Here is a 181,611-nt window from a genome sequence, read left to right on the forward strand (position 1 = left end):
CGCGATACGGCGCGCCGACATCGACTTCCGCGATGACGCTGCGGTCGACGGCATCGCGCAGGGTGATATGGTCAGTGAAGACCGAGCGGGCGCGGGCGGCTTCACCGACACCGAGTGCGTCGAGCGCCGCGAAAGCATTGGCCGCGAGCTGGATGCCCGCGCCGATCTCGCCGACGGTCTCGGCCTGTTCCAGCAGTTCGATGCGCACCCCCTGATTGGCGAGGGCGAGCGCTGCGGCCAGGCCGCCGATTCCGCCGCCCACAACGAGGGCTTTGGGTTGGGACGTTTGATTCATGGTTGTCTCCTGCGGCTTGTCCAGCCGTTCCGGATGTCCTGATGTCCTGATGTCGATCACGCCGTGTAGTCCGGCTGACGGTCGGGCGCCGCCGCGACGAATGCCGGGTGCGTCGCCGCTTGCGCGTACACCGCCATGGCGCGCGGGTACGCCGACAAGTCGCAGCCCATCCGTTGCGCATTGGCGATTTGCGGAATCAGGCAAACGTCGGCGAGCGTTGGCGCCTCGCCGAAGCACCATGCGCCGTGGCCATGCTTGTCGAGCAAGCGCTCCACGCCCGCCATTCCCTCGGCGACCCAGTGGCGGTACCACGCGTCTTTCTGCGCTGCGCTGAGGCCCAACGGGCCTTGCAGATATTTCAGAATGCGCAGGTTGTTCACCGGATGGATGTCGCAACTGACGAGCATCGCCAGTTCGAGCACGCGCGCGCGGGCTTCGATGTTCTGCGGAACCAGACGCGGTTCGGGATACTTCGCGTCGAGATAATCGAGAATGGCGAGCGACTGGCCCAGCGCGACATCGCCGTCGACGAGCGCAGGCACGGTGGCCGACGCATTGACTTCGTCGACATACGCGTCGGCGCGATGCTCGCCGGCGCGAATGTTGACCGCAATGGTGTCGAACGCCAGCCCCTTGAGCGCGAGCGCGATGCGCACCCGGTACGAGGTCGAGCTGTTGAAGAAGCTATAGAGCTGCATGGCGATGCCTCAGACCACGCGCACCGTGATCTCGCCGAGCCCCTCGACGGCCGTCACCATCGTCTCGCCCGCCTTGACCGGACCGACGCCTTCAGGCGTGCCGGTGTAGATCAGATCGCCCGGTTCGAGGCGGAAGAACTGCGAGAGATACGAGACGGTCTCCGCGACCGACCAGATCAGGTGCGTGATGTCGCTTTTCTGCTTCTGCACGCCGTCGAGCGTCAGTGAAATGGCTGCCTTTTCGATGTGACCGACGCTCGACACCGGATGGATCGGGCCGATGGGCGCCGACGCGTCGAACGCCTTGCCGATTTCCCACGGACGCCCCATCTCGCGCATCTTCATCTGCAGATCGCGGCGCGTCATGTCCAGACCCACGGCGTAGCCCCACACATGATCGAGCGCCTGATCGAGCGCGATATCCGAGCCGGCCTTGCCGATCGCGGCGACCAGCTCGGCCTCGTAGTGATAGTTGGACGTCTGCGCGGGATACTTCAGTTCCAGCGTCTCGCCGTAGGCCACGGGCAGCACGGCATCGGCCGGCTTGCAAAAGAAGAACGGCGGCTCGCGGTCGGGATCGAAGCCCATTTCGCGCGCGTGGGCGGCGTAGTTGCGGCCAACGCAATACACACGACGCACGGCGAACTGATCGTTGCTGCCGACGACGGGAATGGCGACGGTGGCGGGTGGAGCGAAGACGAAGGACATGGTGTTGACTCGACGAATTAAGGAAAAGACGGTGGCAACGCGCGTCGCTCAGGCAGATGCCTCACGCACGAGGCCGATGTGCAAACGTTGGGCCGGGTGTACCTGGCTCAGGTGCGCGATTCGCGCAGCAGGTTCAGGGCGGCGAGCACGGGGCGATCCGAGTAGCTGAACAGCACGGTGTCGTCGAGCGCGGCAAGCTGGACCGGCGCCCATGAGGGCACGACGAAGTGATCGCGAGGCTCGAACTGGAAAACATCGTCGCCAATGCGCACCGTGCCGCGGCCTTCGACCACTGAGAAGACCGTCGCGTCGGTGCTGCGATAGGTCTTGCCCTGGAAGCCGGCAGGCAGGTATTGCATGAAGGTCGCCATCGTCGGCATCGGCCAGCCGCCGGTCGCCGGGTTGACGTAGCGCAGCTTGATGCCGTCCCACGGATCGAGTTCGCCGTTGCGATACAGCGTTTCGAGCGCCTCGCGCGAGCGAGCGTACGGGTAGCAGAAGATGGGGGAAGTCGGGTCGCTGACCTTGTGGTGCACGGGCAGCATGTTGTAGCCATAGCGCGCGAAGCTGTCGCCTTCCGGGCGTTGCACGGGCTGTTGCGATTCGGGGTAGTTCTCGGCAAAGCCCGCGTCGAAGTACTGCACCAGCGGAATGTCGAGACCGTCGAGCCATACGACTGGCTCGCCGTCCACCGGATTGCCGTGGTCGTGCCAGGTCCACGAGGGCGTGATGATGAAGTCGCCCGGATGCATCGTGGTGCGCTCGCCGTTCACGGCCGTCCACGCCCCGCGACCCTCCACGATGAAGCGCAAGGCCGATTGTGTATGGCGATGGCTTGGCGCGATCTCGCCCGGCAGAATCAGTTGCAGCCCCGCGTAGAGCGAGCCGGTGATGCTCGACGAGCCCGGCGTTCCCGGATTCTGCAAGATCAGCACACGGCGCACGGCTTCTTCGGCACTGATGACGCGTCCCGCTTCCATCACCAGCGGGCGCACTTCGTTGTATTTCCAGAGGGCGGGCACAACGCGCGGGCGCGGCTGCGGCGGCACGAGGCTGTGCAGCGACTCCCACAGCGGGGCCATGTGGTTGCGGCCAACGTGTTCGTAATAGGCAGCGCGTTCGGCGCTGGGGGCGCGTTCGGACATGGGTGTCTCCGTGTCGGGGTGGGCCCGGTCTGCTCGTCGAACACATGCAGCCGACGAGGTCTTGCGGGTCTATGGATAGCGTTATACTCGGCGAGACATATTATTTGAAATGAATAAATCATCGGATCCATACGAAAAACCGTATGGCTTGGGTGATTTTGAGGGCACTCCCTGGGTGCCCGGAGACTGCGCATGGACTGGACCCATCGCCTGCGTCTGCGCAATCTGCAGATGCTGCTGACCCTCGCGGAGACTGGCAACATGAGTCAATCCGCGGCATTGCTCAATACGACGCAGCCCGGATTGTCGAAGTGGCTCAAGGATCTGGAGGACGATATCGGCCTGCCGCTGTTCGAGCGTCGGGCGCGTGGACTGCGCCCGACGGCCTACGGGGAAGCCCTGATTCAACACGCCCGGCGCATCGAGGCGCAGCTCGACACGGCGCGCGACGATCTCGACGCCATGCGCGAGGGCGGCAGCGGGCTGGTGGCGATCGGCACCTCGGGCGCGTCGTCGGCGGACACGGTGCCGCTCGCGATGCTGCTGCTGTTGCAGCGCATGCCGCGCGTGCAGGCGCGCGTGATCGAGAACACGATGGACCGGCTGATGAGCCAGCTCGCGCACAGCGAAATCGATATCGTTGTCGGGCGTTCGGCGCCTGAACTCCAGGACCGCAACGTTCGCACCGAAGCGCTGTATCTGGAGCCGCTGCATTTCGTTGCCCGCGCGCGCCATCCGGTTTTCTCGCTTGCCGCGCTCGACTGGCCCGACGTGCAGCGCTATCGGTGGGTGGTCTGGCCGCGCGGCACGCCGATTCGCAACGCGCTGGAGACGGCGCTCGCGGAGGCGGGGTATCCGCTGCCGAACGATACGGTTGAATCGAATTCCACGATCCTCAACCTCACGTTGCTCAACAACAGCGACATGATCGGCCTGGCGTCGCACCGCACGGCGAGCCGCTTGCAGGCGCTCGGTGCGTTGCGCATCGTGCCGCTGCGGCTGGCGGGGTTCGGTGCGATCTCGATGTATTGGCGCGACGACGGTGCGAATCGCGCGGCGGTCACGGCAATGCTCGACTGCCTGCGCAGCGCAGCACGGCGCTCGACGGGCGACGCCATGGCCGGCATCGAAGGGCAGGGGTGAGCACGCCGATCGGGCACACGCGCTGCCGTTTGCTACACTTGCCGCCTGTCGAAGTCACTCACTCGGGGCGTCAATGATTGGCCGCATCTCCGGTACGTTGCTGGAAAAGAATCCGCCACACATCCTGGTCGATTGTCAGGGCGTGGGCTATGAAATCTCGGTGCCGATGAGCACCTTCTTCAACTTGCCGAACCTGGGCGAGCGTGTGACGCTGCTCACGCAGTTCATCGTGCGCGAAGACGCGCAACTGCTCTTCGGATTCGGCTCGCCCGACGAGCGCAACACCTTCCGTGAACTGCTCAAGATCTCCGGCGTCGGTGCGCGCACGGCGCTTGCGATTCTCTCGGGCATGAGCGTCGCGGATATCGCGCAGGCCGTCACCCTGCAGGAGGCGGGGCGTCTGACCAAGATCCCGGGCATCGGCAAGAAGACGGCCGAGCGTCTGCTGCTCGAACTCAAGGGAAAGCTGGGCGCCGAACTGGGCACGGTGCCTGGCGCGCTCACGCCGCACGATCACAAGAGCGACGTCGTCAACGCGCTGCTCGCGCTGGGATATTCCGACAAGGAGGCGCTCGCTGCGGTGAAGTCCGTGCCGGAAGGCACGAGCGTGTCCGACGGGATCAAGCACGCGCTCAAGGCCCTCTCCAAGGCCTGAGCACCCCACGAACCGGCCGACGGATGCGCGCGTGAGGAGAGGGCATGCAACTGCGATGGCTTGAAGACTTCGTCGAACTGGCACGCACGCGCAGTTTTACGCGAGCGGCGGAGAACCGCTTCGTCACGCACCCGGCCTTCGGGCGACGCATTCGTGCGCTGGAGGCATGGGTGGGCACGCAACTCGTCGAGCGCAGCAAGCCGCTCGAACTCACCGCTGCCGGCACGGTGTTCCTCGACGCCGCCACCAATGCGCTCGACATACTTCACGGCGCGCGCACGCAGTTGCAGGACGCCGCGCCCACGCTCGAAAACAATCTGAAGATTGCGACCGGCCGGACGCTGGCTGCGACTTACTTTCCTGACTGGTACGACGAGACGGTCTCGCGCATCGGCTTTTTCACCGCGACCCTCTCCACGGGCGGGGCAGAGGAAGCCATTCTGCGGCTGGCGGCCGGCGAGGTCGATCTGCTCATCGTGTATTCGAGCGCGCACACGCGACTGCTCATCGATCAGGCGCGCTACGACTGGTTGAGCGTCGCGCGCGAACGACTGGTGCCGGTGAGCGCGCTCGACGTCAAAGGCCGCGCGAAGTATCGGTTGGCCGCCGGGCCGTCACCCATTCCCTGGCTGGCGTTCGCCCGGACGTTGACGCTGCGTGCCGTGCTCGCCCGCCATCTTGCCGAGATGGCGACCCGGCCCACGCTCAAGCCCGTCTATCAGGCCGACTCTTATGAGGCGATTCTGGCGATGGCGCGGCGTGGCGCCGGCATCGCGTGGTTGCCGCAACGGCTGGTCGCCGACGATATTGCGCGTGGCACGCTCGCCATCGTCGGCGGCAAGGAATGGCAGATCGGCTTCGATATCGCGCTTTACCGGCGGCGGCACCAGCCGCACCCCGTGCTCGACGCGATCTGGCAGAATGCGCGCCAGGCGTCGGGAGACGACGCCTGAGTCTTCCGGCGGGGGCGACGCAGGGTGCCCACGCGATGCGCGATAAAGCGCAAGCGGCGCAGGCGATGCGTTGCAACGCTCACCCGCGCCTGTGCGATCACTGCTCGTGCTGCAGGTACTTTGCCTGGCGAGGCAGGCGCAGGCTGACGAGGAACGCCAAGACCATCATGCCGGTGACGTACCAGTAGAACGTCGGCTCCATGCCGGCCTTCTTGAGGCCGAGCGCCACGTATTCGGCCGAGCCGCCGAAGATGGCGTTGGCCACCGCATAGGCCAGGCCGACGCCCAGCGCGCGCACTTCGATCGGGAACATTTCGGCCTTCACGATACCGCTGATCGACGTATAGAAGCTCACGATGGCGAGCGCCAGGCAGATCAGGAGGAACGCTGCGGTCGGGCTCTGCACGGTCTTGAGCGTGGTGAGGATGGGGACCGTGGCGATCGCGCCGAGCGCGCTGAAGAGCAGCATGTTGTTGCGGCGACCGATCCTGTCGGAGAGCATGCCGAAGATGGGCTGCATGCACATATAGACGAACAGGCAGCCCGTCATGATGTAGCTGGCGGTCTTGATCGGCATGCCGGCGGTGTTCACCAGATACTTTTGCATGTAAGTGGTGAAGGTATAGAAGATCAGCGAGCCGCCGGCCGTGTAGCCGAGCACCGTGAAGAAGGCCGCCTTGTGATGGCGGAACAACCCGGCGATCGAGCCTGCATCGCGATTGTTACGGCTTGCGCTCGTCGATGTCTCTTGCAACGTGCGACGCAGCAACAGCGCAACGACGGCGGTGATCGCGCCGACCACGAACGGAATGCGCCAGCCCCAGGCCTTGAGTTCGGCCTCGCTGAGCAGTTGCTGGAGGATCACGACCACGAGGACGGCGAGGAGCTGACCGCCAATGAGCGTCACGTACTGGAACGACGAGAAGAACCCGCGGCGCCCCTTGAGCGCCACTTCACTCATGTAAGTTGCCGTCGTGCCGTACTCGCCGCCGACCGACAGGCCCTGCAGCAAACGCGCAACCAACAGCAGCGCCGGGGCCCAGTTACCAATGCTGGCGTACGTGGGCAGTGCGGCGATCAGCAGCGAGCCGAAGCACATCATGATCACCGAGATGACCATCGAGTTCTTGCGGCCGTTGCGGTCGGCGATTCGACCGAAGATCCAGCCGCCGATGGGCCGCATCAGGAAGCCCGCCGCGAATACGCCCGCGGTGTTGAGCAACTGTGCCGTAGGGTCGGCGCTCGGGAAGAATGCCGGCGCGAAGTAGATCGCGCAGAACGCATAGATGTAAAAGTCGAACCATTCGACCAGATTCCCGGACGATGCCGCGACGATCGCGAACACGCGCTTGCGGATTTCCTCGGGGGTAGGCGGCTGGGTAGCCATGGCGGGGTGGGTAGTCGCTGTGTCTCTCATTTTTACTGGCGATGGAGGCATCGCATCAATAACTGCGTTTGCAACATGACGCTCACGCGCTCTCCTCACCGATATCTCATGGACCGGGAATCAAACGCCTGTCGCGTCGCGGGGGCGGGGCCACTATAGCGGGAGTCGGCACGGACAGACAATGCCTGCGTGCCAAATCGATTATTGTGAATATAGAAACAATCGGCTGGATTGTTGCGTCGCAACATGGTGATGGTGCCCGCCGGGCGCTGGTTTGCGCGAACGCGGCGAGCGTTTTGATGGGCGAGAATTGCCGTCGGAAATTGCGAAAATTTTTTCTGACTCGCGCCGATGCCGGACCGCGTGGCGGGTTCGTGAGTCTCCGGCGCGACTAACGCGGTATCGACGCCGTGGCATGAGGGGCTGAGCCGCGACCGGGCAGCGTCGCGACGGGGCATCTCGCGAATCGCCCTCGGCACCGCTGATGCCGAGGGCGCACCATCGCCGGTCAGTCATTGCATTTCGCCGGCACGGGTGCGACGTCAGAAACGGCGCTTGACGTAGACCGTTGCACCGAGTTCGCGCGAGCGCAAGAGCGGCACGCGTGCGCTTGCCGAGACGGTCCAGTCCTCGGTTTTCAGCGACAATCCGCGCTTTGGCTCGGAGCCAAGCTTATCGTTGTTGTTGGACCATTGAACGAGAGACAGTTGCGGCGCCGTGGAAGGTCCGATGACCAGGTAGCTTCGCTCCGCTCGTTCGACAGGTTCCTCGCTCGACGTGTTGATCCAGTCGACATGTCGGTTGTCCTCGGTCGGCACGGCATGGTTGATCGCGTCGATGCGCGTGTAGAGGAAGGCGTCGTCGTCGGCTCGTTCGGTCGTGTCGGGACCTTCGCGACCGAACGGATACAACGTGACGGGAACGGCCGGGACCGCAGCGACGGACACGGGCGCAGGGGGCTGCGGAACCTGTATAGGGAGCGGCGCTGGGCCAACGTTGGCCAATATCATCTGTTCGGATGAACCCGAGTCGGCGCCATCCGCAATCGCCACGCCACTCAGCGTGAGGACACATGCGCCGATCATCCATTTGCTTAGGCACGTCATGGACATGCCTCCCGTGAAGGAATGGAAACGCTACGTCGCCAGCCCCATTTTTGCCGCCGCGCCACGACCTTCGCATAACGAACCGTCTTTCACGGTTTGTGCGTGCCGTATGCATTTAGGAAGTGTAGTCAGTCATTTGCGCTGCGCTACCCCAATTTGTACCGAGGTTGACCCGCGTCAGATGGCCGACACCGGCCCAAGCCCGCCGGGCGTGCCGCTCGCGTTTGGTGACGTCAACGTGGCTCCGGGTTTGTCCCGACGCCAGCGCGCGCGTGCCGATGCAGCGCGTTGCATACGATCCGACGCGATATCCCTTCCTCTTCCGGTGACGCGAGCGCTCCGCGCGATCCGGGCAACCCGGGCGACGGCTGACCTGCGACGGGCGACACAGCACCGCGCCTTCTTTCTGCGCCCGTTCAATCAGCACCCGCGCGTGCCGAATCGGCACGAAGGCATTTTTTGTGCTGCCTACACTCCGCTTCCTGAGACTGGCAGGTGACCCGGCGCGCGCTGTTGGCGTTTCGCGGGGCCGCCACACACTTACCTCCAACGCCAGCGATCCACAGGAGCAGGGCATGACCCATAACGCCAAACCTCACAATCCGTGGCGCGAGATCTGCGCTGCGAGCATCGGCAACGCACTCGAGTTCTATGATCTGCTGATCTACGGCTACTTCGCCATCGTGATCGGCCAGTTGTTCTTCCCCACGCACGACGCGACAACGTCGTTGTTGCTCTCCGTCGGGACTTTCGGTATCTCGTTCGTCACGCGCCCGCTTGGCTCGATCATTCTCGGCAGCTACGCCGATCGCGCCGGCCGCAAAGCGTCGCTCACGCTGTCCATCGCCCTGATGATGCTCGGCACCGCCATGATTGCGTTCGCACCGACCTACGCGCAGATCGGGGTTTTCTCGCCGCTACTGATTATCGTCGCGCGCATGTTGCAGGGCTTCTCGACGGGCGGCGAGTTCGGCGCCGCAACCGCCTTCATGGTCGAGCACGCCGACGCAAAACGCCGGGGCTTCTTCGCGAGTTGGCAGATGTCCACGCAAGGCCTCGCCACGGTGCTTGCCGCCGGGGTTTCGGCGCTGCTGAGCCTGTTGCTCACGCCCGATCAACTGAGCGCATGGGGATGGCGCATCGCCTTTGCCGTGGGCTTGCTCATCGGCCCGGTCGGCCTCTACATTCGTCGCAATATCGACGAAACCGCCGACTTCAAGAAGCTCGGCAAAGATCAGCGCGAGACGTCGCCGCTGCGCGAGGTCTTCGGCCGCGATCGCGCCAACATGCTGCTCGGCGCCGGTGTTGTCGCCGCAGCCACTGCGTTCAACTACGTCCATAAGCTCTACATGCCGACCTATGCAGTCAAGCAGTTGCATATTCCGGCGACGTCGTCGTTCATCGGTGCGGTCGTCACCGGCGTGATGCTCATGATCGCCGCACCCGTCGTGGGGCATCTCTCGGATCGCTTCGGTCGCATTCGTGTGATGCTCTGGGCCCTGATCCTCGTGGGCGTGACGACATACCCGCTGTTCGTGCTGCTCAACAAGTATCCGACGTTCCAGACGCTGCTCATGGTTCAGGCGCTTGTCGGTCTGCTCATCGCGGTGAGTCTTGCGCCGCTGCCGGCGCTGCTGGCTGACATCTTCCCGACGCGCACGCGGGGCACGGGGCTGGCGCTGTCGTACAACTTCTCGGTGACGCTGTTCGGCGGCTTCGCGCCGCTCATCGTGACCTGGCTCATCGATGCGACGCACAACAAGCTTGCACCGAGCTTTTACGTGATGGCGACTGCCGTGCTCAGTGTCACGGCGGTGATCGCGCTTGGCCGCCGCGTGCGCGCCGGCAAGATCGTCGGCGTGACGCACGGTTCACCCCGCGCTTCAAAGGCCTAGTGTCAAAGGCCTAGTTTCAGAGGCCTGATTTCAAAGGCTTGATGTCCAAGACCTGATCGACGCATCGCCCGATCGGCACGCGCGGTGCTTCGTCACCGTCCGATCGACGAATTTCCGCCGCAACGACGACGTCCGCTGTCCCTACAGCGGCGGCGTCATCCGTTTCGGCATCCCCTGAGGAGTATGCTCATGACCGCCCTCGAAGCGATCCGCGCCGCCCTGCCGGCGTACCCCATCGAAGTCTCGTTCCCCGACATTGCCCGTTGGCGCGACAGCAATACCGGTATCGACTATCTGCATTCGTTCGACAGTGGCAAGCCGGGCAAGCACGTGATGATTCTGGCGCTCACGCATGGCAACGAAGTGAGCGGCGCCATTGCCGTGGATACGCTGCTTGCCGCCGGAGTGCGCCCCACGTCGGGACGCGTGTCGCTCGGCTTCGGCAATATCGATGCGTATGAGCGATTCAGCGCCGAGAACGCCGACGCCACGCGCTTTCTGGACGAAGACATGAACCGTGTCTGGACACCATCGACGCTCGACGGCGAGCGCCAGAGCCGCGAGTTGACGCGCGCCCGTGCAATGCGTTCGTTGATCGACACGGTGGACCTGCTGCTCGACATTCACTCGATGCACGAGGCGTGTGCACCGCTGATGATGACCGGCCCGCTGGAGAAGGCGATCGCACTCGCGGCCGAACTGGGTACGCCGGAACACGTCATCATCGACCAGGGTCATGCCAACGGCACGCGCATGCGCGATTACGGCGGCTTCGGCGATGCGGCCAGCCCGAAGAACGCGCTGCTCATCGAAACCGGTCAGCACTTCGCCCGGAGCGCGCGCGATGTGGCACTCGACAGCGCGGCGCGCTTTCTGCTTCACGCGGGTGTCGTGGAGCAAGCCGACATGGCGCCGTTCCTCACGCAGACGCTGCCGGCTCGTCAGAAGTTCGTGGAAATCACGCAGCCGGTCGTAGCGCGCTCGATGGCGTTCCGCTTCTCGCAGCCGTTCACGGGGCTTGAGGTGATCGAGAAGGCCGGGACCGAGATTGCCCGCGACGGCGACACGGTTATCGTCACCCCCTATGACAACTGCGTGATCGTGCAGCCGTCGATGCGCCACCTTGGCGTGAATGTCACGATGATGCGGCTTGGCCGTTTGCTCGAGCGTTGATGGCCCGGTGCGGGCGTCGGCGCGGCGGATCGATCGCCACAAATCGGCAATTCGCGCGCCCGACCGGGTTGCGTCAGACGGCGCGCGGTACCTTTGCGGCGTCGGGCGCGCCTTCCGTGAGCGTGTCTTCGCCCGCCTGCGGACGCTTGCCGCGGCGCAGGCTCAGTTGGGCGAGCACATCGGCATGTTGATTGCCCCAACGGTAGAGCATCTCGATCGGCTCGATGAACAACTCGCCCAGCGGCGTTAGCGAATACTCCACTTTGGGCGGCACGACGGCGTAGACCTCGCGATGAATCAGGCCGTCGTGCTCGAGTTCGCGCAATGTCTGCGTGAGCATCTTCTTGGAAATGCCCGGCAAGCGGCGCTGCAATTCGCCCGTGCGCGTGGTGCCGCACTGCAATGCGTACAGCACCATGCTCGTCCACTTCACGCTGAAGAGCTCCAGCACGCGGCGCGGCACACAGGTCTCTTCGAAAACGAAGGGTTCGCGTCGACTCATGGTAACTAAAAGGTAACTATTGGACTGAAAGGTGCCTACTGGGGATTTCGACCCTTCGTCACTATACTTTGTGGCGATGGTGCGCGTCATCCTGGGTGACGAACCTCGGGGTCCTCGAGCGGGAATGCCGGGTTGGCGTGCGCACGATATTGGAGACGTTCATGAGCAGTTTGTCGAAGACGGCGATCTCGATGCTGGATCTGGTGCCGGTGCGCGCTGGCGGCACGGTGGCCGAAGCGCTGAAGCAATCCACCGAACTGGCGCAACACGTCGAGCGCCTGGGCTTTACCCGCTTCTGGCTGGCGGAGCATCACAACATGGATGGCATCGCGAGTTCGGCGACGGCATTGTTGATCGGCCACATCGCCGACAAGACGTCGCGCATTCGCGTGGGCTCGGGCGGTGTCATGCTGCCGAATCATCCCCCGCTGGTGGTTGCCGAGAACTTCGGCACGTTAGCCGCGCTGTATCCGGGGCGCATTGATCTGGGACTGGGCCGCGCGCCCGGCGCCGATCAGGCGACGATGCGCGCGCTGCGTCGCGACCGGTTGTCCGACGGCGACGACTTCCCCGAGCAGGTGGCCGAGTTGCGCGCGTTGCTCGCACCGGCGCAGCCGGGGCAACGCCTTGTCGCGACGCCGGGCGCGGGCAGCGATATTCCTGTGTGGTTGCTGGGCTCGTCGTTGTTTTCGGCGCAGCTCGCGGCGCATCTGGGGCTGCCGTACGCGTTCGCGTCGCACTTTGCGCCGCGATTCCTGTTCGACGCGCTGCGTCTGTACCGTGAGAACTTCCGGCCGTCGGCCGCATTGGACAAACCCTACGTGATGGTGGGCGTGCCGGTCGTGGCAGCGCCCACCGATACCGAGGCGGCGTTCCTTGCGACGTCGGCGCAGCAGAAGATTCTGGCGCTCATGCGCGGGCAAAGCCTGAAGTTGCAGCCCCCGGTGGGCGACATGGACGAGCGTTGGAATCCGGCCGAACAGCAGTCGGTCGAGGCGTTCCTGGGCGTGTCGGTCGTGGGAGGCCCCGAGCGAGTGAAGGCCGGCCTGTCCGACCTGGTCGAGCGCACTCAGGCCGACGAGTTGATGCTGGTCACGGACATCTACGATCCCGCATTACGACTTCGCTCGTGCGATATCGTCGCGTCCGTCTGCAAGTCCTGACGATTCACATCGCACCGCTCGCCGCTTACCGCTCACCGCTTACCGCTTACCGCTTACCGCTTACCGCTTACCGCTTACCGCTTACCCGCGCATCGCGTGCATGCGCGGGTAAGCGCGGGTAAGCGGACGAGCGGACGAGCGAACGAACGGCTAGCGAGTGAGCGCACACGACGTTTGCGTTTCTCGCATTGAAGTCGCTCGTCAGCGAAAGCGTCCGATGGCAAACGGCGAGAGGTCGATGGCAGGTGACTCGCCGGCCACCAGTGCGGCAATGGTGCGTCCCGTGGTGGCGGCGGCGGTCAGGCCCACGTGACCGTGACCGAATGCATAAAAGGCGTTCGGCACCTTCGACGCCGCGCCCAGCACGGGCAGCGAATCGGGCGTACTGGGGCGGAACCCCTGCCAGCGCGCGTCGTCGACCGATTGTGTCGGCTTCGTGCCTTTCACCGCACCGGGAAACATTCTGTGCAACTGCTTGAGCAGCAGATCGGCGCGTCGCCAGTTCGGCGGCGCTTGCAGACCCGCCAGCTCGACGGTGCCCGCGCCGCGAAGACGGCCATTCATCGGCGTGGCAAACAGCTTGCCTTCGGCCCACATGACGGGGCGTGACGGCATTTCTTCCGGCGTTGGAATTTCCACGTGATAGCCGCGCTCCGTGTCGAAGACGATGCGGTCGCCCAGTTGTCGCACGAACGGTGCGGACCATGCGCCGGCCGCGACCACCACCGCGCAGGCGGCTTCGCGCCCCTTGTCGGTGTGCACGGCGACCGCTTGCGCGCCGTTGGTCTCGATGGCGGTGGCGGCGGCATCGACGATACGCCCGCCGCGCGCGACCACTTGCGCGCTCAGGCGTGCCAGCAGCGCGCCCGGATCCCGCGTATGGCCCGTCTCGCCGATGTAGCGCGCACCGACGAAATCATGCGAGAGCGTCGGCTCGAACGCGCGCAGAGCGCCCGCATCCAGCGTTTCGACGTGCACGCCGTTCTCGCGGCGCAATGCCATTCCGCCCTCGTCGCCCGCCATGCCTTTTTGGCTGGAGTATGCGATGAGATAGCCGCGTCGCGTGACGAGATCGTTTGCGCCTGCATCGTCGAGCAGCGGTTGATAGGCCTCCAGTGCCGGACCGAGCAGCGCGCGCAACGCGCGCGCCTGTGCGGCGACGCGTGCGGGTTGGCTTGCCGCGACAAAGCGCATCAGCCACGGCACCATGCGAGGCAGGTAGCGCCAACGCAGTACCAACGGGCCGTCGGGTTGCATCAACCAGCCGGGCACCTGCCAGAGCACCCCGGGCATGGCGATGGGGACGACCGACGAGCCGTTGATACAGCCCGCATTACCGAGCGATGCGGCCTGACGTGACGATTGCCGGTCGACGATCACCACCGCATGACCGGCGCGCTGAAGATAGGCGGCGGTACACACGCCGACCAAGCCGCCCCCGATAACGACAACGGGACGCGAATCGTTCATTTAGCCGTCCTGCAAAAACACGAAAGCGCCTAGTGTACTGCGTCGGCCAGGGACGGCCGGACACCTTCAAAATTCATCCGCGCTTTCAGATCATCTCCAGCGGATACTTTCGAGCCGGCGGCTCGAAATGATGATCGAGCAGCGCCAGTTCGTCGGGCGTCAGATCGATGTCATGCGCGGCGCGATTGGCGCGCACGTGAGCCTGCGTGCCCGCTTTCGGAATGGCGATGACGCCCGGCTGGCTCAGCACCCAGGCAAGCGCAATCTGCAGGGGTTCGACATGGCGCGTACGGGCGATGTCGCCCAGTATCCCGTGCTTCGGCAGACGTCCCTGTTCGATGGGCGAGTACGCCATCATCGGCAGATCGTGTGCGGCGAGCCAAGGCGCGAGGTCATATTCCGGGCCGCGCCGTGCAAGGTTGTACAACACCTGATCGGTCACGCACGCATCTGCGCCCGGCACTTCGAACAACGCGTCCATGTCGTCCGTATCGAAGTTGCTCACGCCCCAATGCCGAATCTTGCCGGCCTGCCGCAACGCCTCGAAACCGGCAATGGTTTCCTCGAGCGGCACCGCCCCTCGCCAGTGCAAAAGGTAAAGATCGAGACGATCGGTGCGCAGGCGCGCCAGGCTGCGCTCGCAGGCGGCGATCACACCGCGTCGCGATGCATTGTGCGGGTAGACCTTGCTCACGAGAAACACCTGGTCTCGCAGGCCGTCGAGCGCCTCGCCGACCAGCCGTTCGGTCGCGCCTTCGCCATACATCTCCGCCGTATCGATGAGCGTCATGCCCAGCGAGACGCCAAGCCGCAACGCGGCGATCTCCTCGTGACGCCGCTCGGGCTTCTCCCCCATCATCCATGTGCCTTGGCCGAGCACCGGCACGACGTCGCCTCCAGGCAAAGCGATGTTCCGCATGGTCCGTCCTCCGTCATTTTGGTCACCATTATCGGCCCGCACGCCGAGCGATGACCAGTGCCGTGAGGGCTTCACGCAACATTTCGAGGTGCTGTCCTAGCTTTCGGGCCGGATTCGCCCTAAGCGCCGCTCGGAAATTGCCGCTATCGCATTCGTGTGCTCATTCTCTCGGATTGTTCACAGACCTTCGTCGGCACTGTCGAGATAAGCTGATTTCACCGATGCACATGGCGATTGTTGCTCCGCAGCGAGACGGCTCGGTGACGGCTCCGGCCGTGTGTATCGGACCTGTGTCGCTGGGAAGGGGGGGAGATTCTTCGAGCGGGAAAAAAAGAAAGCCCCGCGAGCGGGGCTTAAAGGCCGACCGGACGAGCGTCGGCCAAGGAGGTCTTTGGATGGGCGCGCACATGCCATGTGTGGGCGCTCGAGACGTATTGTCGGCATAGTCGGCCATCCATTGGGAAGGAGGAATCCGAATAGCGGGAGAGAATTTGGCGTAACAACTGTGACGATTTGCGGCCTTTTCATCCGAGGGTACGAACGCGATAATGGGGTCACCCCAACAATTGAGGAGTTACCCCCAGATGGATAACGCGATCAAGTTCCGTTCGCGCGGTTCGCCGCGCCTGCCTGGCGAGCGATATGCGCCGCCTTCGGTCTTCTTGCACTGGGTGATCGCATTGTTGATCGCGATCGCCTATGCGGCCGTCATTACGAAGGGGTATTTGCCACGAGGCAGCGCCGAGCGCGCGTTGTCGCTGACGCTCCATGAGTGGACTGGCGTCGCGGTCTTGGTGCTGGTGGTGCCGCGTCTGCTTTGGCGATTGATCAAGGGGGCACCGGCGGCGTTGCCCGGTCAGGGATGGCTGGTGCGAACCGCGTCGTCGGCGACGCATCTGCTGCTCTATCTGTTCATGTTTGCGCAGCCGATTCTGGGGTATCTGACGCTCAATGCCGGGGGCCATGTGCTCACGATTCCAGGGCTGGATATTGCGTTGCCGCAGTTCGTCGGAAAGGACGATGAACTGCGCCGGTCGATCAAGGAGATTCACGAAACGGTCGGCAACGCGTTTTATTGGGTGATCGGCTTTCACGCGCTTGCCGCGCTTTGGCACCACTACTTCCGTCGCGACGATACATTGCGCCGCATGCTTTGAGGCGAGCCGGGCACACGACGGTGCTGCTGCCGGGGAGCGCGCGACGCCTTCGCAGGCGCCGCGCACGCGAGTCAAGCCGAGCCGAGTCGAGTCGAGTCGGTCAGGCGAAGGCGGGTATCAGAACGCGAAGCGCACGCCGGCGAACACGCTGCGCCCGTCACCCGGGTAGAACACGGCGGTGTTGGCCGTGCGGGCATCGGTGACGGTGCTGAAGTCAGAGACGTAGCGCTTGTCGGTCAGATTGCGCGCGTCGACGTAGAACGTGACACCGCGCTCAATCCGATACGACGCCTGCAAGCCGAGCAGTGTGTAGCCGGGCACCCGCATCGTGTTGGCGTAATCGACCCAGGCGCCGGTCGGCACCCAGTCGAGCGATGCCGCGATCTGGAAGCGATTCGACCATGTGTAACCCAGGGTCGTGCGCAGCACGTGGGTCGGCACACCGGCGATGCGGTTATTGCCGTACTGCGGATCGTCGCGGAAGCGGAAGTCGCTGTAGTTCCAGATCTGCGACAGCGTCACGCGATCGCCGGTCGCCACCACGTTCTTGAACATATCGACCGATGCGCCGACTTCCAAGCCTTGCAGCACGGTCTTGTTCGCGTTGAAGGTCGACGCGGGAATGTCGGACGACGTCGTGTACTGAAGCAACTGATCGCGCACGAGCGAACGGTAGGCGGTCAGGTCCCAGGCCACGCGGTCGAGCTTGCCGCGCGTGCCGGCTTCAATCGTCCAGGCGTGCTGCGACGCCAGCGGCACGAAGCGCGATGTGGCGCCGAAGGTCTGTGACAGATCGCTGAAATCGGGCACGTCTGCACTACGCGTGACGTCGACGAACGCCTGCACGTTCTCGCGCGGCTCCCACAGCAAACCGATTTTCGGATTGACGCCCGCATAGGCGGCGCGCGTGGATCGGTCGTTGAGGTCGCCCGGTACACCGCCGTCATCGAAATACTGACGTACATCGCGGTAAGCCTTTGCGCCGACCATCAGGCCAAGCGTCGGCAAGAAGAACAGACGGTTCTCGAAGTAGGCCTCGTAGTTGTAGGCGCTTTGCCGTGCGCCGAGCGTCTGCGCGCCACGATTGCCGTTCACGTTGACATATTGGTCGGCGCGCGTGTTTCCGCCGAAGAAGCGCGCCCCCGCAATCAGGTCGTTGCGCATGCCGGCGAGCGTCAGGTTGGCGGTGTAGCGCGGTGCCACGCCGTACGTCCAGCCGTCCTGATCGATCACCTGAAAGATCGGGTGATACAGGCTTTTGTGGATGACCCAGGAAGCGATGTCGAGTTGACCGACGTCGAACCGGACGGTCGTCAGGTTGCCCAGACGCTCGGTGCGTGTGTTGCGCGCTTGATCGCCCGAGACAGCCGAGGTCGACGCCTTCGTCGGATGGTTGAGCGCATCGAACAGCGAAAGCGTGCCCGGCAACTGCTGATCGACGATGTACGCGCCAAAGAAGAAACGGGTTTCAACGCGAGGCGAGAATTTGTAGCCGACGTTAGCGTTGATCTGGGCATAGTTGCCCTTGTCGTGGTCGCGATAACCGTCGGCGCGATTGAGGGTGACGGTCGCAAGCGCGTCCAGGGGGCCGAAGATGCGCGACATCTGGGCACTGGCCCGAACGGTGCCAAAACTGCCGCCCTCGAGGCGGAACTGATTGGGCGCGTCGGCCGTGTAGGCGGTGGGCGTGACGAAGTTCAAGGCGCCGCCGAGGGTGGTCGCGCCGTACGTCAGACCGTTGCCGCCCTTATAGATTTCGGTCGAGCGCAAGCCCATGGGATCGATCTGGTAGTAATCGCCGCTGCCATCGGCCGAGTTGGTCGGAATGCCGTCCTGCAGGATTTCGAGTCCGCGCACGTGGTACCCGCGTGCAATGCCCGAGCCGCGAATCGACACTCGCAGCTCCTGGCCGTAGCGGTTCTGGACGTACACGCCTGGACTGTCCTTGAGCACGTCGCGCAAATTGAACGCGTAGGTGTTCTGATACGTATCGGCGTCGACGAAGCCCACGGAGCCCGCCGTCTGAAAGAGGTCGGCTTTTTGTTCGGCCACGCTTGGGGACGTGAGCGATTCGGCCGGCGCGTTAACGGTCGTGACGGGCAGCGTTGCCGTCGGTGCCTTTGTAGCGGAAGCATCGGACGTGTCGGATGCAGTGGATGCGGTCGACGTGCCGGATGCAGCGGAAGTGCCGACCGGGGCCGGCGCTTGCGCCAATATCAGCGCGGTGCCGGTGGCTGTGGACGGCGTCGTCAACGACGCTGAGGCATCGGCCCTCGCAGGGTCAGCGTTGTGTGTCGCCGCGTGCGTGGCTTCGATCGCAACGCGCAGGCCGGTCGTGGCGGGGTCGGTCGTGAGTGCGTGTGCTGTGCCGCCCAGCGAGGCGAGGGCGAGTGCAATGGCCGTTTGCAACGGCTTCTGCGTCTTGGAACGTGACATGAATGTCTCTCTCGCGACCGCGTGGCGGCCGCCTGAAGATCGCGTGGTGCCGAACGCGCGCCGCGGAGCCGCGCGAGCGGCGCGATCGGTCCACTCGCCCTATTCGCGGCGCACGCCGCAAATGGGGAGATCGACGATCCGCGCCCGCGAAGGTCGGTGCGTTCGGCAAGGACTTCCGTTATCGAGCGGAAGTTGGAAGGATCAGGCGGTGGGAGCGGGTGGCGCGCGCGCGAGGGCGGGCGAGAAGCGGGGGCGCGGAGTGTAGGGCACCAGCACCCGAGGGGCGATGGCGATGCCGGCTTGCGCGGCAGGCGCAGGCGAGAGAATGTCGGTGGTGACGAGCGGCTGATGCGTCCAAAGCGTGCAGTAACCGCACTTCTCCCAATGATCGGCAGACGCAAGCGAGTGATCGGCACCGCCGTGGCTGCTGTGCTGACCGGTAGCTCGTGGTTGCGCGGGCGGTGCTTGCGCGTCGTCGTGCCCGGTGTGTCCGTCGTGCGCGGGTTCGTGCTGGGCCTCGGCGCGTGGCGTAGTGTTCGAGCCAAGCGCGGCCTGCGTGCCTTGCGCTGTGCAGTAGACCGCAAACGGGTCCTGTTGCATCGCGGCGCGCCATTGTGCGATCGCCGGCATGAGCGCTGCCAGCAGGATCGCCATCAAGGCGATCCCGATAGCGGCGCGATGCTGACGGAGCTTACGCATGCTTGGACCGGGTTACGTGGAGCGCAGGTTCAGGGAACCAAGCATTGTAGGTGTTGTCCGCGCGCGGCGTAAACGCTTTGCGTTCTCATGTAGAGAAGGCGCGACAATTTGCCGCATCGCGCGCCGGGTGCTGAAAAAAGGGAGCGCCACGGCCCCCCAAGGCCGGGTCGGCGCTCCGCCCCGGCAATCAGAACTTCATGCCCACCCCCACACCGACGATCAACGGATCGATGTGCAGCGTGCCCAGGTCAGTGCCTGCGAGCGAGGTATCGGTCTTCATCCAGACTTTCTTGACGTCGATGTTGAAGAACAGACGCTTGGATATCTGAATGTCCACCCCCGCTTGCAGTGCAGGGCCGACGCTATGATTCTTGATCGAGATCGGTGTGCCGCCCGCGTTGAGGCTGCTGTTCCAGAAGCGCGTGTAGTTGATGCCGGCTCCGACGTACGGCCGCACTTTGCCCGCGTGATTGAAGTGGTATTGCAACAGCAGCGTTGGTGGCAACACGTTCACGCCGCCGAGATGTCCGAGGTTGGACGTGAGCTGATGACGCGACATGCCGAGAATCAGCTCGACGCCGACGTTATCGAGAATCATGTACGTGAAGTCGAGCTCCGGCACGATCGCGTTATTCACGCTCACACCCAGCGACGGCAGCACACTGCCGCTCGCATGCGAGTCCGGCAGAATGCCGATGGCGCGCACGCGTGCGAGGATATCGCCGGCATAGATGCCCTGCGAGCTGTCCTTGATGAAGCCAAAGGTGGCCGCCGCCCCGGGGCGGGCGTCATCTGTGGAGGGTGAGGAGTCTTGCGAATTCGCTTGTGCGCAAGCGAACGGGCTGAAGAAGGCGGCACCGGTGACAAGCGCGGCTGCGACGGCCGCAGCGCCGAGGGAGTGCTTCATGATGGTTTCCAAAGTCGTGAGTGAGCACGGCCGATGGTAGAAGCAGGTCCCTGCGGCGAACTTGATGCGCATCAAGCGCGAGAAAACGCGGGTGCTTTGTGCGACAAACTGTCGCGCGCCCATGACGGACTTCGTGGCATTCAGTCGCGGGGCAGCAACACGACCGTGAGCGAACGCACCCCCTGCGCCCCCTGGATGAGTATGCCCTCGATATCGGCTGTGGCCGATGGGCCGGTGACCAGCACCGCGTAGCGCACCGACGCGAAGTCGGGCAGGCGATAGATGTCCTGCAGGCCGTCGACGATGTCGTTCGGGTCGAGCAATACCACGAGATGCTGCACGAGGTAGCCGAGTGCGTTGACACCATACTCCTGCTCGGAGAGCCAGACCGAGCCGGTCTCGGCAATGCCGAATCGGGCCCGTACGATGCCGACGTCGACATCGTGCAGCGACGCAGGCGCGCGCCTGCGCTCGAGCGGTGCGGCCGAGGTGGCTTCCGGCGTTGCCGTGACGGGGGTCACGCCGGGAAAGCGTTCGGCGAGCCACGCGGGCAATGCCTGCGCGCTGCCCAGCGACGCGAGCTTGCCGCCCATCGCGATGAGGTTGTCGCCAAAGCGTTCGCGCCGGTCACCGGCAGGTGTCTCGAAAACCGGCAGCTCGGGCAAAGGAAACCGCTCGCGCGTGCCATCGGCGGGACGCTCGTCGTCGCGTAACGTCACACGCTGCGCGGCGCGCACGCGCACGAGAAATTCTTCGCGGGAAGTGCTCATGATTTTTCCTTGCGCGCGGCGTCGTTCGATCCCCGGTGGGCGTCATACCAGTCCCGGAACGTCTGTGTGGGGGCCTCCGGCAGATCGCGGCCCTTGCCCCACGTGTTGAGCGGGTTGTAGAGCACCAGGTTGGGCAAACGGTGCAGCGCGGTATTCATCGATTTGACCGACGCGCGATACAGCACCGGGTTGGCGAGCAGCTTGCCGGCGACCTTGATAAGGCTGCGTTTGACGCGCGGCAATTCGCCTTCCTCGGCCACGATCTGACGCCACTTGTAGAGCTGCTCGTGAATGTTGATCCGTACCGGACAGACGTTGGTGCAACTGCCGTTCATCGTCGACGCGAACGGCAGCGCGCTGTAGCGCTTGAGGTCGTAGGCCGGATTGAGAATGGCGCCGATCGGCCCGGCGTAAGTGCTGCCGTACGACAAACCGCCGCTGCGCCGGTAGACCGGGCAGGTGTTCATGCAGGCACCGCAGCGAATGCACTTGAGCGAGTACCAGAAGTCGTCCATGGCGAGACGCGCCGAACGGCCGTTGTCCACGATGACGAAATGCATCTCCGTGCCCGGGCGCGGCGCACGAAAGTGCGACGTGTATTGGGTAATTGGCGACCCAAGTGCGCTGCGTGAGAGCAAACGCACGAACACGCCGAGATCGGCCATGCGCGGAATCAGCTTCTCGATGCCGATGGACACAATGTGCACCGGCGGTACATTCGCCGACAGGTCGGCATTGCCCTCGTTGGTGCACACCACGACCGTTCCCGTTTCCGCGACGGCAAAGTTGCACCCGGTCATGCCGGCGCCCGCTTCGAGAAACGCCGGACGCGTTGTCTGGCGTTGACTCTCCGCCAGATAGTGCACGTCGTCATTGGCCGGGTCGGTGCCGAGCGTGCGGCCGAACAACTGTGCAACGTCACCCCGTAGCTTGTGCACAGCGGGCACGACTACGTGCGACGGCGGCTGCTTGTCGAGCTGCTGAATGCGCTCGCCGAGATCGGTCTCCATGACATGGATGCCGCGTGGCTCGAGATACTCGCGCAACTCGCATTCGTCGGTGAGCATCGACTTGCTCTTGACCAGTGTCCTGACGTCGTGCGCTGCGAGAATGCCGTGCACGATGGCATTGTGCGCAGCGGCGTCGAGCGCCCAATGCACCTTCACGCCGTTGGCTTCGGCCTGCGTGGCGAACTGGTCGAGATAGTCTCCCAGCCGTGAGAGCGTGTGTTCCTTGATCTGCGAGGCGAGCGTACGCAGTGCCTCCCATTCGCCGATGGACGCCGCCTGCGCGTCGCGCTTCATGCGCAGATCCCACAGACGCTTGTCGTGAAATGCCACGTGCTTGGTCTTCGCGAGAAATGCCTCGGCGTTCTTTGCGTGATCGACGCGTGCGTCCGTGCTCATGCCGTGGCCTCGTCATTGGCCGTGAACGAAAGCGAACTGACGTCCACGCCGTTGAGGACCTGGGCGATGTGCAGAAAGCGCATCGGCGTGTGCGTGCGCGCCGCGCAACCTTGCTGATGCATCAGACACGACATGTCGGCGGAGACGATGAATTGTGCGCCGGCGTCGAGATGATCGTGCACCTTGTCCTGCCCCATCTTGACGGAGATGGCTTGTTCGGACACGGAGAACGTGCCGCCGAAACCGCAGCACTCGTCAGGACGGCGAGGGGCGGCGAAGCGGATACCGCGCACGCCCTCAAGCAGCGTGCGTGCCTTCGACCATGGCGCGCCAGGAATCTCGCTCGCCGACGCCGCGTGCAGGTGACGAATGGCGCTGCAACTGTTATGCAGCCCAACGGTGTGCGCAAACGTTGCCCACGGAAAATCGCGAACCTTCAGCACATCGTGCAGGAATTCCGTGAGTTCGTACGTATTGGCGCGAACGGCGGCCACGCGTGCCGACTCGCCCGCCGCGCTCAGATGTTGACGTACGTGATGCACGCAACTCGACGAGGGCGCAACGATGTAGTCGTAACCGGCAAAGTTGTCGACGAAGAGCGCCTCGGCGCCGGCGGCGTCGGCTTCGCAGCCGTTATTCGCGAGCGGCTGTCCGCAGCAGGTCTGGCGACGCGGGTAATCGAGCGTCACGCCGAGTTTTTCGAGCAGCTCCAGGGTGGCGATGCCGACTTCGGGAAACAGGGCATCGATGAAACAGGGAACGAACAGGGCCGCTTTCATGGGGTTCTCCAACAGGGGACGACACACTCGCCGCCGAGCGTTATCGGCCCGGCGGCGAGTGTCTACAACCAGGACAGACTCAATGCACCAGCATCCCCGTGAGCCAGTACGCCTGCACCAGCGTGATGACGCCGGCCAGCGCGACGAACATCAGGCTGTGCCAGACGGTGAAGCGGAACAGATCGGCTTCCTTGCCGATGAGTCCGGTGGCAGCGCAAGCCACGGCAATCGACTGCGGGGAAATCATCTTGCCCGTCACGCCGCCGGTCGTGTTCGCGGCCACGAGCAGCGTGTTCGATACACCGATTTGCTGCGCGGTCGTGCTTTGCAAACCCGCGAAGAGCGCGTTCGACGAGGTGTCCGAGCCGGTCAGGAATACGCCCAGCCAGCCGAGCAACGGCGAGAAGAACGGAAATGCTGCGCCAGTGCGCGCGAGCACGAGTGCGAGCGTCGTCGACATGCCCGAGTAGTTCATGACGAACGCGAACGCCAGCACGAGGCCGATCGCCAGTACGGGCTTTTTCAACTCCGCCACGGTCTCGAAGAAGCTTTTCACGCCGGCGGCGGGCTTCATGCGAAGCAAGGCCATCGACAGGAGGGCCGCGATGAAGATCGCAGTGCCGGTGGCCGAGAGGGCATCCCACTTGAAGATGGCGTCCATCGGTGCCGGTGCGGCGACGATGGGGGCCGCTTTGGTGACGAGCCGATCGAGTCCGGGAACGTGCAGCGATGGGACGGTCCACGCGAGCGGGCCAGTCGCGGCGAACAGTGCCTTGAACCCCGGCAGGCTCCAGATCGTGACCATGCCGGTGAGGATCAGGAACGGCGACCAGGCGCGCAGGATCTGGCCGGACGTATACGGCGACGATGTTGCGCTGCGCGCCGATGCACCACTCAGGCCACCCAGGCCACCCACGCCACCGATGTCGCCCAGCGCGGCGGCGCCGCCCGAGGCCGTCATGCGCGTGTGTGCGCGTGCGGCAGACGTCTTCGGCTGCCAGACCTTCAGGAAGCTGGCGAGGCACACGAGCGAGAACAGCGACGAGATGATGTCCGGCAGTTCCGGTCCGATGTGGTTCGACGAGAAGTACTGCGCGACGGCGAAGCTGCCACCGGCGACAAGCGCGGCAGGCCACGTTTCCTTGACGCCACGCTTGCCGTCCATGATGAACACGAGCCAGAACGGCACGAAGGCGGAGAGCAGCGGCAACTGGCGTCCGGCCATCGCGCCGATATGGAACGGATCGATGCCGCTGACCTGACCCGCCACGATGATCGGAATACCCATTGCGCCGAAAGCGACGGGCGCAGTGTTGGCGATCAGGCACAGGCCCGCCGCAGTCAGCGGCTGAAAACCGAGCCCGACGAGCAGCGCGGCGGTGATGGCCACCGGCGCGCCGAAGCCCGCGGCACCCTCAAGAAACGCGCCGAACGAGAAGCCGATCAGCAGCATCTGCAAACGCTGATCGTTGGTGAGCGACACCACCGAGCTGCGAATGATGTCGAACTGTCCGGTCTTGACGACCACGCGATAGAGAAACACCGCCGTGATGATGATCCAGGCGATGGGCCACAAACCGTAAGCGAAGCCGAACACAGCCGACATGGCGGCCATCTGTGCGGGCATGCCGAAGTAAGCGACGGCGATGATCAGCGCGAGCCCCACGGTCAGCGCACCCGCGACATGCGCTTTCATGCGCAGTCCCGCCAATGCCACGAAGAATACGACAATCGGTAGCGCGGCCATGAGCGCCGCGATCCATAGCGTGCCACCCGGCACGTAGTTCTGTACCCACACTTCCACTTACGTCTCCTCGATTTGGTGATCGATTGCTTTAAGGCCTGTTCAAGGCTGTTTTGCCGTGCGCGCTGCCGCTTTCGGTGGCGGGTGACGCGACGGTTGGTGCGGACGTGTCGTCCGGCTGCCGCGATGATCGACACCCGCGAAACGTTCGGGCAAACTGGTCGTACCAGTTCCCGTGCGGCGCGACGGACAGGGCAGAATTGCGGTATCCCGAAAACATGCGCCAATGGCGCACGCGCAGCGGCTGAGATGCGCAGGTATCGCAATCCGACTGCCGCGCGGCCCCGCATGCACGCATTCGAAATGTCGCAGGAGACGTTACCGTGAGCGGTCCCAATCTGACCGAGCGCATTACGCGCGAGCTCGAGACCCGTTTGATCGAGGGCGTCTGGTCGCCTGGCGAGCGCATTCCTTCCGAGCGGGCGCTGGCGGAATCGTTGGGCGTGGCGCGCTCGACGGTGCGCGCGGCGCTTCAGCGTCTCGTTGCCCGCGGACTGCTCAAGGCGCGGGCCGCCTCGGGCGTGTATGTCTCGGATCGCTTGCAGACGGGGTTGATTTCACCGTGGCGGCAACTCGTGAACGATCACCCGGAATTGCGTCCGGACATGCTCGAATTCCGCCTGATGCTGGAGGGCACCACGGCGTATCTGGCGGCGGTGCGGGCGACCGACGACGATCTCGCACGCATCGCCGAACTGGTCGATGGCTTGGTCGAGGCACACGAGCGCGGCGACACCGTGCTCGAATCGCGGCTCGACGGCGACTTTCACACGGCGCTCGCGAATGCGTCGCACAACGCCATGCTCCGGCACCTGCAAGGCAGCGTGGTCAAGATGCTCCACGAGCACATCTCACTCAATAACTCGGGCCTTTTCGAGCTACGCGAGCAGGCCTCGGAGATCATCCTCGCGCAGCATCTCGCGCTATGGAAGGCGATTCGCACGCGTCAGCCGGAAGAGGCGCGCCGCATCATGCGTGAGCATATCGGCTTCGTGTGGCGCAAGCTCGAGCCGGACTCGCCGGTCCCGATCGTTCCCTGAGTCGTTCCCTGACTCGCGGCCCGCGCCTTCCGGTTTTGGTAGGATGCGGACTTTGCCACGCGTTCCCCCATCGTGAAGCGCCCGATTTCGTCGCTCTTGTCATCGCTGTTGTCATCGCTGCGGCATGCCGTCGCCCAAGCGGGCCGGCATGGTGTTCGCCTTCTGCAACCGCTGCAGCCGTATGCGGTCCTCGTCTGGGACCGCGTGCGCCATCCCACGCGGCGCGGCGTGCTCCTCGCCATTGCGGCACTGCCGTGCCTGCTCGTCGCCTACACGCTGATTCTGATCCCGTTCACGCCGAGCATTCGCGACATCCGGCGCGCGAGAATCGACCGGCCGGCGCAAGTGTTGTCTGCCGACGGCAAGCTGCTCGCCGAATTCCGGCCGTCGAACCGCGAATGGGTGCCGTTGAAAGACGTATCGCCCAACGTCGTCAAGGCGTTGATCGCAACCGAAGACCACCGCTTTTACGAGCATCACGGCATCGATCTGAAGCGCACGGCGTCGGCCGCGCTGCACACATTCTCAGGCGACCGGCAGGGCGGTTCGACCCTCACGCAGCAGCTCGCCCGCAATTTGTATCCCGATGAAATCGGCCGTGCGCCCACGCTGACGCGAAAGCTCAAGGAGGCGATCACCGCACTCAAGATCGAGGCGCTCTACACGAAGCCCGAGATTCTTGAGACGTACTTGAACACGGTGCCGTTCCTCTACAACGCGTACGGCATCGAGATGGCCGCGCGTACGTATTTCGACAAGTCGGCCGACCAGCTCGACGTGCTCGAAGCCGCCACGCTCGTCGGCATGCTCAAGGGCAACAGTTACTACAACCCGGTGATCAACCCCGAGCGTGCGCTGCAGCGTCGCAATACCGTGCTCGCACAGATGGTCAAGTTCGGCGGCCTCGACGCTTCGAAGCTCGCCGCGCTGCAAAAGCGCCCGCTGCGCATCGACTTCGCGCGGCAGACCGAAGAGCCGGGGCCTGCCCCCCACTTTGCGCAGCAATTGCGCAAGTGGCTGATTGGCTGGGCGGATCGTCACGACTACAACATCTATTCCGATGGCCTGGTCGTGCACACGACCCTCGACTCGCGCTTGCAGGTAATGGCCACGCAGGCCCTTACACATCAGGCCAATCAGTTGCAAGGCATTGCCGACGCGAACTGGTCGGCACGCGGCGGCTGGCGCGACAGCGCGGCGCTCGTGCAGGCGTTCGTGCGCGAGTCTGACGCGTATCGCAACGCGGTAGCGGCGGGCGACGCGCCCGAGGCGGTCATGAAACGCCTGCTCGCCGACAAGACGTTCATGCAGCACCTGCGCGCGACGAAGACGCGGGTGCAGGCCGGTTTTCTGGCGATCGATCCGCGCACGGGCGAAATTCGCGCGTGGGTCGGCAGCCGCGACTTCACGACCGATCCGTTCGATCATGTGCAGCAGGCGCGCCGTCAGCCGGGGTCGACTTTCAAGGCGTTCGTGTATGGCGCGGCCTTCGTCAAGGGCAGAAAGCCCGACGACACGCTCGTCGATCAGGTCGTCGAGATTCCGCTCGCAGGCGGTGAGATCTGGCGGCCGAGCGACGACACCGCGCCGACCAACAAGCCGATGACCCTGCGCGACGCGTTGGCGCAGTCGCGCAACACGATCACGGCGCAACTCATGGAGGACGTCGGGCCGTCACGTGTGGTTGGACTGGCGCGGGCGATGGGGGTGCGAGAAAGCACGCTCGATCCGGTGCCGTCGCTGGCGCTGGGCACGAGTCCCGTCTCGCTCAAGGAAATGGTGACGGCATACGGCACCATCGCGGACGGCGGCGAATATCGCGAACCGACGATGGTCACCGAAATCACCAACAGCGAGGGCGACGTGCTTGCGACGTTCTCGCCGGCGCGTCCCGAGCGCGCGCTCCCCGTGGACGACGACTACACGCTGCTCGACACCCTGCGCGGCGTCATCAATCGTGGCACGGGCAACGCGATTCGCACGCGTTTCGGCATTCGCGCGGATGTGGCGGGCAAGACCGGCACGACGCAAGACAATGCCGATGGCTGGTTCATCCTCATGCAGCCGCAGTTGGTTGCGGGGGCGTGGGTCGGTTTCAACGACAGCCGTGTCACGCTGCGCAGCGATTATTGGGGACAGGGTGCACACAGCGCGTTGCCGATAGTGGGCGATGTGTTTTCTCGGGCCTTGCGCGCGAAGCTGATCGACGCGAATGCGAAGTTCGAAGCGCCGGATAACCATCATTGGTACAGCGATGTGTGGACGCGCGCCTCGGCGTGGGTGGCGGGGCTTTTCGCGAAGACTCCCGAGCCGGCGCACAAGCCGAAGGCGCCGGTGAAGCACCCGGCGGCACCGGCCCCGGCGGTGACGGTCCCTACGCCTTCCGCCGCGAGCGATAGCGGACCGTTGCCCGTGCCGGTGGCGTCGGCCGTGCTGGCGCAGCCGGAGTATGCGGTGCCTGCGAGCGCGCCGCGTGGCACCACGATTCCGGGGGTACCGGGTGAGTGGAACGGGCCGGGCGGTTCGTCGACGAACGGCACGGCATCGCCAACCGGCTCGGCGGGCGGCGCGCCGTCGTCTGCTCCGTACGTGAGTCCGACGCCCTCGGTTCCGGCAGCGTCCCATCCCGTCTCACCCGCTTCTGCCGCGGCTTTTTGACGGGCGGCCCCCCAGTACCCGAAGGGCAGATTCGACGCGGGCTTATTCGCAGGCTCAGGCCGTGCGCTGCGGTATGTCGAGCCCGCGAATGACGGCGGGACGTGTGACGAACGCCGCGAGTGCGCGCTGCACGTTCTTGAACTGCGCGAAGTCGACCAGCTCGCCCGCCTCGTAGAAGCCGACGAGGTTTCGGACCCAGGGGAAGGTGGCGATGTCGGCAATCGTGTACTCGTCGCCCATGATCCACTGACGATTCGCCAGATGCGCGTCGAGTACGCCGAGCAGGCGCTTCGATTCGTTCACATAACGATCGCGCGGGCGCTTGTCTTCATAGTCCTTGCCCTCGAACTTGTGGAAGAAGCCCAACTGGCCGAACATCGGACCCACGCCGCCCATCTGGAACATCACCCATTGCAGCGTCTCATAGCGCGCGGCCGGATCGGCCGGAAGCAGTTTGCCGGTCTTCTCGGCGAGATACCAGAGAATCGCGCCCGACTCGAACAGCGGCAGCGGCTTGCCCTTGGGGCCGTTCGGATCGAGGATCGCGGGAATCTTGTTGTTGGGGTTGAGTGACAGAAACTCGGGTGAGCGTTGGTCGTTCGTTTGGAAGCTCACCAGATGCGGCTCGTACGGCAGCCCGATCTCTTCAAGCATGATCGACACTTTCACTCCATTGGGCGTGGGCAGCGAATAGAGTTGCAGACGCTCGGGATGTGCCGCGGGCCACTTGCGGGTGATCGGGAACAGGGACAAATCGGCGGACTGATCGGACATGAGGATCGATGCGTTCGTGATGAGCGGCGAGGTGCCGCGGGACGTCCAATATAACGCCAAGTTGCCGGGCTTGCCGGGCGCGGGGCACTCGACTTTTTCCGGTAGACTGCTCGCACTTTGTTCAGCCGCGTATGGGCTGAGTGAAGCCGTGAGGCGCGACTCTCCTTCCCCGGCAGGATCATGGAACTCAGGCATCTTCGATACTTCATTGCGGTGGCAGAGCAATTGAGCGTGCGCGCAGCGTCGGAGATTCTGCACGTGACGCAACCGGCCGTCTCGCGGCAAATTCGCGATCTCGAAGCGACCATCGGGGCGGCGCTCTTTACACGTACGGCCCGCGGTTTGGTGCTGACCGCCGCAGGGACCGCCTATCTCGCCGAAGCCCGCGACATCTTTGCCCGGCTCGAAAGCGCAAACCGCGCCGCGCGGCGTCTCGCAGCGGGCGTGACCGGCCGGCTGCGCATTGGATTTGTCGAAAATGCTTCCTGGGACGGACTCGTGCCCGCTGCATTCAACGCGTTTCAGCGGGCCATGCCTGACGTGGCGCTTGAGTTGATTCCGATGAATACCCCCGAACAGCTCGAAGCCATTGCGGCCGGCGCGCTGGACGGCGGTTTTTGTTATCGCTTTGGCGAGTTGCGCGAGGGATGCGTCGAATTACCGCTGCTCGAACACGATGTCGTCCTCGCGGTGCCGACCCATTGGACGCTGGGACGCGAGGGCGGCGTGGATGTCGCGGCGCTTCGCGCTCACCCCTTCGTGGCGTTTCCGCGCGCGGTTTATCCGGCTTACTACGATCGGCTGATCGCGGCGTGCGCCGAGCGCGGCCTGACGCTCGACATCCGTCAGGAGGTTTCGACCGAGGCGGCGATTCTGTCGCTGGTTTCCGCCGGCGTCGGGCTGGCGATCGTCAATGACGCGAACCGCGATCGGCCGCCGGCGCGTGTGCGCTTTGTCGCCGTGCGCGATCTGTCGGTGCGGTTGCCGCTGGCCTTCTGCCACTCGAGCCAACACCTACCGCCGCCTGCCCTGCAGCGTTTCATCGAGCAATTGGCGGCTGTGCAGGCAGCTTAACGATTTTTTGGGGGGCGCGCAGCGTGCGACGATCGACGATCGACGCCGCTCCAACCGGCGATGCGTTGAAGGCATCACCCCAGTCAATAAACGGCATTGGTCAAGCATTTTTGCGTCTGCGATAGTGAATTCATCCAAGGCATCGCCTGGCTTTTCACTATCTCGTCATGCACAACACTGCGACTCTGATTGCTTCCGATATCGATTACGAGCGCCCCGGTCTTCAGACCGGTACGCTGCGCTTACCTTATTCTCACGACCGATCCGCTTATGGACATGTCCCGATCCCGGTGGCTGTTCTGAACGCGGGCGCGGGCACCGGACCGACGGTGCTGCTCACAGGCGGCAATCACGGCGACGAGTATGAAGGTCCCGTCGCCCTGATGAAGCTGCTGCAGCGCCTGCCCACGCTGTCGATTCGCGGTAGGTTGATCGTGATTCCCGGACTGAATTTTCCGGCATTCGCACGTGGTACGCGAACCTCACCCATCGACAAGGGCAATCTGAATCGCGTGTTCCCCGGCGCTCGCAACGGGTCGCCGACCGAGATGATCGCGCACTACGTGGAAAGCGAGCTGCTGCCTCGCGCAGATGTCGTGATCGACCTGCACGCAGGCGGGGCGTCGTTCGACCACGCGCCGACGTTGCTTGCTGCGCCCCCCGTCGATACGGCTCGCCGAGCGCACTATCTGCAATTGGTCCGGGCCTTCGGCGCTCCTTACACGATGGTCATGGATTTGCTCGGCGAAGATCGCACCTTCGGCGCAGCGGCGCAACGCCACGACAAGCTGTTTCTTTGCGGTGAGTTCGGCGGCGGTGCGGGGTGCGACGCGGCGAACCTGGCCATCGTCGAAGACGGTTTGCGGCGGGTGTTGCGTGCGCTGGGCGTCACGTCGGAGGAAGTCCAGGCGCCGTCGCGCGATACGCGTGTCATGGCGGTGCATGGCCCGAAGCATTACGTCTACGCGCCGAGCGCAGGCGTGTTCGAGCCCGCGTTCCGATTGGGCGACGACGTTTGCGCGGGGCAACTGGCCGGGCGCCTGTTCGATCCGCACGCCCCGTGGGAAGCCCCCCGCGACATCGCATTTCGCAGCGACGGCAAGGTGATGTGCATGCGCACGTTCGCCCGTGTGGAGCCAGGCGATTGCATCGCCCTGCTCGCCAGCGACAGTCGCTGGGAATGATGCGCAACGCGTGCGTCCCCGCTTCAGCCCTTTCGATATGTTGGATGTCAAACAGGACTTTCTCATGAGCGCTCACCCCCCCATCGCTGCCACCGCGGCAGATGCGCACCGCGATCACGCCGGCTATCACGGCTATGTGGTGCTGCTGTTCTTCGTTTGCTTTGCGTTTTCCTATCTCGACCGTCAGGTCGTGAGCATTCTCGTTCAGCCGATCAAGGAATCGCTTTCGCTCACCGATGTGCAGATTGGTCTGATGCAAGGCCTATCGTTCACCATGTGCTACGCAACTGCGGGGGTCTTTGTGGCGCGCTGGGTCGACCGCGCCAATCGTGTGAAGCTGATCGCGGTGTGTGTGGCAATCTGGGGCGCGTCGACGGTGCTGTGCGGCTTTGCGACCAACTTCACAGAACTGTTGCTCGCGCGTGCCGGCACGGCAGTGGCGGAAGCGGCGCTCAGCCCCGCCGTGCTGTCGATCTTCAGTGATCTGTTCGCGCCCAGAAAGGTCACCCGCGCCAGCAGTGTCTTCATGCTGGGACCCTATGTCGGCGGAGGGCTGGCATTGTTCGGAGGCGGCTTTCTGTTCGCCCTGAGCAGCGATCACGTCGCCAGCGCCTGGCTTGCCACTTATGGGCTTGCGCCGTGGCAGTCGGTTTTCGTAGCCGTCGGTCTGCCGGGCTTTATCCTCAGTGTCCTGGTGTTTTTTACGGTACGTGAGCCGAAGCGCCGTGGCCTGGGGGGCGACAGCGCGGCAGGCGAAGACGACATCCCTTCGATGCGGGAGGTCATGCGCGAACTTTTCGTGAGAAACCGCTTTTGTCTGCCGTACTTCGCTGCGTACGTGGCGCTGATTACGCTGTTCTACGCCCAGAGTGCCTGGTTTCCCGCGCTGCTCATGCGCAAATTCCAGCTTGACGCGCGCACGGTCGGCGAACTTGCTGCACCGGCGTTCATGCTCGGTGGCGTGTTGGGGGTGGTGTGTGCGGGCCTGTTGGCGGCGCGTGCAACCGATAGCAACGCATTGCGTCGGGTATTGGGGCTATCCACCGGCGGCGCGGCGATCCTGATTGCGGCCGCGTTCGCGATGCCGTTGATGGGGCAGAGTCTGGCGGCCGTGGTGCTGTACGGCGGGTGTGCGTTTGCCGCAAGTATCGCGATGGCGCTCGCGCCCGTACCGCTTCAGATCGCGCTGCCGAATCGAATGCGTGGTCGAGCCATCGCGTTGCTGGTCTTCATGACGAATGCGATCAGTGGCAGCATCGGACCGTTTGCGGTCGGCGCGCTCAACGAGCACCTTGGAAAAACGGCAAGCAGTCTGGGCACGGCCCTCGCGTGGGTCGGGACCGTCGCCGCGATCATGAGCTTCCTTTGCTATGCCCTCGCCACGCGTCGTGCCGCGATGTCTACGGCATCGGTGTACGCGTGATGTGGCCTGCCACGGCCTACGCCATCTAACACTTTGAGGGTTCGAAAATGACGTCGCCCGCGTCTGTCTTTCATGTGGGAGCCGCCCGGATCGCTGGCATATTCGAGACCTCGTTCGGGTTGCCCGCGCCGCGCCTGTTTCCGGATTGGGACGCCGAGGCCGGGACAGACCTCGCTGCACGGCTCTCGCGGGACTCGCTCGATCTATCGAGTGGGGTCGTCGCATTGCAAACGCATTTGTGGGTCGTCGAGATCGACGGTTTGACGATCGTCGTCGACACGGGCATTGGCAATGGCAAGGCGCGCGCATTCAGCACGTTGTTTGACCGCTTGTCCAATCCAGTGCTGGAACGCTTGAGTGCCGCGGGGTTCGATCGCCACCGGGTCGATTACGTGTTCAACACGCACCTCCATGTCGATCACGTTGGCTGGAACACCATGCGCGAGCATGGACGCTGGGTGCCGGTTTTTCCCAACGCCACGTACGTCTTCGCCAAGAGCGAGCGCGAATTCTTCGACACCGCGTCAGGCGCCGCACGGCGAATGGTGTTCGACGACAGCGTGTTGCCTCTGCTCGACGCGGGCATTGTGCACGAGGTGTCCGACGACGGCGAACAGGTACTGGACGGCATTCGCTTCCTGCCGACACTAGGTCATAGCGTGGGACACATGGCCATTTCAATCGCGTCGCAGGGAGAGGTCGCATTGTTTTCCGGCGACGTCATGCATAGCCCGGTGCAGGTCTATCGTCCCGACTGGAGTTCGGGATTCTGTCTGGATCCGGTCCAGGCCAGCGTGTCGCGCCGCAGGCTGCTCAATCTGGCCCTTGAAGCAGGGACCACGGTGTTCCCGGCTCATTTTCCCGAAGGCTCGGCAGGCATCGTGGTGCGCAATGCCGAAGGGCTGGCGTGGCGGTACCTCGCGTCAACACCAGGCGCATCGCGCAAATAGCGGCTTTCCGATATGCAAAAAGGACGGCGCGGGCCGTCCCTTTTGCTTTGCGTTTCCGACGGTCGAGCGAGGCTCAGGCGTTGCTCAACACCTTGGCGATGCTATCGGCCACCACCGCAACGTTCTTTTCGTTCAGGCCTGCCACGCACATGCGGCCCGAGCGGATCAGATAGACGCCATGCTGCTCGCGCAGCACATCGACTTGCGCCGCCGACAACCCCGTGTACGTGAACATGCCGCGCTGCTCCAGGTAACGCGAGAGCATGCGCTCGGGCACATGGCCGCGCAGGCCGTCGTGAATCGCACCCCGCATGCGCGTAATGCGTTGGCACATGGCGGCGAGTTCCGCTTCCCACGACTTGCGCAGCGCCGGCGTGCTCAGCACCTTGGCAACGATCTTCGCGCCGTGCGTCGGCGGGTTGCTGTAGTTCGAACGCACCGCGCTCGTCAACTGACCGAGCACCCGATCGGCCGCTTCCGCCGAAGCGCAGATGACCGACAGGCCACCGCAACGTTCGCCGTACAGCGAAAAGTTCTTCGAGAACGAATTGGCCACAAAGGCTGGCACGCCCTGGCGCGCCAGCTCGCGGATCACGAACGCGTCGGCGTCGAGCCCCGAGCCGAAGCCCTGATACGCCATGTCGACAAAGGGCAGCAGCTCACGCTTCTTGAGCACGTCGATCAACTGCACCCACTGCGCGTCGCTCAGATCGACGCCCGTCGGGTTGTGACAGCATGCATGCAGCAGCACCACACTGCGGGCCGGCAGCTTGTCGATGGCGTCGATCATTGCTTCGAACCGCAATCCGCCAGTGGCTTCGTCGTAATACGGATACGTATTCACGGTGAAGCCGGCGCGCTCGAAGATGAAACGATGGTTGTCCCACGTGGGATCGCTCACCCACACCTGCGCGTCGGGGAAGTAGCGCTTGATGAAGTCGGCGCCGACCTTGAGTGCGCCCGAACCGCCGAGCGTTTGCACCGTGGCAATACGGCCATCGGTGCGGGCCGGCGAGTCGTCGCCGAAAACGAGCGCCTGCACGGCGTCGCGGTAGCTGGCCAGGCCCGCCATCGGCAGGTAAGGCTTCGGACCGACTTCGGCAAGCAGCAGCGCTTCGGCTTCGCGCACGGCCTGCATGACCGGCAGGCGGCCATCGTCGTCGTAATAGATGCCAATGCTCAGGTTGACCTTGTCGGTACGCGGATCCTTCGCGAAATTCTCGTTGAGCGAGAGAATCGGGTCACCGGGATAGGCATCGATGTGTTCGAACATGGCAATTCCTGGAAAAACGAATGAAAGTCGGTAATGCGGGCTCGGGGACGCCGGGACGGTTCAGCCCCCCGGCGGCGCTAAACGATTGATGATACCGCTAGTGCGGTATGGCCGGAAATGCCCCCGGGGCGCTTGGCGCCCGAGGGAATGTGTCGATGTTCCGCGACCGGCGACGGGCGCCGCCGGTCGGCACGTGCCGGTGCGCTTAGCGCGTGACACCGGCCTGAACCGGGGCAGGCCGGTTTTTCTGCCGCAGGCGATAGCCGACGCCCAGGACGACCAGCCACACCGGGATCAGGTACACCGAGATGCGCAGATCCGGGATCAGATACATGACCACCAGAATGCCGCCGAGGAACACCAGGCACAGGTAGTTCGTGAGCGGGTAGCCCAGGCTCTTGAACAGCGTTGTCTCGCCTGCGCGCGCCTTGGCACGGCGGAAGGCCAGATGGATCACGCTGATCATCGCCCAGTTGATGATGAGCGCCGACACGACCAGCCCCATCAGCAGTTCGAACGCCTTACCCGGCATGAAGTAGTTGATCACCACGCACACGGCGGTTGCTGCCGCCGAAACGCCGAGCGCCAAGAGCGGAATGCCGCGTTTGTTGACCTTGAGCAGGGCGCGCGGGGCGTTGCCCTGACCCGCCAGGCCGTAGAGCATGCGGCTATTGCAGTACACGCAACTGTTGTACACGGACAGTGCGGCGGTGAGCACCACCGCATTGAGAATGTTGGCGACGAAGTTGCTGTTCAATTCATGGAAGATCAGCACGAACGGGCTGCCGCCGGTCACGACCTTCTCCCACGGGTACAGCGAGAGCAGCACGCCGAGCGCACCCACGTAAAAAATCAGAATGCGGTAGATGACCTGATTGGTGGCGCGCGGGATGCTGCGCGAGGGGTTGTCGGCTTCCGCCGCCGTGATGCCGACCAGTTCCAGTCCCCCGAAGGAGAACATGATGACGGCCATCGCCATGACGAGACCCGACACGCCGTTCGGGAAGAAGCCGCCGTGTCGCCACAGATTGGTCACGCTGGCATCGGGGCCCGCGTTGCCGGAGAACAGCAGGTAACCGCCGAACCCGATCATGCCGACGATCGCGGCGACCTTGATGATGGCGAACCAGAACTCCATCTCGCCGTACGACTTCACGCTCGAGAGGTTGATGGCATTGATGATGCCGAAGCACACCAGTGCCGAGACCCACGTGGGAATGGCCGGCCACCAGTATTGGACATAGATGCCCACGGCCGAGAGTTCGGCCATCGAGACGAGCACGTAAAGCACCCAGTAGTTCCAGCCGGACACAAAGCCCGCGAACTGGCCGCAATACTTGTTGGCGAAGTAGCTGAACGAGCCCGCGACGGGCTCGTCCACGACCATTTCACCGAGTTGGCGCATGATGAAAAATGCGATGGCGCCCGCAATGGCGTAGCCCAGCAGAACTGACGGGCCAGCGGTTTTGATGGTCTGTGCGATGCCCAGAAAGAGGCCAGTGCCGATCGCGCCGCCCAGCGCGATCAATTGAATGTGACGATTCTTCAGGCCGCGATGGAGCGAGCCTTCTTGTGCTGCGTTGGCGGACATGTCTGTTCCTCTTACCCTACCTTCATTGCCATGCGGCGCGCTTCTCTGTTTCGTGCTGCGCGAACGAACCGGAACCGTTGAGCCGCCGCGGCGCGGCGCTTGTGACGCCGTCGCCGTGATCCTTTGGAATCATCTGCGCGAGCCGATGATCGTGTCTCCCCTGGACTCAGACCTTGAGCGTGCCCCGCTCGATCTGGTCGCGCTCGAGCGATTCGAACAGCGCCTTGAAGTTGCCCTCGCCGAAGCCGTCGTCGCCCTCGCGCTGAATGAACTCGAAGAACACCGGGCCGAGCAGGGTCTTCGAGAAGATCTGCAGCAGCAGGCGAGGCTTGCCGCCTTCGGTCGTGCCGTCGAGCAGAATGCCGCGCGACTTCAACTCGCCGATCGGCTGGCCGTGACCCGGCAGACGGGTCTCGAGCGCATCGTAGTAGAAGTCGTTCGGGGCGGTCATGAGGTCGACACCGGCCATTTGCAGGTTGTCGATCACCTGGATCAGGTTGTCGGTGAGGAACGCAATGTGCTGAATGCCTTCGCCGTTGAAGGCCATCAGGAATTCCTCGATCTGGCCGCTGCCCTTGGCGGATTCTTCATTCAGGGGAATGCGGATTTTACCATCGGGCGCCGTCATGGCCTTGGACGTCAGGCCCGTGTACTCGCCCGAGATGTCGAAGTAGCGGATTTCACGGAAGTTGAACAGCTTCTCGTAGAAATTGGCCCAGTAAGCCATGCGGCCGCGATAGACGTTGTGCGTCAGGTGATCGATCAGGCGCAGGCCATGGCCCACCGGATGACGCTCGACGCCCTCGATGAATTCGAAATCGATGTCATAGATCGACTTGCCTTCCTCGAAGCGGTCGATGAGGTACAGCGGCGCGCCGCCGATGCCCTTGATCGCGGGCAGACGCAACTCCATCGGGCCGGTCTCGATCTCGACCGGCTGGGCGCCAAGTGCCAGCGCACGGGCGTAGGCCTTGTGGGCGTCCTTCACGCGGAATGCCATGCCGCAGGCGCTCGGGCCGTGTTCCGCAGCAAAGTAAGCCGCTTCGCTGTTCGGCTCGCGATTGACGATGAAGTTGATGCCTCCCTGACGGTACAGCACCACATCCTTCGAACGGTGTCGGGCCACGAGCGTGAAGCCCATCTGTTCGAAAATGGGTTCGAGGACGTTCGGGGTGGGCGAGGCGAATTCCACGAATTCGAATCCCATCAACTGCATTGGGTTGTCAAACAGGTCGGCCATGGGGGTCTCGGCTGGGTGAGGTGATTGGTGGGGTAACGGAGGTGGAGGTCGCAGATGCTTTGGACGCGTGCACCGCCTGCATGCCGTCGTTCGTCGAAACGCCGGCCGCTTTCGAAGATGCAACAAAATTGTGCTTTGTCGACCGTCCGAACGGGATGGGATGTCGTGTACGTTTCATCTGCCGGCGCCTTTGAAATAGCGACGCCATTGCGTGCATTTGCGACCATTTACCGCGCTAAGTGTATGTTGGCTGCAGCAAAATAGGATTTCGTAACTGCGCTGGGGAAACCCTAGTTTATGCATTAATATTTCGTAATCTGTGCATCGTGGGAGATAAAAGTGCATAACATCGAGATCGATCGAATCGACGTGCGGCTGCTGGGGGTTTTGCAGTCGAACGGGCGAATTTCGAATTTGGAACTGGCCGAGGCGATCAAGCTGTCGCCCGCGCAGACACTCCGGCGTCACCGGCGGCTCGAGGAGATGGGGGTGATCAAGGGCTACGACACCCGTCTCGACGCGCAGCGGCTCGGCTTCAGCGTGGTCGCCTTCGTTCATGTGACGATGGAGCGCGGTCATATCCGCGACCTGTCGAACTTCAAGGGCCTGGTCGCGGAGCTGGCGCAAATTCAGGAGTGTTTCTCCGTGACGGGCGATATCGACTACGTGCTCAAGGTCGTTGCGCGCGACCTGAAGGCGCTGTCCGACTTTCTGCTCGACACCTTGATGCGTATCCCCGGCGTCAGCGCTGTCAAGTCGAGCGTTTGCCTCGACGAGATCAAATGCACCTCGGCGGTGCCGCTCACGGCCTGACGGATGGTCCGATGCGCCGCTCGCAGGCCGACGGCCAAGCGTCGACACCTACGAGGGAAATCTTGCGAGGTGCCGCACCCGGGTTGACAGCATCGGAACATCTGTGATTTCATGTGTTCCATGATCACCGCGCAATTCTCCCTCTCGCTACGACTACTAGCCCGCTCCACCGGGCTTGGTCCGTTGCTGCGCGCGTGCATCGTCTGAAGACTTCACTGAAGCACCGCTGATTTTCCCCAGTTACGCCGACCTTAGCCCCGGTTCCCCCAACCGGCGGTCGTAGCTTTTCTGCGTTCATGCGTCGTCCGGTTGACACTTTTGCCGACCATCGAGACAACGCCATGCTGAAGAACCCTGCCACGAAGTACCGCCCGTTCACGCCGGTCAATATTCCTGACCGACAGTGGCCGACCCGCACCATCACGCGCGCACCGATCTGGATGAGCACCGATCTGCGTGACGGCAACCAGGCCCTGTTCGAGCCGATGGACGCCCAGCGCAAGATGCGCATGTTCAAGACGCTCGTCGCCATCGGCTTCAAGGAAATCGAAGTGGCGTTCCCGTCGGCCTCCGACACCGATTTCAACTTCGTGCGCGAATTGATCGAAGGCGGCCACATCCCCGACGACGTCACCATCGAAGTGCTCACCCAAGCCCGCGACGACCTCATCGAGCGGACCTTCGCGGCACTCAAGGGCGCGCCGCGCGCCATCGTTCATCTCTACAACGCTACCGCCCCTGAATTCCGCCGCATCGTTTTCAACCTCGATCAGCCGGGCGTGAAGGCACTCGCCGTGTCTGCCGCCAAGACGATCAAGCGCTGTGCCGATGCCGCCCCCGAAACGCAATGGACGCTGCAATACAGCCCCGAGACGTTTACCGGCACCGAACTCGACTTCGCGAAAGACGTCTGCGATGCCGTATTCGACGTATGGCAACCGACGCCGGAGCGCAAGTGCATCGTCAACTTGCCGGCCACGGTGGAAATCGGCACGCCGAACTATTACGCCGACCAGATCGAATGGATGCACCGCAATCTGGCGCGTCGCGATTCGCTGATCCTCTCCGTGCACCCGCACAATGATCGCGGCACAGCCGTGGCTGCCGCCGAGCTGGCCGTGATGGCCGGCGCCGATCGCGTCGAGGGCTGCCTTTTCGGCAACGGCGAGCGCACCGGCAACGTCGATCTCGTCACCCTTGCGTTGAATCTGTACACGCAGGGCGTCGATCCGGGCCTCGACTTCTCGAACATCAACGACATCGCCCGCGCGTCGGAGGAGTGCACGCAGTTGCCTGTGCATCCGCGTCATCCCTATGTCGGCGATCTGGTTTTCACCGCGTTCTCGGGCTCGCATCAGGACGCCATCAAGAAGGGCCTGGCGGTGCAAAAGGCGGACGCGCGCTGGGAAGTGCCGTACCTGCCGATCGATCCGAGCGACCTCGGTCGCACGTACGACTCGATCATTCGCGTGAACAGCCAGTCGGGCAAGGGCGGTATCGCCTATCTGCTCGAACAGGCGTATGGCGTGCAAATGCCGCGTCGCCTGCAGGTCGATTTCAGTTCGGCCGTACAGCGCTACACCGACGAGACGGGGGCCGAAGTCACCGCCTCGCAGATCTGGCAACTGTTCCAGAAGGAATATGTCGCGTCTCACGACCCGGTCGCGTACGTTGCGCACACGCTCTCGGAACGAGACGGCCGTCAACACATCGCGGTCACCGTCGACATTCACGCTCAGCGCACGACCGTCTCGGGCACCGGCAACGGCCCGCTTGATGCCCTGATGCACGCCATGCGTACGCCGGTGCGCGTGCAGCACTACGAGGAGCGTGCGCTCACGCAAGGCGCCGATGCCCGAGCCATTGCCATCGCGGAAATGGCGGGCGAGACCATCGTGGGCAGTGCGTTTGGCGTGGGCATCGATGCGAATCTGACGACGGCGTCGATTCGTGCGGTCATCAGCGGCATCAACCGCGCTTATGCCCGCAGCGATTCGGAAGCGCAGGCGACGTTCTTCGACGCTGTGATGCGCGACGTCGCCAAGGCCGTCTGAACGGTTGGCGCGAATTCGTCGGAACCCGAGGAAGGACGGAAGGACAGAAGGACAGAAGGACAGAAGGACAGAAGGACAGAAGGACAGCAGGAGACATGGGGCAGACGCGTCCCGCGCGGCACTGATCGTGCCCGCGGGACCCCGGTGCGGCGTGGCGGAGCTTACCCAGTTCCGCACGCACGCCCCGGCCCGGCACCATCGGTGGAGTCTTCGGATTACACCGCTTCGATGGCGATAGCGATGCCTTGGCCGACCCCAATGCACATCGTACACAGCGCAAAGCGACCACCGGAACGCTTGAGTTGATACATCGCCGTCGTGACCAGACGTGCGCCGCTCATGCCGAGCGGATGGCCCAGCGCAATGGCGCCACCGTTCGGATTGACGCGCAGGTCGTCGTCGGCCACGCCGAGCTGACGCAGCACGGCCAGGCCCTGGCTCGCAAACGCTTCGTTGAGTTCGATGACGTCGAACTGATCGAGCGACATCCCGAGCCGCGCGAGCAGTTTTTTCGTTGCGGGAGCCGGACCGATGCCCATGATGCGCGGTGCCACCCCTGCCGTCGCCATGCCCAGAATCCGGGCGCGCGGCGTCAGGCCAAAGCGCACCGCACTCGCCTCGTCTGCCAACAGCAGCGCGCAGGCGCCGTCGTTGACGCCAGAAGCGTTACCGGCGGTCACGGTGCCATCCGGGCGTACCACGCCCTTCAGTCTGGCAAGCGCTTCCATGCTCGTAGCGCGCGGATGTTCGTCGCGATCCACGATGATCGCTTCGCCCTTCTTCTGGGCGATGGACACCGGCGTGATTTCTTCGGCCAGCGTGCCGTTCGCCTGAGCGCGCGCGGCCTTTTCCTGCGAGCGCACCGCAAAGCGATCCTGATCCTCTCGGCTGATGCCGAACTCGGTCGCGACGTTCTCGCCGGTCTCGGGCATCGAATCCACACCGTACTGCGCTTTCATCAACGGGTTGACGAAGCGCCAGCCAATCGTCGTGTCGAAAATCTCGGCCTGACGCGAAAAGGCGCTCGCTGCCTTGCCCATCACGAACGGCGCACGGCTCATGCTCTCGACACCACCGGCGATCATCAGACCGGCTTCGCCTGCCTTGATGGCGCGCGCTGCGGTGCCGATGGCGTCCATGCCCGAGCCGCACAGGCGGTTGAGGGTGGCGCCCGGCACGTCCTGCGGCAGACCGGCCAGCAGCGACGACATGCGCGCTACGTTGCGGTTGTCTTCCCCGGCCTGATTGGCGCAGCCGAAGATCACGTCGTCGACCTGCGTCCAGTCGACGCCGCTGTTGCGTGCCATCAACACCTTGAGCGGGATGGCACCGAGGTCATCGGCACGCACGCAGGACAGCGCGCCGCCGTAGCGGCCGATCGGGGTGCGAATCGCGTCGCAGATAAAGACTTCACTCATTTTTGTCTACCTCACCGGATGTAAGCGCGTAGATCGAATCTCGCGAATGGGACATCGCCGGGCTCATCGGAGGATGCGCCGGCGACGGTGTTTCTGCAGGGTGTCAGCCAATGCCCGGCGAGGGCAGCAGCGCCACGCCGGTCAGGCGTTGCAACTCGTCGAGCGAGAGGCCGTCGACCATGTCGACCACGCGCAGGCCCTCGGGCGTCACGTCGATCACGGCCAGATCGGTGTAGATGCGCGTCACGCAACCCACGCCGGTGAGCGGATACGTGCACCGCTCGACGATCTTGCTCTCGCCCTGCTTGGTCTGGTGCTCCATCATCACGAACACCTGCTTGGCGCCGCTGGCGAGGTCCATCGCGCCACCCACGGCCGGAATCGCATCGGGGGCGCCGGTGTGCCAGTTGGCAAGGTCGCCGGACGTCGAGACCTGGAATGCGCCGAGCACGCAAAAATCCAGGTGGCCGCCGCGCATCATCGCGAACGAATCGGCGTGGTGAAAGTAGGCGCCGCCCGGCTTGAGCGTGACGGGTTGCTTGCCGGCATTGATGAGGTCTTCATCCTCTTCCCCCTTGGCCGGGGCCGGCCCCATGCCGATCACGCCGTTCTCGCTCTGGAGAATGATTTCCCGCTCGGCGGGCAGATGATTGGCGACGGCCGTCGGCAGGCCGATGCCGAGGTTCACATAAGCGCCGTCGGGAATGTCCTGGGCGACGCGGGCGGCCATCTGGTCGCGGGTCAGTCGGTTCATGTCGTGCTCCGAAATCAGGGGGGATCAGGCGCGTGCGGCGCCAGACACCGCCACGATGCGTTGAACGAAGATGCCGGGTGTGACCACGGCTTCCGGATCGAGCTCGCCCAGTTCCACGACTTCGGCCACCTGAACGATGGCGCACTTCGCCGCCGTGGCCATGATCGGGCCGAAATTGCGAGCGGTCTTGCGATACACGAGGTTGCCCCAGCGGTCGCCCTTGAGCGCTTTGATGAGCGCGAAGTCGGCATGGATCGGCAATTCGAACACATACGGATTGCCGTCGATCACGCGCGTTTCCTTGCCCTCTGCGAGCAGCGTGCCGTAGCCGGTCGGCGTGAAAAAGCCGCCAATGCCGGCGCCGGCCGCTCGAATGCGCTCGGCAAGATTGCCCTGCGGCACCAGTTCCAACTCGATCTTGCCCGCGCGATACAGCGCGTCGAACACCTGCGAGTCTGTCTGTCGCGGGAACGAGCAGATGATCTTGCGTACGCGGCCCGCTTTGAGCAGCGCGGCCAGGCCAGTCTCGCCGTTGCCGGCGTTGTTGTTGACGATGGTCAGTTCGCGCGCGCCCTGATCGATCAGGGCGTCGATGAGCGCCGAGGGCATCCCGGCGTTGCCGAAGCCGCCAATCATGATCGTCGCGCCATCGTGAACATCGGCGACCGCGCTGGCGAGCGACTCGTAAATCTTGTTGATCACACGTGCCTCCTGGGCAGTTCCATCGGGCTGGCGGGCTCACGCCCCTTGCCCCCTGTTGGGTGTCCCCCGGCGATGGCGTCTTGTCGGGCGGCATCGTCTGGTGCATAATGTTCTTATAGCGAACAAATATTCGCTATAAGAACAGCGTAAGCGTTCCTTTGTCGGCCGTCAAGCGGGGCTCGGCCGGGGCGGCGGATGAAGCCGTCGCGACGGATGCCGCGCGATGGCGTGTGTCGCAAGGTGGAACAGGCGACGCAAATCCATTACGCTTGCCGTTCACGCGCATTTCGCCCATACCTCCTTACATGACCCTCGTGACGAACGACGCTACCGAACCGACCGACAAGAAACCGGGTGACTCCTACGTGCAGTCGTTTGCGCGCGGGTTGGCGGTGGTCAAGGCGTTCAACGCGGCGCGCCCCGCACAGACCCTTTCGGAAGTCGCGCAGGCGTCGGGCCTGACCCGTGCCGGCGCGCGCCGCATTCTGCTCACGCTCGAGGCGCTCGGTTATGTGCGAAGCGAGGGGCGCCTGTTCCGGCTCACGCCGCGTATTCTCGACCTCGGCTTTTCGTATCTGACGTCGATGCCGCTGTGGAACCTTGCCGAGCCGTTCATGGAGGCGCTCGTGGAGCAGGTGCACGAGAGCAGTTCCGCCTCCGTGCTCGATGGCGACGACATCGTCTATGTCCTGCGTGTGCCTGTGCGCAAGGTGATGTCGATCAACCTGTCGATCGGCAGCCGTCTGCCGGCGTGGTGCACGTCGATGGGGCGCGTCATGCTCTCGGCGTTGCCCGACGACGAACTCGACGCCGCCCTGCGTCGCGCCGACATTCGTCAACACACACGCCGTACGGTGACGGATATCGATGCACTGCGTCAGCGAATTCTCGACGTGCGTGCCCAGGGGTGGGCGCTGGTCGATCAGGAGTTGGAGGAGGGGATGATTTCGATTGCCGCGCCCATCCGCAACCGTGCGGGGCAGGTGATTGCGGCAATGAACGTCAGCGGTCAGGCCAACCGAACGCCGGCGGCGCACATGCAAGCCAAGTTTCTTGCGCCGCTTCTAGAGGCGGCGCAGAAGATTTCACAAATGGTAGTGGTCTGACGTCAGTGTGCGATGACGGCTTCGGCATCCGAGAGACAACGCGGGGCGCCCGGTCATCGGGCGCCCCGTTTGCATTGAAGGCGGCTCGCGCGTGCCAGGCGATCAGCGCGCCGCGTCACCCAGTGCGCCGGCGCGGGCCAGGCGAATCGCCGAGAGCAGTGTGTCGTGGTCGCCGATCTGGTTGGCGAGCAGCAGGATCAGTTGCGCGTTGGCGGCCTGGCTTTGGGTCTCGTCGAGATCTCGGTGCATGTCGATCAAGGCTTCGTAGAAGTCGTCCGGACGCGTTAGATGTGGTTGTGTATCGAGTGCCATGAAGTGTCTCCTTCCTGCGGGAACGGGGGGAACCGAACGTCGGCCGATGCGGCGGACATGGGCGTGTCAGGCCGCGCACTGCATCGGCGCGACATCCGGCGCCCTGCGGCCGAGCGCACGTTCGCGGGCAGCGGCAATGGCCGCGGCGTCGAACGTACGCCAGCGCGCGCAGACGTGCTGATCGGGACGAACCAGATACACCGTCCCCGGTGCGGCGTCGTAACGTTGCGCGGCCAGCCCTTGCACGTCGTGCCAGACGCTGTGCCTGTCGTTCGACTCCTGCGCGGCTTCGGCATCCGGCGTGACGAACACCGGCACGACCGGCACGCTATCGTTTGCGAGGGCATCGAGGGCCGCGAGCGACGCTGCATCGAGCGACCCCGGCGCACCGAACACGAGAGCAACGAAGCGCCCGCCCAGGCGCGGCAGTAGCCAGCCCTGCTGCCCTTGCCGCGCGAGCGGTGCATCGACGCAGGCGGCCCCCGGCACCATGCCCCCGGCGAACGCGTCGCGCTCGGCGGTGTTGAGTGTCGAGTCATGCAGTACGGCGGGCACGGACAGACGTCCGCTGTTGACCAACTGGCGCGCAAATGCGTGATCGCGGGCGAGCGTCAGCACGGCGTCGCGGAAGACCCGCGAGACCGGGCTCTTGGGCGTGATGAAATCGGTCGAGCGCGTGGAGTTGCGGATATTCTCGTCGGCGGCGAATTCGCGCTCGCGGGCGTAGGTATCGAGCAGCGTATCGGGCGCATGGCCGGCGAGCACCATCGCGAGTTTCCACGCGAGGTTCTCGGCATCCTGCACGCCGCTGTTCGCACCGCGCGCGCCGAACGGCGACACCCCGTGTGCGGCGTCCCCGGCGAACAACACCTGGCCGTGACGGAAGTCGTCCATGCGCAGGCAAGCGAAGGTGTAGACGCTGACCCACTCCAGCGTGAACTTGGCGTCTGGGCCGAGCAGGGCTTGCACGCGCGGGATGACGCGCTCGGGCGTTTTCTCCAGGGCCGGGTCGGCGTCCCATCCCAATTGGAAATCGATGCGCCACACGTCGTCCGGCTGACGATGCAGCAACACGGACTGATTCGGATGGAACGGCGGATCGAACCAGAACCAGCGCTCGGTCGGGAAGTCGGCCGTCATCTTGACGTCGGCGATCAGGAAGCGGTCCTTGAACGTGCGTCCGTGGCTGTCGACACCGATCAACTTGCGCACGGGACTGCGCGAACCGTCGGCAGCCACGACGTAACGTGCGCTCGTCTGGTATTCGCCGTCGGGCGTCTCGACCGTGAGCGTGACACTCGCATCGGGCGCACCCGGTGTGCCCTGCTGGGTGAGGCCGACGACCTTGTTTTGCCAACGGATTTCGATGTTGGGCAGCTCGCGCGCGCGTTCGAACAGATAGCCTTCGACGTAATACTGCTGGAGGTTGATGAAGGCCGGACGATGGTGCCCCGCCTCGGGCAGGAGGTCGAAGTTGTAGACTTCCTGATCGCGCAGGAACACGCGGCCGACGTTCCAGCAAACGCCCTTTTGCACCATGCGCTCGCCGCAGCCGAGACGGTCGAAGATATCGAGCGTGCGCTTGGCAAAGCAGATGGCGCGCGAGCCGGTCGAGAGCGTGCGGTCGTCGTCGAGAACGATCACGGGCACGCCCTGCTGCGCGAGGTCGATCGCGCTCGCCAGTCCCACCGGACCTGCGCCGACCACGATGACCGGGTGCGTTGCACGCGCGGCCTGGCCGGACTGCTCCGCGCACGGCTGGTAATCGAATGTCAGACGCTGGTAATCGATGCTGCTCATGCAATGTCTCCATCGTCGGCACCGCACCGGCGCACACGCGTCGGCGGGTTCCGTTTTTTTGCTTTGACCTTTGGCCTTTGACCTTTGACCGTTGGCGCGCGTGTCTAGCGTCGCGCCGAGATCGACCTCAGTCCTGCAGGGCGGCCCACATTTCCTTGTCGCGCTGTGCCGTCCAGATGCGTGGGTGCGTGATGCCGCTCGCTTCGTCGAACGCGCGGGTCACGTCGAACGGCAGGCAGTGTTCGTAGATGAACACCTGGCCGAACTTCGGATCCATCTGACGGCGCACGAGCGCCATCGCACCCTTGAGGTCGAGCTTCTGTTCGACGGCCTGCTTGCCCGCTTCGAACAGCGTGGTCACAAAATCCTTCGTGTAGGCGAGGCCCTTGGCGACGTCGCTGGGGGTGGTCAGCGCCGGGCCGCGGCCCGGCACCAGCTTCTCGGCGCCGAGCGCGGCCAGCGCATCGAGCGTGGCGGGCCATTCTGCGAGCTGCGCGTCACCGGTGTAGCAAGCGGCGTCGTATTCGACGAGATCGCCCGAGAAGAGCACCTTTTGCGACGGCAGCCACACCACCGTGTCGCCCTTGGTGTGACCTGAACCGAGGTGCGCGATCTTCACTTCGAGCTTGCCGAGAAAGAGCGTGATTTCCTTCTCGAAGACGAGCGTCGGCCACGTGAGGCCTGGCACCGTCTCGACGCCCGCGAACAAGCGCGGAAAGCGCTCGATCTCCGACTTCATGTCGGCCTCGCCGCGTTCGACGATCATCTCGTAAGTGCCACGGCTCGCGATGATCTGCTGCGCGCCTTCGGCGAAGTACGCCGACGCGCCGAGCACGCGAACGGCATGGTAGTGCGAGAGCACCACGTACTTGATCGGCTTGTCGGTGATCGTGCGGATCTTCGCGATGAGATCCTGCGCCATGGCAGGCGTGGCCGTCGTGTCGACGATCATCACGCCGTCGTCGCCAATGATGACGCCGGAGTTCGGATCGCCCTCCGCCGTATAGGCCCAGGCGTTTTCCGACAATTGGGTGAACGTGACCTTCTTGGCTTCCAGGTCGGCTTGCGATGCGAAGGCTTTGGCCATGTTTGTCTCTCTCTTATGTCGTATGCGGGGATGAATGAAGGCATCTTACGAAATGCCTGGAATATTTGTCAATGACAAATGTTATTGTTATTTGCTAATGTTGCGGTGTGGGCGATCGCATGCCGCTGTTGTTGAGGGTTAACCCCCTCCCGGCTGTGGTGGTGAAGCGATTAGCGGCGATCGTCGACTTGTATAGAATCTAGGCCATTTTCCTTTGGGAGCAGCGCTCCTCGATCGCATGAACCGAACTCCGATGGACGGCACGACCGACGCGAGTGGCCAGCCTGGCCGCGTCTCGCGTGGTGTGCAAAGTGTGGACGTGGCCGCGCGCGTGCTACAGGCATTGGCGCAGGCACGTCGTGCGCTGGCGCCGGGTGATCTCGCTGCGCTTGCGGGGCTGCCGCCTGCGCAGGCGCATCCGTACCTGGTCAGCCTCACGCGACTCGGCTTGCTCAAGCGCGACCCGATGTCGGGCGATTACACGCCGGGACCGATGACATTGCGTCTCGCGTTGCTGCATCTCGATAACGATCCGGCGTATCGCGCTGCCGTACCGCGTGTCGTGACCTTGGCGCGGGAGACCGGTTTTTGCGTGGCGATCTGCACGCGCGCGCCGCAGGGCCCGCTCGTGGTGCATTTCGAACGCGCAGCGTTTCCGCTGCATGTGAACCTTCATGTCGGATCGGTCATGTCGCTCACGACGACGTCGACCGGTCGGGCATTCTGTGCGTTCACGCCTCAGGCGCAGTGGCCGCAGGCGTGGCATGAACAGATGCCCGCCGGTCCCGCGCAGCGCGAACGTTTCGACCAGTCGCTCGACGAAACACGCACGCACGGGATGGCGCGCAGTGTGAACACCCCGAGCCCGTCCGTGAGCAGTCTGTGCGCGCCGGTGTTCGACGCGAGCGACCGGCTGCGGTTGACGCTCACCGCGATTGGGCCGACGGCGGCGCTCGATGTCGCATGGGACGGCGCTGTGGCGAACGCATTGCGGGCGACGGCAAGCGCCATTGCGGCGCAGGTCGATACGGGCACGCATCACGGCGAGGAGGGGGTATGAGCGCAGCGCAAAGCCGGGCCGACACTGACGCTCTGACGGGTGACATCACAAACACCGCTGCGAAGCCGCAGCGTGGCATTCAGGCGCTTGAGAGCACCGGGGCATTGCTCGAGGCGCTGGTCGCGGCGGGGCGTCCGCTGCCGCTCAATGCGCTGGCGCGTGGCGCGGGTATGGCACCGGCGAAGGCGCATCCGCATCTGGTGAGTTTGCAACGAGCGGGTTTGCTGACGCGCGATGCCAGCGGCAATTTCGAATCGGGGGCGCTGAGCCTCGAACTCGGTTTGATGGCGTTGCAGCAACTCTCGCCGACGGCCGAGGCCGAACCGGAGATTCTCGCGCTCGCGCGGGCCACGGGGCTTTCCGCAGCGATGGCCGTGCTGGGGCCGGTCGGGCCCACGGTGGTCCGACTGGAAGAGGCGATGCGCCCGCAGCACGTGAGCTTGCGCATCGGTACGGTGCTCTCAATGGTCAACACCGCCATCGGCCGCACGTTCGCCGCCTTCCTGCCGGAGGCTGTGCTCGACGGCATGCTCGTGCATGAATCGGTGCGCATGGCAGGGCTCGGCGCGGACGGACGCACGCAAACGCCGCCGGTCGACTATCGCGCACGGCTGACGGCGATTCGCGAACATCGGTTCGATACCGCGCTGAGTAATCCTGTGCCGGGCATCGATACGGTGGCTGTCCCGGTGTTCGATCACACTGGGGAAGTGACACTGGTCCTCGCGCTCATGGGGTCGGCGGGCAGCTTCGAGACAGCACTCGACGCGGCACCGGCGCAGGCGCTGCTTGCCGCAGCCCATCGCTTGTCGTGGCGCTTTGGCGCGGTGGGCCGGGCGAACGACACAATCGGGTAGCAGTGCAGTGTCGTGTCGTGTCGTGACGCGGCATGTTGCGGCACCGCACATCAACGCGCATCAAGGCGATGCCATCTCCGGCGTGTCTGAAGCCTGTGTGAGTGCTGCGTCAGCAGGGTGTCGACGCGAGGCGCGCCACGGACCGCAGCTCGCCAATGCGCCTTCCCTCTACAAGTTCTCGCCGCGCCATTCAATGAATGGCCAGTGCGTTGACCTGCGCATTGGCGACACCGGCCACCACGTTCACGCCAATATTGCCCGAAGCGCCCATCAGGGCCCGATCGCCGAGCGACGCGCTGGGCGCACCGGTCAGCGTCGCGGTGTTGCGAATCGTCTGAAGCGTATCGACCGAGACGCGTGACGCGCGGGCCAGCACGAGCTGGTTCGACTGCGCGTTGAGCGCGCCGGCTGCCACGTTTACGCCAAAACTGCCGTGCGCGTCGCGCAGCGCATCGGTGCCGAGTGTGGCGACAGGGCTGCCGCGAAACACGGCGGTGCTGGCCAGGGTTTGTCGGGTCGAGAGCTGGACGACGCTCGCGTCGCCAGGGGAGGCAGCGAAGGCCGAAGCGGTGGCGACGGTCAGCACGAGAGCACTCAGCAAAGCAATACGCGGCATATTGGTCTTCCCCAGCGTGTCCGTTGGGACGGATATCTGGATATCGGCGCCTGAGGCGCTCGGGTTAAGTGATTTTTTCATGTGACGGTGACGCGCCGGGCCGTGACGATCTGCCCCTGCCCAATGCGTCGCGCCACTGAAAGCAACGGTCATTCCCATGACCGCTGCGGCGCGAATTTTCGCATGGCGACGCAGGACTGTATTGCCATGCCATGACGTCAGACTTTGGCACCCGAGCGAGCCTTGACGCGCGTGATCATGCCGGTTCTCCCGCGCCGTTCGCGCGTTGTGCGTCGGTGGCATGCGATGGCGTGGCGGCTCGCTGCTGCACCGACGCCGATTTCCTGTGGTCGATCAGCAACACCGTGATCACGGCCATGACAGCAATGACGGCGGGAATCGCGATCGCCATAAAGTTTTGCTGCAACGGCAACGGCAACGGCAACGGCAACGGCAACGGCAACGCCATGCCGACCAGTACGCCAATCACGATGGGCGCGAGCATGGCGCCGCTGCGTTTCACCCCAGCAGCCCAGCCGATCGCCGTGCCGCGTGCGGCGGCGAAGCGCCGACGCACGCACATACAAGGTGCAACTTATTGCTTGGTGACCGAGAACGGCGGGAGTTGGTAGCTCCACGTCTCGCTCACGGCTTTGCCACCCGAGACGAGGGCGGCGCGAAGTTCCACGACCTTGGCCGGGTCCTTGACCATCACGCGTAGATTCAGGCGCATGCCATGCGTGACCGGGTTCGGTTGGAGCGTCTGTTCGAGGAGCGTGGCGTTATCGCTCACACTGACCTCTGGCGTGACCGATCCGGCGGGCAGCGTGGCGAGGGGGCCGCCGTCGAAGTCGACGATCAGGCCCGTGCTGCCGTCGAAGTGACGGATCAGGTTGGCTTGCGTGATCTCGCCGGCCGAGCGCAGCGTCTGCTTCACCCAGGCCAGACGGCGGTCGATGATGCCGCGCTCGTTCATGGTCCAGCGGATGGTGTAATCGGCCTGTAGCGGTTGGCCCTTGGGCGGCAACCGGTCGGGTGTCCAGAACGCGCCGATGTTGTCGTTGGTCTCGTCCGGCGACGGGATCTCCACCAGCTCGATATGGCCTTTGCCCCAGTCGCCCTGCGGCTCGATCCAGGCGCTGGGGCGAAGATCGTAGCGATCCTTCAGATCTTCGTATTGCGCGAAATCGCGCCCGCGCTGGAGCAGCCCGAAGCCGCGCGGATTCGTCACCTGGAACTGGCTGATGGCGAGATTGCGCGGATTGTTCAGCGGACGCCAGATCCATTCGCCGTTGCCCGCGTGAATCGCCAGACCATTCGAATCGTGCAGCGCGGGACGGAAGTTGTAGGCATCGCGCTGCTGATTCGGACCAAACAGGAACATGCTCGTGAGCGGTGCGATGCCGAGCTTGGTGACCGGTGCGCGCAAGAACACGCGCGCCTGCACCTTCAACAGCGAATCCTCGCCGGGCGTCAGATCGAAGCGATAGGCGCCGGTGGCGCGCTTCGAGTCGAGCAGCGCATAGAACACGAGGTGTTTGTCGCCCGCGTTCGGACGTTCGATCCAGAATTCCCGAAAGGCCGGAAATTCTTCGGCGATGGGCAGGCCCGTGTCGATGGCCAGCCCGCGCGCCGACAGGCCGTAGACCTGTCCCTTGCCGATCACGCGGAAATAGCTCGCGCCGAGCACGCTCATGACTTCGTCGAACCGGCCCGGCTCGTTGATCGGGTAGAGCACCCGAAAGCCCGCGTAGCCGAGGTTATGCGTGGCACTGCGGTCGAGTTTGAGATCGCCGAAGTCGAAGCGGCGGCTGTCGTACTTGATCTCGTCGATCTTCGCATTGTTGCCGGTGCCGACGATCTCGTTGATCTTCACCGGCGTGCTGAACTGCATGCCCTGGTGATAGAACCCCAAACGGAACTGTGTGGGTTGATCGTTCCATTCGAATGCGTCGCGGCGCGGCTGGATCTTGATGTAGTCGCCGAACTGCATCTTGGCGAAGGCGGGCGTGAGGTTGCTTACCGGCGCGACGTAGGACTTGTCGGCGAGCGCCTTCGCGCGGGCCGTGACGTCGTCGAGGGAGAAGGCATGCGCATGCGCGGCAACCAGCAGGGCGGCCCCTGCCACGAGTGCGGGCACGAACGAGCGTGCGCGTCGAGACCAGGTCAGGGCGGGCGAAATCAGAACCACGAAGCTCTCCAATAATTGAGGGATGTCTCACGCGCCTCACGTCCCGTCACTCGGGGATGGCGGCGATGAACGAAGCGAAATCTCTCGGCAAATACCAATTGTGGCAAAGTATCTCACTTCGCGTTACGCATCCGGCGCGTGGCTCCGGACGAAATAACGCCAGTCGATGCGACGAGGTGCTGCCGCACGCGACCTTACCGGGCATTCACCCGTCGCGCCACATTGGATCGCTATCAGATGAGAATGTTCTCCGCACTGGCATTCGCGGCCAGTCTTGCGGCCGCGCCGGCCTTTGCCGACGCGCCTGCCACCCAGGGCAGCAACGCTCAGGGCAATGTGCCGGTCGCCATGCCGTCCGCCTCCGCCAAGCAGGCGTTCATCGACCAGCTCATCGCCCGCATGACGCTCGACGAGAAGATCGGTCAGTTACGCCTGATCAGCATCGGCGCCGACATGCCTGAGCCCGAGCTTGTCAAGGAGATCGCTGCCGGTCGCGTGGGCGGGACGTTCAACTCGGTCACGCGCGCCGACAATCGCCCGCTGCAGGACGCGGCGGTCAAGCGCAGCCGCCTGAAAATTCCGATCTTCTTTGCCTACGACATCGTTCATGGGCATCGGACGGTGTTCCCGATCAGCCTCGGGCTTGCATCGAGTTGGGACATGGCGGTCGTAAAGCAGGCCGCGCGCGTGGCCGCCATCGAGGCCAGCGCCGACGGGCTGGACGCCACGTTCGCACCGATGGTCGACATCTCGCGCGACCCGCGCTGGGGTCGCACATCGGAAGGCTTCGGTGAGGACCCCTATCTGGTCTCGCAAAGCGCACGCGCGAGCGTGCAGGGATTTCAGGGCACCTCACCGGCCAATCCTGACAGTCTGATGGCGTTTGTGAAGCACTTTGCGCTGTATGGCGCGGTCGAGGGCGGACGCGATTACAACGTTGTCGACATGAGTCCGATGCGCATGTATCAGGACTACCTGCCGCCCTATCGCGCCGCAATCGATGCCGGGGCAGGGGGGGTGATGATCGCGCTGAACTCCATCAACGGCACGCCGGCGACATCGAACAAGTGGTTGCTGCGCGATCTGTTGCGCGACGATTGGGGCTTCAAGGGCGTGACGGTGAGCGATCACGGCGCGATCGAGGAACTGACGCGTCACGGGGTGGCGAAGGACGGCCGCGAGGCGGCAAAGCTGGCCATCGAGGCGGGCGTCGACATGAGCATGGCCGACGTGCAGTACCTCAAGCAACTGCCGGGTCTCGTGAAGTCGGGCGAGGTGCCGATGCGCGATATCGACAGCGCCGTGCGCGAAGTGCTCGGCGCGAAGTACGACATGGGCCTGTTCGCCGACCCCTATCGCCGGATCGGCGATGCGGCGCACGATCCGAAGGATGTGAACGCCGCGCGCCGTCTGCATCGCGCGGCGGCGCGCGACGCCGCGCGCAAGTCCATCGTCCTGCTGGAGAACCATCACGACACGCTGCCGCTTGCGAAGGCGGGCAAGGTCGCCGTGATCGGGCCACTCGCGGACTCGCAGATCGATATCCTTGGAAGTTGGTCGGCGGCGGGCGTGGCGGCGCAGGCCGTCTCGCTGTTGCAAGGGGTGCGCGACGCGCTGGGCACACAGGCGCAGGTGAGCTACGCGCGCGGGGCGAACATCACCGACGACCCGCGCGTCGTCAAGTATCTCAACTTCCTCGATTGGGACAATCCGGAAGTCGTGCAGGACAAGCGCACGCCGCAGCAGATGATCGACGAAGCGGTGCAGGTCGCGCGCAATGCCGACACGCTGATCGTGGCGGTCGGCGAATCGCGCGGCATGTCGCATGAGGCGTCGAGCCGCACGAGCCTGTCGCTGCCGGGCAGCCAACTGGCACTGTTGCAGGCGCTCAAGGCGACGGGCAAGCCGCTGGTCGTGGTACTGATGAACGGCCGCCCGCTCGATCTGAACTGGCCGAAAGCCAATGCCGACGCGATGCTCGAGACGTGGTACACGGGCACCGAAGGCGGCCACGCGATTGCGGACGTGCTGTTCGGCGATTACAACCCGTCGGGCAAGCTGCCGATCTCGTTCCCGCGCTCGGTCGGCCAGATCCCGACGTATTACAACCAGTTGCGCATCGGCCGTCCGTTCACGCCGGGCAAGCCGCCCAACTACACGTCGCAGTACTTCGAAGAGGACTCAGGGCCGCTCTATGCCTTCGGCTATGGTCTGAGCTACACCTCGTTCGAGGTGTCGAAGCTCACGCTTTCGGGCAAGACGCTGGCGCGTGGCGGCAAGCTCGATGCGAGCGTGACGGTGCGCAATACCGGCAAGCGCGAAGGCGCGACCGTCGTGCAGCTTTACTTGCAGGATGTGGCGGCGTCCGTCGTGCGTCCCATCAAGGAGCTGAAGGGCTTCGAGAACGTGAGCCTGAAGCCCGGCGAATCGCGCACGGTGCACTTCGCCATCGATGAAAGCCTGCTGAAGTTCTTCAACGCGAAATTGCAATACGTGGCGGAATCCGGTGACTTCAACGTGGAGATCGGGCTCGATTCGCAGCACGTCGAACAGGCGACGTTCACGTTGCAATAGTTTCGCCGCAATCGTTGCGTTGCAATCGCTTCGTTGCGGTAGTTTTGCCACGGTGATTCTGCAGCGCGCGTTGCGGTTTCACTGCGCGTCATGCCTGCGCCTGGAATTCCTGCGCGAGGAACTCCACGCAGGCGCGCACCTTGGCCGACGACGCCACGCGAGACGGATACACCGCCCAGACGTTGGCCGGTTGCGTGACGTCGGGCAGCACCTGCACCAGATCGCCTCGCGCGATGAGCGCGCCGACATCCCACATCGAGCGCAGAACGATCCCTTGTCCGTCGAGCGCCCACTGCACGGCCACTTCGCCGTGATTCGTCGACAGCGGCCCGGTCACCTTGAGCGAGACCGACTCGCCGCGCTGCTGCAACCGCCACATGCCGAACGGGTGATCGCGTTCCTTGATGACAATGCACGCGTGGCCCGCCAGATCGCTTAATTGACGCGGCGTGCCGTGCGCGTCGAGATAGGCTGCGGACGCACACAGCACGCGATGATTGTCGGCGAGCTTGCGGGCGATCAAGTGCGGGGCGATATCGTCGCCGATGCGCACATCGAGGTCGTAACCCTCCGCCGCCACGTCGACGATCCGGTCGAACAGGTCCAGGCGCACATTGAGCTGCGGATGCAGCGCGCGCAGTCGCGACATGGCCGGCGCGACGGCGTGCCGCCCGAAGCCGAAGCTGCTCGACACGCGCAACGTGCCGCGCGGCACCTGGCGCGTGCTCGAAACGTCTTCGATCAGATGATTGACGTCGTCGAGAATCTTCTCCGCCCAGGCGTAGACCCGCTCGCCTGCGTCGGTGATCGCCACGCGCCGCGTCGAGCGATGCAGCAAGCGCGTGCCGAGGTCGGCTTCGAGCATGCCGACGCGCTTGCTCACATAGGCGGGCGAGACGCCCAGCGCTTCGGCCGCCGCCGAAAAGCTGGCGCGCCGCGCGACCTGGCAAAACACCCGCAGATCGTCGAGGTGCGGGTTGACGGGGAGTGCTTTATTCACGATTCGTGGATAGTGGATTAACCGATTGGTTGATTTTATCCGCTCTGGAATGGAATAACCTAACGTCATCGTCCAATTATCAGGAGAGACAGCCCATGACCGACACGTCACAACGCGCCGCGCGTCCGTACAAGATTGCCGTGATTCCAGGCGACGGCATCGGTAAAGAGGTGATGCCCGAAGGCCTGCGCGTGCTCGACGCGGCCAGCCAGCGCTTCGGCATTCCGATCGAATACCTGCCTATCGAATGGGCGAGCTGCGACTACTACGTCAAGCACGGTCAGATGATGCCGGACGACTGGAAGCAGCAACTCGACGGTGTGGACGCCATTCTGTTCGGTGCGGTGGGCTGGCCCGAGACGGTGCCCGATCACATCTCGCTGTGGGGTTCGCTGCTCAAGTTCCGTCGCGAATTCGATCAATACATCAACCTGCGTCCGGCGCGTCTGTTCGATGGGGTGCCGTCACCGCTGGCGGGGCGTCAGGTCGGGGATATCGACTTCCTGATCGTGCGGGAGAACACCGAAGGCGAGTATTCGTCGGTGGGTGGCGTGATGTTCGAGGGCACGGATCGCGAATTCGTCGTGCAGGAGTCGATCTTCACGCGCCATGGCACGGAGCGGGTGCTGAAGTTTGCGTTCGATCTCGCGCAGCAACGCGAGCGCAAGCACGTGACGGTGGCAACGAAGAGCAACGGCATCTCGATCTCAATGCCCTGGTGGGACAAGCGTGCCGCCGAGACGGCAGCGAAGTACCCGGACATTACCTGGGACAAGCAACACATCGACATTCTGTGCGCGCGCTTCGTGCTCAATCCGAATCGCTTCGACGTGGTGGTGGCATCGAATCTGTTCGGCGATATTCTCTCGGATCTGGGGCCGGCCTGCACGGGCACCATTGGCATTGCGCCGTCGGGCAACCTGAATCCGGAAGGCAAGTTTCCGTCGCTGTTCGAACCGGTACACGGCTCGGCGCCGGACATCGCCGGCAAGAACATCGCCAACCCGATCGGCATGATCTGGACCGCCGCGATGATGCTCGACTTCCTCGGGCGTGGCGAAGGCCGCGCGCGGGAAGCGCACGACGCGATCCTCGCGGCGATCACGCAGGTCATCAAGACGGGGCCGCGCACCGGCGACATGGGCGGGCGCGCGAACACCACCGAGGTCGGGCAGGCGATTGCCGCGGTTGTCGCGGGGGCCTGAGTTTGCGCCTGAGCTGGCGATCATGCCGACGATTGCGCTGTGGGTGCCCGTGCGCAGTGGGCGCGTGTAATACGTAATGCGTAGTGCGTAGTGCGTAGTGCGTAGTGCATGGTGCCCAGTGCCCAGTGCCCAGTGCCCAGTGCCCAATGAGCACTGAGCACCGTGCGCTCAGGCGCTTGCCCGCTGCAACACGCGCTCGCCGCCGAAGGCGCGCGCGCGTGGGGCGTCGACACGTTCGCGCAGTAGCGCCACGGCGTGTTGGGCACGCGCCGAAAGCGGCCATTCGGCGCGATGAATCAGCCATAGCGTGTCGACCACCGGGGGGCCGCAGTCCACCACATGGATGGTGTGCTGTGAGGCGAATGCCTGTCGCGCGTATTGCGGAATGACGGTAAAGCCCAGGCCGCGTGCGACGTATTCGAGAATCAGACTGATCTGATTCGTACACCCTTTGCACGGCAGGCTTTGTACGCCCGGATTGCCGGGAAAGCGTCGGCTGAGCAATCGCGTGGACATGGCCTCGCCATCGGGATGATCGATGTATCCGATACGCTTGAGGTCCTCCCATTGGTGCACGTCTTCCCCCGCAGGCACCACGAGTTCCAGCGGCTCCTGTGTGAAGGGCGTGGCGGCGAGCCGCGGATCGTCCGGGCGCAACGTCACCAATCCCAACTCGAAGTGATTCTGCAACACGCCTTCGAGCACTTCCCGGTCAGGCGCAAAACGATGCCGCACGGCCATCGCCGGATGGGCTTTCTGCATGTCGAGCAGAATCGGGCAGAGATACAGCCCGATGCTGCCCGGCGTAATGAGCGTGATCTCGCCGCACGCTTCGTTCGCATCGTTCAGACGCGCGTGCAGGTGCCGCGCTGCGCACTCGACTTCCACGCAGTAGGTCAGCAGCGCCTGTCCCGCGGGCGTGAGTTCAATGGCGCGCGGACGTCGCACGAGCAAGGCTCCGAACGCCGCTTCGAGATGCTTCACGTGTTGACTCACGGCGGCCTGCGTGAGGCCAAGCCGGTCAGCGGTGCGCGTGAAGTTGCCCACCTCGGCGAGCGTCGCGAACGATTTGAGCCACTGAGGATTGACCATAATGAATTGTTATCGATCTGATAATGTGTTGGCGGTTTTCATTATAACTCTGCGCGACTAACATGGCGGTTGTCGACCTTCTACGGTCGAGGCGCTGCGAAACGCCTGCATTCGGCACGGCCTTCAGCCCCGGCATGCGCTGCGGGCTGCGTCCGCGAGCGCCGCTCCCCTGACTCCAAGAGAAACCCCATGTCCGCCTTGTTTTCCCCGTTCGAATTGAAAAGCGTCAGGCTGCGCAATCGTGTTGCCATTCCGCCGATGTGCCAATACAGCGCCGTCGACGGCCTCGTCAACGATTGGCATCTCGCCCATTACACCGGCCTGGCGCGTGGCGGCGCAGGTTTGGTGATCGTCGAGGCGACCGCCGTCTCGCCCGAAGGCCGGATTTCGCCGGGATGCACCGGGCTTTGGAACGACACGCAAGCGCAAGGCATGGCACGCATTGCCTCGGCCATCAAGGCGCATGGCGCGGTACCCGGCATTCAGATCGGCCACGCCGGGCGCAAGGCCAGCGCCAACCGTCCCTGGGAAGGTGACGACCACATCGGTGAAGGCGATCCGCGCGGCTGGCCGACGATCTCGCCGTCGGCGGTGGCGTTCGGCGCGCACCTTGGCAAAGTGCCCAACGCGATGACGACGGACGACATCGAGCGCGTGAAGGCCGACTTCGTGGCGGCCGCGCGCCGGGCGCTGGCGGCGGGTTTCGAATGGCTGGAATTGCACTTCGCGCACGGCTATCTGGCGCAGAGCTTCTTCTCGCAGCACGCGAACCATCGCGACGACGCATACGGTGGCGACCTCGCCGGGCGCAGCCGCTTCCTGCTCGAGACGCTCGCCGCCGTGCGGAACGTCTGGCCCGACCATCTGCCGCTCACGGCGCGTTTCGGCGTGATCGAATACGACGGTCGAGATGAGCAAACGCTGGCGGAATCGATCGCACTCACCCGTCAGATGCGTGACGGCGGTCTCGATCTGCTCAACGTGAGCGTCGGTTTCTCGACACCCGCTGCGAAGATTCCCTGGGGCTCGGCGTTTCTCGCGCCGATTGCCGAGCGCGTCAAGAAGGAGGCGGGAATTGCCGTGGCGTCGTCGTGGGGTATCGACGATCCGCATGCGGCCGAACGCGTGGTCGCCAACGCGCAGATGGATCTCGTGATGATCGGCCGCGCATTGCTGGCGAACCCGCATTGGCCCTACTACGCGGCACGCGAACTCAGCGTGGCACGTCCGTCGTGGGTGCTGCCTGCGCCCTACGCGCACTGGCTCGAACGCTATTCGGTGCAACGCGCCGCGTGAAGAAGAGCGGTAGAAGAGCGGTGCCGCCGGCTGAGGATGCCGGGTGGCAGCGCCCGATGCGCAATGCCCTCGTGCGTCGACAGCGGCACGGGGGCGTTGGCATTCCGGGCGTGAATCAAACGTTTGGCGTCACCAGTTGATATCCACGCAGAGCACGTTCAGGCCTTGGTTGGCGGGGGTGGCGATGGAGGCCGTCACGCACAGGTGCGCTTCGTTGATCGAGAGATAGGGCGGGGTGAAGTGCACTTCGCCGGGCGTGCGCATGGCATCGATGAAGTACGCACGCCGGGCCCAGTTCGCTCCCTCGGAATGCAGCAGCGGACGGAACCGCTTGGCGCGCTGCGACGAATGGTTGTGCGGCAGCACGTTGTCGCCGATCTGGCGTCCTGCGGCGTCCAGCAAAAAGCAGCGCGCGGCGTCGGGCAGCGCGAGCAGGTCGCGCGTGGCCTGCTTGATGTCTTGACCCTGGGCGATGTGCGCGGCGGCGGCTTCGATGCTGGCCACATACGGCGCGAGTCGCGCGTGCTCGGCCCGTTCGCGTTCGACGAGTTGGGTGCGCAGTGCAGACGAGAGCGCGTCCATGCGCTCTGCGGCGATCTTCGGTTGCACGGGGTCGACGTCCGGCGCGGCGAAGTACTGCCCCTGCACGAAGTCGACGTTGCACTCCAGCGCGATCAGCGCTTCGCGATCGGTCGTGAGGCCGCCCATCATCACCAGTTGCCCCGATTCGTGCAGCAGCGACACGAGTCCCGGCAGTACGCGCGCCAGATGCGACTGCTCGGTCGCCTGCGCGAGAATGCCACGGTCGAGCACCACGATGTCCGGCCGCAAATCCCATACCCGGTCGATGTTCGAATGCTTGGCGCCGAAGCCGCCCAGCGCGATCAGGAAACCCGCCTTGCGCAGACTGCCGACGATGGCGCCAAAACGCGGCGTGTCGCCGCCCGCCTGCTCGGGCACTTCGAGCACCACCCGCTGCGGCGACAGGCCAATGGACTTGAGCGTGGCAATGAGGGCGTCGCCGTAGACCGTGTCCATCAGCGCGGCGGGGTGCAGGTTCAGGAAAAGCCAGGCATCGCGGCCGTCGAATTCATGAAAGTTGCCCAGATGCAGCGATTCGGCAAGCCGGCCGAGTTCGAGCATGTCGCCGTGACGCGCCGCCAGTGTGAACACCTCGTGCGACGGGACGTGGCGGCCTTCGGCATCGTGTGCGCGCAGCGAGGCGTGATAACCAATGGCGCGCCGGTGCGAGACCGAGAAAACCGGCTGGAAGACGCTGCAAATCGTGAAATCGCCGTAGATGACAATGCGTCGGCCGTCTTCGGCAGCCGTCAAACGAGGCGGCAGCAATCCGGGAGCGTCGAGATCGATCATGGTCATGGTAAAGACGGGCGCGGGGGCAGCATGGTTATGTACAGAATAGATGAGCAAGAAGCGTGCTCAAAGACGTGGGGCGTTGCGAGCGCCATTGTCCGCGATTGTGTGCAATTTTCCGCGATTTTCCTCGCGTGTTGTGACGCATCGCACCAGAATCGCACCTGAGAGCGACATGTCTGCACCAAACTGGCGCCAAAACGTCAGGCACGTCAGGCGCATCAGCTACATCAGACGCGGGTGGCACTTACCGGTGCGGCATTGTCACTCCGCGCGATGCGTACGCAATGGCGCGTCGAGCCATGCTTTGAGCGCTGGCGTCAGGGCGCGAGCAACTGTGCCCGACGGGCGGTTCGCGCGAGTGCCAGCGCGCACACGACGTTGAAAACGTGCAAGCCGCGCGGGCCGAGCAGCGTGACCACGGCCGAGGCGATCATCGGCCCGAGAATGCCGCCGACCGAGAACAGGATGAGTAACGTGGCGCTGATCGCCACGCGCCGCTCGGGCACCGTGCGGTCGTTCACATGCGAGACGATCAGCCCGTACTGCGTGAAGTTGACGGCGGAGAACAGGAACATCATCACGAACACGAGCCAGTGTGTCTGAAAGACGATCAAGGGTGCGCAGAATGCTGCCGACGCGAGCGCCAAACGACGCGACAGCGTGCGCCGGTCCATGCGATCCGATAGCCGCCCCACCGGCCATTGCATGAGCAGCGCGCCGAACAGTGCCACGCCCATCAACGTCGACAGGCTGCCGATCGACAGACCGATGCGGGTGAGGTAGATCGGCATGATGGCGTAGAACGCGCTGTACAGAAAGCCCGCGAGAATACAGCCGGGAATGGCCACCGGTGTTGCGCGCGCCATCTCGGTAATGCTCTCGAAGAGGCTGATCGCCGGTTGCTTGAGGAGCCGCTCGTCGGCCACCCGAGTTGGCCAGCCCTGCATGAGCGTGATCGGCAGAATCGCGGCGACGAAGAGTCCCGCGACGAGCAACAATTGGCCCTCGCTGCCCGCCTCGCCGATGTTGAGCAGAAACTGTCCGGTACTCACGGCGAGGTAGTTGATCGTGAGATACGAACCGAACACGCGCCCGCGCATGGCGTTCGGCACCGAGCCGTTGAGCCAACTCTCGACCGTGGTGTACATGCCCATGAGGGCCACGCCCGTGCCCAATCGCAGCGCGCACAGCGTGAGCGTGGTTTCGCTCACGGCGAAGCCCATGACGAATAGTGCAGCCAGCGCCGTGAACGCGACGAACGCGCGATGTTGTCCGATGCGCTCGATGAGCGTGCGGTTGTAGAACGCGCCGAGCAGAAAGCCGCCGTAGTAGCACGACTGGATCACGCCGACCGTGAGCGTCGACGCGCCATATTTCAACGCGTGAAAGGGAATGGCGGTCGCGAAGAGCCCGTTCCCGACGACCAGCACGCCGTAGGCCAGCAGAATGCCCATGAGCGCCGGATAGATGTTGACGGGCAGCGGCACGGCGTTGGCCGAGGCGGGGCCAGACGGGGTCGACGGGGTCGACGGCGCGCCCAGCAGCGATGCTTCCGAGAGGGGGCCGGTGCGATCGGGTTCGTCTTCGGGGTGGGCGGCATCAAGCGACGGGTCTCGCTGCATCATGTCTCGCGGGCCAGAGGATTGGAGGAGCGACAGACTGCCATTGTGCCGGGTGCGAACGATCCTTTGTACTGCTGCAAATAATGCGTAGTCGGCGACAACCGCCGGACAGCGTCGAGGGGCGTTGCGGGAGGGTCGGGTGAGGCAGAGGCGCGCTACCCCGCATGATCGCACGAGAAGTGTCGTCGTGACCCGACGGCGGGCAAGCGAGCGGAGCGCACAAATGGAAAAAGGGCGTGTCCCGATGAAGGACACGCCCGGATCGCGGGGCATTTTGCGCCGCCGGATCGTCTCGCCGGCGGCGCGTGTCTTTAATGCTCGGTCACGCCGGCCCCGTGCCACAGGTGCTGGCGGCGCTTGCGGCTGCCGATCCACGCGGCGGACAGCGCGCTGATGAGACCGGCGCACAGGACATAGATGCAGATCATCCAGGGCTCGCCGCCGTTCTTTTGCAGCAGGTAGGTGGCGATGATCGGACTCAGGCCGCTCGCGAAGATGCCCGAGAACTGGTAGACGAAGGAGATGCCGGTGTAGCGCACCTTGGCGTCGAACAGCTCCGAGAAGAGCGCGGCTTCCGGCCCGTAGACCGACGCATAGATCACGCCCAGCGGAATTACGATGGACAGCCACACGAGCATCACGTTGCCGCCGCTCGCCTTCATCAGCCAGAAGCCGGCGAACGACGACAGGCCGGTGGCGAGCGAGCCCCAGAAGTAGATACGTGTGCGACCGATGCGGTCGGACAATTTGCCGAAGAACGGAATGGTGAAGATCATCACGAACGCGGCGGCCATCACCCCCGTGAGGGCCTCGGTCTGCGAGAGCTTGAGGGTCTGCGTCAGGTAGGCAATCGAGAACACGCCGAAGATGTTGAAGAACACGCCGTCGATGAAGCGTGCCCCCATGCCTGCCAGCACGTTGCCGGGGCTGCGCATGAGGACTTCGGCAATGGGCATCTTGATCTCGGTTCCGGCCTTCTTGATCTTGGTGAACTCGGGCGTCTCCATCACGTTCAGGCGGATGTACATGCCGATGGCCACGAGCCCGACCGACAGGAAGAATGCCACGCGCCAACCCCAGGCGAGGAACTGGGCATTGGTGAGGGTGTACGAGAGCACCGCGACCACGCCCGAGGCCAGACACAGGCCGAGGGCAAGCCCGACCTGCGGAAGGCTGGCGTAATAGCCGCGCTTCTCCTTCGGCGCGTATTCGAACGCCATGAGCACCGCGCCTCCCCATTCGCCGCCCAGCCCGATGCCTTGCAGCACGCGGAGCACGAGGAGCAGCACCGGCGCCCAGAGGCCGATCTGCGCATACGTGGGCACCAGCCCGATGAGCATGGTGGCGATCCCCATGATGGAGAGGGTCATCACGAGCATGCTCTTGCGGCCGAGCTTGTCGCCGAAGTGTCCGAAGATCACGCCGCCCAGCGGCCGGCTGAGGAAGCCCACTGCGAACGTGCCGTAGGCGAGCATCGTCGAGACGAGCGGGTCGCCCCCGGGGAAATACAGCTTGTTGAACACAATGCCGGCGACGACGCCGTACAGAAAGAAGTCATACCACTCGATGGTGGCGCCGATGAGGCTGGCGACGACGACACGGCGCATCTGCCGGGCGTCGGTCTGAGTCGATGCATTCATGGTTGTCTCCGGATCTTGTAATGGTTGGGGGCTGACGTGACTGGCTAAATCGTGACGGCGACACTTGTCGCTTGCGCTGCCGCCTCCTCGCGGCTGCGAATCTCCTGCATGCCCGACGCCTGTTTTCTGTCTTCGAGAATCATGTCGGCCGCTTTCTCGGCGATCATGATGGTCGGTGCATTCGTGTTGCCCGAGACCAGCTCGGGCATGATCGACGCGTCCACGACGCGCAACGCCGCGAGACCGTGCACGCGCAGACGATCGTCGACGACGGCCATGGCGTCGTGCCCCATCTTGCAGGTCCCTGCCGGGTGATAGATCGACTGGCTGAACTGGCGCGCCGCCTGCAGCAACTCGTCGTCGCTCTGATACTTCGCCCCGGGAATGAACTCGCTGATGATGTGCGGCGCGAGCGACGGGGCCGCAGCAATGCGGCGCGCCACCTTGATACCGTCGATCACGACGCGATGGTCGCGCTCGTCCGACAGATAGTTGGCATGGATCGCCGGGTATTGCTGCGGGTCGTTCGACCGGATCTCGACGCTGCCACGGCTGAAAGGGCGCAACTGACAGACGGACGACGTGAATGCCGAGAACCGGTGGGCGCCCTGGCCCGGTTTGTCGGCGGACAGCGGCTGCATATGGAACTGAATGTCGGGACGTGCGACGTCCGCGCGCGAACGCGTGAAGATGGTCACCTGACTGGCGGCGAGCGTGAGCGGCCCGGTGCGGAACAGCGCGTATTGCAGGCCGATGAGCGCCTTGCGAAGCGGGTTGTTGACCTCGTCGTTGAGCGTGCGCTCGCGTGTCTTGAACACCAGTCGCACTTGCAGGTGATCCTGCAGATTGCGCCCGACGCCGGGCAACACATGACGTAGTGCAACGCCGGCCTTGGCGAGTACCGTCGTCGGACCCACCCCCGAGTTTTGCAGCAACTGCGGCGACCCGATGGCGCCGGCCGCGAGAATGACTTCGACGCGCGCCCGTGCCCGCTTGCGCTCGCCGTTCTGCAGATACTCCACACCCACTGCGCGCTTGCCTTCGAAGAGCACGCGACACGTCTGGGCGCGTGTCTCGACCCGCAGGTTGCGACGTGCGCGAATCGGTTTGAGAAACCCTTTGGCCGTGCTCCAGCGAAAGCCCTTGAAGGCCGTCTGCTGGAAGTAGCCGACGCCTTCTTGCGTTGCGCCGTTGTAGTCATTGTTGAACGGGATGCCGAGATCCTTTGCGGCGGCGATGAAATGCTCGGCGATGGGGCGACGCAGGCGCAGGTCGGACACCTTCAGCGGGCCGTCAACACCGTGATATTCGCTCTCCCCATGCTCCTGGTCTTCGGATTTTCGGAAGTAAGGCAGCACGTCCGCATAGCGCCAGCCCCGATTGCCGAGTGCGGCCCAGTGGTCGTAGTCTTCGCGTTGCCCGCGCACATAGAGCAGACCGTTGAGCGAGCTGGAGCCGCCGAGCACCTTGCCGCGCGGCCAGTCGATCTGCCGGTTCGCCACGTTGGTGTCGGCTTCGGTGCGATAGCACCAGTCGAGTTCGGGGTCGTGCATCGTCTTGAAGTATCCGACCGGGATGTGAATCCATGGATTGCTATCCGGGCCGCCAGCCTCGAGCAGCAACACCCGGTTTGCGGGATCGGTGCTCAGCCGATTCGCGAGCACGCACCCGGCGGACCCCGCACCGACGATCAGATAGTCGACCTCATGTTCCATACCGCCTGTCTCCTGCCTCGAGTCTGAATCGATGTGATGAAACGATTTGTTTCGGATTGTTTCGATTCAATGTCGGCGAGTCGCTCGAAAATGCCAAGCGAAAAAAGGGCGCACGGAGGAAAACTGAAACGGATTTCGCACTTGCCGTCTCAGAACGAGGCAATTGCTGCGGCGCATCTGCGGGGTTTTACCAGGGGGGTGACGCGGCGATCCAAGGGGGCGGCGGGCTTTGCGACGGGTGAGTCCGGGGGTTATCCCGAGGCGGACGAACGAAGAATAATGGGTATATTTTGTTTCTTTTATTGAAATTGAGCGATGGGCCAGGAGGCGCAATGCGCGAGACGGGTACACGGGAGGAGGGCGATCTGCGCGCAGGCGACGAGGCGCGAAATTTGCGGGCGCTGGCCGTCATCGAACGGCTGGCGATGGCGGGGCAGCCGTCCACCTTGTCGCAGCTCGCAACGCGGCTGTCGATTCCGAAGGCCACACTGATGCGCTTGATCGAAGCGCTGGAGGTATGTGGCTATGTTTCGCATGTCCCCGATTCGCGCGGCTCGGAGCGGGGGCTGTCGCTGGGGCCCAGGGCGGCGCGACTCGCGCTGGTCACGCTGGCGAACAACAACTTCACGCGGGCGGCGCGTTCGTTGCTTCGCGCGCTGGTCGAGCGTGTCGGCGAGACCGTCAATCTGACGGCGCTCGACGGCGACGAGATCCTCTACATCGAGCGGGTCGAGACAAACGAGCCGCTGCGCATGCAGATGCAACCCGGCATGCGCGTGCCGTTGCACTGCACGGCGAGCGGCAAGCTGTTTCTCTCTCAGATGCCTGTGGCCGAGCGGCGTGCCGTGCTCTCGCGTCTGTCGCTCAAACGCATGACGCCGCGCACGATCACCGACACCAGTTTGCTCGAAGCGGAGCTGGACCGGCTCGCCGCGCGTGGCATCGGCATCGATAACGAAGAGTTCGTGCGCGGCATGGTGGCGGTGGGCGTGCCGGTACGCGCGCCCGACGACGGGCATGTGCGCGCGGTGCTGGCGGTGCATGGCCCGACGGCACGCGTGACGTTGGAACAATTGCTGGGAATGGTGCCGACGTTGCGCGACACGGCGACGGCGCTCGCCCCGCTGCTCGACTGGCAGCGCACGAGCAAGGAAGCGGCGCTGGCGAAGCCGGCGCTCGCGCAGGAGAAGGCGAAAGTGCTCTGACGCGTCAGAAAGTCGAGGCGAGTTCCTTGGCGGCCTCTTGCAGGCGCGGCACGAATTCGAGGGCCTTCGACAGTGACGTGCGCGAGACGGGGGCGTGCACGGCCACGGCGGCGATGCAACTGCCATCGTCCTTGAGCACGGGCGCGGCCACGCAGGCAATGCCCAGCACGAACTCTTCGTTGTCGACGGCGATGCCCTTGTGCGCAATGCGGTCGAGTTCGCTCTCCAGCAATTCGGGATCGGTCAGCGTGTTCGGTGTGAAGCGTTGCAGCTTCATGGCCCGCAGCAGGGCGGAGCGCTGCTCGCGCGGCAGCATGGCCAACAACAGCTTGCCGCTCGCGCTGCTGTGCGCGGGCACGTGAGATCCTGGCTTGAGATCGAGACGCAGCGGCCATGGCGCTTCCATGCGGTCGAGATAGAGCACCTCGGTCTCGTGCAGCATGGTGAGATTGCACGTCTCACCCAGATCGGCCACGAGACGGCCGAGAATCGCGTGACGCATGCGTCGCGCGCCCGCCTGCATCATCACGCCCAGACTCAGTTGCGCGAGACGTGGGCCAATCACATAGGCGTTCTTCTGGCCCGGTTCGCGAATCACCAGCCCGCCCGCTTCGAGCGAGCCGAGCATGCGGTGCAGCGACGCCTTGGGCATCTGGATGTCGTGCGCCATATCGGCGAGCGAGACCGGTGCGTCGGCGGCGACAAGGTATTCGAGCAACGCAAACGCCCGCAGGGTCGGGGTATCCGCCTTGTTGTCCGTCGGGGAGTCATGCTGGATTGCTGCGTCGTTCACTGCGTCGCCCATATACGCCGTTCCGGAAAATTGATCAGCGGTATTGTACCCAAACCGACCATCGAGCGGACGGAAGGCCATTGCGCGCGTTTCGATGCGCCCCGGTTCGCCCACCAATAGACGCCCCGCCGGGCGCCGTCACCCCGTGATTAATTATTCGGAACGAATTGTTTCTAAAAATGGTTAACGCTATGATGCCCTGAAACCGCATTGGAACAGGAGAGGGACGAGATGGAGACCGCAACCCAACAACCGGATTGCCGGGTCGATGCCCGCACCGCATTCGGCATCGATACCGATTTGCAGGTGCCGGCGTTCGGCGAGCGCGACGATCACGTGCCCGAGATCGACACGGCGTACCGCTTCAATCCCGACGTGACGCTGGCGATTCTGGCCGGCTTCATGTGCAACCGGCGTGTGATGGTGCAGGGCATGCATGGCACCGGCAAATCCACGCATATCGAACAGGTGGCCGCGCGATTGAACTGGCCGTGCGTGCGCGTGAATCTCGACGGGCACATCAGCCGGCTCGACCTGGTGGGCAAGGACGCCATCGTGGTGCGCGACGGCTATCAGGTCACGGAGTTTCAGGAGGGCATCGTGCCGTGGGCGCTGCAACGCCCGGTCGCGTTGATCTTCGACGAATACGATGCGGGGCGTCCCGATGTGATGTTCGTGATTCAGCGCATTCTGGAGCGCGACGGCAAGCTCACGCTGCTCGACCAGAATCGCGTGATCCATCCGCATCCGGGCTTTCGCATGTTTGCGACGACGAACACCGTCGGCCTTGGCAACCTCAATGGGCTGTATCACGGCACGCAGGTCCTCAATCACGCGCAGATCGACCGCTGGAACGTCGTGGCGACGCTCAACTACCTGTCGCGCGAGGACGAAGCGGGCATTGTGCTCGCGCGCGTGCCTGAACTCGACAGCGACGAGGGGCGCTCGCTCATCGATTCGATGGTGAGCGTGGCAGAACTCACCCGCAAGGGCTTCGCGACCGGAGACCTGTCCACGCTCATGTCGCCGCGCACGGTCATCAATTGGGCCGAGAACGTCGGCATTTTTCGCGACACCGGGCTGGCCTTCCGTCTCACGTTCCTGAACAAATGCGACGAGGCGGAGCGCGCCGTGGTGGCCGAATACTATCAGCGCGCCTTCGGTTGCGAGTTGCCTGTGAGTGACGGGCACCGGTCGCAGTTGGCCGACGCGTCATGACGATCTCCGATCGCGAGGCGGCACGTCGCGCCGCGCGTGGCGAAGCACTATGCGCCGCGACGGTGCGCGCACTGACCGGCGACGCTGCGTTGCATTACAGCGGCGCGCGTCTGTGCCGGAACATGCGGCCGCTGCCCTTGCATGCGCCGCATCTTCAGCCATTGCCGGAACCCGCCGACTCGTTGGCGACGCTGCGCGGTGCCGCCGACGGTGCGGCGCTGCGACTGCGGCACAGCGATGCGGTGTTGCACCGACGTCTGCAACCGGAAGCGCCGATCGAGCGGTTGCTCTTCGAGCTCATGGAGCAGTTGCGCTGCGAGACGTTCATCCCGGCGGGCATGCCTGGCGTTGCACAAAATCTGCGAGACCGCTTCGAGGCCTGGTCGCGCGCGATGCACCTCTCGGGCGTGGCGGAGCGTCACGTTGGCCTGCTGCTCTACACCGTCGCTCAGATGAGCTGGTCGCGGCTCACCGGCTATCCCGTCGTCGAGGACACGGAAGGACTCATCGAAGCCACGCGAATGGCGATTGCGCCGCGCATCGGCGGGGCGCTCGCGGGCATGCGTCGAACGCGCCCCGATCAGGCGGCCTTCGCGGCTTACGCGCGCGCGTTGGCGGCCGATGTCGCGGGTCTGATTCGGGCGGCGGGTGGCGAGCCGGCGGGCGGCGGCGAGAAGGACGACGACGAAAAGAACGTGCGTCATGCGCTCTCGCTGTTTCTTGACGTCGACGAGCACGACGACGACGGCATCACGCTCGCCCATTCGGGCGATAGCCGCGTGCTCAAGGCGTCTGCACAGGGTTATCGCGTTTTCACGAAACGTTACGACCGCGAGTTGTATGCCGGGGCGCTTGTGCGTCGTGCGCTGCTGACCGATTTCCGCGAGCGGCTCGACGAGCGAATCGTCGCCCAGGCGATCAACGTGCCGAGGCTCGCGCGCGCGCTCAAGGCGGCGCTGGCGGAGCCGCAGCGCGACGGCTGGTCGTTTGGCGAGGAGCAGGGACGTATCGACGGGCGAAGGCTCGCCCAACTGGTCAGTTCGCCCGCCGAGCGACGTCTGTTCCGGCTCGAGAAGCACGCGTTGATCGCGGCGTCGATGGTGAGCTTTCTGATCGACTGTTCCGGGTCGATGAAAGCCCAGGTCCATGCAGTCTCCATGATCGTCGACGTTCTGTCCCGCGCACTCGATGCGGCGGGCGTTGCCAACGAGATTCTCGGCTTTACGACCGGCGCGTGGAACGGCGGGCGCGCGCGCACCGATTGGCTCGCACAGCGCAAGCCCCGATTCCCCGGACGCCTGAACGAAGTCTCGCATCTGATCTTCAAGGACGCCGTGACGAGTTGGCGGCGCGCACGGACCGACATCGCGGCGCTGTTCAAGGCCGATCTGTTTCGCGAGGGGGTCGATGGCGAGGCCGTCGAGTGGGCGTGCGAGCGGCTGCGCTCACGCAGCGCCAACCGGCGTCTGTTGATCGTGATTTCCGACGGCAGTCCGATGGACGCCGCCACGAACCAGGCCAACGACGAACACTATCTCGATCATCACTTGCGCGAGGTGGTGGCGCAGCAACAGGCGCTCGGCGATGTGGAGGTGTTGGGTCTCGGCGTCGGACTTGACCTCAGCCCGTATTACCGGAATTCGCTCGCACTCGATCTGACGTCGCCACCCGACATGACCCTGTTCTCGAGGCTGGTCGATTGGATTGGCCGCGGCGGCCGCCGTGCGCACGCATAACGTCGCGCGCTACGCCTTCTCGCGTCGCGCGCTTGCCGTCGCCGTCAGGTGAGCGCCCGGCGGGATCAGGGTGACGAAGGCGAGGTGCCGGCGTGTTTCGCCTGGGCGGCTTGTGCCTGCACGCAGGTCACGCCGATCACATAGTAGATATCGTCGGCGCTGCAGCCGCGCGACAGATCGTTGGCCGGACGATTCAGCCCTTGTAGCAGTGGGCCGATGGCCTTCGCGCCGCCGATACGTTCCGCCAGTTTGTAACCGATATTTCCGGCGTCCAGACTCGGGAAGATCAGGGTGTTGGCGTGTCCTTCGACTTGCGAGTGCACGACCTTGCGCTGAGCGATCTCGGAAACGATGGCCGCATCGAGCTGGACGTCGCCGTCGATTGCCAACTGCGGCCGGGCCGCTTTCACGAGACGGGTCGCTTCGACCACCTTGTCCACGGCCGCGTGTTTTGCGCTGCCGCTCGTCGAGAACGACAGCATCGCCACGCGCGGCGGCTCCATGAGCAGCGCGCTCGCACTGTCTGCGGCGGCGAGTGCGATTTGCGCGAGCTGGGCGGCGTCGGGGTCGACCACGAGGGCGCAGTCGGAGAATATCAGGCCGCCCTTCATCGTATGGAATGGCTCGCAGAGCATCATCAGGAAGAAGCTCGACACGAGTTGAAACGACGGCTGCACGCCGATGATCTGAATCGCCATGCGTACCACGTCGGCCGTCGTGTTGACGGCGCCTGCGACGGACCCGTCGGCATGGCCGAGGTGCACCATCATATTGGCGAAGCCCAGCGGCGTGCGCATTTCCTCGACGGCTTGCGCGTGCGTCATTCCCTTTTTCGATCGTAGGCCGTACCAGGTATCGGCGAAGGCGTCCGTCAGGTCCGACGTCGCGGGATCGAGCAGTACCATGCCGGCCAGATCGATGCGCGCAGCATCCGCTGCACGCTGAGTTCTGCCGGTGTCGCCAACGAGCAGGATGCGCGCGATGCCCTCGCGCGTCGCCCGTGCGGCGGCGGCGAGCACCCGCTCGTCTTCCGATTCGCACAGCACGATGCGCATCGGTGCGCGGCGCGCGGTATCGATGATGCGATGGATGGCTTTCATGAGGTCGAAAAGTCAAAAAAGCGCTCCCGGCACTCACAGAGCCGGGAGCGCTGTCACATGAATGACCGCAACCGCGTCAGACGTAGTCCTTGTACTTGTCGAGCATGCGCACCGGCTTGGAGAGGGCATCGCGGCGGAACGGATCGCCCAGTTCGCGGGTGCACATGATTTCGATGATCGTCGTCTTGCCGTGATTCATCTGCAGGTCGATGGCCTTCTTGAGCGCCGGGCCGACGTCTTCCAGACGGTCGACCACGATGCCCTCGGCCCCCATCGCGCGGGCGATGTTGGCAAAGCTCGGACTATCGAGTTCGCCCGCCACGAAGCGGCGGTTGTAGAAGTCCACCTGGTTCTTCTTCTCCGCACCCCACTGGCGATTGTGGAAGACCACGGCCGTGACCGGAATGTTGTGACGCACGCACGTGAGCGTTTCCATCAGGCTCATGCCCCAGGCGCCGTCGCCGGCGTACGAGATGGCCGGACGGTGGGGTGCAGCGACCTTCGCGCCGATGATCGTCGGGAACGCGTAGCCGCAGTTGCCCCAGCTCATGGCCGCGAAGAAGCTGCGCGGCTTGTTGAAGCGCAGGTAGCTGTTGGCCACCGAGTTGATGTTGCCGATGTCGGTCGACACCATGACGTCTTCCGGCATGGCCTTTTCCAGCTCGCGCAACACCTGACGCGGATGCAGATAGTGACCGCCATTGAACGTGCGCTCCTGTTTCTGCTCTTCGATCATGTCGAGGCTGTACGGATCGCGCTCGTGAGTCCATTCGTCGAGTTCCTTCTCCCACGCAGCCTTCTCCGTGGCGATCTGGTCGGCGCGGGCAGCGCGCGTGGCATCGCAGACGAGGGTGCGCTCGGCCAGACGCTGCGACAGCGCCACGGCCGCCGCCTTCGCGTCGCCGCAAATGCCGACCGAGATTTTCTTCACGAGGCCGAGCATTTTGTGATCGGCGTCGATCTGGATGATCTTGGCGTGCTTCGGCCAATAGTCCAGGCCGTGCTGGGGCAGGGTGCCGAACGGTCCGAGACGCGAGCCGAGCGCCACGACGACATCGGCCTGCGCCAGCAGCTTCATCGCGGCCTTCGAGCCTTGATAGCCGAGCGGTCCGCACCACAGCGGGTGATTCGCCGGGAACGAGTCGTTGTGCAGATAGCTGTTCACGACCGGCGCACCCAGACGTTCGGCAAGCGCCTTGCACGCCTCGATGGCGTCGGCCATGACCACGCCGCCGCCCGAGATGATGACCGGGAATTTGGCCTGTGCGATCAGGTCGGCGGCTTCGTTCAGACGTTCGTCGCCGCCCGCACCACGGTCGAGGCGTTGCGGCTGCGGAATCTCGGCCTTGATCTGGCCGTAGAAGTAGTCACGCGGAATGTTGAGTTGCGTCGGGCCCATTTCGGCCATCGCGCGATCGAAGCAACGGCCGGTGAATTCGGCCATGCGGGCCGGGTGCGTCACATGGCCCTGGTACTTCGTGAATTCCTGGAACATCGGAAGCTGCTTGGCTTCCTGGAAGCCGCCGAGTCCGATGCCCATCGTGCCGGCTTCGGGCGTGACGATCACGACCGGGCTGTGCGCCCAGTAGGCGGCGGCAATGGCCGTCACGCAGTTGCTGATGCCGGGGCCGTTCTGACCGATCACCACACCGTGACGCCCCGACACGCGGGCATAGCCGTCGGCCATGTGGCCCGCGCCCTGCTCATGGACCACCGGGATCAGGCGAATGCCGGCGGGCGCGAAGATGTCCATCGCATCCATGAAGGCCGAGCCCATGATGCCGAACATCTCGCTCACGCCATTGGCGACGAGCGTCTCGACGAACGCTTCGGACGGCGTCATGGCCTGTGGGCCGGCGTCGGAGGCGGTCAGTTGCTGGGTGGCCGTGGCCGGGTCTTTGGCGTTCATGGATGTCTCCGGAAAAAATAATCGGAACGAATAATTCCGATTTCATTGTCTAAGTCGAAATCTAGGCGAACTGTTCGCCATGGTCAATCAGTATTTTTATTATTTGGTACGTTTTGTATTGAAAAATGGAATTTACGGCGGCGATATGCGAGCGCGCCGAGGGGCGTGGGCAGGGCGTCAGAACGAGGGGCGGTCTTTGCGGAAGGCGTTCTTCACCTCGATCTTGCCGTCGCGCAGGGTGAAGACGTCGACCATGCGGGCCTCGACGCGGGTGCCGTCGGCCTTGGTGCCGCGAAACGTCGATTCGGACACGCCACGATGGCCGGCGACGAAATGCACGCCCGCCGTCCAGGACGCGTCGGGGAAGGTCTCCCATGCCGCCTGGAACGCGGCACGCACGGCGTCGGGGCCTTCGAAGGTGCGGCCCATCGCATCGGGGCCGGCCACGGCGTGAAACACGCAGGTGTCGGTCATGCAGGCCATGAGGGCGTCGATGTCATGGCGATTCCAGGCGTCGTTGAAGGCGGTGAGCAACTGGATGTCGATGGATTCGTTCTGAGTCGTCATTGCATAGTCCAGGAAAGGCGGGTGAGCAGGCATATCAACGCGCTTCGTCTTGCGCGTGGTACCTCTGATAGAGAAAGCGCTGGCCGATGCGACGGAACGGCGCGAAGCCTTGCCATTGCACGGTGCCGAACACATTCGGGTATTGCAGGGCCGAGTCGTAGATCGGCAGATTCCACGACGGCTCGCGCTGTCCGGCGATGCGCTGCGCGAGGCGGCGTCCGGCATGGGCGGAGAACGATACGCCGTTGCCGCCATAGCCCACCGCATAGAAGAGGCTCTGTCGCGGATCGGGTTGCGTGACGCGCGGCATCATGTCGTGGCTCACGTCGACCCAGCCCCACCACGAGTAATCGATGCGAATGCCGCGCAGCGCCGGGAACTTGCGATGCAGGCCCTCGACGAGCACGGCCATGTGTTTCGGATTCTGTGCGTCGGCACCGGTGATCGCGCTGCGGCTGCCGATCTGCAAACGGTTGTCGGGAAGCAGACGGTAGTAGTAACGCAGCGTGCGCGTGTCGGTAATGACCTCATGGGTGCGGAAATTCGTCGCAGCGATCTCGTCGGGCGTGAGCACGCGCGTGACGAGCGAGTTCGACAGAATCGGCATGATCTTGGCGCGCAGGGCCTTCGTGACGTCGTTACGCGTATAGCCGCCGGTCGCGAACGCGACCGCCTTGGCACGCACGACCCCGCGAGGCGTGCGCACGTGATGCACCCCGTTGATCGTCTCGACACCCAGCACGGGCGTTGACGGATGAACGCGAGCGCCGAGTGCACGGGCCATGCGCAGATAGCCGAAGGCGAGCTTGAGCGGGTGCACACCGATGCCGTCGGGTTCATGCATTGCGCCGCAGTTTTCCTGATCGTCGACGTATTGCTCGCGGACGTCGGCGGCAGAAAGGATGCGCGTGTCGTAACCGAACACATCGCGCATGACCTTGGCTTCATTGCGCAGGAACGCCATCTTGCGGTCGCGATGTGCGATGTAGAGATGGCCGCCTGGTTGCGGATCGCACTCGGGCACTTCGGCGACGAGCGATTTGAACGTGTCGAAGCCTTCGCGGATCTCGGCGTCCAGACGCAGCGCCGTTTCCTTGCCCCAACGCGCAATCCATTGCGAGCGATACAGTCGTCCGCTGGCGTTTTGTCCCTGGCCGCCGTTGCGGCTGGTGCAGCCCCAGCATGTGCGGTTCGCCTCGAGCACCATGGCGCGAATGCCGTGCTCGCGTGCGAGGAACAGGGCCGTCGACAGGCCCGTGAAGCCGGCGCCGACGATTACCACGTCGACATCGGCATCGCCGGGCAGCGGGCCGTCGTCTTCGGGCAGTTCGCCGGCCGTGGCGACCCAGTAAGTGGGTGCGTAGTCCATGCCGACGCCGGGGCTGGCCGAGACGAGCGGATCGTAAAGCGGATCGTAGGGTGACACTTCGGAGCGACGATCCAGCGCGAAGGATTCAATCGTACCCACGTTAGGCTCCTGGCGAAAAGGTGTCTCCATACTGCCAAGAACATTTTTCCGGGATTAGTACCACCGCCGCTTTGTGATGGTGCCAGTGCAGTGCGGCGCGCAGGAACGCCAACGGCCGGCGGCAGAGTGTCTGCGGCCGGCCGTGTCGTGGATACCGGGATCAGATCTCGAAGCTCGGGTCCGGGGCGCGCAGCTTGCGCCAGATCGACCGGGCGGTGAACGCGACGAGCAGAACGCTCAGGCTGACGACACCCAGCGCGAGCGGCGTGCGCTGATCGGCAATGAAGGCCATTGCGCCGACGATGGACAGCATGCCGACGATCGCGACCCAGGTGAGGTATGGATAGCCCCACATGCGAATCTTGAGCTTGCCCGGCGCCTCGCGTTCCAGCCGCTTGCGCAGCTTCAATTGCGAGAACGCGATGAGCACGTACACAAAAATTGCCACCGTGCCATAGGAGTTCACGAGAAAGGCAAACACGGTGTCGGGCGAGAGGTAGGACATCACCACGGCGGCGTAGCCGAACAGGGTGCCGACCAGAATCGCGCGAACCGGTACACCGCGCGCGCTGAGCTTCGCGAGCGAGCGAGGCGCGTCGCCCCGTCGCGTGAGCGCAAACAGCATGCGAGACGAGGCATACAGGCCCGAGTTCAACGCCGAGAGGACGGCGGTCAGCACCACGGCGTTCATGATGTGCGCTGCGGCCGGAATGCGCATGGCTTCGAGCGCGCTCACATACGGCGTGGCCATGCTGGCGGCGTTCCAGGGCACGAGCATCACGACCAGCAGAATCGAGCCGATGTAAAAGAACAGCACCCGTCCGATGACGGAATTGGTGGCGCGTGCCACGGCTTGCTGCGGCTCGGCGGCTTCGGCGGCGGCAATCGTCACGATCTCGGCGCCGAAGTAGAAGCCGGTGGCGGCGACCGCGCCGGCCATCACCGGTCCAATGCCGTTCGGCATGAAGCCCCCATGTGAGAGCAGATGCCCGGTGCTCGCCACGGCGCCAGGCCACATGCCGAACACGAAGAGCGCGCCAAGCAGCAGGAACACGACGATGGCCGCGACCTTGATCGACGCGAACCAGAATTCGAATTCGCCATACGACGCGACCGACACCAGATTCGTCAACGTCAGCACGACCAACAGCGCAAGACTGATGGCCCAGGCCGGTATGTCGGGCAGCCAGAACTGGATCAGGTTGGCGCCCGCGACGGCTTCCACCGCCACCACGATCACCCAGAAGTACCAATACATCCAGCCCGTCAGGAAGCCGGCCAGTTCGCCGCCGACGGGCTTGTCGTTCCACGCGAGCCGCGCGTACTCGTAGAACGACCCGACGGCGGGCAGCGCGCACGCCATCTCGCCGAGCATGCGCATCACCAGCACCACGAGCGCGCCGGTAATCAGAAACGACAGTACGGCCGCCGGACCGGCGGCATGGACAACCACGCCGCTGCCGACGAAGAGTCCCGCGCCGATCACACCGCCCAGCGCGATCATGCTCATGTGCCGTTGCTTGAGGCTCGGTTGCAGATGCGTTCCGTGGTCATGACGGGTCATGGCGGCCTCCTGTGAAGGGGCGCGCAACGCGCGCGTCGCGACCGCAGACGTGCACCGAACGACGGGAAGGGGAAAACCGGGGGGGAACGAAGAACGCGAACGAATGCCGCGCGCGGGCAAGATGCCCGCCCTGCAATGTCTCGACTGCCACACAACCTCCTGAAAACCTTGTTCGACGTCAGGTGCGGCGGCGGGGGGCGCCGCCCTGCGTCTTTTGTAATGACCAACGAACCTGCTTAAGCCTTGTCAGACCTTGCCTTTCCAGGGCACCAGCACGCGCTCGAGATAGCGCATGATCAGATCGAAACCGAAAGCGAAAAAGCCGATCACGATGATCCCCATGATCACGATGTCCGACGCGAGGAATTCCGCCGCGTTGAGCACCATGAAACCGAGACCGCTCGACGCCGCTACCATCTCGGCGGCGACCAGCGTCGTCCAGCCCACGCCGATGCCGATGCGCATGCCGGTGAAGATCTCCGGCAGCGCCGACTTCACGATCACGTGCATGACGATCTGGCGAGGCGAGGCGCCCATCGAGTACGCCGCGTGAATCTGCTCCATCGAGACCGAGCGCACGCCCGCGCGCGCGGCGATCGCGAGCGGTGCAAAGATGGCGAGATAGATCAGGAACACCTTAGAGAACTCGCCGATGCCGAACCAGATGATGACAAGCGGCAGATAGGCCAACGGCGGCAGTGGGCGGTAGAACTCGATGGGCGGATCGAACACGCCGCGCGCGACGCGCGACACGCCCATCAGAATGCCGACGGGGATGGCCGTCACGCATGCCAGCGCGAAGGCGCCAAACACGCGATACAGACTCGCGAGCGTGTGTTGCAACAACGTCGAGCCTGCGAAGCCTTCCGTCATGACCTGCATGAATTTCTCGATGATCGCGCGCGGTCCCGGCAGGAACAGCGGCTTGATCATTCCCGACGAGGTGATCGCGATCCACAGCAGCAACAGGGCCAGCACGGTGACGAAGCTGATCGTCAGGCTGGGGCCTTGGCCAGGGGCGCCGAACGACTCGCCTGCCTTGACCGGACGCGGGGCGAACAGGCGTTCGAGCCAGCCGCGCCGACGCCGTGGGCGAGGCGAGCTGGGCAAACTGGGCGAACGGGGGGGTGCCGCCGGACGGTGCACGCCAGCGCCGCTGGTGGCCCCGGAGGAAGGCGTAGGGTGGGGAGTGACGGGTTTGGTCATCATGATGGCATCGTCTCCTGCGTCGATCAGGCGGCGACCGCGTTGGCGTCAGACGTCGCGGTCTGGCCAGCACGTTCGTCGCCATAGATGATGCTGAGCACGGTCTCGCGCATGGCAATGAAATCGGGGCTCGACTTGATGGCGCGCGCATCGCGGCTTTCGAGATAGCGCTTGTTGAAGTCGAGATCGTAGGTGTGCGTGATGCGGCCGGGGCGTGGCGACATCACAATCAGGCGGCTGGCGAGAAACAGTGCCTCTTCGACGCTGTGCGTGATGAAGAAAATCATCTTGCCGGTCTCGCGCCACACGTCGAGCAGCAGTTCCTGAATGGTTTCGCGTGTGAGCGCGTCAAGCGCGGCCATCGGCTCGTCCATGAGGAGCATCGACGGATTGCACGTGAGCGCGCGGGCAATGCCGACGCGTTGCTGCATGCCGCCGGAGAGCTGATAAATCATGTGACGGTGGAAGTCCTGCAGGCCGACGAGCGCGAGGTTGCGTGCTGCGCGGGCGCGTCGTTCCGTCTTGGGCACGCCTTGCAGCTTCAACCCGAACTCGGTGTTCTCCATCACGTTGAGCCATGGCAGCAGCGCATGCTTCTGGAACACCACGCCGCGATCGGCGCCGGGGCCTTCGATGGGGGCGTCGCCCAGCAGCAATTCGCCGGAGGTGGGCGCGATGAAGCCCGCCATCAGACTGAGCAGCGTGGTCTTGCCGCAACCGGAGGCGCCCAGCGCCACCACGAAGTCGCCGGGTGCGATGGTCAGATCGACGTGGGCGAGCGCCTGCACCTGCTCGCCGGGACGCCGGCCGGGATATACGACGCTGACGTCGTTGACGATGAGTTGTTCCATGAAGCCCTTCTCCTGTCCATCCAACGATCGGGGCGGGGCCGTGGCGCCCGAAGCCAATCGGGCTGACGGCCCCGGCACGGCTTACTTCAGTTTGAGTGCGGCGTCGACATAGCGCGACGTGACGTACGGCGTGTAGTCCGCCTTGACGGCGTCGATCTTCTGCTGACCCTTGAGGAACTCGGCCGTGTCCTTGAGGGCTTTGGCGGCGCGGCTGCCCTTGCCGCCGCCCAGCCATTCGGCCGATGCCTGCTGCTGGGCAGACGGGAAGGCATAGAGCGAGAGCGCGCCGGGCACGTCTTCAGGCTTGCCGCCGATCTGCTTCACGATGGCTTTGACCTGGGGCGAGTTGGGCGTCCAGGCAGTCGGGTGCTGACGATACGCGGCGTCGGCGTCGGCGATCACCTTGACGAATTTCGCCATGAAGTCGGCGTTCGCCTCGCCCCATTTGCGGTCGACGGCGATGCCGTCAAACGTGGGTTTGCCCTGCTTCGACAGCTCGCCGGACGTGATCAGGACATGACCGCTCTTCTTGATCTGTGCGAGCGCCGGATCCCACACGTAGGCCGCATCGATGTCGCCGCGCTCCCACGCCGCCACGATCTGGTTCGGCTGCATGTTGAGCACCGTCACCTCGGTCGGTTTGATGCCCCACTGCTGCAGCGCGAACATCGTGTGGTAATGGGTGGTCGAGACGAACGGCACCCCGATCTTCTTGCCCTTCAGATCGGCCGGTGTCTTGATGTTCGACGCATTGCGCACGACCATCGCTTCGGCCTGGTTGATGTCGTCGAGAATCCAGAACAACTGCAGGTCGAGCCCTTGCGAGACCGCCGCGGCCATGGGGCTCGAACCCAGCACACCGATCTTGATGTCGCCCGACGCGAGCGCCGTCGCGACCTTGGCGCCGGATTCGAACTGACGCCAATGAATCTTGTAGCCGGTGGCCTTCTCGAACTCGCCGCCGGCAATGGCGACCAGCCAGGGATCGACAATCTGCTGGTACGCGATCGTCACCTCCTTCTCCTGTGCCTGTGCCGTGGCGGGCAGCGTCAAATTGAGCATCAGGGCAGCGGGAAGTGCGGCTGCCGCCAGAGCGGTGGCGGCGAACACCCGTCGCAGGCGGTTCGGAAGTCCTTTCATGGTTCACCTCTAATCGGAGAGTTTTCGGTGGAACACGCGGGGTTGACGCAACTGGTGTTACGAATCGGCGCCAAGTGACTGCATCATTGCCCCCCACTTTTTTGTTCGTTAGAGCCAGTTGAGCGCATTTGATGATGCCAACTGGTCCAGTCGATTCGCCAATCGGCTCGCAAGGCGCATGAATGCTGGGTTTCGCTGGCATTTCGCGGGTCTGCGGATAAACCCCAATTCGGAATCGGCGTGACCGCCTCATGAGTAATAATCGACGTTCTGGAAGTAACAGTCGAGAGGGGGGCGCGATGTCGAGCCGGATTTCTGCGGCGATGTGGAACCAGTTGTTCATGATGTCGGCGCGGGCGGGCATCAGTTTGCAGAGCCAGATTCGCCAGATGTTGGTGTCGGCGATTCTGGACGAGCGGCTGATGCGGGGTGCCGCGGTGCCATCGTCGCGCGAATTGGCCGAGGGGCTTGGCGTGGCACGCAACACGGTGGTGCTGGCGTATCAGCAACTGGTCGACGAGGGCTATCTGATTGCGCGTGAGCGGCGGGGCTACTTCGTCAATGGCGACATCCTCGCGCCCCGTGTGGGGTCGCAGGGCACGCCGGTGCGAGATGTGCCGGTGCCGGTGGGGGGTGTCATCGCGCCGCTCGATCCGCTGACGCCGGACTGGGAAGGGCGTTATGTGGTGCGTCCGTCGGTGCAGCGCAACATCGTGAAGCCCATCGACTGGCAGCAGTATCAATATCCGTTCATTTATGGTCAGTTCGATCCGACGATGTTTCCGACGGCGGATTGGCGCGAGTGTTGCCACAAGGCGCTCACCGTCATGGAGATTCGCGACTGGGCGCCGGACATGATTGCGCGAGACGATGAGACGCTGATCCAGCAGATCCGCACGCGCGTGTTGCCGCGACGCGGCGTGTGGGCGGACGCCGATGAGATCGTGCTCACCAATGGTGCACAGCAGGCGCTGTATCTGCTGGCGGATTTGCTTGTCGGGGCACGCACGACGGTGGGGATTGAAGACCCTGGGTATCCGGACGCGCGCAACATCTTCGCGATACGAACGCCGAAGTTGATTGGGCTGCCGGTCGACGCGCAGGGCTTGCCGGTCGACGACCGTCTGGCGCAATGCGATTACGTGTACGTCACGCCGTCACATCAGTGTCCGACGACGACCACGATGCCGCTGGCGCATCGCGAGGCATTGCTGCGTCGCGCGGAGGCCGATGACTTCGTGCTTATCGAAGACGACTACGAAAGCGAGAACAGCTATTCGGACATTCCGATACCGGCGTTGAAGAGTTTGGATCGCAGCGACCGTGTGATCTACATCGGGAGCTTGTCCAAGTCGTTTGCACCGGGGCTGCGGTTGGGCTATATCGTCGCGCCGGCGGCACTGGTGGCGGAGCTGCGCGCGTTGCGCCGCTTGATGATTCGCCATCCGTCGGCGTTCATTCAGCGTTCGTTCTCCATGTTCCTTGCGCTGGGTCATCACGACGCCTTGCTGCGTCGTCTTGCGGACACCTACGCCAAGCGTGCCGAGGTGCTGAGTGCGGCGCTTGCGGCGCATTTGCCGGAAGTATCGTTCGTGCAGGTGAAGGGCGGGGCGTCGTGCTGGGTGCAAGGCCCGCAGACGCTGAACGCCAATGTGCTGGCGGCGCGAGCGAAGGCGCGCGGCATTCTCATCGAGCCGGGCGACGTATTCTTCATGGGCGATGCGCCGCCGCGCAACATGTTCCGGCTGGGTTTCTCGTCGATACGGATCGAGCGTATCGAGGCGGGCGTCATCGCGCTGGCCGAGGTGTTGCGCGAGACGATGGCGCAGGCGTAGGAACCGGTGAAGGCGTAGTTGTCGTCGGGCGAGCGCTGGCGGGCGCCGGGCGTCGATGGTCGATGAACGCGTGGGCGGCATTGGCGATTCGCCATTGTGGCGAGAGACATAAATTCGCCTCGTCCCTCCGCCGCAGGTGGATTTCGTTAGAATCGGGTTCAGATGCTTCACTCTTCCATTATCGGAGGCGGACGTGCCAGGACTACTTCCCGATGTCGACCCTGAGGGGCTGCTCGAATATTCGGTCGTCTATACCGACCGATCCATCAATCACATGTCGCGTCGCTTTCAGGGCGTGATGCGCGATATTTCCGATGCCTTGAAAAAGGTTTATCACGCGGAGTCGGCCATCGTTGTCCCGGGCAGCGGGACATTCGGGATGGAAGCCGTTGCCCGGCAGTTCGCGACGAACAGGAAGTGTCTGGTCATTCGCAATGGCTGGTTCAGTTTCCGCTGGTCGCAGATTTTCGACATGGGCGGCATTCCGTCCGAATCGATGGTATTGAAGGCGCGCCCCGTGGCGGAAGGCAGGCAGGCGGCCTATGCGCCGGCACCGATCGAAGAGGTGGTCGCGGCGATCAGGGAGAACAAGCCGGATCTGGTCTTTGCTCCGCACGTCGAGACCGCCTCCGGAATGATGCTGCCCGACGACTATTTGCGCGCGGTGTCCGACGCGGTTCACGCGGTCGGCGGCATGTTCGTTCTGGATTGCATCGCGTCCGGTACGGTCTGGGTCGACATGCAGGCCTGTGGCGTCGATGTTCTGATCAGCGCGCCGCAAAAGGGGTGGAGTGCATCGCCGTGCTGCGCGCTGGTGATGCTCAGTGCGCTCGCCCGCGAGAGAATCGACGCAACCACGAGTACCAGTTTCGCTTGCGATCTTCGCCAGTGGCTACAGATCATGGAAGCTTACGAGAAGGGCGGGTTCGCGTACCACGCCACCATGCCGACGGACAGTCTCGCGATATTGCGTGATGTCATGAAGGAAACGCAGGCATACGGCTTCGACAAAGTGCAAGCGGAGCAGTTGGCGCTGGGGCGGCGTGTTCGCTCGCTATTGGAGGCGAGAGGCTTCAAAAGCGTGGCTGCGGAAGGATTTCAGGCGCCGGGCGTCGTGGTCAGCTACACGGATGACGACGGGATCCGTTCGGGCAAGAAATTCTCAGACGTCGGTTTGCAGATCGCGCCCGGTGTTCCGCTTCGATGCGACGAGCCTGAAGATTTCAAGACGTTCCGCATCGGATTGTTCGGCCTGGACAAGCTGCATGACGTCGAAAGCGCGGTGGGCAGGCTTACGAAGGCGTTGGACACCATTCTGTAGTGCGTGTCTCGCAAGCGTGTGCGCATGCGCTTCCGGGCAACCGCCAAAGCAAAATCTGGCGATGTCGGTGACGGTCGGCGCATGTCCGTCGCATCGGCGATGCCGGCCCGGATCGCGGGAGATTTTGCATCCTCCGGGAATAGGGTCGGCTATGCGGAGGGGGATTCCGTAGTTGAGCCGTCAGATCGTGCCGGTGTAAGTCAAAGAGCGCGGAGAAACTCAATCAATGCCGCGTTGACGAAATCCGGCGCTTCCTGTTGCAGCCAATGCCCTGCTTGCGGAACGACGCGAGAGGTCGACAGCTTGGGCACGATCTGGGGCATGCCGGCGACAATTTCGCGCATGCCTGGCATTGCCAGACCTGTGTCTCGCTCGCCGACAAGGTATAGGGCAGGGACCTCGACGCGCAGGCCCTCAAAAGCCGATTGCACTTCCCAATTGCGGTCGAGGTTGCGGTAGTAATTCAGTCCACCGCGAAAGCCAGAGAGGCTGAATGCTTGCACAAACGTGTCGAAGTCGGCGGGTGCGAGCCACGCGGGCAACGAAGGTGGGTCAATCAGAGCGTCGAGGAGCCCACCACTTCGCGGCATGAGTCCGAATGGATTGGGTGTATTCGCGTCGCGGACTCCGACGTCGCCCGATGCGGAAAAATAGATCTTGCGCAATGTGGTGGCAACGTCACGTTCAAGTTCGGTTTCGGCCAATCCAGGTTCGGAAAAGTAATGCGTGTAGAACCACGTTTGGTCGTTCTGGGGAAAAAGCCGACTCGGCGTCATCGGCGCGCGGCCCATCATTGGCACCCCGAGCGCAGCGACGGCGCGAAAGCGGTCAGGCCGAAGCAACGCGGCTTGCCAGGCAATGGTTGCCCCCCAATCGTTTCCCACCACAACTGCGTTGCGTTCGCCGAGGATGTCGACGAGCGCCACCAGGTCACCGACAACGTCCAATGTTGTGTACTGTCCGATTGCCGTTGGACATTCGCTTGATCCGTAGCCACGCAGATCCGGTGCCATTGCGCGGAAGCCGGCGTGCGCAAGTGCCGCCAGTTGATGGCGCCAGGCGTGCGAGGTCTCAGGAAAGCCGTGACAAAGGAGCACCAACGGGCCGTCGCCCTGTTCAGCGACGTGCAGGCGAATTCCGTTCGCTTCAATAAAGGTTTGACGGTATGCGGTCATGGTTGCACTGGCAGAGACGGTTGCACACAAGAATTCCGAGATAGCGTAACATTAAAAGTTGCGCATTACCAATGCTTCCGATTATGCAACGCGATACCCGACTGGCTCGACTTCTGCACATCCTGATCCACATGCATCTTCGCGGAGGCGCGACCACCTCAGAGACGATTGCGCTGATGCTGCACACGAACCCCGTCGTTGTTCGCCGAACGATGGCTGCGCTGCGCGAGTCGGGGTATGTCAAGTCGACGGGTGGACCAGGCGGAGGCTGGGTGCTCGCCTGTGATCTCAATGATCTTACGGTGAGCGATGTCTACCGGGCCATCGGGCATGCCGCGCCGTTTGTGATCGGCCTGGCTGACGACAATCGCGCTTGTCCGGTGGAAGCGGCGGTAAATCGCCACATCAACGAGGCGTTGGGTTCAGCGGAAATAACGTTGCTTCAATTGCTTGGCGAAAAGCGACTCTCCGAGATCGCGCACGACGTGACGTCGTCAAAGTCGCGCAAAACGACCAAGTAATTTCGCAGAGCAACGCAATGGGTAGCAATGGAGGCAGGCGTCACGTGGCCGGCCGATCGCGATTTTCGGCATGAACGTGTGTCAGCTTCCAGCCCGCAAGCGGCCGTCGGTTTGCGTGCTGGAAATGCCCCTTGTTGGCTGGAAAAAGACATGCGCCAGAGACCGGTTGAGTCCACACACCTTAACGGTCCTCGAAACTCTCCGAAGCGGTCGTTCAACGATGCGGTTTTGCCAATGCAGAGCGTTCTGATGGGGCGACTCTCGTGCGCGATGTCTAAGTCGCACGTTTTGACACAGCGTCGACGCACCGATCCGATCGCGTTCGGCTCAGGTCGTCGCTTTGTGGACGAACAACTTGCGCGGTAGGCAGTTGGTGGGTTGCCGGACTTGGCTATGTGAGATTCAATCCTCCGTCCGAGAGCAGAATCTCCCCCGTCAGGTAATCCGAAGCAACCAATAAAGAAACTGCTTGAGCAATGTCCTCGGGGCTAGCGGCCCGTCGCATAGGCGAACGTTCTTTCCATAGTTGTTGCGCCTGAGTCCACTCCGCGGTGAGTGGCGTATTGACCAGTCCGGGCGCGACGGCGTTCACACGGATGTCTGTCGCAAGCGAAAGCGCGAGCAAGCGGGTCACGTGGTTTAACGCCGCCTTGGTCGCCGCGTAAGGAATGGACGCCCCCTTAGGCCGGACGCCGGCGTGCGAGCTTACGTTGACGACACAACCCGGTCTTCCTCGTGCGGCAGCTTCACGCAGCGCCGATTGTGCGTCGGCTACCAGGCCCCTTCTCCGCCGTCGGACGGTTATTTGTGAGCGTCTCTACCACGCTCGATTACGGTCGTTCGTGGAGACATTTTCTGGCCGGTGACCCGAAGCATCTGCTTCCACCCTCGATCGAAACACGTCAACTTGATCGACCTTGCCCAGCGGCGGTGTATCAATACTCAAACCCTCGCAACTGTTAGAGCGCCAATATCTCGTTGGTATCGACCGCATTGAGCAGTCTCGCAACGACTTCTCGCGTTTCACTGAGTTCGCGCAGCCGAATGTCGAGCTTTTCGACTTCACCGCGCAGCAACGCGCGCGCCTCTACGCATGGATGAAACACCGGTTTCTCACCGAGTACACAAGGCAGCAACAGCCGGATACTGCTGATCTTCAAACCTGCCGCGGTGAGCATGCGGATGCGCTGCGCGGCGTCTACTTCGTCGGAACCGTAATCGCGGTAGCCCGAATCGGTCCGCTTCGGATTGAGGAGGCCTTCGTTCTCGTAATACCGCAGCATCCGCTCACTGACGCCGGTGCGGCGAGCCAGTTCTCCGATACGCATGACATCCCCCGAAAGAAACGCTTGACCTTGACAGCGATGTCAAAGTTTAACCTCTTTCGACCGCGCGGATTTCCCGCCGGTCCGTTCGTCAAGAGACCCCCAATATGACACCATCCAATGACACGTTTGCCGGAACGTTTCCGTTTTCGCCGCGCTTCAGCGATGTTGCCGGCTTTCGCATGCATTACGTTGACGAAGGGCCTGCCGACGGCGCAGTCGTCCTGTGCATTCACGGGGAACCGACGTGGGGCTACCTGTTTCGTGATCTGATCAAGGCGCTCGCGGGCGACTACCGCGTGATCGCGCCCGACCACATGGGATTCGGCAAGAGCGAGACGCCGGAACATCGCACGTACTGGCTACAGGATCATATCGACAACCTTGAAAAGCTCGTGCTTGCGCTGGATTTAGACGACATCACTCTCGTCATGCACGACTTCGGCGGCCCCGTTGGCATGGGACTCGCCGCACGGCATCCGGGCCGCATTCGCCGAGTCGTCAGCACGAACGGCCCGACGCCGTTTGGTCAAAGCACGTTATTCGACCGGCTGAATGCGAATGCCGCAGTCTCGCCATGGTTCCAGTGGATTCTCCGCTCCGATTCGCAAGGCCGTCTCGAACCCGTGCTGGACGAACTCGGCTTCAATATCCTGAGCGTCTTGAAGCTTAACGGCTTCGAAAACCACGCGCGTATTAACGATACGTGGCTGCGCGCCTACGGCTCGCGCTTCGCTCTGCCGACCGACAGTGTCGGCGCGATTGGCTGGGCAAAGGGCTTCGCGATCGGGGCACATCGTTTCGAAGTGCCAGACGCGCTAGCACTCGACGCGATCCGTTCAAAGCCTGCGCTTGCCATCTGGGGGGAGGCCGATCGGACGCTGGCAGCTGAACACTTTCTTCCGCTGTTCAGCGAGATCTTTCCAATGGCGCCGGTTCACCGACTCGCCGGAGTCGGCCATTACAGCTTCGAGGATGCGCCGCAAGAGATTACCGAACTGATTGCCGCATTCTTGAAGACCCACTAACTCGCACTTGGCCGGCCCGCAAAACCGGCCTGGTGTGTCCGGAGTCGATTACTTCAATTTTTCCCCACAGCCTGGCGCGGATTGAGCGTCGCAACGCCCGAGGAGAACGGCCAGACGTACGTGCTTCGTCGAAGTCCGTTTATGGCCGGCAAGCGACCGCTCGCCGGCCGCGACGCCGTCAAACCTCGGCCTGCTCCGCCATCTCAAGGGCATCGTCGACCTCAATGCCGAGATAGCGCACCGTACTCTCCAACTTGGAATGTCCGAGCAGCAACTGCACCGCCCGAAGGTTCTTTGTCCGCCGATAGATCAGCGAAGCTTTCGTGCGGCGCATCGTATGGGTACCGTATGCGGTGTCGTCCAGGCCAATCGATGCAATCCAGCGATGTACCAGCCGAGCATATTGCCGCGTCGACAGATGCGGTGACGTATGCACCGGGCTCGGGAACAGAAAATCCGCCGCCTTCAGTCCCCGCGCTTCGATCCATGCATCGAGGCTCTCACGGGTCTGTTCCGAGATCTCGAATTGCACCGGCCGCTGGGTCTTCTGCTGCATGACAGTCGCCCTGAACGCCACGTGGCTGCCGTGACGGACATCCTGGACCTGCAACCGCGTAAGATCGCACGCTCGGAGCTTGCTATCAATTGCGAGATTGAACATCGCAAGCTCGCGAAGGTTCGACGCCATCTGAAGTCTCGTCCGGGTCGCCCAGATTTCCCGGAGCTTTAACGGCGGCTTCTGCCCGGTGAGCTTGCCCTTGTTCCACGGCACGCGGTGGACAACCACGACATTCTCGGATTCCATGACAATCTCCTTTAAAGCGAATGGAGATTGAGTGTGCGCCGCGTCGGGCGGTCGCAACCCGACCCACTACGGCCGCTGACCGTCACGGCGGCTGAACGACGGCTTCTTGTAGTTCAACGGACAATTGGGAGCAAAAAACTTGCGGGGAGACGGGCTATCCCACCCCGCGCCGGGAACGTTCCAGTACGTTCGCGATTGCCCCTGAAAGACAATGCTCAGATCGTGCGCGTTGACCGGATCTACTTCCAGATCAACACAGTCCGGATTGTTGAAAAGCTGACGTCGTCAGGCCAACCGGGTTTGCGCCCCGCATGCTGTCTCGATCGTCTCTCCCGGGCCGGAACGGTCAAGCGTCAGAGAGCCGTTTCCGCCCCACACCCGCCGTTCGCCGCCCTGTGTGCTCTGCGGCAGCGAACCAAGTTGAGACGCCGTATGCCGACCGGTATCAAATTGTGAGTCGCTGGCCCAGGCAAGCATTTGCCTGGTCAGCATGGCGAGCCACTACACACAGTGGTGAAACTGAGCGCGTTTGATTCGGCTGAGTGACCAGAGAATCCAGGTGCGTCAGAGAGTTGTCAGCGTTGGTCCGCCGACGATTTGACGAAGTCGACGAAGGCGCGCAGCGGTGCGGGCAGGAGTCGCCGGCCGGAATAGTAGAGAAAAGGACCCGAGAAGCGCTGCCACCAGGGTTCGAGAACTGGCTCAAGGCGACCACTGTCGAGATGCGGTCGCAGCCAGTCCTCAAAAAGGTAAACGATGCCGGTACCGGCGATGGCGGCGTCGATCGCGAGGTCGGCTGCCGCGCCAACCTGCACGACGAGCGGACCGGAGGGATCGATCTGTACCGCCTTGCCTTCGCGCTCAAACGCCCAGGGCGGCATTGCGCCACTGCTGAAGCGGCCTCGAAGGCAAACGTGGCTGAGCAGGTCACGCGGGTGCTGCGGACGGCCGAAACGATCGAGGTAGTCGGGAGATGCAGCGGTCGCGAACCGCTGGACGCGCGGCCCGATCGGCACCGCGATCATATCTTTTTCCAGCCGCTCGTCGTAGCGGATCCCAGCGTCACACCCCGCCGCAACAATATCGACAAAGCTGTCGTCGGCGATCACTTCCAATCGGATCTCGGGATAGGCGGCGAGGAAGGGCGGTACGATCGCCGGCAGCACCAGGCGTGCGGCACTGACTGGGGCATTGATCCTTAACGTGCCCGCCGGCCGACTGCGAAAGCCATCGACGACATCGAGCGCGGCATGCACCTCGTTCAAGGCGGGTCGGAGCCGTTCGAGCAAGCGTTGCCCCGCCTCGGTAGGGACCACGCTGCGCGTAGTGCGATGGAATAGCCTGACACCGAGCTGAGTTTCCAACCGACGTACCGCCTCGCTGAGCCCGGAAGCGCTGCCGCCACTCGCCCGTGCGCCGTCGCGAAAACCCTTGGCGTTCGCCACCGCCAGGAAGGCGTTCAAATCATTCAGGTCGATTTCCATTGTTCTCAAAATTGCACAGCCTGTACCGATTGCAGGCAATTGTAGAACAAGCGGTCCACGATTAGCATGACTCAAGCAAACCCAACAGGAGATTCAATCATGTCGAACATCGACAAATCCGAGACCTATAAGCTCGGAAGCCACACCGTGAATCGCCTCGGCTATGGTGCCATGCAACTCGCGGGCCCCGGCGTATTCGGCCCGCCAAAGGATCATGATGGGGCGTTGGCCGTCCTGCGCGAGGCCGTTGCGAACGAAGTGAACCATATTGATACCAGCGATTTCTACGGCCCGCATATAACCAACCAACTTATCCGCGAGGCGTTGCATCCCTTTCCTGACGACCTGGTCATCGTCACCAAGGTTGGCGCGCGGCGCGGCGACGATGGATCATGGATCCCGGCCTTCTCGCCCAGGGAATTGACCCAAGCGATTCACGACAATCTGCGTAATCTGGGCGTGGATGTGCTCGATGGCGTCAATCTGCGATGCATGTTCGACGTGCATCAACCGACCGAGGGCTCGATCGAGGCGCAGCTCAACGTCTTGGCGGAGCTTCAGCAGCGAGGCTTGGTGCGTCACATCGGGTTGAGCAACGTTACGCCGACACAGATCGATGAAGGACGCAGTATGTGCGAAATCGTCTGCGTTCAGAACTACTACAATTTGGCCCATCGGAACGACGACGCGCTGATCGACGAGCTTGCTCGCGAAGGAATCGCCTATGTGCCGTTCTTTCCGCTCGGCGGGTTCTCGCCGCTACAGTCGTCTACCCTGTCCAACGTTGCGAGCCGACTCGGGGTCACGCCAATGCAAGCCGCGCTGGCCTGGCTGCTGTACCGCTCGCCCAACATCTTGTTGATCCCCGGCACGTCGTCGGTCACCCACCTGCGCGAGAACCTGGCCGCCGCGCGGCTTAAGCTCTCGCCGGAAAGCTTGTCCGAGCTGGACCGGATTGCGTCATGAGCTTGCCCCCCCCGCAAAACGTGCGGGCGGGTTCGTTGCATCAGGCGACCAAGACCTTCCTATGGCAACCGCCATCACCGGCCATTCGTTCGTCGTGGCGTACGATTCGGCCACTGTTGCATCGAGAACGAACCCGAAGCGGCAAATGGCGACGCCTACGCCTACGCCAATCGCAGATCCCACAACACATCAAGTACGTGTTGCGTGGAACGCTCAACGTACCCCGCACGATGTGCAATGCCGAGCCGGCGCCACAACGCCGGGCGCAGTGGACGCATGACTATGCGCCTGTCGGGTACGGGCGTAGTGGCCTCATGGGGCAACAGCGCTGCGCCGTAACCTGCCGCTACCAGACTCTTGATCGCGTCGTTGTAGTTGAGCTGAATGCGCGGCGCTGGATGGTATCCCCCGGTCGCGAACCACTCCGCAGTCAGACGCGACAGACGCGTGGTCGCGTCATTGAGAATGAGCGGTTGTGCAGCGAGCCATTCAGGCGTGACGCGGGCAGGGCACCGCCAATGCGCCGGCACAAAGGCCATCACGGGGTCGCGGCGCCAAGGCTTTATCACGAGTCCAGCCACCGGGGGCTGAGGCAGTGCGACCAGCCCAACATCCAGCGTTCCATCCGCCAGTCGGGACAGCGTTTCATGTGAAGTGAGTACTGCAACCTGAATGTCGATAGCGGGATGGTGCTGGCGCAGCACCTCAAGCGCCTGTGGCAACAGGTGCGCAATCGCGCCCGTCGACGCACCGATTCGCGCGCGCCCTTCGAGTCCCTGCACTTGGCGCTGAATATCGTCCAACGCCTGCTCCGCATCGGCCAGCAGTCGACGCGCGCGCTCCACCAGCACCTCTCCTATCGCCGACGGCCTTACATGTCCGCGCTTGCGTGACAGGAGCGGAGCGCCGATGCGCTCTTCGAGTTCCGCGATGTGGAGGCTGACCGTTGGCGGCGCCAAGTGCAATGCGCGCGCCGCATCGGCAAATGAGCCACGGTCGGTAATGGCGACCAGAGTGCGCAAGCGGTCCAGGCTGATTTCTCGCATGTAGGCGTCCAGATTCAGAAAAAATGAATGTTCACGTTATGAAATTCAACTTTCTCTATTCTAGCCGTCCGTGGAACATCGGGGTTCGCGCTACTTATCACAACCTAGTCACCGGAGTATTCCACGCATGAGCGCTCCCATTGTTTTCATCGACGGCGACCAAGGCACCACCGGGTTGCAAATCCACGAACGGCTGCGCAACCGGACCGACCTTAGACTGTCCACGCTTGCCGCTGCGGAACGCAAAGATCCGCGGCGTCGCGCAGAAGCCATCAACGCCTGCGACATCGCCATCCTCTGTTTGCCTGATGCCGCCGCGCGCGAGGCAGTGGACGCCATTGTTAATCCTGCCGTCCGAGTAATCGACGCGAGTTCCGCCCACCGTACACGCCCGGACTGGACATACGGCTTTCCGGAAATGACGCCGGGACAGGCTGAGCGCATTGCGAACGCACGTCGGGTTACCAATCCCGGCTGCTATCCGACCGGTGCAATTGGCTTGCTGCGTCCCTTGGTGGAGGCCGGGCTAATACCAGGCAACTACCCTGTCAGCATTCATGCGGTGTCCGGCTACTCCGGACGCGGACGTGCCGGCGTGGAGGAGCATGAGGGGCAGCGTGCCGTCAACGCGCCTTCATACCAGGTATATGGTCTGGAACTAGCGCACAAGCACACCCCGGAGATCCAGCAGCACTCTGGGCTTGTGCAACGTCCTATCTTCGTCCCTGCGTATGGTGCGTTCCGGCAGGGCATCGTGCTGACCGTGCCGTTGGAGTTGCGGCTGCTGGCACCCGATGTGGATGGCACCACGTTACACGCGTGCCTCGCACGCCACTATGCCGAGGCTGCGCACGTACGTGTCCTGCCGCTGCACGAATCGTGCGTCTTAAAGCACCTCGATCCGCAAGTGCTGAACGGTACGAACGACATGCGCTTAAGCGTATTTCCTAACATGGAACACGGGCATGTCCTGCTGTCCGCCGTTTTCGATAATCTTGGCAAGGGCGCATCCGGCGCTGCGGTTCAGAACCTGAACCTGATGCTCGCGCAGCAATAGTGGCCAATGACTTGAACTGACGTTCGGCCGCATCCATATGCCAACGATTGTTGCCAATCGGGTCGCGGCCGTCGAATGTTTCATGTTGTGGCCGCAAACGGTCATGCGCCAGAGACCGCTACGGACTGTGGATTCAACCCATTGCGGCCCTTCAACCCAGCGCGACATTTACGGGCGCTTTCCAAACTACAACGGCCGTTCGTCGACTCGCGACGCTCAGTTCGAAGCGAGGCGATTGCGTGACGATGGCAACGCTGCGCGATCGCTGTTTTGTGATGAGCGTCAGCCGCCGTTTTAAAGCGCTGAACCCCGGGCTTCGTGAAGTATCCATCTCGCAAATGCCTGTAGGGGGCCTTCGCTCAACTCGATGGGTTCGGGAAGAACCAGGCAGAAGTTTTTGGTGATCGCTTTGCCGTCCGGCCAAGGCGTTACCAAACGGCCTTGTTCAAGCTCCGCGCCGATGTAAAGACGCGGCACCAATGCAACGCCCAAGCCCGCCAGCGCGGCCTCGATCAGCATGGAATGGAGATCGTAACGTGCCCCAACCGCCGAATTGCTCAGCACGATGCCGACCTCTTGTGCATAAAGCTGCCACGCGTCCGGATTTTGGCGCCTGTGAAGGCGTGGGAGTTCATCCAGCGATATGTTCGCATTGGCACCTGAGAGGAGCGCGGGGCTACAGACGGGCACAAGCACCTCCTCCAGCAGGCGATGCACATGCATACCCGCCCATGCCGGATGCTCAAAATGAATTGCTGCATCAAAACCGCTACCCGCGAGGATGAACGGTTCCATGCGTTCGGCAATATGCACGGTGATGTTCGGATGCTCATCTTGAAAGCGTTTCAGCCGAGGGATAAGCCAACGGGTGGCGAAGGTCGGAATCGCGGCGATATCAATGCTGGCGCCTTCGATGGGCTGCCCCATCAGATATAGGCTGTCCCGTTCCAGGCGATCCAGAATCTCGCGAACCTGCACCGCGTATCGCGTGCCGCTGGGAGCGAGCCGTACGCGATTTCCAACGCGCTCGAACAGCGCGACACCCAAAAATGCCTCCAGCCGACCGATCTGACGACTGACCGCACCCTCGGTCAGCGCCAGCTCCTCGGCCGCGCGGGCGAAACTGCCGTGTCGAGCCGCGGCCTCAAAAGCCTGGAGCGCGGAATTGCTTGGGATCCTACGTCGCATGGGGTCTCGCCAATTGATATGCGTTCGCCGTCAGCTTGAGTGAATATCACTGAAGGCTGACTTTATATCGCTATATACGCCGAAAATCTCAGCTTAGCATTACGTTACTGCAATGAACATGGCTCGTTTGCAGCAATCTGCTGACGCGCCACGAAGGATAATCTGATGATCTACACCGTGGAATGCAGCTTCGCCGATCCCAGCAGCGAAGCCGAATGGAACGACTTCTATAGCCTTGAGAAACTGCCCGCCCTCATCTCGGTCACCGGCTTTCACACGTCGCAGCGCTTCAAGTCGTTAAGCGATGATTGCCCGGTCTACCTTGCCGTCCACACGATCGAGGGTCTCGATGTTCTGACGGGAGAAGAATATCGGCAGAAAGGCGGTGGCAATTTTGCAAGGTGGCAGCAACACATCACCGACTGGCACCGGAATCTCTACAGCGACATCGGCTTTGCGCCTGCGGTGAATGCAGACGAGCTCCTCGTACTTTGTGCGAACGGCCCCGAACCGCTGAACCAGATCGGCCTTACACCGTTGGCCATGCAAGCCGTTGCGCTGGAGAAGTTTCCGGAACGCCGTTGGCTCGCAAAACTACCTCGGCGAAACGCCCACCTTGTTGGGCGCATGTCCGAAGGTGTTCACCTCTACGCACCGATGACGGAACAACTGACACGCGCCTGCATCGTTTCGACCGGACAGGAAAAATAGGTCCGCGATGCCCAATGTCACTATCTATATTCCTAGGGGGCGCATGCCGTCTGATGCGCGGCTCGCCGAGCTTTCCCGCGACTGCATCAAACTCTGTACAAGCGTCCTTGAAGCGGCACTCGAGAACGTTCATGTCATCTATGTCGAAGTTCGGCATGGGCACGGACATCCTGTCTTCGCGGAAGTCCAATATCGCGTTGAGACGTTTCGCACGCCTGCGGTAATGAACCCGTTCATGAAGGGCCTGGACGAAGCCATTGAGCGCTGCACGGGTCTCACGGCGCGCATCCGTTGCTTTGGTTATGCCGCGTCGAACATTCACGCCCGAAATTAGGAAGTCTTCTGGAGAAGAATCGTGTCCACCATGAACTTTCCAAGTCAGCGAGTCGGGGATTTCACGATCACCGCAATCAGCGACGGCTACCTCGCCGCCAGCCTGGATTTCCTCTCGAATATCGACCCGTCGGAAGCCGCCAGAATACAAAGTGATGCAGGTCAAAAGGAGCCTGACGCCGTGCACATCAACTGCTATGTGGTGCGCGGAGCGGGCCGCACAGTTCTCATCGACGGTGGGGCAGGGGGCTTCAAGCAATGGGGCGGTCTTCTGAGAAGCAATTTGTCGCTTGCTGGCGTCGAACCATCCGAGATTGACACCATCCTGCTCACGCACGCCCATCCCGACCATGTCGGCGGGCTAGTGGACGCGGCCGGACAAATTGCTTTTCCGAATGCGGAGCTTGTTACTCATCGTCGAGAGGTCGAATTTTGGCAGGACGACGGAAATCTAAGTCGTGCCAGCGAGCGTGCCCGCAATAACTTCCTGATAGCGCGCCAAGTGTTTGACGGCTACCGCGACAAGCTCCGTACTTTCGACGAGGGGGAAGTGCTTCCCGGTATCAGCGCGATGCCACTACCGGGGCACACAGATGGACACACCGGATATCTTCTTGAATCTCGCGATCGGGGCCTGCTTGTGTGGGGGGATATTGTTCATTTCCCTCACATCCAGATTGAACGGCCAGACGTATCGATTGCATTCGATCAAGACCCTGCCTCGGCAGCCAATACACGATCGCGGCTTCTGGACATGGTCAGTTCGGAGGGACTTGTGATCGCCGGTATGCATTTGGGGGAACTCGGCTTCGCGCGAATAAAACGAACAAGCGCGCGCTACGGTCTGCTTTACGAGACCGTCTCGTGAGGTGGCGAACAGACGCGGACGGCTCGTTACTGGGTGACGCCGGTACATGACCAAAGCATGTGTATCCGTGTATGCAATACGGCGCCGATACACAGATGTTTGAACACCGAGGCAGAGAACCGGTTCGTCGTGGCGTGAGCGCTGAAAACGCGCTGCTCGTTGATGCGATATTGATGGCGCATTTTGAGGGTTATAAGTCCTTTAAGTCATTTCTTGGATGTTCCATAATTTGCTAACGACTTCCAGTTAGGTCAAGCGCGGTCGCACTTGACGCTTGGATCGGTTGATGGTGAAGCAGAGAAAGGAACATGGAAATGAGGCTTAGGAACAAAGCGGTTTTGATCACGGGTGGCACGAGCGGCATTGGTCTTGCCACCGCCAAGCTCTTCATTGCAGAAGGCGCTCACGTGGCGGTAACGGGCCGCGATGAAACCGTGTTTGAGCGTGTCAAGGCCGAGCTTGGTGAGAATGCGCTCGTCCTCAAGGGCGACGTACGTTCGATCGAAGACATGCGGGCGATTGCCGCAAAGATAAAAGAGAGGTTCGGTGGCCTGGATGTCGTGTTTGCCAACGCCGGGTGGGCTTTCCCGTCTGCACTCAACGAAATCGACGACGAACTCTATAGCGAGATCATGGACATCAACGTCAAGGGTGTAGTGGTCACGCTTCAAGCGGTACTGACGGACTTGCGAGAGGGCGCATCAGTCATTCTCAACACATCGTTCGTCGATCAAACCGGAAAGCACGGCATTTCGTTGACGGCGGCCGCAAAGGCAGCCGTGCGCTCGCTTGCCCGCAGTTGGTCCTACGAGTTTCTCGACCGAAAAATCCGATTCAATGCCATCGCTCCAGGCGCGATGGATACGCCCCTGATAAGCAAGTGGGGGTTGTCTGACGAGGTTGTTCTCGAGCGCAAGCAGGCAATGGCAAAAGCCATTCCGGTAGGTCACATGGGTAAGGCAGAGGACATCGCCTACGCGGCGCTTTATCTCGCCAGCGACGAATCCGCTTATGTCATCGGCACCGAAATAATCGTCGATGGTGGAGCTTCGCAACTCTAAGTTTTCGGCGCCCGATTTAGGCGTTCTAAACGCCATCGAGGCCTAGCCGAACTCTAGAACGACCACCCGGCTTTTCGTCCCGGTGGATCTTTGATCTGGCCCAACGTGACGGTGCTTACCGAAGGGCCAAAGCGTAAGGGGAAATTATCTTGATCGATCATGTAAAAAATGACGATTCTGGCGAGCAACTCACCAGAGCAGGCCATTCACGTCGCGACGCTCTCAAGCTTGGAAGCGTCGCCGCTCTCGCCGCCGTCGTGGGCGGCGGAACTTTGCTTGGTCACGCCACTCCTGCATTTGCTCAGACCGGCAGTAAGGTGGGAGGCCTTGGTCAAAATGATCCGCTCAACATTTTGATCGTGACTTACGACGGAGGCACGCTTCTTGACTTCGCAGGACCCAGCGAGATTTTTCATCGGCTGCCGAATACTAACGTTCGCTACGCGAGTCTCAATGGCGGCGACGTGACCCTCGAATTCGGGGTCGTATACGGGAACACCGAAAAATTGGCCGATATTGAGAGAACGGACTTGATCTTGGTTCCCGGCGGATCTGACTTGTCCGCGCCGATGGGACCGGCTTATCAGGCCCAGATCCGTCGTCTTGCCGAGAGCGCCAACTATGTGACGTCGGTTTGCAATGGGTCGCTCGTGCTTGCTGCAACGGGGGTACTCAAGGGCAAGCGCAGCGGATGCCATTGGGCTTTTCTCAACAAGTTGTCTGAATATGGGGCCATCCCAGTTGCGGAACGCTTCGTGGAGGACGACAACGGACGATTCATGAGCGGAGGTGGAGTAACGGCCGGCATCGACTTCGCACTACGCGTCGCAGAAAAGCTGCGCGGTCGCAAGGCGGCTGAATTTACGCAACTCTTGATCGCCTATGATCCGGCGCCACCGTTCCATTCCGGTGATCCTAGCGACGCACCGCCAGAAATCCTTGCGATGGTTGACAAAAGACTACCCGGCGCATCGAAGGGCCTCGCCCTAATCCCCGGCATTCACTGAGATACACGGGCAACGTCGATGAGGATTTCGGCTGGTTGCGAAGAGGTCGCAGCCGACGTTGCCTGCACCATTTCGTCCAGCTAGGCGCGATCCCCTTTAATTCATACCTTGATAGAAAACCGAAAAATGCGACAGATTCGTCTTTTTGCTGCTGCCGTTGCAGTTTGCTTTTCCCCTTTCGTGTTTGCCATGCCGGCACTCGCGAATGGCCCGCAATCTCAAACCGAAGTGGCCATCAAGGCCGAGAATGCACGATGGGCGGAAGCCTTTCGGTTAGGGGACTACGAGGCAATAGGTCGCCTCTATACAAAAAATGGCACGCTGTTGCCGCCCGGGGGCGACAAAGTTAGAGGGGCGCGTGCGATCACCGAATACTTCGCCAAAGCCTATGCTGGCACCCAGCCAGGTTCAGTATCCTTTAGCAATTACGAGTTCTATGGCAACGACCGGACCGTGACCGAAGTCTCGGATGTGGAACTCCGTGATCATAGTGGAAAGCTCCAACTGCGCGCCAAACAAATTCTCATCTTCTTGAAGCAGGGCGGTGTCTGGAAGCTAAATCGCGATATGTGGAACAGTTATGCGCCATAAGAACATGAAGCCTATCGCCATGCCCCGGAAAGGTACTCCCAGATATTGAGAGTCAGACATTTGTCATCGCAGACACCATGCGCCCGACGCCTGATGCTTGACTACATTGATTCAATTATCGAAGTCATCAAATGATGGAAAATAATATACAGGCGATTTCTCAGGATACGCATTTGAGGATTGGTGGCCTGATCTTCCCGAATATGGATCAATGTGATTTTGCCGGCCCTTTTGAGGTGCTGTCGCGCATTCCCAACTCAACGTTCTACACGCTGTGGAAAGACAAACACGTTGTGCGGGATATGCGAGGCATGCAATTGATTCCCGACACGTCGCTCGACGAAGCACCTCAACTCGATGTGCTAATCGTTCCAGGAGGGTATGGTCAAGAAGAGGTCGGCGCCGACGAGGAGGTTCTAGCGTTTATTCGTGCGCAAGCCAAAAACGCCTTGTATGTGTACTCGGTGTGTACGGGTGCCCTTATCTGCGGCGCCGCTGGTTTGCTGCACGGCCGAAAGGCGACGACGCACTGGACAGCAATGGGCGTATTGCCGCTTTACGGCGCCATCCCCTGCGATGACCGTGTCGTCGTCCATGGCAATTACGTGAGCGCAGGAGGTGTTACATCGGGCATTGATGGCTCGCTCATTTTAGCCGCACTTCTTCGTGGAGATCAGTTGGCAAAAGAGCTACAACTCTACATGGCCTACGACCCGCAACCGCCTTTTGATTCGGGATCTCCTGCGAAGGCGTCTGCCGATGTTCTGGGCAACGTCCGTGCGCGTGCGCTGGGAATCACTGAACAACGCCTTGCCAGTGCTCGCAGATACGCGGAGCGAGTATTGGATTCCGCGTAACTATTCGGCTCGTTTGATACCCTCGACGTTTCTTGCCAACGCAGCTCACAAAGCGTCGCCGGTCAGAGCAGATCATCGATTGATTGATTATCGGTTGCCGAAGAATCGGCTTTCGCGCCGGATCGATTGCGGTGGATGTCCATGCAGTTTGACAAAAGCTCTACGCATTCGCTCCGGATCGGTGAATCCCACGGCAAGGGCAATCTGTTCGATCGGCTCGCTACCGTCTTGCAAGCGCAGTCGCGCTGCTTCAACTCGCAAGCGCTCAACTGCCTTGGCAGGCGTTTCACCAGTTTCTCGGCGAAACACTCTTCCGAATTGCCGCGGACTTAATCTTGCCGCCTCTGCGAGTCGCTCAACAGGCAGTGCTTCAGCCAAATGTTCCCTGGCAAAGTTCAGGGCGATGCGGATGCGATCCGAGTCCGGCTCCATTTGTGACATGGCGGAAAACTGAGATTGCCCTCCTGGCCGGCGATACGCCACAACCAAAAGCCTGGATACAGAGCGCGCAATTTCTGAGCCCATATCTGTTTCGATCATCGCCAGTGCCAGGTCTATTCCCGACGCGATGCCCGCCGATGTCCAAATACGACCGTCCGCGATATAGATACTGTCTCCTTCGACTCTGACGCGAGGGAAGCGTGACTGCAACTGAGCGATATATCGCCAGTGCGTTGTTGCTCTTCGATTGTCCAGCAAAGCCGTTTCCGCAAGCAAAAATGCGCCCGTACACACGCTTGCCACCCGCGCGGTTCGGTGGCCTAATTTCCTGGCAATAGCCACGTTTTCCGATGTCTGCATCGGCGCTATATCACCACCCACGAAAATGACGGTGTCAAATGTGCGCCGTCCGACAGGCTTCGTCTCGATCGGAAGCCCGGCATTGCTGAGAACCAACCCGCCCGCTCGTGAGATTACATGGAGATCGTAGGGGGTTTGGCCAGCGGCTGTAGCCACTTGGTTAAAGGTAGAAAGTGGCCCGGCGAGATCAAGCGCATCGTAGCCATGGCAAACGAAGAATCCAATTCGATGCATGATGACGTAATCAACCGGAAATTCTGGAAAGTCTCATTGTAAGGGAAAAGGCATATTCGGACATATGTCCGAAAATGAAAAAAAAAGGGATTTCAGGTCTAAATATGGGTGCCGACATAAATCTGATCCACTGGCGGTGCGGCTAAAAACTCGGACTGGTTTATGCTGCAATTCCAACTGGATAAAGTCGCGAAATTCTCCTGAATTCCGCGCTCAAGTCCGCTAGCCCAAAGCTCACCTCACAAAGCCAATAGGTAAGACCTAGCCACACCGGGCGGGGGGATGGCGTGCCAAATCGACGCCAATCCAGGCAAACCATCATCGTCTGATGCGCTTCGCCGTGACACCAACGCTCCCGCAGCCAACGTGCTAGAATCTTTGACTGATCAAACATTGATCCGTCCAAAAATGGCCCCCAGTCCCAACTCCCCGCATTCGGCGGGGCAGGTTTTGCCGTTCCGCCAGTCCATCGTGGCCATGCTCGGCCTGTGTTTCTGCACGATGATGGTGGCGCTCGACCAAACGGTCGTCGGTACCGCGCTGCCGACCATCGTCTCCGAACTCAAGGGCTTCGAGTTCTACGCGTGGGTCGCGACGTCGTATCTCCTCACCTCCGTCATCACCGTGCCGATCTTCGGACGGCTCGGTGACTTCTACGGCCGCAAACGCTTCGTTATTGCAGCCATCGTCGTCTTCACCGCCGCTTCCGTCCTGTGCGGCGCCGCCAACAGCATGCCCTTCCTCGTCATCGCACGCGCCCTGCAGGGCATCGGCGGCGGCATGCTCGTCGGAACCGCGTTCGCCTGTGTCCCCGAACTGTTTCCCGATGCCCACGTGCGCCTGCGCTGGCAAGTCATGCTCAGCTCCGCCTTCGGTATCGCCAATGCCATCGGGCCGTCGCTCGGCGGCTTCCTCACCGAAGCCTATGGCTGGCGCTCAGTCTTCTACGTCAACCTGCCAGTCGGGGTGCTCGGCCTCTGGTTTGTGGGCCGTCACCTGCCGCATATGCGCCCGGCCGAACACGGCAAGCCGAGTCTCGATTGGCTCGGCGCCGTCTTGATTACCGCCGCGCTCGGCAGCCTGCAGATGCTCGTCGAATGGCTACCCGCCGACGGCCTCTCGCGCGGCGTGCTGACGCTGCTCGTCGTGCTGGTTGTCTCCTCGTTTGCCCTTTACTGGTGGGAGAAGCGAACGTCGCACCCGATCCTGCCGTTCGAAATGTTCCGCGACAAAAGCCTGGCGCCGCTCTTCGTGCTGTCGGCCTTTGCAGGGTTTTCCATGTTCGCCGTGCTGTTCTACGCACCGCTCCTGCTTCAAGGCGGCTTCGGGCTCTCGCCGCGTGAAACCGGGCTGCTCATCACGCCGATGGTGGTGTGCATCACCGTGGGAAGCATCGTGAACGGACGCCTCATCACCCGGTTGCCCAACCCGAACGTCATGCTTTACGGCGGCTTCTTCCTGCTCGCGCTCGCTTGCGCTGGCGTGATCGTCACCCATCGCGGCACGCCGCACGCGCTCATCGCCACCTATATGCTGCTCGCCGGACTGGGCCTCGGTTTCGTGATGCCGAACCTCACCGTCTTCGCCCAGGAAGTGGCCGGGCGCGCCCACCTGGGCATCGCGACGGCGCTCATGCAGTCGCTGCGCATGATCGGCGGGATGCTGGGGACCGCTATCGTCGGCACGCTCGTGAACCACAGCTACACCGGCCGCGTGAAGGATGCCCTCGCCGCCAACGACGGCACACAATGGACCTCGCAACTCTCCGATCCGCAGATCCTCGTCAATCCGCAAGCGCAAGGCGAATTCCTGACGACGCTCGCACACCTCGGACAGAACGGCGCGCTGTTCATCGAATCGGCCCGCACGTCGCTTGTTGCGGCCATTCACACCGGCCAGATGGTCTCGCTCGCGGCCGCACTCGCCGGGCTGTGGTTCGTCAGACGCGTGCCGCTCATTCGCCTGACGCGCGGCGCCAAGCCGCAGCCGCCCGCCGCGGAGTAATGCGATGCCCACGCCTCAGAAACGCAACGTCATTCAGCAACTCAGCCTGACGTATCGGGCGATGATGCTCGCATTCGACGCCCAGGTCGGACACCCGCTGCCGCGCTGGCGCATCATTCTCGCGCTCGCCGAGCGCGGCACCTGCTCGCAGAAGTTTCTCGCGGAGCATTGCCGCCTCGACCCGGCGTCGCTCACGCGTCAGTTGCAGTCGATGGAAGCCCTCGGCTGGCTCTCGCGCGCAACCGATCCGCACGACAACCGACTTACGAACGTCACGCTCTCCTCCGCAGGCCAGGCCGTGTACGAAGAGGCAACACCACGACGCCAGGCGTTTTTCGACGACGCCCTCGAAGGCATGACCCCCGCCGAAATCGAAACGCTCGAGAGTGCGCTCGGCCATCTGGAGGCGCAGTTCAAGTCGGTGGTGTCGCGAGTGAAAGCGTCCGACACGGGCGCGAAGGCCAACGCCGACCCGAAGCGTCGCTCGCCCGCCGGCTCGACACTGCCCGCGCCTATGCCGCCTATGCCGCCTATGCCGCCGATGCCGCCGATGCCGCCTATGCCGCCTATGCCGCCGGAGCAAACCGAGCGGACAGAGTCGACAGAGCCGACCGTCGCGCCGCGCAAACGCGTGTCGCGAAGTCAGGTCTAGGCCCCTCGCCATCGATCGACCCCACGAAACGCGAAGCCGCCCATCGGGCGGCTTCTTCGTTAAGGCTGAGAGGGGGCGCTGCGTCGCGTTCGCGACGGGCGATCAGAAGAATGTCTGGACAATGTCGACGACGTTGTAATCGGCGTCGACGACCGGCAAATGCCGCCATTTGTCGAATGTGAGGCAGGGATGCGAGATGTCGAACGCGATCATGTCGCCCACGCGAATGTCGTCGCCCGCCGCGATGCGCAGATACGCGTGCTGATCCATCATGCCGGTGATTTCCCAATGCGCGGGCGTCGCTTTCGGGGGCTGACGCTCGCCCGGACGGAACTGCTGCGCAGGTTCGGGCATGCCGGCGTCGAACGCCGCATCGCGTTTGCCCAGCGCAATGATGGCGCGCTCCGGCTCGGGAATCGATTGCACATACGCCCAGAGCTGCAGCGCCGGCTGCAACTGCGAGCGCATCTGCTTCGCGATCGGGTTGCGCGTCGCAATCTGCGCCTGCGCAGCCTTGTAGATGCCCACGTCGTGCGTGAGATAGCAGCCCGGGCGCAAAACAACATCGAGCGGGGCGCCCACGTCCTTGTGCGCAAACTCCTCTGCCACTACGTCGTACCACGCCGAACCCGCGCCCGAGAGCACTGCCGGGCTGCGCTCGATGCGCCCGGCCGCGACCAGCTCACGCGTGACGCCCACCGCGCGCTGCAAGAACGCACGAATGTCCGCCTCGACACTCAGCACCCCCTCGTACACTTCCACGCCCGCGAGCTTGACTGCGTCGGGGTACTGCGCAAGGGCGTCGAGCACGGCTTGCTGCTGAGCGGCGTCGCGCACACCTGTGCGTCCCCCGCTCACGCCCAGCTCGATGAGCACCTGAATCGACTGGCCGCGCGCCCGGAAGTACCTGCCCAGATGCGTCACCGCATCGGCTGAGTCCACCAGACAGAAGAATTCGAAATCGGGATCGCTCAGTAAATCGGCAATCATCGCCATGTTGCGCTTGCCCACGAGTTGATTCGCCATGAGCACGCGTCGCACCCCGTGCAGGTACGCGGCGTGGGTCTGCTGCGCCGTGGCAAGTGTAATGCCCCAGGCACCGCCGTCGAGCTGACGTCGAAATAGCTTCGGCGCCATCGTGGTCTTGCCGTGCGGAGCGAGCTTCACGCCGTACTCGTGCACGAATCGCTGCATCCACGCGAGATTGTGACGAAGCTTGTCCTCGTAAAGCACCGCCGTCGGCAAACTCAGATCCTCGTCGAGCAGATTCCACCGCAATCCGGCCGTCTCGCTCGGCGCAAGCGGGGCGCTCAAGGTCCCCAGGCCCTTGTTGAGAATATCGATCATGCCGTGCTGATAGTTTGTATCATTCATTGAAAAATCTCCACGTGACGATGCCCCGACGCTCGCCGGATGGCTCTTATAATAGCTTCTAATTAACGGGGATCGATAAATTTGTTATAAAGTAACAAAATCCAGATCCAACCCTCAGGCGAGCATCCCGGCGCACACCCGCTGGGGGCCGAACCGACCCGACATATGGCCGAAACTTTCGATATCGTGACGCGCGTTGCCGAGCGCAGCGACGCCCTCAGTCAGGCGGAACGCAAAGTCGCGCAGGTGGTGCTCGACGATGTGGCGGGCGCGGCGGCGGCGTCGATCAACGTGCTGGCAGAACGCGCGGGCGTCAGCGAGGCGAGTGTGACGCGTTTCGCCAAGGCGATGGGCTGTCGCGACGTGCGCGATCTCAAGTTGCGTCTGGCGCAGGCCGCTGTCGTCGGTCAGCGTTTTTTCGGCGCGAATGCGGTCAACGGGCAGGACGGCCCGACCGAGACCATCGACCGGATTGCCGACGATATTCAGACCACGTTGCAGGTGCATCGTGGACTCATCAAGCCGGAGGCGGTGCGGCGTGCAGCGGCGCGACTGCTGTCGGCCCGCATGGTGTACGCGTTCGGCATGGGCGGCGGCTCGTCGCTCATGGCCGACGAAGCGCGTTATCGGCTCGTACGTCTGGGGCGACCGGTCGCGAGCTATCAGGACGCTGTGCTGGCTCGCATGGTGGCCGCCACGCTCGGGCGTGACGACGTGGTGCTTGCCTTCTCGGTGAGCGGCCATACGCCGGAGATGGTCGGCGCGTGCGAGATTGCACGCGAGTATGGCGCGCAGGTGGTGGCGATCACGGCAACCGGTTCGCCGCTGGCGGCGTTGGCCGATGAGCTGCTGCCGATCCGTGCGCTGGAAACGGACTTTATTTTCAAACCGTCGTCGTCGCGCTACGCAATGCTGCTGGCGATGGACGTACTGGCCACGGAACTGGCATTGCTCGCCACGCCGCAGAGCCAGACGCTGTTGCGGCGAATCAAATACGTGCTCGACACGCATCGGGGCGGCGGCGATCGTCAGCCTCTGGGAGATTGATATGACGGACTGCCTTGCAAACCGGACGGTCGACACCCTCATTACCAACGTTCGTCTGGCGGACGGCTCCGGCGCGCCAATGACCGACGAGCGCGTCGACGTCGCCTTGCGCGACGGCCGTATCCACACGATTGCGCCGGCCGGTGCGCTGTCGGGCTGGCAAGCCCAGCAGCAGATTCAAGGGGGCGGCAACGTGCTCAGCCCAGGGTTCATCGACGTGCATACCCACGACGACACGAACGTCGTACGCACACCGGAAATGACGCCGAAGCTCTCGCAGGGCGTGACGACGGTCGTCGTCGGCAACTGTGGCATCAGCGCATCGCCGGTGGCGCTCAAGGGCGACCCGCCCGACCCGATGAACCTGCTGGGGGACGCCGACGCGTTCCAGTACCCGACGTTCGCCGCTTACGTCGAAGCGCTCGAGAAGGCGCAGCCGGCGATCAACGTGGCGGCGCTCATCGGTCACACGGCGCTGCGCAGCAATCATATGGACCGGCTCGACCGAGCCGCAACCGATGCCGAGATCGAGGCCATGCGCACGCAATTGCGTGAAGCGCTCGCCCATGGCGCGTTGGGATTGTCGACCGGGCTCGCCTACGCAAACGCAAATGCAGCGCCGACCGAGGAGGTGATGGCGCTGGCCGAGCCGCTCGCCGAGGCGGGAGGTCTCTATGCGACGCACCTGCGTACGGAATTCGCCGAAATTCTCGCCGCGCTCGACGAGGCGTTCCGCATTGGCCGTCATGCCCGCGTGCCGGTCGTCGTTTCGCATCTGAAGTGTGCGGGTGTCGACAACTGGGGCCGCAGCACCGAGATTCTCGACGCACTCGACACGGCGCAACGCTTCCAGCCCGTCGGTTGCGACTGCTATCCCTACACCGCCAGCTCGTCGACGCTCGACCTCAAGCAAGTGACGGACGACTTCGACATTCTCGTGACGTGGTCGCAACCGCATCCGGCGCAGGGCGGCAAGTTGCTCGCCACGATCGCTGCCGAGTGGGGCGTCGACCTGATTGAAGCGGCAACGCGTCTGCAACCGGCGGGCGCCGTGTATCACTGCATGGAGGAAGACGACGTGCGACGCATCCTGCGGCACCCGGCGACGGTCGTGGGATCGGACGGACTGCCGAACGATCCGTTGCCGCATCCGCGCCTGTGGGGCGCGTTCCCGCGCGTGCTCGGCCGTTACAGCCGTGAGCAGCAACTCTTCCCGCTGGCCGAGGCCGTCCACAAGATGACGGGCCTCTCCGCAGAACGCTTCGGTCTGACGGACCGTGGCTTGGTGCGCGAAGGTTACTGGGCCGATCTGGTGCTGTTCGATCCGGCGACCGTGGCCGATGCCGCCACCTTTACCGATCCCATGCAGCCTGCCTATGGCATCGCGGCCGTGTGGGTCAACGGCGTGTTGTCGTGGCGCGATCGCGCGCCTACGCATAACGCGCGTGCAGGCCGCTTTGTGCGTCGTGGCACGCCGCAGCCGATTTTCTGAGTATGTGTTGATGACGCTGTTGCGTCGAAAGGAGTGAAGATGAGTATCAAACGATATGGTGTGGAGGGCGGGCAGGGCACAGGGGGCCAGCGCATGCCATTTGCACGCGCCACGCAAGCCGATGGCTTTCTGTTCGTCTCGGGGCAGACCCCGATGAAGGACGGCGAGGTGATCGATGGGGGGATCGTCGCCCAGTCGCATCAGGCGATCAGGAACATGCTGGCAATCCTCGCCGAAGCGGGTTACGGCACCGAGCATGTGATGCGATGCGGTGTGTGGCTCGACGATCCGCGCGATTTTGCGTCGTTCAACAAGGTGTTCAAGGAGTATTTCAGCGAGCATCCGCCCGCGCGCGCTTGCGTGGTGTCGAGCATGGTGATCGATTGCAAGGTGGAAGTGGACTGCGTGGCCTACAAGAAGCCGGCAGCCTGAGTTTTCGCAATGACGGATACTTCGGTACCCGTTTCGCAAAGTTTGCGGTTTGGCTTCGATGGCGGGCGGTTTTCGGTGGGCGCAGTCTTCAGTCTCTTAATCAGTGAGGAGACGGATTGTGAGACATGGAGCAATTTCCGGTGGACTTCAGCCAGTCACGTCGTTGCACACGCCGGTGGAGTGCGCCGACGAGCATCGCGTCACGATCGATTTCCCGTTGACACCCGACGATGTTCGCTTGCGGTCTCGGACGATGAGCCGACTCAGTTCGACGGGTTGTGCATCCGGGCTCGCGGGACTGGCGTTCACGATACTGGGTGTGGCGGGGATGGCGACGGCAGGGTACATCTGTCTGGAGGCCGATTCGGAGGTCGACAAATCGATCGTCGCGCACGATCGCAGGTGGCTGGGCTATGGCTTCGGCGGCGGGATGGCCATGTTGTCGAGCATGGCCGTGACGTTTGGTCTCAGTCAGGTCTGCCTGGCCATTCGCCGGCGCCGCGACGCCGCGCAGGAGATGAACTCGCTGAGCGGGCGGGCGCGATTCGCGTCAGCTTCCGCGGGAGGGCGTTCGTGACGACGTTTGAGATGCCCAAAGACAAGATGCCGTCGTCACAGCATATCGCCAACGAGATCGACGTGGCGCTGGCGATGGTGCGCGACGCCGACAAGCAACGCGAGGCGATGGACATGCCGTGTCCCGGATCGTGGGACGCGATGCAGTGCGACGCCGCGTATCGTTGTGGCTACGGCGCTTTCGAACGCGGCGACTACGTGCAGGCGATCGAGTGCTTCGCGCCTTTGTTGTCTGCGTGTCCGCATGAAGCGGACTACGCAGTGGCGCTGGCGCTCTCGGTGCAGCGCCACGGGGAACCGAAGGCGGCGCTGCCGCTATTCATGGCTGCGGCGTTGATGGACGAGGAAGCTCCCGGTCCCATGTATCGCGTTGGCGAGTGCCTGATCGAGTTGCAGCATTTCGAGGCGGCTTATCGCGCCATGAAGGAGACGTTGCATCGTTGCGCGGGGCAGCCCAAGTACACGGACGTGAGAAATGCGGCGCGCAAATTGATGGCCAAGGTCAGCTTGTTGAGCTGACCGAGGCTCGGGGGCGATCGGGATGGCGACGGGGCTGCAATCCGTCGCCATTTTTATGTACTGGCGGTCTTACTGACGCGCGGTGCGGGCGTTGTCCGGCATCGGCAACGTGAAGTTGGTGCGGAACGGGTTGATGTCGAGTCCGCCGCGCCGTGTGTAACGGGCGTAGACGGCCAACTGGCTCGGTTTGCACTGGCGCAGGATGTCCATGAAGATGCCTTCCACGCATTGCTCGTGAAAGCCGGTGTGACGCCGGTACGAAATCACATACTTGAGCAACCCCTCCTGATCGATCGGCGGGCCGACGTAGCGAATCTGCAGGCTGCCCCAGTCGGGTTGTCCGGTCACCGGGCAATTGGATTTGAGCAGGTTCGAGACCAGCGTTTCGTCCACATGCGGTTCGTCGTGCGCGGCCTTGAGCAGCGTTGCATCGGGCGCATAGATGTCGGTCTCGACGTCGAGACGGTCGACGAGCAGGCCGCCGAGTTCGTCGAGTTCCAGCTTGCCGAAGCCGCCGGGTTCGACCAGACGAACCTGCACCGGCGCGCGCGCCGCTTCGGATAGATCTTGTTGAATCAGCGCGCGTGCGGCGTCGGCGTTGGCCAGCTTCGTTTGGGCGAACGAGCCGAGATACAGCTTAAAAGACTTCGATTCGATGATGTTCGGCGAGTCGGCCGGCACCATGGCGGTGAGCAGTGCGATCTGCGGTTTGCCCTTTTCGTTGAGCCACGAGAGTTCGTAGCCGTTCCAGATATCCGCGCCGAAGAACGGCAGGGTGTCGGGCACGCCAATGGCCGCGCGCGCGGGGGCACGGGCGATCGGGAAGAGCAGGGACGGGTCGTACTGCTCGGTGTAGGCAACTTCCTTGCCGAGTGGGGATTGGTCAGGCGTTGTCATGGTTTGCAATGCCACTGGGCACGTGTCCGGTCGGGGTGACCCGCGCGGCGGACACGCAGTGGCGTGTTTGATCGTCGAAGAAGAAATCGGGCTCGAATTCGCGCAGGAATGCGCCTTTGTCGAGCCCGCCCAGGAACATCGCCTCGTCGATGTCGATTTTCCAGTCCATCAGCGTGCGAATGGCCCGCTCGTGCGCCGGGGCCGAGCGCGCCGTCACCAGCGCGGTACGAATTTTGACAGGGACTTCGTGACCGGCCAGCGTTTGCAGGCGGTGGAGGGCCTGCAGCAGCGGCTTGAACGGGCCCGGCGGCAATGGTGTCGCGGCCCGTTCGATCTCGTGTTGCTGGAAGGCGTCGAGGCCGTTGCGCTGGAAGATCCGTTCGGCTTCGTCGGAGAAGAGCACCGCGTCGCCGTCGAAGGCGATGCGGATTTCATCGGGATGCAGTTCCGCTTTCTTGGCCGACTCGGGATAGACGCGCGCCGCCGGAAAGCCTGCCGTCAGCGCGCCGCGCACGTCGCGCTCGTTGGCGGAGAGGAACAGGTGCGCGCCCAGTGCGTTGAGGTAGCCGAACGGGTCGCGCCCACGCGTGAACACACCCCGTTCGATCTTGAGCTCGACCTGGCGTGCCGAACGGAATACGCGCATGCCGCTCACGGGATCGTTGCGCGAGAGGACGACGACTTCCACGCGATGCTTGTCGATCCCGTTGCCCTGGTTGAAGGCGAGGAGCTTCTGCACGAGTGGGAACGCGACGCCGACGCGCGCGGGCAGGTCCAGGCGGTCGAGCTGATAGCGCATGTACGACTGGTCGTCACCGCCCGCCACGCCGGCCTCGTACACGCGATTCTCTTCTTCGAAGTCGAACAGCGCGCGCGAGGATATCGCGACAACGAGCTTGTTCTCGAGCGTGATCGGCATGGTGGCAGCGAAGTCCTGTCGTGACGGGGTGAGTGAGGGTAGCAACGGTAGCGACGGTAGCGTCAGCGGGCGACTTACGCGAGGAACAGCTTGTAGACCGGGTTGTCGCTTTCGTCCCAGTAAGGATAGCCGAGCGTGGCGAGGAAGTCGCGGAACGCGGCTTTCTCGTTGTCCGGCACTTGAATCCCCACCAGGATATTGCTGTAGTCGGCCCCCTGATTCCGGTAATGGAACAGGCTGATGTTCCAGTTCGGACTCATGGCCGAGAGGAATTTCATCAGTGCGCCCGGGCGCTCGGGGAACTCGAAGCGATACAGCACTTCATGGCAGGCGAGGGCGGAGCGGCCGCCGACCATGTAGCGAATGTGCTGTTTGGAGAGTTCGTCGTTGGACAGATCGAGCGTGGGGAAGCCGTGCCGCTCGAAGCCGGCCTTGATGCGCTCGCCCTCGTCGCGGTTGTGCATCTGGATGCCCACGAAGATGTGCGCGCTCGACGCTTCGCTGATTCGGTAGTTGAACTCGGTCACGTTGCGGCTGCCGACCACTTCGGTAAAGCGCTTGAAGCTGCCCCGCGCTTCGGGAATGGTGACGGCGAACACGGCTTCGCGCGCTTCACCGACTTCGGCGCGCTCGGCCACGAAGCGCAGGCGGTCGAAGTTCATGTTCGCACCCGAGGTGATCGCCACGAGCGTCTCGCCTTTGAGCTTTTCGCGCTCGGTGTAGAGTTTTGCGCCGGCCACGGACAACGCGCCGGACGGCTCAAGCACGCTGCGCGTGTCCTGGAAGACGTCTTTGATGGCGGCGCAGAGTTGGTCGGTGTCCACGCGGATGACTTCGTCGAGATAGGCTTCGCACAGTCGGAAGGTCTCGGCGCCCACGTATTTCACGGCGGTACCATCGGCGAAGAGACCCACGTCGTGCAACTGAACGCGCTCGCCCGCGTGGATCGATTGCGCCATGGCATCGGAGTCGACCGATTGCACGCCGATGATCTTGATCTCCGGGCGCACGGCTTTGACGTAGGCGGCAACGCCAGCCGCCAGACCGCCACCCCCGATGGGGACGAAGATGGCATGCAGCGGCCCCTGGTGCTGGCGCAGGACTTCCATGGCGATGGTGCCTTGACCGGCGATGACGTCGGGATCGTCGAACGGGGGCACGAAGGTCAGGCCACGTTCTAGTTGCAGCGTCATGGCATGGGCGTAGGCGTCGCTGTAGGAGTCGCCCGCGAGGACGACTTCGACGGCGCGGCCGCCATGGGTTTTCACGGCGTCGATTTTCACCTGCGGGGTGGTGACGGGCATGACGATGACGGCCTTGCAGCCCAGGCGCGCGGCGGAGAACGCCACGCCCTGGGCATGATTGCCGGCGGACGCGGTCAGCACGCCGCGCTCGCGTTCGACTTCGCTCAGGTTGGCCATCTTGTTGTATGCCCCCCGAATCTTGAAGGAGAACACCGTCTGGTTGTCTTCGCGCTTCAGGTAAATTCGATTGTGCAGCCGCATGGAAAGCGTGCGTGCCAATTCGAGTTCGCTTTCTTTGGCGACGTCGTAGACTTTGGCGGTCAAAATCTTCTTCAGATAGTCGGGCGCTGCATCGGACATGATTTAAGGCTTCTTCAGGTTAGATACATCAGGGAACAAAAGGACAATGATAGACCAGCACGTTCGCCGGGGCGGTCGCGCTGGGTTTCTCGGGAAAAACGGGAAAGCGGCGTGCGCGCCCTAACGAAGGTCGTCTGGGGTGTCGATGTCGCGCACGATTCCGGCGTCGTCGACATCGACGATCGTAATGTGCTCGCTAATCAACAGGTCGCGCGCGCCAATGTCGCCATCGAGGGCGATCAGGCGCGAAGTCAAGGCAGAACCGAACGCGACGGGATGGCCGCGTTGTCCCCGATAACTCGGCGCAACGATGGCGTCGGGCGACGTGAGGCCGCTGGCGATCGCGCGAATGGTGTTCGGGTGAATGTAGGGCATGTCGGCCAGCGCGACGAGCCAGCCGTCAAGATGCTCGAGCCCGGAGGGCGGGTCTTCGTCGACGCCCGACTGGATGCCGGCGGCCAGCGTTGCGCCCATGCCGCGCCGGGTGGCATGGCTCATTACGACTTCGCAACCCGCTTGCAACAACACGTTCTCCAACTCGGCCGAGTCCGGACGCACGACGGCGATGACGCGCGGCAACGCAGCCAGCAACGCATGCGCGCTGGCAAGGGCAACGGATCGGTTCAGGGGATCGCCCGGCAGCGGCGCAAGCAGCTTGTTCCGGCGCCCCGCCGCATCGAAGCGGCTACCGAGTCCGCCTGCCAGTAAAATGGCTACGGGCGGCATCGAGGGTCGGGTCATGGTCGTGCATTATGCGCCAGACTTTTCGTTTCTGCCAAACGCGCGTGCGCGCACTCGCACTGGATACGCCGACCGTCCGGTCGGTTGCAGTTGCACGCGCCGCCCGCTTTTTTTCATCCGCTTTTTGATTTTCTCCGGAGTCGCATGGAGTCGTTCATCTCCTGGCTGCTGGGCACGCTGGCACTGCCCGGCGTCGGCCTGCCCGCCATCTTCCTGGTGTCGTTCCTGTCGGCCACGCTCCTGCCCATGGGCTCAGAACCCGCGCTGTTCGGCTACGTCGCGCTCAATCCCCACATGTTCTGGTCCGCCATCGCCGTGGCCAGCGTGGGTAACACCGCCGGCGGTATGCTCAACTGGTGGATGGGCCTCGCCGCCCGACGCGCGTTCGTCCGCCTCAAATCGCGCCGTCGAGCACACGCCCGCGCCGCCGCGCTCTCCGGCAATATGACCGCTACGGCCGCTACCACCGCTACCACCGCTACCACCGGGAATGGCCCGAAGACCACCCCGCGCGTCACCACCAACCCACCGATGAACCAGCGCTATCACCTCTGGCTACGACGCTTCGGCCCCCCCCTTCTCCTGATCTCCTGGCTCCCCGTGATCGGCGACCCCCTTTGCTCCCTCGCCGGCTGGCTCCGCCTCTCCTGGCGCGCCTGCCTCGTCTATATCGCCATCGGCAAAACGCTTCGCTATATCGCCATCACCCTTCTCATGCTCCACGTACCCGACTCGTTCTGGCGCGGCATCTTCGCCCCCCTCAAACACCTTCTGGTCGGCTAACGCCCAATCCCGATGCCCCTCTCAACGCCCGAGTGGCCGGACCGGTGTCCCTTTCCGCCGCTCAGACATTGACCCAACTCGCTGCAGAAAGGGACACCGGTCCGACCTCCCGTCACCCCCTTTTCATCCCCCCACCCCGACCGCCATTTCCTTCCTCCTCGCGTTCGCGTTCTGTTTCTCTCTCTCTCTCTTCCTCTTCTTTTCTATGCCTTCGCCAAATCGAACGGCAACGCACGCACCCGCTTTCCCGTCAACGCGAATACCGCATTCGCATACGCCGGCGCCAACGGCGGCAATCCAGGCTCGCCCATCCCCGTAGGCGCATCCCCCGAACCCACAATGTGCACACTGATCGCCGGCATATCCGTCAATCTCGCCACAATGTACTGGTGGAAGTTGCTCTGCTCAACTTCCCCATCCTTCATCGTGATCGCCGCACCCGGTAACGTCGTCCCCAATCCCATCAACGCCGCGCCCTCAACCTGCGCCGCCACCGTCAACGGATTGACCGCGAAGTTGCAATGCACCCCCGCCGTCACACTCACCAACCGCGGTACCCCCTCCCGCATCTCCGCCACCACTACGTACGCAACGACTGAATCGAACGATTCATGCACCGCCACCCCCCACGCCTGCCCCTGCGCCAACCGTGTCTTCCCATAACCCGAACGCTCCACAGCCAACGCCAGCGCCTCCCGATGCCGTGGATGCTTGTCCCCCAGCAACCCATATCGATACGCCACCGGATCCTGCCCAGCATTCGTCGCCAACTCGTCGATCAACGTCTCCATCACGAACGCCGTGTGCGTGTTGCCCACGGAACGCCACCACAACACCGGTACGTTGACCTGCGGACTATGCAGCGTCAGTCGTAACGGCACCGCATACGGCGTGCCCGATACCCCCTCGACGCTCGTGCCATCAATGCCGTTCTTGACCATCATCTTTTCAAACGGCGTTCCCTGCAAAATCGACTGGCCCACAATGGTGTGATTCCACGCCAACACCTTGCCCCCGGCGTCAAGGCCAATTTCGGCGCGATGCACGTACATCGGACGGTAGTAACCACCATGGATGTCGTCCTCTCGACTCCAGATCACCTTCACCGGCTCACGATGCCCCGCCGCCCGCCACGCCTTCGCCACCTGCGCAGCCTCCACGCCATAGTCCGATGTCGGTACCGCCCGGCGCCCAAAGCCACCCCCCGCCATGAGGGTATGCAGTTTGACCTGCTCCGGCTTGAGATCGAGCGTGCGCGCAATCGCCGCCTGGTCGACAGTCTGGAACTGCGTGCCGGTCCATACTTCAGCCCCGCCGCCGGAGAGCTGCACCGTGCAGTTGAGCGGCTCCATCGGCGCATGCGCGAGATACGGGAAGCTATATTCGGCAACCAGCGTCTTGGGCGCACCCTTGAGCCCGGACACGTCCGCGTCAATGGCGACAATGCCCGGCGTCTTGGCCAGTTCCTTGAATTTCGCCAGTTGCTCTGTGGTGTCGACATGCGCTACACCACTGGTGTCCCACGTGGCGTTGAGCGCGTCACGCCCCGTCTTCGCCTGCCAGTACCCGTCGGCGATCACCGCCACGGCCGTGCCGCCACGGTCGTCAGGGATCTCCAGTACGTCACGCACGCCTTTGACCGCGCGCGCAGCCTTCGCATCGAAACGCTTCACCTTTGCCCCGAAAACCGGCGGACGCGCCACGACGGCCACTTTCAGGTTCGGTAGCTTGAAGTCCATGCCGTACATCGGCACACCCGTGGATTTGGCCCGTGCATCGAGCCGGCCCGTCGGCTTGCCAAGCAAGCGAAACGCCGACGGATCCTTGAGCGCGACGTCGGCCGGCACCGGCAGCGCCTGCGCCCGCGCAGCAAGACTGCCGTACGTGGCGCGCTGTCCGTTCGGACCCAAGACGACTCCGCCCTCGGTTCGCAATTGGGCGGCAGGTACTTTCCACTGCTGCGCGGCAGCGGCGACAAGCATGGCGCGCGCCGTCGCGCCAATGCGCCGGTATTGCAGCCACGAATGCGCGATGGAACCCGAGCCGCCCGTCATCTGAATGCCGAACATCGGGTCTTTATAGACGTCGGCTGCGGGTGCCAACTCGCCCCGTACCTTGGCCCAGTCGCAATCGAGCTCCTCGGCGACGAGCATGGGCAGGGCCGTCTGTACGCCCTGGCCGAAATCCAGCCGGTTGACCTGAATGGTGACCGTGTCGTCCGGGGCGATGTGCACGAAGGCCGAGGGCACGACGGGCACGGCCGCCGCCCCCTGCGCACTGGCGCTGCGCACGGCGCCAGGTAACGACAGTTCGAGCATGAGGCCACCCGCGGCCACTGCGGATGTCTTGAGGAACGCACGGCGGGTCAGGCCCGCGTAATCGCCCACGGCGACGCCGCGGCGCGGGGAAAAGCGAAGTTCACGCATGTTGGGGTCTCCTCGCCTCAGGCCAGCGACGCGGCAGCGTCTTTGATCGCCGCACGAATGCGGGCGTAGGTGCCGCAGCGGCAGATGTTGCCCGCCATGGCGGCGTCGATCTGCGCGTCGTTCGGCTGTTTGTTCTCGCGCAGCAAGGCCGTGGCGGACATGATCTGGCCGCTCTGGCAATAGCCGCACTGGGGCACGTCGTGTTTGACCCAGGCATTCTGCACGGCGCGCCCAACCGGGTCTGCGCCGACGTTTTCAATGGTGGTGATTTGCTTGCCCGCGACCGCAGAGACGGGGGTAATGCAGCTTCGGATGGGCGCGCCGTCCAGATGCACGGTGCAGGCGCCGCACAGCGCCATGCCACAACCGAACTTGGTGCCGGTCATGTTGAGCGCGTCGCGCAGGGTCCATAACAGGGGCGTGGCGGGGTCGACATCGACCTGCACGGGACGGCCGTTCAGTTGAAACGAGACCATAGAAACACCTCTTGGCGGGTGGATGAATCGGGGATCGGCAAAACATACTCCCATTCCGTGGAAATTTCAGCTTAGGGGTCCGTCGCAAGTCGCTGTTTGTCGATGGATATAGCGCTCGGCACGATTCGGGGCTGTCGGGCGCGCGCCGCAAGGCACCGGCGGTCGTGAACGTGGGGTCAACGCGGCGATGAGCCCGCCGAGGTGTCGGTCGCGCGTGGACTCCCCCCGAATGCCGCGACGGCTGCGTCAGTCGGCGGATTCGGTACGGCGCCGACGTGTTGCGGTGCAATGAAGTACAATTCGAGCTACATTCCCCTACCACCCTTTTCCCAAGCCGGAAGAAAGATCTGGGCATGCGCACCAACTGCCTCACCCCCCTGTGCTTCTGCTCGATGACTGGACACGATTCGTCATCGAGGTCTTGGCACGGCAGTCGTCGATCTCGCTGACCGCAGGTCGTCTGTTGCCGGCGCGCGCGCACCCGTCGCGCCTGCTGCCGGCATTCTTAGCGCATACCCGATTTTGACTTTCGGCGCGTCTCGCGAGACGAACGCCGACGGCGGATGCACCGCCGCATTGACGAGCCCGACAAGATGAACGCACCCTTGCCTGCCTTCGAGCCGCACGACGCCAAGCATGCCGTAGCTGCCCAGCCCGCGCGACTGCGCGAGATTCCCTATAACTACACGTCGTTTTCGGATCGCGAGATCGTCATACGCCTGTTGGGCGTCGACGCCTGGAACATTCTCGATGAACTCCGCGCAGAGCGCCGCACCGGCCGCTCGGCCCGCATGCTTTATGAAGTGCTCGGCGACATCTGGGTGGTTCGCCGCAATCCGTATCTGCAAGACGACCTGCTCGACAACCCGAAACGTCGCAAGCTGCTCATCGACGCGCTCGATCACCGTCTGAACGAGATCGACAAGCGTCGTCGCGCCGACGTGGCCGAGCACGCCGACGCCAACGGCCGCGAGCGCGCCGCCCGCGTCGAGCAACTGGAAGTGGCCGCACGTCGCGCCGTGGCAGATTTCGCCGACGAGTTCGCCAAGCTGGCCGAGCTGCGCCGTCGTGCGAAGAAGGTGCTGGGCCGTACGACCGCCCACGACAACATCAAGTTCGACGGCCTGTCGCGCGTCTCGCATGTGACGGACGCCACGGACTGGCGCGTGGAGTATCCGTTCGTGGTGCTCACGCCGGATAGCGAAGCCGAAATGGCGGCGCTGGTGAAGGGCTGCTTCGAACTGGGGCTGACGGTCATTCCGCGTGGGGGTGGTACCGGCTATACGGGCGGCGCGATTCCGCTCACGCCGTTCTCGGCCGTCATCAATACGGAAAAGCTCGAGCAGCTCGACGAGGTCGAGTATTCGCAGCTCCCGGGCGTCGATCAGCCGGTGCCGACGATTTTTTCGGGCGCCGGCGTCGTGACGCGCCGTGTGGCCGAGGCCGCCGAGCGCGCCGGTCTGGTGTTTGCGGTCGACCCGACGTCGATCGATGCGTCGTGCATCGGCGGTAACGTGGCCATGAACGCCGGTGGCAAGAAGGCCGTGCTGTGGGGCACCGCGCTCGATAACCTCGCGTGGTGGCGCATGGTCGACCCGCAGGGCAATTGGCTGGAAGTCACGCGCCTCGATCACAATCTCGGCAAGATTCACGACATTCCGGTGGCGCGCTTCGAATTGAAGTGGTTCGACGGCAATCAGGCGCCCGGCGCAGTGCTGCTCAAGACGGAACGGTTGGACATCGAGGGCAAGCGCTTTCGCAAGGAAGGGCTCGGCAAGGACGTCACGGACAAGTTCCTCGCCGGCCTGCCCGGCGTGCAGAAGGAAGGTTGCGACGGTCTGATTACGAGCGCGCGCTGGATTCTGCACAAGATGCCCGCGCACACGCGTACGGTGTGCCTGGAGTTCTTTGGTCAGGCGAAGGAAGCGATTCCGAGCATCGTCGAAATCAAGGACTACATGTTCGCGCAGACGGCTGCGGGCGGTGCAATTCTGGCCGGCCTCGAACATCTGGACGAGCGCTATCTGCGCGCCGTGGGCTATGCCACGAAGTCGAAGCGCAATGCGTTCCCGAAGATGGTGCTCATCGGCGATATTGTCGGTGACGACGATAACGCCGTCGCCCAGGCAACGTCGGAAGTCATTCGCATGGCCAACGGCAAGAGCGGCGAAGGCTTCGTTGCCGTGTCGGCCGAGGCTCGCAAGAAGTTCTGGCTCGATCGCTCGCGCACCGCCGCCATTGCGCGTCACACCAACGCCTTCAAGATCAACGAAGACGTGGTGATTCCGCTGCCGCGCATGGGCGAGTACACGGACCACATCGAGCGCATCAACATCGAACTGTCGCTCAAGAACAAGCTGCAGTTGGTCGACGCGCTCGAGACGTTCTTCGACGCCGGTAACCTGCCGCTGGGCAAGACGGACGACGCCAACGAAATTCCGTCGGCCGAATTGCTCGAGGATCGCGTGCAGACGGCGCTCACGCTGCTGCGCGACGTGCGCGCGCGCTGGACGTTCCTGCGCGATCATTTCGAATTGCCGCTGGCCGAAGCCATCCCGCTACTCAATCGTTACGGCGTTCGCGATCTCAACGTGGCGCTCAACGATCGTCTGAACAAGGAACCGCAGACGCGTCTCATCGACCTGCTGCAGGATCGTACGGTGCGTGTGTCGTGGAAGCAGGAGATCCGCGCCGAGCTGCGTCAGATCTTCGCAGGCGCAGAGTTCAAGCCAATCCTCGACGAAGCCCAGGCGATTCACAAGCGCGTGCTGCACGGCCGCGTGTTCGTCGCCCTGCATATGCATGCGGGCGACGGCAACGTGCATACGAACATCCCGGTGAACTCGGACAACTACGAGATGCTCCAGGATGCGCACAAGGCCGTGGCGCGCATTATGGCTATCGCCCGCTCGCTCGACGGTGTGATCTCGGGCGAGCATGGCATCGGCATCACCAAGCTGGAGTTCCTGACGCAAGAAGAGATCGGCGAATTCCGTGCGTACAAGCAGCGCGTCGATCCGCAAGGGCGCTTCAACAAGGGCAAGCTGCTCGACCTGCCCGATCTGCCCGCCGATTTGCGCAACGCCTATACACCCAGCTTCGGGCTGATGGGCTACGAGTCGCTCATCATGCAGCAATCGGACATCGGCGCGATTGCCGACAGCGTGAAGGACTGCCTGCGCTGCGGCAAATGCAAGCCGGTCTGCGCCACGCATGTGCCGCGCGCGAACCTGCTGTACAGCCCGCGCAACAAGATTCTCGCAACGTCGCTGCTCATCGAGGCATTCCTTTACGAAGAGCAGACTCGCCGTGGCGTGTCGATCAAGCACTGGGACGAGTTCAACGATGTGGCCGATCATTGCACGGTCTGCCACAAGTGCGTGACGCCGTGCCCGGTGAAGATCGACTTCGGCGATGTGACGATGAACATGCGCAATCTGTTGCGCAAGATGGGCAAGAAGAAGTTCAACCCCGGCGCCGCCGCCGGCATGTTCTTCCTGAACGCGACCAACCCCGAGACGATCAACATCACCCGCAAGGTGATGATCGAGTGGGGTTACAAGGCGCAGCGTTTCGGGGCGGATGTCTTCAAGAAGATCGCGAAGAAGCAGACGGCCCGCCCGCCAGCGACGGTGGGCAAGCCGCCGCTGCGCGAGGAAGTGATTCACTTCGTGAACAAGAAGATGCCGGGCAATCTGCCGAAGAAGACGGCGCGCGCGCTGCTCGACATCGAAGACAACAAGGTCGTGCCGATCATTCGCAATCCGAAGACCACCACGGTCGATTCGGAGGCGGTGTTCTACTTCCCGGGCTGCGGCTCGGAGCGGCTGTTCTCGCAGGTCGGGCTCGCCACCCAGGCCATGCTCTGGCATGTCGGCGTGCAGACGGTGCTGCCGCCGGGCTATTTGTGCTGCGGTTATCCGCAGCGCGGCTCGGGCCAAGGCGATAAGGCCGAGAAGATCGTGACGGACAACCGCGTGCTGTTCCACCGCATGGCGAACACGCTGAACTATCTCGACATCAAGACCGTGGTCGTGTCGTGCGGCACTTGCTACGATCAGCTCGCCGGCTATGAATTCGAGAAGATCTTCCCCGGCTGCCGCATCGTCGACATCCACGAGTATCTGCTCGAGAAGGACGTGAAGCTCGACGGCGTGAACGGCACGCGCTACATGTATCACGACCCCTGCCACACGCCGATCAAGACGATGGATCCAGTCAAGCTCGTGAACCAGTTGATGGGCAGCGAGAACGACGGCTACCAGATCGAGAAGAACGATCGTTGCTGCGGCGAATCGGGCACGCTGGCGGTCACGCGCCCCGATATCTCGACGCAAATTCGCTTCCGCAAGGAAGAGGAGATGCGCAAGGGCGCGGCGAAGCTGCGCGCGGACGGCAAGGTCAATGACGTCAAGATTCTGACGAGCTGCCCGTCGTGCCTGCAAGGTCTGTCGCGCTATAACGAAGACGCCAATGTCACGGCCGACTACATCGTCGTCGAGATCGCCCGTCACGTGCTGGGCGACGAGTGGCTGGTGGACTACGTCAAGGATGCGAACCACGGCGGCATCGAACGCGTGCTGGTCTGATGCCCCTCGCGGGGACACGGCCGATGCCTGAGCGACGGACCACGGAGGCGGCATGGAGGTAGTCTATACAGCACTCATGCTGCTGTTTGTCGTGGCGCTGACCGGCGTGCTGGTCAGCGTCGTGAAGTTTCTTCCGGTACCGCTCGTGCAGATCGCCGTGGGCGCCGCGCTCGCTTTTCCGGGCGCGGGGCTGCATATCGATCTCGACCCCGAGATCTTCTTCTTGCTGTTCATCCCGCCGCTGCTCTTCGCCGATGGCTGGCGCATGCCCAAACGCGAGTTCTGGCGCCTGCGCGTGCCGATCGTTACGATGGCGCTCGGCCTCGTGATCTTCACGGTACTCGGCGTGGGTTATTTCATCCACTGGATGATTCCGTCGATTCCGCTCGCCGTGGCGTTCGCGCTCGGCGGCGTGCTCTCCCCCACCGACGCTGTGGCCGTCTCCGCACTCACGGGACGCATGCAGATGCCCACGCGGCTCATGCATGTGCTCGAAGGCGAGGCCATGATGAACGACGCGTCGGGCCTCGTCGCTTTCAAGTTCGCTCTCGTGGCCGCGACCACGGGCGTCTTTTCCCTCGGTAACGCCACGTTTTCCTTCTTCGTCATCGCGCTCGGCGGTCTGCTCGCGGGATGGGCCGTGACGTGGCTGTTTACGCAGTTTCATCGCCGGGTGATGGCGGCGTCCATCGAAGAACCCGCGACGGTCGTGCTGCTTTTGCTGCTCTTGCCGTTCGCCGCTTATCTGGTGGCCGAGCACTTCGGCTTCTCCGGCATTCTCGCGGCCGTCGCCGCCGGAATGACGGTTAGCTCGACCGACCTGCTCAACACGCGCACGGCCACGCGCATTCTCGGCAACGGTGTGTGGTCGATGCTCGAATTCGTGTTCAATGGCGCGGTGTTCGTGCTGCTCGGCCTGCAATTGCCCGATATCGTGCGCGCGGCGCTGCGCCCGAGCGAGCATCGCTGGGCAATGCTGCTCAATCTCGGTGAATTGATGTTCTATGTCGGCGCGATTTCAGCGGTGCTGATTGTGCTGCGCTTCTGCTGGGTGTGGGTGGCATGGCGCGTGATGTATTTCCTCGGCATGCGACGCGGCGAAATCACGATGAAACCGGGCATGCGCTTTACCGGGGTGACGGCCCTCTCCGGTGTGCGCGGGGCGGTCACGCTGGCCGGTGCGCTCTCGGTGCCGCTCGCCCTGCCGGGCGGCGCGCCGTTCCCCGCACGCGATCTGCTGATTTTTCTGGCCGCCGGTGTCATTCTGCTCTCGCTCGTCGGCGGCAGCGTCGGTTTGCCGGTCCTGCTGCGCGGCGTGCGCTGGCCGCGCGAGGACCCACGCAATCGCGAGATGGGCGAGGCGCGCCTTGCCGCCTCGGAGGCGGCGATCCGTGCCGTCGAGTCGTTGCAGAAAGTGATTGCGAAATCGGCTGATGAACTCGACACCGCTGTGTGCGCCGAAGCGGCAGCGCGGGTGATGGGCCGGTATCGTCGCTCGCTCAACGCGTCGACCGCCACGGACGAGGTGCGTGAGCGCGCAGTGCGCGAGGTCGAAGTCGAGCGCCGGCTGCGCGCTGCCGCCCTGCAGGCCGAGCGGGTGGAACTGTCGCGTTTGCGCATTTCCCACCGCATCAATGACGAGACCTTGCGAGAATTGCTCAGCGAGATCGATTTCGCCGAACTCGCACTCGGGGCCGTCGATCCGGCCACGGGCAAACGTCGCAGACGCAAGGCGCGCTGACGCAAACGGTCAGCGGGGAATTCGCCCAATGGCAGGCAAACGAAGGGAGAAGAACGATCATGGAATGTCCGTTTTGCACCGGTGGCGGCGGTGAAGTCGTATGGCGCGACCCGGTGCTGCGCGTGGTGCTGGCGAACGAGAACGGCTATCCGGGCTTCGCGCGAGTGATCTGGCATGACCATGTCGCGGAAATGAGCGATCTGCCCAACGCCGCGCGCGAGCATGTGATGCGTGTCGTGTTTGGCGTCGAGACGGCGCAGCGCAGTGTCATGTCGCCCGACAAGATCAACGTGGCGAGTCTGGGCAATTGGGTGCCGCATGTGCATTGGCACGTGATTCCGCGTTATCGCGATGACGTGCATTTTCCCGGCTCGGTCTGGAGCGCGCCGCAACGCGAGCTGCCTGGCGCGGTGCTCGCGCAGCGCGCCGCCCGGCTGCCCGCGCTGTGCGAGGCTATCGTGGCAGAATTGGACCGTGTCCCGGCATGGCCGACGCGACCCGCATGAGCTGCATGCGCAGCAGGGCCCGCCGCCCCACGCGCCTCACGCGATCCGCATGCCCCGCATGACCCACATGACCTACATGACCGTTAGGTCCTGAGCGGCTATACTGCCGGCCGGTGTGTCGCATGTCGGCACACCGACCGATTTTTCTGGAGCACGACAATGGCTGGGTTGGAGAAAGACACGCCGATTCCCGTTTCCCTGACGCTGCATCGCGCATCGAAGGTGCTGGAACTGGGTTACGAGGACGGCAAACATTACCGCCTGCCGTTTGAATTCCTGCGCGTGCTCTCGCCGTCGGCCGAAGTCCGTGGGCACGGTCCTGGGCAGGAGACGTTGCAAACCGGCAAGCGCGATGTCGAACTGAACGGCCTCGAGCCGATCGGCAACTACGCGGTGCGCCCCGTCTTTTCGGACGGCCACGACACAGGCATCTATTCGTGGGATTACCTCTACGATCTGTGCGTTCGTCAGGACGCGCTGTGGCAGGAATACCTGGACAAGCTCGCGGCCGCGGGTGTCGATCGCGACACGCCGATGCCATCGCCGTCTGCCGGTGGCTGCCACCACCATTGAGGTCCCGGCGGCGCGCACGTTCAAGCGTGGTGCCCGCCTATGTGAATTTGGGAGATTGCAATGGGCCAACAGACCCACTTCGGTTATGAAACCGTCGACGAGAAAGAGAAGGCCGGCAAGGTTGCCGAGGTGTTCCATTCGGTCGCGAGCAAGTACGACGTCATGAACGACCTGATGTCGGGCGGTCTGCACCGGATCTGGAAGGCCTTCACGATCGGACGCGCCGCCGTGCGCCCAGGCTTCAAGGTGCTAGACATCGCGGGCGGCACGGGCGACCTCTCGAAGGCGTTCGCGCGCGCCGCCGGCCCGACCGGCGAAGTCTGGCTCACCGACATCAACGAATCCATGCTGCGCGTGGGCCGCGATCGCCTGCTCGACGCCGGCATCGTCACGCCGACCCTGCTGTGCGACGCCGAGAAGCTGCCGTTCCCTTCGAATTATTTCGACGTGGTGACCGTGGCGTTCGGCCTGCGCAACATGACGCACAAGGACGCGGCGCTCGCCGAAATGCGTCGCGTCATCAAGCCCGGCGGCAAGGTCATGGTGCTGGAGTTCTCCAAAGTCTGGCAGCCGCTGGAAAAGGCTTACGACACCTATTCGTTCAAGGTACTGCCATGGCTCGGTTCGCGCATCGCGGGCGACGCCGACAGCTATCGCTATCTGGCCGAATCGATCCGCATGCACCCGGATCAGGAAACGCTCAAAACGCTGATGGAAACGGCGGGCCTCGAGCGCGTGGAGTACCACAACCTGACCGCTGGTGTCGTCGCGCTTCACATCGGACGAAAATTCTGAGTGCGCACTCACTGACCTGACGCGGCCCAGCGCCCCCGATTGCGGAGGAATGCCGCGCCGGGGCGTTTTGCCGGTGCTCTCGTTGCGGCGCGTGCGCTCGGCACGCTTGCTCTAATAACAAGCTCCAATAGCAAGCTCCAATAGCAAGCTCCAATAGCAAGCTCCAATAGCAAGCTCCAATAGCAAGCTCTAATAACAAGCTAATTCTCCTGTGGCAGAATCGGCCGTCGCTTGATCCGGTTTTAATACATAAAAAGGTGATGAACCATTCGGGTTGCGGTGTGTCCATACACAGCAACCTATAACTCCACGGAGAGACCAGAACGATGTTCCAGTTCCTGAAAAACAAGCTGTTGTTGGGCGTTGTAGCCGGCGTAGTCGCGGTCGGCATGACGATCGCAGACGCCGACGCCAAACGCGTTGGCGGCGGCCGGAGCATCGGCAAGCAGTCCAACAGCGTGACGCAGCGCCAGCAAGCGCCGCAGCAACCGTCGCAGGCGACCCCGGGTGCTACACCGCAGCAAGCCGCGCCGGCCGCAGCCGGTGCCGGTGCCGCAGGGGCGGCCGCTGCCAAGCCCGCCAACCGCTGGCTCGGACCGATCGCCGGTCTGGCGGCAGGCCTCGGCATCGCGGCATTGCTCTCGCACTTCGGTCTGGGCGGTGCATTTGCCAGCATGATGGCCAACATCATCGTCATTGCGCTGATCGCCTTCGCCGTGATGTGGCTCATTCGTCGCTTGCGCGGCAATAAGTCGCAGACGCAGACACCTGCCTATGCAGCCGCAGGCAATGACGCCTCGAACAACACGCTGCGTCAGGCGTGGGACAGCCAGTCGCAACCGACGTCGCAACCGACATCATCGGCCCAGCCGTCGCTGTCGGCCGTGCCTGCGGTCGGTGCCGCCGCTGCCGCTGCAGCCGTGCCGTTCGGTGTGCCCGCCGATTTCGACGCCGACGGTTTCCTGCGTAGCGCCAAGGTGTACTTCAACCGTCTGCAAGCCGCATGGGACAAGGGCGATCAGGCCGATATCAACGAGTTCACCACGCCGCAGATGTTCGCGGAAATCAAGATGGACCTCGAAGAGCGCGGCAAGTCGGACAATCGGACGGACGTCGTGCAACTCGACGCTGAATTGCTCGGGATCGAGCAATCGGCCACCGAATACGTGGCGAGCGTCCGTTTCTCGGGCCTGATCCGCGAAGCGGAGGGTGCGCCGGCCGAGCCGTTCAACGAAGTGTGGAATCTGACGAAGTCGGCGGCCGGTAACGGCGGCTGGGTGCTCGCCGGAATTCAGCAGCTCAGCTAAGCAAGCGCCGTTTTTGTCCTAACCTGCCTTACAATGAGAGCCCGCGTTTGAAGCGCGGGCTCTTTTGTTTTTGCCGTTCGCAGATCGTTGGCGGGCGGCGTCCTTGGGTGCGACCGGTGTTCTGCGCCGGCCGGCCGTCAAACCATGACCGTAGCCGCCAAAGCCTTTGCCGCCACCGTGAACCATTTGCTTGCCCGTGAACCCTGGGCACGCGAGCGCCTGCGCCATCACATCGGTGCGTCTGCCCGGCTGGCGATGTCGGCAATCGACGTGCGCCTGCGTGTGGGCGATGACGGCTACCTCGTCGCCGCAGACGCCGATCTGCCCTGCGACGTCAGCATCTCCGTGCCAGCCGCGGCGCTCGCCGATTTTGCCGGCGGCGGTCAGGCCGCCGTGATGCGTCACGTCAAGATCGAAGGCGACGCCGAGTTTGCCAACACCGTGTCGTATCTTGCCCAGCACCTGCGCTGGGAGGTGGCCGAAGACCTGAGCAAAGTGATCGGCGATGCCGCTGCCCATCGCGTGACCGAGACCGGCAAGGCGGCCGTGGCTGAGGCGCGCCGTACCGGTGGCACCCTGGCGCGATCGCTCGCCGATTATCTCGTTGAAGAGAATCCGCTGCTTGTGGCGCGCCCGCGCCTCGAGGCGATGCGCGTCGATATCGGCACGCTGCGTGACGACCTCGCGCGGCTCGAGAAGCGCATCGAGAAGCTGGAACGCCGCAAGGGCGCGCGCGACGGCGCGCCTGCCTCGGTAGCTCGCACCTCCGGAGGCCGCTGACCGATGCGTCTCCTGCGTCTGATCAAGATCTTTCTCGTGTGCTATCGCTACGGGCTCGACGAGTTGGTGCTTTCCAGCATTCCCCATCCCTTCGCGCGCGGATTGCTGCGCGTGCTGTCGTTCGGACGCAGCGGCCTGAAAGCCCCGCGCGGAGAGCGATTACGTCTGGCGCTCGAATCGCTGGGGCCGATTTTCGTGAAGTTCGGGCAAGTGCTCTCGACGCGCCGCGACCTGATGCCGCCCGATATCGCCCAGGAACTGGCGCGTTTGCAGGATCAGGTGCCGCCGTTCGATCCCGACGTCGCGCGCGCGAGCATAGAGAAGTCGCTGGGCCACCCGCTCGAAGAAGCCTTCGTGGCATTCGAGCGCACGCCGGTGGCGAGTGCGTCCATTGCCCAGGTGCACTTTGCGCGTGTTCGCGAAGGCGAGCACGCCGGCAAGGAAGTCGCCGTCAAGGTGCTGCGCCCGAACATGCTCGGCGTGATCGACAGCGATCTGGCGCTCATGCGCGATCTTGCCGGTTGGGTGGAGCGGTTGTGGCCCGACGGCAAGCGGCTCAAGCCGCGCGAGGTGGTCGCCGAGTTCGACAAGTATTTGCACGACGAACTCGATCTGATGCGTGAAGCCGCCAACGCCGCGCAGCTTCGCCGCAACTTCATCGATTCGGGCATGCTCATGGTGCCTGAGATCTATTGGGAGTTCAGCTCCAGTTCCGTCCTCGTGATGGAGCGCATGCACGGCGTGCCGATCAGCCAGATCGACGTGCTGCGCGAGGCCGGTGTCGACCTCAAGAAGCTCGCCCGCGAGGGCGTCGAGATCTTCTTCACGCAGTTCCTGCGCGACGGCTTCTTTCACGCCGACATGCATCCGGGCAACATCCTGGTCAGCCTCGACCCCGCCACCTTCGGCCGCTACATCGCGCTCGACTGCGGCATCGTCGGCGCGCTGTCCGAATTCGACAAGAACTACCTCGCGCAGAACTTCCTCGCCTTCTTCCGCCGTGACTACCATCGGGTGGCGTCGCTGCATCTGGAGTCGGGTTGGGTGCCGCAGGATACGCGTGTCGAAGAACTCGAAGGGGCGATTCGCGCAGTCTGCGAACCGTACTTCGACCGGCCGCTCAAGGAAATTTCGCTCGGACTGGTGCTCATGCGCCTGTTCCAGACGTCACGCCGCTTCAATGTCGAAATCCAGCCGCAGCTTGTGTTGCTGCAAAAGACGCTGCTCAATATCGAAGGACTCGGTCGTCAGCTCGATCCGGATCTGGACCTGTGGAAGACGGCCAAGCCGTTCCTCGAGCGGTGGATGGCCGAGCAGATCGGCCCGCGCGGCTGGTTCGACCGTCTGAAGGCCGAAGCGCCACAGTGGAGCAAGACGATGCCGCAATTGCCGCGGCTCATCCATCAGGCGCTCGCTGCCCACGCGCGTCTTCAGGACGACACCGTGCTGCTCGCATTGCTGCAGGAGCAACGCCGCACGAACCGGCTGCTGACGGGAGCCTTCTGTCTGGTGGGCGGGATCGCCATCGGCGTGTTGGCGGCGTTCGTCTGGCTCTACGGGCCATTCTGACCTTCATGGAGCCCACCGTGCCATACGTTGTTCGACCGTTTCGCGGCACGCCCGCCGCGCCTCGTGACGATGATTGTCCCGCGCAGGGCGGTGCGCCCGCAGCGCCAGCGGTCCCGTCGCCGTCGTTCGCCCATCGCGATCCGTCGCAAGCGGCATTCTGGGACGAGCGGTTTGCAAGCGCCTTCATGCCGTGGGACGCGGCCGGCGTTCCGCAGGCGCTGCGAGACTTCGTGGCAGGTGAAGGCGCGCCGCGTGCCACGCTGATCCCCGGCTGCGGTGCCGCGTATGAGGCTGCATGGCTCGACGCGCAAGGCTGGCCGGTGAGGGCCATCGATTTCGCACCGGTCGCCGTCGATTCGGCCAAGGCCCGGTTGGGACCGCAGGCGGCGCTCGTCGAACAGGCGGATTTCTTTACCTATGCGCCGCCATTCGCGCTCGACGTGATCTACGAACGCGCGTTTCTCTGCGCCTTGCCCCGCACGCTCTGGCAGGACTACGCACGCCGGATGGCCCAACTATTGCCGCATGGGGGGCGTCTGGCCGGTTTCTTCTTCCTGAAGGAAACGCCGAAAGGCCCGCCGTTCGGCATCGCGCCGGCGGCGCTCGACGCGCTGCTCGGTCAGGACTTCGTCTGCGAGGCCGATCGGCTTGTCGACGACTCGGTGCCGGTCTTTGCCGGGGCCGAGCACTGGATGATCTGGCGCCGGCGCTGAACGTCGATCTGACGGGGGGCGCATTGGCCGTGGCGGAATCGCATCTGCCGATCGTGCGTGCCAATTGCATGCAAAGTTACCTCAGACGATAGGCAATTCCCGATATTTGTATCGATCGGTCGCGAAGATCGTTATTTTCTTCCCCGCTCGCTGTGCACGCCGCTATAATCGGCCGAAAATTTTTCCGGCAGGTGGCAAAAACGGGCGCCCCCGCACGCTGAGTCGCATCAGCCCCGTCATGCACGACCTGATTTTCTGTTGCCCGGAAGGCTGCGGCCCAAGGCTCGGCATCGTTAGCGGTTAGCGCGCACGGCGGCCCTCTCTGGCCGGATCACGCTCGCCGCTGACGCCGCCATGCCACGGCCGTCGCCCTGGGGATTGGCTGGGGCCGCGTTATGCTGATCTGGTTTGTCATTCTGTATTGGGTCATTTCGGTGGCCATCGGGCTGTTCGCCGCCCTCAAGGTCCGTAATACCAAGGATTTCACCGTCGCCGGGCGCCGTCTGCCCTACGGGATGGTCATTGCCGTCGTGTTCGCGACATGGTTCGGCTCGGAAGCCGTGCTCGGCATTCCGGCCACCTTCCTCAGCGAAGGGCTGCGCGGCGTGGTCTCGGACCCGTTCGGTTCGTCGATGTGTCTGGTGCTTGTCGGCGTGTTCTTCGCCCGCAAGCTGTATCGCATGAACCTCATGACGATCGGCGACTTCTACAAGCTCAAGTACAACCGCACGGTCGAAGTGGTGACGAGTATCGCCATCGTGATCTCGTACCTCGGCTGGGTTGGCGCGCAGATCAAGGCGCTCGGTCTCGTGTTTCACGCGGTGTCCGGCGGCGCGATGTCCGAGCCGACGGGCATGATCGTCGGTGCCGTCTCGGTGCTGGCCTACACGCTGCTCGGCGGCATGATCTCGGTGGCCGTGACCGACTTCATTCAGATGATCATCATCGTCGTGGGGCTCGTGTACATCGCCGTGGAAGTCTCCGGCATGGTGCCGGGCGGGGCGGGCGCAGTGATCGCCCACGCGTCGCAGGCCGGTAAGTTCGTATTCCTGCCAGCGCTGAATCCGGCCGATGTGCTGGCGTTCATCGCGGCGGGCGTTACCATGATGTTCGGCTCGATTCCCCAGCAGGACGTGTTCCAGCGCGTGATGTCGTCCAAGTCGGAAAATGTGGCGGTCGCCGGTTCGGTGACGGGCGGCGTGCTGTACTTCTTCTTCACGTTCATCCCGATCTTTCTGGCTTACTCGGCGCTGCTGATCGCCCCGTCGATGGTGGAAAAGCATATCGGTACCGATCCGCAACAGATTCTTCCGCAGTTAGTGCTTACTAGCGTTCCGGTTGTCGCACAGGTGATGTTCTTCGGCGCACTCCTCTCGGCCATCAAGAGCTGCGCATCGGCCACACTGCTTGCGCCATCGGTGACCTTCGCCGAAAACATCATCCGCCCGATGCTCAGGGGCCACATCGACGACAAGCACCTGCTTCGACTCATGCGCATTGTCGTGCTGTGCTTCACGGCGCTCGTGCTGGTGTACGCGCTGAATTCGACGGCGTCGATCTTCCATATGGTCGAGAGTGCGTACAAGGTCACGCTCGTGTGCTGCTTCGTGCCACTGGCGTTCGGCCTGTACTGGAAGCGTTCGAGCTCGCTGGGCGGCACGCTCGCAGTGTTTTGCGGCCTGATCGTCTGGATTGGCTGCGAAGTTCTGGTGCCCGAAGCGCTGGTGCCGCCGCAATTGGCCGGTCTGATGGCCTCGATCGCGGGCATGGTCATCGGCTCGCTCCTGCAGCCCGCATCGCAGCGCGGCCAGGGTGCCGGTCCGGCGGAGCCGCGGGTTTCGACGATCTGATCGTCCCGGCAGGCCATGCCACAAAGATGGCGCGTTTGCTGACGTTTACCCATCGGACGCGAGGGGAGACGTCGGCCGACGAAAGGGCGACCGTTGACCGCGCTTTGCCGTATAGGACGGTTCTCGCCGCGATTGGGCAGATCCCGCATACGTTAAATGCGGCAACGTCTTGCCTTGATCTTGCATCGCTGCGGCCCCATATATCTGCGGACAAAACCCGAAAGCCTTGTGAAGCGGTTATAATTCAAGGCTTTGCGCGCCTTTTTCCGTCGGAAAGAACCATGCCTATCTATGCCTATCGTTGCGAAACATGCGGTTTCGCCAAGGATGTGCTGCAAAAAATGAGCGATGAACCGCTCTCCCAGTGCCCGGAATGCGGCAAGGACACGTTTCGCAAGCAGGTGACTGCGGCCGGGTTCCAGCTCAAGGGTTCGGGGTGGTATGTGACTGACTTCCGCGGCGGCACGAGCGCACCGGCGTCGGGCGCGGCGTCGGCCGCGGCGGCACCGGCAGCGTCGTCGAGCGAGAGCACGTCGTCCACGTCGTCGTCGTCCGGCGGCGAGGCGTCGAGCGCGCCGGCAGCAAGCTGCGGCGGCGGTTGCGCCTGCCACTGATATCGAAAAGCCGGTGTGCGCCGGGCCCAGCGGCCCGCCGTGCGGTAGTACCGATACGCCCCGCTGATACCCCGTAGCCGCCCACATTCGCGAGTCCTGCCATGCGCGTCAAAAAACCCGCGTTGAAGACGATTTTCCTGACCGGCCTGCTCGTGCTGGTGCCTCTCGCCATCACGCTCTGGGTGCTCGGCCTGATCATCGGAACGATGGATCAAACCTTGCTGCTGCTGCCGGACGATTGGCAGCCGTCACGCCTCATCGGCATGCGCGTGCCAGGCTTCGGCGTGGTGGTGACGCTCGCGTTCGTGTTCGTCGTCGGTCTTCTGACGCATAATTTCATTGGCCAGAAGCTGGTGGGGTGGTGGGAGGCGGTTCTGACGCGCATTCCCATCGTCGGACCGTTGTATGGCAGCGTCAAGCAGGTCTCCGACACGCTGCTCTCGAGCAGCGGCAACGCGTTTCGCAAGGCGTTGCTCGTGCGTTATCCGCACGCAGATTCCTGGACCATCGCCTTCCTGACCGGCGCGCCGGGCGGCGACGTGGTCAATCACTTGCAGGGCGAGTATGTGAGCGTCTATGTCCCGACGACGCCTAACCCGACCTCAGGTTTCTTCCTGATGATGCGGGCGAGCGACGTGGTCGAGCTCGACATGACGGTCGATGCCGCGCTCAAGTACATCGTATCGATGGGCGTGGTGGCGCCCGCCCACAACCCGCGCCAACAACGTCCCGGCCCGCTCCTTTGAGCCACCGGGAATCGTCGGCGCCATTTTTTTGAGAATCGGAACAGCAAAATGTCCATGCGTACCTCCTACTGCGGTCTGGTGACCGAGCAACAACTGGGCCAAACGGTCAAGCTGTGCGGCTGGGTCAATCGCCGCCGCGATCACGGCGGGGTCATTTTCATCGACCTGCGCGATCGCGAGGGTCTGGTGCAGGTCGTGTGCGATCCGGACCGCGCGGAGATGTTCAAGGCCGCAGAAGGCCTGCGCAACGAGTTCTGCGTGCAGATCACGGGCCTGGTGCGCAGCCGTCCGGCGGGCACCGAGAACGCCAATCTGACGAGCGGCAAGATCGAAGTGCTGTGCCACGCGCTGGAAGTGCTCAACCCGTCGGTGACACCTCCGTTCCAGCTCGACGACGAAAACCTGTCGGAAACCACGCGCCTCACGCATCGCGTGCTGGATCTGCGTCGCCCGCAGATGCAATACAACCTGCGTCTGCGCTACAAGGTCGCGATGGAAGTGCGCAAGTATCTGGACGCACAAGGCTTCATCGACATCGAAACCCCGATGCTCACGAAGAGCACCCCGGAGGGCGCGCGCGACTATCTCGTGCCGTCGCGGGTGAACGCCGGCATGTTCTTCGCACTGCCGCAGTCGCCGCAGCTCTTCAAGCAGTTGCTGATGGTGGCCGGCTTCGACCGCTATTACCAGATCACCAAGTGTTTCCGCGACGAAGACCTGCGCGCCGACCGTCAGCCGGAGTTCACGCAGATCGACTGCGAAACGTCGTTCCTCTCGGAGCAGGAGATTCGCGATCTGTTCGAGAACATGATTCGTCACGTGTTCAAGGAAGCCATCGACGTCGATCTCGACGCGAAGGTGCCGGTCATGGAGTACTCGGAAGCAATGCGTCGCTTCGGCTCCGACAAGCCCGATCTGCGCGTGAAGCTCGAGTTCACCGAGTTGACCGACGTGATGGGCGATGTCGACTTCAAGGTCTTCTCGGTGCCGGCCACGACCGAAGGCGGTCGCGTGGTTGCGCTGCGCGTGCCGGGCGGCGCTGAGATCTCGCGTAGCGAAATCGACGCTTACACCGAGTTCGTGAAGATCTACGGCGCCAAGGGCCTGGCGTGGATCAAGGTCAACGAGGTGGCGAAGGGCCGCGACGGTCTGCAAAGCCCGATCGTGAAAAACCTGCATGACGCCGCCGTCGCCTCGATCCTCGAGCGCACCGGTGCGCAAGACGGCGACATCATCTTCTTCGGTGCCGACAAGGCCAAGGTCGTCAACGACGGCATCGGCGCGCTGCGTCTGAAGATCGGTCACTCGGAATTCGGCAAGGCCCACGGCCTGTTCGAAGCGGGCTGGCGTCCGCTGTGGGTCGTCGACTTTCCGATGTTCGAGTACGACGAAGAGGATGCTCGCTGGGTCGCCTGCCATCACCCGTTCACGAGCCCGAAGGACGAACACATCGATTACCTCGAGACCGATCCTGGCAAGTGCCTCGCGAAGGCTTACGACATGGTGCTCAACGGCTGGGAAATCGGCGGCGGTTCGGTCCGTATCTTCCAGGAAGACGTTCAGAGCAAAGTGTTCCGTGCGCTCAAGCTCGGTGAGGAAGAAGCGCGCGCGAAGTTCGGCTTCCTGCTCGACGCGCTCCAGTACGGCGCGCCGCCGCACGGCGGTATCGCGTTCGGCCTCGATCGCATCATCACGATGATGGCCGGTGCCGATTCGATTCGCGACGTGATCGCGTTCCCGAAGACGCAACGTGCGCAGGATCTGCTCACGCAGGCACCGTCGCCGGTTGACGAGCGTCAACTGCGCGAACTGCATATTCGCCTGCGTCAGCCGGAAGCGCCGAAGGCCTGACGCGAACGACGCGACGAGGCGCCGAGATCCCGTCCCGGCCCCGAACGCACGCTTTCAACCCCCTCTGCCGTCTGGCGAGGGGGTTGTTGTTTTTGGCGTCATGCGAGCGGGCAGGGCGGGGCGATGTTCGGTTCGCGTGCAACCGCGTGCGGCCGCGCATACCGGACATATCGGACATATCGGACATATCGGACGTGCCGCAGCATCGCTCGATTGCCCTATACAATGCGTCATCGTCGCCGTCATCGATTTCCATGCCTGCATGAAGCCCTTCAAGATTCCCGAATCCGTGCTCGTTGTGATCTACACGCCGGCGCTCGATGTTCTGCTCATCGAGCGTGCCGACGCCGAGAACTTCTGGCAGTCGGTGACCGGCAGCAAGGACCGGCCCGACGAGCCGCTGGTCGAGACGGCGGTGCGCGAGGTCTTCGAAGAGACCGGCATCCGCGTGGCGGACGGGACCCCGGTGCCCCCCGCAGCACTGACCGACTGGCAGCACGAGATCGAGTACAACATCTATACACGGTGGGCACATCGCTATGCGCCGGGCGTCACACGCAATACGGAGCACTGGTTCGGCTTGTGCGTGCCGCAGAACACAGCCGTGACGCTCGCCCCGCGAGAGCACGTCGCTTATGCCTGGCTGCCCTGGGAAGCGGCGGCCGAGCGCTGTTTCTCACCGTCGAACGGCGATGCCATCCGGCAGTTGCCGTTGCGCGTGCGCTAGCCGCTGCACCGCGCGCCGATGAGCAAGTACCTGCCGTTCTCCCACGATAACGACCTGACGCTGCTCTATCTCGGTGAGAGCTACTTCGCAGCCCTCGTCGCCGCGATCGACGGGGCCACGCGCAACGTAGCGCTCGAGACGTACATCTTCGAAGCCGACGCGGCTGGGCAGCGTGTCGCCGCTGCGCTACAACGCGCTGCGCAACGCGGCGTCGAGGTGCGGGTCATCATCGATGGTGTCGGCACCCGCCGCAGTCTGCCATTCCTGTCCGACTGGCGCGAAAGCGGGGTGTCGTACCGCATCTACAATCCGCGTCTGTTCGGCAAGTTCGGGTTCTCGCGCACGCACCGCAAGCTGGCCATCGTCGATCATGCGGTGGCGTTCGTCGGTGGCATCAACATCATCGACGATGACAACGCCGGTGACGGCACGCGCATGAGCGAGCCGCGCTGGGACTTTGCCGTGCAATGCAGCGGGCCCCTCGTCGCCGAAATCTCCATCGCGTTCCACTTTCAGTGGCTGCGTCTCGCGCCGGGGTACCTGGGCACGCCGTTTCGTCATCGACGCCGCGGACAACGCGGGCGACTGCACGCCCCGTACGCCGGTCAGGCCGCCTTCGTGGCACGCGACAATCTGCATAATCGCCGCGCGGTCGAGAAGGCGTATCTGATGGCGCTTGGCCGCGCGCGTCACGAGGTCTGGATTGCGAATCCCTACTTTTTGCCCGGCCGCCGGTTGCGACGCGCGCTGACCCAGGCGGCCAGTCGCGGCGTGGCGGTGCACGTACTCATCGGACGCAATGAATTTCGCCTGCTCGATACCGCCGTGCCCTGGCTCTACGCCAAGTTGCTCGACGCCGGGGTGCGCATTGGCGAGTACGACGTGCGTCAACTGCATGGCAAGGTGGCCGTCGTCGACGATAGGTGGGCGACGGTCGGCTCCTCGAATCTTGACGCCCTGTCGCTGTTCCTCAACCACGAGGCCAACGTGGTGGTGCTCGACGACCCGATGGTCATCGAATTGCGCGACCATATTCGCCAGGCGTTCGCCGAGGCCCGCCTCATCGACCCGGGCCGCTATGGCAAACGCTCGCGCTGGCGGCGCTTGCGCCAGTGGGCCGCGTACCGTCTGTATCGCCTCGTGATGAAGGCCCTCACGCACGGCAAATACGACTGAGTCCCGCCCCAGGGGCGTCACATACCCGTGCGTCTTCCATTCCGGCCAGTGCCTGCGCAGACGCCGCCGAAACCATCCCGCCAACGGTACCGATTAGGTATTCCGATCTAATAAATTCCTTGTTCGCCCATGGGTGTCCCTCAATAATAGGACGGCCGTTCGATTTTTTGGTTAGCATCGGGGAACAGATAACGAGAGCGATGCCATACACATGCGAAAGGGTGAACAGACACGTGCCGCAATCCTGAACGTTGCGCTGGAGCTGGCGGGGCGCGATGGGCTTGAAGGGCTGACGATCGGCTTGCTGGCCGACCGTATGCAGATGAGCAAAAGCGGCGTTTTCGCGCACTTCGGTTCGCGTGAAGACTTGCAGATCGAAGTGCTGCGCGAATACCACCGGCGGTTCGAGGAAGAGGTGTTCGCCCCCGGCATGGAAGCGCCGCGCGGCCTGCCGCGACTCAGAGCGCTGGTGGATCGCTGGATGGACAAGCGAATTCGCGAAGTGACGACGGGTTGCATTTATATCAGCGGTGCCGTCGAGTACGACGATCGCGCAGCCAGCCCGGTGCGCGAAGCCTTGGTGAAGAGCGTGCGGCTGTGGCGATCCGCCCTGCTGCGCGCGATCACGCAAGCGAAAGAGGAAGGTCATCTGCGTGCGGACACCGATCCGCGCTTGATGCTCTTCGAAATGTACAGCCTGACACTTGGTTTGCATCACGATGCGCGTTTCCTTCGGGAACCCGGCGCAGTAGAGATGACCCGGGTGGCACTGGAAAAACTGATTTCGTCTTATCAGCGCGGGTGAGGCGTGAGCCGTCCGCGATTCAATTCGATTTGTTGGGAGGAGTAGGTCATGGGACAGTACAACGCGCCGCTGCGCGACATGCAATTCGTTCTGCACGAACTGCTGGGCGTGGAAAACGAATTAAAGGCGATGCCGAAACATGCGGACATCGACGCCGACACCATCAATCAGGTGCTCGAAGAGGCCGGCAAGTTCTGTAGCGAAGTGGTCTTCCCGCTGAACCAGGTGGGCGATCGCGAGGGCTGCAAATACGAAGGCGATGGCGTCGTCACCACGCCGACCGGCTTCAAGCAAGCCTACGAGCAATACGTCGAGGCCGGCTGGCCGTCGCTGGCGTGCGACCCCGAGTTCGGTGGCCAAGGGCTGCCGCAGGTCGTCAACAACGCCCTGTACGAAATGCTCAACTCGGCGAACCAGGCATGGACGATGTATCCCGGTCTGTCGCATGGCGCCTACGAATGCCTGCACGCCCATGGCACTCCCGAGCAACAGGCGACCTATCTGCCGAAGATCGTGTCGGGCGAGTGGACCGGCACGATGTGCCTGACCGAGCCGCATTGCGGCACCGATCTGGGCATGTTGCGCACGAAGGCCGAGCCGAATGGCGACGGCTCGTACGCCATCTCGGGCACGAAGATCTTCATCTCCGCCGGCGAGCACGACATGGCCGCCAACATCGTCCACCTCGTACTCGCGCGCCTGCCGGACGCGCCGCCGGGAACGAAGGGCATCTCGCTGTTCGTCGTGCCGAAGTTCCTCCCCGACGCGAATGGCGCGCCGGGCGAGCGCAACGGCATCAAGTGCGGCTCCATCGAGCACAAGATGGGCATTCACGGCAATGCCACATGTGTGATGAATCTTGACGGCGCGCGGGGCTGGCTCGTGGGCGAACCGAACAAGGGTCTCAACGCCATGTTCGTGATGATGAACGCGGCGCGTCAGGGCGTTGGCATGCAGGGTCTTGGGTTGACGGAAGTCGCTTACCAGAACTCGCTTGTCTACGCGAAGGAGCGCATTCAGATGCGCTCGCTCACCGGTCCGAAGGCACCGGACAAGCCCGCCGATCCGATCATCGTGCATCCAGACGTGCGTCGCATGCTGCTCACGCAAAAGGCCTATGTGGAGGGCGGTCGCGCGTTCTCGTACTGGACCGCGCTGCATATCGACAAGGAACTGTCGCACGGCGACGACGCCGAGCGTCGCGAAGCCGCCGATCTCGTCGCGCTGCTCACGCCGATCATCAAGGCTTTTCTGACCGATAACGCGTTCGAGTGCACGAACCACGCGCTGCAGATCTATGGCGGCCACGGCTACATCGCCGAGTGGGGCATGGAGCAGTACGTGCGCGACGCGCGTATCAACATGATCTACGAAGGTACGAACTCGATTCAGGCGCTCGACCTGCTTGGCCGGAAAGTGCTTGGCGACATGGGCGCGAAGCTCAAGAAGTTCGGCAAGATGGTGCAGGATTTCGTGGAAGCCGAGGGCGTGAAGGAAGAGATGCAGGAGTTCGTCAATCCGCTCGCGGATATTGGCGACAAGGTCCAGAAGCTGACGATGGAAATCGGTATGAAGGCGATGGCCAACCCGGATGAAGTGGGCGCGGCAGCCGTGCCGTACCAGCGCGTGGTAGGCCATCTCGTGTTCGCTTATTTCTGGGCTCGCATGGCCCGCATCGCGCTCGACAAGCAAGGCAGCGGCGACAAGTTCTACGCTTCCAAGCTCGCCACCGCGCGTTTTTACTTCGCCAAGCTGCTGCCGGAGACCGCGTACCACATTCGCGTCGCCCGTGCCGGCGCGAAGACGCAAATGGAAGTCGACGTCGACCTGTTCTGAGAGCGGAGGAGATCACTGTGAGCCAAACCAACAAACCCCTGGTCGTACGCAAGGTCGCTGTGCTGGGCGCCGGCGTGATGGGCGCGCAGATCGCTGCGCACCTCGTCAATGCGAAAGTGCCCGTCGTGCTGTTCGATCTGCCGGCCAAGGAAGGCCCGAAGAACGGCATCGTCATGCGCGCCATCGACGGCCTGAAGAAGCTGAGCCCCGCGCCGTTCGCCGACAAGGCCGACGCGCAATACATCGAAGCGGCGAACTACGAGGACGACCTCGAGAAGCTCGCCGGCTGCGATGTGGTGATCGAGGCGATCGCCGAGCGCATGGACTGGAAGCATGACCTGTACAAGAAGGTCGCACCGCATCTGGCCAAGCATGCGATCTTCGCGTCGAACACGTCGGGCCTGTCGATCACCGAACTCTCGGAAGGGTTCGACGCCGACCTGAAGGCGCGCTTCTGTGGCGTGCACTTCTTCAACCCGCCGCGCTACATGCATCTGGTCGAGCTGATCCCGACCGCGACCACTGAGCCGGCGATTCTCGACCAGCTCGAAACGTTCCTCACCTCCACGCTCGGCAAGGGCGTGGTGCGCGCGAAGGACACGCCCAACTTCATCGCCAACCGCGTAGGCGTGTTTTCGATTCTCGCGGTGTTCGCCGAAGCGCAGAAGTACGGCATTGCGTTCGATGTCGTCGACGACCTGACGGGCAGCAAGCTGGGCCGCGCCAAGTCGGCCACGTTCCGCACGGCCGACGTGGTCGGGCTGGACACGATGGCGCACGTCATCAAGACGATGCAGGACAACCTCAAGGACGACCCGTTCGCGCCGACCTACGCCACGCCGCCGGTGCTGGGGGCACTCGTTGCGAAGGGGGCGCTGGGACAGAAGACGGGCGCCGGCTTCTACAAGAAGGAAGGCAAGGTCATCAAGGTGCTCGACCCGCAAACGGGCGAGTACGTGGAGTCGGGCAAGAAGGCCGACGAGATGGTCGTGCGCATTCTGAAGAAGGCTCCGGCCGAGCGGCTGCGTTTGCTGCGCGAATCGACGCACCCGCAGGCACAGTTCCTGTGGGCCGTATTCCGCGACGTGTTCCATTACATCGGGGTGTATCTCGAGCAGATCGCCGACAACGCGCGTGAGGTCGACTTCGCCATTCGCTGGGGCTTTGGCTGGTCCACCGGGCCGTTCGAAGACTGGCAGGCCGCCGGCTGGAAAGACATCGCGCAATGGGTGCAGGAAGACATCGACGCGGGCAAGGCGCTGTCCAATGCGCCGCTGCCCAAGTGGGTGACGAGCGGTAAGGTTGCGGAAGCGGGCGGTGTTCATACGGCCGACGGGTCGTATTCCCCGGCCAAGGACGCCTTCGTGCCGCGCAGCACCTTGCCCGTGTATCAGCGTCAGGTGTTCCCGGCATCGCTTGTCGGCGACGCCAGCGCCGACCCGCGCAAGTTCGGCAAGACCATCGAGGAGAACGACGCCGTACGCGTGTGGGTCGACCAGACACCGGGGCAGGACGACGTGCTCATCGTCTCGTTCAAGTCGAAGATGAATACCATTGGGCCCGACGTCATCGACGGCCTGACCCGTGCCATCGATCTGGCCGAACAGGAATATCGCGCCGTGGTCGTGTGGCAGCCGACGTCGCTGCAACTGGGGGCGCCGGGCGGACCGTTCTCGGCGGGCGCCGATCTGGCCGCCGCGATGCCTGCGTTCATGATGGGCGGCGCCAAGGGCATCGAGCCGTTCATCAAGAAATTTCAGGACGGCATGATGCGCGTGAAGTACGCGCAGGTGCCGGTTGTCTCGGCAGTGTCGGGCATTGCGCTGGGCGGCGGGTGCGAGTTGCTGCTGCACAGCGCCAAGCGCGTGGCGGCGCTTGAGAGCTACATCGGTCTCGTGGAAGTCGGCGTGGGTCTCGTGCCGGCCGGCGGCGGTCTGAAGGAAGCCGCGATTCGGGCGGCCGAGGCCGCGACGGCGGCGGGCAGCGTGCAGTATCTGCAGTTCGTCACCAAGTCGTTCACCAACGCGGCCATGGCGAAGGTCTCGGCCTCGGCGCTCGACGCCCGCGACATGGGCTACCTGAAGCCGACGGACACGCTCGTCTACAACGTGCACGAACTGCTGTCGGTGGCCCGCAACGAGGCGCGCGCACTGGCGGTGGCCGGGTATCGTCCGCCGCTCAAGCCGGCCGGTATTCCGGTCGCGGGCCGCTCGGGTATTTCGACGATCAAGGCATCGCTCGTGAACATGCGTGACGGCAATTTCATCTCGGCGCACGACTACCTGATCGCCTCGCGTATTGCCGAAGCTGTCTGCGGCGGCGACGTGGAAGCGGGCAGCCTGGTGGACGAAGCGTGGTTGCTGGCGCTCGAGCGTCGCGCCTTCATTGAATTGCTGGGCACGTCGAAGACCCAGGAACGCATCATGGGCATGCTGCAATCCGGCAAGCCGGTGCGCAACTAAGCCGATCGGAGACTGACATGAGCAAACAACTGCAAGATGCCTATATCGTTGCCGCCACGCGCGCGCCGATCGGCAAGGCGCCCAAGGGCAGCTACAAGAACACGCGTCCGGACGATCTGCTCGCGACCATCCTCAAGAGCACGCTCGCGCAGGTGCCGGGGCTCGATCCGAAGGTGATCGAAGACGCGATCATCGGCTGCGCCATTCCCGAAGCCCAGCAAGGCCTGAACGTGGCGCGTATCGGCGCGCTGCTCTCGGGCTTGCCGAATACGGTCGGCGGGGTGACCGTCAACCGCTTCTGCGCCTCGGGCCTCACAGCGCTCGCCATGGCGGCCGACCGCATCCGCGTGGGCGAAGCCGACGCCATGTTCGCTGGCGGCATCGAGAGCATGAGCATGGTGCCGATGATGGGCAACACGCCGTCGCTCTCGCCGTCGATCTTCGAGCGTGACGAGAACGTGGGCATCGCCTACGGGATGGGGCTGACGGCCGAGAAGGTGGCGCAACAGTGGGGCGTGTCGCGCGATGCGCAGGACGCGTTCGCGCTGGCCTCGCACCAGAAGGCGATCAAGGCGCAACAGGCCGGTGAGTTCACGAACGAGATCACGCCGATCGAGATCGTCGAGAAATTCCCGAATCTGGCCACCGGCGAAGTGTCGATCAAGACGCGCATGCTCTCGCTCGACGAGGGTCCGCGTCCGGACACGTCGATCGAGGGACTCGGCAAGCTGCGTCCCGTATTCGCGAACAAGGGGTCGGTCACGGCCGGCAACAGCTCGCAGACGTCGGACGGCGCAGGGGCGTTGCTGGTGGTGAGCGAGAAGATTCTCAAGCAGTTCAACCTAACGCCGCTCGCGCGTTTCGTCTCGTTCGCCGTGCGCGGCGTGCCGCCGGAAATCATGGGCATCGGTCCGAAGGAAGCGATTCCGGCCGCATTGCGCGCTGCGGGTCTGAACCAGCAGGACATGGACTGGATCGAGCTGAACGAAGCGTTCGCCGCACAGGCGCTCGCCGTCATCAAGGATCTGGATCTCGATACCGCCAAGGTGAATCCGATGGGCGGCGCCATTGCCCTTGGCCACCCGCTCGGCGCCACCGGTGCGATCCGGGCCGCGACCGTGGTGCATGCGCTGCGCCGGCACAACCTGAAGTACGGCATGGTGACGATGTGCGTGGGTACCGGCATGGGCGCTGCGGGGATTCTCGAACGTATGTAAGTGCAGATGCCGTCGTCTGACTGGCGGCTGGCATGACGCAGCTACCACGCAGGCACCACGCAAGCACCACGCGGATACGACGCCGACGACGGCTCAGGGCGCCGGGGTGCGGTCTCGCGAATGCGTGACCGCCCCCGGCGTTGTCATCTACAGCAGGCGATGATCCGGCGGCGCCGGATTCCCGACACACCCGAGGAGACACTCACGATGGACGACGTATCCGTGCAACGCCAGGGCGCGGTGCAGGTGCTGACCTTCAACCGCGCACACAAAAAGAATGCGATTACCGCAGCCATGTATCAGGCGATGGCCGACGGCATTGCCGAAGCGGAGACCGATCCGTCGCTGCGTGTAATCCTGATTCAGGGACAGCCGGAGGCCTTCTCGGCAGGCAACGATCTCGAAGACTTCCTCAAGCACCCGCCGAAGGACGAAGACGCGCCCGTGTTCCAGTTCCTGCGCGCGATAAGTCAGGCGAGCAAGCCGATCGTGGCGGCCGTGGCCGGCAATGCGGTCGGGGTCGGCACCACGCTCCTGCTCCACTGCGACGTGGTGTATGCATCCGAGACGGCGCGCTTTTCGCTGCCGTTCTCGCAACTGGCGTTGTGTCCCGAGGCGGCGTCGAGCTGGCTGCTGCCGCGCGTGGCGGGCTACCAACGTGCCGCCGAGAAGCTGCTCTTCGGTGAGCCGTTCGACGTGAACGAGGCCGTGGCGATGGGCTTCGTCAATCGCATCGTGCCGGCGGCCGAATTGGCCGAGTATGCCGCGACGCGCGCGGCGCAATTGGCCGCCATGCCTGCGGGGTCGCTGCGCGTGACCAAACAGTTGATGAAGGGCGATAGCGCACGCGACGTACAGGAACGGATTCGCGACGAGGCGTTGGAGTTCGGCAAACGCCTCGTGTCGCCCGAAGCGCGCGAGGCCTTCACGGCGTTCTTCGAGAAGCGCAAGCCGGATTTCAGCCAGTTCTCGTAATGCACGCCGCTGCGCACGGGCATCGGCGGACCGACCCGAAGGACTGACGCCGCGCGCCTCGTATTGCGAGGCGGCGGCGTCGTTTGGCGCGCGCTCAGTTCGGCGTATCGAGCTTGGGCAGCGGGCGCGGGCGTCGGTCTTCGTCGGTCGCCACGTAGGTGACCATCGCCTCGGTGACTTTGACGATCTCGTGCGACAGGCGCATGCGTTGCGCGTACGCCTCGACGTAGACGGTGATCGACGTATTGCCCGTTTTCACGATCGTGGCGTAGAAGCTCAGCAGATCGCCGACGAACACCGGCTCCTTGAACAGGAACGAGTTGACGGCGATGGTGGCCACGCGACCGTTGGCGCGCTGTGCGGCGGGGATCGAGCCGGCGATGTCGACCTGCGACATGATCCAGCCGCCAAACACGTCGCCGTGGGCGTTGGCGTCGGCGGGCATCGGCAGCACGCGCAGCGCCAGTTCTTTTTCGTCGGGCAGGGCCGTGAGGGCAGGGGTCGAGGTACTCATGAGGTTCCTTGCGTAAGCCGGAAAGACTGAAAAGGCCGAAACAACGGGGGAGGCGGGTGTCGGCAGGCCGACGCCGGTCATTCCGGGCGCGTTCGCGGGCAAATGAGCCGCCCGGCGTCGGCTCAGCATGAGACGCCGGGTTCTGCGAAAATACGCCATCGACGATTTTAGCGGAAAGCCCTCGCGCGAGCCGGACCCCGCCCCCATCCCATCATGAGACGTTTCACTCCGGCCGAGCCCGCGCCGGCGCCCGCTCCTGGCCCCAAAGCCCCTCGCGGCGATTGGCAGGTCCTCAAGTCGCTGGTGCCGTATCTGCTTGAATTTCGCGGACGCGTCACGCTCGCCCTGTCGTGCCTGATCATGGCCAAGGTGGCCAACCTCGGTGTGCCGATCATCATGAAGCACATCGTCGACGGGCTTGGCCCCGTGTCGACACTCTCGGCCACGGCGCGCGCGACGGGCGATCCGAGCCTGGTCGTCGTGGGCGGGCTGGGTCTGCTGGTCGTGGCGTACGGGCTGGTGCGCCTGTCCACGTCGCTCTTCACCGAGCTGCGCGAGATTCTGTTCTCGAAGGTGACGGAGAGCGCGGTGCGGCAGATCGCGCTCAAGGTGTTTCGCCATCTGCACGCGTTGTCGTTGCGCTTTCACCTGGAGCGTCAGACGGGCGGCATGAGCCGCGACATCGAGCGGGGCACACGCGGCATCCAGTCGATGATCTCGTACTCGCTCTACAGCATTCTGCCCACGCTCATCGAAGTGGCCCTCGTGCTCGGCTTCTTCGTCGTGCGCTATGACGCGTTTTACGCCATCGTCACGCTCGTGGCGCTCGCCTTCTACATCGTGTTCACGGTGAAGGTGACGGAGTGGCGCACGCACTTCCGCCGCACGATGAACGAACTCGATTCGAAAGCCAATGCGCGCGCGATCGACTCGCTGATCAACTATGAGACGGTGAAATACTTCGGCAACGAGGCGTTCGAGACGCAACGTTACGACGAGAACCTCAAACGCTATCGCGCCGCAGCGATTCGATCGCAGAACTCGCTCTCCGTGCTGAATTTCGGGCAGCAAGTCATCATTGCGTCCGGACTCGTGCTGATTCTCTGGCACGCGACCCAAGGCGTGATGAGCGGACGCATGACGCTTGGCGATCTGGTGCTCGTCAACACGTTCATGCTGCAGCTCTATATTCCGCTGAACTTTCTCGGCGTGATCTATCGCGAGCTCAAGCAGGCGATGACCGACATGGATCGCATGTTCACACTGCTCAACGTTCACCGCGAAGTCGCCGATCCACCGAATGCGCGACCGCTCGTCTGTCACGGCAGCACCGTGCGCTTCGATCACGTGAATTTCGGCTATGAACCGGCGCGCCAGATTCTGCACGACGTCGATTTTACGGTCGCAGCGGGAACGACCACCGCCGTCGTTGGACACAGCGGCTCGGGCAAATCGACGCTCTCGCGACTGCTGTTCCGTTTTTACGACGTAGGCTTCCCCGGCCTGCCAGCGGGGCGCATCACCATCGACGGGCAGGACATTCGCGATCTCACACAGGATTCGCTGCGCGCGGCGATCGGCATCGTGCCGCAAGACACGGTGCTGTTCAACGACACGATCTACTACAACATTGCGTACGGCAACCCGTCGGCGTCGCGCGAGCAGGTCATTGCGGCCGCCCGCGCGGCCCACATCCACGACTTCATCGAAAGCCTGCCCGCCGGTTACGAGTCGATGGTCGGCGAGCGCGGGCTCAAGCTCTCCGGCGGCGAGAAGCAGCGCGTGGCGATCGCCCGTACCATCCTCAAGAATCCGCATATTCTGATTTTCGACGAGGCGACGTCGGCGCTCGACTCGCGCTCCGAGCAGGCGATTCAGAGCGAGTTGCGCAACATCGCCCGCGAGCGTACGACGCTCGTGATCGCCCACCGCCTCTCGACGGTCGTGCACGCGGCACAGATCCTCGTACTCGACAAGGGGCGCGTCGTGGAGCGCGGCACCCACGACGCGCTGCTGCGCGCCGAAGGGCTCTACGCGCAAATGTGGGCGTTGCAGCAACAGCGTCGCGGCGGGGAGGGGGATGCCGAGGCGTCGCACTTTGCGACGGTGGTGTCCTGAGCGACGACCCGACTCAGGTATCGGGATGCGGGCCTGGCGACGAGCGCCGGGCGCGGGCCTGTCATCCGGGCGGTCGATTGAGTAGACTAGCGCGCTGACATGGCCGACGCGGGAGTGCCGCATGGAAATCAAATGGCTCGAGGACTTCGTGTCGCTCGCCAAGACGAACAGTTTCAGCCGGTCGGCCGAATTGCGCCATGTGACGCAGCCGGCGTTCTCGCGCCGCATTCAGTCGCTCGAAGCGTGGCTCGGCAGCGAACTCATCGACCGCTCGAGCTATCCGACACGCCTCACGGCGGCAGGCGAAGTGTTCTACGAGCAGGCGCTGGCACTGCTCTCGCAGGCGCAGGAAGCGCGCGCGCTATTGCGTGAACAACGATCCGCCGACCATTCGGTCGTCGACTTTGCAGTGCCGCACACGCTATCGATGACGTTTTTCCCGCGTTGGCTCAAGGCGCTGGAAAAGCGTCTGGGGCTGTTGCGCAGTCGCTTGCGCGCGCTCAATGTGCACGACGCGGCCATGTCGCTGACCGACGGCGGTTGCGACCTGCTGATGTGCTACTACCATCCGAGCCAGCCCTTGCAGCTCGACGCGGCGCGCTACGAAATGATCGTGCTCGGAAGCGAGCGATTCAGCCCCTACAGCGCGCCGACGCCGCAAAAGCGCGCCCGGTTCAAGCTGCCCGGTACCCCCGACGCACCGGTTCCCTATCTGGCCTACACGTCGAATGCTTACCTTGGCCGAATGGCCGATCTGCTCGCGGGCGACGCGTCGAGTCCGCCGCATCTCGACAAGGTGTACGAGACGGACATGGCCGAGGCGCTCAAGGCCATGGTGCTTGCCGGACACGGCGTGGCGTTTCTCCCGGAAAGCGCGGTCATCGATTCGATCGCGCGCGACGAACTGATCGATCTTGCGCCGCCGGGCAAGGCGTCGGCGCCATGGCATCTGGACATGGAAATTCGCCTGTACCGCGACCGGCTCGCCTATACCGACGCAGGCAACCGCCGTGAGCGCGCCAAACGCGAAGTCCTCGAGGCGTTCTGGCAGGCCGTGCGCGACCAGGTCAAAGGCTGACGGACGGCGTTGCCGGGCCGCGTGCCGGGGTTCGGGGCTCGTGCCGTCTGCGCTTGGGCAAAGCCCCGAACCGGGGCCGAGGTCTGACGCACTGCATATCGGATTTCGTGTGCGTACGCGGCGATTCGCGAGTCTTGGGGGCGAAATGACCGCGGCAGCCTAACTATGCAAGAAATGCATAATTGCATGTTTATTCGGCATTGGATTGTTCTCTGCGGTTCTCTGTAAAGTGCGTGCCATTCGTGTCGCAAGCACGGTATGTGCGTGCGGCGCAGATTGAAGCCGGAGAATTCAACGATGTCCCAAACGTTACATGCCTTGCCTTCCTACCTTCAGGCCGACGATCTCGGCCCGTGGGGCAACTACCTTCAGCAGGTCGATCGCGTCACCCCCTATCTGGGTTCGCTGTCGCGCTGGGTCGAAACGCTCAAGCGTCCGAAGCGGATCCTGATCGTCGACTGTCCGATCGAACTCGACAACGGCACCATCGCCCATTTCGAGGGCTATCGGGTCCAGCACAACACGTCGCGCGGCCCCGGCAAGGGCGGTGTGCGTTTCCACCAGGACGTGACGCTGTCCGAAGTCATGGCCCTGTCGGCCTGGATGTCGGTCAAGAACGCGGCGGTGAACGTGCCCTACGGCGGCGCAAAGGGCGGTATTCGCGTCGACCCGCGCAAGCTCTCGCGTGGCGAACTGGAACGCCTGACGCGTCGTTACACCAGCGAAATCAACATCATCATCGGACCGACGAAGGATATTCCTGCGCCGGACGTCAACACCAATGAGCAGATCATGGCGTGGATGATGGACACCTACTCGATGAACGAGGGGTCCACCGCCACCGGCGTCGTGACCGGCAAGCCGATCTCGCTGGGCGGATCGCTGGGCCGTCGCGAAGCCACCGGACGCGGCGTGTTCGTGGTGAGCTGCGAAGCGGCGCGTCGACTGGGCATGGATGTGCGCGGCGCGCGCGTGATCGTGCAGGGCTTCGGGAACGTGGGCGGGATTGCCGCCCGCCTGTTCCATGAAGCGGGTGCGCATGTCATCGGCGTGCAAGATCACACCGGCACCATTTACAAGTCCGACGGTCTCGATGTACCGAACTTGCTCAAGCATGTGGCCGAGACCGGCGGCGTGGGCGGCTTTGCGGCGGCCGAGACGATCAAGGACGACGAATTCTGGTCGCTCGATTGCGAGTTCCTGATTCCGGCAGCACTGGAAAACCAGATCACCGAGAAGAACGCCGACAAGATCCGTGCCAAGGTCGTGGTCGAGGGCGCCAACGGCCCGACGACGACGGCCGCCGATGATATTCTGCGCAGCAAGGACATTCTTGTCGTGCCGGACGTCGTCGCCAACGCTGGCGGTGTCACCGTCTCGTACTTCGAGTGGGTGCAGGATTTCTCGAGCTTCTTCTGGACCGAAGACGAGATCAACCACCGCTTGGAGCGCATCATGCGCGAAGCGTTCGATAGCGTATGGCATGTGGCGCAGGAACATAAGGTTTCGCTGCGTACCGCCGCATTCATCGTCGCGTGTACCCGTATTCTGCAAGCCCGTGAGATGCGTGGGCTGTACCCCTGATTGGGCGGTGCTGTCCAGCTAAGTAGTAATACGCATTAATGCGTAAAACAGAATGTTCGGGGCGATTTACGTCAAAAAAGACGTACGTTCCGAACATTCAAGAATAAAAAAATGGGCAATTGCAGTGCTAAAATGCATTCGTTTTGTGCCAAGGAGACTAAGGAATGACCCTTTCGAAAATTGCATTGGCGATGTGCTGTGTGGGCCTGATGGCTGGGGCTGCGCAAGCACAGGAGAGCGGTACCCTCAAGAAGATCAAGGACACCGGCGTTATTTCGCTGGGTAACCGGGAGTCGTCGATCCCGTTCTCGTTCTATGACAACAACCACAATGTCGTTGGCTATGCCAATGACGTGGCGATGGCCGTCGTCGCTGAAATCAAGAAAGAACTGAAGCTGCCGAAGCTGGAGGTCAAGCAAACGCCGATCACGTCGCAGAACCGCATCCCGCTGGTTCAAAATGGCACGATCGACATGGAGTGCGGTTCCACGACGAACAACGCCGAGCGTCAGAAGCAGGCTGCGTTCTCGAACACGTTCTTCATCATCGGCACGCGTCTGCTGGCGAAGAACGGCTCGGGCATCAAGGACTTCGCCGACCTCAAGGGCAAGAACGTCGTGACCACGGCGGGTACGACCTCCGAGCGTCTGCTGCGCGAGATGAATCAGAAGGACAACATGGGCATGAACATCATCAGCGCCAAGGACCACGGCGAAGCGGCGATCACGCTGCATTCGGGCCGTGCGGTGGCGTTCATGATGGATGACGCCCTGCTCGCCGGCGAGCGCGCCAAGTTCAAGGATGCCAAGGACTACAGCATTGTTGGCAAGCCGCAATCGTACGAAGCCTACGGCTGCATGATGCGCAAGGACGATCCGGCCTTCAAGAAGCTGGTCGACAAGGCGGTTGCCGATTACCAGAAGTCGGGCCAGGCGCAGAAGGACTACGTCAAGTGGTTCCAGCAACCGATCCCGGCACTGGGTGGCGTCAACATGAGCTTCCCGCCGTCGGCTGAAATGGCCGCGCTGTGGAAGTCGCCGAACGACCATGCTGACGTTGAAAGCGCCAAGTAAGCCTTACGGGCTTGATGGATCGCTGAGCATAGTCAGTGCGTAATGCCGAAGCGGAAGGAGTCAATCCTTCCGCTTCTTTTTAAGCAAGACAAGCAGAAGAGGGGAGATCATGGCTCTCGGTCTCGATTTCAGTTTTTTCTTCCAGCCGGTGGCGACGGGCGAGGGGACTACCTACTTCGGGTGGCTGCTCTCGGGCTTCAAGCTCACGCTTGAAGTGGGTCTCGGCGGCTGGATCATTGCGCTAATCGTGGGCTCCGTGCTCGGCGTGTTGCGCACCGTTCCCAATAAATGGCTTTCCGGCTTCGCGGCAGGGTACGTGGAACTGTTCCGCAATATCCCGCTGCTCGTACAGTTGTTCTTCTGGTATTACGTGGCGCCCGACTTCCTGCCGGAATCCGTTCGCACGTGGCTATTCGCGCTCAATCCGGCGAACGTCTCGCTGCTCACCGGTGTGGTCGGCCTGGGCCTCTTTACCGCAGCCCGGGTGTGTGAGCAGGTGCGCTCCGGTATCAATTCGCTGCCCAAGGGCCAGAAGAATGCCGGTCTGGCCATGGGCCTCACGCTGCCGCAGACCTATCGCTTCGTGCTACTGCCGGTGGCTTTCCGTGTGGTGATCCCGCCGATCACCTCGGAATTCGTCAACATCTTCAAGAATTCGGCCGTGATCTCGACGGTGAACCTGCTCGAACTGACGGGGCAGGGTAAGCAACTCATCGATTACACGGCACATAGCTACGAGTCGTTCATCGCTGTGACGATTGCGTACATGATCATCAACATTGCGGTGTTGATGCTCATGCGCTTCATCGAAGCCAAGACCCGCTTGCCGGGCTACATCGGGGGCAAATAATGGGTGAGATCTTCGCATGGGGCGGCGCCTTCGACGCGAGGTCGCTGCTCTTCCAGGGCATGATCACCACGCTGCAGATCACGGTGCTCGCCGTGGTTGTGGGGATCGTCTGGGGGACGTTGCTCGCGATGATGCGTCTGTCGGGCGTGACCGTACTGAAATGGTTCGCGGATCTGTACGTGAACGTGTTCCGTTCGATCCCGCTGCTGATGGTGCTGCTGTGGTTCTTCCTGATCGTGCCGCAGGTGCTGCGTACGGTGCTCGACGTGCCGCCGACGTGGGACATCCGGATGGTCTCGGCCCTCGTCGCGTTCTCGCTGTTCGAGGCGGCGTATTATTCGGAAATCATTCGCGCGGGTATCCAGAGCGTGTCGCGTGGTCAGATGTCAGCCGCTTTCGCGCTGGGCATGTCTTACTGGCAAGCGATGGGGCTCGTGGTGCTGCCGCAGGCGTTCCGTAATATGGTGCCGCTGCTGCTCACCCAGGGCATCATTCTGTTCCAGGACACCTCGCTCGTGTACGCGATCGCCCTGGCCGACTTCTTCGGCATGGCGTATCAGGTGGGTCAGCGTGACGGCACGCTGCCTGCAATGATTGTGTTTGCCGGAGCGGTCTACTTTGTGATCTGCTTCTCGGTTTCGATGTTGGTTAAACGTCTTCAGAAGAGGTTGGCGAAATGATTACCCTTAAAAACGTCTCCAAGTGGTACGGTCAGTTCCAGGTGCTCACGGACTGCTCCACTGAGGTCAAGAAGGGGGAAGTCGTGGTGGTGTGCGGCCCGTCGGGTTCGGGCAAATCCACGCTCATCAAGACCGTCAATGGCCTGGAGCCGATCCAGCAAGGCGAGATCATCGTCGATGGCACATCGGTTGCAGACCCGAAGACGAACCTGGCCAAGCTGCGCTCGCGCGTGGGCATGGTGTTCCAGCACTTCGAACTGTTCCCGCATCTGTCGATCACCGAGAACCTGACGCTCGCGCAGGTCAAGGTCCTTGGCCGCAGCAAGGACGCTGCCCGCCAAAAAGGCCTGAAATTGCTCGAGCGCGTTGGCCTGACGGCGCATGCCCACAAGTTTCCGGGGCAACTCTCGGGCGGTCAGCAGCAGCGTGTGGCCATCGCCCGTGCTCTGTGCATGGACCCCATCGCCATGCTGTTCGACGAACCGACCTCGGCGCTCGATCCGGAAATGATCAATGAAGTGCTCGACGTGATGGTCGAACTGGCGCATGAAGGCATGACCATGATGGTGGTCACGCACGAAATGGGCTTCGCCAAGAAGGTCGCCAACCGTGTGATCTTCATGGATCAGGGCATCATCGTCGAAGACGACAGGAAGGACGAATTCTTCGCGAATCCGAAGTCGGACCGCGCCAAGGATTTTCTCGCCAAGATCCTGCACTGATTCCGGTCAGCGCCGCAATGACGAAAGCGTGCCTTCGGGCACGCTTTTTTTATGGTTTATCGCGCATGGCCGCAGCTTTTTGCGCAGACGTACGTCGTGCGAACACGCGCATCCGGTGGCGACGCAGCCTTATTGGCAGGCCGTGTTCTGTGCGTTGCGCAGGCGGACGGCTTCCGGGATCGGCACGACGGTGCGCAGCGACGGCGCACCTTTCTCGAACAGAATCAACTCGCCCGGCTCGAAGGTCGTCCAGACTTCGTTGTCCGTGAGGGGGGCGGTGGCAATCACCGCGACACGATCGGCCGGCGTGGTGAACTTGGCGAAATCGATCTCCCAGTCGGCATCGATCAGATGCGCCTTCGTGAACGGCCATTGACGGGCGATGAAGTGCAGTCGCGTCGAGCAGTGTGCGATCAACGCCTGACCGTTCGAGAGGACGAAGTTGAACACGCCGTGGCGCGTGATCGTACGCGTAATGTCCTCGACGGCGTGAAACAGCTCGTCGAGCGGCGGCTGCGAACCGGGGAAGCGCTTGCGCAAGCCTTGCATGATGTCGCAGAAGGCGCGTTCGCTGTCGGTCGTCCCCACGGGTTGGTACACGCCCGAGAGAAATGGGTCGTAGTCGTGCAGATCGCCGTTGTGCGCGAAGATCCAGTGGCGTCCCCACAGCTCGCGTTGGAACGGATGGCAGTTCTCCAACTCAACGATGCCTTGCGTCGCTTTGCGGATATGCGCGATGACGTTCTTCGACTTGATCGGGTATTTCTTCACCAATTCGGCGATGGGGGAATTTGCTGCGGCCAGGTGATCGATGAAAAGGCGGCAGGCCTTGTCCTCGAAAAAGGCAATGCCCCAACCGTCCGCATGGTGATCGGTGCCGCCCCCACGCGCCGCAAAACCGGTAAATGAGAACGTGATGTCGGTCGGTTCCGCGCAATTCATTGCGAGCAGTTGGCACATGGGACGGGCAATTCGAAGATTGGCCGCGCACGTCGTGTCGGAGCGCCGCAGCCAGTACAATAGGGGGTTGCACAAGCATAGCACCGGCCCCTGTGCACGTACATGACCGCCCAAAAAGTCCGTCGCGCCGACGCGTCACCGCGCCGCGGCGGTCTCATGGGCCAGTCGCTTCCCAGCCCCCGGAAAACGCCCATGATTACCGAATTGACTATCACCCGTCCCGACGACTGGCACTTGCACGTGCGCGATGGCGACGTGCTCAAGAGCGTACTGCCCGACAGTGCCCGCCAGTTCGGGCGCGCGATCATCATGCCGAACCTGAAGCCGCCGGTCACCACGACCGAGCACGCGGCGGCCTATCGCGAGCGCATTCTTGCCGCGCGCCCGGCCGGCAATACGTTCGAGCCGCTCATGACCCTGTACCTGACCGACAACACGCCGGCCGACGAGATTCGTCGCGCAAAGGCGTCGGGCTTCGTGCATGGCGTGAAGCTCTATCCTGCCGGTGCAACAACGAACTCGGACGCCGGCGTGACCGACCTGACCAAATGCCGCAGCGCGCTCGAAGCCATGCAGGACGTTGGCATGCCGTTGTTGGTGCATGGCGAGGTGACGAGTTCCGACATCGATATCTTCGATCGCGAAAAGGTCTTCATCGACCGCGTGATGTCGCCGCTTCGCCGCGATTTCCCAGGGCTCAAGGTGGTGTTCGAACACATCACGACCAAGGATGCCGCCGAGTATGTCGCGCAGGCCGAAGGCCCCATCGCCGCCACGATCACCGCGCATCACCTGCTATACAACCGCAATGCGATATTCACGGGCGGAATCCGCCCACATTACTACTGCCTGCCGGTGCTCAAACGCGAGACGCATCGCGAGGCCCTCGTGAAGGCGGCCACGTCGGGCAGCACGCGCTTCTTCCTGGGGACCGACAGTGCTCCCCACGCCCGTGGCGTCAAGGAAGCTGCCTGCGGCTGCGCGGGTTGCTACACGGCGCTGCACGCGGTGGAGCTTTACACCGAAGCATTCGACAAAGCCAATGCGCTCGACAAGCTTGAAGGCTTCGCCAGCTTCCACGGCCCCGACTTTTACGAACTGCCGCGTAACGCCGACAAGATCACGCTGGTGCGCGAAGACTGGACGCTGCCAGCGGAGTTGCCGATGGGCGATGCGACCGTGGTGCCGCTGCGCGGCGGTGAAGTTATCGGCTGGAAGCTCAAGGGTTGAGCCGGGACGGCGTGCTTTCGATGTCGATGTCCGCGGGGTGCGCGCTGCCCGAGATCGACTGGCGGGCGCCGTGGTTCGAAGCGGTGTCGGAGCGGGGGCAACGCGCGCTCGCGGGTGGCGACTGGCGCGAGACGCTGTCGGCGCAAGCTGCGGCCCAAGAGCGGGTGAGCGGGTGGGGGCGGGCGCTTCGATTCGTCGCGCCCGAGCGCCTTCCGGCTGCCCCCGCGTACGAGGCGTTCATCGCGGCCACGGGTTGCGTGCCGACGCGCGCGAACCTGCATGACTTTTTCAACGCGCTGATCTGGTTGACCTATCCGTGTGGAAAAGCGGCGCTCAATGCCCGTCAGGCGGCAGCCATCGCCGCTGACGGCGTGCGCGCCACGCGTGGCGTCACGCGCGATGCCGCGACCCTTTTCGACGAGAATGCCGTGCTCTTCGCCTGCAGCGACGCGGCCCTCGGGCGGGCGTTAAGGGCATTCGACTGGCATACGCTCTTCGTGACGCGGCGCGCCGACTGGGGGCGCGCCTGCGAAGTGCTGCCGTTCGGGCATGCGTTGCTGGAAAAGCTCGTCGCGCCCTATCGATCGGTGACGTCGCACGCTTGGATTGTCGACGTTCCACGAGACTATTTCGGCTGGACGCCTGCTGATCGGCGCGTCTGGCTCGACGGCCAGATCGCGCCGACGCTCGCGAGCGCGCCGCTCACACCGCGCGACTTCGCCCCCTTGCCGATATTGGGAATTCCCGGTTGGTGGCCCGCCAACGAGGACCCAGCCTATTACCTGGACGCGTCGGTCTTTCGACCAGGCCGGCGACGCAACGACTGAACGTGCCGTGGGGCCCGCGCCGATATTGCGGGCCTTTGGGCAGTGAGGCCGACACGCGTGATACACTTCCGGCCGCAGAGTCGGCCAGACAATCGCCGCCTCCCTTTGGGGAGGGGGAGGAAAGTCCGGACTCCATAGGGCAGGGTGATGGCTAACGGCCATCCGTCGTGAGACGCGGAACAGGGCAACAGAGAACAGACCGCCGATGGCCCCTGGCGCAAGCCAGGTGGATCAGGTAAGGGTGAAACGGTGCGGTAAGAGCGCACCGCGGCGTGCGGCAACGCACACGGCACGGTAACCTCCACCCGGAGCAATTCCAAATAGGCAGGTGAGCGGCATGCGCCTCGTGCGGGTGCCGGCAACGGGGCCCCCGGGAGCCTGCGGGTAGGAAGCTTGAGCGGCGCAGTGATGTGTCGCCTAGAGGAATGATTGTCAGGCGCGGCGCGAGTCGCGTTCACAGAATCCGGCTTATCGGCTGGCTCTGCATCCAAATAGAACACAAAAGGCTCCCCTGGGAGCCTTTTGTGCTTCTGCCGCCGTCATGCCTGCGGCCGGTGGTTTGGCCGACCGGGTCTCAGCCTTCGACAATCTCGACGCTATGCGTGATCTCCGCCGTCTTGGCGAGCATGATCGATGCCGAGCAGTACTTGTCGTGGGAGAGTGTCACGGCGCGCTCGACGGTGGCAGGGTTCAAATTGCGGCCCGTGACCGTGAAGTGGAAGTGAATCTTGGTGAAAACCTTGGGATCTTCGCTGGCACGCTCGGCCTTGAGCGCGACGGTGCAGCCCTTCACCTCGGCGCGGCTCTTTTTGAGAATCAGCACCACGTCGTACGCTGTGCAGCCGCCCGTGCCAACCAGCAGCATCTCCATGGGACGCGGTGCCTGGTTGTGGCCGCCGCCTTCCGGCGCGCCGTCCATCGCGACGATATGGCCGCTCCCCGTCTGTGCAACGAAGGCCATGCCATCCTGGCCCATCCAGCTAACCTTGCATTCCATATGTCGAAACCCCGATATCGCATTCAAGCAAAAATTGTAGCGGCTTCCGCAAACTCGCGTACGACGCCGCGCGCGACGCTGTCGCCCGGCTATGCGGGCTCAGGTTGCTGCGCCGCAATATTGGCGTTTTTTTGATCGAATTTTCAGCGGGATAAACCCTAAAACCGGAATTCTGGCACCGATTGGCGCGCATCCAAGAGCGTGAGAACTTGTGTAAGTGATTGATTTTTATTGATTTTTGCGGGGGTTGTGCAAATTTCCATCATTTCATATTGTGGTGTTATGTTTCGCACTATAAATTTTCTTGCGCAGCACTTTCTGCTTTGCTAGACTGGAGTCATTGGTTGTTGTGCTTCACAGCAATCCTGCAAGTGTCTCCTCCACCCTCCTCCTTTGGTGGATTTAACCCGGACCCACGAGGTTCGGGTTTTTTTTTGTCCGGCCGGAAATGCCGTTTACCGGTGAGGGGATTTTTCTGTATAATCAAGGGCTTTTCCGGAAATGCCCACGGAAAAGACATCAGGGAGAGCCTGCAAGCACAGGACTGCGCCGTGCGACTCAAGTCGCCAGGACGCGGCCGGCAGACAAGCAGGAAGTTGATGTTAATGGGGCAAATGTATTTTATTTGGATCGATCATGAAGACGTTTTCCGCTAAGCCGGCAGAGGTGACGCGCGAATGGTTTGTGATTGACGCGACGGACAAAGTCCTCGGCCGTGTCGCCAGCGAAGTGGCACGCCGTCTACGCGGCAAACACAAGCCTGAATTCACGCCGCACGTTGACACGGGTGATTACATCATCATCGTCAATGCTGCCAAGCTGAAAGTCACGGGCGCAAAGCAAACCGACAAGAAGTATTACCGCCACTCGGGTTACCCGGGCGGTATCTACGAAACCACGTTTGGCAAGATGCAAGAGCGTTTCCCGGGCCGTGCGCTCGAGAAGGCCGTGAAGGGCATGCTGCCGAAGGGTCCGCTGGGCTACGCGATGATCAAGAAGCTGAAGGTTTACGCCGACGGTAACCATCCGCACGAAGCGCAGCAACCGAAGTCGCTCGAGATCTAAGGGCCACGCCATGTTCAAAAACGATTGGAATTACGGCACCGGCCGTCGCAAGAGCGCTGTTGCTCGTGTGTTCATCAAGGCTGGCAAGGGCGACATCGTCGTCAATGGCAAGCCGATCAAAGAGTACTTCGCTCGTGAAACGTCGCTGATGATCGTTCGTCAGCCGCTCGAGCTGACCAACCACGGCGAAACGTTCGACATCAAGGTCAACGTTTCGGGCGGCGGTGAAACGGGTCAGGCCGGTGCGGTTCGCCACGGCATCACCCGCGCACTGATCGACTACGACGCGACGCTCAAGCCGACGCTGTCGACCGCTGGCTTCGTCACGCGCGATGCTCGTGAAGTCGAACGTAAGAAGGTGGGTCTGCACAAGGCACGCCGTCGCAAGCAATTCTCGAAGCGTTAATCGCCCGAGTGCTTGTTCGCATCTGCCTCTGGTGGATGCAAGGAAGGCCGCCTCGTGCGGCCTTTTCTCTTTTTTGCGTTGTCTTTTCAGCCACTGGTTGGGAGATGCGCCGGGTGCGTCACCGTCCCACACGTGTCGTGGAAGCTTGATAGAATCGCGATTCAGATTGAAAGGGGTAGGACATGGTCAAGGTAGGTATCGTAGGCGGCACCGGCTACACCGGTGTGGAGTTGCTCCGTTTGCTGGCGCAGCACCCGGAAGTGAAGTTGACGGCCATTACCTCGCGTAAGGAAGCGGGTACGCCGGTCGCCGATATGTATCCGAACCTGCGAGGCCGTGTCGACCTGGCATTCTGCAGCCCCGACGACGCCCGACTGACCGATTGCGACGTGGTGTTCTTCGCCACACCGCACGGCGTTGCCATGGCGCAGGCGCGCGAGCTGCTCGCCGCCGGTGTGCGCGTGATCGATCTGGCGGCAGACTTCCGCCTGAAAGACCTGGCCACGTTTGAAAAGTGGTACGGCATGCCCCACGCCTGCCCCGACATTCTCGAAGAGGCTGTCTACGGCCTGCCCGAGATCAATCGCGAAAAGATCAAGAGCGCCCGCGTGATCGGTCTGCCCGGTTGTTACCCGACGTCCGTGCAATTGGGCTATGCGCCGTTGTTTGCCGGCGGCCGCAAGCTGGTCGATCCGAAGCACCTGATTGCGGATGCCAAGTCGGGCGCGAGCGGCGCCGGCCGCAAGGCGGAGACGTCGCTGATCCTTGCCGAGACGTCCGACAACTTCAAGGCCTATGGCGTGAAGGGACACCGTCATCACCCGGAAATCAAGCAGGGGCTCGAGGCGATTGCCGGCTACGAAGTAGGCCTGACGTTCGTGCCGCATCTGCTGCCGACCATTCGGGGTATCCACTCGACGCTGTACGCGACGATCCTGCCCGAAGCGCGCAACACCGATTTCCAGGCGTTGTTCGAGACGTATTACGCGGGCGAGCCGTTTGTGGACGTGATGCCGGCCGGCGCGTTGCCCGAGACGCGCTGGGTGCGTGCGTCGAATTATGTGCGCATGGCAGTGCATCGTCCGGGTAACGAAGACACGTTGGTGATCCTCGTGGTCGAGGACAATTTGGTCAAGGGCGCGTCCGGTCAGGGTGTGCAGTGTATGAACCTGATGTTCGGCTTGCCGGAGAACATGGGGCTGACCCATATTCCCGTATTGCCGTAACGGTATTTATCGTCTCTAAGCCATTGATTTTTCTGCCGTCGGCACAATTTAGGATTAGGGACTAGAATGGTACCGAACCGATTTATGGAGATTTGCGATGAACGCACCGCTTGAGGCCGCTGTCACGGAAATGCCCGCGTTTCTGGTCTTTACCGACAGCGCCGCGGACAAGGTCAAGCAACTGATCGACGAAGAGGGTAACCCCGAGCTGAAACTGCGCGTTTTCGTGCAGGGCGGCGGTTGCTCCGGCTTTCAGTATGGTTTCACCTTCGACGAAGACGTCAACGAAGACGACACCGTGCTCGACAAGAATGGCGTTTCGCTGCTGATCGATTCGATGAGCTATCAATACCTCGTCGGCGCCGAGATTGACTACAAGGAAGATATCAACGGCGCGCAGTTCGTCATCAAGAACCCGAACGCATCCACGACGTGTGGCTGCGGCTCGTCGTTCTCGGTCTGAACGGCTCGAAAGCAGTCATTGGACGTAGTGAGAGAAAGGACCCGCAAGGGTCCTTTCTTTTTTCCCTTTCCCGTCAGCCAACATGGGTTGAAGTGGGTCGGGGCTGGCGTGACGCTCAATGCGGATAGATCGCGCCAAGAATGCGGGGGCCTTGCGCGCCGGTGACGGTCGAAAGATTCCCCGCTTGCCGCGCCAGGCAGCGCTGCGCGAGCCAGGCGAAGGCGCGGGCCTCGACCTGATGCGGCGGTACGCCGAGCGCGTCGGTCGTTGCAACGCTCACGCCCGGCAGACGCAATGCGATGGCCTGCATGAGCGCGTGATTGCGCGTTCCGCCGCCGCAAGCGTATAGGCCTCGACAGTCAGGTGCGTAGCGCAACACGTCGTTCGCGACGCACTGCGCGGTCAGCGCGACGAGTGAGGCCTGGACATCGACGGCCGCCACGCCTGGGAACGCCGCCAGATGTGCCGCCAGCCACTCGGCATGGAACAGGTCGCGACCGGTGCTCTTCGGGGGATGCTGGCGGAAGTAGGGTTCACTGAGCCAGGCGGCGAGCAGGGCGTCGTTGACGCGTCCGCCGGCACCCCAGGCGCCGCCATCGTCATAGGACTTGCCGAGATGGCGCGCCGCCCAGCCGTCGAGTAGTGCGTTGCCGGGACCGCAATCGAAGCCCGAGACGGGCCGGCCGGACGCCGCCGCCGGCAGAATCGTCACATTGCTGATGCCGCCAAGATTGCAGATGACGCGCGTCTCGCTCGCTTCCGAAAACATCGCCTGGTGATAGGCGGGTACGAGCGGCGCCCCCTGGCCGCCTGCTGCGACGTCGCGGCTGCGCATATCTGCAACGACATCGATGCCGGTCAACTCGGCGAGGAGCGCGGGGGCGTTGAGTTGGCGGGTATAACCCGTTCCGTCGAATTCTCCCGGACGATGACGAATCGTCTGCCCGTGCGCGCCAATGGCCGCGACGGCCGACGCGGGCAACCCTGCCGTGGTGAGCAACGCGCTCACGCATTCCGCATAGACGCGTGCCAACGCGTTTGCCGCCAGCGCTTCCCGATGCAGCTCGTTTTCCGAGGGGGCCTGCAACACCATCAATGTGTCACGCAGATCGTCCGGAAACGGGAGATAGGCTTGCGCAAGCACCCGTGTGTTTGCCGATGTGACGAGCACGCCATCGACGCCGTCCAGACTGGTGCCGGACATGAGACCGATGAAATGAGCGGGCGGAACCGGGGCGAGGGTGGAACGAGCGATGTCGGTCATGGGCGGTGCGGACGGGCGCGGGGGAGCCGAAGAAATCGAAACCGCGCCAGCAGGGCAGACATGTCAGTCACACGTCGCGGTGCGTGGCGCGAACTCCAGCATACCTCAATCGCGTTGAGCGACTTGCACTGTGCGCATCAGGTCAATGCGCTTGAGGAGGCTCTCGGCGTACATGTCGAACAGCTTCAGGCGGGCACCCGCGAGCGGCGCGGTGGCCGCCACGTCCGTCGAGAACGGATTGCGCGGCACACCCTTGTAGCGGAGCTCGTAATGCAGATGCGGGCCGGTAGCCCACCCCGTTTGCCCCACGAAGCCGATGACTTGTCCTTGCGTGACACGTGTGCCGGCCTTCATGCCCTGCCCAAAACCGGACAGGTGGGCGTAACGCGTCTGGTAATTGCCCGCGTGATCGATCTCGACCAGGTTGCCGTAGCCGTTTTGCTTGCCGGCGAACTTGACCACACCGTCGCCCGCTGCAAACACGCGCGTGCCGATCGGCGCGGCCAGATCGACACCTTCGTGCTGCTTCCACTTGTGCTGGAACGGATGTTCGCGACCGCCGAATGCCGACGAAATCCGCGAGAACTCGACAGGCGTGCGCAGAAATGCCTGTTTCAGATTGCGCCCGTCGAAGCCGTAGTACGCGCCCTCGGGCGCGCCGTGCGGATCGGCGTACCAGATGGCCTGATGCGTCTTGCCCTGATTGATGAACTCGACGGCGAGCACGCGGCCGGTGCGAACGGTGCGATCCTGCTGCTTGACCACTTCGTACACCAGACGGAAGCGATCGCCGCGGCGCACGTCGCGCTGAAAGTTGATCACGCCCGAGAAGATGTTCACCATCTGCGCCACGACGGCATCGGGCACACCGGCATCGTCCATCGCCGTGAAGAAATTGCCCGCAATGGCACCGGAGCGCATGGCCCATTCGGTATCGTTGGCGAGTTGCTCCATGCGCGCGCGCAGGCGACCGGCGTCATTGCGCTCGATCACCAGTTGCTGGGCGGCGGCATTGCCGTTCGAGAGGACGGTGGAGAGCGAGACGAGCTTGCCATCGTCGTCGGTCTCCGCCTGCACGACGTGCCCGGCGGGCACACCGATCAGGCGACGGGCGACGGCGTTCTCGCGAATGAAGCGCTCAGCGGCGGGGTCCTGGATCGACAGGCGCGAGAGCATGTCGCCAAGCGTTTCGCCGCGTCGCAGCGCCACCTGATGGATAAAGGTCTGGGACTGCGCGTCGAGCTGCTGGATTTGTTTGGCCAGGTCGGGGAAGGTGAGCGGCAACGTCACGCTCGCACCGTTGCGCGCCGCTTCGGGCACCATAGGTGCCACGCCGAAAGCGGTCACCATTCCCAACGTCAGGGCCGAACCGACCGTTGCCACGATTTGCACCTTTCTTCGACGGTGCTTCGGCTGCGTGGGGTCGATCAGGGTCAGCAGTTCGCGCGCAAAAAAATCACGGAGTTTTGGCCACATCACGTAAAATTCTGCGCAACTTACAAAAAAGCCCGGGCGGAGCGACACGCTTCGAGATTGCCTGCCGGAATTCCGGGGCAACCCGGCGTTGCTTCGGCCCGAGCCGAGAATTGAGCGGCGATTATAGCAGATCCGCCGCCGTCTCCGCCTTTACTGACTGGCTAAGGGAAACCCTGAACCAGTCTGGACAATGATGTTATGACAAGTGAACACGCACTCACCTCGGAAAAGAAGTATCCCGTGACCGATGCCGCGCGGGCCGCTCTGGCGATCGCCAAGCGCGGTTGCGACGAGCTGCTCGTTGAGGAGGAGTTCCTGCAGAAGCTCGCGCGCAGCGAAGCGACCGGCAAGCCGCTGCGTATCAAGCTGGGCCTCGATCCGACCGCACCCGACATCCACATCGGACACACCGTGGTGCTCAACAAGATGCGCCAGTTGCAGGATCTGGGGCATACGGTCATTTTCCTGATTGGCGATTTCACATCGCTGATCGGCGACCCGTCGGGCCGCAACAGCACGCGCCCGCCGCTCACGCGCGAGCAGATCGAGTCGAACGCCAAGACCTATTTCGAACAGGCTGCCCTGGTGCTCGATCGCAGCAAGACCGAAATCCGCTACAACAGCGAGTGGTCGATGAAGCTGGGCGCGGACGGCATGATCAAGCTTGCGTCGCGTTACACGATGGCGCGCATGCTCGAGCGTGAGGACTTCACCAAGCGCTTCCAGGGCGGTGTGCCGATCGCCATTCACGAGTTCCTCTACCCGCTCATGCAGGGGTACGACTCGGTGGCGCTGGAGTCGGATCTGGAGCTTGGCGGCACCGACCAGAAGTTCAACCTGCTGGTGGGACGCGAATTGCAGAAGCAGTACGGCCAGGAGCCGCAGTGCATTCTGACGATGCCGCTGCTCGAAGGACTGGACGGCGTTGAGAAGATGTCGAAGTCCAAGGCCAATTACGTGGGCATCAGCGAGAAGCCGAGCGAGATGTTCGGCAAGCTCATGAGTATCTCGGACGAGCTCATGTGGCGCTACTACGAGTTGCTCTCGTTCCGTTCGCTCGACGAAATCGCGCAACTGCACAAGGATATCGAGGGCGGACGCAATCCGCGCGACGTGAAGGTGCTGCTCGCGCAGGAGATCGTGGCGCGTTTCCACTCCCAGGCCGACGCCGAGCGCGCACTCGAAGACTTCAATGCGCGCGCCAAGGGCGGCGTGCCGGACGATATTCCGGAAGTCTCCCTTGACGGCGCACCGCTGGGCATCGCTCAGTTGCTCAAGCAGGCAGGTCTCGTGCCCTCGACCTCGGAAGCCAACCGCAACATCGAGCAGGGGGGCGTGCGGATCGACGGCGAGGCTGTGTCCGACAAGGGCGCGAAGATCGACGCCGGCACCTATGTCGTGCAGGTCGGCAAGCGCCGCTTCGCGCGCGTGACGCTCGCCTGAATGTCGCTCGCCTGTATGTCACCTGCCTGTACGTCACCTGCCTGTATGTCGATCTCGCTCGCGTTGCACTTGTTGCCTCTCGTTGCGCGATGATCGCACTCATCCAACGCGTGCTCGAGGCCGCAGTCACCGTGGACGGCCGCACGGTCGGCGCCATTGGTCCGGGCCTGCTCGCCCTGGTGTGCGCCGAGCGCGGCGACACCGAGGCGAGCGCGGACAAACTACTTGCGAAGCTGCTCGGCTATCGCGTGTTCTCGGACGAGGTGGGCAAGATGAACCGCAGCGTGTCGAACCTCGACGGCCATGGGGCGGCGGGCGCGCTGTTGCTCGTCTCGCAGTTCACCCTTGCGGCCGACACCCAAAGCGGCACCCGTCCGAGCTTTACGCCGGCGGCGAGCCCGGCCGACGGCAAGCGGCTCTTCGATCATTTCGTCACGCAGGCGCGCGCGCGCCATCCGATCGTGGAAACGGGCGAGTTTGGCGCGCACATGCGTGTCGCGCTCGTGAACGATGGACCGGTCACGTTCTGGCTTCAGACACGTCCCGAAGTGTCCTGACATCGTCAGCGACACTGCGCCCACCGAACCCCCCGCATCCGCCGCATCCACGGGTCTGAGCGTGCGCACCAGACACCCGCTGTGTCCGTCGGCAAGCGTCGCATCGGCCGCCGCACCCACCGCGCCCGCGCACCGGCACCGGCACCAGCACCAGCACCAGCACCAGCACCGGCACCGGCACCCGCGGGCCCCTGCGTGCCCACCGGGCACCCCGCTGTGCCCATCGGCACGCATTGCATCACCGCCTTCCATCGTGCCGCCTGTTCGCGCTCATGTGCGCAAACCCCGGTGTTATCCCGAAAATCGCCTGGAATCGTCCGGAAGTGTGCGACCCGTTGCACGCGATCCGCATCGGTGTGATACCGTCGTCGAGTTCCGAAACGACAATGCTTGGGAGAGACCGATGAAAGTCTGGAGTGACTCGTTTGCCGATCATGCGGCGATAGATGCACAGTTCGCCTTCGGCAAACCGGATGCACAGGCGCACGTGGCGCTATCGCAGAACAAGAATCCGCACCTGGCCTGGTCCGACGTGCCTGCCGGCACGCGCTCGTTTGTCGTGATCTGTACCGACAGCGACGTACCGAGTCAAGGGGACGACGTCAACAAGGAAGGACGCGAAGTGCCGGCCGATCTGCCGCGCGTCGATTTCTACCATTGGGTGCTCGTTGACGTACCGGGGGCCACGTCCGAAATTCCGGCGGCCAGTCACAGCAATCACGTCACGCCGCGCGGCAAGTTCGGCCCCGACGCGCTCGACGGCATGCGTCACGGCGTGAACGACTACACCGCATGGTTTGCCGGCGACGAGAGCATGAAGGGGGATTACTACGGTTACGATGGCCCTTGCCCGCCGTGGAACGACACGATCGTGCACCACTACCACTTCACCGTGTACGCACTCGACATTGCCCGAGTGCCGCTTGAAGGGCGCTTCGGCGGCGACGACGTACTCGCCGCGATCAAGCCGCATGTGCTTGGGCAGGCCAGCGTCACCGGTACTTACACGCTCAATCCGAAATTGGCCTGACGGCGCTTCGCCAGCGGACCGCCCGAACTCACAAACACAATCGTATCGATGACCGGCACGACCACCACCCTGACGCTGATTCGCCACGGCGAGACCGACTGGAACCGCGTCAAGCGGATTCAGGGGCATACGGATATTCCGCTGTCGGCCGAGGGCGAGCGTCAGGCGGGATTGCTGGGGGCGCGTATCGCGCGCGAAGTTGCCGCGCATGGGCGCGTATTCGACCATGTGCTCACGAGCGATCTGCGGCGCGCGGTGCAAACGGCGGAGCCGGTTGCGCGCGCGTGTGGCCTGCCGCTCGTGCGCACCGCGAGTCTGCGAGAGCGCCATTACGGGATCTTCGAAACCCACATGCCCGACGAGATTCTGGCGCAATTCCCTCAGGACTATGCGCGATGGCAGCGCCGCGATCCCGATTTCGTGATTCCCGGCGGTGAGTCTGCACGAGGGTTCTACACGCGTATCACCGAGGCCGTTGGACAACTCCTGAGCGACCATGCGGGCCAGCATCTGGCGCTTGTGGCGCACGGTGGTGTGCTCGACTGCTGCTATCGGCTGGCGACGCAACTCGCGCTGACCGAGCCGCGCGCCTATCCGTTGCTCAACGCGAGCGTGAACCGTCTTACATACGACGGCCTGCGTTGGTGCGTGCTCAGTTGGGGCGATGTCACGCATCTTGACAACGCGGTGCGTGACGAAAGCAACGACAGGCCGGTGGACGCCGCTACGGATCGGGTCGATCCGCGCGTAGTGTAACGGGCACGCCGGCGACGTAACGGCAGTGGCTCGCTTGGATGCACCTAGCGCTCGAGCGACGGCTGCGTAGCGACGACGTCGGGTGCCGCCAGAGCGCGGCGTCGCGCCCGGTGCGCCACGCTGTTGCGCATCGACCAGCGTGCGACCTGCGCCATGTGACGCACGGCGGGCCGCACCGTCAGACGCCGTACCGCAGATCCCTCCGCGAAGCCGAGCATCGCCTGCGCCCAGTCCGGCATGAGATCGGCGCCGGCACGGAACAACAAGCCGCTGAACATGCGCGCGCCGACGAACGGCGCAGGGAGATTGCGCAGCACGCGCACGACTTCCGCTGTGCGTTCGCTCGTGCGTAATGCCGGGCGCATGGCGGCGAGATAGTCGTCGATCTGCGCCACGCTCGTCGGCACGTCGCGTGCGCCAAGCGCCACCGCAATGCGTGCGACCTCTGCGTAGTAGCGATCCTGCTCGCTGCGGGCGAACGCCGGGTTTCGGTACACGAGGTAGCTGCGCAGGAAGCTCGACGTCTCGGCCACATGCACCCACGTCAGCAGATCGGGATCGTAGGCAGCGTAGGGGCGACCGTCGGGGGCCGTCCCCTTGACCTGCAAATGGATGCGTCTCACGCGCTCGAGCAGCGCTTGCGCGTCGGCGGTATTGCCGAACGTCGTGCCGCCGATGAACGTCGCCGTACGCCGCAGGCGGCCGATCACGTCCTGCCGGAAGGTCGAGTGGTCCCAGACCCCCGCCATCGCGAGCGGATGCAACGACTGCATCAGCAATGCGCTGATGCCGCCGATCATCATGGACGTGAAGTCGCCGTGCACATGCCAGCAGGCGGCATCCGGACCGAACAGGCCGGGATCGCCGGCCGGCGTGTCGTAGTTCAGTCGCGGCGCGCCGGGGCCTGACGTGAGGCTCACCAGGCGCATGGCGATGGCGTGCCGCACGCGTCCCGACACGCCCACGACCGGCCCGGCAGGCTGCAAGGGCGTTGTCGGAGGCGGGGTCGGGAGGTCGTCGTGCGAAGACATGCGAGGGTCAGTGTGACGTGACGGCGCGCGTCACTTGTTCGTGGCGTCGGGCGACCAGAGCGAGCCGCTCTCCGGCGCGCTGCCGGGTGCGGCCAGTCCAAAGTGACGGTACGCCGCCAGGGTCGCCACGCGTCCACGCGGTGTGCGTTGCAGGAAGCCCTGTTGGATCAGGTATGGCTCGATCACATCTTCAATGGTGTCGCGCTCTTCGCCGATCGCGGCGGCGAGGTTGTCCACCCCCACCGGCCCGCCGTCGAACTTGTGGAGCACAGCTTCGAGCAGCTTGCGGTCCATCACGTCCAGGCCCACCGGATCGACGTCGAGCATCGAGAGCGCGGCGTCGGCCACCGGGGCGGTAATGCGTCCGTCGGCCCGGACCTCGGCGTAATCGCGTACGCGCCGCAACAGCCGGTTGGCGATACGCGGTGTGCCGCGCGCGCGGCGAGCGATCTCATAGGCGCCATCGTCGGCAATGACGGCCCCCAGCAGGCCGGCGGAACGACGCACGATGCCCGCCAGTTCTTCGGCCGTATAGAACTCGAGACGCGCCACGATCCCGAAGCGGTCGCGCAGCGGATTGGTCAGCATGCCGGCGCGCGTGGTTGCACCGACGAGCGTGAACGGTTGCAGATCGAGCTTGACGCTGCGCGCTGCAGGGCCTTCGCCGATCATGATGTCGATCTGATAGTCCTCCAGCGCCGGGTACAGGATTTCCTCGACGACCGGCGAGAGCCGGTGGATTTCGTCGATGAACAGCACGTCGTTGGCTTCGAGATTGGTCAGCAGCGCCGCGAGGTCACCCGGACGCTCGAGCACGGGCCCCGACGTCTGACGTAAATGCACGCCCATTTCACGGGCGATGATGTGCGCGAGCGTCGTCTTGCCCAGACCCGGCGGACCGAAGAGCAGCACGTGGTCGAGCGGTTCCGCGCGCTTGCGGGCCGCCTCGATGAAGATTTCGAGTTGCCCGCGTACCTTGCGCTGGCCGACGTATTCGTCGAGCAGCTTGGGGCGCAGCGCGCGCTCGAAGGCTTCCTCGTTGGGCGAGGCCGGGGTCGGCGCGATGATGCGCTCGGCGGCGAGTTTGTCGGTTTCGATCATGGCTGCATTGTAGCGCTTCGGGCGTCGTGTGCCGGGGCGCGATGGCGCGATTTGCCGCGCCGCACGGCAAGGGCGCGCTTAGCCGACCAGGCGCCCGCGCCGCACGCGCAACCCCTTGGCCGCAAGGCCGGGAGAGACGCCGGCCAACGCCGCAAACGTCTCGCCGCTATGCGCGTGGCAGATCGCCACGCCCAGCGCGTCGGACGCATCCTTGCCCGGCGTGCCAGTGAGGGTGAGCAAGCGTGCCACCATCTCCTGCACCTGCTCTTTACGGGCGCGTCCGTAGCCGACCACGGCCTGCTTGAGTTGCATTGGCGTGTATTCGAAGACCTCGAGCCCGCCGACAGACAGCGCGGTGATCGCCGCGCCGCGCGCCTGTCCGAGCAGCAGCGTGGATTGCGGGTTGACGTTGACGAATACTTTTTCGACAGCCGCCTGATCGGGGCGGTAGGTGTCGACCAGTTCCGCCACGCCCTCGAAGATGATGCGCAGCCGCGCGGGCAGCGTGCCTTCGCCGGTGCGGATGACGCCGCTTGTCACATATTGCAGACGGGTGCCGTGCTTTTCGAGCACGCCAAAGCCGGTCACGCGCAGCCCGGGATCGATGCCAAGTATTCTCATGCGGGGGCCAATGTTCGGCGTACAGGCCGATGGGGGCGAAAAAGCCGATATGGCCCGTATTCTGGCACACCCGCACGGGGGCGTCGCCGAAGTCGTGTTTCGCCGGATGAGACGCGCCGACGCTGCGACCCGGCGGGGGCCGCCCGACGTGGGGGCAGCGGCGCTTGCCGCGCTGCGTCGAACTGCCGCAGGCTTCACGCCTGACGGTGCGAGGCGCTGTGCCTCACGACATCGCGGATTGTTGTACATTGTTTGCTGTTCAAAATATTCGACGGCCTGCGTGCGGGCCGCCTGTCCCCGATGCTCTGGATCAAAGCGTTTCATATCGTTTTCGTCGCCTCGTGGTTCGCCGGTCTGTTCTATCTGCCGCGCATCTTCGTCAATCTCGCGATGGAGAGCGATCCCGCCGCCACGCAGCGGCTGTTGCTCATGGCGCGCAAGCTATACCGCTTCATGACGATCCTGGCGGTGCCGGCGATCGCTTTCGGGCTGGTCCTCTGGCTGTACTACGGTATCGGCCGCTACGGCGGCTGGATGCACGCCAAGCTGCTCATCGTGGTGTTGCTGCTCGGCTATCACCACGCGTGTGGCCGACTGCTGCGCAAGTTCGAGACCGGCCGCAATACGCGTTCGCATCGCTGGTATCGCTACTTCAACGAATTCCCTGTGCTGGCGCTGCTCGCGGCGGTGATCCTCGTGGTTGTCAAACCGTTCTGATACGCCGTCCCGCATCGCAAGCGCCACCCCCGAAAGCCAAGAGGAGTCTGCCGTGAGTCTGACCTGCGATTATTTTCTGGCGCCGCCGTCGCCCTTTGTCTATATGGGGCACGCGCGCTTTATCGATCTGGCACGTCGCTACGACGTGCAGATCCAATTGAAGCCGATCGATCTCGGACGGATCTTCTCCGGTTCGGGCGGATTGCCGCTGGCCAAACGTCCGCCGCAGCGGCAGGCGTATCGTCTGATCGAGCTGGCGCGCTGGTCGAAGTTTCTCGGCTTGCCGCTCAACCTGCAGCCGAAGTTCTTTCCGGTCGCGGGCGATCCGGCAGCGCGGTTGATCGTCGCGACGCAGCTCGCGCATGGGACCGAGAAGGCGCTCGAACTGGTGGCGGCCGTTTCAAAGGCGCTGTGGGTCGAGGAGCGCAATATCGCCGACGAAGCCACGCTGCAATCCGTTGCCGAGCACTTGTCGCTCGATGGCAAGGCGCTGCTCGCGGCATCGAGCGGTGCAAGCGTGCAAGCGGCCTACGATGCCAATACCGACGAGGCCGCGAGCGCGGGGGTATTCGGTGCGCCGTGGTTCGTCTTCGACGGTCAGCCGTATTGGGGGCAGGACCGTCTCGATTTTCTCGAGCGGGCATTTGCAGAAGCGCGCAACGCACAGCGCTGAACTCGCAAACCAAACCGACATTTCGTTCGTCGTCTGCGGATGCTGACGGCGGCGACCCCAGGAGTGACCAGGATGAGTCGTCCGGAAGTGGTGTTGTACAAGGCCGTGCCGCCGGAAGTGCGCGCGCGGTTGGCCGAGGTTTTCACGCTCTCGGAATTCGAGGGCGTCGACGATGGCAACCGGGCGGAATTCGTGGCGGCGCTGGGCCGTGCCGACGGCGCCATCGGTGTGGGAGTGAACGTCACCGTCGCGCTGCTGGATGCGGCCCCGAAGCTCAAGGCATGGGCCACCATTTCAGTGGGCTACGACGCATTCGATGTGCCCGAACTCACACGTCGCGGCATCGTGTTGATGAATACGCCGGACGTCCTCACGGAAACCACGGCAGACACCGTTTTCGCGCTGATTCTGGCGAGCGCCCGGCGTGTGGTCGAGTTGGCCGAACTGGTCAAGGCGGGCGGTTGGAAGGCGAGCCTGGGTGAGGCGCATTTCGGTACCGATGTGCATGGCAAGACGCTTGGCATCGTCGGCATGGGGCGCATTGGCGGGGCCGTCGCGCGACGCGCGGCACTTGGCTTCGGCATGAAGGTCTTGTATAGCAACCGCTCGCGCAACGAGGCGGCGGAGCGAGCCTACGGCGCACAACACCGGACGCTGTCGGCGTTGCTCGCTGAAGCCGATTTCGTCGTAACGCTGGTTCCGCTGTCGCCGGCCACCGAACGGTTGATCGGCGCTGGCGAGTTCGCGCAGATGAAGCGCGGCGCGATCTTCATCAACGCCGCCCGTGGCAAGGTGATCGACGAGGCAGCGTTGATCGACGCGCTGGCGTCGGGCCATCTGCGCGCCGCGGGTCTCGACGTGTTCGAGCGCGAGCCGGTGCCGGTCGATTCGCCACTGCTGACGATGAAGCAGGTGGTCGCGCTGCCGCACATTGGCTCCGCAACGCACGAGACGCGCCATGCCATGGCATTGTGCGCAGCAGACAACCTGATCGCCGCGCTCACCGGCGAGCCGTTGAAAAATGCGGTGAACCCGCAGGCGCAGGGCTGATCGCGGAAAGTAAAGCGGGCAGGCGCAGAAGCAGAAGCAGGCGCAGAAGCAGAAGCAGAAGCAGAAGCAGAAGCAGACGCAGACGCAGACGCAGGGCGGCGCGCCGGTGCAGGCTTCGCCCTTCGTCTTACTTACCGTCGTTGGTCGTTCGACGACGGTTGATGACTTCCTTCGCGCGGGCGAGTTGTGCGGGCAGGCGCTCGCCCAGACGCAGCGCCATGCCCACGGCCAGCACGTCGCCAATGGCCAGATGGGTGATGCGTGAGGTCAGCGGCGAATACACGTCGGTGTCTTCGTCGACATCGGCGAACAGCGCCACGCTTGCCGCACGCGCCAGCGGCGAGTTGCTGTGTGTGATGGCAATCACGCTCGCGCCGGCCGTGCGCGCCAGTTGCACGGCGTCGAGCAAATCCCGCGTCCGCCCGGTGTTGGAGATCGCCACGACCACGTCTCCCGCCTGCAGCAGCGCGGCCGACATCCCATAGACGTGCGGGTCGCTGTACGCCACCGCCGGCACGCCCAGTCGGAAAAACTTGTGCTGCATGTCCTGTGCGGCAATTCCCGAGGCGCCCGCGCCATAGAACTCAATGCGCCGTGCCTCGGCGAGCAGGGCGATGGCTTGTCCGATGCTGTCGGGCGAGAGGTTGTTGCGAACCTGCATGAGGCTGCCGATGGTGCGGTCGAGCACCTTGCTGGCGATGCCCGGTACCGGCTCATCGGGTCGAACGTCGCGATGCACGAACGGCACACCCTGCGCAATGCCCTGCGCCAGCCGGATCTTGAATTCGCGATATCCACTGCATCCCACGGCCTGACAGAACCGGGCGATCGTCGGCTGACTAACGTTGGCGCGCTCGGCAAGGTCGTTCATCGATAGATCGACGACCTCGCGCGGTGCGTCCAGTACATAGGTCGCGAGCTTGCGCTCGGACGGGCGCAGTTGGGGCAGCGCGGCTTTGATTCGGTTAAGCATGGCAGGCGGACTTCCACAAAAGCAGGCGCCCACTATAGCACCCGCCCGCCATGACGCCACAGTCCGGGGGGGCAGGCGTTCTGGCTCGCAATTTACGGTGGTTTTGTACAAAAACTACATAAAACTGTAATTTCGTATCGTGGGATCATGTTTCTCGATATGGCATAAAATCATGTAAATACGGGGATAGGCTAAGTACAAGCCCGAGTCATAGCGCCTTTCGATTGATGGGATGTAGAATTTCTACTAAACTCCGCTCCCAATCGCACCTGTCCTGGGTGCGCAATCCGGTTCCCGGCATGACGTCAGAGCAAACGAAGCCCCTGCACCCGACCGTAATGGCAGTGACCGCGCGCATTGCGGCGCGCAGCCGCGATACGCGTGCGGCGTATTTAGCGCGAATCGATGCGAGCGCCGGTCGTTTTCCGCAGCGCGGTGCGCTGTCCTGTGCCAATCTCGCGCACGGCTTCGCCGCGATGCCGGTCAACGACAAGCTCGTTCTGCGCGAGCAGCGTCGCCCGAATGTCGGCATCGTCACGGCTTACAACGACATGCTCTCAGCGCACCAGCCGTATGAGCAGTACCCGGTGCGCTTGCGTGAGGCCGCCCGTAAGCTCGGCGCGACGGCGCAGGTCGCGGGCGGCGTGCCGGCAATGTGCGACGGCGTCACGCAAGGCAATGCGGGCATGGAGTTGTCGCTGTTCTCGCGAGACGTTATCGCGATGAGCACGGCCGTCGCGCTTTCCCACAACATGTTCGATGCCGCGCTGATGCTCGGCGTGTGCGACAAAATCGTGCCGGGTCTGGTGATCGGTGCGCTGCAATTCGGTCATCTGCCGACGATCTTCGTGCCGGCCGGTCCGATGGCAAGCGGCTTGTCGAACGATGAGAAGGCCAGGATCCGTCAGGCGTATGCGACGGGCAAAGTCGGCCGCGACGCGCTTCTCGAAGCGGAGTCGCAGGCCTATCACGGCGCGGGCACCTGCACGTTCTACGGCACGGCCAACAGCAATCAGCTCCTGATGGAGATCATGGGTTTGCATCTGCCGGGGGCCGCCTTTGTCCATCCGCACACCCCGTTGCGCGATGCACTGACCGACGCCGCGCTGGCGCGCGTGCTCGCCATTGGCGCCGACACGCCCGACTACACCCCCATCGGCCACGTGGTCGACGAGCGGGCGGTCGTCAACGGCATTGTCGGCTTGATGGCCACGGGCGGCTCCACCAATCACACGCTGCACCTTGTCGCGATGGCCCGCGCGGCGGGCATTGTCATCGACTGGGACGATTTCGACGCCTTGTCCGCCGTGGTGCCGCTCATGGCGCGCGTCTATCCGAACGGCAAGGCCGACGTGAACCATTTTCACGCGGCTGGCGGCATGGGTTTTCTGATCGGCGAGTTGCTCGACGCCGGTCTGCTGCACGCCAATGTAATGACCGTGGCCGGCCCGGGTCTCTCGCGTTACCGCGCCGAGCCGTGGCTCTCGCCGGACGGGTTGGCGTGGCGCACCGGCGGCGCTTGCAGTGGCGATCGCGACGTCTTGCGCAGCCATGCCGAGCCGTTCGCCCCCGATGGTGGATTGCGGCTCATGCATGGCAATCTGGGGCGCGGCGTCATCAAGGTCTCGGCGGTCAAGCCGGAACATCGACGCGTGGCGGCGACGGCACGCGTGTTTGCGTCGCAGGAAGCGGTGCAGGCCGCGTTCGACGCAGGCGAGCTGCGTCGCGACGTGGTCGTGGTGCTGCGCGGCCAGGGGCCGCGCGCCAACGGCATGCCCGAGCTGCATCGCCTCACGCCGTTGCTCGGGGTTTTGCAGGACGAAGGGTTTGCCGTGGCGCTCGTGACCGATGGCCGGATGTCCGGCGCCTCGGGCAAGGTGCCCGCCGTGATTCATGTGTCGCCCGAAGCGGCGGGCAGCGGCCCGCTCGCCCGGGTGTGCGACGGTGATCTGATCGTGCTCGACGCCAATGCCGGTATGCTGCATGTCGAGGTGGCCCCGCAGGAATGGGCTGCTCGTGCGCCGGCCCCGGTACCGTTCTCGGGCGACGACACCGGGCGTCTGCTCTTCGGGCACATGCGCTCGGCCGTCGGCGTGGCAGAAGCCGGCGCTTCCGTGTTCTTCGGTACTGAGTGACGCGCAGCACACGTCACGGCATTCAAGGAAAACGTAATGGACATCAATGACATCGTGCGTGCGGGGCCCGTGGTCCCGGTGCTCCAGTTCGATAACGTCGAGCAGGGCGAACAGGTTTCTCGCGCGCTGCTCGCGGGGGGCGTGCGGGTTCTGGAAATCACGCTGCGCACACCGGCGGCGATGGACGTCATTCGCCACGTGGCCGGGCTGTCCGACGAACTGATTGTCGGTGTGGGCACGCTCACGCACCCGCAAGAAATGGCGCAGGCCGTCGCCGCCGGCGCGCGCTTCGGCGTCTCGCCGGGCTACACGAGCGCGCTGGGCGCGGCGGCCAAGGCGGCGGGGCTGCCGCTGTTGCCGGGCGTGGTGACCCCGTCCGACATTCTCGCGGCGCTCGCCGACGGCTACGAAACGGTGAAGTTCTTCCCGGCCGAGCCGTCGGGGGGCGTACCAATGCTCAAGGCGTTGTACGGACCGTTTCGCCAAGTGCGTTTCTGTCCGACGGGCGGCATCAGCGCGGCGTCGGCGCCGTCGTATCTCGCGCAGCCGAACGTGGTGTGCGTGGGCGGTTCGTGGTTGACCCCCAGGGCGCTCGTCGACGCGAAGGACTGGGACGGCATCACTCGGCTGGCGCAATCGGCGAGCGCATTGCCGCGCCGCTGAGCCGCTAAGCGAGTGAGCCGTTGAACGGTTGAGCAGTTGAGCAGTTGAGCAGTCGAGCAGTTGAGCAATTCAGAGGCGAGGCAACGCCGGTTTCATCGAATAACAGAATTCCAATAATCGGGCGCAAGCCCTTCGGGCATTCGCCCATCTAGCCAAACGAGGAGACCCCCCATGGTCGCGGTGCAAGGCAACTTGCTGCTGGTGTACGCGCTTGTCGCGGTAATCGCGCTGATTGTGCTGATCGCGCGTTTCAAACTGAATCCGTTCATCACGTTGATCGTCGTCTCGCTCGTGCTCGGGTTGGCGGTGGGCATGCCGATGGGCGGGATCGTCAAGGCATTCGAGACCGGCGTGGGCAACACGCTGGGGCATATTGCGCTCGTGGTGGGGCTTGGCACGATGCTCGGCAAGATGATGGCCGAGTCGGGCGGGGCCGAGCGCATTGCGCGCACGCTCATCGGTTTCTTCGGTGAGAAGAATGTGCACTGGGCGATGGTCGTGATTGCGTTCATCGTGGGCCTGCCGGTGTTCTTCGAAGTCGGCTTCGTGCTGCTGATTCCGATTGCGTTCAACGTTGCGAAGCGTACCGGCACGTCGATGGTGCTCGTGGGCATTCCGATGGTGGCAGGTCTGTCGGTCGTGCACGGCCTGATTCCGCCGCACCCGGCCGCGTTGCTGGCGGTGACCGCCTATAACGCGGATATCGGGCACACCATCATGTACGCGTTGATCGTCGGCATTCCGACGGCGGCGATTGCCGGGCCGCTCTTTGCGAAGCTCATGTCGCGTTACGTGGTGCCGAATCCGGATAATCCGCTGCTCGCGCAATTCGTTGAGAAGGACCGTCAGTTGAACGAGTTGCCGGGCTTCGGCATTACCTTGTTCACGATTCTGCTGCCGGTCATTCTGATGCTCATCGGGAGCTGGGCCGACGTATTCTTCACGCCGAACACGTTCGCCAACGATTTCCTTCGCCTGATCGGCAACTCGGTGATGGCGTTGCTCATCGCCACGCTCGTGAGCTTCTTCACGTTCGGCAAGCAGCGCGGCTTCAATCGCGACCAGATTCTGAAGTTCACCAACGAGTGTCTGGCGCCGATCGCCACGATCACGCTGGTGGTGGGCGCCGGCGGCGGATTCGGGCGTATCCTGATGGACAGCGGGGTATCGAAGGCGATCGTCGATGTGGCCACGCATGCAAACCTCTCGCCGCTGCTGCTGGGTTGGCTCGTGGCGGTGCTGATCCGTATCGCGACGGGCTCGGCCACGGTGGCGATGACCACGGCGTGCGGCATCGTCGCCCCGATCGCGGCGGCAGCAGGAGCCACGGTCAAGCCGGAACTGATGGTGCTGGCCACGGGCGCGGGGTCGCTGATTCTGTCGCACGTCAACGACGGCGGCTTCTGGCTGGTCAAGGAGTACTTCAACATGACCGTGCCGCAGACCTTCAAGACCTGGACGGTTTGCGAGACGATCATTTCGGTCGTGGCGCTGCTGCTCACCCTCGGCCTCGCAACGGTGGTGTGACGTGGCGATTCAGGGCGCGCAACATCGGTCACACGCTGACGTTTGTCAGCAGGCTACAAGGAGACGAGCCATGATCGTCGTGGTAATGGGCGTATCGGGCAGCGGCAAGAGCACGGTCGGGCAAATGCTTGCCGACCGTCTGGGCTGCGGGTTTTCCGACGCGGATTCGTTTCACAGTGCCGCGAACATCGAAAAGATGCGGCGCGGCGAGGCGCTCAACGATCACGATCGCGCCCCCTGGCTCGCCGCGATTCGCGAGGCGATCGTCGCGCGCCGTGTGGCCGGGCGTCATCATGTGTTTGCGTGCTCGGCGCTGCGCTCGCGCTACCGCGATGTGCTTGGCGAGCACGATGGCGATGTCGTGTTCGTCTATTTGAAGGGGGCCCCCGAGGTCATCGGCGAGCGCTTGGCGTCGCGCGCGGGGCACTTCTTCGACCCTGCGCTGCTGCAAAGCCAGTTCGACACGCTCGAAGAGCCGCACGACGCGCTGGTGATCGATATCCGTGAATCGCCCGGCGACATCGTCGAGACGCTGCTGCACAAACTCGCCGCCTGCCCGGGCGGTGTGCCGCTGCCGTCGTCGGGGCCGGCACGCGTACAATAGCGGTTTATTCCCTCCGCCGGCACTTCGCGTGCCGGTCGTACGCATCGAAATGGCTTCCTTTGAATTCTTCGCGCCCTGTCCTCGCGGACTGGAAGAGGCGCTTGCCGCCGAACTGGCCGAGCTGGGGCGACTGGCGCCGGTGTCGGTCGGCAAGCAGGTGCCCGGTGGCGTGCATTTTGCCGGACCGTGGGCCGCCGGCATGGCCGCCAACCTGCATTCGCGTATCGCGAGCCGTGTGCTGCTGCGCGTTGCCCAGCAGGGCTACCGGACCGAGCAGGATATTTATGCCTTCGCACTCGTGCAGCGCTGGGAGGAATGGTTCTCGTCCGCGCAGACGCTGCGTGTGGACGTCACGGGTATCAAGGCGCCGGTGCGTAGCCTCGAATTCGTCACGCTCCGGATCAAGGACGCCGTGTGCGACCGCCTGCGCGAGAAGACCGGCGCGCGACCGAACATCGATACCTCGCAGCCTGACGTGCGCGTGTTCGCGTTCCTGACGGCCACCGATGCCACCCTCTATCTCGATACCTCCGGCGAAGCATTGTTCAAGCGCGGGTGGCGTCTGGACAAGGGCGCGGCCCCGCTGCGCGAGAATCTGGCGGCCGGCATTCTGCGCCTGACGGGCTGGCGCACCGATACCGCCGCCGACATGGTGCTGTACGACCCGATGTGCGGCAGCGGCACGTTTCTCGCGGAAGCCGCGCAGATCGCGCTGGGCGTGCCGGCGGGCGCGGGGCGTCGTTTCGGTTTCGAGAAGCTCAAGGGGTACGACATCACCGCGTGGCAAGCCCTCAAGGTGCAGGCGACGGAGGCACAGCGCGACGCGCGCGTGCGGGGTGTGCCCGCGACGATTTTCGGCAGCGACATCTCGGGTGACATGCTGGCCAAGGCGCGTGCCAATCTGGAGCGTGCGGGCGTGGGCGACATCGGCCTCAAGCAGGTCGACGCGCGCGATATGTCGCCGCCAGTCGATCGTCCCGGCATCATCGTCGCGAATCCGCCTTACGGCGAGCGTATCGAAGTGCGCGGACGTCGTGCGTCGCGCGACGCCGACGACGGCGACCTTTCGCCGGACGTGCAGGGCAATCGCGGCGCAACGTTCCAGCGCAATCAGCCCGACGGCGTCGATGCGGCGTTTTTCCGCGCATTCGGCGATGCCCTCAAGCAACGCTTCACGGGCTGGAGCGCCTATCTGCTGACGGCCGACATGAGTTTGCCGGGCCAGATGCGTCTGCGCGAGTCGCGTCGCACGCCGCTCTACAACGGGGCGTTGGAGTGCCGCTTGTTCCGCTTCGACCTGATCGCCGGTTCGGTGCGCAAGCGTAGCGAGAACGAAGACAAGGGCGAGCAGGGCACGCCGCAATCGTAAGCGAGCGGTTGCGCCTCGAGGCAAGAAAGACCGGCTAAGGCCGGTCTTTTGCTTTTCGCGGGAGACGCGCGGTGGGGCTATCGGTCGGCGGCCGACCAGGGGGCACGCCGGATCGGCGCGGCATCGGCTGGCTCAGACGGTGAGTCTCGGCCCGCCGCGCGTCGCCCGGAGGTCAATCTGGCGAGGCGCTCACGCAACTCGCTTGGCGTGATGGGCGCGCGTTCCGGGGCGCCCGTCAGGTTGTCCGGGTCGGAAAGGTCGCTATCGTAATCGGGGCCGGTGCGCGGCGTATGTCCTGCAATGTCGACAAATCCGACGGGCGTGACGTTCCTGAGCCATCGCTCCGTCTCGCACGTGATGGCGTTGTCGGACACGATATCGTCACGGAATGTGTCGCCACGGGGGTCCGGATAAATCTCCCAGAGGTCGTCTCGGACTTCCCAGTGCGGCCAGAGTTGTCCGCCTGCGCCGAAGTGGGTGTATGCCACGGCTTGGTAGGCCTTGCGGCACGACTCGCGCAGGGCGCTGCAGTCCGGTCGATCCATCGTCGCTATATTGAGCAGTTGTGTGAGACTGCGGGTGTCGCTTGACGATACGTTGTAGAAGTACACCCACTTGTTGGTGAGATCGAGCGACCACGGCACGGCGATGTCGTGGCCAAAGGCCTGTAGGACGCGCAGCGTCAGGATATCGTCGGCAACGTGTACGTCGTCCTCCCGCTCGAGCACGGATCGCGCCCAGGCGTTGAGATTCGGTGTCGTCACGATCCGTTCGTAGAGCGACCAGCCCGTCGGGCGTGCGACCAGTCGATGCACGAGATCGAGCGCGATGGCATCCGGCAAGCCCGCATCCCTGAGCAGGTCGACCGTCACCTCATGATCTTCCAGGACGGCGAGTCTGCGCAGCGCCAGACGCTGTTGCGCGTTACGCGCCGGCTCGCCGATGACCGTCTTGCCGACGTAGGTGTCGATTTCCGGTCCGAACACACTCTCGGGATGCTCGGCGGCAAGCGTGATTGCGGCCTTCGTCGGATTGCATTTGGGGTCGAGGGCTCTGATCTGGACGACATCGCTCCAGCAGAGTGACCGATAGATTGGTGCCAGTGCAGGCGCACTCAGTTGTGCCCCCGCGGATGGCCCGACATGATGATTCTCTACGTTCACCGAAAGTCTCCTCCGGACAATGTAAGAAGTGGCATTGTCCAGAAGGTATCCGGCGAAGGATGTCGAGATCGCTCGCGGGAATTGTCTAAACGGGGAGGGGAGACGAATTGCCCGCGAAGGCAACGCGGGTTTCGAGATGGGCGAATCGTCGCGCCTGCGGCGGCGCGCCCCACGCTTATGCGTGTCTTTCGCGCTCTGTCAGGAAGCGGCGAAGCACACCGTGCGAGTAGTGGCTGGCCACATCGCGGAGAAAGCGTGGGAAGTCGACATGCGCGGTGTCGTCGGCGGTGTCGGAGAGCGTGCGCATCACGGCGAACGGGATGCCGTACTCGTGACATACCTGGGCTACGGCGGCGCCCTCCATCTCGACGGCGAGGGTTTGCGGCAACGCATCGCGCAAACGGCCGACCTCGTGCGCGCTGGAGACGAACCGATCGCCGCTCGCGATCTGCCCGACGTGCACGCGCGGTGTGGTCATCTGCAATTCGGCGCGCAGCGCCGCAGGGACTTGCGTCGCCATCTCATCGTCGAGCCAGCCGCGCGCAGCCTCTGCGAGGGCGTCGCGCAGCGAGGGCGCGGTGTCGAGTGTGTCGCGTCGCAGCAGCGGGATTTCGAAGCGGGGAAAGAGGGGGCTGGCGTCCATGTCGTGTTGCACGAGTGTGTCGGCCACGACGATATCGCCGACCGCCAGCCCATGGGCAAGCCCGCCCGCTACGCCAGTGAAGACGAGTTCGTCGACATCGAACCGGTGTATCAGCGCGGCCGTGGTGGCGGCCGCCGCGACCTTGCCGACACGCGCGAGCACGACGACGCAATCGTGTCCATGCAACTTGCCTACGTGGTAGTCGCGCATGCCAATGTGCTCGACGTGCGCTCCAGTGGCCATCTCGGCGAGCAGATCGGCGATTTCTTCATGGAGAGCGGCGACAATTCCGAGCGTCATGGCGCGGTTCCAGCGGGGAATGAGAAGCGCGCATTGTAGCGCGGGGCTGCCTCTTGCAGCCCCGCTTGGCCCCGCCTCACGGTTGAAGCAACCGCGTCGCCTTAGTCAACGGCCTTGACCATCTCTTCGATGACCTTCTTCGCGTCGCCGAACACCATCATGGTCTTGTCGAGATAGAACAGGTCGTTATCCAGCCCGGCGTAACCCGCCGCCATCGAACGCTTGTTGACGATGATCGTCTTGGCCTTGTAAGCCTCGAGAATCGGCATGCCCGCAATCGGTGAGGTCGGATCGGTCTTCGCGGCCGGG

159 protein-coding genes, 1 other RNA gene and 2 pseudogenes (1 of these 162 cut by a window edge) are annotated in these 181,611 nt (G+C 63.4%); 91 read left to right on the forward strand and 71 right to left on the reverse strand.

Going from position 1 to position 181,611, the window contains the following annotated elements:
* The 4 genes from ACE3UG_RS05215 to gtdA all read right to left on the reverse strand — a co-directional run.
* Positions 1 to 295, reverse strand: partial view of a 3-hydroxybenzoate 6-monooxygenase gene (locus ACE3UG_RS05215; RefSeq protein WP_374620581.1) — the start only. It extends 923 nt beyond the left edge of the window; only the first 295 of its 1,218 coding nucleotides appear in the window; the start codon lies at positions 293 to 295; its stop codon lies beyond the left edge, outside the window.
* Between the two features lie 56 nt (positions 296 to 351).
* Positions 352 to 993 (reverse strand): maleylacetoacetate isomerase, encoded by a 642-nt coding sequence (maiA, locus tag ACE3UG_RS05220; RefSeq protein WP_374620584.1) that lies wholly within the window; start codon positions 991 to 993, stop codon positions 352 to 354.
* 9 nt (positions 994 to 1,002) lie between these two features.
* Positions 1,003 to 1,701, reverse strand: a complete 699-nt coding sequence (locus tag ACE3UG_RS05225) for a fumarylacetoacetate hydrolase family protein (RefSeq protein WP_374620587.1) — start codon at positions 1,699 to 1,701, stop codon at positions 1,003 to 1,005.
* Positions 1,702 to 1,808: 107 nt separating this feature from the next.
* Entirely contained in the window at positions 1,809 to 2,846 is a 1,038-nt protein-coding gene (gtdA, locus tag ACE3UG_RS05230) for a gentisate 1,2-dioxygenase (protein WP_374620590.1), read from the reverse strand.
* Positions 2,847 to 3,038: 192 nt separating this feature from the next.
* Between gtdA and ACE3UG_RS05235 the strand changes: the two genes are divergently transcribed.
* The 3 genes from ACE3UG_RS05235 to ACE3UG_RS05245 all read left to right on the forward strand — a co-directional run bounded on the left by ACE3UG_RS05235 (position 3,039) and on the right by ACE3UG_RS05245 (position 5,597).
* The gene (locus ACE3UG_RS05235; protein WP_374620592.1) at positions 3,039 to 3,989 is read left to right on the forward strand and encodes a LysR family transcriptional regulator; all 951 of its coding nucleotides are present in this window, start codon (positions 3,039 to 3,041) and stop codon (positions 3,987 to 3,989) included.
* A 73-nt stretch (positions 3,990 to 4,062) separates the two neighbouring features.
* Positions 4,063 to 4,644 (forward strand): Holliday junction branch migration protein RuvA, encoded by a 582-nt coding sequence (gene ruvA, locus ACE3UG_RS05240; RefSeq protein ID WP_374620595.1) that lies wholly within the window; start codon positions 4,063 to 4,065, stop codon positions 4,642 to 4,644.
* Between the two features lie 44 nt (positions 4,645 to 4,688).
* Positions 4,689 to 5,597: a LysR family transcriptional regulator gene (locus ACE3UG_RS05245; protein WP_374620598.1), complete on the forward strand. Its 909-nt coding sequence runs from the start codon at positions 4,689 to 4,691 to the stop codon at positions 5,595 to 5,597.
* A gap of 97 nt (positions 5,598 to 5,694) precedes the next feature.
* Here the strand turns inward: ACE3UG_RS05245 and ACE3UG_RS05250 are convergent, their stop codons facing one another.
* Together ACE3UG_RS05250 and ACE3UG_RS05255 are read right to left on the reverse strand one after the other, a co-directional pair.
* Positions 5,695 to 6,984, reverse strand: a complete 1,290-nt coding sequence (locus ACE3UG_RS05250) for an MFS family transporter (RefSeq protein WP_374620601.1) — start codon at positions 6,982 to 6,984, stop codon at positions 5,695 to 5,697.
* Positions 6,985 to 7,526: 542 nt separating this feature from the next.
* The gene (locus ACE3UG_RS05255) at positions 7,527 to 8,090 is read right to left on the reverse strand and encodes a hypothetical protein (protein WP_374620604.1); all 564 of its coding nucleotides are present in this window, start codon (positions 8,088 to 8,090) and stop codon (positions 7,527 to 7,529) included.
* Positions 8,091 to 8,665: 575 nt separating this feature from the next.
* On the opposite strand from ACE3UG_RS05255, the gene ACE3UG_RS05260 reads away from it, so the two are divergent.
* Together ACE3UG_RS05260 and ACE3UG_RS05265 are read left to right on the forward strand one after the other, a co-directional pair.
* Positions 8,666 to 9,985 (forward strand): MFS transporter, encoded by a 1,320-nt coding sequence (locus tag ACE3UG_RS05260; protein WP_374620607.1) that lies wholly within the window; start codon positions 8,666 to 8,668, stop codon positions 9,983 to 9,985.
* 189 nt (positions 9,986 to 10,174) lie between these two features.
* Positions 10,175 to 11,158: a succinylglutamate desuccinylase/aspartoacylase family protein gene (locus ACE3UG_RS05265; protein WP_374620610.1), complete on the forward strand. Its 984-nt coding sequence runs from the start codon at positions 10,175 to 10,177 to the stop codon at positions 11,156 to 11,158.
* A 73-nt stretch (positions 11,159 to 11,231) separates the two neighbouring features.
* Here the strand turns inward: ACE3UG_RS05265 and ACE3UG_RS05270 are convergent, their stop codons facing one another.
* Complete coding sequence (locus ACE3UG_RS05270) at positions 11,232 to 11,660, reverse strand: winged helix-turn-helix transcriptional regulator (protein WP_374620613.1); 429 nt, start codon at positions 11,658 to 11,660, stop codon at positions 11,232 to 11,234.
* A gap of 161 nt (positions 11,661 to 11,821) precedes the next feature.
* Between ACE3UG_RS05270 and ACE3UG_RS05275 the strand changes: the two genes are divergently transcribed.
* A complete protein-coding gene (locus ACE3UG_RS05275; RefSeq protein ID WP_374620616.1) occupies positions 11,822 to 12,823 on the forward strand; it encodes an LLM class flavin-dependent oxidoreductase in 1,002 nt (333 codons plus the stop codon).
* Positions 12,824 to 13,024: 201 nt separating this feature from the next.
* Here ACE3UG_RS05275 and ACE3UG_RS05280 read toward each other — a convergent pair whose 3' ends face one another.
* On the reverse strand, positions 13,025 to 14,293 hold the full coding sequence (locus ACE3UG_RS05280; protein ID WP_374620619.1) for an NAD(P)/FAD-dependent oxidoreductase: 1,269 nt from the start codon (positions 14,291 to 14,293) through the stop codon (positions 13,025 to 13,027).
* Between the two features lie 85 nt (positions 14,294 to 14,378).
* Positions 14,379 to 15,212, reverse strand: a complete 834-nt coding sequence (locus tag ACE3UG_RS05285) for an aldo/keto reductase (protein WP_374620622.1) — start codon at positions 15,210 to 15,212, stop codon at positions 14,379 to 14,381.
* 584 nt (positions 15,213 to 15,796) lie between these two features.
* On the opposite strand from ACE3UG_RS05285, the gene ACE3UG_RS05290 reads away from it, so the two are divergent.
* Complete coding sequence (locus tag ACE3UG_RS05290; protein WP_374620625.1) at positions 15,797 to 16,369, forward strand: cytochrome b; 573 nt, start codon at positions 15,797 to 15,799, stop codon at positions 16,367 to 16,369.
* Between the two features lie 117 nt (positions 16,370 to 16,486).
* Here ACE3UG_RS05290 and ACE3UG_RS05295 read toward each other — a convergent pair whose 3' ends face one another.
* The 7 genes from ACE3UG_RS05295 to ACE3UG_RS05325 all read right to left on the reverse strand — a co-directional run bounded on the left by ACE3UG_RS05295 (position 16,487) and on the right by ACE3UG_RS05325 (position 25,170).
* A complete protein-coding gene (locus tag ACE3UG_RS05295; protein ID WP_374620628.1) occupies positions 16,487 to 18,805 on the reverse strand; it encodes a TonB-dependent receptor domain-containing protein in 2,319 nt (772 codons plus the stop codon).
* A 201-nt stretch (positions 18,806 to 19,006) separates the two neighbouring features.
* The gene (locus ACE3UG_RS05300; RefSeq protein WP_374620631.1) at positions 19,007 to 19,504 is read right to left on the reverse strand and encodes a DUF2946 family protein; all 498 of its coding nucleotides are present in this window, start codon (positions 19,502 to 19,504) and stop codon (positions 19,007 to 19,009) included.
* Positions 19,505 to 19,691: 187 nt separating this feature from the next.
* A complete protein-coding gene (locus tag ACE3UG_RS05305; RefSeq protein ID WP_374620634.1) occupies positions 19,692 to 20,411 on the reverse strand; it encodes an OmpW family protein in 720 nt (239 codons plus the stop codon).
* Between the two features lie 140 nt (positions 20,412 to 20,551).
* Entirely contained in the window at positions 20,552 to 21,181 is a 630-nt protein-coding gene (locus ACE3UG_RS05310; RefSeq protein WP_374620637.1) for a lactate utilization protein C, read from the reverse strand.
* Positions 21,178 to 22,587 (reverse strand): lactate utilization protein B, encoded by a 1,410-nt coding sequence (locus ACE3UG_RS05315; protein ID WP_374620640.1) that lies wholly within the window; start codon positions 22,585 to 22,587, stop codon positions 21,178 to 21,180. Before ACE3UG_RS05315 ends, ACE3UG_RS05310 begins: the two co-directional genes overlap by 4 nt.
* Positions 22,584 to 23,366, reverse strand: a complete 783-nt coding sequence (locus ACE3UG_RS05320) for a (Fe-S)-binding protein (RefSeq protein WP_374620643.1) — start codon at positions 23,364 to 23,366, stop codon at positions 22,584 to 22,586. Before ACE3UG_RS05320 ends, ACE3UG_RS05315 begins: the two co-directional genes overlap by 4 nt.
* 79 nt (positions 23,367 to 23,445) lie before the next feature.
* The gene (locus ACE3UG_RS05325) at positions 23,446 to 25,170 is read right to left on the reverse strand and encodes a lactate permease LctP family transporter (RefSeq protein ID WP_374620646.1); all 1,725 of its coding nucleotides are present in this window, start codon (positions 25,168 to 25,170) and stop codon (positions 23,446 to 23,448) included.
* 323 nt (positions 25,171 to 25,493) lie between these two features.
* Here ACE3UG_RS05325 and ACE3UG_RS05330 point away from each other — a divergent pair, with 323 nt between their 5' ends.
* Positions 25,494 to 26,210, forward strand: coding sequence for a FadR/GntR family transcriptional regulator (locus ACE3UG_RS05330; RefSeq protein WP_374620649.1), 717 nt, complete (start codon positions 25,494 to 25,496; stop codon positions 26,208 to 26,210).
* 72 nt (positions 26,211 to 26,282) lie between these two features.
* Positions 26,283 to 28,868: a transglycosylase domain-containing protein gene (locus ACE3UG_RS05335; RefSeq protein ID WP_374620652.1), complete on the forward strand. Its 2,586-nt coding sequence runs from the start codon at positions 26,283 to 26,285 to the stop codon at positions 28,866 to 28,868.
* A 54-nt stretch (positions 28,869 to 28,922) separates the two neighbouring features.
* Here the strand turns inward: ACE3UG_RS05335 and ACE3UG_RS05340 are convergent, their stop codons facing one another.
* Positions 28,923 to 29,642 carry a glutathione S-transferase N-terminal domain-containing protein gene (locus ACE3UG_RS05340; protein WP_374620655.1) on the reverse strand — a complete coding sequence of 240 codons (720 nt, stop codon included), beginning with the start codon at positions 29,640 to 29,642 and terminating at the stop codon, positions 28,923 to 28,925.
* A gap of 180 nt (positions 29,643 to 29,822) precedes the next feature.
* On the opposite strand from ACE3UG_RS05340, the gene ACE3UG_RS05345 reads away from it, so the two are divergent.
* From ACE3UG_RS05345 to ACE3UG_RS05360, 4 genes are all read left to right on the forward strand, one after another.
* Positions 29,823 to 30,716, forward strand: a complete 894-nt coding sequence (locus ACE3UG_RS05345) for a LysR family transcriptional regulator (RefSeq protein ID WP_374620658.1) — start codon at positions 29,823 to 29,825, stop codon at positions 30,714 to 30,716.
* Positions 30,717 to 30,883: 167 nt separating this feature from the next.
* Positions 30,884 to 31,900: a succinylglutamate desuccinylase/aspartoacylase family protein gene (locus tag ACE3UG_RS05350; RefSeq protein ID WP_374620661.1), complete on the forward strand. Its 1,017-nt coding sequence runs from the start codon at positions 30,884 to 30,886 to the stop codon at positions 31,898 to 31,900.
* Positions 31,901 to 31,964: 64 nt separating this feature from the next.
* Positions 31,965 to 33,323 carry an MFS transporter gene (locus tag ACE3UG_RS05355; RefSeq protein ID WP_374620664.1) on the forward strand — a complete coding sequence of 453 codons (1,359 nt, stop codon included), beginning with the start codon at positions 31,965 to 31,967 and terminating at the stop codon, positions 33,321 to 33,323.
* Between the two features lie 47 nt (positions 33,324 to 33,370).
* Positions 33,371 to 34,273, forward strand: coding sequence for an MBL fold metallo-hydrolase (locus ACE3UG_RS05360; RefSeq protein WP_374620667.1), 903 nt, complete (start codon positions 33,371 to 33,373; stop codon positions 34,271 to 34,273).
* 73 nt (positions 34,274 to 34,346) lie between these two features.
* On the opposite strand, the gene ACE3UG_RS05365 is transcribed toward ACE3UG_RS05360, so the two are convergent.
* From ACE3UG_RS05365 to hppD, 3 genes are all read right to left on the reverse strand, one after another.
* Entirely contained in the window at positions 34,347 to 35,546 is a 1,200-nt protein-coding gene (locus ACE3UG_RS05365; protein ID WP_374620670.1) for an amino acid aminotransferase, read from the reverse strand.
* Between the two features lie 205 nt (positions 35,547 to 35,751).
* Positions 35,752 to 37,137, reverse strand: a complete 1,386-nt coding sequence (locus ACE3UG_RS05370; RefSeq protein ID WP_374620673.1) for an amino acid permease — start codon at positions 37,135 to 37,137, stop codon at positions 35,752 to 35,754.
* A gap of 166 nt (positions 37,138 to 37,303) precedes the next feature.
* On the reverse strand, positions 37,304 to 38,377 hold the full coding sequence (hppD, locus tag ACE3UG_RS05375; RefSeq protein WP_374620676.1) for a 4-hydroxyphenylpyruvate dioxygenase: 1,074 nt from the start codon (positions 38,375 to 38,377) through the stop codon (positions 37,304 to 37,306).
* A gap of 339 nt (positions 38,378 to 38,716) precedes the next feature.
* On the opposite strand from hppD, the gene ACE3UG_RS05380 reads away from it, so the two are divergent.
* Both ACE3UG_RS05380 and leuA read left to right on the forward strand, forming a co-directional pair.
* Positions 38,717 to 39,190, forward strand: coding sequence for an Lrp/AsnC family transcriptional regulator (locus tag ACE3UG_RS05380; protein ID WP_374620679.1), 474 nt, complete (start codon positions 38,717 to 38,719; stop codon positions 39,188 to 39,190).
* Between the two features lie 341 nt (positions 39,191 to 39,531).
* On the forward strand, positions 39,532 to 41,244 hold the full coding sequence (leuA, locus tag ACE3UG_RS05385; RefSeq protein ID WP_374620682.1) for a 2-isopropylmalate synthase: 1,713 nt from the start codon (positions 39,532 to 39,534) through the stop codon (positions 41,242 to 41,244).
* A 215-nt stretch (positions 41,245 to 41,459) separates the two neighbouring features.
* Here leuA and pcaF read toward each other — a convergent pair whose 3' ends face one another.
* From pcaF to ACE3UG_RS05400, 3 genes are all read right to left on the reverse strand, one after another.
* Positions 41,460 to 42,662, reverse strand: coding sequence for a 3-oxoadipyl-CoA thiolase (pcaF, locus tag ACE3UG_RS05390; RefSeq protein WP_374620685.1), 1,203 nt, complete (start codon positions 42,660 to 42,662; stop codon positions 41,460 to 41,462).
* A 103-nt stretch (positions 42,663 to 42,765) separates the two neighbouring features.
* Positions 42,766 to 43,416 carry a 3-oxoacid CoA-transferase subunit B gene (locus ACE3UG_RS05395; RefSeq protein WP_374620688.1) on the reverse strand — a complete coding sequence of 217 codons (651 nt, stop codon included), beginning with the start codon at positions 43,414 to 43,416 and terminating at the stop codon, positions 42,766 to 42,768.
* Between the two features lie 24 nt (positions 43,417 to 43,440).
* On the reverse strand, positions 43,441 to 44,118 hold the full coding sequence (locus tag ACE3UG_RS05400; protein ID WP_374620691.1) for a 3-oxoacid CoA-transferase subunit A: 678 nt from the start codon (positions 44,116 to 44,118) through the stop codon (positions 43,441 to 43,443).
* A 305-nt stretch (positions 44,119 to 44,423) separates the two neighbouring features.
* Here ACE3UG_RS05400 and ACE3UG_RS05405 point away from each other — a divergent pair, with 305 nt between their 5' ends.
* Positions 44,424 to 45,224 carry an IclR family transcriptional regulator gene (locus ACE3UG_RS05405; RefSeq protein ID WP_374620694.1) on the forward strand — a complete coding sequence of 267 codons (801 nt, stop codon included), beginning with the start codon at positions 44,424 to 44,426 and terminating at the stop codon, positions 45,222 to 45,224.
* Positions 45,225 to 45,326: 102 nt separating this feature from the next.
* Here ACE3UG_RS05405 and ACE3UG_RS05410 read toward each other — a convergent pair whose 3' ends face one another.
* The 3 genes from ACE3UG_RS05410 to ACE3UG_RS05420 all read right to left on the reverse strand — a co-directional run bounded on the left by ACE3UG_RS05410 (position 45,327) and on the right by ACE3UG_RS05420 (position 48,423).
* Positions 45,327 to 45,536 carry a DUF2783 domain-containing protein gene (locus ACE3UG_RS05410; protein ID WP_374620697.1) on the reverse strand — a complete coding sequence of 70 codons (210 nt, stop codon included), beginning with the start codon at positions 45,534 to 45,536 and terminating at the stop codon, positions 45,327 to 45,329.
* A gap of 66 nt (positions 45,537 to 45,602) precedes the next feature.
* A complete protein-coding gene (locus ACE3UG_RS05415) occupies positions 45,603 to 47,336 on the reverse strand; it encodes an FAD-dependent oxidoreductase (RefSeq protein ID WP_374620700.1) in 1,734 nt (577 codons plus the stop codon).
* 127 nt (positions 47,337 to 47,463) lie between these two features.
* Entirely contained in the window at positions 47,464 to 48,423 is a 960-nt protein-coding gene (locus tag ACE3UG_RS05420) for an MBL fold metallo-hydrolase (protein ID WP_374620703.1), read from the reverse strand.
* A 238-nt stretch (positions 48,424 to 48,661) separates the two neighbouring features.
* On the opposite strand from ACE3UG_RS05420, the gene ACE3UG_RS05425 reads away from it, so the two are divergent.
* Together ACE3UG_RS05425 and ACE3UG_RS05430 are read left to right on the forward strand one after the other, a co-directional pair.
* Positions 48,662 to 49,483 carry an IclR family transcriptional regulator gene (locus ACE3UG_RS05425; RefSeq protein WP_374620706.1) on the forward strand — a complete coding sequence of 274 codons (822 nt, stop codon included), beginning with the start codon at positions 48,662 to 48,664 and terminating at the stop codon, positions 49,481 to 49,483.
* Positions 49,480 to 50,340, forward strand: a complete 861-nt coding sequence (locus ACE3UG_RS05430) for an IclR family transcriptional regulator (RefSeq protein WP_374620709.1) — start codon at positions 49,480 to 49,482, stop codon at positions 50,338 to 50,340. The genes ACE3UG_RS05425 and ACE3UG_RS05430 overlap by 4 nt, the downstream gene beginning before the upstream one ends.
* Positions 50,341 to 50,530: 190 nt before the next feature.
* Here ACE3UG_RS05430 and ACE3UG_RS05435 read toward each other — a convergent pair whose 3' ends face one another.
* The 3 genes and pseudogenes from ACE3UG_RS05435 to ACE3UG_RS05445 all read right to left on the reverse strand — a co-directional run bounded on the left by ACE3UG_RS05435 (position 50,531) and on the right by ACE3UG_RS05445 (position 53,096).
* Positions 50,531 to 51,037, reverse strand: a complete 507-nt coding sequence (locus ACE3UG_RS05435; RefSeq protein ID WP_374620712.1) for a hypothetical protein — start codon at positions 51,035 to 51,037, stop codon at positions 50,531 to 50,533.
* A gap of 175 nt (positions 51,038 to 51,212) precedes the next feature.
* Positions 51,213 to 51,515: pseudogene (locus ACE3UG_RS05440) on the reverse strand (hypothetical protein); the annotation flags it as partial.
* 36 nt (positions 51,516 to 51,551) lie between these two features.
* The gene (locus tag ACE3UG_RS05445; protein ID WP_374621003.1) at positions 51,552 to 53,096 is read right to left on the reverse strand and encodes a glucan biosynthesis protein G; all 1,545 of its coding nucleotides are present in this window, start codon (positions 53,094 to 53,096) and stop codon (positions 51,552 to 51,554) included.
* Positions 53,097 to 53,390: 294 nt separating this feature from the next.
* On the opposite strand from ACE3UG_RS05445, the gene bglX reads away from it, so the two are divergent.
* Complete coding sequence (gene bglX / locus ACE3UG_RS05450; protein WP_374621005.1) at positions 53,391 to 55,721, forward strand: beta-glucosidase BglX; 2,331 nt, start codon at positions 53,391 to 53,393, stop codon at positions 55,719 to 55,721.
* Positions 55,722 to 55,809: 88 nt separating this feature from the next.
* On the opposite strand, the gene ACE3UG_RS05455 is transcribed toward bglX, so the two are convergent.
* Positions 55,810 to 56,721 (reverse strand): LysR family transcriptional regulator, encoded by a 912-nt coding sequence (locus ACE3UG_RS05455; RefSeq protein WP_374620715.1) that lies wholly within the window; start codon positions 56,719 to 56,721, stop codon positions 55,810 to 55,812.
* 95 nt (positions 56,722 to 56,816) lie between these two features.
* On the opposite strand from ACE3UG_RS05455, the gene ACE3UG_RS05460 reads away from it, so the two are divergent.
* Entirely contained in the window at positions 56,817 to 57,926 is a 1,110-nt protein-coding gene (locus tag ACE3UG_RS05460) for a tartrate dehydrogenase (RefSeq protein ID WP_374620718.1), read from the forward strand.
* A gap of 168 nt (positions 57,927 to 58,094) precedes the next feature.
* Here ACE3UG_RS05460 and ACE3UG_RS05465 read toward each other — a convergent pair whose 3' ends face one another.
* Entirely contained in the window at positions 58,095 to 59,018 is a 924-nt protein-coding gene (locus tag ACE3UG_RS05465; protein ID WP_374620721.1) for a LysR family transcriptional regulator, read from the reverse strand.
* Between the two features lie 189 nt (positions 59,019 to 59,207).
* On the opposite strand from ACE3UG_RS05465, the gene ACE3UG_RS05470 reads away from it, so the two are divergent.
* Positions 59,208 to 60,314: an NADH:flavin oxidoreductase/NADH oxidase gene (locus ACE3UG_RS05470; RefSeq protein WP_374620723.1), complete on the forward strand. Its 1,107-nt coding sequence runs from the start codon at positions 59,208 to 59,210 to the stop codon at positions 60,312 to 60,314.
* 129 nt (positions 60,315 to 60,443) lie between these two features.
* On the opposite strand, the gene ACE3UG_RS05475 is transcribed toward ACE3UG_RS05470, so the two are convergent.
* From ACE3UG_RS05475 to ACE3UG_RS05490, 4 genes are all read right to left on the reverse strand, one after another.
* Positions 60,444 to 61,694, reverse strand: coding sequence for an EAL domain-containing protein (locus tag ACE3UG_RS05475; RefSeq protein ID WP_374620726.1), 1,251 nt, complete (start codon positions 61,692 to 61,694; stop codon positions 60,444 to 60,446).
* Positions 61,695 to 62,008: 314 nt separating this feature from the next.
* Complete coding sequence (locus tag ACE3UG_RS05480; RefSeq protein WP_374620728.1) at positions 62,009 to 63,316, reverse strand: MFS transporter; 1,308 nt, start codon at positions 63,314 to 63,316, stop codon at positions 62,009 to 62,011.
* Positions 63,317 to 63,624: 308 nt separating this feature from the next.
* Entirely contained in the window at positions 63,625 to 64,953 is a 1,329-nt protein-coding gene (locus ACE3UG_RS05485; protein ID WP_374620730.1) for an MFS transporter, read from the reverse strand.
* A gap of 44 nt (positions 64,954 to 64,997) precedes the next feature.
* Positions 64,998 to 66,668: a GMC family oxidoreductase gene (locus ACE3UG_RS05490; RefSeq protein WP_374620733.1), complete on the reverse strand. Its 1,671-nt coding sequence runs from the start codon at positions 66,666 to 66,668 to the stop codon at positions 64,998 to 65,000.
* A gap of 332 nt (positions 66,669 to 67,000) precedes the next feature.
* On the opposite strand from ACE3UG_RS05490, the gene ACE3UG_RS05495 reads away from it, so the two are divergent.
* Positions 67,001 to 67,873 carry an IclR family transcriptional regulator gene (locus ACE3UG_RS05495; RefSeq protein WP_374620735.1) on the forward strand — a complete coding sequence of 291 codons (873 nt, stop codon included), beginning with the start codon at positions 67,001 to 67,003 and terminating at the stop codon, positions 67,871 to 67,873.
* A gap of 4 nt (positions 67,874 to 67,877) precedes the next feature.
* Here the strand turns inward: ACE3UG_RS05495 and ACE3UG_RS05500 are convergent, their stop codons facing one another.
* Positions 67,878 to 68,678, reverse strand: a complete 801-nt coding sequence (locus ACE3UG_RS05500; protein ID WP_374620738.1) for an IclR family transcriptional regulator — start codon at positions 68,676 to 68,678, stop codon at positions 67,878 to 67,880.
* A gap of 219 nt (positions 68,679 to 68,897) precedes the next feature.
* Between ACE3UG_RS05500 and ACE3UG_RS05505 the strand changes: the two genes are divergently transcribed.
* Together ACE3UG_RS05505 and ACE3UG_RS05510 are read left to right on the forward strand one after the other, a co-directional pair.
* Positions 68,898 to 69,884: an AAA family ATPase gene (locus ACE3UG_RS05505; protein ID WP_374620741.1), complete on the forward strand. Its 987-nt coding sequence runs from the start codon at positions 68,898 to 68,900 to the stop codon at positions 69,882 to 69,884.
* Positions 69,881 to 71,620 carry a cobalt chelatase gene (locus ACE3UG_RS05510; protein ID WP_374620744.1) on the forward strand — a complete coding sequence of 580 codons (1,740 nt, stop codon included), beginning with the start codon at positions 69,881 to 69,883 and terminating at the stop codon, positions 71,618 to 71,620. The genes ACE3UG_RS05505 and ACE3UG_RS05510 overlap by 4 nt, the downstream gene beginning before the upstream one ends.
* Positions 71,621 to 71,685: 65 nt before the next feature.
* Here the strand turns inward: ACE3UG_RS05510 and pta are convergent, their stop codons facing one another.
* The 8 genes from pta to tauA all read right to left on the reverse strand — a co-directional run bounded on the left by pta (position 71,686) and on the right by tauA (position 81,425).
* On the reverse strand, positions 71,686 to 72,720 hold the full coding sequence (gene pta, locus ACE3UG_RS05515; RefSeq protein WP_374620747.1) for a phosphate acetyltransferase: 1,035 nt from the start codon (positions 72,718 to 72,720) through the stop codon (positions 71,686 to 71,688).
* Positions 72,721 to 72,796: 76 nt separating this feature from the next.
* Complete coding sequence (xsc, locus tag ACE3UG_RS05520; RefSeq protein ID WP_374620750.1) at positions 72,797 to 74,629, reverse strand: sulfoacetaldehyde acetyltransferase; 1,833 nt, start codon at positions 74,627 to 74,629, stop codon at positions 72,797 to 72,799.
* A gap of 177 nt (positions 74,630 to 74,806) precedes the next feature.
* On the reverse strand, positions 74,807 to 75,196 hold the full coding sequence (locus ACE3UG_RS05525) for a nuclear transport factor 2 family protein (protein WP_374620752.1): 390 nt from the start codon (positions 75,194 to 75,196) through the stop codon (positions 74,807 to 74,809).
* Between the two features lie 34 nt (positions 75,197 to 75,230).
* Positions 75,231 to 76,694, reverse strand: coding sequence for an NAD(P)/FAD-dependent oxidoreductase (locus tag ACE3UG_RS05530; protein WP_374620755.1), 1,464 nt, complete (start codon positions 76,692 to 76,694; stop codon positions 75,231 to 75,233).
* A 130-nt stretch (positions 76,695 to 76,824) separates the two neighbouring features.
* A complete protein-coding gene (locus tag ACE3UG_RS05535; RefSeq protein ID WP_374620758.1) occupies positions 76,825 to 78,228 on the reverse strand; it encodes an amino acid permease in 1,404 nt (467 codons plus the stop codon).
* A gap of 246 nt (positions 78,229 to 78,474) precedes the next feature.
* Entirely contained in the window at positions 78,475 to 79,437 is a 963-nt protein-coding gene (locus tag ACE3UG_RS05540; protein WP_374620761.1) for an ABC transporter permease subunit, read from the reverse strand.
* A 23-nt stretch (positions 79,438 to 79,460) separates the two neighbouring features.
* Positions 79,461 to 80,285, reverse strand: coding sequence for a taurine ABC transporter ATP-binding protein (locus tag ACE3UG_RS05545; protein ID WP_374620763.1), 825 nt, complete (start codon positions 80,283 to 80,285; stop codon positions 79,461 to 79,463).
* Positions 80,286 to 80,366: 81 nt separating this feature from the next.
* Positions 80,367 to 81,425, reverse strand: coding sequence for a taurine ABC transporter substrate-binding protein (tauA, locus tag ACE3UG_RS05550; RefSeq protein ID WP_374620766.1), 1,059 nt, complete (start codon positions 81,423 to 81,425; stop codon positions 80,367 to 80,369).
* A 299-nt stretch (positions 81,426 to 81,724) separates the two neighbouring features.
* On the opposite strand from tauA, the gene ACE3UG_RS05555 reads away from it, so the two are divergent.
* Both ACE3UG_RS05555 and ACE3UG_RS05560 read left to right on the forward strand, forming a co-directional pair.
* The gene (locus ACE3UG_RS05555) at positions 81,725 to 83,260 is read left to right on the forward strand and encodes a PLP-dependent aminotransferase family protein (RefSeq protein WP_374620769.1); all 1,536 of its coding nucleotides are present in this window, start codon (positions 81,725 to 81,727) and stop codon (positions 83,258 to 83,260) included.
* A 193-nt stretch (positions 83,261 to 83,453) separates the two neighbouring features.
* Positions 83,454 to 84,581 (forward strand): aminotransferase class V-fold PLP-dependent enzyme, encoded by a 1,128-nt coding sequence (locus ACE3UG_RS05560; protein WP_374620771.1) that lies wholly within the window; start codon positions 83,454 to 83,456, stop codon positions 84,579 to 84,581.
* A 200-nt stretch (positions 84,582 to 84,781) separates the two neighbouring features.
* On the opposite strand, the gene ACE3UG_RS05565 is transcribed toward ACE3UG_RS05560, so the two are convergent.
* Positions 84,782 to 85,756, reverse strand: a complete 975-nt coding sequence (locus ACE3UG_RS05565; RefSeq protein WP_374620774.1) for an alpha/beta fold hydrolase — start codon at positions 85,754 to 85,756, stop codon at positions 84,782 to 84,784.
* A gap of 83 nt (positions 85,757 to 85,839) precedes the next feature.
* Here ACE3UG_RS05565 and ACE3UG_RS05570 point away from each other — a divergent pair, with 83 nt between their 5' ends.
* Positions 85,840 to 86,277, forward strand: coding sequence for an Rrf2 family transcriptional regulator (locus ACE3UG_RS05570; protein ID WP_374620777.1), 438 nt, complete (start codon positions 85,840 to 85,842; stop codon positions 86,275 to 86,277).
* A gap of 391 nt (positions 86,278 to 86,668) precedes the next feature.
* Here the strand turns inward: ACE3UG_RS05570 and ACE3UG_RS05575 are convergent.
* Both ACE3UG_RS05575 and ACE3UG_RS05580 read right to left on the reverse strand, forming a co-directional pair.
* Positions 86,669 to 87,055: pseudogene (locus ACE3UG_RS05575) on the reverse strand (SDR family NAD(P)-dependent oxidoreductase); the annotation flags it as partial.
* Positions 87,056 to 87,236: 181 nt separating this feature from the next.
* Positions 87,237 to 87,605, reverse strand: a complete 369-nt coding sequence (locus ACE3UG_RS05580; protein ID WP_374620780.1) for a MerR family transcriptional regulator — start codon at positions 87,603 to 87,605, stop codon at positions 87,237 to 87,239.
* 104 nt (positions 87,606 to 87,709) lie between these two features.
* On the opposite strand from ACE3UG_RS05580, the gene ACE3UG_RS05585 reads away from it, so the two are divergent.
* Positions 87,710 to 88,630 carry an alpha/beta fold hydrolase gene (locus tag ACE3UG_RS05585; RefSeq protein ID WP_374620783.1) on the forward strand — a complete coding sequence of 307 codons (921 nt, stop codon included), beginning with the start codon at positions 87,710 to 87,712 and terminating at the stop codon, positions 88,628 to 88,630.
* Positions 88,631 to 88,808: 178 nt separating this feature from the next.
* Here the strand turns inward: ACE3UG_RS05585 and ACE3UG_RS05590 are convergent, their stop codons facing one another.
* Positions 88,809 to 89,435 (reverse strand): tyrosine-type recombinase/integrase, encoded by a 627-nt coding sequence (locus ACE3UG_RS05590; protein ID WP_374620784.1) that lies wholly within the window; start codon positions 89,433 to 89,435, stop codon positions 88,809 to 88,811.
* 575 nt (positions 89,436 to 90,010) lie between these two features.
* Positions 90,011 to 90,919, reverse strand: coding sequence for a LysR family transcriptional regulator (locus ACE3UG_RS05595; protein ID WP_374620787.1), 909 nt, complete (start codon positions 90,917 to 90,919; stop codon positions 90,011 to 90,013).
* 99 nt (positions 90,920 to 91,018) lie between these two features.
* Here ACE3UG_RS05595 and ACE3UG_RS05600 point away from each other — a divergent pair, with 99 nt between their 5' ends.
* Positions 91,019 to 91,885, forward strand: a complete 867-nt coding sequence (locus tag ACE3UG_RS05600) for an aldo/keto reductase family oxidoreductase (protein WP_374620789.1) — start codon at positions 91,019 to 91,021, stop codon at positions 91,883 to 91,885.
* 161 nt (positions 91,886 to 92,046) lie between these two features.
* Here ACE3UG_RS05600 and ACE3UG_RS05605 read toward each other — a convergent pair whose 3' ends face one another.
* On the reverse strand, positions 92,047 to 92,931 hold the full coding sequence (locus ACE3UG_RS05605) for a LysR family transcriptional regulator (protein WP_374620792.1): 885 nt from the start codon (positions 92,929 to 92,931) through the stop codon (positions 92,047 to 92,049).
* Between the two features lie 127 nt (positions 92,932 to 93,058).
* Here ACE3UG_RS05605 and argC (ACE3UG_RS05610) point away from each other — a divergent pair, with 127 nt between their 5' ends.
* Positions 93,059 to 93,988: an N-acetyl-gamma-glutamyl-phosphate reductase gene (gene argC / locus ACE3UG_RS05610; RefSeq protein WP_374620794.1), complete on the forward strand. Its 930-nt coding sequence runs from the start codon at positions 93,059 to 93,061 to the stop codon at positions 93,986 to 93,988.
* 294 nt (positions 93,989 to 94,282) lie between these two features.
* On the opposite strand, the gene ACE3UG_RS05615 is transcribed toward argC (ACE3UG_RS05610), so the two are convergent.
* Entirely contained in the window at positions 94,283 to 95,176 is an 894-nt protein-coding gene (locus tag ACE3UG_RS05615; RefSeq protein WP_374620797.1) for a LysR substrate-binding domain-containing protein, read from the reverse strand.
* Between the two features lie 165 nt (positions 95,177 to 95,341).
* Between ACE3UG_RS05615 and ACE3UG_RS05620 the strand changes: the two genes are divergently transcribed.
* The 7 genes from ACE3UG_RS05620 to ACE3UG_RS05650 all read left to right on the forward strand — a co-directional run bounded on the left by ACE3UG_RS05620 (position 95,342) and on the right by ACE3UG_RS05650 (position 100,604).
* A complete protein-coding gene (locus ACE3UG_RS05620) occupies positions 95,342 to 95,887 on the forward strand; it encodes a sugar ABC transporter (RefSeq protein ID WP_374620799.1) in 546 nt (181 codons plus the stop codon).
* A 7-nt stretch (positions 95,888 to 95,894) separates the two neighbouring features.
* Positions 95,895 to 96,221 (forward strand): 4-oxalocrotonate tautomerase family protein, encoded by a 327-nt coding sequence (locus tag ACE3UG_RS05625; RefSeq protein WP_374620800.1) that lies wholly within the window; start codon positions 95,895 to 95,897, stop codon positions 96,219 to 96,221.
* Positions 96,222 to 96,251: 30 nt separating this feature from the next.
* Positions 96,252 to 97,088 (forward strand): MBL fold metallo-hydrolase, encoded by an 837-nt coding sequence (locus ACE3UG_RS05630; protein ID WP_374621008.1) that lies wholly within the window; start codon positions 96,252 to 96,254, stop codon positions 97,086 to 97,088.
* Between the two features lie 314 nt (positions 97,089 to 97,402).
* Positions 97,403 to 98,149 (forward strand): SDR family oxidoreductase, encoded by a 747-nt coding sequence (locus ACE3UG_RS05635; RefSeq protein WP_374621011.1) that lies wholly within the window; start codon positions 97,403 to 97,405, stop codon positions 98,147 to 98,149.
* Positions 98,150 to 98,298: 149 nt separating this feature from the next.
* On the forward strand, positions 98,299 to 99,156 hold the full coding sequence (locus tag ACE3UG_RS05640; protein ID WP_374620802.1) for a DJ-1/PfpI family protein: 858 nt from the start codon (positions 98,299 to 98,301) through the stop codon (positions 99,154 to 99,156).
* A 126-nt stretch (positions 99,157 to 99,282) separates the two neighbouring features.
* Positions 99,283 to 99,747 carry a DUF4440 domain-containing protein gene (locus tag ACE3UG_RS05645; protein WP_374620803.1) on the forward strand — a complete coding sequence of 155 codons (465 nt, stop codon included), beginning with the start codon at positions 99,283 to 99,285 and terminating at the stop codon, positions 99,745 to 99,747.
* A 131-nt stretch (positions 99,748 to 99,878) separates the two neighbouring features.
* Positions 99,879 to 100,604: a DJ-1/PfpI family protein gene (locus ACE3UG_RS05650; protein WP_374620806.1), complete on the forward strand. Its 726-nt coding sequence runs from the start codon at positions 99,879 to 99,881 to the stop codon at positions 100,602 to 100,604.
* A gap of 87 nt (positions 100,605 to 100,691) precedes the next feature.
* Here the strand turns inward: ACE3UG_RS05650 and ACE3UG_RS05655 are convergent, their stop codons facing one another.
* On the reverse strand, positions 100,692 to 101,639 hold the full coding sequence (locus ACE3UG_RS05655; RefSeq protein WP_374620809.1) for a GlxA family transcriptional regulator: 948 nt from the start codon (positions 101,637 to 101,639) through the stop codon (positions 100,692 to 100,694).
* Positions 101,640 to 102,047: 408 nt separating this feature from the next.
* Between ACE3UG_RS05655 and ACE3UG_RS05660 the strand changes: the two genes are divergently transcribed.
* Entirely contained in the window at positions 102,048 to 103,643 is a 1,596-nt protein-coding gene (locus tag ACE3UG_RS05660) for an MDR family MFS transporter (RefSeq protein ID WP_374620811.1), read from the forward strand.
* A 4-nt stretch (positions 103,644 to 103,647) separates the two neighbouring features.
* The gene (locus ACE3UG_RS05665) at positions 103,648 to 104,295 is read left to right on the forward strand and encodes a MarR family winged helix-turn-helix transcriptional regulator (RefSeq protein WP_374620813.1); all 648 of its coding nucleotides are present in this window, start codon (positions 103,648 to 103,650) and stop codon (positions 104,293 to 104,295) included.
* 102 nt (positions 104,296 to 104,397) lie between these two features.
* On the opposite strand, the gene ACE3UG_RS05670 is transcribed toward ACE3UG_RS05665, so the two are convergent.
* Positions 104,398 to 105,669, reverse strand: a complete 1,272-nt coding sequence (locus tag ACE3UG_RS05670) for an amino acid deaminase (RefSeq protein ID WP_374620815.1) — start codon at positions 105,667 to 105,669, stop codon at positions 104,398 to 104,400.
* Between the two features lie 165 nt (positions 105,670 to 105,834).
* Between ACE3UG_RS05670 and ACE3UG_RS05675 the strand changes: the two genes are divergently transcribed.
* The 5 genes from ACE3UG_RS05675 to ACE3UG_RS05695 all read left to right on the forward strand — a co-directional run bounded on the left by ACE3UG_RS05675 (position 105,835) and on the right by ACE3UG_RS05695 (position 109,735).
* Positions 105,835 to 106,716 (forward strand): MurR/RpiR family transcriptional regulator, encoded by an 882-nt coding sequence (locus ACE3UG_RS05675; RefSeq protein ID WP_374620818.1) that lies wholly within the window; start codon positions 105,835 to 105,837, stop codon positions 106,714 to 106,716.
* A gap of 1 nt (position 106,717) precedes the next feature.
* Positions 106,718 to 108,208, forward strand: a complete 1,491-nt coding sequence (locus tag ACE3UG_RS05680; protein WP_374620821.1) for an amidohydrolase family protein — start codon at positions 106,718 to 106,720, stop codon at positions 108,206 to 108,208.
* Between the two features lie 39 nt (positions 108,209 to 108,247).
* The gene (locus ACE3UG_RS05685) at positions 108,248 to 108,640 is read left to right on the forward strand and encodes a RidA family protein (RefSeq protein ID WP_374620823.1); all 393 of its coding nucleotides are present in this window, start codon (positions 108,248 to 108,250) and stop codon (positions 108,638 to 108,640) included.
* A 253-nt stretch (positions 108,641 to 108,893) separates the two neighbouring features.
* Positions 108,894 to 109,217, forward strand: a complete 324-nt coding sequence (locus ACE3UG_RS05690) for a hypothetical protein (RefSeq protein WP_374620826.1) — start codon at positions 108,894 to 108,896, stop codon at positions 109,215 to 109,217.
* Positions 109,214 to 109,735: a hypothetical protein gene (locus ACE3UG_RS05695; RefSeq protein WP_374620829.1), complete on the forward strand. Its 522-nt coding sequence runs from the start codon at positions 109,214 to 109,216 to the stop codon at positions 109,733 to 109,735. The genes ACE3UG_RS05690 and ACE3UG_RS05695 overlap by 4 nt, the downstream gene beginning before the upstream one ends.
* A gap of 69 nt (positions 109,736 to 109,804) precedes the next feature.
* On the opposite strand, the gene queF is transcribed toward ACE3UG_RS05695, so the two are convergent.
* The 4 genes from queF to ACE3UG_RS05715 all read right to left on the reverse strand — a co-directional run bounded on the left by queF (position 109,805) and on the right by ACE3UG_RS05715 (position 113,896).
* Complete coding sequence (gene queF, locus ACE3UG_RS05700) at positions 109,805 to 110,632, reverse strand: NADPH-dependent 7-cyano-7-deazaguanine reductase QueF (protein WP_374620832.1); 828 nt, start codon at positions 110,630 to 110,632, stop codon at positions 109,805 to 109,807.
* Positions 110,619 to 111,551, reverse strand: coding sequence for a 5'-nucleotidase (locus tag ACE3UG_RS05705; RefSeq protein WP_374620834.1), 933 nt, complete (start codon positions 111,549 to 111,551; stop codon positions 110,619 to 110,621). Before ACE3UG_RS05705 ends, queF begins: the two co-directional genes overlap by 14 nt.
* 74 nt (positions 111,552 to 111,625) lie before the next feature.
* Positions 111,626 to 113,155 (reverse strand): threonine ammonia-lyase, biosynthetic, encoded by a 1,530-nt coding sequence (ilvA, locus tag ACE3UG_RS05710; RefSeq protein WP_374620837.1) that lies wholly within the window; start codon positions 113,153 to 113,155, stop codon positions 111,626 to 111,628.
* A 120-nt stretch (positions 113,156 to 113,275) separates the two neighbouring features.
* Positions 113,276 to 113,896, reverse strand: coding sequence for an NTP transferase domain-containing protein (locus tag ACE3UG_RS05715; RefSeq protein WP_374620839.1), 621 nt, complete (start codon positions 113,894 to 113,896; stop codon positions 113,276 to 113,278).
* 144 nt (positions 113,897 to 114,040) lie between these two features.
* Here ACE3UG_RS05715 and ACE3UG_RS05720 point away from each other — a divergent pair, with 144 nt between their 5' ends.
* A complete protein-coding gene (locus ACE3UG_RS05720; RefSeq protein ID WP_374620842.1) occupies positions 114,041 to 114,679 on the forward strand; it encodes a YqaA family protein in 639 nt (212 codons plus the stop codon).
* Between the two features lie 203 nt (positions 114,680 to 114,882).
* Here ACE3UG_RS05720 and ACE3UG_RS05725 read toward each other — a convergent pair whose 3' ends face one another.
* Entirely contained in the window at positions 114,883 to 117,105 is a 2,223-nt protein-coding gene (locus ACE3UG_RS05725) for a molybdopterin cofactor-binding domain-containing protein (protein WP_374620845.1), read from the reverse strand.
* A 17-nt stretch (positions 117,106 to 117,122) separates the two neighbouring features.
* Positions 117,123 to 117,581: a (2Fe-2S)-binding protein gene (locus ACE3UG_RS05730; protein WP_374620848.1), complete on the reverse strand. Its 459-nt coding sequence runs from the start codon at positions 117,579 to 117,581 to the stop codon at positions 117,123 to 117,125.
* A gap of 593 nt (positions 117,582 to 118,174) precedes the next feature.
* Between ACE3UG_RS05730 and ACE3UG_RS05735 the strand changes: the two genes are divergently transcribed.
* From ACE3UG_RS05735 to ACE3UG_RS05830, 20 genes are all read left to right on the forward strand, one after another.
* Positions 118,175 to 122,170, forward strand: a complete 3,996-nt coding sequence (locus tag ACE3UG_RS05735; protein ID WP_374620851.1) for a DUF3683 domain-containing protein — start codon at positions 118,175 to 118,177, stop codon at positions 122,168 to 122,170.
* Positions 122,171 to 122,222: 52 nt separating this feature from the next.
* Positions 122,223 to 123,911: a Na+/H+ antiporter gene (locus ACE3UG_RS05740; RefSeq protein ID WP_374620854.1), complete on the forward strand. Its 1,689-nt coding sequence runs from the start codon at positions 122,223 to 122,225 to the stop codon at positions 123,909 to 123,911.
* 59 nt (positions 123,912 to 123,970) lie between these two features.
* Positions 123,971 to 124,417, forward strand: coding sequence for an HIT family protein (locus ACE3UG_RS05745; RefSeq protein ID WP_374620856.1), 447 nt, complete (start codon positions 123,971 to 123,973; stop codon positions 124,415 to 124,417).
* A gap of 159 nt (positions 124,418 to 124,576) precedes the next feature.
* Positions 124,577 to 124,990 carry a gamma-butyrobetaine hydroxylase-like domain-containing protein gene (locus ACE3UG_RS05750; protein WP_374620859.1) on the forward strand — a complete coding sequence of 138 codons (414 nt, stop codon included), beginning with the start codon at positions 124,577 to 124,579 and terminating at the stop codon, positions 124,988 to 124,990.
* Positions 124,991 to 125,050: 60 nt separating this feature from the next.
* Entirely contained in the window at positions 125,051 to 125,785 is a 735-nt protein-coding gene (gene ubiE, locus ACE3UG_RS05755) for a bifunctional demethylmenaquinone methyltransferase/2-methoxy-6-polyprenyl-1,4-benzoquinol methylase UbiE (RefSeq protein WP_374620861.1), read from the forward strand.
* Between the two features lie 326 nt (positions 125,786 to 126,111).
* On the forward strand, positions 126,112 to 127,092 hold the full coding sequence (locus tag ACE3UG_RS05760) for a Tim44 domain-containing protein (protein WP_374620864.1): 981 nt from the start codon (positions 126,112 to 126,114) through the stop codon (positions 127,090 to 127,092).
* A 144-nt stretch (positions 127,093 to 127,236) separates the two neighbouring features.
* The gene (locus tag ACE3UG_RS05765) at positions 127,237 to 127,872 is read left to right on the forward strand and encodes an SCP2 domain-containing protein (protein WP_374620867.1); all 636 of its coding nucleotides are present in this window, start codon (positions 127,237 to 127,239) and stop codon (positions 127,870 to 127,872) included.
* Between the two features lie 3 nt (positions 127,873 to 127,875).
* Positions 127,876 to 129,441 carry a ubiquinone biosynthesis regulatory protein kinase UbiB gene (gene ubiB, locus ACE3UG_RS05770; RefSeq protein ID WP_374620869.1) on the forward strand — a complete coding sequence of 522 codons (1,566 nt, stop codon included), beginning with the start codon at positions 127,876 to 127,878 and terminating at the stop codon, positions 129,439 to 129,441.
* A 17-nt stretch (positions 129,442 to 129,458) separates the two neighbouring features.
* Positions 129,459 to 130,154 carry a methyltransferase domain-containing protein gene (locus ACE3UG_RS05775; protein ID WP_374620872.1) on the forward strand — a complete coding sequence of 232 codons (696 nt, stop codon included), beginning with the start codon at positions 129,459 to 129,461 and terminating at the stop codon, positions 130,152 to 130,154.
* A gap of 395 nt (positions 130,155 to 130,549) precedes the next feature.
* Positions 130,550 to 132,004, forward strand: a complete 1,455-nt coding sequence (locus ACE3UG_RS05780; RefSeq protein ID WP_374620875.1) for a sodium:solute symporter family protein — start codon at positions 130,550 to 130,552, stop codon at positions 132,002 to 132,004.
* A gap of 281 nt (positions 132,005 to 132,285) precedes the next feature.
* Complete coding sequence (locus ACE3UG_RS05785) at positions 132,286 to 132,618, forward strand: FmdB family zinc ribbon protein (protein WP_374620878.1); 333 nt, start codon at positions 132,286 to 132,288, stop codon at positions 132,616 to 132,618.
* A gap of 101 nt (positions 132,619 to 132,719) precedes the next feature.
* Positions 132,720 to 133,364 (forward strand): DUF502 domain-containing protein, encoded by a 645-nt coding sequence (locus tag ACE3UG_RS05790; protein ID WP_374620880.1) that lies wholly within the window; start codon positions 132,720 to 132,722, stop codon positions 133,362 to 133,364.
* A 48-nt stretch (positions 133,365 to 133,412) separates the two neighbouring features.
* Complete coding sequence (gene aspS / locus ACE3UG_RS05795; protein ID WP_374620883.1) at positions 133,413 to 135,215, forward strand: aspartate--tRNA ligase; 1,803 nt, start codon at positions 133,413 to 133,415, stop codon at positions 135,213 to 135,215.
* 262 nt (positions 135,216 to 135,477) lie between these two features.
* Complete coding sequence (gene nudB, locus ACE3UG_RS05800) at positions 135,478 to 135,942, forward strand: dihydroneopterin triphosphate diphosphatase (protein WP_374620885.1); 465 nt, start codon at positions 135,478 to 135,480, stop codon at positions 135,940 to 135,942.
* 18 nt (positions 135,943 to 135,960) lie between these two features.
* On the forward strand, positions 135,961 to 137,118 hold the full coding sequence (clsB, locus tag ACE3UG_RS05805) for a cardiolipin synthase ClsB (protein WP_374620886.1): 1,158 nt from the start codon (positions 135,961 to 135,963) through the stop codon (positions 137,116 to 137,118).
* Positions 137,119 to 137,329: 211 nt separating this feature from the next.
* On the forward strand, positions 137,330 to 137,923 hold the full coding sequence (locus ACE3UG_RS05810; protein WP_374620888.1) for a TetR/AcrR family transcriptional regulator: 594 nt from the start codon (positions 137,330 to 137,332) through the stop codon (positions 137,921 to 137,923).
* Positions 137,924 to 137,971: 48 nt separating this feature from the next.
* Complete coding sequence (locus ACE3UG_RS05815) at positions 137,972 to 139,759, forward strand: acyl-CoA dehydrogenase C-terminal domain-containing protein (protein WP_374620890.1); 1,788 nt, start codon at positions 137,972 to 137,974, stop codon at positions 139,757 to 139,759.
* A 17-nt stretch (positions 139,760 to 139,776) separates the two neighbouring features.
* Positions 139,777 to 142,221: a 3-hydroxyacyl-CoA dehydrogenase/enoyl-CoA hydratase family protein gene (locus ACE3UG_RS05820; RefSeq protein WP_374620893.1), complete on the forward strand. Its 2,445-nt coding sequence runs from the start codon at positions 139,777 to 139,779 to the stop codon at positions 142,219 to 142,221.
* A 17-nt stretch (positions 142,222 to 142,238) separates the two neighbouring features.
* Complete coding sequence (locus tag ACE3UG_RS05825) at positions 142,239 to 143,438, forward strand: acetyl-CoA C-acyltransferase (protein WP_374620895.1); 1,200 nt, start codon at positions 142,239 to 142,241, stop codon at positions 143,436 to 143,438.
* 207 nt (positions 143,439 to 143,645) lie between these two features.
* Positions 143,646 to 144,413 (forward strand): enoyl-CoA hydratase, encoded by a 768-nt coding sequence (locus ACE3UG_RS05830; protein WP_374620897.1) that lies wholly within the window; start codon positions 143,646 to 143,648, stop codon positions 144,411 to 144,413.
* A gap of 94 nt (positions 144,414 to 144,507) precedes the next feature.
* On the opposite strand, the gene ACE3UG_RS05835 is transcribed toward ACE3UG_RS05830, so the two are convergent.
* A complete protein-coding gene (locus ACE3UG_RS05835) occupies positions 144,508 to 144,927 on the reverse strand; it encodes an acyl-CoA thioesterase (protein ID WP_374620899.1) in 420 nt (139 codons plus the stop codon).
* Between the two features lie 213 nt (positions 144,928 to 145,140).
* Between ACE3UG_RS05835 and ACE3UG_RS05840 the strand changes: the two genes are divergently transcribed.
* The 7 genes from ACE3UG_RS05840 (at position 145,141) to ACE3UG_RS05870 (ending at position 153,032) form a co-directional block, all read left to right on the forward strand.
* Complete coding sequence (locus tag ACE3UG_RS05840) at positions 145,141 to 147,045, forward strand: ABC transporter ATP-binding protein/permease (protein WP_374620902.1); 1,905 nt, start codon at positions 145,141 to 145,143, stop codon at positions 147,043 to 147,045.
* Positions 147,046 to 147,166: 121 nt separating this feature from the next.
* A complete protein-coding gene (locus ACE3UG_RS05845) occupies positions 147,167 to 148,123 on the forward strand; it encodes a LysR family transcriptional regulator (RefSeq protein WP_374620904.1) in 957 nt (318 codons plus the stop codon).
* A gap of 297 nt (positions 148,124 to 148,420) precedes the next feature.
* Positions 148,421 to 149,707 carry a Glu/Leu/Phe/Val dehydrogenase gene (locus tag ACE3UG_RS05850; RefSeq protein WP_374620907.1) on the forward strand — a complete coding sequence of 429 codons (1,287 nt, stop codon included), beginning with the start codon at positions 148,421 to 148,423 and terminating at the stop codon, positions 149,705 to 149,707.
* 164 nt (positions 149,708 to 149,871) lie between these two features.
* Entirely contained in the window at positions 149,872 to 150,780 is a 909-nt protein-coding gene (locus ACE3UG_RS05855; RefSeq protein ID WP_374620910.1) for a glutamate/aspartate ABC transporter substrate-binding protein, read from the forward strand.
* A 109-nt stretch (positions 150,781 to 150,889) separates the two neighbouring features.
* Entirely contained in the window at positions 150,890 to 151,630 is a 741-nt protein-coding gene (locus ACE3UG_RS05860; protein ID WP_374620913.1) for an amino acid ABC transporter permease, read from the forward strand.
* Positions 151,630 to 152,310 carry a glutamate/aspartate ABC transporter permease GltK gene (gene gltK, locus ACE3UG_RS05865; protein WP_374620916.1) on the forward strand — a complete coding sequence of 227 codons (681 nt, stop codon included), beginning with the start codon at positions 151,630 to 151,632 and terminating at the stop codon, positions 152,308 to 152,310. Before ACE3UG_RS05860 ends, gltK begins: the two co-directional genes overlap by 1 nt.
* Positions 152,307 to 153,032, forward strand: a complete 726-nt coding sequence (locus ACE3UG_RS05870; RefSeq protein WP_374620919.1) for an amino acid ABC transporter ATP-binding protein — start codon at positions 152,307 to 152,309, stop codon at positions 153,030 to 153,032. Before gltK ends, ACE3UG_RS05870 begins: the two co-directional genes overlap by 4 nt.
* Before the next feature lie 129 nt (positions 153,033 to 153,161).
* Here the strand turns inward: ACE3UG_RS05870 and ACE3UG_RS05875 are convergent, their stop codons facing one another.
* Positions 153,162 to 153,992, reverse strand: a complete 831-nt coding sequence (locus ACE3UG_RS05875) for a class II glutamine amidotransferase (RefSeq protein WP_374620922.1) — start codon at positions 153,990 to 153,992, stop codon at positions 153,162 to 153,164.
* A 192-nt stretch (positions 153,993 to 154,184) separates the two neighbouring features.
* On the opposite strand from ACE3UG_RS05875, the gene pyrC reads away from it, so the two are divergent.
* The 3 genes from pyrC (at position 154,185) to rnpB (ending at position 156,536) form a co-directional block, all read left to right on the forward strand.
* Positions 154,185 to 155,222, forward strand: a complete 1,038-nt coding sequence (gene pyrC, locus ACE3UG_RS05880) for a dihydroorotase (RefSeq protein WP_374620925.1) — start codon at positions 154,185 to 154,187, stop codon at positions 155,220 to 155,222.
* Positions 155,223 to 155,242: 20 nt separating this feature from the next.
* A complete protein-coding gene (locus ACE3UG_RS05885) occupies positions 155,243 to 156,049 on the forward strand; it encodes a DUF3025 domain-containing protein (RefSeq protein ID WP_374620927.1) in 807 nt (268 codons plus the stop codon).
* A gap of 76 nt (positions 156,050 to 156,125) precedes the next feature.
* Positions 156,126 to 156,536: RNase P RNA component class A (gene rnpB / locus ACE3UG_RS05890), an RNA gene on the forward strand.
* 87 nt (positions 156,537 to 156,623) lie between these two features.
* On the opposite strand, the gene ACE3UG_RS05895 is transcribed toward rnpB, so the two are convergent.
* Positions 156,624 to 157,046, reverse strand: coding sequence for an OsmC family protein (locus tag ACE3UG_RS05895; protein WP_374620930.1), 423 nt, complete (start codon positions 157,044 to 157,046; stop codon positions 156,624 to 156,626).
* Positions 157,047 to 157,682: 636 nt separating this feature from the next.
* Here ACE3UG_RS05895 and rplM point away from each other — a divergent pair.
* The 4 genes from rplM to erpA all read left to right on the forward strand — a co-directional run bounded on the left by rplM (position 157,683) and on the right by erpA (position 160,206).
* Positions 157,683 to 158,111, forward strand: a complete 429-nt coding sequence (rplM, locus tag ACE3UG_RS05900; RefSeq protein ID WP_023873145.1) for a 50S ribosomal protein L13 — start codon at positions 157,683 to 157,685, stop codon at positions 158,109 to 158,111.
* A gap of 10 nt (positions 158,112 to 158,121) precedes the next feature.
* Positions 158,122 to 158,517, forward strand: a complete 396-nt coding sequence (rpsI, locus tag ACE3UG_RS05905; protein ID WP_353193253.1) for a 30S ribosomal protein S9 — start codon at positions 158,122 to 158,124, stop codon at positions 158,515 to 158,517.
* Positions 158,518 to 158,699: 182 nt separating this feature from the next.
* On the forward strand, positions 158,700 to 159,743 hold the full coding sequence (gene argC / locus ACE3UG_RS05910) for an N-acetyl-gamma-glutamyl-phosphate reductase (RefSeq protein WP_374620934.1): 1,044 nt from the start codon (positions 158,700 to 158,702) through the stop codon (positions 159,741 to 159,743).
* Positions 159,744 to 159,840: 97 nt separating this feature from the next.
* Positions 159,841 to 160,206: an iron-sulfur cluster insertion protein ErpA gene (gene erpA / locus ACE3UG_RS05915; RefSeq protein WP_058377438.1), complete on the forward strand. Its 366-nt coding sequence runs from the start codon at positions 159,841 to 159,843 to the stop codon at positions 160,204 to 160,206.
* A 115-nt stretch (positions 160,207 to 160,321) separates the two neighbouring features.
* Here the strand turns inward: erpA and ACE3UG_RS05920 are convergent, their stop codons facing one another.
* Together ACE3UG_RS05920 and ACE3UG_RS05925 are read right to left on the reverse strand one after the other, a co-directional pair.
* Entirely contained in the window at positions 160,322 to 161,470 is a 1,149-nt protein-coding gene (locus ACE3UG_RS05920) for an anhydro-N-acetylmuramic acid kinase (RefSeq protein ID WP_374620936.1), read from the reverse strand.
* 105 nt (positions 161,471 to 161,575) lie between these two features.
* Positions 161,576 to 162,946 carry a M23 family metallopeptidase gene (locus ACE3UG_RS05925; protein ID WP_374620939.1) on the reverse strand — a complete coding sequence of 457 codons (1,371 nt, stop codon included), beginning with the start codon at positions 162,944 to 162,946 and terminating at the stop codon, positions 161,576 to 161,578.
* Between the two features lie 198 nt (positions 162,947 to 163,144).
* On the opposite strand from ACE3UG_RS05925, the gene tyrS reads away from it, so the two are divergent.
* The 4 genes from tyrS to ACE3UG_RS05945 all read left to right on the forward strand — a co-directional run bounded on the left by tyrS (position 163,145) and on the right by ACE3UG_RS05945 (position 166,732).
* Positions 163,145 to 164,389 (forward strand): tyrosine--tRNA ligase, encoded by a 1,245-nt coding sequence (gene tyrS / locus ACE3UG_RS05930; RefSeq protein ID WP_374620942.1) that lies wholly within the window; start codon positions 163,145 to 163,147, stop codon positions 164,387 to 164,389.
* Between the two features lie 89 nt (positions 164,390 to 164,478).
* The gene (dtd, locus tag ACE3UG_RS05935; protein ID WP_374620945.1) at positions 164,479 to 164,946 is read left to right on the forward strand and encodes a D-aminoacyl-tRNA deacylase; all 468 of its coding nucleotides are present in this window, start codon (positions 164,479 to 164,481) and stop codon (positions 164,944 to 164,946) included.
* Between the two features lie 403 nt (positions 164,947 to 165,349).
* The gene (locus ACE3UG_RS05940) at positions 165,350 to 165,976 is read left to right on the forward strand and encodes a YbhB/YbcL family Raf kinase inhibitor-like protein (RefSeq protein ID WP_374620947.1); all 627 of its coding nucleotides are present in this window, start codon (positions 165,350 to 165,352) and stop codon (positions 165,974 to 165,976) included.
* 48 nt (positions 165,977 to 166,024) lie between these two features.
* On the forward strand, positions 166,025 to 166,732 hold the full coding sequence (locus ACE3UG_RS05945; protein ID WP_374620949.1) for a histidine phosphatase family protein: 708 nt from the start codon (positions 166,025 to 166,027) through the stop codon (positions 166,730 to 166,732).
* Between the two features lie 44 nt (positions 166,733 to 166,776).
* Here ACE3UG_RS05945 and ACE3UG_RS05950 read toward each other — a convergent pair whose 3' ends face one another.
* The 3 genes from ACE3UG_RS05950 to ruvC form a co-directional block, all read right to left on the reverse strand.
* Complete coding sequence (locus ACE3UG_RS05950; protein WP_374620951.1) at positions 166,777 to 167,763, reverse strand: oxygenase MpaB family protein; 987 nt, start codon at positions 167,761 to 167,763, stop codon at positions 166,777 to 166,779.
* Positions 167,764 to 167,793: 30 nt separating this feature from the next.
* Positions 167,794 to 168,864, reverse strand: a complete 1,071-nt coding sequence (ruvB, locus tag ACE3UG_RS05955; RefSeq protein WP_374620954.1) for a Holliday junction branch migration DNA helicase RuvB — start codon at positions 168,862 to 168,864, stop codon at positions 167,794 to 167,796.
* Positions 168,865 to 168,942: 78 nt separating this feature from the next.
* On the reverse strand, positions 168,943 to 169,485 hold the full coding sequence (ruvC, locus tag ACE3UG_RS05960; RefSeq protein ID WP_374620957.1) for a crossover junction endodeoxyribonuclease RuvC: 543 nt from the start codon (positions 169,483 to 169,485) through the stop codon (positions 168,943 to 168,945).
* A 300-nt stretch (positions 169,486 to 169,785) separates the two neighbouring features.
* On the opposite strand from ruvC, the gene ACE3UG_RS05965 reads away from it, so the two are divergent.
* The 3 genes from ACE3UG_RS05965 (at position 169,786) to ACE3UG_RS05975 (ending at position 171,925) form a co-directional block, all read left to right on the forward strand.
* Complete coding sequence (locus ACE3UG_RS05965; RefSeq protein WP_374621013.1) at positions 169,786 to 170,202, forward strand: CopD family protein; 417 nt, start codon at positions 169,786 to 169,788, stop codon at positions 170,200 to 170,202.
* A gap of 52 nt (positions 170,203 to 170,254) precedes the next feature.
* A complete protein-coding gene (locus ACE3UG_RS05970; RefSeq protein ID WP_374620960.1) occupies positions 170,255 to 170,875 on the forward strand; it encodes a 2-hydroxychromene-2-carboxylate isomerase in 621 nt (206 codons plus the stop codon).
* 72 nt (positions 170,876 to 170,947) lie between these two features.
* A complete protein-coding gene (locus ACE3UG_RS05975; RefSeq protein ID WP_374620962.1) occupies positions 170,948 to 171,925 on the forward strand; it encodes an NAD(P)-dependent oxidoreductase in 978 nt (325 codons plus the stop codon).
* Positions 171,926 to 172,052: 127 nt separating this feature from the next.
* Here the strand turns inward: ACE3UG_RS05975 and ACE3UG_RS05980 are convergent, their stop codons facing one another.
* Complete coding sequence (locus ACE3UG_RS05980; RefSeq protein WP_374620964.1) at positions 172,053 to 172,898, reverse strand: MurR/RpiR family transcriptional regulator; 846 nt, start codon at positions 172,896 to 172,898, stop codon at positions 172,053 to 172,055.
* A gap of 299 nt (positions 172,899 to 173,197) precedes the next feature.
* Between ACE3UG_RS05980 and edd the strand changes: the two genes are divergently transcribed.
* The 5 genes from edd to ACE3UG_RS06005 all read left to right on the forward strand — a co-directional run bounded on the left by edd (position 173,198) and on the right by ACE3UG_RS06005 (position 179,196).
* Entirely contained in the window at positions 173,198 to 175,033 is a 1,836-nt protein-coding gene (edd, locus tag ACE3UG_RS05985) for a phosphogluconate dehydratase (RefSeq protein ID WP_374620967.1), read from the forward strand.
* Positions 175,034 to 175,069: 36 nt separating this feature from the next.
* Positions 175,070 to 175,696, forward strand: a complete 627-nt coding sequence (gene eda, locus ACE3UG_RS05990) for a bifunctional 4-hydroxy-2-oxoglutarate aldolase/2-dehydro-3-deoxy-phosphogluconate aldolase (protein WP_374620970.1) — start codon at positions 175,070 to 175,072, stop codon at positions 175,694 to 175,696.
* A 171-nt stretch (positions 175,697 to 175,867) separates the two neighbouring features.
* Positions 175,868 to 177,223, forward strand: coding sequence for a GntP family permease (locus ACE3UG_RS05995; protein WP_374620973.1), 1,356 nt, complete (start codon positions 175,868 to 175,870; stop codon positions 177,221 to 177,223).
* A gap of 70 nt (positions 177,224 to 177,293) precedes the next feature.
* Positions 177,294 to 177,827, forward strand: coding sequence for a gluconokinase (locus ACE3UG_RS06000; RefSeq protein ID WP_374620977.1), 534 nt, complete (start codon positions 177,294 to 177,296; stop codon positions 177,825 to 177,827).
* A 49-nt stretch (positions 177,828 to 177,876) separates the two neighbouring features.
* The gene (locus ACE3UG_RS06005) at positions 177,877 to 179,196 is read left to right on the forward strand and encodes a class I SAM-dependent RNA methyltransferase (protein WP_374620980.1); all 1,320 of its coding nucleotides are present in this window, start codon (positions 177,877 to 177,879) and stop codon (positions 179,194 to 179,196) included.
* 77 nt (positions 179,197 to 179,273) lie between these two features.
* On the opposite strand, the gene ACE3UG_RS06010 is transcribed toward ACE3UG_RS06005, so the two are convergent.
* The 3 genes from ACE3UG_RS06010 to ACE3UG_RS06020 all read right to left on the reverse strand — a co-directional run.
* Positions 179,274 to 180,359, reverse strand: a complete 1,086-nt coding sequence (locus tag ACE3UG_RS06010; protein WP_374620983.1) for a hypothetical protein — start codon at positions 180,357 to 180,359, stop codon at positions 179,274 to 179,276.
* A gap of 175 nt (positions 180,360 to 180,534) precedes the next feature.
* Positions 180,535 to 181,302, reverse strand: coding sequence for a 5'-methylthioadenosine/adenosylhomocysteine nucleosidase (locus tag ACE3UG_RS06015; RefSeq protein ID WP_374620985.1), 768 nt, complete (start codon positions 181,300 to 181,302; stop codon positions 180,535 to 180,537).
* A 101-nt stretch (positions 181,303 to 181,403) separates the two neighbouring features.
* The coding region (locus tag ACE3UG_RS06020; protein WP_374620988.1) for an NAD(P)(+) transhydrogenase (Re/Si-specific) subunit beta at positions 181,404 to 181,611 on the reverse strand (208 nt) is incomplete at its 5' end.

It is taken from the genome of Pandoraea sp. (assembly GCF_041919235.1).
Classification (GTDB): Bacteria; Pseudomonadota; Gammaproteobacteria; order Burkholderiales; family Burkholderiaceae; genus Pandoraea.

Bases quoted from the DNA above. Each gene is read 5' to 3' on its own strand.
- maiA (WP_374620584.1), bottom strand. From the start codon at position 993: ATGCAGCTCTATAGCTTCTTCAACAGCTCGACCTCGTACCGGGTGCGC.
- ACE3UG_RS05225 (WP_374620587.1), bottom strand. From the start codon at position 1,701: ATGTCCTTCGTCTTCGCTCCACCCGCCACCGTCGCCATTCCCGTCGTC.
- gtdA (WP_374620590.1), bottom strand. From the start codon at position 2,846: ATGTCCGAACGCGCCCCCAGCGCCGAACGCGCTGCCTATTACGAACAC.
- ACE3UG_RS05235 (WP_374620592.1), top strand. From the start codon at position 3,039: ATGGACTGGACCCATCGCCTGCGTCTGCGCAATCTGCAGATGCTGCTG.
- ruvA (WP_374620595.1), top strand. From the start codon at position 4,063: ATGATTGGCCGCATCTCCGGTACGTTGCTGGAAAAGAATCCGCCACAC.
- ACE3UG_RS05245 (WP_374620598.1), top strand. From the start codon at position 4,689: ATGCAACTGCGATGGCTTGAAGACTTCGTCGAACTGGCACGCACGCGC.
- ACE3UG_RS05250 (WP_374620601.1), bottom strand. From the start codon at position 6,984: ATGGCTACCCAGCCGCCTACCCCCGAGGAAATCCGCAAGCGCGTGTTC.
- ACE3UG_RS05255 (WP_374620604.1), bottom strand. From the start codon at position 8,090: ATGACGTGCCTAAGCAAATGGATGATCGGCGCATGTGTCCTCACGCTG.
- ACE3UG_RS05260 (WP_374620607.1), top strand. From the start codon at position 8,666: ATGACCCATAACGCCAAACCTCACAATCCGTGGCGCGAGATCTGCGCT.
- ACE3UG_RS05265 (WP_374620610.1), top strand. From the start codon at position 10,175: ATGACCGCCCTCGAAGCGATCCGCGCCGCCCTGCCGGCGTACCCCATC.
- ACE3UG_RS05270 (WP_374620613.1), bottom strand. From the start codon at position 11,660: ATGAGTCGACGCGAACCCTTCGTTTTCGAAGAGACCTGTGTGCCGCGC.
- ACE3UG_RS05275 (WP_374620616.1), top strand. From the start codon at position 11,822: ATGAGCAGTTTGTCGAAGACGGCGATCTCGATGCTGGATCTGGTGCCG.
- ACE3UG_RS05280 (WP_374620619.1), bottom strand. From the start codon at position 14,293: ATGAACGATTCGCGTCCCGTTGTCGTTATCGGGGGCGGCTTGGTCGGC.
- ACE3UG_RS05285 (WP_374620622.1), bottom strand. From the start codon at position 15,212: ATGCGGAACATCGCTTTGCCTGGAGGCGACGTCGTGCCGGTGCTCGGC.
- ACE3UG_RS05290 (WP_374620625.1), top strand. From the start codon at position 15,797: ATGGATAACGCGATCAAGTTCCGTTCGCGCGGTTCGCCGCGCCTGCCT.
- ACE3UG_RS05295 (WP_374620628.1), bottom strand. From the start codon at position 18,805: ATGTCACGTTCCAAGACGCAGAAGCCGTTGCAAACGGCCATTGCACTC.
- ACE3UG_RS05300 (WP_374620631.1), bottom strand. From the start codon at position 19,504: ATGCGTAAGCTCCGTCAGCATCGCGCCGCTATCGGGATCGCCTTGATG.
- ACE3UG_RS05305 (WP_374620634.1), bottom strand. From the start codon at position 20,411: ATGAAGCACTCCCTCGGCGCTGCGGCCGTCGCAGCCGCGCTTGTCACC.
- ACE3UG_RS05310 (WP_374620637.1), bottom strand. From the start codon at position 21,181: ATGAGCACTTCCCGCGAAGAATTTCTCGTGCGCGTGCGCGCCGCGCAG.
- ACE3UG_RS05315 (WP_374620640.1), bottom strand. From the start codon at position 22,587: ATGAGCACGGACGCACGCGTCGATCACGCAAAGAACGCCGAGGCATTT.
- ACE3UG_RS05320 (WP_374620643.1), bottom strand. From the start codon at position 23,366: ATGAAAGCGGCCCTGTTCGTTCCCTGTTTCATCGATGCCCTGTTTCCC.
- ACE3UG_RS05340 (WP_374620655.1), bottom strand. From the start codon at position 29,642: ATGTCCGATCAGTCCGCCGATTTGTCCCTGTTCCCGATCACCCGCAAG.
- ACE3UG_RS05345 (WP_374620658.1), top strand. From the start codon at position 29,823: ATGGAACTCAGGCATCTTCGATACTTCATTGCGGTGGCAGAGCAATTG.
- ACE3UG_RS05350 (WP_374620661.1), top strand. From the start codon at position 30,884: ATGCACAACACTGCGACTCTGATTGCTTCCGATATCGATTACGAGCGC.
- ACE3UG_RS05355 (WP_374620664.1), top strand. From the start codon at position 31,965: ATGAGCGCTCACCCCCCCATCGCTGCCACCGCGGCAGATGCGCACCGC.
- ACE3UG_RS05360 (WP_374620667.1), top strand. From the start codon at position 33,371: ATGACGTCGCCCGCGTCTGTCTTTCATGTGGGAGCCGCCCGGATCGCT.
- ACE3UG_RS05365 (WP_374620670.1), bottom strand. From the start codon at position 35,546: ATGTTCGAACACATCGATGCCTATCCCGGTGACCCGATTCTCTCGCTC.
- ACE3UG_RS05370 (WP_374620673.1), bottom strand. From the start codon at position 37,137: ATGTCCGCCAACGCAGCACAAGAAGGCTCGCTCCATCGCGGCCTGAAG.
- hppD (WP_374620676.1), bottom strand. From the start codon at position 38,377: ATGGCCGACCTGTTTGACAACCCAATGCAGTTGATGGGATTCGAATTC.
- leuA (WP_374620682.1), top strand. From the start codon at position 39,532: ATGCTGAAGAACCCTGCCACGAAGTACCGCCCGTTCACGCCGGTCAAT.
- pcaF (WP_374620685.1), bottom strand. From the start codon at position 42,662: ATGAGTGAAGTCTTTATCTGCGACGCGATTCGCACCCCGATCGGCCGC.
- ACE3UG_RS05395 (WP_374620688.1), bottom strand. From the start codon at position 43,416: ATGAACCGACTGACCCGCGACCAGATGGCCGCCCGCGTCGCCCAGGAC.
- ACE3UG_RS05405 (WP_374620694.1), top strand. From the start codon at position 44,424: ATGACCCTCGTGACGAACGACGCTACCGAACCGACCGACAAGAAACCG.
- ACE3UG_RS05410 (WP_374620697.1), bottom strand. From the start codon at position 45,536: ATGGCACTCGATACACAACCACATCTAACGCGTCCGGACGACTTCTAC.
- ACE3UG_RS05415 (WP_374620700.1), bottom strand. From the start codon at position 47,336: ATGAGCAGCATCGATTACCAGCGTCTGACATTCGATTACCAGCCGTGC.
- ACE3UG_RS05420 (WP_374620703.1), bottom strand. From the start codon at position 48,423: ATGGCCAAAGCCTTCGCATCGCAAGCCGACCTGGAAGCCAAGAAGGTC.
- ACE3UG_RS05425 (WP_374620706.1), top strand. From the start codon at position 48,662: ATGAACCGAACTCCGATGGACGGCACGACCGACGCGAGTGGCCAGCCT.
- ACE3UG_RS05430 (WP_374620709.1), top strand. From the start codon at position 49,480: ATGAGCGCAGCGCAAAGCCGGGCCGACACTGACGCTCTGACGGGTGAC.
- ACE3UG_RS05435 (WP_374620712.1), bottom strand. From the start codon at position 51,037: ATGAAAAAATCACTTAACCCGAGCGCCTCAGGCGCCGATATCCAGATA.
- bglX (WP_374621005.1), top strand. From the start codon at position 53,391: ATGTTCTCCGCACTGGCATTCGCGGCCAGTCTTGCGGCCGCGCCGGCC.
- ACE3UG_RS05460 (WP_374620718.1), top strand. From the start codon at position 56,817: ATGACCGACACGTCACAACGCGCCGCGCGTCCGTACAAGATTGCCGTG.
- ACE3UG_RS05465 (WP_374620721.1), bottom strand. From the start codon at position 59,018: ATGGTCAATCCTCAGTGGCTCAAATCGTTCGCGACGCTCGCCGAGGTG.
- ACE3UG_RS05470 (WP_374620723.1), top strand. From the start codon at position 59,208: ATGTCCGCCTTGTTTTCCCCGTTCGAATTGAAAAGCGTCAGGCTGCGC.
- ACE3UG_RS05475 (WP_374620726.1), bottom strand. From the start codon at position 61,694: ATGACCATGATCGATCTCGACGCTCCCGGATTGCTGCCGCCTCGTTTG.
- ACE3UG_RS05480 (WP_374620728.1), bottom strand. From the start codon at position 63,316: ATGATGCAGCGAGACCCGTCGCTTGATGCCGCCCACCCCGAAGACGAA.
- ACE3UG_RS05485 (WP_374620730.1), bottom strand. From the start codon at position 64,953: ATGAATGCATCGACTCAGACCGACGCCCGGCAGATGCGCCGTGTCGTC.
- ACE3UG_RS05490 (WP_374620733.1), bottom strand. From the start codon at position 66,668: ATGGAACATGAGGTCGACTATCTGATCGTCGGTGCGGGGTCCGCCGGG.
- ACE3UG_RS05495 (WP_374620735.1), top strand. From the start codon at position 67,001: ATGCGCGAGACGGGTACACGGGAGGAGGGCGATCTGCGCGCAGGCGAC.
- ACE3UG_RS05500 (WP_374620738.1), bottom strand. From the start codon at position 68,678: ATGGGCGACGCAGTGAACGACGCAGCAATCCAGCATGACTCCCCGACG.
- ACE3UG_RS05505 (WP_374620741.1), top strand. From the start codon at position 68,898: ATGGAGACCGCAACCCAACAACCGGATTGCCGGGTCGATGCCCGCACC.
- ACE3UG_RS05510 (WP_374620744.1), top strand. From the start codon at position 69,881: ATGACGATCTCCGATCGCGAGGCGGCACGTCGCGCCGCGCGTGGCGAA.
- pta (WP_374620747.1), bottom strand. From the start codon at position 72,720: ATGAAAGCCATCCATCGCATCATCGATACCGCGCGCCGCGCACCGATG.
- xsc (WP_374620750.1), bottom strand. From the start codon at position 74,629: ATGAACGCCAAAGACCCGGCCACGGCCACCCAGCAACTGACCGCCTCC.
- ACE3UG_RS05525 (WP_374620752.1), bottom strand. From the start codon at position 75,196: ATGACGACTCAGAACGAATCCATCGACATCCAGTTGCTCACCGCCTTC.
- ACE3UG_RS05530 (WP_374620755.1), bottom strand. From the start codon at position 76,694: ATGGAGACACCTTTTCGCCAGGAGCCTAACGTGGGTACGATTGAATCC.
- ACE3UG_RS05535 (WP_374620758.1), bottom strand. From the start codon at position 78,228: ATGACCCGTCATGACCACGGAACGCATCTGCAACCGAGCCTCAAGCAA.
- ACE3UG_RS05540 (WP_374620761.1), bottom strand. From the start codon at position 79,437: ATGATGACCAAACCCGTCACTCCCCACCCTACGCCTTCCTCCGGGGCC.
- ACE3UG_RS05545 (WP_374620763.1), bottom strand. From the start codon at position 80,285: ATGGAACAACTCATCGTCAACGACGTCAGCGTCGTATATCCCGGCCGG.
- tauA (WP_374620766.1), bottom strand. From the start codon at position 81,425: ATGAAAGGACTTCCGAACCGCCTGCGACGGGTGTTCGCCGCCACCGCT.
- ACE3UG_RS05555 (WP_374620769.1), top strand. From the start codon at position 81,725: ATGTCGAGCCGGATTTCTGCGGCGATGTGGAACCAGTTGTTCATGATG.
- ACE3UG_RS05565 (WP_374620774.1), bottom strand. From the start codon at position 85,756: ATGACCGCATACCGTCAAACCTTTATTGAAGCGAACGGAATTCGCCTG.
- ACE3UG_RS05570 (WP_374620777.1), top strand. From the start codon at position 85,840: ATGCAACGCGATACCCGACTGGCTCGACTTCTGCACATCCTGATCCAC.
- ACE3UG_RS05580 (WP_374620780.1), bottom strand. From the start codon at position 87,605: ATGCGTATCGGAGAACTGGCTCGCCGCACCGGCGTCAGTGAGCGGATG.
- ACE3UG_RS05585 (WP_374620783.1), top strand. From the start codon at position 87,710: ATGACACCATCCAATGACACGTTTGCCGGAACGTTTCCGTTTTCGCCG.
- ACE3UG_RS05590 (WP_374620784.1), bottom strand. From the start codon at position 89,435: ATGGAATCCGAGAATGTCGTGGTTGTCCACCGCGTGCCGTGGAACAAG.
- ACE3UG_RS05595 (WP_374620787.1), bottom strand. From the start codon at position 90,919: ATGGAAATCGACCTGAATGATTTGAACGCCTTCCTGGCGGTGGCGAAC.
- ACE3UG_RS05600 (WP_374620789.1), top strand. From the start codon at position 91,019: ATGTCGAACATCGACAAATCCGAGACCTATAAGCTCGGAAGCCACACC.
- ACE3UG_RS05605 (WP_374620792.1), bottom strand. From the start codon at position 92,931: ATGCGAGAAATCAGCCTGGACCGCTTGCGCACTCTGGTCGCCATTACC.
- argC (WP_374620794.1), top strand. From the start codon at position 93,059: ATGAGCGCTCCCATTGTTTTCATCGACGGCGACCAAGGCACCACCGGG.
- ACE3UG_RS05615 (WP_374620797.1), bottom strand. From the start codon at position 95,176: ATGCGACGTAGGATCCCAAGCAATTCCGCGCTCCAGGCTTTTGAGGCC.
- ACE3UG_RS05620 (WP_374620799.1), top strand. From the start codon at position 95,342: ATGATCTACACCGTGGAATGCAGCTTCGCCGATCCCAGCAGCGAAGCC.
- ACE3UG_RS05625 (WP_374620800.1), top strand. From the start codon at position 95,895: ATGCCCAATGTCACTATCTATATTCCTAGGGGGCGCATGCCGTCTGAT.
- ACE3UG_RS05630 (WP_374621008.1), top strand. From the start codon at position 96,252: ATGAACTTTCCAAGTCAGCGAGTCGGGGATTTCACGATCACCGCAATC.
- ACE3UG_RS05635 (WP_374621011.1), top strand. From the start codon at position 97,403: ATGAGGCTTAGGAACAAAGCGGTTTTGATCACGGGTGGCACGAGCGGC.
- ACE3UG_RS05645 (WP_374620803.1), top strand. From the start codon at position 99,283: ATGCGACAGATTCGTCTTTTTGCTGCTGCCGTTGCAGTTTGCTTTTCC.
- ACE3UG_RS05650 (WP_374620806.1), top strand. From the start codon at position 99,879: ATGATGGAAAATAATATACAGGCGATTTCTCAGGATACGCATTTGAGG.
- ACE3UG_RS05655 (WP_374620809.1), bottom strand. From the start codon at position 101,639: ATGCATCGAATTGGATTCTTCGTTTGCCATGGCTACGATGCGCTTGAT.
- ACE3UG_RS05660 (WP_374620811.1), top strand. From the start codon at position 102,048: ATGGCCCCCAGTCCCAACTCCCCGCATTCGGCGGGGCAGGTTTTGCCG.
- ACE3UG_RS05665 (WP_374620813.1), top strand. From the start codon at position 103,648: ATGCCCACGCCTCAGAAACGCAACGTCATTCAGCAACTCAGCCTGACG.
- ACE3UG_RS05670 (WP_374620815.1), bottom strand. From the start codon at position 105,669: ATGAATGATACAAACTATCAGCACGGCATGATCGATATTCTCAACAAG.
- ACE3UG_RS05675 (WP_374620818.1), top strand. From the start codon at position 105,835: ATGGCCGAAACTTTCGATATCGTGACGCGCGTTGCCGAGCGCAGCGAC.
- ACE3UG_RS05680 (WP_374620821.1), top strand. From the start codon at position 106,718: ATGACGGACTGCCTTGCAAACCGGACGGTCGACACCCTCATTACCAAC.
- ACE3UG_RS05685 (WP_374620823.1), top strand. From the start codon at position 108,248: ATGAGTATCAAACGATATGGTGTGGAGGGCGGGCAGGGCACAGGGGGC.
- ACE3UG_RS05690 (WP_374620826.1), top strand. From the start codon at position 108,894: ATGAGCCGACTCAGTTCGACGGGTTGTGCATCCGGGCTCGCGGGACTG.
- queF (WP_374620832.1), bottom strand. From the start codon at position 110,632: ATGACAACGCCTGACCAATCCCCACTCGGCAAGGAAGTTGCCTACACC.
- ACE3UG_RS05705 (WP_374620834.1), bottom strand. From the start codon at position 111,551: ATGCCGATCACGCTCGAGAACAAGCTCGTTGTCGCGATATCCTCGCGC.
- ilvA (WP_374620837.1), bottom strand. From the start codon at position 113,155: ATGTCCGATGCAGCGCCCGACTATCTGAAGAAGATTTTGACCGCCAAA.
- ACE3UG_RS05715 (WP_374620839.1), bottom strand. From the start codon at position 113,896: ATGACCCGACCCTCGATGCCGCCCGTAGCCATTTTACTGGCAGGCGGA.
- ACE3UG_RS05720 (WP_374620842.1), top strand. From the start codon at position 114,041: ATGGAGTCGTTCATCTCCTGGCTGCTGGGCACGCTGGCACTGCCCGGC.
- ACE3UG_RS05725 (WP_374620845.1), bottom strand. From the start codon at position 117,105: ATGCGTGAACTTCGCTTTTCCCCGCGCCGCGGCGTCGCCGTGGGCGAT.
- ACE3UG_RS05730 (WP_374620848.1), bottom strand. From the start codon at position 117,581: ATGGTCTCGTTTCAACTGAACGGCCGTCCCGTGCAGGTCGATGTCGAC.
- ACE3UG_RS05735 (WP_374620851.1), top strand. From the start codon at position 118,175: ATGAACGCACCCTTGCCTGCCTTCGAGCCGCACGACGCCAAGCATGCC.
- ACE3UG_RS05740 (WP_374620854.1), top strand. From the start codon at position 122,223: ATGGAGGTAGTCTATACAGCACTCATGCTGCTGTTTGTCGTGGCGCTG.
- ACE3UG_RS05745 (WP_374620856.1), top strand. From the start codon at position 123,971: ATGGAATGTCCGTTTTGCACCGGTGGCGGCGGTGAAGTCGTATGGCGC.
- ACE3UG_RS05750 (WP_374620859.1), top strand. From the start codon at position 124,577: ATGGCTGGGTTGGAGAAAGACACGCCGATTCCCGTTTCCCTGACGCTG.
- ubiE (WP_374620861.1), top strand. From the start codon at position 125,051: ATGGGCCAACAGACCCACTTCGGTTATGAAACCGTCGACGAGAAAGAG.
- ACE3UG_RS05760 (WP_374620864.1), top strand. From the start codon at position 126,112: ATGTTCCAGTTCCTGAAAAACAAGCTGTTGTTGGGCGTTGTAGCCGGC.
- ACE3UG_RS05765 (WP_374620867.1), top strand. From the start codon at position 127,237: ATGACCGTAGCCGCCAAAGCCTTTGCCGCCACCGTGAACCATTTGCTT.
- ubiB (WP_374620869.1), top strand. From the start codon at position 127,876: ATGCGTCTCCTGCGTCTGATCAAGATCTTTCTCGTGTGCTATCGCTAC.
- ACE3UG_RS05780 (WP_374620875.1), top strand. From the start codon at position 130,550: ATGCTGATCTGGTTTGTCATTCTGTATTGGGTCATTTCGGTGGCCATC.
- ACE3UG_RS05785 (WP_374620878.1), top strand. From the start codon at position 132,286: ATGCCTATCTATGCCTATCGTTGCGAAACATGCGGTTTCGCCAAGGAT.
- ACE3UG_RS05790 (WP_374620880.1), top strand. From the start codon at position 132,720: ATGCGCGTCAAAAAACCCGCGTTGAAGACGATTTTCCTGACCGGCCTG.
- aspS (WP_374620883.1), top strand. From the start codon at position 133,413: ATGTCCATGCGTACCTCCTACTGCGGTCTGGTGACCGAGCAACAACTG.
- nudB (WP_374620885.1), top strand. From the start codon at position 135,478: ATGAAGCCCTTCAAGATTCCCGAATCCGTGCTCGTTGTGATCTACACG.
- clsB (WP_374620886.1), top strand. From the start codon at position 135,961: ATGAGCAAGTACCTGCCGTTCTCCCACGATAACGACCTGACGCTGCTC.
- ACE3UG_RS05810 (WP_374620888.1), top strand. From the start codon at position 137,330: ATGCGAAAGGGTGAACAGACACGTGCCGCAATCCTGAACGTTGCGCTG.
- ACE3UG_RS05815 (WP_374620890.1), top strand. From the start codon at position 137,972: ATGGGACAGTACAACGCGCCGCTGCGCGACATGCAATTCGTTCTGCAC.
- ACE3UG_RS05825 (WP_374620895.1), top strand. From the start codon at position 142,239: ATGAGCAAACAACTGCAAGATGCCTATATCGTTGCCGCCACGCGCGCG.
- ACE3UG_RS05830 (WP_374620897.1), top strand. From the start codon at position 143,646: ATGGACGACGTATCCGTGCAACGCCAGGGCGCGGTGCAGGTGCTGACC.
- ACE3UG_RS05835 (WP_374620899.1), bottom strand. From the start codon at position 144,927: ATGAGTACCTCGACCCCTGCCCTCACGGCCCTGCCCGACGAAAAAGAA.
- ACE3UG_RS05840 (WP_374620902.1), top strand. From the start codon at position 145,141: ATGAGACGTTTCACTCCGGCCGAGCCCGCGCCGGCGCCCGCTCCTGGC.
- ACE3UG_RS05845 (WP_374620904.1), top strand. From the start codon at position 147,167: ATGGAAATCAAATGGCTCGAGGACTTCGTGTCGCTCGCCAAGACGAAC.
- ACE3UG_RS05850 (WP_374620907.1), top strand. From the start codon at position 148,421: ATGTCCCAAACGTTACATGCCTTGCCTTCCTACCTTCAGGCCGACGAT.
- ACE3UG_RS05855 (WP_374620910.1), top strand. From the start codon at position 149,872: ATGACCCTTTCGAAAATTGCATTGGCGATGTGCTGTGTGGGCCTGATG.
- ACE3UG_RS05860 (WP_374620913.1), top strand. From the start codon at position 150,890: ATGGCTCTCGGTCTCGATTTCAGTTTTTTCTTCCAGCCGGTGGCGACG.
- gltK (WP_374620916.1), top strand. From the start codon at position 151,630: ATGGGTGAGATCTTCGCATGGGGCGGCGCCTTCGACGCGAGGTCGCTG.
- ACE3UG_RS05870 (WP_374620919.1), top strand. From the start codon at position 152,307: ATGATTACCCTTAAAAACGTCTCCAAGTGGTACGGTCAGTTCCAGGTG.
- ACE3UG_RS05875 (WP_374620922.1), bottom strand. From the start codon at position 153,992: ATGTGCCAACTGCTCGCAATGAATTGCGCGGAACCGACCGACATCACG.
- pyrC (WP_374620925.1), top strand. From the start codon at position 154,185: ATGATTACCGAATTGACTATCACCCGTCCCGACGACTGGCACTTGCAC.
- ACE3UG_RS05885 (WP_374620927.1), top strand. From the start codon at position 155,243: ATGTCGATGTCCGCGGGGTGCGCGCTGCCCGAGATCGACTGGCGGGCG.
- ACE3UG_RS05895 (WP_374620930.1), bottom strand. From the start codon at position 157,046: ATGGAATGCAAGGTTAGCTGGATGGGCCAGGATGGCATGGCCTTCGTT.
- rplM (WP_023873145.1), top strand. From the start codon at position 157,683: ATGAAGACGTTTTCCGCTAAGCCGGCAGAGGTGACGCGCGAATGGTTT.
- rpsI (WP_353193253.1), top strand. From the start codon at position 158,122: ATGTTCAAAAACGATTGGAATTACGGCACCGGCCGTCGCAAGAGCGCT.
- argC (WP_374620934.1), top strand. From the start codon at position 158,700: ATGGTCAAGGTAGGTATCGTAGGCGGCACCGGCTACACCGGTGTGGAG.
- erpA (WP_058377438.1), top strand. From the start codon at position 159,841: ATGAACGCACCGCTTGAGGCCGCTGTCACGGAAATGCCCGCGTTTCTG.
- ACE3UG_RS05920 (WP_374620936.1), bottom strand. From the start codon at position 161,470: ATGACCGACATCGCTCGTTCCACCCTCGCCCCGGTTCCGCCCGCTCAT.
- ACE3UG_RS05925 (WP_374620939.1), bottom strand. From the start codon at position 162,946: ATGTGGCCAAAACTCCGTGATTTTTTTGCGCGCGAACTGCTGACCCTG.
- tyrS (WP_374620942.1), top strand. From the start codon at position 163,145: ATGACAAGTGAACACGCACTCACCTCGGAAAAGAAGTATCCCGTGACC.
- dtd (WP_374620945.1), top strand. From the start codon at position 164,479: ATGATCGCACTCATCCAACGCGTGCTCGAGGCCGCAGTCACCGTGGAC.
- ACE3UG_RS05940 (WP_374620947.1), top strand. From the start codon at position 165,350: ATGAAAGTCTGGAGTGACTCGTTTGCCGATCATGCGGCGATAGATGCA.
- ACE3UG_RS05945 (WP_374620949.1), top strand. From the start codon at position 166,025: ATGACCGGCACGACCACCACCCTGACGCTGATTCGCCACGGCGAGACC.
- ACE3UG_RS05950 (WP_374620951.1), bottom strand. From the start codon at position 167,763: ATGTCTTCGCACGACGACCTCCCGACCCCGCCTCCGACAACGCCCTTG.
- ruvB (WP_374620954.1), bottom strand. From the start codon at position 168,864: ATGATCGAAACCGACAAACTCGCCGCCGAGCGCATCATCGCGCCGACC.
- ruvC (WP_374620957.1), bottom strand. From the start codon at position 169,485: ATGAGAATACTTGGCATCGATCCCGGGCTGCGCGTGACCGGCTTTGGC.
- ACE3UG_RS05965 (WP_374621013.1), top strand. From the start codon at position 169,786: ATGCTCTGGATCAAAGCGTTTCATATCGTTTTCGTCGCCTCGTGGTTC.
- ACE3UG_RS05975 (WP_374620962.1), top strand. From the start codon at position 170,948: ATGAGTCGTCCGGAAGTGGTGTTGTACAAGGCCGTGCCGCCGGAAGTG.
- ACE3UG_RS05980 (WP_374620964.1), bottom strand. From the start codon at position 172,898: ATGCTTAACCGAATCAAAGCCGCGCTGCCCCAACTGCGCCCGTCCGAG.
- edd (WP_374620967.1), top strand. From the start codon at position 173,198: ATGACGTCAGAGCAAACGAAGCCCCTGCACCCGACCGTAATGGCAGTG.
- eda (WP_374620970.1), top strand. From the start codon at position 175,070: ATGGACATCAATGACATCGTGCGTGCGGGGCCCGTGGTCCCGGTGCTC.
- ACE3UG_RS05995 (WP_374620973.1), top strand. From the start codon at position 175,868: ATGGTCGCGGTGCAAGGCAACTTGCTGCTGGTGTACGCGCTTGTCGCG.
- ACE3UG_RS06000 (WP_374620977.1), top strand. From the start codon at position 177,294: ATGATCGTCGTGGTAATGGGCGTATCGGGCAGCGGCAAGAGCACGGTC.
- ACE3UG_RS06005 (WP_374620980.1), top strand. From the start codon at position 177,877: ATGGCTTCCTTTGAATTCTTCGCGCCCTGTCCTCGCGGACTGGAAGAG.
- ACE3UG_RS06015 (WP_374620985.1), bottom strand. From the start codon at position 181,302: ATGACGCTCGGAATTGTCGCCGCTCTCCATGAAGAAATCGCCGATCTG.